The sequence below is a fragment of the Streptomyces filamentosus genome (assembly GCF_014654895.1).
Lineage (GTDB): Bacteria > Actinomycetota > Actinomycetes > Streptomycetales > Streptomycetaceae > Streptomyces > Streptomyces filamentosus.
Window position 1 is genome coordinate 2,568,694 of sequence record NZ_BNBE01000001.1, and the last position, 228,388, is coordinate 2,797,081.

Annotated in this window: 208 protein-coding genes, 6 tRNA genes and 1 pseudogene (2 of these 215 running past the window's edge); 120 read left to right on the forward strand and 95 right to left on the reverse strand. The window is 72.3% G+C overall.

All coding sequences use genetic code 11. The features are described from left to right. The 4 genes from IE326_RS11590 to IE326_RS11605 all read right to left on the reverse strand — a co-directional run. Nucleotides 1–799, reverse strand: the 5' portion of a protein-coding gene (locus IE326_RS11590; protein WP_150232902.1) for a BRO family protein. 23 nt of this gene lie to the left of the window's left edge; 799 of the gene's 822 nt are visible here — the first part of the coding sequence; the start codon lies at nt 797–799; its stop codon lies beyond the left edge, outside the window. Nucleotides 800–925: 126 nt separating this feature from the next. Beyond that, the gene (locus IE326_RS11595) at nt 926–1,291 is read right to left on the reverse strand and encodes a PH domain-containing protein (RefSeq protein ID WP_030752358.1); all 366 of its coding nucleotides are present in this window, start codon (nt 1,289–1,291) and stop codon (nt 926–928) included. Between the two features lie 471 nt (nt 1,292–1,762). Then, nucleotides 1,763–2,116 (reverse strand): hypothetical protein, encoded by a 354-nt coding sequence (locus IE326_RS11600; protein ID WP_190041456.1) that lies wholly within the window; start codon nt 2,114–2,116, stop codon nt 1,763–1,765. A 43-nt stretch (nt 2,117–2,159) separates the two neighbouring features. Beyond that, complete coding sequence (locus IE326_RS11605) at nt 2,160–2,915, reverse strand: GntR family transcriptional regulator (RefSeq protein WP_190041457.1); 756 nt, start codon at nt 2,913–2,915, stop codon at nt 2,160–2,162. A 127-nt stretch (nt 2,916–3,042) separates the two neighbouring features. On the opposite strand from IE326_RS11605, the gene IE326_RS11610 reads away from it, so the two are divergent. From IE326_RS11610 to IE326_RS11630, 5 genes are all read left to right on the forward strand, one after another. Continuing rightward, complete coding sequence (locus IE326_RS11610; protein WP_189835522.1) at nt 3,043–3,294, forward strand: hypothetical protein; 252 nt, start codon at nt 3,043–3,045, stop codon at nt 3,292–3,294. Between the two features lie 13 nt (nt 3,295–3,307). Further along, nucleotides 3,308–3,595 (forward strand): hypothetical protein, encoded by a 288-nt coding sequence (locus IE326_RS11615; RefSeq protein ID WP_190041458.1) that lies wholly within the window; start codon nt 3,308–3,310, stop codon nt 3,593–3,595. A 220-nt stretch (nt 3,596–3,815) separates the two neighbouring features. Then, nucleotides 3,816–4,052 carry a hypothetical protein gene (locus IE326_RS11620; protein WP_308440308.1) on the forward strand — a complete coding sequence of 79 codons (237 nt, stop codon included), beginning with the start codon at nt 3,816–3,818 and terminating at the stop codon, nt 4,050–4,052. After that, on the forward strand, nt 4,009–4,731 hold the full coding sequence (locus tag IE326_RS11625) for a GntR family transcriptional regulator (RefSeq protein WP_229915298.1): 723 nt from the start codon (nt 4,009–4,011) through the stop codon (nt 4,729–4,731). The genes IE326_RS11620 and IE326_RS11625 overlap by 44 nt, the downstream gene beginning before the upstream one ends. A gap of 2 nt (nt 4,732–4,733) precedes the next feature. Then, nucleotides 4,734–5,081, forward strand: coding sequence for a hypothetical protein (locus IE326_RS11630; RefSeq protein ID WP_190041460.1), 348 nt, complete (start codon nt 4,734–4,736; stop codon nt 5,079–5,081). 73 nt (nt 5,082–5,154) lie between these two features. Here IE326_RS11630 and IE326_RS11635 read toward each other — a convergent pair whose 3' ends face one another. The 3 genes from IE326_RS11635 to IE326_RS11645 all read right to left on the reverse strand — a co-directional run bounded on the left by IE326_RS11635 (nt 5,155) and on the right by IE326_RS11645 (nt 7,661). Beyond that, on the reverse strand, nt 5,155–6,438 hold the full coding sequence (locus tag IE326_RS11635) for an Ea47 family protein (protein ID WP_190041461.1): 1,284 nt from the start codon (nt 6,436–6,438) through the stop codon (nt 5,155–5,157). Between the two features lie 528 nt (nt 6,439–6,966). Further along, nucleotides 6,967–7,173 (reverse strand): bacteriocin immunity protein, encoded by a 207-nt coding sequence (locus tag IE326_RS11640; RefSeq protein WP_190041462.1) that lies wholly within the window; start codon nt 7,171–7,173, stop codon nt 6,967–6,969. A gap of 20 nt (nt 7,174–7,193) precedes the next feature. Further along, entirely contained in the window at nt 7,194–7,661 is a 468-nt protein-coding gene (locus IE326_RS11645; RefSeq protein WP_190041463.1) for an NUDIX hydrolase, read from the reverse strand. Between IE326_RS11645 and IE326_RS11650 the strand changes: the two genes are divergently transcribed. The 10 genes from IE326_RS11650 (at nt 7,662) to IE326_RS11695 (ending at nt 14,714) form a co-directional block, all read left to right on the forward strand. Beyond that, the gene (locus IE326_RS11650) at nt 7,662–8,459 is read left to right on the forward strand and encodes a GntR family transcriptional regulator (protein WP_190041464.1); all 798 of its coding nucleotides are present in this window, start codon (nt 7,662–7,664) and stop codon (nt 8,457–8,459) included. A gap of 138 nt (nt 8,460–8,597) precedes the next feature. Further along, nucleotides 8,598–8,942 (forward strand): SCO3933 family regulatory protein, encoded by a 345-nt coding sequence (locus IE326_RS11655; protein WP_030688073.1) that lies wholly within the window; start codon nt 8,598–8,600, stop codon nt 8,940–8,942. Nucleotides 8,943–8,945: 3 nt separating this feature from the next. After that, on the forward strand, nt 8,946–10,301 hold the full coding sequence (locus tag IE326_RS11660) for an FtsK/SpoIIIE domain-containing protein (RefSeq protein ID WP_190041465.1): 1,356 nt from the start codon (nt 8,946–8,948) through the stop codon (nt 10,299–10,301). 80 nt (nt 10,302–10,381) lie between these two features. Next, complete coding sequence (locus IE326_RS11665) at nt 10,382–11,071, forward strand: DUF2637 domain-containing protein (protein WP_190041466.1); 690 nt, start codon at nt 10,382–10,384, stop codon at nt 11,069–11,071. 12 nt (nt 11,072–11,083) lie between these two features. Then, nucleotides 11,084–11,275: a mobile element transfer protein gene (locus IE326_RS11670; protein ID WP_190041467.1), complete on the forward strand. Its 192-nt coding sequence runs from the start codon at nt 11,084–11,086 to the stop codon at nt 11,273–11,275. A gap of 18 nt (nt 11,276–11,293) precedes the next feature. After that, nucleotides 11,294–11,452: a hypothetical protein gene (locus IE326_RS11675; protein ID WP_190041468.1), complete on the forward strand. Its 159-nt coding sequence runs from the start codon at nt 11,294–11,296 to the stop codon at nt 11,450–11,452. A gap of 11 nt (nt 11,453–11,463) precedes the next feature. Continuing rightward, nucleotides 11,464–11,796, forward strand: a complete 333-nt coding sequence (locus IE326_RS11680) for a SpdD-like protein (protein WP_190041469.1) — start codon at nt 11,464–11,466, stop codon at nt 11,794–11,796. 88 nt (nt 11,797–11,884) lie between these two features. Further along, complete coding sequence (gene repSA / locus IE326_RS11685) at nt 11,885–13,282, forward strand: replication initiator protein RepSA (RefSeq protein WP_190041470.1); 1,398 nt, start codon at nt 11,885–11,887, stop codon at nt 13,280–13,282. Then, nucleotides 13,279–13,485: an excisionase family DNA-binding protein gene (locus IE326_RS11690; protein ID WP_190041471.1), complete on the forward strand. Its 207-nt coding sequence runs from the start codon at nt 13,279–13,281 to the stop codon at nt 13,483–13,485. Before repSA ends, IE326_RS11690 begins: the two co-directional genes overlap by 4 nt. Continuing rightward, nucleotides 13,482–14,714, forward strand: a complete 1,233-nt coding sequence (locus tag IE326_RS11695; RefSeq protein WP_506417383.1) for a site-specific integrase — start codon at nt 13,482–13,484, stop codon at nt 14,712–14,714. Before IE326_RS11690 ends, IE326_RS11695 begins: the two co-directional genes overlap by 4 nt. 98 nt (nt 14,715–14,812) lie before the next feature. Here the strand turns inward: IE326_RS11695 and IE326_RS11700 are convergent. Next, nucleotides 14,813–14,885: transfer RNA gene (locus IE326_RS11700), tRNA-Arg, on the reverse strand. 363 nt (nt 14,886–15,248) lie between these two features. Next, nucleotides 15,249–15,339: transfer RNA gene (locus IE326_RS11705), tRNA-Ser, on the reverse strand. 378 nt (nt 15,340–15,717) lie between these two features. Here IE326_RS11705 and IE326_RS11710 point away from each other — a divergent pair. Both IE326_RS11710 and IE326_RS11715 read left to right on the forward strand, forming a co-directional pair. Further along, a complete protein-coding gene (locus tag IE326_RS11710; RefSeq protein WP_373310227.1) occupies nt 15,718–16,146 on the forward strand; it encodes an SSI family serine proteinase inhibitor in 429 nt (142 codons plus the stop codon). A 150-nt stretch (nt 16,147–16,296) separates the two neighbouring features. After that, nucleotides 16,297–20,208, forward strand: coding sequence for a PAS domain-containing protein (locus IE326_RS11715; RefSeq protein ID WP_190041473.1), 3,912 nt, complete (start codon nt 16,297–16,299; stop codon nt 20,206–20,208). Nucleotides 20,209–20,385: 177 nt separating this feature from the next. Here the strand turns inward: IE326_RS11715 and IE326_RS11720 are convergent, their stop codons facing one another. The 8 genes from IE326_RS11720 to IE326_RS11755 form a co-directional block, all read right to left on the reverse strand. Next, a complete protein-coding gene (locus tag IE326_RS11720) occupies nt 20,386–22,038 on the reverse strand; it encodes a long-chain fatty acid--CoA ligase (protein WP_150229724.1) in 1,653 nt (550 codons plus the stop codon). A gap of 150 nt (nt 22,039–22,188) precedes the next feature. After that, complete coding sequence (locus IE326_RS11725; protein WP_150229721.1) at nt 22,189–22,800, reverse strand: SigE family RNA polymerase sigma factor; 612 nt, start codon at nt 22,798–22,800, stop codon at nt 22,189–22,191. A gap of 220 nt (nt 22,801–23,020) precedes the next feature. After that, entirely contained in the window at nt 23,021–24,187 is a 1,167-nt protein-coding gene (locus IE326_RS11730) for a lipid-transfer protein (RefSeq protein ID WP_150229719.1), read from the reverse strand. Continuing rightward, a complete protein-coding gene (locus tag IE326_RS11735; RefSeq protein WP_190041474.1) occupies nt 24,184–24,582 on the reverse strand; it encodes a MaoC/PaaZ C-terminal domain-containing protein in 399 nt (132 codons plus the stop codon). The genes IE326_RS11730 and IE326_RS11735 overlap by 4 nt, the downstream gene beginning before the upstream one ends. Continuing rightward, nucleotides 24,579–25,613 carry an acyl-CoA dehydrogenase family protein gene (locus IE326_RS11740; RefSeq protein WP_150229715.1) on the reverse strand — a complete coding sequence of 345 codons (1,035 nt, stop codon included), beginning with the start codon at nt 25,611–25,613 and terminating at the stop codon, nt 24,579–24,581. Before IE326_RS11740 ends, IE326_RS11735 begins: the two co-directional genes overlap by 4 nt. Nucleotide 25,614: 1 nt before the next feature. Then, nucleotides 25,615–26,619, reverse strand: a complete 1,005-nt coding sequence (locus IE326_RS11745; protein WP_190041475.1) for a bifunctional MaoC family dehydratase N-terminal/OB-fold nucleic acid binding domain-containing protein — start codon at nt 26,617–26,619, stop codon at nt 25,615–25,617. Beyond that, entirely contained in the window at nt 26,616–27,782 is a 1,167-nt protein-coding gene (locus IE326_RS11750; protein ID WP_190041476.1) for an acyl-CoA dehydrogenase family protein, read from the reverse strand. Before IE326_RS11750 ends, IE326_RS11745 begins: the two co-directional genes overlap by 4 nt. Before the next feature lie 301 nt (nt 27,783–28,083). Next, complete coding sequence (locus IE326_RS11755) at nt 28,084–28,389, reverse strand: hypothetical protein (RefSeq protein ID WP_190041477.1); 306 nt, start codon at nt 28,387–28,389, stop codon at nt 28,084–28,086. An 819-nt stretch (nt 28,390–29,208) separates the two neighbouring features. On the opposite strand from IE326_RS11755, the gene IE326_RS11760 reads away from it, so the two are divergent. Further along, nucleotides 29,209–30,696: a hypothetical protein gene (locus tag IE326_RS11760; RefSeq protein ID WP_190041478.1), complete on the forward strand. Its 1,488-nt coding sequence runs from the start codon at nt 29,209–29,211 to the stop codon at nt 30,694–30,696. A gap of 84 nt (nt 30,697–30,780) precedes the next feature. Beyond that, nucleotides 30,781–30,951 (forward strand): hypothetical protein, encoded by a 171-nt coding sequence (locus IE326_RS11765; protein WP_190041479.1) that lies wholly within the window; start codon nt 30,781–30,783, stop codon nt 30,949–30,951. Nucleotides 30,952–31,015: 64 nt separating this feature from the next. Here the strand turns inward: IE326_RS11765 and IE326_RS11770 are convergent. Further along, nucleotides 31,016–31,102, reverse strand: a tRNA-Ser gene (locus IE326_RS11770). 156 nt (nt 31,103–31,258) lie between these two features. On the opposite strand from IE326_RS11770, the gene IE326_RS11775 reads away from it, so the two are divergent. Continuing rightward, nucleotides 31,259–32,107, forward strand: coding sequence for an MHYT domain-containing protein (locus IE326_RS11775; protein ID WP_150229707.1), 849 nt, complete (start codon nt 31,259–31,261; stop codon nt 32,105–32,107). Nucleotides 32,108–32,229: 122 nt separating this feature from the next. On the opposite strand, the gene IE326_RS11780 is transcribed toward IE326_RS11775, so the two are convergent. Further along, nucleotides 32,230–33,720, reverse strand: a complete 1,491-nt coding sequence (locus tag IE326_RS11780; RefSeq protein WP_150229705.1) for a S1C family serine protease — start codon at nt 33,718–33,720, stop codon at nt 32,230–32,232. Nucleotides 33,721–33,907: 187 nt separating this feature from the next. Between IE326_RS11780 and IE326_RS11785 the strand changes: the two genes are divergently transcribed. The 3 genes from IE326_RS11785 to IE326_RS11795 all read left to right on the forward strand — a co-directional run bounded on the left by IE326_RS11785 (nt 33,908) and on the right by IE326_RS11795 (nt 36,719). Further along, a complete protein-coding gene (locus tag IE326_RS11785; protein WP_190041480.1) occupies nt 33,908–34,747 on the forward strand; it encodes a glycerophosphodiester phosphodiesterase in 840 nt (279 codons plus the stop codon). A 66-nt stretch (nt 34,748–34,813) separates the two neighbouring features. Continuing rightward, a complete protein-coding gene (locus IE326_RS11790) occupies nt 34,814–35,419 on the forward strand; it encodes an ATP-binding protein (protein ID WP_190041481.1) in 606 nt (201 codons plus the stop codon). A gap of 322 nt (nt 35,420–35,741) precedes the next feature. Further along, a complete protein-coding gene (locus tag IE326_RS11795) occupies nt 35,742–36,719 on the forward strand; it encodes a DUF5926 family protein (RefSeq protein WP_150229699.1) in 978 nt (325 codons plus the stop codon). A gap of 217 nt (nt 36,720–36,936) precedes the next feature. Here the strand turns inward: IE326_RS11795 and IE326_RS11800 are convergent, their stop codons facing one another. Beyond that, nucleotides 36,937–37,617, reverse strand: coding sequence for a hypothetical protein (locus IE326_RS11800; protein ID WP_150229697.1), 681 nt, complete (start codon nt 37,615–37,617; stop codon nt 36,937–36,939). A gap of 259 nt (nt 37,618–37,876) precedes the next feature. Beyond that, a complete protein-coding gene (locus IE326_RS40615; protein WP_229915299.1) occupies nt 37,877–38,740 on the reverse strand; it encodes a bifunctional DNA primase/polymerase in 864 nt (287 codons plus the stop codon). A 515-nt stretch (nt 38,741–39,255) separates the two neighbouring features. Between IE326_RS40615 and IE326_RS11815 the strand changes: the two genes are divergently transcribed. After that, nucleotides 39,256–40,737: a PP2C family protein-serine/threonine phosphatase gene (locus IE326_RS11815; protein WP_150229695.1), complete on the forward strand. Its 1,482-nt coding sequence runs from the start codon at nt 39,256–39,258 to the stop codon at nt 40,735–40,737. Between the two features lie 105 nt (nt 40,738–40,842). Beyond that, complete coding sequence (locus tag IE326_RS11820; RefSeq protein WP_150229693.1) at nt 40,843–42,309, forward strand: aminopeptidase P family protein; 1,467 nt, start codon at nt 40,843–40,845, stop codon at nt 42,307–42,309. Nucleotides 42,310–42,507: 198 nt separating this feature from the next. On the opposite strand, the gene IE326_RS11825 is transcribed toward IE326_RS11820, so the two are convergent. Continuing rightward, nucleotides 42,508–42,948 (reverse strand): ATP-binding protein, encoded by a 441-nt coding sequence (locus IE326_RS11825; protein WP_150229691.1) that lies wholly within the window; start codon nt 42,946–42,948, stop codon nt 42,508–42,510. Nucleotides 42,949–43,152: 204 nt separating this feature from the next. On the opposite strand from IE326_RS11825, the gene IE326_RS11830 reads away from it, so the two are divergent. From IE326_RS11830 to IE326_RS11870, 9 genes are all read left to right on the forward strand, one after another. Next, nucleotides 43,153–43,932, forward strand: a complete 780-nt coding sequence (locus tag IE326_RS11830) for a hypothetical protein (RefSeq protein ID WP_190041482.1) — start codon at nt 43,153–43,155, stop codon at nt 43,930–43,932. Between the two features lie 147 nt (nt 43,933–44,079). Continuing rightward, a complete protein-coding gene (locus IE326_RS11835) occupies nt 44,080–44,847 on the forward strand; it encodes a YcnI family copper-binding membrane protein (protein WP_190041483.1) in 768 nt (255 codons plus the stop codon). Between the two features lie 92 nt (nt 44,848–44,939). Further along, on the forward strand, nt 44,940–45,671 hold the full coding sequence (locus IE326_RS11840; RefSeq protein WP_229915300.1) for an SCO family protein: 732 nt from the start codon (nt 44,940–44,942) through the stop codon (nt 45,669–45,671). Next, nucleotides 45,668–46,120, forward strand: a complete 453-nt coding sequence (locus IE326_RS11845; RefSeq protein ID WP_150229686.1) for a copper chaperone PCu(A)C — start codon at nt 45,668–45,670, stop codon at nt 46,118–46,120. Before IE326_RS11840 ends, IE326_RS11845 begins: the two co-directional genes overlap by 4 nt. Before the next feature lie 23 nt (nt 46,121–46,143). After that, on the forward strand, nt 46,144–48,129 hold the full coding sequence (locus IE326_RS11850) for a copper resistance CopC/CopD family protein (protein ID WP_190041484.1): 1,986 nt from the start codon (nt 46,144–46,146) through the stop codon (nt 48,127–48,129). 180 nt (nt 48,130–48,309) lie between these two features. Next, nucleotides 48,310–49,551, forward strand: a complete 1,242-nt coding sequence (gene efeB / locus IE326_RS11855) for an iron uptake transporter deferrochelatase/peroxidase subunit (protein WP_229915448.1) — start codon at nt 48,310–48,312, stop codon at nt 49,549–49,551. Between the two features lie 168 nt (nt 49,552–49,719). Continuing rightward, entirely contained in the window at nt 49,720–50,655 is a 936-nt protein-coding gene (gene pheA / locus IE326_RS11860; RefSeq protein ID WP_030752278.1) for a prephenate dehydratase, read from the forward strand. Between the two features lie 454 nt (nt 50,656–51,109). Then, nucleotides 51,110–52,399: a serine--tRNA ligase gene (serS, locus tag IE326_RS11865; protein ID WP_150229682.1), complete on the forward strand. Its 1,290-nt coding sequence runs from the start codon at nt 51,110–51,112 to the stop codon at nt 52,397–52,399. Next, entirely contained in the window at nt 52,396–53,202 is an 807-nt protein-coding gene (locus IE326_RS11870) for an HAD family hydrolase (RefSeq protein WP_190041486.1), read from the forward strand. Before serS ends, IE326_RS11870 begins: the two co-directional genes overlap by 4 nt. A gap of 145 nt (nt 53,203–53,347) precedes the next feature. Here the strand turns inward: IE326_RS11870 and IE326_RS11875 are convergent, their stop codons facing one another. Further along, nucleotides 53,348–53,977 (reverse strand): rhomboid-like protein, encoded by a 630-nt coding sequence (locus tag IE326_RS11875; protein WP_308440309.1) that lies wholly within the window; start codon nt 53,975–53,977, stop codon nt 53,348–53,350. Nucleotides 53,978–54,085: 108 nt separating this feature from the next. Further along, entirely contained in the window at nt 54,086–55,489 is a 1,404-nt protein-coding gene (gene lpdA, locus IE326_RS11880) for a dihydrolipoyl dehydrogenase (RefSeq protein ID WP_030752266.1), read from the reverse strand. A gap of 155 nt (nt 55,490–55,644) precedes the next feature. Here lpdA and IE326_RS11885 point away from each other — a divergent pair, with 155 nt between their 5' ends. Continuing rightward, nucleotides 55,645–56,355, forward strand: coding sequence for a FadR/GntR family transcriptional regulator (locus IE326_RS11885; RefSeq protein ID WP_150229676.1), 711 nt, complete (start codon nt 55,645–55,647; stop codon nt 56,353–56,355). Next, nucleotides 56,352–57,623: a CynX/NimT family MFS transporter gene (locus IE326_RS11890; protein ID WP_229915301.1), complete on the forward strand. Its 1,272-nt coding sequence runs from the start codon at nt 56,352–56,354 to the stop codon at nt 57,621–57,623. The genes IE326_RS11885 and IE326_RS11890 overlap by 4 nt, the downstream gene beginning before the upstream one ends. A gap of 16 nt (nt 57,624–57,639) precedes the next feature. On the opposite strand, the gene IE326_RS11895 is transcribed toward IE326_RS11890, so the two are convergent. The 4 genes from IE326_RS11895 to IE326_RS11910 are packed head-to-tail and all read right to left on the reverse strand — an operon-like array spanning nt 57,640 to nt 61,203. Continuing rightward, a complete protein-coding gene (locus IE326_RS11895; protein ID WP_150229674.1) occupies nt 57,640–58,359 on the reverse strand; it encodes an ABC transporter permease in 720 nt (239 codons plus the stop codon). Between the two features lie 18 nt (nt 58,360–58,377). Next, nucleotides 58,378–59,289: an ABC transporter ATP-binding protein gene (locus tag IE326_RS11900; RefSeq protein WP_030752246.1), complete on the reverse strand. Its 912-nt coding sequence runs from the start codon at nt 59,287–59,289 to the stop codon at nt 58,378–58,380. A 49-nt stretch (nt 59,290–59,338) separates the two neighbouring features. Then, nucleotides 59,339–60,241: an ABC transporter permease gene (locus tag IE326_RS11905; RefSeq protein ID WP_030752243.1), complete on the reverse strand. Its 903-nt coding sequence runs from the start codon at nt 60,239–60,241 to the stop codon at nt 59,339–59,341. After that, on the reverse strand, nt 60,238–61,203 hold the full coding sequence (locus tag IE326_RS11910) for an ABC transporter ATP-binding protein (RefSeq protein WP_150232887.1): 966 nt from the start codon (nt 61,201–61,203) through the stop codon (nt 60,238–60,240). Before IE326_RS11910 ends, IE326_RS11905 begins: the two co-directional genes overlap by 4 nt. Nucleotides 61,204–61,441: 238 nt before the next feature. Here IE326_RS11910 and IE326_RS11915 point away from each other — a divergent pair, with 238 nt between their 5' ends. The 5 genes from IE326_RS11915 (at nt 61,442) to IE326_RS11935 (ending at nt 66,507) form a co-directional block, all read left to right on the forward strand. Further along, nucleotides 61,442–62,287 (forward strand): M24 family metallopeptidase, encoded by an 846-nt coding sequence (locus tag IE326_RS11915; protein ID WP_030752237.1) that lies wholly within the window; start codon nt 61,442–61,444, stop codon nt 62,285–62,287. Continuing rightward, complete coding sequence (locus IE326_RS11920) at nt 62,287–64,086, forward strand: SDR family oxidoreductase (RefSeq protein ID WP_190041488.1); 1,800 nt, start codon at nt 62,287–62,289, stop codon at nt 64,084–64,086. The genes IE326_RS11915 and IE326_RS11920 overlap by 1 nt, the downstream gene beginning before the upstream one ends. Nucleotides 64,087–64,336: 250 nt before the next feature. Beyond that, the gene (locus tag IE326_RS11925; RefSeq protein ID WP_190041489.1) at nt 64,337–65,287 is read left to right on the forward strand and encodes a MerR family transcriptional regulator; all 951 of its coding nucleotides are present in this window, start codon (nt 64,337–64,339) and stop codon (nt 65,285–65,287) included. Nucleotides 65,288–65,392: 105 nt separating this feature from the next. Further along, nucleotides 65,393–65,935 (forward strand): RNA 2'-phosphotransferase, encoded by a 543-nt coding sequence (locus tag IE326_RS11930; RefSeq protein WP_190042223.1) that lies wholly within the window; start codon nt 65,393–65,395, stop codon nt 65,933–65,935. 119 nt (nt 65,936–66,054) lie between these two features. Then, the gene (locus IE326_RS11935; RefSeq protein ID WP_150229666.1) at nt 66,055–66,507 is read left to right on the forward strand and encodes a hypothetical protein; all 453 of its coding nucleotides are present in this window, start codon (nt 66,055–66,057) and stop codon (nt 66,505–66,507) included. On the opposite strand, the gene IE326_RS11940 is transcribed toward IE326_RS11935, so the two are convergent. The 3 genes from IE326_RS11940 to IE326_RS41435 form a co-directional block, all read right to left on the reverse strand. Next, nucleotides 66,476–67,861, reverse strand: a complete 1,386-nt coding sequence (locus tag IE326_RS11940) for a hypothetical protein (protein WP_190041490.1) — start codon at nt 67,859–67,861, stop codon at nt 66,476–66,478. The two genes, IE326_RS11935 and IE326_RS11940, sit on opposite strands and share 32 nt — an antisense overlap. Nucleotides 67,862–68,091: 230 nt before the next feature. Then, nucleotides 68,092–68,994, reverse strand: coding sequence for an LLM class flavin-dependent oxidoreductase (locus tag IE326_RS11945; protein ID WP_030752221.1), 903 nt, complete (start codon nt 68,992–68,994; stop codon nt 68,092–68,094). 46 nt (nt 68,995–69,040) lie between these two features. Beyond that, complete coding sequence (locus IE326_RS41435) at nt 69,041–69,835, reverse strand: MarR family winged helix-turn-helix transcriptional regulator (protein WP_268982959.1); 795 nt, start codon at nt 69,833–69,835, stop codon at nt 69,041–69,043. A 68-nt stretch (nt 69,836–69,903) separates the two neighbouring features. On the opposite strand from IE326_RS41435, the gene IE326_RS11955 reads away from it, so the two are divergent. Together IE326_RS11955 and IE326_RS11960 are read left to right on the forward strand one after the other, a co-directional pair. Further along, a complete protein-coding gene (locus IE326_RS11955) occupies nt 69,904–70,653 on the forward strand; it encodes a hypothetical protein (protein ID WP_190041491.1) in 750 nt (249 codons plus the stop codon). Between the two features lie 376 nt (nt 70,654–71,029). Beyond that, nucleotides 71,030–71,989, forward strand: coding sequence for a Cof-type HAD-IIB family hydrolase (locus IE326_RS11960; RefSeq protein WP_229915302.1), 960 nt, complete (start codon nt 71,030–71,032; stop codon nt 71,987–71,989). Here IE326_RS11960 and IE326_RS11965 read toward each other — a convergent pair. The 4 genes from IE326_RS11965 to IE326_RS11980 all read right to left on the reverse strand — a co-directional run bounded on the left by IE326_RS11965 (nt 71,986) and on the right by IE326_RS11980 (nt 80,013). Further along, nucleotides 71,986–73,698 (reverse strand): sensor histidine kinase, encoded by a 1,713-nt coding sequence (locus IE326_RS11965; RefSeq protein ID WP_150229660.1) that lies wholly within the window; start codon nt 73,696–73,698, stop codon nt 71,986–71,988. The two genes, IE326_RS11960 and IE326_RS11965, sit on opposite strands and share 4 nt — an antisense overlap. Nucleotides 73,699–73,718: 20 nt before the next feature. Beyond that, entirely contained in the window at nt 73,719–77,345 is a 3,627-nt protein-coding gene (gene cydD / locus IE326_RS11970) for a thiol reductant ABC exporter subunit CydD (protein WP_190041492.1), read from the reverse strand. Between the two features lie 130 nt (nt 77,346–77,475). Continuing rightward, a complete protein-coding gene (gene cydB / locus IE326_RS11975; RefSeq protein WP_190041493.1) occupies nt 77,476–78,477 on the reverse strand; it encodes a cytochrome d ubiquinol oxidase subunit II in 1,002 nt (333 codons plus the stop codon). Between the two features lie 18 nt (nt 78,478–78,495). Next, nucleotides 78,496–80,013 (reverse strand): cytochrome ubiquinol oxidase subunit I, encoded by a 1,518-nt coding sequence (locus IE326_RS11980; protein WP_150229653.1) that lies wholly within the window; start codon nt 80,011–80,013, stop codon nt 78,496–78,498. 202 nt (nt 80,014–80,215) lie between these two features. Here IE326_RS11980 and IE326_RS11985 point away from each other — a divergent pair, with 202 nt between their 5' ends. Beyond that, a complete protein-coding gene (locus IE326_RS11985; RefSeq protein ID WP_150229650.1) occupies nt 80,216–80,590 on the forward strand; it encodes a cyclophilin-like fold protein in 375 nt (124 codons plus the stop codon). Nucleotides 80,591–80,695: 105 nt separating this feature from the next. On the opposite strand, the gene hisC is transcribed toward IE326_RS11985, so the two are convergent. Then, on the reverse strand, nt 80,696–81,793 hold the full coding sequence (gene hisC / locus IE326_RS11990) for a histidinol-phosphate transaminase (protein WP_190041494.1): 1,098 nt from the start codon (nt 81,791–81,793) through the stop codon (nt 80,696–80,698). Between the two features lie 580 nt (nt 81,794–82,373). Here hisC and IE326_RS11995 point away from each other — a divergent pair. The 3 genes from IE326_RS11995 (at nt 82,374) to IE326_RS12005 (ending at nt 85,960) form a co-directional block, all read left to right on the forward strand. Continuing rightward, the gene (locus IE326_RS11995) at nt 82,374–83,480 is read left to right on the forward strand and encodes a LacI family DNA-binding transcriptional regulator (RefSeq protein ID WP_190041495.1); all 1,107 of its coding nucleotides are present in this window, start codon (nt 82,374–82,376) and stop codon (nt 83,478–83,480) included. A 381-nt stretch (nt 83,481–83,861) separates the two neighbouring features. Continuing rightward, nucleotides 83,862–85,172, forward strand: coding sequence for a metallophosphoesterase (locus IE326_RS12000; RefSeq protein ID WP_373310228.1), 1,311 nt, complete (start codon nt 83,862–83,864; stop codon nt 85,170–85,172). A 161-nt stretch (nt 85,173–85,333) separates the two neighbouring features. Further along, entirely contained in the window at nt 85,334–85,960 is a 627-nt protein-coding gene (locus IE326_RS12005) for a hypothetical protein (RefSeq protein ID WP_190041497.1), read from the forward strand. 72 nt (nt 85,961–86,032) lie between these two features. Here IE326_RS12005 and thiC read toward each other — a convergent pair whose 3' ends face one another. Next, nucleotides 86,033–87,829, reverse strand: a complete 1,797-nt coding sequence (gene thiC, locus IE326_RS12010) for a phosphomethylpyrimidine synthase ThiC (RefSeq protein ID WP_150229642.1) — start codon at nt 87,827–87,829, stop codon at nt 86,033–86,035. Between the two features lie 216 nt (nt 87,830–88,045). On the opposite strand from thiC, the gene IE326_RS12015 reads away from it, so the two are divergent. Further along, nucleotides 88,046–89,482 carry a YibE/F family protein gene (locus IE326_RS12015; RefSeq protein ID WP_190041498.1) on the forward strand — a complete coding sequence of 479 codons (1,437 nt, stop codon included), beginning with the start codon at nt 88,046–88,048 and terminating at the stop codon, nt 89,480–89,482. A 142-nt stretch (nt 89,483–89,624) separates the two neighbouring features. Here the strand turns inward: IE326_RS12015 and IE326_RS12020 are convergent, their stop codons facing one another. From IE326_RS12020 to IE326_RS12035, 4 genes are all read right to left on the reverse strand, one after another. Further along, entirely contained in the window at nt 89,625–90,065 is a 441-nt protein-coding gene (locus IE326_RS12020; RefSeq protein ID WP_030753939.1) for an SsgA family sporulation/cell division regulator, read from the reverse strand. 138 nt (nt 90,066–90,203) lie between these two features. Beyond that, the gene (locus IE326_RS12025) at nt 90,204–90,974 is read right to left on the reverse strand and encodes an IclR family transcriptional regulator (RefSeq protein WP_190041499.1); all 771 of its coding nucleotides are present in this window, start codon (nt 90,972–90,974) and stop codon (nt 90,204–90,206) included. 280 nt (nt 90,975–91,254) lie between these two features. After that, nucleotides 91,255–91,473, reverse strand: coding sequence for a DUF5326 family protein (locus IE326_RS12030; protein WP_150229638.1), 219 nt, complete (start codon nt 91,471–91,473; stop codon nt 91,255–91,257). 224 nt (nt 91,474–91,697) lie between these two features. Further along, nucleotides 91,698–92,015, reverse strand: a complete 318-nt coding sequence (locus tag IE326_RS12035) for a cupin domain-containing protein (protein WP_150229636.1) — start codon at nt 92,013–92,015, stop codon at nt 91,698–91,700. Between the two features lie 50 nt (nt 92,016–92,065). Between IE326_RS12035 and IE326_RS12040 the strand changes: the two genes are divergently transcribed. The 5 genes from IE326_RS12040 (at nt 92,066) to IE326_RS12060 (ending at nt 95,847) form a co-directional block, all read left to right on the forward strand. Further along, nucleotides 92,066–92,449, forward strand: a complete 384-nt coding sequence (locus tag IE326_RS12040) for a phage holin family protein (RefSeq protein WP_150229634.1) — start codon at nt 92,066–92,068, stop codon at nt 92,447–92,449. Between the two features lie 10 nt (nt 92,450–92,459). Beyond that, complete coding sequence (locus tag IE326_RS12045) at nt 92,460–92,966, forward strand: low molecular weight protein-tyrosine-phosphatase (RefSeq protein ID WP_150229632.1); 507 nt, start codon at nt 92,460–92,462, stop codon at nt 92,964–92,966. Nucleotides 92,967–92,969: 3 nt separating this feature from the next. Continuing rightward, nucleotides 92,970–94,193 carry a cystathionine gamma-lyase gene (locus IE326_RS12050; protein WP_190041500.1) on the forward strand — a complete coding sequence of 408 codons (1,224 nt, stop codon included), beginning with the start codon at nt 92,970–92,972 and terminating at the stop codon, nt 94,191–94,193. A gap of 242 nt (nt 94,194–94,435) precedes the next feature. Then, a complete protein-coding gene (locus IE326_RS12055) occupies nt 94,436–95,332 on the forward strand; it encodes a LysR family transcriptional regulator (RefSeq protein ID WP_190041501.1) in 897 nt (298 codons plus the stop codon). Nucleotides 95,333–95,367: 35 nt separating this feature from the next. Next, on the forward strand, nt 95,368–95,847 hold the full coding sequence (locus IE326_RS12060; protein ID WP_190041502.1) for an NUDIX domain-containing protein: 480 nt from the start codon (nt 95,368–95,370) through the stop codon (nt 95,845–95,847). Here the strand turns inward: IE326_RS12060 and IE326_RS12065 are convergent. Then, nucleotides 95,779–97,188 (reverse strand): globin domain-containing protein, encoded by a 1,410-nt coding sequence (locus IE326_RS12065; protein WP_444545373.1) that lies wholly within the window; start codon nt 97,186–97,188, stop codon nt 95,779–95,781. The two genes, IE326_RS12060 and IE326_RS12065, sit on opposite strands and share 69 nt — an antisense overlap. A gap of 48 nt (nt 97,189–97,236) precedes the next feature. Between IE326_RS12065 and IE326_RS12070 the strand changes: the two genes are divergently transcribed. The 3 genes from IE326_RS12070 (at nt 97,237) to IE326_RS12080 (ending at nt 99,165) form a co-directional block, all read left to right on the forward strand. Further along, a complete protein-coding gene (locus IE326_RS12070) occupies nt 97,237–98,115 on the forward strand; it encodes a GNAT family N-acetyltransferase (RefSeq protein ID WP_190041504.1) in 879 nt (292 codons plus the stop codon). Nucleotides 98,116–98,227: 112 nt separating this feature from the next. Next, entirely contained in the window at nt 98,228–98,686 is a 459-nt protein-coding gene (locus IE326_RS12075; protein WP_150229620.1) for a MarR family winged helix-turn-helix transcriptional regulator, read from the forward strand. A gap of 26 nt (nt 98,687–98,712) precedes the next feature. After that, on the forward strand, nt 98,713–99,165 hold the full coding sequence (locus IE326_RS12080; RefSeq protein ID WP_150229618.1) for a GNAT family N-acetyltransferase: 453 nt from the start codon (nt 98,713–98,715) through the stop codon (nt 99,163–99,165). Between the two features lie 73 nt (nt 99,166–99,238). Here the strand turns inward: IE326_RS12080 and IE326_RS12085 are convergent, their stop codons facing one another. Both IE326_RS12085 and dnaB read right to left on the reverse strand, forming a co-directional pair. Next, entirely contained in the window at nt 99,239–100,621 is a 1,383-nt protein-coding gene (locus IE326_RS12085) for a serine hydrolase domain-containing protein (protein WP_190041505.1), read from the reverse strand. Nucleotides 100,622–100,658: 37 nt separating this feature from the next. Further along, nucleotides 100,659–102,146, reverse strand: coding sequence for a replicative DNA helicase (gene dnaB / locus IE326_RS12090; RefSeq protein WP_150232879.1), 1,488 nt, complete (start codon nt 102,144–102,146; stop codon nt 100,659–100,661). A 441-nt stretch (nt 102,147–102,587) separates the two neighbouring features. Between dnaB and IE326_RS12095 the strand changes: the two genes are divergently transcribed. Further along, nucleotides 102,588–103,925 carry an MATE family efflux transporter gene (locus tag IE326_RS12095; RefSeq protein ID WP_190041506.1) on the forward strand — a complete coding sequence of 446 codons (1,338 nt, stop codon included), beginning with the start codon at nt 102,588–102,590 and terminating at the stop codon, nt 103,923–103,925. A gap of 171 nt (nt 103,926–104,096) precedes the next feature. Here IE326_RS12095 and rplI read toward each other — a convergent pair whose 3' ends face one another. The 4 genes from rplI to rpsF all read right to left on the reverse strand — a co-directional run bounded on the left by rplI (nt 104,097) and on the right by rpsF (nt 105,831). Next, nucleotides 104,097–104,543, reverse strand: a complete 447-nt coding sequence (gene rplI / locus IE326_RS12100; RefSeq protein ID WP_030753898.1) for a 50S ribosomal protein L9 — start codon at nt 104,541–104,543, stop codon at nt 104,097–104,099. A gap of 18 nt (nt 104,544–104,561) precedes the next feature. After that, nucleotides 104,562–104,798 (reverse strand): 30S ribosomal protein S18, encoded by a 237-nt coding sequence (rpsR, locus tag IE326_RS12105; RefSeq protein ID WP_005315025.1) that lies wholly within the window; start codon nt 104,796–104,798, stop codon nt 104,562–104,564. 70 nt (nt 104,799–104,868) lie between these two features. Then, nucleotides 104,869–105,468, reverse strand: coding sequence for a single-stranded DNA-binding protein (locus IE326_RS12110; protein ID WP_150229612.1), 600 nt, complete (start codon nt 105,466–105,468; stop codon nt 104,869–104,871). Nucleotides 105,469–105,540: 72 nt separating this feature from the next. Continuing rightward, nucleotides 105,541–105,831 carry a 30S ribosomal protein S6 gene (gene rpsF, locus IE326_RS12115; RefSeq protein WP_005482942.1) on the reverse strand — a complete coding sequence of 97 codons (291 nt, stop codon included), beginning with the start codon at nt 105,829–105,831 and terminating at the stop codon, nt 105,541–105,543. Nucleotides 105,832–106,071: 240 nt separating this feature from the next. Here rpsF and IE326_RS12120 point away from each other — a divergent pair, with 240 nt between their 5' ends. The 3 genes from IE326_RS12120 (at nt 106,072) to IE326_RS12130 (ending at nt 108,809) form a co-directional block, all read left to right on the forward strand. Beyond that, nucleotides 106,072–106,386 (forward strand): hypothetical protein, encoded by a 315-nt coding sequence (locus tag IE326_RS12120; RefSeq protein ID WP_150229610.1) that lies wholly within the window; start codon nt 106,072–106,074, stop codon nt 106,384–106,386. Nucleotides 106,387–106,548: 162 nt separating this feature from the next. Continuing rightward, nucleotides 106,549–107,667, forward strand: a complete 1,119-nt coding sequence (locus tag IE326_RS12125) for a lipid II:glycine glycyltransferase FemX (protein ID WP_150229608.1) — start codon at nt 106,549–106,551, stop codon at nt 107,665–107,667. Between the two features lie 110 nt (nt 107,668–107,777). Continuing rightward, nucleotides 107,778–108,809, forward strand: a complete 1,032-nt coding sequence (locus IE326_RS12130; RefSeq protein WP_150229607.1) for an alanine racemase — start codon at nt 107,778–107,780, stop codon at nt 108,807–108,809. 24 nt (nt 108,810–108,833) lie between these two features. Here IE326_RS12130 and IE326_RS12135 read toward each other — a convergent pair whose 3' ends face one another. Next, nucleotides 108,834–110,387 (reverse strand): glycosyltransferase family 87 protein, encoded by a 1,554-nt coding sequence (locus IE326_RS12135; protein ID WP_229915304.1) that lies wholly within the window; start codon nt 110,385–110,387, stop codon nt 108,834–108,836. 183 nt (nt 110,388–110,570) lie between these two features. Continuing rightward, entirely contained in the window at nt 110,571–113,459 is a 2,889-nt protein-coding gene (locus IE326_RS12140) for a transglycosylase domain-containing protein (protein WP_190041508.1), read from the reverse strand. A gap of 396 nt (nt 113,460–113,855) precedes the next feature. Here IE326_RS12140 and IE326_RS12145 point away from each other — a divergent pair, with 396 nt between their 5' ends. From IE326_RS12145 to IE326_RS12155, 3 genes are all read left to right on the forward strand, one after another. Beyond that, nucleotides 113,856–114,530 (forward strand): PadR family transcriptional regulator, encoded by a 675-nt coding sequence (locus IE326_RS12145; protein WP_150229601.1) that lies wholly within the window; start codon nt 113,856–113,858, stop codon nt 114,528–114,530. A 47-nt stretch (nt 114,531–114,577) separates the two neighbouring features. Beyond that, complete coding sequence (locus tag IE326_RS12150) at nt 114,578–115,660, forward strand: inositol-3-phosphate synthase (RefSeq protein ID WP_150229599.1); 1,083 nt, start codon at nt 114,578–114,580, stop codon at nt 115,658–115,660. Nucleotides 115,661–115,741: 81 nt separating this feature from the next. Next, on the forward strand, nt 115,742–117,001 hold the full coding sequence (locus IE326_RS12155) for an MFS transporter (RefSeq protein WP_190041509.1): 1,260 nt from the start codon (nt 115,742–115,744) through the stop codon (nt 116,999–117,001). 53 nt (nt 117,002–117,054) lie between these two features. Here IE326_RS12155 and IE326_RS12160 read toward each other — a convergent pair whose 3' ends face one another. Continuing rightward, nucleotides 117,055–118,497 carry a CCA tRNA nucleotidyltransferase gene (locus IE326_RS12160; RefSeq protein WP_190041510.1) on the reverse strand — a complete coding sequence of 481 codons (1,443 nt, stop codon included), beginning with the start codon at nt 118,495–118,497 and terminating at the stop codon, nt 117,055–117,057. Nucleotides 118,498–118,732: 235 nt separating this feature from the next. Here IE326_RS12160 and IE326_RS12165 point away from each other — a divergent pair, with 235 nt between their 5' ends. The 7 genes from IE326_RS12165 to trxA all read left to right on the forward strand — a co-directional run bounded on the left by IE326_RS12165 (nt 118,733) and on the right by trxA (nt 128,767). Further along, nucleotides 118,733–121,228, forward strand: a complete 2,496-nt coding sequence (locus IE326_RS12165) for a DUF6049 family protein (RefSeq protein WP_373310182.1) — start codon at nt 118,733–118,735, stop codon at nt 121,226–121,228. A 45-nt stretch (nt 121,229–121,273) separates the two neighbouring features. After that, on the forward strand, nt 121,274–123,634 hold the full coding sequence (gene murJ / locus IE326_RS12170; protein ID WP_190041511.1) for a murein biosynthesis integral membrane protein MurJ: 2,361 nt from the start codon (nt 121,274–121,276) through the stop codon (nt 123,632–123,634). Between the two features lie 117 nt (nt 123,635–123,751). Further along, on the forward strand, nt 123,752–125,452 hold the full coding sequence (locus IE326_RS12175; protein WP_190041512.1) for a protein kinase family protein: 1,701 nt from the start codon (nt 123,752–123,754) through the stop codon (nt 125,450–125,452). A 41-nt stretch (nt 125,453–125,493) separates the two neighbouring features. Further along, a complete protein-coding gene (gene sigM, locus IE326_RS12180) occupies nt 125,494–126,183 on the forward strand; it encodes an RNA polymerase sigma factor SigM (protein WP_190041513.1) in 690 nt (229 codons plus the stop codon). Beyond that, entirely contained in the window at nt 126,180–127,247 is a 1,068-nt protein-coding gene (locus tag IE326_RS12185; RefSeq protein WP_190041514.1) for an RsmA family anti-sigma factor, read from the forward strand. Before sigM ends, IE326_RS12185 begins: the two co-directional genes overlap by 4 nt. Nucleotides 127,248–127,419: 172 nt before the next feature. Next, the gene (trxB, locus tag IE326_RS12190; protein ID WP_150229589.1) at nt 127,420–128,385 is read left to right on the forward strand and encodes a thioredoxin-disulfide reductase; all 966 of its coding nucleotides are present in this window, start codon (nt 127,420–127,422) and stop codon (nt 128,383–128,385) included. Nucleotides 128,386–128,431: 46 nt separating this feature from the next. Then, nucleotides 128,432–128,767, forward strand: coding sequence for a thioredoxin (trxA, locus tag IE326_RS12195; RefSeq protein ID WP_030753848.1), 336 nt, complete (start codon nt 128,432–128,434; stop codon nt 128,765–128,767). Nucleotides 128,768–128,851: 84 nt separating this feature from the next. Here the strand turns inward: trxA and IE326_RS12200 are convergent, their stop codons facing one another. The 9 genes from IE326_RS12200 to rpmH form a co-directional block, all read right to left on the reverse strand. Next, the gene (locus IE326_RS12200) at nt 128,852–129,469 is read right to left on the reverse strand and encodes a GNAT family N-acetyltransferase (RefSeq protein WP_150229587.1); all 618 of its coding nucleotides are present in this window, start codon (nt 129,467–129,469) and stop codon (nt 128,852–128,854) included. A 170-nt stretch (nt 129,470–129,639) separates the two neighbouring features. Next, nucleotides 129,640–130,692: a ParB/RepB/Spo0J family partition protein gene (locus tag IE326_RS12205; RefSeq protein ID WP_150229585.1), complete on the reverse strand. Its 1,053-nt coding sequence runs from the start codon at nt 130,690–130,692 to the stop codon at nt 129,640–129,642. Next, the gene (locus IE326_RS12210; RefSeq protein WP_078955119.1) at nt 130,689–131,768 is read right to left on the reverse strand and encodes a ParA family protein; all 1,080 of its coding nucleotides are present in this window, start codon (nt 131,766–131,768) and stop codon (nt 130,689–130,691) included. Before IE326_RS12210 ends, IE326_RS12205 begins: the two co-directional genes overlap by 4 nt. Before the next feature lie 238 nt (nt 131,769–132,006). Next, nucleotides 132,007–132,723 carry a 16S rRNA (guanine(527)-N(7))-methyltransferase RsmG gene (rsmG, locus tag IE326_RS12215; protein ID WP_030753836.1) on the reverse strand — a complete coding sequence of 239 codons (717 nt, stop codon included), beginning with the start codon at nt 132,721–132,723 and terminating at the stop codon, nt 132,007–132,009. A gap of 119 nt (nt 132,724–132,842) precedes the next feature. Continuing rightward, nucleotides 132,843–133,358, reverse strand: a complete 516-nt coding sequence (locus tag IE326_RS12220) for a Jag family protein (RefSeq protein ID WP_030753834.1) — start codon at nt 133,356–133,358, stop codon at nt 132,843–132,845. A 39-nt stretch (nt 133,359–133,397) separates the two neighbouring features. Next, a complete protein-coding gene (yidC, locus tag IE326_RS12225; protein WP_150229583.1) occupies nt 133,398–134,687 on the reverse strand; it encodes a membrane protein insertase YidC in 1,290 nt (429 codons plus the stop codon). A gap of 3 nt (nt 134,688–134,690) precedes the next feature. Continuing rightward, nucleotides 134,691–135,017, reverse strand: coding sequence for a membrane protein insertion efficiency factor YidD (gene yidD, locus IE326_RS12230; RefSeq protein ID WP_030493766.1), 327 nt, complete (start codon nt 135,015–135,017; stop codon nt 134,691–134,693). Next, nucleotides 135,014–135,385: a ribonuclease P protein component gene (rnpA, locus tag IE326_RS12235; RefSeq protein WP_030753828.1), complete on the reverse strand. Its 372-nt coding sequence runs from the start codon at nt 135,383–135,385 to the stop codon at nt 135,014–135,016. Before rnpA ends, yidD begins: the two co-directional genes overlap by 4 nt. 21 nt (nt 135,386–135,406) lie before the next feature. Then, nucleotides 135,407–135,544, reverse strand: coding sequence for a 50S ribosomal protein L34 (gene rpmH, locus IE326_RS12240; RefSeq protein WP_015659252.1), 138 nt, complete (start codon nt 135,542–135,544; stop codon nt 135,407–135,409). Nucleotides 135,545–135,776: 232 nt separating this feature from the next. On the opposite strand from rpmH, the pseudogene IE326_RS42075 reads away from it, so the two are divergent. From IE326_RS42075 to IE326_RS12295, 12 genes and pseudogenes are all read left to right on the forward strand, one after another. Beyond that, a pseudogene (locus IE326_RS42075) lies at nt 135,777–135,962 on the forward strand (hypothetical protein); the annotation flags it as partial. After that, nucleotides 135,902–137,686: a chromosomal replication initiator protein DnaA gene (gene dnaA, locus IE326_RS12245; protein ID WP_150229582.1), complete on the forward strand. Its 1,785-nt coding sequence runs from the start codon at nt 135,902–135,904 to the stop codon at nt 137,684–137,686. The pseudogene IE326_RS42075 and the gene dnaA, both read left to right, overlap by 61 nt. Before the next feature lie 1,110 nt (nt 137,687–138,796). After that, on the forward strand, nt 138,797–139,927 hold the full coding sequence (gene dnaN, locus IE326_RS12250; RefSeq protein ID WP_150229580.1) for a DNA polymerase III subunit beta: 1,131 nt from the start codon (nt 138,797–138,799) through the stop codon (nt 139,925–139,927). A gap of 136 nt (nt 139,928–140,063) precedes the next feature. Further along, complete coding sequence (gene gnd / locus IE326_RS12255) at nt 140,064–140,939, forward strand: phosphogluconate dehydrogenase (NAD(+)-dependent, decarboxylating) (protein WP_150229578.1); 876 nt, start codon at nt 140,064–140,066, stop codon at nt 140,937–140,939. 59 nt (nt 140,940–140,998) lie between these two features. Further along, nucleotides 140,999–142,120 (forward strand): DNA replication/repair protein RecF, encoded by a 1,122-nt coding sequence (gene recF, locus IE326_RS12260; protein ID WP_150229576.1) that lies wholly within the window; start codon nt 140,999–141,001, stop codon nt 142,118–142,120. Then, nucleotides 142,117–142,677, forward strand: coding sequence for a DciA family protein (locus tag IE326_RS12265; protein WP_030753805.1), 561 nt, complete (start codon nt 142,117–142,119; stop codon nt 142,675–142,677). Before recF ends, IE326_RS12265 begins: the two co-directional genes overlap by 4 nt. Nucleotides 142,678–142,971: 294 nt before the next feature. Then, nucleotides 142,972–145,002, forward strand: coding sequence for a DNA topoisomerase (ATP-hydrolyzing) subunit B (gene gyrB / locus IE326_RS12270; protein WP_150229574.1), 2,031 nt, complete (start codon nt 142,972–142,974; stop codon nt 145,000–145,002). Between the two features lie 41 nt (nt 145,003–145,043). Further along, nucleotides 145,044–147,647, forward strand: coding sequence for a DNA gyrase subunit A (gene gyrA / locus IE326_RS12275; protein ID WP_150229572.1), 2,604 nt, complete (start codon nt 145,044–145,046; stop codon nt 147,645–147,647). A gap of 105 nt (nt 147,648–147,752) precedes the next feature. After that, entirely contained in the window at nt 147,753–148,325 is a 573-nt protein-coding gene (locus tag IE326_RS12280) for a DUF3566 domain-containing protein (protein WP_150229570.1), read from the forward strand. Between the two features lie 101 nt (nt 148,326–148,426). Next, nucleotides 148,427–148,500: transfer RNA gene (locus IE326_RS12285), tRNA-Ile, on the forward strand. A 147-nt stretch (nt 148,501–148,647) separates the two neighbouring features. Further along, the gene (locus tag IE326_RS12290; protein WP_208809277.1) at nt 148,648–148,782 is read left to right on the forward strand and encodes a DLW-39 family protein; all 135 of its coding nucleotides are present in this window, start codon (nt 148,648–148,650) and stop codon (nt 148,780–148,782) included. A gap of 267 nt (nt 148,783–149,049) precedes the next feature. Next, nucleotides 149,050–150,387 (forward strand): hypothetical protein, encoded by a 1,338-nt coding sequence (locus IE326_RS12295; protein WP_190041515.1) that lies wholly within the window; start codon nt 149,050–149,052, stop codon nt 150,385–150,387. A 45-nt stretch (nt 150,388–150,432) separates the two neighbouring features. On the opposite strand, the gene IE326_RS12300 is transcribed toward IE326_RS12295, so the two are convergent. Both IE326_RS12300 and IE326_RS12305 read right to left on the reverse strand, forming a co-directional pair. Beyond that, a complete protein-coding gene (locus tag IE326_RS12300) occupies nt 150,433–151,839 on the reverse strand; it encodes a serine/threonine-protein kinase (protein ID WP_190041516.1) in 1,407 nt (468 codons plus the stop codon). A 61-nt stretch (nt 151,840–151,900) separates the two neighbouring features. Then, the gene (locus tag IE326_RS12305) at nt 151,901–152,452 is read right to left on the reverse strand and encodes a helix-turn-helix domain-containing protein (protein ID WP_030761314.1); all 552 of its coding nucleotides are present in this window, start codon (nt 152,450–152,452) and stop codon (nt 151,901–151,903) included. A gap of 128 nt (nt 152,453–152,580) precedes the next feature. On the opposite strand from IE326_RS12305, the gene IE326_RS12310 reads away from it, so the two are divergent. Beyond that, nucleotides 152,581–152,653: transfer RNA gene (locus tag IE326_RS12310), tRNA-Ala, on the forward strand. A 90-nt stretch (nt 152,654–152,743) separates the two neighbouring features. On the opposite strand, the gene IE326_RS12315 is transcribed toward IE326_RS12310, so the two are convergent. From IE326_RS12315 to IE326_RS12325, 3 genes are all read right to left on the reverse strand, one after another. Next, a complete protein-coding gene (locus IE326_RS12315) occupies nt 152,744–153,148 on the reverse strand; it encodes a hypothetical protein (protein WP_150229563.1) in 405 nt (134 codons plus the stop codon). Between the two features lie 68 nt (nt 153,149–153,216). After that, a complete protein-coding gene (locus tag IE326_RS12320) occupies nt 153,217–154,122 on the reverse strand; it encodes an RNA polymerase sigma-70 factor (RefSeq protein WP_150229561.1) in 906 nt (301 codons plus the stop codon). Between the two features lie 33 nt (nt 154,123–154,155). Further along, the gene (locus IE326_RS12325; protein WP_190041517.1) at nt 154,156–155,358 is read right to left on the reverse strand and encodes an NAD(P)/FAD-dependent oxidoreductase; all 1,203 of its coding nucleotides are present in this window, start codon (nt 155,356–155,358) and stop codon (nt 154,156–154,158) included. 332 nt (nt 155,359–155,690) lie between these two features. On the opposite strand from IE326_RS12325, the gene IE326_RS12330 reads away from it, so the two are divergent. Next, complete coding sequence (locus IE326_RS12330) at nt 155,691–156,062, forward strand: DUF6344 domain-containing protein (RefSeq protein ID WP_190041518.1); 372 nt, start codon at nt 155,691–155,693, stop codon at nt 156,060–156,062. Between the two features lie 58 nt (nt 156,063–156,120). On the opposite strand, the gene IE326_RS12335 is transcribed toward IE326_RS12330, so the two are convergent. After that, a complete protein-coding gene (locus tag IE326_RS12335; RefSeq protein ID WP_170313840.1) occupies nt 156,121–156,873 on the reverse strand; it encodes a DUF5324 family protein in 753 nt (250 codons plus the stop codon). Nucleotides 156,874–157,149: 276 nt separating this feature from the next. On the opposite strand from IE326_RS12335, the gene IE326_RS12340 reads away from it, so the two are divergent. Further along, the gene (locus IE326_RS12340; protein ID WP_150232870.1) at nt 157,150–157,668 is read left to right on the forward strand and encodes a peptidylprolyl isomerase; all 519 of its coding nucleotides are present in this window, start codon (nt 157,150–157,152) and stop codon (nt 157,666–157,668) included. A gap of 23 nt (nt 157,669–157,691) precedes the next feature. Beyond that, nucleotides 157,692–158,558 carry a rhomboid family intramembrane serine protease gene (locus IE326_RS12345; protein WP_150229555.1) on the forward strand — a complete coding sequence of 289 codons (867 nt, stop codon included), beginning with the start codon at nt 157,692–157,694 and terminating at the stop codon, nt 158,556–158,558. Nucleotides 158,559–158,861: 303 nt separating this feature from the next. On the opposite strand, the gene crgA is transcribed toward IE326_RS12345, so the two are convergent. Next, nucleotides 158,862–159,116 carry a cell division protein CrgA gene (gene crgA / locus IE326_RS12350; RefSeq protein ID WP_150229554.1) on the reverse strand — a complete coding sequence of 85 codons (255 nt, stop codon included), beginning with the start codon at nt 159,114–159,116 and terminating at the stop codon, nt 158,862–158,864. A gap of 140 nt (nt 159,117–159,256) precedes the next feature. Between crgA and IE326_RS12355 the strand changes: the two genes are divergently transcribed. The 6 genes from IE326_RS12355 to IE326_RS12380 all read left to right on the forward strand — a co-directional run bounded on the left by IE326_RS12355 (nt 159,257) and on the right by IE326_RS12380 (nt 165,024). Next, nucleotides 159,257–160,036, forward strand: coding sequence for a DUF881 domain-containing protein (locus tag IE326_RS12355; RefSeq protein WP_190041519.1), 780 nt, complete (start codon nt 159,257–159,259; stop codon nt 160,034–160,036). A 71-nt stretch (nt 160,037–160,107) separates the two neighbouring features. Then, nucleotides 160,108–160,302: a hypothetical protein gene (locus tag IE326_RS12360; protein WP_150229550.1), complete on the forward strand. Its 195-nt coding sequence runs from the start codon at nt 160,108–160,110 to the stop codon at nt 160,300–160,302. Next, the gene (locus tag IE326_RS12365; protein WP_150229548.1) at nt 160,299–160,937 is read left to right on the forward strand and encodes an aminodeoxychorismate/anthranilate synthase component II; all 639 of its coding nucleotides are present in this window, start codon (nt 160,299–160,301) and stop codon (nt 160,935–160,937) included. Before IE326_RS12360 ends, IE326_RS12365 begins: the two co-directional genes overlap by 4 nt. Continuing rightward, nucleotides 160,934–162,208 (forward strand): class E sortase, encoded by a 1,275-nt coding sequence (locus tag IE326_RS12370; RefSeq protein ID WP_190041520.1) that lies wholly within the window; start codon nt 160,934–160,936, stop codon nt 162,206–162,208. The genes IE326_RS12365 and IE326_RS12370 overlap by 4 nt, the downstream gene beginning before the upstream one ends. A 205-nt stretch (nt 162,209–162,413) precedes the next feature. Then, nucleotides 162,414–164,297: a zinc ribbon domain-containing protein gene (locus IE326_RS12375; protein ID WP_229915305.1), complete on the forward strand. Its 1,884-nt coding sequence runs from the start codon at nt 162,414–162,416 to the stop codon at nt 164,295–164,297. A 49-nt stretch (nt 164,298–164,346) separates the two neighbouring features. Beyond that, complete coding sequence (locus tag IE326_RS12380) at nt 164,347–165,024, forward strand: class E sortase (protein WP_190041522.1); 678 nt, start codon at nt 164,347–164,349, stop codon at nt 165,022–165,024. Between the two features lie 779 nt (nt 165,025–165,803). On the opposite strand, the gene pknB is transcribed toward IE326_RS12380, so the two are convergent. The 6 genes from pknB to IE326_RS12410 form a co-directional block, all read right to left on the reverse strand. Continuing rightward, a complete protein-coding gene (pknB, locus tag IE326_RS12385) occupies nt 165,804–167,870 on the reverse strand; it encodes a Stk1 family PASTA domain-containing Ser/Thr kinase (RefSeq protein ID WP_190041523.1) in 2,067 nt (688 codons plus the stop codon). Nucleotides 167,871–168,028: 158 nt separating this feature from the next. Further along, a complete protein-coding gene (locus IE326_RS12390; protein WP_150229540.1) occupies nt 168,029–169,489 on the reverse strand; it encodes a peptidoglycan D,D-transpeptidase FtsI family protein in 1,461 nt (486 codons plus the stop codon). Continuing rightward, the gene (locus tag IE326_RS12395) at nt 169,486–170,907 is read right to left on the reverse strand and encodes an FtsW/RodA/SpoVE family cell cycle protein (protein WP_150229538.1); all 1,422 of its coding nucleotides are present in this window, start codon (nt 170,905–170,907) and stop codon (nt 169,486–169,488) included. The genes IE326_RS12390 and IE326_RS12395 overlap by 4 nt, the downstream gene beginning before the upstream one ends. A gap of 26 nt (nt 170,908–170,933) precedes the next feature. Beyond that, nucleotides 170,934–172,424 (reverse strand): Stp1/IreP family PP2C-type Ser/Thr phosphatase, encoded by a 1,491-nt coding sequence (locus IE326_RS12400; RefSeq protein WP_150229536.1) that lies wholly within the window; start codon nt 172,422–172,424, stop codon nt 170,934–170,936. A gap of 96 nt (nt 172,425–172,520) precedes the next feature. Beyond that, nucleotides 172,521–173,051, reverse strand: coding sequence for an FHA domain-containing protein FhaB/FipA (locus IE326_RS12405; protein ID WP_150229534.1), 531 nt, complete (start codon nt 173,049–173,051; stop codon nt 172,521–172,523). Between the two features lie 10 nt (nt 173,052–173,061). Beyond that, nucleotides 173,062–173,913, reverse strand: coding sequence for an FHA domain-containing protein (locus IE326_RS12410; RefSeq protein ID WP_030761248.1), 852 nt, complete (start codon nt 173,911–173,913; stop codon nt 173,062–173,064). A gap of 710 nt (nt 173,914–174,623) precedes the next feature. On the opposite strand from IE326_RS12410, the gene IE326_RS12415 reads away from it, so the two are divergent. From IE326_RS12415 to IE326_RS12425, 3 genes are all read left to right on the forward strand, one after another. Further along, a tRNA-Leu gene (locus IE326_RS12415) sits at nt 174,624–174,710 on the forward strand. Between the two features lie 397 nt (nt 174,711–175,107). Beyond that, on the forward strand, nt 175,108–176,817 hold the full coding sequence (locus tag IE326_RS12420; RefSeq protein ID WP_229915306.1) for a sensor histidine kinase: 1,710 nt from the start codon (nt 175,108–175,110) through the stop codon (nt 176,815–176,817). Between the two features lie 106 nt (nt 176,818–176,923). Continuing rightward, on the forward strand, nt 176,924–177,559 hold the full coding sequence (locus tag IE326_RS12425) for a response regulator (protein ID WP_150232865.1): 636 nt from the start codon (nt 176,924–176,926) through the stop codon (nt 177,557–177,559). Nucleotides 177,560–177,584: 25 nt separating this feature from the next. On the opposite strand, the gene IE326_RS12430 is transcribed toward IE326_RS12425, so the two are convergent. Then, nucleotides 177,585–178,049 (reverse strand): MarR family winged helix-turn-helix transcriptional regulator, encoded by a 465-nt coding sequence (locus IE326_RS12430; protein ID WP_150229532.1) that lies wholly within the window; start codon nt 178,047–178,049, stop codon nt 177,585–177,587. A 79-nt stretch (nt 178,050–178,128) separates the two neighbouring features. Between IE326_RS12430 and IE326_RS12435 the strand changes: the two genes are divergently transcribed. From IE326_RS12435 to IE326_RS12450, 4 genes are all read left to right on the forward strand, one after another. After that, nucleotides 178,129–179,295, forward strand: a complete 1,167-nt coding sequence (locus tag IE326_RS12435) for an ABC-2 transporter permease (RefSeq protein ID WP_190041524.1) — start codon at nt 178,129–178,131, stop codon at nt 179,293–179,295. A 141-nt stretch (nt 179,296–179,436) separates the two neighbouring features. Beyond that, complete coding sequence (locus IE326_RS12440; RefSeq protein ID WP_190041525.1) at nt 179,437–180,882, forward strand: DUF2252 domain-containing protein; 1,446 nt, start codon at nt 179,437–179,439, stop codon at nt 180,880–180,882. A 169-nt stretch (nt 180,883–181,051) separates the two neighbouring features. Then, entirely contained in the window at nt 181,052–182,011 is a 960-nt protein-coding gene (locus tag IE326_RS12445; protein ID WP_373310183.1) for a hypothetical protein, read from the forward strand. A 136-nt stretch (nt 182,012–182,147) separates the two neighbouring features. After that, nucleotides 182,148–182,489 (forward strand): rhodanese-like domain-containing protein, encoded by a 342-nt coding sequence (locus IE326_RS12450; protein WP_150229523.1) that lies wholly within the window; start codon nt 182,148–182,150, stop codon nt 182,487–182,489. Between the two features lie 22 nt (nt 182,490–182,511). Here IE326_RS12450 and IE326_RS12455 read toward each other — a convergent pair whose 3' ends face one another. The 6 genes from IE326_RS12455 to paaA all read right to left on the reverse strand — a co-directional run bounded on the left by IE326_RS12455 (nt 182,512) and on the right by paaA (nt 187,392). Beyond that, nucleotides 182,512–183,645: an acyl-CoA dehydrogenase family protein gene (locus tag IE326_RS12455; protein WP_150229521.1), complete on the reverse strand. Its 1,134-nt coding sequence runs from the start codon at nt 183,643–183,645 to the stop codon at nt 182,512–182,514. A 105-nt stretch (nt 183,646–183,750) separates the two neighbouring features. Further along, the gene (locus IE326_RS12460; protein WP_190041526.1) at nt 183,751–184,812 is read right to left on the reverse strand and encodes a 2Fe-2S iron-sulfur cluster-binding protein; all 1,062 of its coding nucleotides are present in this window, start codon (nt 184,810–184,812) and stop codon (nt 183,751–183,753) included. After that, complete coding sequence (gene paaD, locus IE326_RS12465) at nt 184,813–185,316, reverse strand: 1,2-phenylacetyl-CoA epoxidase subunit PaaD (protein ID WP_190041527.1); 504 nt, start codon at nt 185,314–185,316, stop codon at nt 184,813–184,815. Next, nucleotides 185,310–186,098: a 1,2-phenylacetyl-CoA epoxidase subunit PaaC gene (gene paaC, locus IE326_RS12470; protein WP_190041528.1), complete on the reverse strand. Its 789-nt coding sequence runs from the start codon at nt 186,096–186,098 to the stop codon at nt 185,310–185,312. The genes paaD and paaC overlap by 7 nt, the downstream gene beginning before the upstream one ends. Further along, complete coding sequence (paaB, locus tag IE326_RS12475; protein WP_190041529.1) at nt 186,095–186,382, reverse strand: 1,2-phenylacetyl-CoA epoxidase subunit PaaB; 288 nt, start codon at nt 186,380–186,382, stop codon at nt 186,095–186,097. The genes paaC and paaB overlap by 4 nt, the downstream gene beginning before the upstream one ends. Beyond that, nucleotides 186,379–187,392, reverse strand: a complete 1,014-nt coding sequence (gene paaA / locus IE326_RS12480; RefSeq protein ID WP_150229512.1) for a 1,2-phenylacetyl-CoA epoxidase subunit PaaA — start codon at nt 187,390–187,392, stop codon at nt 186,379–186,381. Before paaA ends, paaB begins: the two co-directional genes overlap by 4 nt. Nucleotides 187,393–187,555: 163 nt before the next feature. Here paaA and IE326_RS12485 point away from each other — a divergent pair, with 163 nt between their 5' ends. The 3 genes from IE326_RS12485 to IE326_RS12495 are packed head-to-tail and all read left to right on the forward strand — an operon-like array spanning nt 187,556 to nt 190,232. Next, nucleotides 187,556–188,251, forward strand: coding sequence for a DUF5819 family protein (locus tag IE326_RS12485; RefSeq protein ID WP_190041530.1), 696 nt, complete (start codon nt 187,556–187,558; stop codon nt 188,249–188,251). Further along, nucleotides 188,248–189,555: an HTTM domain-containing protein gene (locus tag IE326_RS12490; protein WP_229915307.1), complete on the forward strand. Its 1,308-nt coding sequence runs from the start codon at nt 188,248–188,250 to the stop codon at nt 189,553–189,555. The genes IE326_RS12485 and IE326_RS12490 overlap by 4 nt, the downstream gene beginning before the upstream one ends. Beyond that, entirely contained in the window at nt 189,552–190,232 is a 681-nt protein-coding gene (locus IE326_RS12495) for a TrmH family RNA methyltransferase (RefSeq protein ID WP_190041531.1), read from the forward strand. Before IE326_RS12490 ends, IE326_RS12495 begins: the two co-directional genes overlap by 4 nt. Nucleotides 190,233–190,260: 28 nt before the next feature. Here the strand turns inward: IE326_RS12495 and paaN are convergent, their stop codons facing one another. After that, the gene (gene paaN / locus IE326_RS12500; RefSeq protein ID WP_190041532.1) at nt 190,261–191,958 is read right to left on the reverse strand and encodes a phenylacetic acid degradation protein PaaN; all 1,698 of its coding nucleotides are present in this window, start codon (nt 191,956–191,958) and stop codon (nt 190,261–190,263) included. Nucleotides 191,959–192,211: 253 nt separating this feature from the next. On the opposite strand from paaN, the gene IE326_RS12505 reads away from it, so the two are divergent. Further along, nucleotides 192,212–193,720 carry a 3-hydroxyacyl-CoA dehydrogenase gene (locus tag IE326_RS12505; RefSeq protein ID WP_190042228.1) on the forward strand — a complete coding sequence of 503 codons (1,509 nt, stop codon included), beginning with the start codon at nt 192,212–192,214 and terminating at the stop codon, nt 193,718–193,720. A gap of 1 nt (nt 193,721) precedes the next feature. Continuing rightward, complete coding sequence (locus IE326_RS12510; RefSeq protein WP_190041533.1) at nt 193,722–194,312, forward strand: TetR/AcrR family transcriptional regulator; 591 nt, start codon at nt 193,722–193,724, stop codon at nt 194,310–194,312. A gap of 243 nt (nt 194,313–194,555) precedes the next feature. On the opposite strand, the gene IE326_RS12515 is transcribed toward IE326_RS12510, so the two are convergent. Continuing rightward, the gene (locus IE326_RS12515; protein ID WP_150232861.1) at nt 194,556–195,062 is read right to left on the reverse strand and encodes an Lrp/AsnC family transcriptional regulator; all 507 of its coding nucleotides are present in this window, start codon (nt 195,060–195,062) and stop codon (nt 194,556–194,558) included. 246 nt (nt 195,063–195,308) lie between these two features. Between IE326_RS12515 and pdhA (IE326_RS12520) the strand changes: the two genes are divergently transcribed. From pdhA (IE326_RS12520) to IE326_RS12550, 7 genes are all read left to right on the forward strand, one after another. Next, complete coding sequence (gene pdhA / locus IE326_RS12520) at nt 195,309–196,460, forward strand: pyruvate dehydrogenase (acetyl-transferring) E1 component subunit alpha (protein ID WP_373310184.1); 1,152 nt, start codon at nt 195,309–195,311, stop codon at nt 196,458–196,460. Next, nucleotides 196,457–197,491, forward strand: coding sequence for an alpha-ketoacid dehydrogenase subunit beta (locus IE326_RS12525; RefSeq protein ID WP_150229502.1), 1,035 nt, complete (start codon nt 196,457–196,459; stop codon nt 197,489–197,491). The genes pdhA (IE326_RS12520) and IE326_RS12525 overlap by 4 nt, the downstream gene beginning before the upstream one ends. Continuing rightward, complete coding sequence (locus tag IE326_RS12530; RefSeq protein ID WP_229915308.1) at nt 197,491–198,960, forward strand: dihydrolipoamide acetyltransferase family protein; 1,470 nt, start codon at nt 197,491–197,493, stop codon at nt 198,958–198,960. The genes IE326_RS12525 and IE326_RS12530 overlap by 1 nt, the downstream gene beginning before the upstream one ends. Nucleotides 198,961–199,111: 151 nt before the next feature. Continuing rightward, nucleotides 199,112–200,029: a DUF6457 domain-containing protein gene (locus tag IE326_RS12535; RefSeq protein ID WP_190041537.1), complete on the forward strand. Its 918-nt coding sequence runs from the start codon at nt 199,112–199,114 to the stop codon at nt 200,027–200,029. Further along, nucleotides 200,026–201,456 carry a molybdopterin molybdotransferase MoeA gene (locus tag IE326_RS12540; protein ID WP_190041538.1) on the forward strand — a complete coding sequence of 477 codons (1,431 nt, stop codon included), beginning with the start codon at nt 200,026–200,028 and terminating at the stop codon, nt 201,454–201,456. Before IE326_RS12535 ends, IE326_RS12540 begins: the two co-directional genes overlap by 4 nt. Then, complete coding sequence (locus IE326_RS12545) at nt 201,444–202,535, forward strand: potassium channel family protein (RefSeq protein ID WP_190041539.1); 1,092 nt, start codon at nt 201,444–201,446, stop codon at nt 202,533–202,535. Before IE326_RS12540 ends, IE326_RS12545 begins: the two co-directional genes overlap by 13 nt. 37 nt (nt 202,536–202,572) lie before the next feature. After that, nucleotides 202,573–203,553 carry an NAD(P)H-quinone oxidoreductase gene (locus IE326_RS12550; protein ID WP_150229492.1) on the forward strand — a complete coding sequence of 327 codons (981 nt, stop codon included), beginning with the start codon at nt 202,573–202,575 and terminating at the stop codon, nt 203,551–203,553. A gap of 89 nt (nt 203,554–203,642) precedes the next feature. Here IE326_RS12550 and IE326_RS12555 read toward each other — a convergent pair whose 3' ends face one another. From IE326_RS12555 to IE326_RS12580, 6 genes are all read right to left on the reverse strand, one after another. Further along, on the reverse strand, nt 203,643–204,194 hold the full coding sequence (locus IE326_RS12555; RefSeq protein ID WP_030752594.1) for a bacterial proteasome activator family protein: 552 nt from the start codon (nt 204,192–204,194) through the stop codon (nt 203,643–203,645). Between the two features lie 212 nt (nt 204,195–204,406). Further along, a complete protein-coding gene (locus IE326_RS12560) occupies nt 204,407–207,256 on the reverse strand; it encodes an ABC transporter permease (protein WP_190041540.1) in 2,850 nt (949 codons plus the stop codon). Further along, a complete protein-coding gene (locus tag IE326_RS12565; protein WP_150229487.1) occupies nt 207,253–207,996 on the reverse strand; it encodes an ABC transporter ATP-binding protein in 744 nt (247 codons plus the stop codon). Before IE326_RS12565 ends, IE326_RS12560 begins: the two co-directional genes overlap by 4 nt. 109 nt (nt 207,997–208,105) lie before the next feature. Beyond that, a complete protein-coding gene (locus IE326_RS12570; RefSeq protein WP_190041541.1) occupies nt 208,106–208,819 on the reverse strand; it encodes a PadR family transcriptional regulator in 714 nt (237 codons plus the stop codon). Between the two features lie 99 nt (nt 208,820–208,918). Next, nucleotides 208,919–209,860 (reverse strand): hypothetical protein, encoded by a 942-nt coding sequence (locus IE326_RS12575; RefSeq protein ID WP_190041542.1) that lies wholly within the window; start codon nt 209,858–209,860, stop codon nt 208,919–208,921. Between the two features lie 265 nt (nt 209,861–210,125). Next, entirely contained in the window at nt 210,126–211,766 is a 1,641-nt protein-coding gene (locus IE326_RS12580) for a protein kinase domain-containing protein (protein WP_190041543.1), read from the reverse strand. A 289-nt stretch (nt 211,767–212,055) separates the two neighbouring features. Between IE326_RS12580 and IE326_RS12585 the strand changes: the two genes are divergently transcribed. After that, the gene (locus tag IE326_RS12585) at nt 212,056–213,756 is read left to right on the forward strand and encodes a protein kinase domain-containing protein (RefSeq protein WP_190041544.1); all 1,701 of its coding nucleotides are present in this window, start codon (nt 212,056–212,058) and stop codon (nt 213,754–213,756) included. 7 nt (nt 213,757–213,763) lie between these two features. Here the strand turns inward: IE326_RS12585 and IE326_RS12590 are convergent, their stop codons facing one another. From IE326_RS12590 to IE326_RS12600, 3 genes are all read right to left on the reverse strand, one after another. After that, the gene (locus IE326_RS12590; protein ID WP_190041545.1) at nt 213,764–214,807 is read right to left on the reverse strand and encodes a phosphotransferase; all 1,044 of its coding nucleotides are present in this window, start codon (nt 214,805–214,807) and stop codon (nt 213,764–213,766) included. Nucleotides 214,808–214,822: 15 nt separating this feature from the next. Continuing rightward, nucleotides 214,823–215,254, reverse strand: a complete 432-nt coding sequence (locus tag IE326_RS12595; RefSeq protein ID WP_150229475.1) for a pyridoxamine 5'-phosphate oxidase family protein — start codon at nt 215,252–215,254, stop codon at nt 214,823–214,825. Nucleotides 215,255–215,490: 236 nt separating this feature from the next. Next, nucleotides 215,491–216,153, reverse strand: coding sequence for a response regulator (locus IE326_RS12600; RefSeq protein ID WP_150229473.1), 663 nt, complete (start codon nt 216,151–216,153; stop codon nt 215,491–215,493). 342 nt (nt 216,154–216,495) lie between these two features. On the opposite strand from IE326_RS12600, the gene pdhA (IE326_RS12605) reads away from it, so the two are divergent. The 5 genes from pdhA (IE326_RS12605) (at nt 216,496) to IE326_RS12625 (ending at nt 222,221) form a co-directional block, all read left to right on the forward strand. Next, nucleotides 216,496–217,677 carry a pyruvate dehydrogenase (acetyl-transferring) E1 component subunit alpha gene (pdhA, locus tag IE326_RS12605; RefSeq protein WP_150229471.1) on the forward strand — a complete coding sequence of 394 codons (1,182 nt, stop codon included), beginning with the start codon at nt 216,496–216,498 and terminating at the stop codon, nt 217,675–217,677. A gap of 2 nt (nt 217,678–217,679) precedes the next feature. Next, entirely contained in the window at nt 217,680–218,660 is a 981-nt protein-coding gene (locus tag IE326_RS12610) for an alpha-ketoacid dehydrogenase subunit beta (protein WP_190041546.1), read from the forward strand. A gap of 10 nt (nt 218,661–218,670) precedes the next feature. Continuing rightward, nucleotides 218,671–220,056, forward strand: a complete 1,386-nt coding sequence (locus IE326_RS12615; RefSeq protein WP_190041547.1) for a dihydrolipoamide acetyltransferase family protein — start codon at nt 218,671–218,673, stop codon at nt 220,054–220,056. Nucleotides 220,057–220,239: 183 nt separating this feature from the next. Further along, nucleotides 220,240–220,914, forward strand: coding sequence for a GntR family transcriptional regulator (locus tag IE326_RS12620; RefSeq protein WP_150229465.1), 675 nt, complete (start codon nt 220,240–220,242; stop codon nt 220,912–220,914). Then, entirely contained in the window at nt 220,911–222,221 is a 1,311-nt protein-coding gene (locus IE326_RS12625) for an MFS transporter (RefSeq protein WP_150229463.1), read from the forward strand. The genes IE326_RS12620 and IE326_RS12625 overlap by 4 nt, the downstream gene beginning before the upstream one ends. Nucleotides 222,222–222,228: 7 nt before the next feature. Here the strand turns inward: IE326_RS12625 and IE326_RS12630 are convergent, their stop codons facing one another. Then, the gene (locus IE326_RS12630) at nt 222,229–223,056 is read right to left on the reverse strand and encodes a maleylpyruvate isomerase family mycothiol-dependent enzyme (RefSeq protein ID WP_150229461.1); all 828 of its coding nucleotides are present in this window, start codon (nt 223,054–223,056) and stop codon (nt 222,229–222,231) included. 163 nt (nt 223,057–223,219) lie between these two features. On the opposite strand from IE326_RS12630, the gene IE326_RS12635 reads away from it, so the two are divergent. Then, on the forward strand, nt 223,220–224,023 hold the full coding sequence (locus IE326_RS12635; protein ID WP_190041548.1) for a carbon-nitrogen family hydrolase: 804 nt from the start codon (nt 223,220–223,222) through the stop codon (nt 224,021–224,023). Beyond that, nucleotides 224,016–225,182: an SMI1/KNR4 family protein gene (locus tag IE326_RS12640; protein WP_150229457.1), complete on the forward strand. Its 1,167-nt coding sequence runs from the start codon at nt 224,016–224,018 to the stop codon at nt 225,180–225,182. The genes IE326_RS12635 and IE326_RS12640 overlap by 8 nt, the downstream gene beginning before the upstream one ends. 39 nt (nt 225,183–225,221) lie before the next feature. Here the strand turns inward: IE326_RS12640 and IE326_RS12645 are convergent, their stop codons facing one another. Next, on the reverse strand, nt 225,222–225,830 hold the full coding sequence (locus IE326_RS12645; protein ID WP_190041549.1) for a hypothetical protein: 609 nt from the start codon (nt 225,828–225,830) through the stop codon (nt 225,222–225,224). A 144-nt stretch (nt 225,831–225,974) separates the two neighbouring features. Between IE326_RS12645 and IE326_RS12650 the strand changes: the two genes are divergently transcribed. Then, nucleotides 225,975–227,192, forward strand: a complete 1,218-nt coding sequence (locus IE326_RS12650) for a trans-sulfuration enzyme family protein (RefSeq protein ID WP_190041550.1) — start codon at nt 225,975–225,977, stop codon at nt 227,190–227,192. Nucleotides 227,193–227,216: 24 nt separating this feature from the next. On the opposite strand, the gene IE326_RS12655 is transcribed toward IE326_RS12650, so the two are convergent. Beyond that, nucleotides 227,217–227,702 (reverse strand): LURP-one-related/scramblase family protein, encoded by a 486-nt coding sequence (locus IE326_RS12655; RefSeq protein WP_190041551.1) that lies wholly within the window; start codon nt 227,700–227,702, stop codon nt 227,217–227,219. 58 nt (nt 227,703–227,760) lie between these two features. Further along, a protein-coding gene (locus tag IE326_RS12660) for a bestrophin-like domain (RefSeq protein WP_150229449.1) crosses the window boundary here: on the reverse strand, nt 227,761–228,388 show its 3' portion. The gene runs 122 nt beyond the window's last position; only the last 628 of its 750 coding nucleotides appear in the window; the start codon falls outside the window, past its right edge — the gene reads right to left on this strand; its stop codon occupies nt 227,761–227,763.

The following is a 228,388-nucleotide window of genomic DNA, read 5'->3' on the forward strand; positions in this document are numbered from 1 at the left end:
TGCCGTCCGGGCGGGGGTGGCCGACCTCGCGCATGCAGCCGCGCTCGATGAGCAGCCGGACGCAGTCGCGGACCCGGTCGCCGGAGAGGCCGGTGCGCCGGGTGACGTCCTGGGGGCGGCAGCGGACGCCGCCGCGGATCAGGGCGGGGGCGAGGAAGCTGGCGACGGCCCGCATGTCGCCGCTGATCTCCCAGGACTCGACGAGTTCCTGCGCGCTGAGCGTCGGGGCCCCTCCGGCGCCGCGCTGGCGGGGCACGGCGAACGAGCGCTCAAGGGAGTCGGCGACCCTTGAGAGGCTCCGCCGCGTCTCCCGCAGCAGTTCCGCGTACTCGGCGAGGTCGGCCTCCTCCTCGTCGAACCGGCCCTCCAGCCGGACGAGGACGTCGACGAGCTCGGGCGGCAGCACGAACCCGCCGTGCGCGGGCGCCGGTTCGAGTCCGTAGCCGCCGTGCCGCTGCACCTCGGCCACCAGCTCGCCCACCCAGGCCCGGAACGGCCCGGCCTCGGGGGAGCGGCAGGCGGTGACGAGCTGCACGAGCCCGGCGAGGCTCACCATGCGGGCGGTGCCGCGGATGCCGCTGCGCGCGAGTATCTCCGCGTCGGGGGCCAGTTCGCGGGCCGGTGCCAGGCACCAGACCGGCAGCGTCACGGTCCTCAGCGCCTCGCGCGGCCCCGCGTACCCGAGCCGCCGGGCCACGTCCACGAGGGGGAACCAGTGCGCCCCGTCGACGGCGGTCAGTCGCCTCAACGCGCCCCCGGCGGCGGCCCGTACGAAGTCATCGATGTCGATCGCGTCCACGATCATCACCTCCACCGCGCACGTTAGGCCGAAGGCATATTCAAATGACATGCACATCGGACGGGTTCACCCAAAAGGGGAAGGCCCCGGGCAAACCCAGGGCCTTCGTACGGGGTTCCGCGGTCGTCAGCGGGCGACGAACTGCGTGAGGATCGCCTGCACCTCGTAGATGTCCACGCCCTTGGTGAAGGTCTTGGTGACGGGCAGCGGCTGGCCCGAGATCCAGATCTTCAGCTCGGCGTCGAGGTCGAAGGTGCCGGCCGTCTCGACGGCGAAGTGCGTGATGCTGCGGTACGGGATCGAGTGGTACTCGACCTTCTTGCCGGTGATGCCCTGCTTGTCGACGAGCACGAGCCGCCGGTCCGTGAAGAAGATGGTGTCGCGGATCAGCAGGTACGCGGCGTGCACCTGCTCCCCCTGGCCGAGCAGCCGCGCGTAGTCCTGCTGCGCCTGCGCCGGGTCGATCGCGTGTGCGTTGCCGAAGAGCGCCATGCCCTTACCCCCCACTTTTCAGTCAAAAAGACGATCACCAGAACCTAACCCCACACCTCGCCCCCCTGGCAACGCCTCCGCGCCGCGGAACACAACGCGAGAGGCCCCGGACCGATGTCCGGGGCCTCTCGACTCTGTGCACTCGGCAGGATTCGAACCTGCAACCTTCTGATCCGTAGCTCTAGCCGGATCGGTCAGCGGGGGTCATACGGGCCGCTCTGAGGCCCTGAAGGGGCACTGCCGGACGGGGGCGGTTGTTGGGGTTGCGGTACCGCGCTGCTGTACGCCCTCGTCCTGCTCGGCACGCTCCAAAGCCGCGATGGCCTTGCGCCGCCATCTCACGACAGCACCCGCGACACACACCCCCATCAACAGCGTTGCCACAGGTACGCCCCACATGAGGGCACCGATCAGATAGCCGACCGATTCCATACGACCCCCTGCCTCCTCCGGAAACGTCCCGAAGACTTCCTACAGTTCCGTCCAGACGTGTGGCTCCAAGTACGCATGCCAGCCTCGAAAGAACCAGTCCGCCAAGTCCGTCAACCGCTCGATGCAGGACGCGTAGTAGTCCTCAGGCTCTGGCCTCGGGAAGTTGGGGTGGGCTGTCCACGAGGGAACCTCGGTCGCTACCTGGTAGTACCCCTCTGCCAGCCACCGCGGAAGGTGCTCAGCACCCTTCAGGTGTTCGCACACTGCACGCATGGCCTTCTCCAGCCTGGAGAAGGCATCCCGATCCCAGACGAGATCGCATCGCAGCCCCAGTAGGAAACTCCCGGGTTCGGAATGGAACTCATGCTCCAGGGTCTTCAAGGCCGCTTCCATGCTCGGCATCCTGCCAGCTCTCTCGGCGGTGGCACTGGCCCTGCTAGAGATTGATGGGGACCTCGTAGACGATCTCGCACAGCGCTGCCGGCACGACGATGTCCGCCGTCTCGACGGGCTGCCCCTGATCGCTGTAGTAGGTCCGCCGGATGTGCGTGACGAGAGCGCCCTTCTGGATACCCAGGAGCGACGCCTCCTCGGCAGACGCCTGCCGCGGCTCCGGCTGCTCCACCGCGCGGCTGACCGTGATTCCGATCTCCGCCATGCGGCGCACGACGCCCATCCCCGCGTACGGCCCGCCCTCGGGCAGAACCGCAAGCGTGCCGGACGTGATGCTGTACGGCTCCCAACTCGTCGACACAAGCACGGGCTTGCCGTCGGCCAAGTACTCGTACGACGTGCGCACGCAGTAGTCCGCCTCAGGAATGTTCAGACGCGCGGCGATGTCTACCGGGGCCGGCACCATCGCTTCGCTGCGGCTCTCCCAAGTCCCCTTCTTGCCGAGCGCAGCCATCTCCGCGCGGAACAGCGAGCCATCGGTGTGCTCCTGCTGCCGCGAGCGAACCATGCGCAGCCGCTCCCGCGGCTCCGCGACGTAGGTTCCGAAGCCCGCCCGCCCTTCCAGAACACCCTGCGCGATGAGCGTCTCTTGGGCCCGACGGATGACGGCCTCACCCACTCCACACTCCTGCGCCAGCTGCGCACGGGACGGCAGCCGGTCTCCCGGCGTCCATTCCTGGTCGGTGATGCGCTGTCGTAGCACGTCAGCGATGTGGAGGTACGGCGGCTGCTCACGCATATGGAAAACCTAGACCACTACCTCTAATCTAGATAACTAGCTTGCTCTTAGCTATCTAGCTTGCGGAGGGGGTCAGGTGCAGCAGAGGGAAGGCCTCGCGTTATCCCCCGAGAGTCGCGTCGACCGCATGACCACCCGACTCGCCGCCCTGGGCGTCACTTCCGCCGTGACGCGCACCAAGGGCTGGATCCACGTGGAGGGGCACGTCCCACACCTCCTCGCTCCCGAGCAATGGCAAGAGCTCCTCGCAACGCTGGCGGTGGCCGACTCATTCGGACTCGTCGACAGCAGCGCGGACGGCCGCAGCGTCTGGGCCGGAGTCAACGACAAAGCCCCCGCGACGGTGGACGCCGTCCGGGGGCACGGCCATCAGCCCTGAGGAGCTGATCAGCATGTTCAACCGTATCCGCGGCGCTCTCAGCCGCACCAGAGCACAGCACCGGAGAACGAAGAGCCGGCGCCGCGCGCACCCCGCAATTCCAGCCCGCCCGAAGGTGATTCACCTCGGCCAAGCGTCACAACGGCTCGACGCACGCAACTGGGACGTCCTGGCCGGGGAGGAGACGGCACTCGTCCGCCCATACGTGACGGCGGCCGAAAAACGGGCGAGGCGCACGATGGCGGACACGGCCATGCTTGCGGGCATCGGCTGCTGGGCGCCGGTGGAGGTCACGGCATGACGCCCCGGGTCCACCGCACGCAAGTGCCGAGCGACCGGACCTCCGCCCCGTACCGCTCCAACACGTGCCGCATCGGCTCCCACCACGAGTGCGAGCACGCGAGCCCTGCCGTGGCGCCCGTGGACATCCCGGTGGTCTTCGAGACCTGCACCTGCTCATGCCACCGCACGACTTCACCGACGGGCGGTGGCCAATGAGCACTTGGGTACCCAGCAGTGCCATGGCCATCTCGATCGAAGTCACGGCCGCTACCGTCCGGCTCGGCGACGTCATCCAGATAGGCGGCCAGCCGTGCCGCGTCGCCGACCTCCTCCACCTGCCCGGCGGGGCCAAGCGACTCCGCTTCGAGTCGGGCGAACTTCTGACCCTGCACGCCCGAAGCCGACTCATCGCCCTCCGGATGCAGAGGGTGGGTGATCAGCGCCGTGGCTTCTCGCCGTCACGTCATCGCCGATGACCTCAGGACCCAGATCGCGACGGGTCAGATCAAAGCCGGCGAACGCCTCCCCTCGGAGGCCCAGCTCGCCGCCCGCTACACGGTAAGCACACCGACTCTGCGAAACGCGCTCGCGCTGCTCCAAGCCGAAGGTCTCGTGGAAAAGGTCCACGGCAAGGGGAACTTCGTGCGCTACCCCCTCCGCAGGATCACGTACCTCGGCGGCGGCCGCACACCAGCGAACGCGACTCTGCACGTCAGCATCCGCACCACCAAGCTGAGGGCACGAGGACACCTGGCCGCCTTGCTGCGGGTTCCGGTAGGCAGTCCCCTGACCGAGTTCCGCTGTCTGAGTCACGACGGGACGTCGCCACACAGCCTGGCCTGCGTCTACATCCCCCGCGACCTGGCGCCGGCCGACGTACCTGGCGAGTCGTCTACGCCCGAGGAGCTGGTAACGCTGCTGGCCAAGCCCCGCCCACTACTGGCCGAAGTCCAGGAGAAAGTCTGCGCTCGCCTCCCGACACCGGTGGAAGCGACGACGCTCCGGATCAGCTCGACCCTTGCCGTCCTGGAAGTCACCCGCGTGGCTACCGACACCACCGGCCGCATCGTCGAGGCGGCACGGCTAGTCCTCCCCGGCGACCGAGCGGAAGCGGTCTTCACCACTCACCCCACAACCGAAGAGAGGACGGCGTAAGGATGACGCCCCACAACGAGCTCCGACTCCTCCCGTGGTCGGGCCCAGACGGCAAGACCTGCTTCCTCAGCACCGACGACACCGGCGGTCTGCTGTCCCGTCTGGCCGACCAGGCCGAAGGAGCCCAACTCAACGTCGGCGCCGAACTCCTTGAGCACACCCGGGAGGTACTCACTGACGAGAAGTCGGACCCGGAAGAGCTGCGCCTCCTGGTGCGGGACCTCGCCGATGCCCTACGGGACGCGCTCCGCGTGGCAGTAAGCCGCGGCCACCGCCTCCCGACGCCGGATCCCGCCTTGCGTGGAGTGGAAGACGGGGTCCCCCGGCTGCAGGCGGCGGCCTTCGGCTAGCACCGACGCACAAGGATAGTGAAGCCCCGGGCCCGAATCCGGGGCTTCACTGCGCACGAGGGAAGAAGGACTTCTACTCTGTCGCGGTCGACTCGGAACTTTCATTTTCCATTTCACGCCATCGTTCAATGATCGGAGTGAGGATCCCAAGGGACGAGTACTCTACGTCACCCTCCGCGAACGTGTCCTCCAGTTGAATCCCCCCGAGAAGCTTTCGCGAGAAAGGTGCGATCAATGAGGCCACTCGACCATCGCGTGTCGCAGAAAGGACATGCAAGGCTTCCCGACGATCCTTACCGCGGTCCCTGGCGGGGATCACTTTCCCCTGGTCGTCATACTTGTAATCGTTGACGTACCACATTTCAGCGATGAGCAAGATTCCGTCTGCTCTATGGGTCTCAACCCTGTCGGCAATCCTGTGAAAGGCCAAATATTTTGCGTTCTGGTCAGCATAGTTTGGCGACATGAATTCAACTACTTCGTCACCTCGGAATAGCCACACCACATTCATATGGCTCTTATCTCGCGCCAACACACTCCGGGCGTGGTCCATCATCTGGGGGGCGATCTCAATGGGATTCCCCCGAGTGAAGTCGTTCACCCCATAGCGCTTCCGCGCTTTGGCCGCCTTTCCTTCGTCATACGAGATCGGCGTAAGAACTTCATCGATTCCCCGCATGGCGCTAAGATCCAAGTGCTCCTGAAGCTGGCCCGGGTTGATGTCCATGCAATTCAGCGGATCTCGCACAAGCACGTCACTAACGCATTCCGGATCGCGTTCCCCCAGCCCGCAAGAGCCGGCCCCGAAGGCCTCGTGCGCGTCAGCGAGGAGGCTACTCAGAGTGATAAACGCCTCTCTGGTGGCGCTCATCAGTTCACGGTCCGGAAGACCGCTATCCACCCATCTGCGCGATACCGTGACTACTCCAACACGCCTATTGCCCGGAGTCGCCAAAAGCGACCCGAGGATCGCCTCTGAAGGCATTCGTGGCGGGAATGTGAACTTTCGCTCCTTCTTGTTTGCCCAGTCCGCCACCCATCGCACCTTCACCTCACTAAGGAGTTCCAGGTCGGACTCCTTAACCACTCTGTTTCGAGATTTCACCACCCACCGCATGATCGGATCAGCCTTTGCCTCTTCCTGAAATCTCGTATACCAAGTTTCAAAGTTTGGGAGTTCACTCTTCTGCTTTTGAAGCAGGAATGTAACGTTGCGCAGCCCTTGGATCAAAGAATTTAGATGCATCCGAAAGGTATCGGGTTGCATGTACGAGTCCGCCATTGCGTGCCACATCGCATGGCAGTCCATCAAGCGCTTATGCGAGGAAATCACTGGGCACTTTTCGTAATTATTCATGTGCACAGCGTAGAGCTATGAGGTGCTTGGGCGGATAGATTTACGGAGATCCACAAGCGAGTGAAGCCGCCCGGCGTCCGCCCACCACCTACCCCGACTCCCATCCCGTCTGCCGTCGACCCACACACCGTGGAGCAGGCGCGGCACCGGGCGTCCAGGTGGAGCGCCCAACTGGACGAACGACCTGGACGCCCGGTGCCGTGTCTGCTCGGCTCTGCCTGGGTCGACGGCAGGCGGGATGGGAGTCCCACCGCCACACCCCACGGCCGGCACCCGCGAACGGAACCCCCGCCATCCCGGAGCCTGAGCGCCCCCGCCGGAGGCATCGTCTGGAGCCGCACTCGCGTACCGCCTCCGCCACATCGTCGTGGGTTCGTCACCCATCAACCCGAGCTGTCAGGCGTGCGGTCGGCGGCCGGGCTGGAGCGGGGCGGAGACAGGAGCGCAGGCCCGGGCGACGGGCCGCGCGCGCCGCGCCGTGCGCGGCGGGTGCCTTGATGAAGTAGAGAAAGTCTTACCGCGCTGCCCTCAGAGGGCGAACGGCTTGTAGGCCATGGCCCTGTTGATGACCTTCTCAGGCGTCAGCTCGGGGTCCGGGTCCCAGAAGATGTAGTCGCTGATGTGCGGGCAGGAGAGGCCCTGTTCAAGGGTGGCCAGGATCTGGGAGGACTCTTCCTCGGACGTCTCTGGGGCCATGAGGCGCTCGACGAGGGGGATCGCTTCCTCGCGGGTCATCCGCCCTGACCACTGCCTGCTCACTGGTGCGTGATCAGGTGGCGGCCGTCGTGGCTGCGGACGTGGGGGCCGTTTTCGTCCAGGGCGTCCAGGAGGCGGATCGCGTAGACCTCGGCCATGCGCTCCTCGACCTCGGCCGGCGTCAGCCAGTCGACCGCGGTGGACTCGTCCGAGGTTCGTTCGGTTCCGCCGGAGGGCTTGCAGCGGAAGACCAGGGCGACGATGCCGCGGGTGGTGTTCTTGTAGACGCCCGTCAGCTCGTCTACCTCGACGTGGATGCCCGTCTCCTCCAGGACCTCGCGGGCTACGCCCGCTTCCGGTGCCTCGGTGAGTTCGAGGACTCCGCCCGGGAGTTCCCACGTGCCGTTGTCCGCTCGGCGGATGGCCAGGAGGCGGCCGTCTTCGCGCACTACCGCTCCGGCCACGGACACCGAGTGGAGTGGTGTTGACTTTGTTCCCGCGCTCCCACTACTCATGTACAGGAGCATATGAGAGTGGGTAGGACTGTGGGAACTCCAGCAGGAGCTGGCAGGGCCGTACCTCGGTACGTGCAGATCGCGGACGAGATCGTCCAGCAGATCCGGTCCGGCGTCCTCAAGGCCGGCGACATGGTTCCGAGTGAGTCCGAGCTCGTCGAGCGGTACGGGGTCGCCGGCGGGACCATCCGTAAGGCCATGGTCGAGGTGCGGGCCAGCGGGCTCGTCGAGACCCGGCATGGCAAGGGCTCGATCGTGAAGGACCGGCCTCCCGTACGCCTTCGGTCTTCGGATCGGTTCCGCGCTTCTCACCGGCGGGGCGGCAAGGCTGCCTACCTCGCCGAGTCCGAGCAGTCCGGCGCCACGGCCAAGGTGAGCGTCCTCTACATCGGGCCCATGGAAGCACCCGCGGACATCGCCGAACGGCTCGGTGTCGACGTGGGGACGCAGGTGCTCGCGCGGCGCCGGCTGTACTTCCGGAACGGGACGCCCGTCGAGACCGCCTCGTCGTACCTGCCGTGGGACGTGGTGAAGGACATCCCCGAGCTGTTCTCCGAGAATCCGGGCCCAGGCGGCATCTACGCCCGGCTCGAAGACCACGGCCACACCTTCGCCGAGTTCGTGGAGACCCTTCAGGCTCGGCCGGCCGCGAAGGCGGAGGCGTCCGAGTTGGCGCTGAGTCCTGGCGCCCCCGTGATTCAGCTGGTGCGGGATGCGGTGACCACGAAGGATCGCGTCGTGGAGGTCTGCGACACGCTCATGGCCGCTGACCAGTTCGTCTTCCAGTACCGGATCCCCGCGTCTGACTGACGCTCGCTCAACTCCCCTCAGCCCGCTGCGGTTTCTTTCCGCGGCGGGTTGACTCATGTACAGGAGTGGTGCACTCTTCTTCATGTCACTCCTATACAGGAGTGAAGGAGCCCAACCTCTATAGAGGAGTGATCCACTGTGCGTCAGATCCCCGTCGACACCTCCGCCGCGATGGTGATGGTTGCCCAGCCCCCGGCCCCGAAGATCGCGAACCGCCAGACCGGTGAGATCGCCACCGACCGGGACACCGGTGCCCCGCTCATGACGGTCGACGTCATGTTCGTCATGGACGGCAACGCCGAGATCCTCAACCTGACCGTGCCCAAGACCGGCATCTCCGAGGAGCTGTCCATGGGCACCCCGGTCGCCCTGACCGGCGTCGTCGCCCGGCCGTGGGAGAACGAGTTCAACGGCCAGAAGCGCCACGGCATCAGCTTCCGCGCCGTCGCCGTCACCTCGCTCGCCGCCGCGAAGGTCGGCTGACCCATGACCGCCTTAACGGTCACCCTCGCCCTGGTCGCCACGGTCGCGCTGCTGCTGCGGTGGCAGCGTCCGGCCTGGTACTGGATGAGCTTCGGCGTCATCTTCGCCGTGGTGCGGATCCTCACCCGGTACGCGTCGGTCATGGACGCGTGCGGGCTGACCGTCCCGCCCTCGCGCTGGCGCCTGGCGTTGGCCCGAATGACCGGCCGGCCCATCCCGGACTCGCGGGCACCCCGAATTCTGCGGCTGCGGCCGACACGTACCGGGCTCGTACTGCGGGTGAAGCTGCGTCCCGGTCAGGACGCGTTCGACTTCTCCGCCGCCTCGGACCGGCTCCGGCACTCGTTCGTCATGCAGAACGTCACCGCCCGGGAGATCCGTTCGGGTGTCGTCGAGCTGCGAATGACCGGGTACGACGTCCTCAAGCGGGTGCAGATGCCCGCGACGGCCCGTGCTGGGGTGATGCGCGTTCCGGTCGCCATGCGGGAGGACGGGGAGGTCTACTACCGCGACTACCGTCAGACCCCGCACGCACTGAACGTCGGTGCCACACAGTCCGGAAAGTCCGTCTATCAGCGCAATCTTGTTGCCGCGCTCGCTCCGCTGGACGTCGCCTTGGTCGGGATCGACTGCAAGCAGGGCGTTGAACTTGCTCCGCTTGCACGGCGGTTCACTGCCCTGGGCGATAACCCTGACGCCGCTGCCGACCTCCTCGACGCCTTGGTCGAGCACATGGAGGACGTCTACCAGCTGATTCGTCGCGAGCAGAGGTTGAGTGCAGATCTGCCGGATGCGGAGATCACCGCTGACATCTGGGACCTGCCCGATCACCTGCGTCCTACCCCGATCGTGCTCCTGGTCGATGAGGTCGCTGAACTCGCCCTCTTCGCCACGAAGGAGGAAGAGAAGCGGCGCGATCGGATCATCACCTCCCTCGTCCGGCTCTCCCAGCTCGGCCGCGCCGCCGGCATCTACCTGGAGATCTGCGGACAGCGCTTCGGCTCCGAACTCGGCAAGGGCATCACCATGCTCCGTGCCCAGCTCACCGGCCGCACCGCCCACCGCGTCAACGACGAGACCTCCGCCAACATGGCCTTCGGCGACATCGCCCCGGACGCCGTCCTCGCCACGGTCCAGATCCGTACCGACCGGCCCGGTACCGCTGTCGCCGGTGACTCCTCCGGCGGGTGGGTCCGTATCCGTACTCCCCACCTCACGCTCCGGCGGGCCGTGAACATCGCGAACTCCCACGCCCACCGCACACCCGAGATCCCCGCGCTGGACGCCTTCCGGCCCGTCCTGCCACCCCTGGGCAAAGCCGCGGCGCCCTCGACCGTCACGGCTCCCGCGATCGCCTGAATCCCCTCGCTCCACGGCGGCGTGACCGCTTCACGCCGGTCCCTACCCCGCCATGCCCGAAACCGGAAGGAGGACCCCCGATGCGTCCCATCCGCCGACCGGACGCCGTCCTCGTACAAGCCGTGATCGCCGGCGCCCTGTCCTTCGCTCACCTCCACGACCTGGCTGCGGCTGCCGGACAGTCCGGTTGGAAGGCTTGGGCCTACCCGGTCTCCGTGGATCTCTTGCTCGTCGCCGCCTGGCATCGGCTGCGAACCTCGCGGGCCGCCGGTGAGCCTGCCCGCTCGGCCTGGACGTGGTTCATGGTCGCCCTGGCCGCGTCCCTCGGTGCGAACGTCGCCACCGCCGGTCTCCTCGACCTCGACCACGTTCCCGCCTGGCTGCGCATCCTCGTCGCGGGCTGGCCTGCCCTCGCGTTCCTCGGCGGGACCCTTCTTGTCCACTCACCTGGGCACCCGGTGGCACCGGTCGAACTCGACACGGCCACCGAGGAGCCCTCGGCCGTGGAAGCGGTCATCGAGCGGGATGACGTAGCCGAGCCGGAGATCGCCGCCGTACCGGCCCTCCCCTCCCCGGAGCCGGTCCCGGAACCCGCACCGGAGCCCGAACCCGCCCCCGTCTCCGTACCGCCGGCGCTCGTCGCTCACGCCCGCAAGGTCGCCGACGACTACCGCGCCCGAACCGGCTACCCCATCGACGCCGAGACCCTGCGCGCTCGCCTCGGCGTCCCGCCCCTGATGGCCGCTGCCATCGCCGCCCAGCTCGCCTGAAGGGAGACCCTCATGGCCCCTCGCGATCACTTCCACTCCGTGATGCGGATCGGCCCGGTACAGATCGGCACCCACCGGGACCGCCACGGCCGCACCAAGTACGCCGCCGTGTGCACGTCCGACGGCTGCGGCTGGTCCACCGAGTACTCCAGCTCCTCGGCCGCCCAGCTCGCCGCCCGCACCCACCGCTGCCCGCCCCGCTGACCCGAAGGAGCCCGTCTCGTGGACGTCCCGCTCTGGCTCGCCCTGATCGTCATCGGCGGTCTCGGTATCAAGCTCATCCGCCCGCCCTGGTGGCTCGTCGCCGTGATCCTCCTCGGTGGCTTCCTCCTCGCCGACAGCGTCCTCGCCCCGCTCATCGACAGCACAATCAACAGGTAGGGAGAACCGTCATGTTCCAGCCGCGCATCCCGGTCAACCCGCTCCCGACCGGCATCGTCACCCCGCTCGTCCAGCCGACCGACACCGCCGACATCGCGCCCCACCAGACGGCCGCCCCGGTGGTCTGCAACCACCACCACGCCCCGGCCCCTACGCCGTCCTCCGCCGTCCGCCTCACCCCGGCCAGCCTGGCCGTGGTCGTCGCCGGCGGCGCCGGAGCCGTCCTGGTCGTCGGCACGGTCCTGGTCTCCATGCTCCTCGCCGTCGCCATCAGCGCCGCCTCGGTCGCCGTGTGCGCCGTCGTCCTGCGCTCACTCCTCAACGGCCAGCACAGGCACCGCTAGTCGGGCCTCCGGGCGGCTCAACCGCCAAGTCTCCGCCGCCCGGAAGCCCCGCCCCTACCCAGCTCGCAGAACCAGAAGGAAGCTCTCCATGATGACCGTCCCAGCCGCCTCGTCGGCGGGGTTCGACACCGCCACCCTGGGCGACATGCTCCGGGTGGCCGGGTCCCCCGGCTTCGACCGCTGGAAGGAACAGATCCACCGCACCGGCGGCTGCTCCCACCCCATCCACCTCCAGGGCTGGACCCTCACCCGGGACAAGACCACCGGCGAGACCCTGCACCGGTACTCCACCGACACCGAACCGGGCGCCCGGCTCCGGATCGCCTGCGGCAACCGCCGGGCCTCCCGCTGCCCCGCCTGCGCCTGGACCTACGCGGGCGACACGTACCACCTCATCCGCGCCGGCCTCGCCGGAGACGACCGCCGGGACATCCCCGCCACCGTCCGCGATCACCCCCGCGTCTTCCTCACCCTCACCGCCCCGTCCTTCGGGCCGGTCCACAACCGTCCCGGCACCCGGCCCTGTCGCTGCGGCCTCCACCACACCGAGGACGACGCCGCGCTCGGCTCGCCGCTCGACCCCGAGTCGTACGACTACGCCGCCGCCGTCCTCTTCAACAACCACGCCGGGCAGCTCTGGCAGAGGTTCACGACTCGACTCCGTCGGGAGATCGCCGCCACGGCCGGCCTCTCGCAGAGGGAGCTGAAGGAGGTCGCCCGGATCTCGTACGGGAAGGTCGCCGAGTTCCAGAAGCGGGGCGCTGTCCACTTCCACGCCGTCATCCGCATCGACGGGCCGGACGGTCCCGACTCGCCCCCGCCGTCGTGGGCGACCACCGAACGCCTCACCGACGCGATCCGGGCCGCCGCCACCCACGCGTACACAACCGTCACCGTCCCCGCCGCCGGCGACCAGCCGTTACGCCGCCTCCGCTGGGGCACCCAGCTCGACATCCGGCCCGTCAAAGCCTTCGGAGACGGCTCCGACATCACCGAACAGGCCGTCGCCTCCTACATCGCCAAGTACGCCACCAAAGCCGCCGAGACCACCGGCAGTCTCGACCGCCGCGTCGGCAACCGCGAGGCCCTGGCCCTCCTCGGCATCCCCGACCACACCCGCCACCTCGTCGAAGCCTGCTTCGACCTCGACCCGCTGTACCCCGACCGTCGGCTCCTCGCCTGGGCCCACATGCTCGGCTTCCGGGGCCACTTCTCCACCAAGTCCCGGCAGTACTCCACCACCCTGGGCGAACTCCGCCAGACCCGCGCCGACTACCGCGCCGCCCAGGAACGCGCCGCCCGCGGCCTCGACGACATCGAGCCGGACACCGTCCTCGTCCTCACCTCCTGGTCCTACGCCGGCCAGGGCCACTCCCCCGGCGAGGCCGCCCTCGCCGCCTCCATCGCCCGGGACATCGCGCTCAACCGCGAGACCGCCCGCGAGGCACTGCGCGACCACCTCACCCTGGAAGGAACGGAAGCATGACCACGACCGTCATTCAGCCCAAGTGGCATACGACCGCCGAGGTCGCCGCCCTGCTCGGCTTCGGGCTGTCCAAGACCAAGATGCTCGTGCTCACCGGAGAGATCCGCTCGGTGAAGGTCGGCCGCAACCGCCGCATCCTTCCCGCCTGGGTCGACGAGTACGTCGAGCGCGTCGTCGCCGGCTCCGAGGAGTGGGCCGCATGAGCGGGAAGCGTGGCAACGGCGAAGGGTCCATCTACCCGTACAAGAACGGCTATGCGGCCTACGTCTGGGTCACCAAGCCGGACGGCAAGCGGGCCCGGAAGTACGCCTACGGAAAGACTCGGGAGGAGGTGCACGAGAAGTGGCTCGCGCTCCACGCCGAGGCGAAGAAGGGGCCCGTCGCCACCCGGCACCGCACCCTCTCCGCGTTCCTCTCCTACTGGCTCGACTCGATCGTGAAGCCCAACCTCGCCCCGCTCTCCTACGTCTCGTACGAGGGGTACGTACGGCTCTACATCGCCCCGCACCTCGGCACGAAGCGGCTCGACAAGCTGACCGTGCGGGACGTCCGAGAGTGGCTGACCAAGCTCGCGACCATCTGCCAGTGCTGCGCGCAGGGGAAGGACGCCAAGCGGGAGCCGGGCCGTCGGAAATGCTGCGCCGCCGGGGAGTGCTGCGAGGCGTTCCCGTCCCGTCGGGTCGTCCAGGGCGCCCGTGACGCCCTCCGGGCCGCTCTCACGCACGCCGTGACCGAGGAGGAGATCGGCAAGAACGTCGCCTCCCTCGTAAAGGTCCCCAAGCCGCGCCGTCGCCGGATCAAGCCGTGGTCCGTCGCTGAAGCGGGTCAGTTCCTCGCGGACGCGGCCGACCGGGACGATCACCTCTTCGCGGCCTGGATGCTCGTGCTGTGCCTCGGTCTCCGACGAGGTGAGGTCCTGGGCCTGACGTGGGAGTCGATCGACTTCGAGACCGGCGAGCTCTACGTGGACCACCAGATCCAGCGCGCCGGCCGCCAGCTCCTCCACCGCGAGACCAAGACCGAGGAGTCTGACGACTTCCTTCCCCTCCCCGCCGTCTGCCTCAAGGCGCTCCGGATGCGGCGTGGTCAGCAGACCGGGGATCGGAAGGCTGCCGGCGAGCTGTGGCAGGACAGCCGCGGGCTCGTCTTCACCACGAAGTACGGCACGCCCATCGAGCCGGGGAATCTGACCCGGATGTTCGCCCTGCGGGCCCGTCGCGCCGGCGTGCGCGTCATCCCGCTCCGGAACACCCGGCACACGTGCAGCTCGCTTCTGGTCGCCCTCAAGGTCCACCCGAAGGTGGCGCAGCGGATCCTGCGACACTCGCAGATCGCCATGACGATGGAGGTCTACGCCGAGGCGAGCGAAGAGGAAGTGCGGACCGCGATCGGCAAGCTGTCCGATGCCATGGGCGGGACCGCCACCGGCTGAGCCTCACCCACCAGCAGTCGCAGCGGTTGCTGTACTTCGCTGCTGTACGCCCATGCAACGCAAGAGGCCCCGGATCTCTCCGGGGCCTCTCACCTGTGTGCACTCGGCAGGATTCGAACCTGCAACCTTCTGATCCGTAGTCAGATGCTCTATCCGTTAAGCTACGAGTGCTTGTTCTTTTGTTCTCGTCTCCGTTTCCCGGCCCTTTCGGCCCGCTGTCCCGGCGACAGGAAGAACATTACATGAGTCCCGCCGTCATGTGAAATCCGATTAGCCCACCCCATCTGACCTGCGAAAACGTCACCCGGGGAGGGAGCGGCGGACAGGGCGGACCGGGCGCTTCCGAGGGCGGAAACGTGTCGGAGGGCCCGGAAAGAGACCGGGGTCACACGCGGGGCGGGGGAGCGCGGGGGAAGTGCGCGGGCGGGGTCAAGAGGGCGGGACCGGGAAGGCGGGGCGAGGGGTCCGGAGCGGCCGGCCGGGGTGACGGAAACGGCGGAAGCCCCGGCCGTGGGGCCGGGGCTTCCTTGAGGGCGGAGGCGGAGGGATTTGAACCCTCGATGGGCGATAAAGCCCAAACCGCATTAGCAGTGCGGCGCCATAGACCGGACTAGGCGACGCCTCCTCGCACCCCGCGCATGCGCGGAAGGTGCGTGCAGATGATGACACAGGCGAGCCTGGTGCCACCAATCGCTTTCACCGTACTAGGCGGGCGGGGCCCAGGGCAAAGGCCCGGCGCGTCCTCCGGCCCTCTCCCGCGCCCCTCCCGCGCCCCCCTTCGCGTGCCCCCTCCCGCACCCCTCTCCATGTGCCCCTTCGCGCGCCCCTCTCCGCGTGCCCCTCCCGTGCTCCCTCCTGTCTCCCCCTCCCGCTGCTCCGCCCGGCGCACCCCGGTTGCGCAACGCCCGCGCGTCCTCAGCGTTAGAAGCGTCAGAGGGGACGGGGGCGGTGTGCCCGCCGTGCCCGCGCCCCGATCCGCACCCACACCCGGAGTCGCCCCATGCTGCTGCGCAGCCTCGTCCTCGCCGCCGCCCTCGCCGGCACCGCCGTCGGGTCCGCCGCGGCCGTGCCGCTCCCGCCGCTGCCGCTGCTCTCGCCGCCCGACTCCCTGACGGTGACCGTCGCCGGCAGCGGGAACCCGGCCACCGACGGCAGCTGGGACCTGACCTGCGACGCCCGGGCGGGGGGCGACCACCCGGCGGCCGAGGACGCCTGCGAGCGCCTGGAGGGCTTCGCCCGCGCCGGGGAGGACCCCTTCGCGCCGGTGCCCGCGGACGGGATCTGCGCGCAGGTGTACGGCGGGCCGGCGACCGCCCGCGTGACGGGCACCTGGCAGGGGCGGCGGATCGACGCCCGCTTCTCCCGGACGGACGGCTGCGAGACCGCCCGCTGGGAGAACGCGGAGCCGCTCCTTCCGAGCGTCCGGGGCTGACGCCCGGGGGCGCCGTTAGACTCCCTCAGTGACAGGGCCGCCGCCCGAGGGGCAAGATGGGGCCGGCCGCCGTCCGGGCACATGCCGGACGGCTCACGCAGCGGGCACACCGCGCGGGCAATTGCAGGGCGTCAGGGAGGAAACGTCGTCGTGAGCAGCAGGCCATCCCGAGGCGCTGCTCGCCTCGCAGCCATACTCGACGCCCTGCCGGACGGCCTCGTGCTCGTCAACTGCAACGGCACGGTCGTCAACGCCAACACCATCGCCCTGGGCATGTTCGAGACCCCCGGCACCGCGCTCGTCGGGCGCGGTCTGCTGGACCTGCTGCCCACCTTCGACTCGCGCCTGATCCCCGGCTCGATGCGCCGGCCCGACCCGGCCGACGAGCGGGGCCGGACCAAGCCGATGCGGATGGTCGCCCGGCGCACCGACGGCGGCGAGTTCCCCGTCGAGGTGACCAGCGCCAGCCTGGAGGACGGGCGCGAGGCGTACGACTCGTACAGCGGCTACACCGGCGACGAGCTGCTGATGCTCGTCGTCCGCGACCTCACCGGCACCCTCGACACCGAGGCGGAACTGGCCCGCTCGCAGCGGCAGACCGAGATGATCCTGCGGGCCGCGTCCGAGGGCGTCGTCGGCACGGACACCGACGGCCGGGTCGTCCTCGTGAACCCCGCCTTCGCGCAGATCCTCGGCTACCGGGCCGGCGAGCTCGGCGGCGCCGAGCTGCACCCCCTGATCCTCGCCAGGCGCGCCGACGGCACCCCCTTCCCGTACGAGGAGTCCCCGCTCGCGGACACCCTCAAGTCCGGGCGCAAGCACCGCGTGCGCGGCCAGGTGCTGTGGTCGAAGGGCGGCGAGCGGGTGCCCGTCGACCTGACGACCGCCCCGGTGCGGGACGGCGACCAGCTCGTCGGCGCCGTGATGACCTTCACCGACCGCAGGCCGTACGAGGAGCTGGTCGAGAAGCACGCCGCGGAGCTGGCCGACCGGGCCGAGCGGCACGCGGCCGAGCGCGAGGAGCAGGCCGAGCGGTACGCGGCCCTCGCCTCGCGGCACGCCCAGCTGACCGCCGTCCTGGCCGAGTCGCTGCGCGGGCCCCTGGAGGAGCTGCGCGGCGAGCTGGGCACGCTCGCCGCCGACGACGGCGTGCAGTTGTGGCCCGAGGCCAACCAGGTGCTGCACCACCTGGTCGCCGGGTACGCCCGGATGACCTCCCTCGTCGACAACGTCCTCGGCTACCAGCGCCTGGACGCGGGCGAGGAGGAGCTCGACAGGAAGGTCGTGCTCCTCGACGGGATCGTGACCGGCGGCATCGACGCGGCCGTGGAGCTGATCGGGCCGGGCCGCGCGCAGTTCGCCGTGCACGCGCCGCCGATCGAGGCCGAGGTCGACGCCGGCCGGCTGACGACCGCGCTCGCCCACCTCGTCGCGGACGTGGCCGGGGTCGACGCCACCGGCAAGACCCGCGCCCCGGCGCAGGGCGCGGCGGCCCCCGCCGACTCGACGATCGTGGTCGCGGCGGCCCAGCGCGGCGAGGTCGTCCGCATCGAGGTCCGCGGCCCGTACGCGGGCGGCGACCCGGTCCACGGGCCCATCGTGCGCGGCATCGTGAAGGCGCACGGCGGCGTCGTGCAGACCCACGAGGTGCCGGGGACGAGCGGCGGCGCGTACGTCCTCGAAGTGCCGATAGGAGCCGGCCGGGGGACCGTCCCCGCGCCCGCGCCCAAGCCCGGCCTCGCGCTGGAGGCCGCGCCCGGGGGCGGCGGGAAGGACGCGGACGCCGGAGAGCCCTCGGGCGTCCTCGCGCTGCCCGCGCAGGCTTCCGGGGCCGCCGACGCCACCGGTTCCGCCGATGCCGCCGGTCCTGCCGGTACCCCTGCCCCTGCCGTCCCTGCCGGTGCCCCCGGTCCTGCCGTCCCCGTCGGTCCTTCCGGCGCCGAGGCCCCCGGCGGGGCGGTCCCCGACGGCGGGACCTCCGGCGGTTCGGGGCGGCGGCGGGCCCGGCGCGGGTCCACGGACGCCTTCCTGGAGAGCCCGGTCGCCCCCGAGGGCGGCGCCGCCGCGGTCGGTGGCGGACGCCGCCGGGGCCGTACGGAGGAGACCGCCGGTCCCGCCGAACTGATCCCCGCCCAGCAGTCCGCGGGCGCCGGGCCGACCGGCCGCCGCCGGGGCCGTCCGGCCGAGGGCGCCGTGGTGACCGCCGCCGAGGGCGCCCAGGAGCGGGCCGCGCTCGGTGCGGCCGTGCCGCCGCAGGGCGTCCCCGCCGATCCGGCCGGCGCGCCCGCCCTGACCCCGGCCCTGCCCACGGCGCCGCAGGGCGCGCTCGCCGTGACCGCCGTGCCCGCCATCGAGGCGCCGGGGGCGACCAGTGCCTCCGGTGCTTCCGGGGAGGGCGCCGGGCGGCCGACCGGGCGCCGGCGGCGGGCGCTCGCCGCCGCACAGGAGCGGGCCGCCGCCGCCGAGGCGGGACCGCGGACGCCGTTCGCGCTGCCGCCCGCCGGGACCGACCACGAGGACGCGGAGCCCGAGACGGACGCCGCACCGGACCTCGCTCCCGGCGTCGCTCCCGAAGCCGCACCGGGGCTCCCGGCCGCGCCGATCGCGCCGCCCGCCCCGGTGTCTCCCACCGTTCCACCCGCTCCGGCCGCTCCGGTCGCTCCGGTCGCGATGCCCGCGCCGATGCCCGGTCCCGTACCGCAGCCCGGTCCCGTACCGCCGCCCGTGCCCGGTCCGATGCCGGTTCCGTCCGGTGGGGACGCGGTCGGTGCCCTTCCCGGCGTACGGGACGGGGCGGGGCACGAGGCCGTAGGGGACGTGCCCGCCGGGCACACTCCCCCGCAGCCGCACCCCCTTCCGGCGCCGGCCCCCTCGGGCACGGGCGCGAGCGGCACCGGGTCCGTACCGCTGCCGCCCGAGCTCCCGATGCCCAGCCCGGCTCCGGCCCCGGCCGCCCCCGCTCCGGCTGCGGCTCCGCTGCCGAAGGACTCCACGCAGGGGCGGGCGTTCAGCGTGCGCACGCTCGGGCAGGGCGTGCCCTTCGCGCCGCCCGCGCAGGCCGGGACGCCCGTCGCCGCCTCCCCGAACGGTTCCGGGCGGCGGCGCAAGCTCGCGACGCCGCCGGAGACCGACCCGCCGGCACCGGCCGCGGGACCGGCGCCGCTCCCCGCCGCCGCACCGGCCCCCCTGCCGGACCCGCCGTCCGAGGGGCGGGGGCGCGCCTACGCCATAGGGGCGCCCGCCGAGGGCTCCGCGGAGGGGCCCGAGCCGCTCGACGGTCCCGGCGGCGCGGTCGAGGTCGTCAACCGGCCCGCGCCGCTGCCCCTCGACGACGAACTGCCCCCGGAGCCGCTCGACAACCCGCGCCGGCTGCTCGTCTGGCCCGCGCCGGACGTCTCCACCCAGCAGGCGCTGAGCGACCGCGGCTACCGGCCGGTGATCGTGCACTCCCGCGAGGAGGTCGACGCGCAGATCGCCGCCTTCCCGGCCGCGCTCTTCGTCGACCCGCTGACCGGGCCCATCACCCGGACCGCGCTCCAGTCGCTGCGCCAGGCGGCCGTCGCCGCCGAGGTGCCGGTGCTGCTCGCGGCCGGACTCGGGCAGGCGGGCCGGGAGGAGGCGTACGGCGCCGATCCCGCCGTCCTGCTCAAGGCGCTCGCGCCGCGCGACAGCGAGCAGCACCCCTCGCGGGTCCTCATCATCGAGGAGAACGAGCACATCGCGGAGGCGCTCTCGGCCACCCTGGAGCGGCGCGGGATGCAGGTGGTGCGCGCGGCCACGGACAGCGAGGCGGTGGCGACGGCCGGCGAGGTCCGGCCGAACCTGGTGGTCATGGACCTCATGCAGGTGCGCCGCCGGCGGGCCGGGATCATCGACTGGCTGCGGGCGAACGGGCAGCTCAACCGCACCCCGCTGGTCGTCTACACCTCGGCGGGTCTCGACGCCGAGCGGCTGCCCGAGCTGTCCTCGGGCGAGACGGTCCTCTTCCTGGCCGAGCGCTCCAACAGCGCCGAGGTCCAGGCCCGGATCGTCGACCTGCTGGCGAAGATCGGCACCAACTGAGGGAGGGGGAGGGCCCCTTCAGCGGCCCTCCCCCTCGTCCTCGTCCTCGTCCCGGCCGCAGAGCCTCGTCCCGGCCGCAGAGCCTCGTCCCGGCCGCGGAGCCGCGTCCCGGCCTCACGGCGCGTCACGGCCCTGCGGCCTCGTCACGGCCCTGTGGTGCGGCCGTGTCACGCGGCCCTACAGCCGGGTGACGTCCAGCTCGCCCTCCGCGTACTGCCTGCGGATCACCTTCTTGTCGAACTTGCCGACGCTGGTCTTCGGGACCGCCGGCACGATCGCCCAGCGCTCCGGCAGCTGCCACTTGGCGATGCCGCCCTCGGTGGCGAGGAAGTCCCGCAGGGTCGCGTAGTCGGCGGTCTCGCCCTCCTTGAGGACGACGGTCGCGAGCGGGCGCTCGCCCCACTTCTCGTCCGGGACGGCCACGACGGCGGCCTCGGCGACGGCCGGGTGGGCCATGATCGCGTTCTCCAGTTCGACGCTGGAGATCCACTCGCCGCCGGACTTGATGACGTCCTTGGCGCGGTCGGTGAGGGTGAGGAAGCCGTCGGGGCTGATCACGCCGACGTCGCCGGTCTTCAGCCAGCCGTCCTCGCTGAACTTGTCCTCGGGGCGGATCGGGTCGCTGCCGATGCCGCCGAAGTAGGCGCCCGCGATCCAGGTGCCGCGCACCTCCAGCTCGCCGGCGGACTCGCCGTCCCAGGGCAGGTGCTCGCCGGAGGGGCCGACGAGCCGGCCCTCGACACCGGCGGGGAAACGTCCCTGCGTGACGCGGTACGGCCACTCCTCCTCCGGGGTCAGCCCGGCCGGCGGGTGCGCCATCGTGCCGAGCGGGGAGGTCTCCGTCATGCCCCAGGCGTGGCAGAGGCGGACGCCGAGCCGGTCGTACGCCTCCATCAGGGAGGGCGGACACGCGGCGCCGCCGATGGTGACCTGCTTCATGGAGGAGAGGTCGCGCGGGTTCGCGGTGACCTCGGCGAGCAGGCCCTGCCAGATGGTGGGGACGGCGGCCGCGTGGGACGGCTTCTCGCGCTCGATCATCTCGGCGAGCGGAGCGGGCTGGAGGAAACGGTCCGGCATCAGCATGTTGATGCCGGTCATGAAGGTGGCGTGCGGCAGGCCCCAGGCGTTGACGTGGAACTGCGGGACGACGACCAGGGTCGTGTCCCGGTCCGTCAGGCCCATCGACTCGGTCATGTTCACCTGCATGGAGTGCAGGTAGATCGAGCGGTGGGAGTAGACGACGCCCTTCGGGTCGCCGGTGGTGCCGGAGGTGTAGCACATGGCGGCGGCGCTGCGCTCGTCCAGCTCGGGCCAGGCGTAGGCGGTCGGGCGGCCGGCGATCAGCTCCTCGTACTCGTGGACGCGCGGGGCGGCGCCCTCCAGGAGCGAGCGGTCGCCCGGGCCCGCGACGACGACGTGCTCGACCGTCGGCAGGTGCGGCAGGAGCGGGGCGAGGAGGGGGAGCAGGGAGCCGTTGACGAGGACGACCCGGTCGGCGGCGTGGCCGACGATGAAGACCAGCTGCTCCGGGGGGAGCCGCAGGTTGAGGGTGTGCAGGACGGCGCCCATGGAGGGCAGGGCGAAGTACGCCTCGACGTGCTCCGCGTTGTTCCACATCAGGGTCGCGACGGGTTCGCCCTGCCGGACCCCCAGCTCGTCGCGGAGTGCGCCGGCGAGCTGGGCGGCCCGGTCGCCGATCTCGGCGAAGGTGCGGCGCTGCGGCTCCGGCTCACCCGTCCAGGTCGTGACGGTCGACCCGCCGTGGACCCGCCGACCGTGTTCGAGGATGCGGCTGAGGGTGAGCTGTACGTCCTGCATGGTGCTGTACACGGGGCGTCCTCCCGGTGGGCGCTACGTGGCCTACGTGGCAGTAAGGATGTGCAGATTCTGCGCACGTACCAAGCGGTATGTCACTACCCGGGAGTACCGAAATTGCCAGTGATCACTGGCGGATGTCAATGATCCGCTCGGCGCCGGGCCTCAGGCTCCGACGCCCGCCGTGAGTTCCGGGTCCTCGCGCAGCCGGCCCAGGGCGCGGGAGACCGCGCTCTTCACCGTGCCGACGGAGACCCCGAGCACCTCGGCCGTCTGGGCCTCGCTGAGGTCCTCGTAGTACCGCAGCACGACCATCTGCCGCTGCCGCTCCGGGAGCTTCATCACGGCGCGCCACATGGCGTCGTGCAGCACCTGGCGCTCGGCCGGGTCGGGCTCGGGCAGCCCGGACGGCTCCGGCAGCTCCTCGCAGACGAACTCCTCGACCTTGCGCTTGCGCCACTGCGAGGTGCGCGTGTTCACCAGCGCGCGGCGCACGTAGCCGTCGAGGGCCCGGTGGTCCTCGATCCGCTCCCAGGCCACGAAGGTCTTGGTGAGCGCGGTCTGGAGCAGGTCCTCGGCATCGCTCGGGTTCGCGGTCAGCGAGCGGGCGGTGCGCAGCAGCAGCGGCCCCCGCGCCCTCACGAACGAGGAGAACGAGGGGTACGCGAACGGGTGCGGGCCCTGGCGCGGGGAGGTGCGCGGGGCCGGGCGCCGTGCGGCCCGGGTGACGGCCGTCGAGGCGCCGGCGCAGACGGGGCCGGTGGGTGGCGGGGTCATGACTCCACGCTAGGAGCGGCGGGCGCGCGGCGGATCGGCCCCAGGTCCCGAACCGTGCTCCCCCTCAAGTCGGACACTTCGGGGTGGCCCCACCTCCTGTGGGTGGAGCCGCCGTGGGACCAGGGTCAGGGTCCCCTGACGGAACCCCGCCTTCCGTCACCACCGCCGCCGCCCCGCGGGGATCACCGGCACCGGCACCGGCGCCCGGCGAGGGCGGCCCTCAGTCGTCCGTGCCCAGGACCAGGCCCGAGGTCGGCACGCCCGTGCCGGCCGTGACCAGGACGCGGGCCGCGCCGGGCACCTGGTTCACCGAGGTGCCCCGCAGCTGCCGCACCGCCTCCGCGATGCCGTTCATGCCGTGCAGGTACGCCTCGCCGAGCTGCCCCCCGTGGGTGTTGACCGGCAGCGCGTCCGCCGCGACGAAGTCCCCGCCCTCCCCGGGCCCGCAGAAGCCGAACTCCTCCAGCTGCATGAGCACGAACGGGGTGAAGTGGTCGTAGAGGATGCCCACGTCGATGTCGGCGGGACGCAGGCCCGAGGTCCGCCACAGCTGCCGCGCCACCACCCCCATCTCGGGCAGCCCGGTCAGGCCGTCCCGGTAGAAGCTGGTCATGGCCTCCTGCTTCCTGCCCGCGCCCTGGGCCGCCGCGAGGACGACGGCGGGCGGGTGCCGCAGGTCCCGGGCGCGTTCGGGGGTGGTGACGACGACCGCCTGGCCGCCGTCGGTCTCCTGGCAGCAGTCGAGGAGCCGCAGCGGCTCCGCGATCCAGCGGGAGGCCGCGTGGTCGGCGAGGGTGATCGGCTTGCCGTGGAACCAGGCCGCCGGGTTGGTCGCCGCGTACCGGCGGTCGGTGACGGCGACGTGCCCGAAGACCTCCGGGGTGAGGCCGTACTCGTACAGGTACCGCTGGGCGGCCATGGCGACCCAGGAGGCCGGGGTGAGCAGCCCGAAGGGCAGCTGCCAGCCGAGCGCGGCGCCCTCGGCCGAGGGCTCGCGCCGCTGCACGCCGGAGCCGAAGCGGCGGCCCGAGCGCTCGTTGAAGGCCCGGTAGCAGACGACGACCTCGGCGACCCCGGCGGCGACGGCGAGCGCGGCCTGCTGGACGGTGGCGCAGGCCGCGCCGCCGCCGTAGTGGACGCGGGAGAAGAAGGACAGCTCGCCGATGCCGGCCGCCTGGGCGACGGTGATCTCGGGGTTGGTGTCCATGGTGAAGGTGACGAGCCCGTCCACGTCCCCCGGGGCGAGGCCGGCGTCGTCGAGGGCGGCGCGCACCGCCTCGACGGCGAGGGACAGCTCGCTGCGGCCGGAGTCCTTGGAGAACTCGGTCGCGCCGATGCCGGCGACGGCCGCCCGGCCGCCGAGCCCGTCGGGGCGGCGCAGGCTCATCGGGGCACCTCCACGGCGACCGTGCCGGTGACGTGGTGGCCGAGGCCGTTGGCCCCGGTGATCCGGACGAGGAAGGTGCGGGTGCCGTCCGGGCCCTCGGTCACCCCGGTGACCGTGCCCGTCAGCGTCATGGTGTCTCCGGGGTGGTTGGGGGCGCCGAGCCGGATGGCGACCTTGCGGAGCACCGAGCGCGGGCCGAAGTGGCCGGTGACGTAGCGGCCGACGAGGCCGTTGGTGGTCAGGATGTTCATGAAGATGTCGGGGGAGCCCTTCGCGCGGGCGGCCTCGGCGTCGTGGTGCACGTCCTGGTAGTCGCGGGAGGCGACGGCCCCGGCCACGATCAGGGTCCGGGTCACCGGGATCTCCAGCGGCGGCAGCGCGTCACCGGTCCTCACGCCGTTCCCTCCTTCGCGAGCAGGTCGCCGAGTTCGGCGAGGAGTTCGGTGCCGTGGCCCAGGTAGGCGTCGAGCTGACGGCCCCACAGGAAGTGCCGGTGGACCGGGTGGTCGAGGTCGGCGCCCGTGCCGCCGTGCAGGTGCTGGCCGCTGTGCACGACCCGCTTGCCCGCCTCGGAAGCCCACCAGGCGGCGGTCAGCGCGGCCCCCGCCGCGTCGAGTCCGGCGTCGGACCGCCAGGCCGCCTCGTAGGCGGTGACCCGGATGGACTCGGTGTCCATGTGGGCGTCGGCGGCCCGCAGCTGGACCGCCTGCCGGGTCGCCAGCGGGCGCCCGAACTGCTCCCGTACGGAGGTGTGCGCCACGGCGCGGGCCAGCGATCCGGCGCAGACGCCCGCCTGGAGTCCGGCGAAGGCGGTCCGGGCGGTGGCCAGCACGTCCTCGTACGCCTCCGGTCCCGTCCCGTCCCCCAGCCGCTCGGCGGGCGCCCCGTCGAGCACCAGCCGGCCCGCCGCCCAGGGCGCGGTCAGCTCGACGTCCTCGACCTCCGCGTCCCCGGTCCGCACCAGCCACAGGACCCGGTCCCGGTCCGGCACCAGCACGTGGCCGGCGTCCCGCAGCCACGGCACCCAGCCGACGGTGCCGGTGAGCCGCCCGCCCCGCGCGGTGACGGCGCCGGTCGCCGGGAAGGCCCCGGTCGCGACGGCCGTGCCCTCGCGCAGTCCCGGCAGGAGGCGGGCGCGCTGCTCCCCGGTGCCGTGCCGGGCGACGGCGAGGATCCCGTACACCCCGGTCGCGGCGAGCGGGACCTGGGCCGTCACCCGTCCCTGCTCCTCCAGGAGGAGGACGAGGCCGAGCAGGCCGATCTCCTCGACGGCGCCGGGCAGTCCGGCCGCGCACAGCGCCTTCCACAGCTCGGCGTCGGTGCCGGTGCCGGCGGCGGCCAGCCGCTCGTGCGTGGCGAGGTCGCCGAGGATCCGGGCGGCCAGCTCCCGCGCGGCCTCCTGCTCCTCGGTGGGCGTGAAGTCCATGTCAGCGCTCCCCTTCCGCGACGGCGCCCGGGCCGTCCCCCGCGCGGAAGACGGGCAGCACCAGCTCCTCGTCGACCCGCAGGAACTCCAGCCGGACCGGCATCCCGATCCGGACCTCGTCGTACGGCACCCCCACCACGTTCGAGATCATCCGGACGCCCTCGGCCAGCTCGATCAGGCCGACCGCGTAGGGCGGGTCGAAGGCGGGGAAGGGCGGGTGGTGCATGACCACGTACGAGTGGACGGTCCCCTCGCCGCCCGCCTCGACGGTGTCCCACCGCGCCGCCCCGCAGTCGTTGCACCCCGGCAGCCAGGGGAGGCGGAGGGTCCCGCAGGCCGTGCACCGCTGGATCAGCAGCCGGTGCGCGGCGACGCCCTCCCAGAACCCGGCGTTGTCCCGGTTGACCACGGGACGGGGCCGCCGGGGGCGCTCCGGCCGCTCCTGTCGGTCCTGTCGGTCCTGTCGGTCCTGTCGGTGGTGTCGGTCCTGTCGGTCCGGCCGCTCCGGTGGCTCCGGCGGGCGGGCGGCGGGGGCGTACTTGAGGATCCGGAAGCGGTGGGTGCCGGCGAGCTCGCCGCCGGCCCGGACGTCCATCCGGGTGGTCACGAAGTGCCCGGTGCCGAGCCGGGTGGTCTTGCGCGGCGAGACGGACTCCACGACGGCGTCGAAGGTGATCTCGTCGCCGGGCCTGAGCGGCCGCAGGTACTCCTGCTCGCAGTCGGTGGCGACCACCGAGGTGTACCCGGCGCCGTCGAGGAGGCCGAGCAGCTCCCCGTACGCCTCCGAGCGGTCCTCGTGTCCGGAGAGGCCGCCCATCGTCCACGCCTGGAGCATGGTCGGCGGGGCCACCGCGTCCGGCCCCGCGTACGCCGGGTGCGCGTCCCCCATGGCCTCGCACCAGTGCCGGATCATCGGCAGGTTCACCGGGTCCTTGCCCCGCCCGGCGACGGCCGCCGGCCTCCCCTCGTACGCCTTCAGCCGCTCGTACAGCGCGTCCCCGCTCATCGCCGTCCCCTCCCCCGCATGCCGAGCCGGGCCCGCGCGACGATCTCCCGCTGCACCTCGCTCACCCCTCCCCCGAAGGTGTTGATCTGGGCGGCGCGGTTCATGCGCTCCAGCTCGCCGCCGCCCTGCGCCCCCGGTGACCCGGCCCGCACCGTCCCCGCGTCACCCGCGATCTCCTGGCAGATCCGGTACACCTCCACCGCCGACTCGGTCCCCGCGAACTTCACGCCGCTGGCGTCCCCGGGGGCCAGCCGGCCGGCCCCCACCTCCCCCACCAGACGCCAGTTGAGCAGGCGCGTCGCCGCCAGCCGGGCATGCGCCTCGGCCGCCCGGATCCGCACCCACGGTTCGTCGGTCCGGCGCCGCCCCGTCACCGGATCGGGAGTGCGGGCGCGGTCGAGCACGGCGGCGAAGAAGTCCTCCGCCTGCATGCCGATCGCGGCCAGTGCGACCCGCTCGTGGTTCAGCTGGTCGGTGATGAGCCCCCAGCCGCCGTTCTCCTCGCCGACGAGGTTCCCGGCCGGGACCCTGATCCCGTCGTAGTAGGTCGCGGTCGTGGTGAGCCCGCCGACCGTCTCGATCGGCGTCCAGGAGAAGCCCGGGGCCCCGGTGGGGACGAGCAGCAGGGAGATGCCCCGGTGCGGGGACGCCTCGGGGTCGGTGCGGCAGGCGAGCCAGATCCAGTCGGCGTTCTGCGCGTTGGAGGTGAAGACCTTCTGCCCGTCGATCACCCAGGAGTCGCCGTCGCGCACCGCGCGGGTCCGCAGCGAGGCCAGGTCCGTGCCGGCCTCGGGCTCGCTGTAGCCGATCGCGAAGACGCACTCCCCGCTCAGGATCCGGGGCAGGAAGGCGGCCTTCTGCTCCTCGGTGCCGTGCCGCATGAGGGTGGGGCCCACGGTGTTGAGGGTGACCATCGAGACGGGCGCGCCCGCCCGGTACGCCTCGTCGAAGAAGACGAACTGCTCGTCGGGGCCGCGCCCCTGCCCCCCGTACTCCTCGGGCCAGCCCAGGCCCAGGAGTCCGTCGGCGCCGATCCGCCGCAGCAGCGCGCGCTGGGCGGCCCCGTCGGTCGCCGGCGGCGGCCCTTCGGGCATCGTCTCGCGGAAGTACGCACGGAGTTCGGCGCGCAGCCGGAGCTGCCGCTCGGTCGGGGCGAGGTGCACGGGACGGCCTCCCGGAGGGTACGACGAAGGTTTCTGACTGTCCGTCAGATACGTTCGCCGTGTCAAGGTCGCCGGAGGCGGTCCCCGTCATCGATTGAAGGTCGCCGGAGGCGGTGCTCGCCATCGGTTCAAGGTCACCGGAGGCGGCCCTCGCCATCGGTTCAAGGTCACCGGAGGCGGTGCTCGCCGCCCGTCGGGCCCGGGAACGGCGAAGCGGCCCGCGCGCCGATGCCGAAGCACCCTCGCGCGGGCCGCCCTTCACACCACGGTCACGCCCCCTCGGGCCGGCCCCGTGGGACCGTCACCACCACGGGGTGAAGTTGACGACGTTGTTCGTCTGGGCGATGTGGGTGAAGGCGGAGCCGTTCACGCTCGCCGTGTTGTTCTGGTTGGAGGCACCGGAGCCGGTCGCCACCTGCTGCGTGGTGGTCGCGTTGCCGTTGTTGTCGCCACCCACGCCGCTGCCGATGATGCTGGCGACGCTCGTGTTCGATCCGTCGTCCGCGAAGCCGCCGTTGTCGGCCTGCGCCACACCGCCGAAGAGGGCCGCGGCGAGCGGGAGGGCGGCAACGGCGGCGGCGATGCGGGCGGTACGGATGCTTGCCATGTCTGTTCCTCCGGGAACTGAAGCCAGTCTGCTGTGCACGGAATTGCTGATCTCTGAAGGAAGGGCCGTGAACTCCGGCCCTGACCAAGGTGGTTGGCCCACCGCCCCGGTCGTTCTGTGCTCGACGTCGCGAACCCAGAATTGCCCACCGAATCCCCGGCGAACCACCCTGGACGACCGCATTCCCCCGCAAGCGTGAGGACAAGCCGATAAACCCTTCGCAGCCGAGAAAACCCCAGCTCACACGGTGAAGTGGAAGCATCGGATCCCCGCATCCGTTGCGCCGCAAGAGAGGAAGCGTTCCTCCAGAACCCCCGGCAAACCGGACAGGAAGGGTCCACGGCCCCGAGTGCGCCTCCACCCCGCCCCGAACGCATCTCGCACACGGGGAAAGGAATTTCGCCCCGGAGCGAACGTGAACGCCCCCCGCCCGCCGGGGCATCCCGCCGCCGCGCCACCACTCCGGCGGGAGGGCCGCTTTTACCCCACCCCGTGGCCTCCGAGGCCCCCGTACGGCGCCCGGAACGGCCGGCGCGCGGCGCAATGCATACCTACGGGCTGACACGAGAGAAGCGGTGTCACACGTACGGGTGGGGGTTCCGGCCCTCGCCGGACGCTCGCCGGAATCACCGCCTCCGCCCGCTGCTTCCACGGGCCCTCCCGGGCGGGACGGACGAAATGGCCGGTCCGACGGGTGGTTTCACCCTGAAGCGGAAGGAGAAATCCGCGTGTCTAACCCCGCTCTCGCGCCTAAATTATCCAGAATTTCACCTACTGCCCCAGTTGAAACCAAGACGTCTCGTCGCCTAGGAGCGTGTCATGCAGATTCGCAGGTGGCTCCCCGACCAGCCCACCCTCATCGGCCGCCACGACTGGCCGGAAGAGGGCGGCGAGGGAACCCATCTGCGGCTGCGGGCGGGCGCCATCGTCGTCCTCGACCGGCGCGCGTGGCGGGTCCTGGAGATCACCGGCTACCCCGGCGACCACTGGCCGGAGGCGTACGAGAAGGCATGGCGCGACCACATGGAGCTGTGGTGGCACGCCAACGAGCTGCGCCGGGTCCACAACCAGGCGGTCAAACCGGCCTCCGACCGAGGCGACTTCTACAAGCGCCCGGTGGTCCTGGTGCTCCGCGACGAGAACCTGCCCCGCTCCGCGCCGAAGCACTGGTGCGCCCCCGCCAGCCAGGACTGGCAGGTCCTCCCCGAGCACTACGCGATCTGCCGGGCGTGCGGCGAACTCCCGCCCTGCCACCACGGGGAGTACAGCCCCGAGGGCGGCCCCCGGCTCCCCGAGCAGAGCGGCGGCATCCCGCTCCTCGTCCCCGAGGGCTGCTGCATGGGGTGCGCCGAGGAGATCAAGCCCCGCATGCGGACCGTGCGCTTCCCCGGCCCCAACCTCTGGTACCCCGACCTGGGCGAGGACACCGCCGTCTTCCACTCCCGCGCGGCCTGCGAGGACCAGGTGGCGCTCTACCGCTCCCAGTGGCAGGCCGCGTACCCCCAGCCCGCCGTCCACCCGCCCACCCCGGTCTTCCCCGGCTTCGACCACTTCTTCCTGCCCCGGGCCCGCCACGACCAGGACGTCCCCTCCGCCGCCCCGACCCACACCCAGGGCGTCATGGCGCCGCAGGGGCAGGGTCCCCTGGCGCCGCACGCCCAGGGCCTCGCGCTGCCGCACGGGCAGAGCGCCCCCGGGGGGCACGGGCAGAACTCCCCCACCGGGCACGGACAGAGCACTCCCGCGGGACACGGACGGAACTCCCCCACCGGGCACGGGCAGAACACTCCCGCGGGACACGGGCAGGTCCCGGCGGCGCCGCACCCCCAGGAGGAGCCGCACACCTCCCTGGTCACCGGTTCCGGTTCCTTCTCGCCCGCCTTCGACGACTACCGCCCGGAGCCCGACCCGTACGGCTCCCCCTCGGCCCCGCAGCCGTCCCCCCAGACCTCCCTCACGCTCCAGACCGCCCCCGCCGCCCAGGCCGCCGCGCCCGCGCACGCGGGCGTGCCCGCGCCGTCCCCCGCCCCTCTGACGGCCCAGCCGCAGGGCCAGGGCCAGACGTCGGGGCCGACGCCGGCCCCCTCACCCGTCCCGGCCTCCGTCCCGGCCCTCGCCCCGGTGGCCGCCGACGTCGCCGCGCCCGCCGTCCGGGCGGCGGAGGAGCTGAGCCGCTCCCTCACCTCCCCGCCGGTCTTCCACAACGCCGAACAGGCGGCCCGGGTGATCGAGGAGCTCACCGCCGCGGTCCGCAACATCGCCCTCTGCCTGAACAGTCCCCAGGCCCGCAGCCACCCCCACCCCTGACCTCGTCCCGCCCCTGCCCTGGTTCCGCCCCTGACCTGGTTCCGCGCGGAGACCGCCTTGTACGGTGCCCCCGAGGGGGTCTCCATGGGGGAGCAGGACTGGGACGACGACACCGACTACAGATCGGCCGTCCGGCGCACGCGGATCATGACGGCGATCGCCCTGGCCACGGGCCTGGCGGTGATCGCGCTCGGCGCGCTCGGCGTCCTCGGCCTCTGGTTGTTCACGACCGCCGTCGACGTCCTCGCCGGCTGACCGCCCCCGCCCACACGAACGGCCCCCGACCGGACTGACCGGTCGGGGGCCGTTTCGCCCGCTGCGGTGGGTGTGGGATTTGAACCCACGGAGACATCGCTGCCTCGACGGTTTTCAAGACCGTTCCCTTAGGCCGCTCGGGCAACCCACCCTCGCTCCGGACCGCTTGGGGCGGAGCGGCTACAGCGTACCGGGTGGGAGGAGGGGGAAGCGGCGGGCGCTTCAAGATCGCTCACGGCGCCGGGCTAGAGTCCCTTCACAACATCCACGACATCTCCACATTTTTCGAGAAGAACAGAGGCACGCGGTGCAGGGCACGATCGACGGGTTCAGCTACGGCATGGTCACGCCCCTGGTGGGCTATGTGATGGCCTGCCTGGGCAGCGCGCTGGGACTGCGCTGCACCGTGCGGTCGCTCGCGACCGGGCGGACCCGGAAGCCGGGGTGGCTGGCGCTCGGCGCCGCGTCCATCGGGTGCGGGATCTGGACCATGCACTTCATCGCGATGCTCGGTTTCCAGGTGGGCGAGACGGCGATCTCGTACGACGTCACGCTGACCTTCCTCAGCCTGCTCGTCGCGGTGCTCGTGGTCGGCGCCGGCGTCTTCACCGTGGGCTACCGCGGTGCCCGCCCGGCGCCCCTCCTCGCCGCGGGCCTCTTCACCGGTCTCGGCGTCGCCGGAATGCACTACCTGGGCATGGCCGCGATGCGGATGAACGGCTCCCTGACGTACTCCTCCGGGGTCGTCGCCCTCTCGGTCCTCATCGCCGTCGTCGCCGCGACCGCCGCCCTCTGGGCCGCCGTCTCCGTCCGCGGCTTCCTCGCCAGCCTCGGGGCGAGCGTCATCATGGGCATCGCCGTGACCGGCATGCACTACACGGGCATGGCCGCCGTCGGCGTCCGGGTCGCCCACGACGCGCACGTCGCCTCGGGCGACGGCTCCTCCGCCCTCGACGTCCTGCCGCTGCTCGTCGGGCCGCTCATCTTCCTGGTCGTGGCCGCGGCCGTCGTGATGCTCGACCCGATGCTCATCATGGGCGACGAGGAGGAGCACGCCGCCCGGCCCGTCCAGCGCATCGACATCGGCGACATCCAGGCCGGCCTGAACGCCGACAACAACTGGGGCGTCGCCAGCGGCTCCCCCGAGCGGCGATAACCGGCGGACGCGGGAGCGGAACGGCGGTGGCGGTGCCGGGGGAGGTCCCCCGGCACCGCCACCGCCGTTCCCGTCCCACTCACGCGCTCCCGCACGCACGCACGCGCGCGTGACGGTGCGGATCAGCTGTCGCCGGCGCGCTTGCCGAGGACGACCGTCGTCGAGGCGCTCTTGCCGTCCCGCTCGTAGGTGACCTTGACCTCGTCGCCCGGCTTGTGGGTCCAGATCTCGCTGATCAGCGTCGGCCCGCTGTCGATCGCGTGGCCCCCGAAGGACGTGATCACGTCGCCGGGCCGCAGGCCCGCCTCGGCCGCGGGACCGCCGGGCGTCACCGACTCCGTGCCGCCCGCGCCCTGCTCTGCGATCCTCGCGCCCTCGCCCTTCTCGTTCATGTTCACGGTCGCGCCGATCACCGGGTAGACCGGCTTGCCGGTCTTGATCAGCTGCTCCGCCACCGCCTTCGCCTGGTTGACCGGGATCGCGAAGCCGAGGCCGATCGAGCCCGCCTGCGACTGGCCGTAGCCGCCGCCGGTGGACTGGATCGCCGAGTTGATGCCGATCACCGCGCCCGCCGCGTCCAGCAGCGGTCCGCCCGAGTTGCCCGGGTTGATCGACGCGTCGGTCTGGAGGGCGCTCATGTACGAGTTGCTGCCGCCGCCGTCGCCCGAGGCGACCGGGCGGTTCTTGGCGCTGATGATGCCGGTGGTCACCGTGTTGGAGAGGCCGAAGGGCGCGCCGATCGCGATCGTCGCGTCGCCGACCGCCACCCGGTCCGAGTCGCCCAGCGGCAGCGGCTTCAGCCCCTTGGGGGGCTGCTTCAGCTTGATGACCGCCACGTCGTAGCCCTCGGCCCGGCCGACGACCTCCGCGTCGTACGTCCTGCCGTCCGAGAAGGTCGCGGAGAGGGTGCCGCCCTCCGCCGCCGACGCCACCACGTGGTTGTTGGTGACGATGTGGCCCTCCTGGTCGTAGACGAACCCGGTGCCGGTGCCGCCCTCGCCCTGCACGTCGCCCGACTTCGCCTGGATGGTGACCACGCTCGGCAGGGCCTTCGCGGCGACCGCCGCGACCGTGCCCGCCTCCCGCTTGAAGGAGGCCGGGGCCTCGCCCGAGGAGACCGTGGTCGACTCCGGACCCCGGTCCTCGCGCTGGGCCGCCCAGTAGCCGATGCCGCCGCCGATGCCGCCGGCGACGAGCGCCGCCACCAGGACCGCCGCGACGAGCCCGCCGCCGCGCCTGCGCGGGGCCCCGGGGGCCCCGGACGGCGCCGGGACCGGCTCGCCCCAGGCCGGCACGGCCGGAGGCGCGGGCGGCCAGCCACCGGCCCCCGCGGGGGCGCCGGCCGTCACCGGCTCGGCCGCCGGGAACGGGGCGGCGGCCGGAGCCGGGGCCTGGGCCGGGGGCGCGGGCGGCACCGGGGGCTGGACCTGCGTGGGCGCCTCCTGCGCCGACGGCACGGGGGCGGCGGGCTCCACGGGCGCCTGCGGGGGCCGCGGGGCCCGCTCGGCGGCGGTCGGCACGGCGGGCGGGGTCGCGGGGACGGGAGGCGTGGCGGGGACGGACGGGGCAGTCGGGTCCGCCGGAACCTCGGTGCCCTCGTTCTCGGTGCTCACAGCTCGCTCTCCTCGTTCACAGCGCGGGGACGGTGACAGTCGCTCCAGGGTGCTGCGCACAGCTTTTCCCACACGGCGTCAGACCGCGGTAAGACGGAGCTGTGCGTCTGCGCCCCATTCTTTATAACTGGGCAGAACGGACAGGTTTCGGGTGCCCGGGCCGCCCCGCCAATGGCACCATGACGCGGTGACCCACGCACGGCAGCAAACGAACCGCGGCCCCGTCCAGGTCGTCGCCCACCGGGGTGCCTCCGAGGACGCGCCGGAACACACCCTGGCCGCCTATGTGAAGGCCATCGAGGACGGCGCCGACGCCCTGGAATGCGATGTACGGCTCACGGCCGACGGACACCTGGTCTGTGTCCACGACCGCCGTGTCGACCGTACATCGAACGGCCGAGGCGCCGTCTCCACCCTCGAACTCGCCGACCTGGCGGCCCTGGACTTCGGCGCCTGGAAGGCGTTCAAGGAGCGCGAGGACTCCGGCGAGGCGGGCGAGCTCCCCGACTGGGGCGACCCCGGGTACACCTCGGTCCTCACCCTGGAACGGCTCCTGGAGCTGGTCTCCGACGCCGGAAGGCGGGTCGAGCTGGCCATCGAGACCAAGCACCCGACCCGCTGGGCCGGCCAGGTCGAGGAGCGCCTCCTCGCGCTCCTGAAGCGTTTCGGCCTGCACGCGCCCGTGGCGCCCGAGGAGTCCCCGGTACGGATCATGAGCTTCTCGGCCCGCTCCCTCCAGCGGATCTCCGCCGCCGAGCCGACGCTCCCGACCGTCTCCCTCGCGCAGTTCGTCACCCCCCGGCTGCGCGACGGGCGCCTGCCCGCGGGCGCGCGCGTGGCGGGGCCGTCCATCCGGATCGTCCGGCACCACCCGGCCGTCATCCTGCGCCTCCAGAAGGCGGGCCACCAGGTCCACGTGTGGACGGTGGACGAGCCGGAGGACGTCGAGCTCTGCCTGCGCCTCGGCGTCGACGCGATCATCACCAACCGCCCCAAGCAGGTCCTCGCCCACCTCGGGCGCGGCTGATCCCCGGCCCCGGAGGGCCCGCCGGGGTGCGCACCGGCGCGTACGGCGCGTACGCGATCGTCACTTGTGCTCCACCCCACCCCGAACAGGCGGTTTCCGGCGGGGGTCGCCGGGGCATCCAACCCGTGGCGTGGGGCGAAGGAGGTCTCGGGGGTGGCGTTGGTGATGGCACACAAGGTGCCCGCGTCGTCGTGCATGGCCGTACCCCATGGCCCTGCGGGCGTGGGGGAAGCACGACACCGGATGCGGGACGAGCTGTACCGCAGCGGGGTGTCGGAATCGGTCGTGGACGACGCGGTCCTGATCCTGTCCGAACTGCTCAGCAACGCCTACCGGCACGGCAGGCCGCTGGGGCAGGCCGATCCGGGAGAGGGCGACGTGCTGGCGGCCTGGCGGCTGGACCCGTCGGGCGGGCTGACGGTCGAGGTGACGGACGGGGGCGGTCCCACCAGACCCGTCCCGTCGACGCCCTCGGTCACGGCGCGCGGAGGCCGCGGGCTGACCATCATCGGCGCTCTCGCCCAGGACTGGGGCGTGCGCGACAGCGCCACGGGCGAGGTCACGGTCTGGGTGAACGTCACGGAGGGGCACCGCCGCGAGGACTTCGCGGCCCGCGTCGGCACCGGCGGCTCGGGCTTCGACCTGCTCGACGCGTACGACGACCTGGACTGAACGAGGACGGGCGCCCCGTCGCACACGCGTACGCACGTCTCCGCACACGCGCGTGCGTACGTCGTCCCCGTCGCGTACGCACGACCCGGGCCGGACTCCGACCGCGCCCCGTCACGTACCGCGTCCCGGGCCGAACGTCGGCCGGCGCCCCGTCGCGTACGTACGTCCCCGCACGCGCGCGTACGTCGTCCCGGCCGCTCCGCGCGGCCGGCGCGGGGGCGGGGCGGGTGCCGGGCGGTCCGGGCACGGCTGAGCGCCCGGGGGCGTCCGGACGGCTAGGCTCGCGCCCGACACAGCACCGCGATCGGGAGAAAGCCACACCATGGCCAAGAAGCGCCCCCAGACGAAGGCCGGCAAGAGCGGCCAGGCACAGGTCACGAACGGGGAGATCCCGGTCGTCGGCGCGCGCGAGCCGTGCCCGTGCGGTTCGGGCCGCCGCTACAAGGCGTGCCACGGCCGGACCGCCGCGCACGCCGCGACCGAGCACGTCCAGCGCCCCTTCGAGGGCCTGCCCGGCGAGTGCGACCTGGTCGCGCTGCGCGAGCTGGTGCCCGCCGCCACCGTGCCGCTCACCCTGAAGGGCGGCCTGCCCGAGGGCGTGCCGTCGGTGACGCTCGCGACGGTCCTGCCGATGGCCTGGCCGGCGCTCCGCCGCGACGACGGCTCCGTCCTGCTCGCCCTCCAGAACGACGGCACCTCCGGCGACCTGTCCCGCGACCTCGCCGACACCCTCCAGCGCGCGCTGGAGACCGAGCCCGGCAACCCGGTGCCGCCGCGCCGCGTCGACCCGGAGGGCCCGCGCCTCCAGGAGCTGCTCGACACGGCCGCCCCGTTCGTGCCCGAGGTCCACACCGGCTTCGAGTTCTGGATCCCGCAGTCGGCGGACGGCGCCGACCCCGAGGTCGCCGCCTCCCTGGAGCGGGCCAACGCGGCCGCGATCCCCACGGTCAAGCTGGACTCGGTCGACGCCGCCTACTGGTGCGAGACCCCGGAGAAGAACCACCTGCGCTGGGTCATGCCGCACGCGGAGGAGGAGCTCCTCGACGCGCTCGCCCGCCTCCACGTCGCCGGCACCACTTCGATCGGCCCGGACACCCGGCTCGTCGGCTCCTTCCGCGCCCACGGCCTGATGGTGCCGGTGTGGGACCTGCCCTCGGCGATGACCGCCGAGGAGTGCGAGAAGCCGGCCGCCGAGTTCGCCGAGCGGCTGGCCGAGGCCCTCGCCGTCGACGCCCCGCTGACCGCCGAGGAGCGCCGTGCGCGCGGCGGCCTCACGAACCGTCAGGTCACTCTCAGCTGATACCCCAGGTGGTATCCGTCACTGACAGACCGACCAGTCGGTGACTTCCGCCACAGCGGAACCTACGGAGCGGTAAATCCCTGTCCGAATAACCGAGATCGAATTTGCGAACAGCAGATCTCTTGTTACCGTTCTGGGAGCCCGGTCGCTGGTGCATCCCCCGTCGCCAGCGATCGGGCGTTTCCATGCCCGCCCCGCCGTAGCGCCGGGGCCCTCCTCAACTCGCTTCGCCGCCGGCCGTGTTGCTGCCCGAGCGGAGCAGCAGCGGCGCGTCGCCGCCCTCCTCCCCCGCCGCGAACTCCGCCACCGCCGTGTGCGCGCGGGCCGCTCCCGTCCCCGGCTCCCTGGGGGTCTCGCAGGTGCCGGGCTCGTCCCGCGCGGGGACCGCGCAACGCACCTGGACCGTCCGCCCGCCGGGCGCCATGAGGGTCAGGATCGCGTCGATTCCACGCCGGGTGGCGTTGCGGTAGTACGTCCGCGCCCAAACGTCCGGTCCCTCGGACAGCACGCAGGTCTGCGCCTCGACGCCCTCGGGCGAGGCGAGTTCGGGACCGCAGCGGCTGACCCGCTCGGGCGCCCCGGCACCCGCCCCCGCCGGGCCGCCGGTCGGGGCCGGGGGCCGTACCGGAGGACGTACCGGACCGGGAGCGGGAGCGTCCGGGTCCGCCCCCGCGCCGGACGCCGGGCGCGGGTCCTCCCGGCGGCCGAGTCCGAGGCCGTCGAGCAGCCCCCCGTCCCCGCCCGGCTTCGCGTCGCCCGGAAGCGGGGCCGGGGCCCCGGCCCGGGGCGGGGCGTCGGCGGACGGGCCGGCCTTCGCGGCGAAGGGCACCAGCACGGCGATCGCGACGGCGGTGCCGAGACCGGCCACGCGGAGTTTCGCCGGGCTCAGCCGACTCATGCGACCCACCTGCTCAGTTCGGAAGGCGATCTCCGGAAGACGGTCTCCGGAAGGCGATCTCCGGGAGAAGACCACGGACGGTGGGGCGAACCTACCGGGGCCGGACGCGCGCCCGGCGGGCCATGCGCCCGATTCCCGTACGCGTCGGCCCCGGACACACCCGTTCGGGTGAACGCCGCCCAGCCGCCCCGCGCCCCGACCTCCTGGTGCCCGGCGCCGGCCCACCCGTCCCCCGCCCCCACGGAGCGGGGCACCCGCGTCAGTACGCGAGTCGGCTCCCGCCGCCCGGAGCGGTCCTGCTCGCCTCGACCAGGGCGTCCACCACGGCCTCCACGTCCGGCAGCCAGGGCCGCGCGGAGCCGGCCAGCGGGGCCCGCGCCCAGCCGACCTGTCCGGTGCCCGTCGTGGACGGCGGCAGCAGCAGATAGCCGCCCTCGCCGTGGAAGCGCAGCGAACTGGGCACGCCGTCCGTCGCGTACAGCAGCTCCCCGAGCCGTTCGAGGTCGTACGGGGCGACCAGGATCGCCCAGCGGGTCGGGGTCGCCACCACCGGTCCGAGGCGCACGCCCATCGCGTCGAGGGCCCGCAGGGCGCGCGCGCCGGGGACCGCGGGGAGGCTCACCGCGCACGGGGCCCGGCCGCCGGTGGCGAGCACGATCGGGGCGTCCGGGCGCCGGGTCCACCACCAGCGGACCATCCGCTCGTCGGTGGTGGCGGCCAGGAGGCCGGGATCGAAGGGGTGGGCGCCGGGGACCACGCAGCCGGGGTCGGGGCAGGCGCACACCTGCCCCTCGCCGGTCCGGGTCGCGCCCCCGGACCGGTCGCCGCCGAACCACTCGGCCCCGAACCGCCCGCCACGATCGCCGCGTACGGGCCGATCGTCCCCCGCCGACCGTCCGGCCCCGCCCCCGAACCACCGGGCCGCGCCGCCGGAACCGGTCCTCTCCGTCCTCCCCGCGCCCTGTCTCATCCGCGATCCCGCGCGGGCGGGCTCTTCGAGGCCCACGCCCGGCAGGACCGGCCAGTCCCACTCGACCGCGAAGGTGACCGCCGCGTCCTGCCGTGCGGTCCTCGCCTTGCGCCGGAACCGGAGCCTGCGTCGCCTTCCGAGGATCTCGCGCATGAGCGCTCGTTCCTTTCCGTTGAACGCCGAATCCACATCACACCATGTGCAGATCTCTTCACCGTGCGTATCAGCGCGTACAGCGTCGGCGGTGCGTCGCCCCGCTCGGGGGCGGGGCCGGCCGGAACGGGGCCGGGTCACAGTCAGGTCGAAACCGGTTCAGAACACGATCCCCGCCACGCGGGGAGGGGCCACGGCCTGCGGCACGTACGACGCCGGGGTTCCGCTTCTCGATCCCGGGGCTTCGTCAACTGCCCCTGCCTGTCATCGATTACGTACCCCACACGCTCAGAATGACGCGCTTTCAAACGACGCCAGTCGACCGCAAATGGTGCACAGCGGGGGTAATTTTCAGCCAACTTCCAGCTCGCTTCAACCCCTGTGCACGATCTTCCGGAGCACTCTCCGAACCTCTCCGGAACACCTCCCGGACACCACAATTCCCCAGGGGACGATGCTGGACATCGCTCCTCGGGTGCGTGTACATGTGGAGACATCGAGCGGCGCAATATGACATGGGGGTTTGCGATGCCTTGGCGTCAAACGCACCGGTCGGAAAGCCGACTGAGATGAGTTCCCCACACCTGCCGAAGCACCTTCCGAAAGTGGCCGGAATCGATTCCACGGTTCCCGCTCCACCGCACACTAAGGCGCCCCTCGCGGGTGTCCCCGCCGCCGCGGCACCGGCCGACGCGGCCCCCGCGCCCGGCGCCCTGATCACGGACCGCCTCGCCGGCTGGGTCTCCGACCTCACCACCCTCCACGAACTCACCGAGCGGCTCATCAGGACCTCCGGCCTCGACGAGGCCCTCCACGAGATCCTCGGCGCCGGAGCCGCCCTCGTGGGCGCCCGCCGCGGCCTGGCCGTCCTCGAACCCGCCGACGGCCTCGGCCCCGCCTCCACCGTCGGCCTCGGCCTCGCCCACGCCGACCTCGGCACCATCGAGACCGTCCCCCGCGGCTCCGGCAGCTACGGCCGCCTCCTCGACGGGCTCCCCGACCCGGCCGACCCCACCCGCGTCCCCGAGCCCATCGCCATCCGCGACGTCCGCACCGAGGAGGGCCTCGACCCCCGCCACCGCGAGGTCGCCGCACGCCTCGGCTACGCCGCCAGCTACGCCCTCCCCCTCGCCACCGAGGAGGCGGGCCGGCTCGGTGCCGGCGTCTGGCTCTACGACGAGCCCGCCGCGCCCACCGACCGCCAGCGCCACCTCGTCGGCCTCTACGGGCGCTTCGCCACCGAGCACCTCGCCCGCCTCCTCCAGGTCGAGCGCTCCCGCACCCAGGTCTCCACCGTCGCCGAGGAGCTGCTCCCGAGCCGGCTCCCCCGCGTCCCCGGCGTCCGCCTCGCCGCCCGCCACCACACCGGCCCCCGGGGCGGCGGCGACTGGTACGACGCGCTGCCGCTGCCCGAAGGGGCCCTCGGACTCTCCGTCGGCTCCGTCTCCGGCACCGGCCCGAGCGCGCTGGCCGCCATGGGCCGGCTGCGCGCCTCCCTGCGCGCGTACGCGGTGATGGAGGGCGAGGACCCCGTCGCCGTCCTCTCCGACCTGGAGCTGCTGCTCCGGCTCACTGAACCGGCCCGCTCCGCCACCGCCCTCTTCGCCTACGCCGAGCCCGCCGTCCGCCGGCTCGTCCTCGCCGGCGCGGGCCACACCCCGCCGCTGCTCGTCGGCGAACGCCGCACCGAGTACGTGGAGACCTCGCTCTCCGCCCCGCTCGGCATGCTCTCCTGCTGGGAGGCGCCCAGCGTGGAGCTGTCGCCCGAGCCCGGAGAAACGGTGCTGCTCTACACGGACGGACTGCTGCGGCGCACCGGCGACCCCATCGACCGGGCCTTCGCCCGGCTCCACGCGGCCGCCGCGAGCGTGCCCCGGACGGACCGGGACGATCCCGGCGCCGTCGCCGACCACGTCCTGCGGACCCTGCTGCCCGAGGGCCTCGACGCCTCCCTGGAGGGCGAGGACGTGGTGATCCTCGCCGCCCGCTTCGACTGAGCCGGGCCCCCGCCGCACCCCGCACGGGTCTTCCGGCCCTGGGCCCCCTTCCGTACGACCGTACGATGGAGGGGGTTCAGTGTCGTACCAAGAGGAGGCAGACCCGTGGCCGAGGAGCTCACCCCGGAGACCCCGGAAGAGACCGAGACCGAAGAGCAGGCGATCAAGCAGCGGAAGAACGGCCTCTACCCGGGCGTGTCCGACGAGCTCGCCGAGAGCATGAAGTCCGGCTGGGCCGACACCGAGCTGACCGGCCTCGCGCCCATCGCGCAGGCCGACCGGACCGCCGCCCGCCGTGCCGCGCTCTCCGCCCGCTTCCCGGGCGAGCGCCTGGTGATCCCGGCCGGCAACCTGAAGACCCGGTCGAACGACACCGAGTACAGCTTCCGCGCCTCCACCGAGTACGCGTACCTCACCGGCGACCAGACCCACGACGGCGTCCTCGTCCTGGAGCCCACCGGGACGGGCCACGAGGCCACGATCTACCTGCTGCCCCGCTCGAACCGCGAGAACGGCGAGTTCTGGCTCGACGGCATGGGCGAGCTGTGGGTCGGCCGCCGCCACTCCCTCACCGAGGCGGAGCAGCTGCTCGGCCTGCCCGCGAAGGACGTGCGCGAGCTCGCCGCCGCGCTCAAGGAGGCCACCGGCCCGGTCCGCGCCGTGCGCGGCCACGACGCCGGCATCGAGGCCGCCCTCACCGACAAGGTGACCGCCGAGCGCGACGAGGAGCTGCGGGTCTTCCTCTCCGAGGCCCGCCTCGTGAAGGACGACTTCGAGATCGCCGAGCTGGAGAAGGCCTGCGCCTCCACCGCCCGCGGCTTCGAGGACGTCGTGAAGGTCCTCGACAAGGCCGAGGCCACCAGCGAGCGCTACATCGAGGGCACCTTCTTCCTCCGCGCCCGCGTCGAGGGCAACGACGTCGGCTACGGCTCCATCTGCGCCGCCGGCCCGCACGCCTGCACCCTCCACTGGGTCCGCAACGACGGCGCCGTCCGCTCCGGCGACCTGCTCCTCCTCGACGCCGGCGTCGAGACCACCGAGCTGTACACCGCCGACGTCACCCGCACCCTGCCGATCAACGGCCGGTACACGGAGATCCAGCGCAAGATCTACGACGCCGTGTACGAGGCGCAGGAGGCCGGCATCGCCGCGGTGAAGCCCGGCGCCGCCTACCGCGACTTCCACGACGCCGCCCAGCGCGTGCTCGCCGAGAAGCTCGTCGAGTGGGGCCTCGTCGAGGGCCCGGCCGAGCGCGTCCTGGAGCTGGGCCTCCAGCGCCGCTGGACCCTGCACGGCACCGGCCACATGCTCGGCATGGACGTCCACGACTGCGCGGCCGCGCGCACCGAGGCGTACGTCGACACCACGCTGGAGCCGGGCATGTGCCTGACCGTCGAGCCGGGTCTCTACTTCCAGGCCGACGACCTGACCGTGCCGGAGGAGTACCGCGGCATCGGCGTCCGGATCGAGGACGACATCCTCGTCACGGAGGACGGCAACCGGAACCTGTCGGACCAGCTGCCCCGCCGCTCCGACGAGGTCGAGGCGTGGATGGCGGCCCTGAAGGGCTGACCCCGCGCACGTGACCGACGGAGGGCCCCGCTTCCCGGCGGGGCCCTCCGCGCGTCCCGGACCCGCGGCCGCGTACGTCCCGGGCCGGTGCTCTCCGCGCGCTCCGGGCCGGCGGTCCGTGTACGTCCCGGACCCGCGGCCGCGTATGTCCCGGGCGGGCTCTCCGCGCGCTCCGGGCCGGCGGGCCCTCCGCCCGTCTCAGGCCAGCAGGAGGGACCGGGTGTCCTTCCACTTGAGGATCCGGCCGAAGCTGACCACCGCCCCGCCCCGGCCCGACCGGCCGAAGTGGACGTGGTCGGAGAGCTCCTCGATCAGCCGGAGCCCCCGGCCGTGCTCGGCGTCCGGGCGGGCGGCCGGCGCCTGCGCCCCGGGGAAGCCCGGCCCGGCGTCGGCGACCTCGATGCGACAGGTCTCCCCGTCCAGGAAGGCCGTCACCCGGTACGCCTCCGAGCCCAGGCCCCCGACGGCGCCGCCCCCGTGCTCGACGGCGTTGGCACACGCCTCGGTCAGCGCGACCGACAGCTCGTAGGAGACGTCGGGATCGACGCCCGCCGTCTCCATGGTGCCGAGGAACAGGCGCCGGGCGAGCGGCACGCTCGCGGCCTCGCGCCGCAGATGGAGTGACCACCAGATGCTCATGCTCCAGCCTCCCGGCAGCGGCTCGACATACCCCTAGCTATTGCCGGTGTCAGCGCTCCGTAAGCACGGGAAAGCGTCAAGAGCGCCCGTTCGGCGGATGCACCGGGCCACCGACCCGGTGTATGTCCCCCCGAACTCTCCCAAGAAGGACCTTGCGGACCTGCCGCATGGTGGCGGGGGGCCTGGTGCGATGATGGGGCCGCCATGTCTGCCCCCGCGCTCGCTCCACGGCTGCTGAGGGCCGCGGTGTTCACCGCGGTCTGCGTCGTGCTGTCCGCGCTGGGACACGCCCTCGCCGCCTGTGCGGGCATCGCCCTGTGGACCCTCCTCGCCGGATTCCTCGGCGTCTTCGGGGTCACGGTCCTGCTCACCGGGCGCGAGCGCTCCCTCGGCTTCGTCGTCACCGCCCTCACCGGCGGACAGCTCGCGCTCCACCTGCTCTTCGGCCTCGGCCAGCAGCAGCTCGCGCTGAGCCCCCGGGCCGACGACGCCCTCGTCCGCATGGCGGCCAAGCTCGTCTGCGGGGCGGGCGCCGCCTCCCTCACCCCCGGCGACGCCGCCGGGATCCTCAGCCGCGCCGGCATCGACCCCGCCTCCGCCCAGGCCCACGCGGGACTGCACGCGGCCGGCGCGGCCCCCGCCGACGCGCTGCTGCCGAGCCTGCCGATGCTCCTCGGGCACCTGCTCGCCGCCCTGGTGGCCGGCTGGCTGCTGCGCCGGGGCGACCTCGCCCTGGTCCGGCTCGTCGACCTCTCCGAGCGGCGGGCGGCCGAGCTGGCCGAGAACGCCCCGGCCCGCTCCCTGCGCGCCGCGCTCCGGCTCGTACGGGCCCTGCTCGCCGGCCTGTCGGCGCTGGCCCCGGCCGGTCCGCGCGGCCGGCTCCGCGGCGCCTTCGACACCTCGCCGCCGCCGGTGGCCGAGGCACTCCAGCACACGGTGATCCGCCGCGGCCCGCCGGCCGCCGCCTGCGTCCTCGCAGCCTGACGCGGTCCGCTCCACGAGGGAGCGGGGCCGCGCCCGACCGCGCCCCTCCACCCGGGAACCCCCCGCGGCCCGGGGGCCGGACCGGACCGCCTTCCTCCTCCGGGGCTCCCTCCGCGGACCCCCTTCACCGAGCCGGAGTGTCTCCTCATGAACCCGTCCCGTTTCGTCCTCGCCGCCGGTACCGCCGCCGCCTCCGTCCTGCTGCTCTCGGGTCCGGCCTTCGCCCACGTCGGCGTGCAGCCCGTCGGCCAGGCCGCCCAGGGCGGCTACGCGACCGTGAACGTGAAGGTCCCCAACGAGCGCGACAACGCCTCCACCGTGAAGGTCGAGGTCAACTTCCCGCTGGACCACCCGCTCGCCTCCGTCATGCCGCAGCCCGTCCCCGGCTGGAAGGTCGAGGTCACCAAGTCCGACCTGGACAAGCCGCTGACCCTGCACGGCAAGCAGATCTCCCAGGCCGTCTCCAAGGTCACCTGGACCGCCGACGGCTCGAAGATCGGCCCCGGCCAGTTCCAGCAGTTCCCGCTCTCCCTCGGCCAGCTGCCCGAGGACACCGACCAGCTCGTCCTCAAGGCGATCCAGACCTACGACAACAAGGAGGTCGTGCGCTGGATCGAGGAGCAGAAGGGCACCGAGGAGCCGCAGAACCCGGCCCCCGTCCTGAAGCTCTCGCCCGCCGGCGAGGACCACCACGGCGCCGCCGCCACCTCCGCCGCACCCAGCGCCTCCGCCTCCGTCTCCGCCTCCGCGGACGCGAAGGGGGCTGAGGGCGCGTCCGGCGACCACGCCGGGACCGAGACCGCCGCGGCCTCCTCCACCGACACCACCGCCCGCGTCCTCGGCGGCGCCGGCATCGTCGTCGGCATCGCCGGCGTCGCCTTCGGCATCCTCGCCGGACGCCGCCGCTCGGCCTGACGGCACCCGGCCGGGTGTGCCGGGCGCCCCTGACGGCGCCCGGCACACCCGGCACACCCCGCACGTCCCGCACTCCGAAAGACAGTCACCGCATGTCCACAGAGAAGACGTCCCCGTCTCAGCACGACGGGGACGGCACCACCGGCCGTCCCGGGCGGCGCACCCCGCTGATCATCGCCGCCGTGGCGATCGTCTCCGCCCTCGCGATCGTCTCCGCGGTCGTCCTCGGCGGCGACGACAAGGACCCCGCCGCCTCCGGCGTCGTCCAGATCGAGGGCACCGTCGAGAAGGCCCGGGCCGCCACCGTCCTCGACCGGCCCTTCACCAAGCCCGACCTCGTCCTCACCGACACCGAGGGCGAGACGTACGACCTGCGCGAGCGCACCAAGGGCAAGCCGACCCTCATCTACTTCGGCTACACCCACTGCCCCGACGTGTGCCCGCTGACGATGAGCAACATCGCCATCGCCAAGAAGCAGCTCCCCAAGGCCGACCAGGACAAGCTCCAGGTCGTCTTCGTCACCACCGACCCCGAGCGGGACACGGCCGCCTCCCTGGCCAAGTGGCTGCCCGCGGCCGGCGACCCCTCCTTCACCGGGCTCACCGGCGACTTCTCGAAGATCCAGGCGGGCGCCCGCTCGATCGGCATCGGCATCGACCCGCCGAAGAAGGAGAAGGACGGCACCGTCGTCTCCATGCACGGCGCCCAGGTCGTCGCCTTCTCCCCCACCACCGACCAGGGCTACGTCCTGTACGGGGAGGACACCTCCGTCGAGGACTACGCCAAGGACCTGCCGAAGATCATCAAGGGGGAGAACCCGTGACCCGCCGCACCACCGCCCTGTCCGCCGCCGTGGCCCTCGCCGCCGCCCTCGCGCTCACCGGGTGCTCCTCCGACGGCGGGAAGCCCGAACTGAAGGTCAGCGGCGCCTACATGCCCCAGCCCGTGATGGACATGGCGGGCGGCTTCCTCACCATCGAGAACACCGGGGACACCGCGGACAGGCTGACCTCGGTCACCAGCCCGCTCTCCGACGACGTCACCATGCACGAGACGAAGAACCAGAAGATGCAGCAGGTGAAGGCCTTCGACATCCCCGCCAACGGTGAGCTGAAGCTCGCCCGCGGCGGCAACCACCTCATGTTCATGGAACTGAAGGAGAAGCCGAAGCAGGGCGGGAAGGTCAGCGTCCAGCTGCACTTCGAGAAGGCCGACCCGATCACGGTCGAGCTGCCCGTCGAGGCCCCCAACCACAACCCTCAGCAGCACTGAGCTCTCGTCGACGGAGTGACACAGTGACGACAACCACCGCCCCGCGCCTCGGCACCGCCCTGGCCCGGCTGCTCGTTCTCGCGGCCGCGCTGCTGGGCACGCTCCTCGCCGGCGCCGCCCCCGCCTCCGCGCACGCGGCGCTGACCGGGAGCGACCCGAAGGACGGGGCGGTGGTCGCCGCCGCCCCCGAGGAGGTCGGCCTCACCTTCTCGGAACAGGTCGCGATGAGCCCCGACTCGATCCGGGTCCTCGACCCCTCGGGCCGGCGCGCCGACACCGGCGAGATCATCAACATGTGCAGCGGCGCCCTCGTCAAGTACGGCGTCGCCCTGCGGGCCGGACTGCCGGACGGCACCTACACCGTCGCCTGGCAGACGGTGTCCGCCGACAGCCACCCCATCGCCGGGGCCTTCACCTTCTCCATCGGCGCCCCCTCCGCCACCTCGGTCTCCCTGCCCGACCAGGCGCCCGGCGGCGGGATCGTCGGTGCCCTCTACGGCATCGCGCGCTACCTGTCGTACGCGGGCTTCGCCGTCCTGGTCGGCGGCGGCGCCTTCGTGCTGCTGTGCTGGCCGCGCGGCGCGGGCGTCCGGCCCGTGCAGCAGACGGTCGTCCGGGGCTGGCTGACCCTCACCGGCGCCACCCTGGTCATGCTGCTGCTGCGCGGCCCGTACACCGGGTCCGGCAAGCTCGCCGACGTCTTCGACCTGGGCGTCCTCCAGACCGTGCTCCAGACCAAGACCGGCGCCGCGCTCACCTCCCGGCTGCTGCTGCTCGGGGCGGCCGCGCTCTTCGTCGCCGTCCTCTTCGGCGCGTACGCCCGGCGCACCGACCCGAAGGAGCGCAAGGACCTCGCCTTCGGCCTGGGCCTCGGCGGCACCGTGGTCGCCGCGGGCATCGCCGGCACCTGGGCGCTGGCCGAGCACGCCTCCACCGGCATCCAGCCCGGCATCGCCATGCCCGTCGACATCCTGCACCTCCTCGCGGTCGCCGCCTGGCTCGGCGGCCTCACCACCCTGCTGGTCGCGCTCTACCGGACGCCCTCCGTGGAGCGCGCCGCCGTCGAGCGCTTCTCCCGCGTCGCCTTCGCCTCGGTCACCGTCCTGGTGGCCACCGGCCTCTACCAGTCCTGGCGCCAGGTCGGCTCCTGGTCCGCGCTCACCGACACCCGGTACGGGCAGCTGCTCCTGGTCAAGATCGGCCTGATGGCCGTGCTCGTCGGCATCGCCTGGACCTCCCGCCGCTGGACCCTCTACCTCACCGAACGGACGCCCCGGGCGGCCTCGGGGACGGCCCCGGAGACGGATGCCGAGAAGGGCGTGGAGAAGGGTGCGCAGGCGGATCCGGAGGCGGAGGCCGCCGAGGAGGAGCTGGAGGAGCAGGCGCTTCAGGAGACCCTCGAAGAGGTCATCGCGGAGGAGACGGACCCGGAGCGGGCCGCCCAGCTCGCCCGGCAGCGCACGGTGATGGCCGCCGCCCGGCGGAAGAAGGACCGCGACGCGGACCCCGAGCGGACCGGGCTTCGCCGCTCGGTGCTGACCGAGGCCGCCGTGGCCGTCGTCCTGCTCGCCGTGACCACCGTCCTCACCTCCACCGAGCCCGGCCGCACCGAGGAGGAGGCCGCCCGGACCGGCACGACGACGGCCGGGCCCGCCGCGGTGCCCGACCGCCCGGTGGACATCCGGCTGCCCTTCGACACCGGGGGCGTGGACGGCAAGGGCGTCGTCCAGCTCACCCTCGACCCGGGCCGCACCGGCGCCAACGCGCTGCACCTCTACGTCGAGCGCCCCAACGGCAAGCCGCTGGACGTCCCCGAGCTCAAGGTGAACCTCACCCTGGAGGAGAAGGGCGTCGGGCCGCTGCCCGTCGCCCCGGACCGGATCCAGACCGGACACTGGAGCGCGAGCGGCGTACAGCTCCCGCTGCCCGGCGAGTGGCGGATCCAGATCACGGTCCGCACCTCCGAGATCGACCAGACCACCGTCGAGAAGAACGTCAGGATCGGCTGAACCCCCGTGAGCAACCCCCTCACCGACCCCACCTCCGACCCCACGTCCGGCTCCGGCTCCGGCTCCGGCTCCGGCTCCGGCAAATCGTCCGGCGTCCGGGCCGGCTCCGCGTCCGGCTCCCCGGCCGGTTCCCCGAGGACCTCCCCTGGCGTCTCCCCGGGCGGTGGCGATCACCTCGACATCTCCCGGCGCCGGCTGCTCGGCACCGTCGGCGCGGCGGGCGCGGCCGGGCTCGTGATCGGCGCGGCCGGTGGCGCGGGGATCGCGGCGGCCGTCTCGGAGGACGGCTCCGCGGCCGGTGCCGCCGGGCCCGGGGCGCTCACCTCGGTGGGCGCCACCCAGGTGGCGTTCCACGGGAGGCACCAGCCCGGCATCACCACCCCGCTCCAGTCCCGGGGCCACCTGGTCGCCTTCGACCTCGCGCCGGGCGCCGGGCGCAAGGAGGCCGCCGCGCTGCTGCGCCGCTGGTCGGCGACGGCCCGGACGCTGATGGCCGGGAAGGCCCCGGCCGGGGACACCGGGATCGCGCTGGACGCGGGCCCGTCCTCCCTCACGGTCACCTTCGGCTTCGGCCGCACCTTCTTCGACCGGACGGGGCTGGCCTCCCGGCGCCCCTCGCAGCTCGACCCGCTGCCCGCCTTCTCCTCCGACGCGGTCGACCCGAAGCGCTCGGAGGGCGACCTGTGGGTGCAGATCGGGGCGGACGACGCCCTGGTCGCCTTCCACGCGCTGCGCGCGCTCCAGAAGGACGCCGGGGACGCGGCCCGGGTGCGCTGGCAGATGAACGGCTTCAACCGCTCCGCGGGGGCGACCGCCCGCCCGACGACGGCCCGGAACCTGATGGGCCAGGTCGACGGCACCAACAACCCCAAGCCCACCGACCCCGACTTCGACCGGCGGATCTTCGTCCCCGCCGGGGCGGCCGGCGCCCAGGAGTGGATGGCGGGCGGGTCGTACGCGGTCGTGCGGCGGATCCGGATGCTCCTGGACGACTGGGACCAGCTGTCCCAGGAGGGCCAGGAGCGGGTCATCGGGCGCCGCAAGGCGGACGGGGCGCCGCTCTCGGGCGGCTCCGAGACCACTCCGCTGGACCTGAACAAGACGGGCCCGGACGGGAAGCTCCTCGTCCCCGACAACGCCCACGCCCGGATCTCCGCCCCCGAACAGAACGGCGGTGCGGCGATGCTGCGCCGGCCCTTCTCCTTCCACGACGGGATCGGCGCGGACGGCACCCCGGACGCGGGACTCCTCTTCGTCTGCTGGCAGGCCGATCCGCTGCGCGGCTTCGTGCCGGTGCAGCGCAAGCTCGACCGGGGCGACGCGCTGTCCAAGTTCGTCCGGCACGAGTCGAGCGGCCTCTTCGCCGTGCCGGGCGGGGCCCCCGAGGGCGAGTACGTGGGCCAGCGTCTGCTGGAGGCCTGACCTCCGCGCGGGGCCGGGGCCGGGGACCGTATCCGGGTCCCGGCCCCGCGACGTACCCGGGGACGGCCCCCGCGACGTACCCGGGGGCGCACCGGGGGACGGGTCCCGTCCCGGGCCGAGGGCTGAGACGGGGCGGGCGCGGGGGCCGGGGCGCATTAGGGTGACGGTATGTCCGCCACCCGGTACACCTACCTCGGCCCCGAAGGAACGTTCACGGAGGCCGCGCTGCGGAGCCTGCCCGAGGCGGCGACGCGGGAGCTCGTTCCCATGGTCTCGGTCCCGGCCGCGCTCGACGCCGTGCGGAACGGGGAGGCGGCCGCCGCGCTCGTCCCGATCGAGAACTCGGTCGAGGGCGGGGTGACGGCGACCCTCGACGAGCTGGCCTCCGGCGAACCGCTGATGATCTACCGCGAGGTGCTGCTGCCGATCGCCTTCGCGCTGCTGGTGCGCCCCGGGACCGCGCTGTCGGACATCAAGACGGTGACGGGCCATCCGGTGGCCCAGCCGCAGGTGCGCAACTGGCTGCGCAAGCACCTCCCGGAGGCGGTGTGGGAGTCGGCCGCGTCGAACGCGGACGGGGCCCGGCTGGTGCAGGAGGGGCGGTTCGACGCCGCCTTCGCGGGCGAGTTCGCGGCGGCGACGTACGGCCTGGAGGCACTGGTCAAGGAGATCCACGACGCGGAGAACGCGGAGACGCGGTTCGTGCTCGTGGGCCGGCCGGCCCGGCCGGCGGCGCCGACCGGCGCGGACAAGACCTCGGTGGTGCTGTGGCTGGGTGAAGATCATCCGGGTGCCCTTCTGGAACTCCTCCAGGAGTTCGCGGTGCGCGGGGTGAACCTGATGCTGATCCAGTCCCGGCCCACGGGGGCGGGGATCGGGAACTACTGCTTCGCCGTGGACGCCGAGGGCCACGTCTCGGACCGACGGGTCGGCGAGGCGCTGATGGGTCTGAAGCGGATCTGCCCGCAGGTGCGCTTCCTCGGTTCGTATCCGAGGGCGGGCGCGTCCCGTGCGGACGTCCGGCCGCTGCGGCGGGGGACCTCGGACGAGGAATTCACGGCTGCCTCCGACTGGCTGGCGAGGGCCCAGGACGGTCGGGCCTGACCCGATACTGACCGAGCGCCGCAATCCGTGCGTCCGGTCATCCACAGGCAGGCATCATTAGTCCTACCTGCATACTTTTCGGTTGCCCACACTGGTTATCCACAGGCGTCGGGGTTCACCTGGGGACAAGTCGACACCCGGGCTCGACAAGGTCGACAAATCGGCCTCATCACCCCTCGTGCACACGCGCTCCGTCCACAGACCTTGCGGCCGTTCGCGTCAGGATGATCCACAGTGACTCACTCTCCGGAGCGATGGATTCCCCTCGAAATGGGTGAGTGAATCGTGTTTGACCATGCAATTCGGAGGCCATGGAGGGGAAATCCACAGAGCTTCCGCACACCCTGTGGATAACTCGACCACAGGGAATTCCGAAAACTCCCAATTCGGACATAACAACACGCGCCCCCTTATCCGGTGGGGTCGCACGAGCGCGCACCGGTAGCCTGGTGGGGTGATTGACCTTCGCCTGCTCCGTGAGGACCCCGACCGTGTTCGCGCCTCCCAGCGCGCCCGTGGAGAGGACGTCGGCCTCGTCGACGCCCTGCTCTCCGCCGATGAGCGGCGCAGGTCGTCCGGCGTCCGCTTCGACGAGCTCCGTTCCGAGCAGAAGGCGCTCGGCAAGCTGATCCCCAAGGCCACCCCGGAGGAGCGCGCCTCGCTCCTCCAGAAGGCCGAGCAGCTCAAGACCGACGTCAAGGCCGCCGAGGCCGAGCAGAACGAGGCCGACGAGACGGCCAAGAACCTGCTCCTCCAGCTCGGCAACATCGTCCACGAGGACGTGCCGGTCGGCGGCGAGGAGGACTTCGTCGTCCTGGAGACGCACGGCACGATCCGTGACTTCGCCGCCGAGGGCTTCGAGCCCAAGGACCACCTGGAGCTGGGCGAGGCGCTCGGTGCCATCGACGTCGAGCGGGGCGCCAAGGTCTCCGGCTCGCGCTTCTACTACCTGACCGGCGTCGGCGCCCTCCTGGAGCTCGCGCTGGTCAACGCGGCCATCGCCCAGGCCACCGAGGCCGGCTTCGTCCCGATGCTCACCCCCGCGCTGGTCCGGCCGCGCGCCATGGAGGGCACCGGCTTCCTCGGCCAGGCCGCGGAGAACGTGTACCACCTGGAGAAGGACGACTACTACCTGGTCGGCACCTCCGAGGTCCCGCTCGCCGCGTACCACATGGACGAGATCATCGACGCCGACAAGCTGCCCCTGCGGTACGCGGGCTTCTCGCCCTGCTTCCGCCGCGAGGCCGGCACGTACGGCAAGGACACCCGCGGCATCTTCCGCGTCCACCAGTTCGACAAGGTCGAGATGTTCTCGTACGTCGCGCCCGAGGACGCGGAGAACGAGCACAAGCGGCTCCTGGACTGGGAGAAGCAGTGGCTCACCTCCCTGGAGCTGCCCTTCCAGGTCATCGACGTCGCCACCGGCGACCTCGGCGCCTCCGCCTCCCGCAAGTTCGACTGCGAGGCGTGGATCCCGACCCAGGGCAAGTACCGCGAGCTGACCTCGGCGTCCAACTGCGACGGCTTCCAGGCCCGCCGCCTCTCCGTCCGCATGCGCGAGGAGCAGGGCGGCAAGAAGACCGTCCAGCCGCTCGCCACGCTGAACGGCACGCTGTGCGCCGTCCCGCGCACCATCGTCGCCATCCTGGAGAACCACCAGCTCGCCGACGGTTCGGTGCGCGTCCCGGAGGTCCTCCGGCCGTACCTGGGCGGGCGCGAGGTCCTGGAGCCGATCGCCAAGTGAGCGCCTTCCCCTACCGCCTGGTCGCGACGGACCTCGACGGCACGCTGCTGCGGGCCGACGAGTCCGTCTCGGAGCGCACCCGGGAGGCGCTCGCCTCGGTGACGGCGGCGGGCGCCGCGCACATCGTCGTCACCGGCCGGGCGGTGCCCTGGACCCGGCACATCCTCGACGACCTCGGCTACGAGGGGATCGCGGTGTGCGGCCAGGGCGCGCAGGTCTACCACGCCGGCGAGCGCCGGCTGCTGACCTCCCTCACCCTGGACCGGCAGCTCGCCGGGCTCGCCCTGTCCAAGATCGAGGCGGAGGCCGGTCCGCTGGCGATCGCCGCGAGCCGGGACGGCCTGGAGGGCGAGGTCCTGATCGGCCCCGGCTACCGGTCGCAGGAGGGCCCGCTGCCGTACGTGCCCTACGAGGACCCGGCGGAGGTGTGGGCGGCGCCGCTCACCAAGCTCTACATCCAGCACCCGGTGATGTCCGACGACGAGCTGACCGCGGTCGCGCGCGCCACCGTCGGCGGTCTGGTCGACGTGGTCATGGCGGGCCCGGGGATCGTGGAGATCCTGCCGCTGGGCCTGAGCAAGGCCACCGGCCTCTCGCTGGCGGCCCGCAGGCTGGGCGTGAAGGCGGCGGACACGATCGCCTTCGGCGACATGCCGAACGACATCCCGATGTTCGGCTGGGCCGCGCGCGGGGTCGCGATGGGCAACGCGCACGAGGAGCTGCGGGCGGTCGCCGACGAGGTGACCGCCTCCAACGAGGAGGACGGCATCGCGGTCGTCCTGGAGCGCCTGCTGGCCGCCTGAGCCGCGGACGTGCGCCGGAAGGGCCCGCTTCCCCCCTGGGGAGGCGGGCCCTTCCGGCGTACGGAGAAGGGGCGGCCCGCGCGGACCGTGGTCCGCGCGCTCGAAGCGGCCGCCCCTCGGGAGATCCCCCGTGTCCCCCGCACAACTAGTGTGCTCCGGGCCGCCGTTCGGGGGCGAACGGTTTTCCGGGCGGCGGTCCGCCGTCCGGGTGGCGGGTGAGCGGGTAGCAGGCGAGACCGATGGCGAGCGAGAGCGCGTGCCCGAGGTCGGTGTACGTGCGGTCGGCGAGCAGCGGGGCGAGGAAGAAGGCCACGGCGCCCGCGAGGTAGAGCAGGCGCCAGGGGAGGCGCAGCCGGTAGGTGAGGACGCCCGCGGAGGCGGCGAGCCCGTAGCTCACTCCGATGTCGACAACGTGCGCCATGCTGCGCGGCACATCGTGGTGGGTGATCGCGAAGAGGACCACCTGCTGGCTGACGAGGGTGGCCACGATGTGCGCGGTGCCGACGGTGAAGAGCCACTTCGGCGTGCCGAGCCAGCGCTCCACGGGCGCGTGGAAGAGCTCGAAGAGGACCGCGTAGAAGAGCAGGGCGGCGGGGTCCTGGATCCAGAACGCGCTGCCGAGGAGGGCGCGGACCGGGTGGTGGGCCAGCTGGTGGAGGTTGCTGCTGTTGCGGTGCAGCAGATAGGTGTCGAAGCCGTCGGGCGAGAGCGCGAGGACGAGGCTGGTGGCCGCGATGACCGCGAGCCAGAGATGCGTACCGGGTGACGAACGCACCCACGACCTGATCGGTCGGGACGGTTCGCCACCCGGGGAGGTTTCGCTCGGCACCTCTCAGTGCCTATCACCCGGGGCTGTGCTCCGCCGCCGGGGCGGGGCGGCGCCTCAGAAGTTGATCATGTGTCCGGCGATGCCGTGGACCGCTTCCTTGACGGCCTCGCCGAGGGTCGGGTGGGCGTGCACGTTCCGCGCGACCTCGTGGACGGTGAGGTCCCACTGCTGGGCCAGGGTCAGCTCGGGCAGCAGCTCCGTGACGTCGGGGCCGATCAGGTGGGCGCCGATGATCTCGCCGTACTTGGCGTCGGCGACGATCTTGACGAAGCCGGTGGCGTCGCCGAGGCCGTGCGCCTTGCCGTTCGCCATGAAGGGGAACTTCGCGACCTTGACGTCGTAGCCCTTCTCGCGGGCCTGCGCCTCGGTGTAGCCGAAGCTGGCGATCTGCGGCTGGCAGTAGGTGGCGCGCGGGATCATGGCGTAGTCGAGCTCCATGGTCTCGGCGTCCGCGATGGTCTCGGCGGCGATGACGCCCATGGCCTCGGCGGTGTGCGCGAGCATCAGCTTGGCGGTGACGTCGCCGATGGCGTAGATGTTCGGCACGGAGGTGCGGCAGCGGCCGTCGACGTCGATCGCGCCGCGCTCGGTGAGGGCGACGCCGGTGTTCTCCAGGCCGTAGCCGGAGACGTTCGGGGCGAAGCCGATGGCCTGGAGGACCTTGTCGGCCTCCAGGACCTTGCTCGCGCCGTCCTTGCCGGTGACGGTGACGCGGACCTGCGGGCCGGACTCGTCGATGCTCTCGACGCGGGTCGAGGTGAGGACGTCGATGCCGAGCTTGCGGTACTGCTTCGCGAGCTCCTTCGAGACCTCCTCGTCCTCCAGCGGGGCCATCCGGTCGAGGAACTCGACGATGGTGACCTTGGTGCCGTAGTTGTTCAGCACGTACGCGAACTCGATGCCGATGGCGCCGGCGCCGGCGATGACGATCGACTTCGGGGCGTCCTCGGCGAGGATCTGCTGCTCGTACGAGACGACGCGGTCGCTGAGGGCCGTGCCGGGCAGCAGGCGCGGGGAGGCGCCGGTGGCGATGATGCAGTTGTCGAAGGTGATCGTCTGCGTGGTGCCGTCGGCCTTCGCCACCTGGAGGGTGTTCGCGTCGAGGAAGGTGCCCCGGCCGTCGAACTCCGTGATGCCGTTCTTCTTCATCAGGAAGTGGACGCCCTTGACGCGGCCGTCCGCGACCGTGCGGCTGCGGCTGAAGGCGTCGCCGTAGTCGAAGGTCACCGTGCCGTCGACCTTGATGCCGAAGGTCTTGGCCTCGTGGTTGAAGATGTGCGCCAGTTCGGCGTTGCGGAGCAGCGCCTTGGTGGGGATGCAGCCGACGTTCAGGCAGACACCGCCCCAGTACTTCTCCTCGACGACCGCGACCCGCTTGCCCAGCTGGGCGGCGCGGATGGCGGCGACGTAGCCGCCGGGGCCAGCTCCGAGTACGACGACGTCGAAGCGGTCTGACATGACTGACTCCCGAGGGTGATGAGGGTGTTCGGTCCGCGTACGTGCCCACAGTAGTCCGGTCTCCGGACGCCGCCCCGGCGGAACCGTCCCACCTGTGGGTAAGTTGTAGGATGACCGGGCGACCGGGTGAATCGAAGCGTGGAGGTACGGGACGGATGGCGGCACTGAGAGCGGCGGGGCGCACCTCGCTGGTGGACTCCGCGGTCGAGCAGCTGCGGGCCCAGCTCGCCGAGGGCGAGTGGGCCGTCGGCGACCGCATCCCCACCGAGCACGACCTCGCGCAGCAGCTCGGCGTCGGCCGCAACACGGTCCGCGAGGCCGTCCGGGTCCTCGTCCACGCCGGGCTCCTGGAGTCCCGGCAGGGCAACGGCACCTTCGTCCGCTCCACCGCCGACCCGGCGGCCGTCCTGCACGGCGTCCGGCACGCGGGCGCCCGCGACGTCCTGGAGCTGCGGACCGCGCTGGAGGCCGAGGCGGCCCGGCTCGCGGCCGAGCGCCGGGACACCCACGACCTGCTGCGGCTGCGGGCCGCCCTCACCACGCTCCGCGAGGAGGGCGACCGGGACGCCGACGCGGACCTCGCCTTCCACCTCGCCGTGGTCGGCGCCACCCACAACACGGCCTTCATCGAGGTCTACCGCTTCTTCTCCACCCAGGTCCACGAGGTCCTGGTCGAGGCGCTCGGCGACCGGGCGATGCCGCCGGTCGACATCGACGCCCACGAGGCCCTGGTCGCCGCCGTCGAGGCGGGCGACGCGGACGCCGCCGAACGCCAGGCCCGCGAGCTGCTGCGGATACCGGCGGAGACGGTGGCGGCGCTCGCCGAGGAGACGGCCGCCGCCCCGGAGAAGGGGGCACGCGCGTGAGGGGGACGGAAACGGGACCCGCGCGCGTGCTGGTCGACGCCGAGGCCGACGTACGGCCCTCGGCCGCCGGGGCGGCGGCGCGGCGGGCGCTGCTCGCCCATCCGGTGCTGCTGCTCGTCGGCATCGTGCTGGCCTCGCTCAACATGCGGGTCGCGCTCGCGAGCGTGGCCCCGCTGGTCGGGGAGATCGCCACGAGCTTCGGGCTCTCCTCGACCGCCGGCTCGCTCATCACCTCGATCCCGGTGCTCTTCCTGGGCCTCGGCGCGCTGGTCGCCCCCTGGCTGGGCCGCCGCTTCGGCGCCGAGCGGACGGTCCTCGCCGCGCTCCTGCTGCTCGCCGGCGGCATCCTGCTGCGGCTGCTGCCGTCGGTGGCGGCCGTGTACGGCGGCGGGGTCCTCGTCGGCACCGCCATCGCCCTGCTCAACGTGCTGATGCCGGGGCTGATCAAGCGGGACTTCCCGGACCGGGCCGCCGCGATGACCTCCGTCTACACGGGGGCCATGGTCGCGGGCGCGACGGTCGCCGCGGCGGCGGCCGTGCCCCTGGAGGACGCCCTCGGCGGGGGCTGGCAGGGCTCGCTCGGCTTCTGGTCGCTGCTCGCCGTCGTGGCGGCGGTGGCCTGGCTGCCGCAGGTGCTGATCGCCCGGGGCGGCACCGGCCACGAGGTGCGGGCCGTCCCGGCACCGGGCGCCGCGCCCACGCGCGTGTGGCGCTCGGCGCTCGCCTGGCAGGTGACCCTCTTCATGGGCCTCCAGTCGCTCTGGTCGTACGTGCTGATCGCCTGGATGCCGACGATCTTCACCGACCACGGGATGAGCCGCTCCGAGGCCGGCATGGTCTTCGCCTTCAACAACCTGATCCAGATCGCCGGGGCCTTCGCGGTGCCGCTGCTCGCGGGCCGGATGCGGAGCCAGCGTCCCCTGGTGGTGCTGGTGACGTCGCTCGTCGCGGCCGGTTACGCGGGGCTGCTCGTCGCCCCGGCCGAGGGCGCCTGGCTCTGGTCGGCGGTCCTCGGCGTGGGCCAGGGCGGGGCCCTGGGGCTCGCCCTGACCCTGATCGTGCTGCGGACCCGGGACGCCCCGACGGCCGCCCGGCTCTCCGGGATGTCCCAGACGGTCGGCTATCTGATGGCCGCCTCCGGTCCGCTCGCGGCCGGCGCCCTGCACCAGGCGACCGGCTCCTGGACGCTGCCGATCTCGCTGGTGCTCGCCGTCTGCGCGGCGGCCGCGGGCGTCGGCCTGCTCGCCGCCCGCGACCGTACGGTCTGACGCCCGCCCGGGGCTCCTACTCCTCGCCGGCGAGCGTCAGCGTGCGCAGCTTGTGGCCGGCGAACCAGGTCGCGCCCAGGGTGACGACGACGAGGAGCACGGTCGCCGTCGGCAGGGCCACGTCCGAGGTGATCAGGCCCTCGCCGGTGACCTTCTCGGCGAGCGCGAGCGCCCACTGCTGGACGCTGAGGGTGCGGGCTCCCGCGACCAGGGAGCCGAAGAGCGCCTCCCAGACCAGGGCGTAGACCAGGCCGATCACCACGGCGTGCCGGCTGATCGTGCCGAGCAGCAGGAAGAGCGCGCTGTAGGCGATGGAGGCGACCAGCGCCGCGATCATGTAGGCCACGGCGACCTGCTGCCCGTTGCCGTTCAGGATGAAGCCGGCGATCAGCGTCGGCACCGCCGAGAAGGCCATGGTGACGGCGATGGCCACGATCAGCTTGGTGGTGATGATCGTCGACCGCTTCACCGGCTTGGAGAGCAGGTAGACGATCGAGCCGTCGTCGATCTCGGGGCCGATCGCGCCCGTGCCGGCGATGACGCCGATCAGCGGGACCATCGTGGCGAGCGCGAAGCCGCCGAGGAGGTCGGCCGCGGTCTGGTCGTCCGCGCCGTTGAGCAGGCGGACGGCGGCGGCGATGACCAGGAGCAGCCCGGGCAGGAGGAAGAGGATCGCCGCCCGGCGGCGGCCGAGGAGGGCCCGGTAGGTGAGCCGGGCGACGGTGGGGTCGTACATCGGGATATCGTGCTCCTTTCAGGCCGCGACGAGATACGAGAAGACGGATTCGAGGGACTCGTCCGAGGGCGAGACCGTGAGGAGCCGGATGCCCCGCTCGCGCGCGACCTTCGGCAGCAGCTCGGTGAACCGGCCGAAGTCGACGGCCTGGATCCGCAGTCCGCCCTCCGTCGCGTCGACCTCGATGCCGGCCGTGGACGGGTCGGCGATCAGGGCGGCGGCGAGCGCCCGGTCGTCGCTGGAACGGATCAGGTAGCGGTGCGGCCGGTCGGTCATCAGGCGGCGGATCCGGCGGAAGTCGCCGGAGGCGGCGTGCCGGCCGGCGACGATCACCTCGATGTGGGAGGCGAGCTGCTCGACCTCCTCCAGGATGTGCGAGGAGAACAGGACCGTGCGGCCCTCGGCACCCATCCGCCGCAGCAGCTCCATGAGCTGCATCCGCTGGCGCGGGTCCATGCCGTTGAACGGCTCGTCGAGCAGCAGCACGGACGGCTCGTGGACGAGGGCCGAGGCCATCTTCACGCGCTGCCGCATGCCCTTGCTGTACGTGGCGATCTTCCGGTCCTGCGCGTACTCCATCTCGACGGTCGCGAGGGCCTTCTGGGCCTCCGCCGCGCCGAGTCCCTGGAGCTCCGCGTTGGCCACCACGAACTCGCGGCCGGTGAGGAAGTCGTACATCGCCTCCCGCTCGGGGACGACGCCGACGGAGCGGTAGACCGACTCGTTGCGCCAGACCGGCTCGCCGTCCAGGGTCACGCTGCCCGTGGAGGGGTCGAGGAAGCCGCCCATCATGTTGATGAGGGTGGACTTCCCGGCGCCGTTGGGGCCGAGGAGGCCGGTCACACCGGGGCCGATCGACATCGTGACGTCGTTGACCGCCACGACGTTGCCGAACCAGCGGGAGACGTGGTCGATGGTGAGGGTGCTCATGGGCGCGGCCCATTCCTTAGAGGGGTGGTGGCGGACGTCGGGAGGGCGCTCACAGTCCGACCTTCCGGTAGCGGCGCATCAGGACGCCGTAGCAGGCGGCGATGAGGCCGAGGACCACCACGAGGTAGACCACGCCGGCGCCCGCCCCGACCGGCACCTCGCCGGGGAAGGAGGCGGGAGCGCCGAGGAAGGCGTTCTGGAGGCCGATGACGAGGGTGAGGGGCGAGAAGAGGCCGAGCCAGGCGATGGCGTCGGTGTTCTCGGTGGCGTAGGAGATGCCCTGGAGGGTGGAGACCGCGCCGTAGGAGATGGTGAGGACGGCGATCACGGCGGCGACGCCGAAGCCGCGGCGCGGCGTCAGCGCGGCCATGACCAGGCCGATGCCGCCGAAGAGCACCGAGAGGACCGCGACCGAGACGAGGCCCTGGCCGAACATCTTGGCCTGCTCGGCGAAGTCCATCTCGGCCAGCATCGAGCCGATCCACAGGATCAGCAGCGGGGTGGCCGTGAGGATGAAGAGCGCCGAGGCCATCGCCCCGTACTTGGCGAGCACGTAGTCGATCCGCTCGATGGGCCGGGAGAAGTACAGCGGGACCGTCCGGAAGCGCAGGTCGCGGGAGACCGACTGGGGGGCCTGGGAGGCCAGGTAGACGGCGATGACGAGCTGGAGCAGGACCGCGTACTGGGTGTACTCGACGAAGAGCTTGTCGGCCTTGGTGTACACCGAGATGGCGACGATGATCAGCGCCGGCACGCACATGACGCCGAACAGGAGCATCGGCAGCACCTTCGACTTGGCGCTGCGGCCCAGGCCGTACGCCCCCCGCAGGGACTGCGAGAAGAGCGAGCGGCGGGCGTAGGAGCGGCCGAGCCTCGGGCCGTCGTAGGACCGGTATCCGATGTTGTGGATCCGGGTGGTGTCGGGGGCGGCCCCGGGGGCGGGGGTGCTCATCGGGCCTTGACCTCCTCGTGCTGTGCGGCTGCCTCGGGGCGGAAGACCTCGGCGATGTGGTGGCGGCGCTGTTCCATGCGGACCAGGCCGAGGCCGAGGCCGGCGACGGTGTCGCGCACCAGGTCGTACGTCTCCTCGCCGGGGGCCTCCAGGAGCAGGATGTGGCCGGCGCCGGGCAGGCCCTCCTCGACGCCCTCGTGGAGGTGGACTCCGGCGGCGGTGAGGGCCGCGCGGAGCGCGCCGGTGCCGTCGGGGTGTGCGTCGGAGTCGGTGACCTCGACCGCCAGGGTCGTGGTGGTGCGGGTGAAGTCGCTGGTGGAGCTGGACCGCAGCAGCTTGCCGCCGTCGATGACGACGACGTGGTCGCAGGTCCGCTCCAGCTCGCCGAGGAGGTGGGAGGTGACGAGGACGGAGATGCCGAAGTCGGTCCAGACGCGGCGGATGAGGCCGAGCATCTCGTCCCGGCCGACCGGGTCGAGGCCGTTGGTCGGCTCGTCGAGGAGGACCAGCTTCGGGTCGTGGACCAGGGCCTGGGCCAGCTTCACCCGCTGCTTCATGCCGGTCGAGTAGCCGCCGATGGGGCGGTAGCGCTCCTCGTACAGGCCGACGTGGCGCAGGGTGTCGGCGGTCCGCTCGCGGGCGGCGGCCGGCGGCAGGCCGGACATCCGCGCCATGTGGACGACGAACTCGGTGGCCGAGACGTCGGGCGGGAGGCAGTCGTGCTCGGGCATGTACCCGACGCGCTCGCGGATCTCCGAGCCGTGCGTCGAGACGTCGAGGCCCAGGACCTCGACGCGGCCCTCCGTGGCGGGGGAGAGCCCGAGCAGGATCTTGATCATCGTGGACTTGCCGGCTCCGTTGGCACCCACCAGTCCGGTCACACCGGGCCCGATGTCCAGGGAGAGCCGGTCGAGAGCGGTCACCCGGGGGAACCGCTTGCTGAGGCTTTCGGTGGCGATCACAGTCACGGTTCGAAGGTAGTGGCGGATGCCACAACGGTCGTCAGCCCTACGGATCGAACCCTCTCCGACTTCCGGCGTACAGACCCCGGGGGGTCCCGGAGACGAAAGTCGTCCGGCGAGTTTTCCACAGGCGGTCGTGCACACCCCTTGACGTAGCCGCCGGGCATTGTCACATTCATCGGTGTCAAGTTACGAACGCGTAGGGCGACCGGACGCTCACACGGGACGGGCGGGTGGCATGACCTCAGCAGTGGCAAGCGAACTGACCGCGGAACTGCGGGGGTTCAGGGAAGTACAGCAGCTCTCCTACGCCTGTGCGGAGGCGGTCGCGGCCCAGCTCAAGCCGGGCGTGACCGAGCGCCAGGCGGCACGGATGCAGCGCGAGTGGCTGTACGAGCGGGGGGTGAAGGACTGGTTCCACCGGCCGTTCGCCTGGTTCGGCGACCGCACCGCCTTCGTCGACTTCAAGATCCCCCTCCAGTTCTTCCCCACCGACCGGCGGCTGGAGGCGGGGATGCCCTTCATCCTCGACATGGCGCCCGTCCACAAGGGGTACACGGCCGACATCGGCTACAGCGGCTGCCTCGGGCTCAACCCGCTCCACGACAAGCTCCTCGCGGACCTGCGCGACCACCGCGAGCTGATCCTGCGCGAGGTCCGCGAGCGGCGCACCCTGCGCGAGATATACGAGGACGTGGACCGGCTCATGGTCCGCCAGGGGTACGCGAACCGGCACCGGGCCTATCCGTTCGGCGTCATCGCCCACAAGATCGACCGGGTGCGGGAGCGACGGTTCGCGCCGACCCTGTTCGGCTTCGGCACCCAGTCCCTCAAGGGCCTCGCGAGCGACGCCCTGCGCGGGCACCGGGACGGCTGGTCGCCGCTGTGGTCCCCGTACAAGTTCTCCGACCACCCGCCCACGCCGGGCCTCTGGGCGGTCGAGCCGCACCTCGGATTCCGGGGGACGGGCGCGAAGTTCGAGGAGATCCTGGTCGTCACCGACTCCCGGGACCCCGAGCAGAGCGCGTTCTGGCTGGACGACGACCTGCCGCACGTGCGGCGGTGGAACGAAGGAGCGGTGTGATGGCGGGCGCGGGACTGGAGGGGGCGCGGGAGCGCCGGGTCCGGACGGGCGGGATCGAGCTGTGCGTCGCCGAACTGGGCGACGCCGACCGGCCGACGGTGCTGCTCGTGCACGGCTACCCGGACTCGAAGGAGGTCTGGTCCGAGGTCGCGGTGCGGCTCGCCGAGGAGTTCCACGTCGTGCTGTACGACGTGCGGGGCCACGGCCGTTCGACGGCGCCGGCGCCGCTGCGCGGCGGCTTCACCCTGGAGAAGCTGACCGACGACTTCCTGGCCGTCGCCGACGCGGTCAGCCCGGACCGGCCGGTCCACCTGGTGGGGCACGACTGGGGCTCGGTGCAGTCGTGGGAGTTCGTGACCGTGCGGCGGACCGAGGGCCGGATCGCGTCCTTCACCTCCGTGTCGGGGCCGTCGCTCGACCACTTCGGGCACTGGATCAAGAGCCGGATGACCCGCCCCACCCCCCGCAGGGTCGGCCAGCTCCTCGGCCAGGGCGCCAAGTCCTGGTACGTGTACATGCTGCACACCCCGGCCCTGCCGGAGCTGGCCTGGCGCGGACCGCTCGGCAGGCGCTGGCCGAAGCTCCTGGAGCGGGTGGAGCGGATCCCGGCCGGCGACTACCCGACGGCCTCGCTGCCCGACGACGCGGCCACCGGCGCCTGGCTCTACCGGGACAACGTCCGGGCGCGCATGCTCCGGCCGCGCCCCGACGCCTTCGCGCACGCGCCCGTGCAGCTGATCACCCCCACCGGGGACGCCTTCCTCTCCGAGCGGCTCTACGACGACCTGGGCACCTGGGTGCCGGAGCTGACCCGGCGGAGCCTGCCGGCCAAGCACTGGGTGCCGCGCACCCGGCCGGACCAGCTGGCCGCGTGGATCACGGACTTCGTCCGCACCCACGAGGAGCCGGCGGCGCGGGCGCCCCGGCCCGTGGCGGAGACGGCGGCGCGGAGCGGGGTGCGTCCGGAGTACGCGGAGCGGTTCGGCGGCCAGTTGGTGCTGGTCACCGGCGCCGCCGGCGGCATCGGACGGGCCACCGCCTTCGCCTTCGCGGAGGCCGGGGCCCGGGTCGTTGCGGTGGACCGGGACGCCGAGGGCGCGGCCCGGACGGCGGAGATGGCGCGGCTGATCGGCGCGCCGGACGCCTGGGGCGAGGCGGTGGACGTCTCCGACGAGCAGGCGATGGAGAAGCTGGCCGCCAAGGTGGCCGCCGAGTACGGGATCGTCGACGTCCTCGTCAACAACGCGGGGATCGGCCTCACGGGCTCCTTCTTCGAGACCTCCAGCGAGGAGTGGAAGCGGGTCCTGGACGTCAACCTGTGGGGCGTGATCCACGGGTGCCGGGTGTTCGGGGCGCAGATGGCGGAGCGCGGCCAAGGCGGCCACATCGTCAACACCGCCTCGGCGGCGGCCTTCCAGCCCTCCAGAGCACTGTCGGCGTACAGCACCTCGAAGGCGGCGGTGCTGATGCTGAGCGAGTGCCTGCGGGCCGAGCTGGCGGGCCGGGACATCGGGGTGAGCGCGATCTGCCCGGGGATCGTCAACACCGGCATCACGGCGACCACCCGGTTCGCCGGGGTCACGGATCCGGCGGAGGAGAAGCGGCGGCAGCGGAAGGCGTCACGGCTGTACGGCCTGCGGAACTACCCGCCGGAGAAGGTCGCGGACGCGATCCTGGGGGCGGTGCTGCACGACCGGGCGGTCGTGCCGGTCACCCCCGAGGCCCACGGCGTCCACGCCCTCTCCCGGCTGGCCCCGGGCGTGCTCCGCACCCTGGCCCGCTGGCAGCCGCCGGCGTGACACCCGGCCGTCCGCCCGGAGCCGGGGGCGGGCGGACGGCCGGGGTCGGGGGCGGAATGCCGGGGGTCCGGGAACGGACGGCGCGGGGTCCGGAGGCGGACGGCTCGGTCGGGAGGTGAGCGGTCCGCACCTCAGGCGGGCAGGCGGCCGGGAGCGGGGGAGCGCGCCGGGGCCGAGCGGGGGACGGCCGTACGATCCCTCGCAGAAGGGGCCCCGTGCGGGGTGGAGCGATCGGCCGGTGGGAGCGGGTTTGTCCGAGCAGTCAGCAGTGCGGCCGGAGTACCGGATCGAGGATCTCGCCCACCACAGCGGGGCCACGGTGCGGACGATCCGCGCCTACCAGGACCGGGGCCTGCTGCCCCGCCCCGAGCGGCGGGGCAGGTCGAACGTGTACGGGGACAGCCACCTGGCCCGGCTGCACCAGATCGCCGACCTCCTCGACCGGGGCTACACCCTGGCCTCGATCAAGGAGCTGCTCGACGCGTGGGACACCGGCCGGGGGCTCGGCGGGGTGCTCGGCCTCGTCGCGGAGGTCCAGGGACCGTGGACCGACGAGGAGGCGGCCCGGATCACCCGCGCGGAGCTCGACGCCCGCTTCGGCGGCGCGCCCGACGAGGAGGCCGTACGGGAGGCGGTCGAGCTCGGAGTACTGGAGCGGCTGCCGGACCGGGAGACCGAGGAGTACCTGGTCCCGAGCCCCCAGGAGCTGGCGGTGGCCGTGGAGTTGTACGCGGCGGGGGTACCCCTGCCCGCGATCACCGGACACCTGAGGGAACTTCGCGAGCAGGTCGAGCACATAGCGGTCCGTTTCCTGGAGTTCACCACCGAGCACGTCTTCGCCCGCTATCTGGAGCACCGGCCGCCGACGGACTCCGACGCGGCCGAGGCGGCGACGATGGTGCGGCGGCTGCGGCCGCTCGCCCAGCAGACCGTGGACGCCGAACTGGCACGCGCCATGCGGATTCTGGCGACCCGTCATCTCCAGTTGCACCTGTCGTCCGACGCCCCGCCCGCGAAGGACGACGAGCCCCGTCCCGTACCGCTGCCGGCCGACACGATCAGGGCCGTACAGGCGCTCGTCGGGGCGGAGGGGGTCGCGGCCTTCGTGACGGCCGCCACCGAACGCGAGGTCAACAAAAGAACATTGGACGCATTGACGGCAAATGCCCTCAATTCTCGCGGGGTCCGCAAAACCACTTGATCCTGCCGGGAAGTTGTCCACAGAATCGCGAACTAACCTGTGGATAACTCCACTTGACTGTGGAACAAACCTGGACGGGGAGAAAAGATGGATGAACCTCGCGCGATGGACGAGCGTCGCACGGTGAAGGTGTCGAAGTACCTGTCGAAGCACCTGCGGCACCAGCCCGAACGGATCGGCCTCACGCTCGACGCGCACGGCTGGACCGAGATCGACGCCCTGCTCGCCGCCGCGGCGGCCCACGGCTTCCCGATCAGCCGGGCGGAGCTCGACCGGGTGGTCACCACCAACGACAAGAAGCGCTTCGCGGTCGAGGGGACCCGGATCCGGGCCAGCCAGGGCCACACGATCGACGTCGACCTGGACCTGCCGCCCGCCGAACCGCCCGCGTACCTCTACCACGGCACGATCGCCGCCCGGCTGCCCGCGATCCGGGCGGAGGGGCTGCGGCCCATGGCCCGCCACGACGTGCACCTCTCCCCCGACCGCGAGACGGCCACCCGGGTCGGCGCGCGGCGGGGCCGGCCGGTGGTGCTGAGCGTCGACGCGGGCGCGATGCACCGCGCGGGCCACGAGTTCCGCGTCAGTGCCAACGGAGTCTGGCTGACCGGGGCCGTACCTCCCGGGTTCATCGGCTTTCCCGCGTGAGGGACGGCCCCCGGGGCGAGGGCTCCCCAGGATCGGACTCCCTCAGGGCCGGCGCTCCCTCAGGGCCGGACGTCGTCCTCACGCGGGTCGAGGCGTGATCGCTGAGGCATGATCGAGGCATGGTCCATCCTCATCTGCCCAGCACCCAGGCCGCCGTCGTCGCCGTCCGCGCGCTCGCCGAGGAGTTCCGCCTGGAGATGACGGTCTCCGACGACATCGGCGCGGACCAGACCTCCCGCCGCACCTCCGCCGGCGTCTTCCGGGTGCTCGACGAGGACGGCTCGCTGCCGCACGAGGCGTTCATCGAACTCGGCGGCTCCCCCTACGTGTCCGTGTTGCTCCACCCCGAGGGCGACGCCCTGATCGTCGTGGACGGCGTCGAGTTCGCCGATGTGCCGAGGGACGCCGTCCCCGGTTTCGTACGGGCGCTCCACACCGGCCTCGCGTACGTGAAGGGGCGTTTCTTCCCGCCCGGCCAGTGGCTGATCGTCCCCGTCCCCGGCGGCGAGACCTACAAGGAGCTGGTCCCGACGATGACGCTCACCCCGTGGCTGAACAGTCGCTTCCGCTGACGCGCGACCCGCTCCAGAGGGGCTGGACGACGGCAGGGCCGACGACCGTGCCGGGCGCCCGGTCCGGGACGGGCACGACGAAGACCACCGGCGCGCCCTCGTAGGGGACGCCGAACATGACGGTCTCGCGGAGGCTGACGAGGGTGAACTCGTCCTCACCCGCATCCCCTTCGTCCTCTTCACCTTCTTCATCGGCTCCTTCGGCTCCGTCGGCTCCGCCTTTCCCCGGGACTTCCTCCTGGTCCTCTCCGTAGGGGAAGAACGAGTCCCAGTTGCAGACGGACAGGGGCGTGCGCAGCGCGGTGTCGTCGGTGGCGTGGAGCGTGGCCGTGCCCTCGCCGTCCACGGCCTGGAGCACGCGCAGGGCCGGCGGGTCGCCCCGGCGGAGGGCGAGGGACCGGCGGAGGGTCCGGAGGCCCGTGCCCGTCAGGGAGATGCCGGGCAGCCCGGTGACCAGGGCGAGGAGCTGCCAGCCGACGGCGTCGTACGGCTCGGCGGCCAGGCGCCGCCACCTGCCGTCCTCCAGGACGGTGACGGTGGTGCCGAGGCGCTGGTCCTCGGGGTAGACCGCGTCGACGACGATCCGGCGGCCGTCCTCGGTGCGGAGGGTCAGTGACATGTCGCTGCGGTGCGTGACCTCGGCCTCGGTACGGGTCGCCCGGGCGGCCCGGTCCTCGTCCGCGTGCACCCCGCGCAGGCCCAGGAGGGTCGCGGCGACGGCCACGGCGCACAGCAGCAGCCCGGCGGCGAGCCGGTAGGCGCCCCGCTTCGGAAGGGCGGCGGTGACGGGGGCAGCGGCGAGGGCGGACGGGAGCGCGGTCGCGCCGGAGGTCCGTACGAAGAGCAGGCGCTGGCGGCGGCGGGCGGTCAGCCGCGCGAGGGCGGCGGCCCAGCCGAGGACGAGGGCGGCGACGACCGCCGCGTTCGCCGCCACGGACACCACGGACACCTCGCCGAGCGCACCCCCGGACGCGGCTCCGGCCTCGGTGAAGTACCCGGCCACCACCAGGACGGCGACCGTCGGCGCGGCGACGAGGGTGAGCTCGGGGAGCCGGGCGTTCCAGTGCAACAGGCCGATGGCCAGGGCCGTCTGGACCAGGCCGTACCAGTCGGGACCACAGGGGGTCGCGTCGCCGCACACGGGCACGGGCTCCACGACGATCGCCACGACCACCGTCACCAGCAGCGCGAGGACGGACCACAGGGGCCGCGCCCACCGGCCCGGCCCGGCGGCCGCCCAGGCCGCCGCGTCGGCGCTCCGCCAGCCGGGCACCCCGTCCGTGAGTGGCCCGGCGGGCAGGCGCACCGGTGCGGGCACGGAGGGGGGCGACGTCGGCAGAGGTGTCGGGGACATGCCCGGAGTATCCGGGAAGTCCCGTCCCCGCCGCCAATGCGTATCGCCGACGGAGGGACCAGGACCACCACCAGCGCGGACCGCCCCGCCGGCCGGGCGATGGACCTCGGCGGCTCGACCCGACCGACTCGGCTCAGCCCAACCGGCTCAGTCCAACCAGCTCAACCGACCCAGACCAGCCGACCCGACCGGCTCAGCCCAGCCGACCCAACCGGCTCAACCCAGCCGACTCAGCCCAGCCGACTCAGCGCCTCCGTGGCGATGGACTCGAAGACGGCCTGGTCGGCGGCGAAGACCGAGTCCTGGATCGGCCAGTGGATGACGATCTCGGTGAAGCCGAGGTCGCGGTGGGTCCCGGCGAAGTCCACGAAGCCCTCCAGGGAGGAGAGCACCGCGTTCTTCTCGGGGGTGAAGCTGGTGAGCAGGACCTTGTCGAGCTCGGCCACGTCCCGCCCGGTCTCGGCGCACGCCTTGCCGAGCCGCTCGATCTGGCCGCGCAGGGCCTCGACGGACTGCGCGGCGGTGCCCGTCTCGTACAGCTTCGGGTCGCCGGTCGTCACCCACGCCTGCCCGTGGCGGGCGGCGAGCCGCATGCCGCGCGGGCCGGTCGCGGCGACCGCGAAGGGCAGCCGGGGGCGCTGGACGCAGCCGGGGATGTTGCGGACCTCGTCGGCCGAGTAGAACGTGCCGCGCTCCGTCACCACGTCCTCGGTGAGCAGCCGGTCGAGGAGCGGGACGAACTCGCCGAAGCGGTCGGCCCGCTCCTTCGGCGTCCACGGCTCCTGGCCGAGCGCGGTGGCGTCGAAGCCGTTGCCGCCGGCTCCGATGCCGAGGGTGATCCGGCCGCCGGAGACGTCGTCGAGGGTGATCAGCTCCTTAGCCAGCGTCACGGGGTGCCGGAAGTTGGGCGAGGTGACGAGGGTGCCCAGGCGCAGGCGTTCCGTGGCGGTCGCGGCGGCAGTGAGGGTGGGCAGGGCGCCGAACCAGGGGCCGTCCCGGAAGGTGCGCCAGGACAGGTGGTCGTAGGTGTACGCGGTGTGGAAGCCGAGTTCCTCGGCTCGCCGCCACGTCTCGCGACCTCCCTCGTGCCAGCGGTCGACAGGCAGGATCACGGTGCTCAGGCGCAGGGTCATGCCCCGAGCGTACGACGGACCCGGCCACCGGAACCGCGCCGACGGGTCACCCCTCCGACCCCGACGCCGACCCCACAGCCCCGTCCGGCCCCACAGCCCCGTCCGGCCCCGCAGCCCCGTCCGGCCCTGAAGTCCCCTCCGGCCCTCCGGCCCCGTCCGCATCCCCACTCGTGCCCACGCCCGCAGCACCACCCGCACCCGCAGCCCCGCCCGTACGTCTCCCGCTCCCCGCCCGCTTCGGGAGGGTGCGGTAGCCGGGGTGGACTCCCGGGGTGAGGCCCTGCTGGGCGGCGACCCGGCCGAGGAGCTCCGCGAGCAGGCCGCGCTCGGCGCCGTCCAGCGCGGCCAGGAGGTCGTCCTCGTGCGCGGCGGCCACCTCGCGGACCCCGGCGAGGGCGCGGCGTCCGCCCTCGGAGACGTACAACTCGTAGTTGCGCCGGTCCTCGGTGCTGCGCCGGCGCTCGACCAGGCCCTTGCGCTCCAGGTTGTCGATGAGGGCGACGACCCGGCTCGGCACGACGCCGAGGTCGGCGGCGAGGGAACGCTGGCTGCGGCCGGGTTCGGTCGCGATCATCCGCAGCAGGCCGACGTCCGGCGGGGCGAGTCCCAGACCGCCGACGCGCTCGCCGAACCGCCCGGCCGCGTGCGCCCCGAGCTGGGCCAGCAGGAACGCGGCACCGCGCGGCACCGGAGCCCGCTCGCCCGGTCCCACGGTCCGCTCGCCCGGCTCTGCGGTCCCCTCGCCCGGTCCTGCGGCCGGCTCGCTCGGTCCCGTGGCCCGCTCGCGCCGCCCCTCGGCGGGTCCGCGCTCTTCCTCTGGTCGTTGCCCCTGGCTGCTCACGGAGTTATCGTACGTGAAAAGAATGATTCTCCAGGGTGAATCATTCTCCTCTTGGAACGGAAAAGACCATGGCCGTCCAGCACCAGAGCGCCCGGCGCCACGAGGCCCAGGGCGGGCCCCCTCTCGGACCGCTCGCCCTCGTCTTCACCTCCCTCTTCGTCGCCGGGCTCGTCGCGAGCACCCTCCTCGCGGGCGGCTACACCTTCCCCTCGCCGTTCGGCGGCGCCGACGCGACCGACGACATCGCGGCGTACTTCCGCCAGCACACCGACGCCGTCCGGATCGGCGCGGCGCTCCAGTTCGGCGCCTCCGTCCCGCTCGCGATCTACGCCGCCACCGCTTCGGCCCGCCTCCACCGGCTCGGCGTCCGCGCCCCCGGCGCCACCATCGCCCTCGCCGGCGGCCTCCTCGCCTCGGCCTTCCTCGGCCTGTCCGCGCTGCTGAGCTGGACCCTCTCCCAGCCCGAGGTGCTCGGCCGGACCGACGTGATCCGCGCTCTCCAGTCGCTGGCCTTCGCGACCGGCGGCCCCGGGCACGTGGTGGCGCTCGGCCTGCTCGTCGCCGGGGTCGCCGTCCCCGGACTGCTCGCCGGCCTGCTGCCCCGGGGCCTCGCCCTCGGCGGCCTCGTCCTCGCGGGCCTCGCCGAACTGTCCACGCTCGTCCTGCTGGCCGACGGCGCCGCCGTGCTGCTCCCGATCGCCCGCTTCGGCGGTCTGCTGTGGCTGATCGCGGCCGGGTTCCTGCTGCCGCGCCACCGCTCCGACCCGCGCGTCCGGGTACGCAGCGGCGCCGGCCGTCCCGAGGGGACCTCCGCGTGAACCGCACCCCGCACGGCCCCGCCCCCACCGGGAAACCGGTCCGCTTCCAGCGGGCCGGCGCCGGCCGGCTCCGCGAGGACGTCGACGCCGTCGCCGACCTCGCCCTCGCCCTCGCCTCGCCCCCCCCGGGAACGGCCGTCGACGCCCGGGAGGCCACCCGCCCCGCCGCGTCCGGCCCCGACCCGCACACGGACGACGGCGCGCACCCGTCCCCGGCGGGCCGGCGGGCTGTCTCCGGCGGGCCGGCGGGCCGTCTCCGAAGCGGTGGTCCGCGCCCTCGCGGCGTGACCCGCCCGCCGTCACCGCCTCACCACGGGGGCCACTCAAATGTGCGGGTACCCGCACGGCCGTGCGCCCGGTGCGGCACCATGGGGAGGTGACCTCTCCCCGGCCCTCCGCCCGCCCCGCCGTCCGGCTCATCGCCACGGATCTCGACGGCACGCTCCTGCGCGACGACAAGTCCGTCTCCGAGCGCACGGTCGCCGCTCTCGCCGCGGCCGAACGGGCGGGGATCGAGGTCTTCTTCGTCACCGGCCGCCCGGCCCGCTGGATGGACGTCGTCAGCGCCCACGTCCACGGCCACGGCCTCGCCATCTGCGCCAACGGCGCCGCCGTCGTGGACCTGCACGCGGGCGGCACCTTCCTGGAGGTCCGCCCGCTGCCCCGGCCCGCCGCCCTCGACGTCGTCCGGGCGCTGCGGGCCGCCGCCCCCGGCACCAGCTTCGCCGTCGAGCTGACCACCGGCATCCACTACGAGCCGCTGTACCCGCCCTTCTTCCTCGACCCCGGCGCCACCGTCGCCACCGCCGAGAAGCTGCTGTACGAGGAGACGCCGGGCGCCGCGGCGCCGGTGCTCAAGCTGCTCGCCCAGCACCCCGAGCTCGACCCCGACGCCTTCCTCGCCACGGCCCGTCAGGCCGCCGGTGACCTGGCGTCCTTCACCCGCTCCAGCCCCACCGCCCTCATCGAGATCAGCGCGCTCGGCGTCTCCAAGGCGTCGACCCTCGCGCTGTGCTGCGCCGAGCGCGGCATCACGGCCGACCAGGTCGCGGCCTTCGGCGACATGCCCAACGACATCGAGATGCTCACCTGGGCCGGCCGCTCGTACGCCATGGGCAACGCGCACCCCGAGGTGATCGCCGCCGCCTCGGGCCGCACCGCCGGCAACAACGAGGACGGAGTCGCCGTGATCATCGAACGCCTCGTCGCCGAAGCGCTCGCGCAGCAGCCCTCCGACGGATCCGCCCCCGAACCGAATGCCCTCGAACCGACCGCCCCCGAACCGATTGCTCCCGGACCGGCCGCCTCCCAGCCCGCCTCCGGCAACCCGCTCTAGAGCGGCGCCTCCCACACCACCGACGTACCGCCGCCGTCCTCGCCCAGGCCCGGCCCGCACCAGCTGGCGCCGCCGAGGGACTCGGCGCGGCGGGCGAGGTTGCGCAGGCCGCTGCGCCGGCCGCCCTCCGGCATGCCCACGCCGTCGTCCGCGACCGTGAGCCGCACCCCGGGCGAACCGTCCGGCAGCGTCACCGTCGCGTCGACGACGACCTCGATCCGGGCCGCCTCCGCGTGCCGGAAGGCGTTGGACAGCGCCTCGCGCAGCGCGGCGATCAGGTTCTTGCCGGTCAGCTCGCCGACGGTCGCGTCGACCGCGCCGAGGAAGCGGTGGGCGGGCTTGAAGCCCAGCGGCACCGCCGCCATGTTGATCTCCCGCAGGACCCGCGTGCGCAGCCCCGACGGGGCCTCCGCCGGGCCCTGCTGGAGCGCGAAGATCGCCGTGCGGATCTCCTGGATGGTGACGTCCAGCTCGTCCACCGCCTTGCCGACGCCCTCCTGGACGGCCGGCACGACCGCCTTCCGCTGGGCGCTCTCCAGCATCATCCCGGTGGCGAAGAGCCGCTGGATGACGAGGTCGTGCAGGTCCCGGGCGATCCGGTCGCGGTCCTCGAAGACCGCGAGCCGCTCCCGGTCGCGCTGGGCCTCGGCCATCATCAGCGCGAGCGCGGCCTGCGAGGCGAACTGCGTGGCCAGGGTCCGCTCGGCCTCCGTGAAGGGCTTGCCGCCCCGCCGCCGGGGCGTCGCGAGCGCCCCCAGCACCCGGCCGCCGCTCTGGAGCGGCAGCACCATGCTGGGCCCGTACGCGCTGCTCATCCCGGTGGTCATGCGCGAGTCCGTCGAGGAGTCCTGCACGAAGACGGCCTCGCCCTCCAGGAGCTCCTCCACGATCGCGCTCTCGGGCGGGACCACCATGCCGAGGAGCTTCGTCGGCCGCTCCGAGGAGACGGCGACGATCTCCAGACCGCCCTCCTCGGCGGGCAGCAGCACGATCCCGGCGTCCGCGTCGGCGAGCCGCCGGGCCTGCTCGGCGACGACGGAGAGCGCGTCGTCGGCGTCGCCGCCGGAGAGCAGGGCCGTGGTGACGGCGACCGAGCCGTCGATCCACCGCTCGCGCTGGCGCGCGGCCTCGTAGAGGCGGGCGTTGCCGATGGCGATGCCCGCCTCGGTGGCGAGCACCCGGACCATGTGCTCGTCGTAGTCGTTGAACTCCTCGCCGCTCCGCTTCTCCGAGAGGTAGAGGTTGCCGAAGATCTCGCCCTGGACGCGGATGGGGACGCCGAGGAAGGACCGCATGACCGGGTGGCCGGGCGGGAAGCCGGCCGAGCGCGGGTCGGTGGAGAGGTCGGCGAGCCGGATCGTCCGCGGCTCCCGGATGAGCGCGCCCAGCAGTCCGGCGTGGCCGTCGGGAAGGCGCCCGATGCGCCGGGCCACGTCCTCGCCGACGCCGTGGGTGACGAAGTCGGAGAGGCCCTTGCCCTTCTCGTCGACGACCCCGATGGCCGCGTAGCGGGCGTCCGCCAGCTCCGCGGCGGTCTCGCAGATCCGGTCGAGGGTGGTGTGGAGTTCGAGGCCCGTGCCCACCGACCTCATGGCTTCGAGCAGCTGCGGCACGCGGGCCGTCAGCTCCGTGGACAGCCCCTGGAGGCTCCTGGTCGCCTCGGTGGCGGCGACCAGGGGGTCCGGGGATTCGGGCGTGGCGGCGGTCATGCCCCTGAGCCTAGTTAGTCCTATTTGGCGAGAAAAGTCGGACGGCCTGCCGGTGCCTCTCCGGAACCGGCCCGGCCGAGGAGCAGATCGGTCTCCCGCTCCTGCTCCAGCATCCGGCGCAGTGGCCCGTCCGCGGCGGCGAGCTCGGCGTACGGGCCGCGCTGCACCGTCCGCCCGCCGTCGAGGACCACCACCTCGTCGACCGCGTCGAGTCCGCGCAGCCGGTGGGTGATGAGCACGGTGGTGCGGCCCTCGGTGGCGCGCATCAGGTCCTCGGTGAGGGCGTCGGCGGTGGCCAGGTCCAGGTGCTCGGCCGGCTCGTCGAGGACGAGGACCGGGAAGTCCGCGAGGAGCGCGCGGGCCAGCGCGAGCCGCTGCCGCTGGCCGCCGGAGAGCTTCGAACCGTGCTCGCCCACCAGGGTGTCGAGCCCCTCGGGCAGGCCGTCCACCCAGTCGAGGAGCCGCGCCCGGCGCAGCGCCTCCCGCAGCGCCCCGTCGTCCGCGTCCGGACGGGCGAGCCGCAGGTTCTCCCGTACGGAACTGTCGAAGAGGTGCGCGTCCTGCGCGCACAGTCCGACGAGGCGGCGCACGTCGTCGCCGTCGAGCTCCCAGGCGGGCACCCCGCCGAGCCGGTACGTGCCGCCCTCCATGTCAAGGAAGCGCAGCAGCACCTGGGCGAGGGTGGTCTTGCCGGAGCCGGAGGCGCCGACGACGGCGACCCGCCGCCCGGCCTCCAGGGTGAGCGCGAAACCGTCGAGCGCGGGCCGCTCCTGCCCGGCGTGACGGGCCGAGATTCCCGCCAGTTCCAGTGGGAACGGCCCGGCCGGGGGAGCGGCGGGCACCGCCGGCTCGTGTACGGGGACGGGCGCGTCCAGCACCTCGAAGACCCGCTCGGCGCTGTGCCGGACCCGCTGCCGGTACTGGACGGCCAGGGGGAGGCCGGTGACGGCCTCGAAGGCGGCGAGCGGGGTGAGCACGACGACCGCGAGGGCGACCCCGTCGAGCCGTCCGTCCCGGACGGCCTGCACGCCGACGAGGGCCGCGGCCACCACCGTCAGCCCGCAGACCACGGCCGAGAGCCCGGCGCCCAGCGCGGCGGCGGCGGACTGCCGGGACGCGATGGCGGTGAGGGTACGGTCGGCGGCCCGGGCCCGGCCGAGCCGGTCCGGGAGCGCCCCGGCCACGGTCAGCTCGGCGCAGCCGCGCAGCGGGTCGGCCACGGCGGTGGCGAGCACGCCGCGCGCCGGGGCGAGCCGCCGTTCGGCCCGGCGGGCCAGGGCGGCGCCCAGCGGCGGCACGGCCACGCCGGCGACGAGGAGTCCCACCGCGAGGACGGCGCCCGCCTCGGGCAGCATCCAGGCGGTGAAGCCGACCGAGCCGAGGCCCACGAGGAGGGCGGCCCCGGCCGGGAGCAGCCAGCGGAGCCAGTAGTCCTGGAGGGCGTCGACGTCGTGGACGAGGCGGGCGAGCAGGTCGCCGCGGCGGGTGGTCCGCAGCCCGGCAGGGGCGATCCGCTCCAGTCGCTCGTAGACGGAGACGCGGAGTCCGGCGAGCATCCGCAGCACGGCGTCGTGCGAGACGAGCCGCTCGGCGTACCGGAAGACGGCCCGCCCGATGCCGAAGGCCCGGGTGGCGGTGACGGCGACCATCAGGTGCAGCACGGGGGGCTGCTCCGAGGCGCGCGAGATGAGCCAGCCGGAGACCGCCATGAGCCCCACGGCCGACCCGAGCGCCAGGCTCCCGAGCAGCAGCGCGAGCCCCATCCGGCCCCGCAGCTCCCCGGCCATCTCCCGCACCCTGGCGAGCACACCGCGGCCGGACGCGGGCACGGCCACGGGCCCGGACGCGGGCATGAGCGCGGGCCCGGACGCAGACATGAGCGCGGGCCCGGGCACAGGCACAGGCACAGGCATGGGCGCAGAAGCGGCCGTGGTCACAGAAGCGGCCGTGGTCGCGGCGACGGCGGCGTCCGCCGGACCGCCGGAGCCCTCCGGCACGTCCGCCGCCGGGTCCGCTGCCCCGATCGTCACCACCCGGTCGGCCACGGCGAGCAGCGCCGGCCGGTGCACGACCAGCAGCACGGTCCGCCCCTCGGCGAGCCGCCGCACCGCGTCGACGATGCCCGCCTCCGTCTCGCCGTCCAGCGCCGCCGTCGGCTCGTCGAGCAGCAGCAGCGGCCGGTCGGCGAGGAAGGCGCGGGCGAGTGCGAGCCGCTGCCGCTGCCCGGCCGAGAGCCCGGCCCCGTCCTCGCCGAGCACGGTCCCGGCCCCGTCGGGCAGCCCGTCCACGAAGGAGTCGGCCCCCGCGTCCCGCAGCGCCGCCCGCACCTCAGCGTCGCTCGCCTCCGGCCGCGCGAGCCGCACGTTCTCGGCGATGCTCCCGGCGAAGAGGTACGGCCGCTGCGGCACCCACGCGATCCGCGCCCGCCACGCCTCCGGGTCCAGCTCCGCCAGGTCCACGCCCCCGACCCGTACGGCTCCGCCCGCCTCCGGCTCCGTGAAGCCGAGGACGACGTCGAGCAGGGTCGACTTCCCGGCGCCGCTCGGCCCGACGAGGGCCACCGTCTCCCCCGGTTCGACGGTGAGGCTCGCGGAGGAGAGCGAGGGCTCGGCGCGTCCCGGGTGGCGGACCGTCACCCGGTCCAGCTCCAGCCGCGCGTCGGCCGGCACCGGCCGGGTGCCGCCGCCGCGCACCGGGGTCTCCAGCACCTCGAAGATCTCCTCGGCCGCCGCCAGCCCCTCCGCCGCCGCGTGGAACTGCGCGCCGACCTGCCGCAGCGGCAGGTACGCCTCGGGGGCGAGGACGAGGATGACGAGCCCGGTGTAGAGGTCGAGGGTGCCGTGGACGAGCCGCATGCCGATGGTGACGGCGACCAGCGCCACCGACAGCGTGGAGAGCAGTTCCAGCGCGAAGGACGAGAGGAAGGCGATCCGCAGGGTGCGCATGGTCGCCCGCCGGTAGTCCCCGGTGATGGCGCGGATCGAGGCGGCCTGGGCCTTGGCACGGCCGAAGACCTTGAGGGTGGGCAGTCCGGCGACGACGTCGAGGAAGTGGCCGGAGAGCCGGGAGAGCAGCTTCCACTGCCGGTCCATCCGGGCCTGGGTGTACCAGCCGATCAGGATCATGAAGACCGGGATCAGCGGCAGGGTGACGACGATGATCGCGGCCGAGACCCAGTCCTCGGTGACGATCCGCGCGAGGACCGCGAGCGGGACGACGACGGCCAGGCCGAGCTGGGGCAGGTAGCGGGCGAAGTAGTCGTCGAGCGCGTCGACGCCCCGGGTGGCGAGCGCGACGAGCGAACCGGTGCGCTGTCCGCCGAGCCAGCCGGGTCCGAGCGCGGTGGCCCGTTCCAGGAGCCGGCCCCGCAGTTCGGACTTGACCGAGGCGCTCGCCCGGTGGGCGGCCAGTTCCGTCAGCCAGGAGACGAGGCCCCGGCCCGCCGCGACCCCGGCGAGCAGCAGCAGGGGAGTGGTGAGGGCGGAGACCGACAGGCCCTGCTGGAAGGCCCCCACCACGATCTCGGCGATGAGCATCGCCTGGGCGATGACCAGCGCCGCCCCGGCCAGGCCGAGCACGACGGCCGCGACGAGGAAGAAGCGGGTCGCCCTTGCGTACCGGAGCAGACGCGGGTCGATCGGTTTCACGTGAAACATGCCCCTCTGGGAGAAAGCGCCCGGGGCATCGGTTTCACGTGAAACATGCCCCCTGGAGGAATGCCGTCCGGACCCTCGCGGGCCCGGACGACGACGGCCCTGGCAGGTGCCGGCACCCGCCCTAGTGGGCGTCGGCGATGTGCTGGGTGCCGATCCGCTTGCGGAAGACCCAGTAGGTCCACCCCTGGTAGAGCAGGACCAGCGGCGTGGCGATGGCCGCGCACCAGGTCATGATCTTGAGCGTGTACGGGCTCGACGAGGCGTTCGTCACCGTCAGGCTCCACGCGGGGTCGAGCGAGGACGGCATGACGTTCGGGAAGAGCGCCAGGAACAGCATCGCGACCGCGGCGGCGATCGTCACTCCCGAGAGCGCGAAGGACCAGCCCTCGCGCCCCGCCTTGATGGCGCCGATCGCGGCGACCAGCGACACAGCGGCGATCAGCATCGCCGCGAGGCTCCAGCCGTCGCCCGTGTCGATCTGGGTCCAGATCAGGAAAGCGAGCGCGAGCACCGCCGTGACCAGGCCCAGCTTCATCGCGAGCGCCCGGGCGCGGGCCCGGATGTCGCCGACCGTCTTGAGCGCCGCGAAGACGGTGCCGTGGAAGGTGAAGAGGGTGAGCGTGACCAGTCCGCCGAGGAGCGCGTACGGGTTGAGCAGGTCCCAGAAGTTGCCGACGTACTCCATGTCCCGGTCGATCTTCACGCCCCGGACGATGTTGCCGAAGGCGACGCCCCACAGGAACGCGGGGATCAGCGAGGTCCAGAAGATCGCCTCCTCCCAGTTGCGCTGCCAGTTCTCCTCGGGCCGCTTGGCCCGGTACTCGAAGGCGACGCCGCGGACGATGAGGCAGACCAGGATGATCAGCAGGGGCAGGTAGAAGCCGGAGAAGAGGGTCGCGTACCACTCGGGGAAGGCGGCGAAGGTCGCGCCGCCCGCGGTCAGCAGCCACACCTCGTTGCCGTCCCAGACGGGTCCGATGGTGTTGATGAGGACCCGCTTCTCGGGACGGTCCCGGGCGAGCAGTTTGGTGAGGACGCCGACCCCGAAGTCGAAGCCCTCCAGGAAGAAGTAGCCGGTCCAGAGGACGGCGATGAGTACGAACCAGACGTCGTGGAGTTCCATGCCTCGATCTCCTGAGCCTCAGTACGAGAAGGCCATGGGCCGGTCGGGGTCACGGGTGTCCCCGCCGATCTTGGTGGGCGGGTTGAGGTCGTCCTCGGTGAGCTCGGGCGGGCCGGCCTTCACGTACTTCACGAGGAGCTTGACCTCGATGACGGCGAGGATCGCGTAGAGGGTGGTGAAGACGATCATCGAGGTGAGCACCTCGCCCTGCGAGACGCCGGGGGAGACGGCCGCGCTGGTGCGCATCACGCCGTAGACGACCCAGGGCTGACGGCCCATCTCGGTGAAGATCCAGCCCCACGAGTTGGCGATCAGCGGGAAGAGCATGGTCCAGAGGGCCACGATCCAGTACCACTTGCCGAGCTTCGGGCTGAGGGCCTTGTTCTTGAAGAGGACGAGGTTCGGCACTTCGTCCTCACCGGTCCTCAGTCCGGGGGCGATCAGGAACTTCTTGCGCGTCAGCCAGAGCCCGAGGACGCCGATCGCGAGCGAGGCCATGCCGAAGCCGATCATCCAGCGGAAGCCCCAGTAGGCGACCGGGATGTTGGGCCGGTAGTCGCCGGGGCCGTACTTCTCCTGCTCGGCCTTGTTGACGTCGTTGATGCCGGGGACGTACGAGTGGAAGTCGCCGTTGGCGAGGTAGGACAGTATCCCGGGGATCTCGATGGCGACCTCGTTGTGGCCCTTGTCCACGTCGCCGATGGCGAAGATCGAGAAGGGCGCGGGCGCCTCGCCGTCCCACAGCGCCTCGGCGGCGGCCATCTTCATCGGCTGCTGCTTGAACATGACCTTGCCGAGCATGTCGCCGCTGATGGCCGTGCCGAGGCCCGCGATGATCAGCGTGATCAGGCCGAGCCGCAGCGAGGTCCGCATCACCGCGACGTGCCGCTTGCGCATCAGGTGGAAGGCGGAGATGCCGACCATGAAGGCGCCGCCGACGAGGAAGGCCGCCGTCATGGTGTGGAAGAACTGGGTGAGCGCGGTGTTCTGGGTGAGCACCGCCCAGAAGTCGGTGAGCTCGGCGCGGGCGCCCTGGCCCCGGTCCTCGTTGATGCGGTAGCCGACCGGGTGCTGCATCCAGGAGTTGGCGGCCAGGATGAAGTACGCGGAGAGGATGGTGCCGATCGAGACCATCCAGATGCAGGCGAGGTGGATCTTCTTCGGCAGCTTGTCCCAGCCGAAGATCCACAGGCCGATGAAGGTGGACTCGAAGAAGAAGGCGATGAGCGCCTCGAAGGCGAGCGGGGCGCCGAAGATGTCGCCGACGAAGCGGGAGTAGTCCGACCAGTTCATGCCGAACTGGAACTCCTGCACGATGCCGGTGACGACACCCATGGCGATGTTGATGAGGAAGAGCTTCCCCCAGAACTTCGTCGCCCTGAGGTACTTCTCCTTCCCGCTACGGACCCAGGCGGTCTGAAGCCCTGCGGTGAGGGCGGCGAGGGAGATCGTCAGCGGGACGAAGAGGAAGTGGTAGACGGTGGTGATGCCGAACTGCCAGCGCGCCAGTGTCTCCGGCGCCAAAGCGAGGTCCACGTCGTTTTCTCCTTACATCGCCGTGGTCACATCGGCAGTCTGCCCCTTTAATCCCCCCTGTTAAGGGACAAACGGGACACGCTTGTGAACGCGTTCACATTCACAAGCATTATGACTCATACGAAATCCGTACTGCAGAGGGGGGGCCTGTCGGGGAGGTCACACCTTCCCGAGGACTTCAACATATTGTTGAATTCGGCCCATGAGCCTTCGGATACGCCTCACCTGGCCGGCCGGACACACCACGGCCACCCTCGACGAGACCCCCACGAGCACCGCGCTCCTGGGGGCCCTGCCGATCGTCTCCACCGCCCGCACCTGGGGCGAGGAGGTCTACTTCGACACCCCGGTCTCCGTCCCCCGCGAGGACGGGGCGCGCCAGGTCGTCGCGCCCGGCACCGTCGCCTTCTGGACCGACGGCGACGCCCTCGCCCTCCCCTACGGACCGACCCCGGTCTCCCGGGGCGAGGAGTGCCGGCTGGCGAGCCCGTGCAACCTGCTGGGCGCGCTCGACGGCGACCCGAGGATCCTGGCCACCGTCCGCGACGGCGACCCGATCCGCGTGGAACTCGCCTGAGGGACGCGCCCCCGACCAGGGAGGCACGCCCCGAAGCAGATACGGGTGCGTCCCCGAGGCCGGTGGGGGTGCGCCCCCGAAACCGCCGGGTACGCCCCCGAGCCGTCAGGCGCCCTGGCGGAAGCCCTCCGCCACCTTCAGGAACAGGTCGTTCGCCTCGGTCTCGCCGATCGTGACGCGCACGCCCTCCCCCGCGAACGGCCGCACCACCACGCCGTGCCGCTCGCACTCCGCCGCGAACTCCACGGTCCGCTCGCCGAGCCGCAGCCAGACGAAGTTCGCCTGGGCGTCCGGGACGGTCCACCCCTGGGCCACGAGCCCCGCGTGGACCCGCTCCCGCTCCCCCACCAGCGAGCCGACGCGCCCGAGCAGCTCGTCCTCGGCGCGCAGCGAGGCCACCGCAGCGTCCTGCGCCACCTGGCTCACGCCGAACGGCACCGCCGTCTTGCGCAGCGCCGCCGCCACCGGCTCGTGGGCGATCGCGAAGCCGACCCGCAGCCCCGCCAGGCCGTACGCCTTGGAGAAGGTGCGGAGCACCGCCACGTTCGGCCGGTCGCGGTAGAGCTCGACGCCGTCCGGGATGTCGGTGTCGCGGACGAACTCCTTGTACGCCTCGTCGATCACGACCAGGACGTCGGAGGGCACCCGGTCCAGGAAGCGCTCCAGCTCGGCCCTGCGCACCGCGGTGCCCGTGGGGTTATTGGGGTTGCAGACGAAGATCAGCCGGGTCCGGTCGGTGATCGCCTCCGCCATCGCGTCGAGGTCGTGGACCTCGTCCTCGGTCAGCGGCACCTGCACCGAGGTGGCCCCGCTGATCTGGGTGATGATCGGGTACGCCTCGAAGGAGCGCCAGGCGTAGATCACCTCGTCGCCGGGGCCCGAGGTCGCCTGGAGCAGTGACTGGGCGACGCCGACCGAGCCGGTGCCGGTGGCGATGTGGGAGACCGGGACGCCGAAGCGGTCGGCCAGCTCCTGCGACAGCTCCGTGCAGGCCATGTCGGGGTAGCGGTTGAAGTTCGCGGCGGCGGCCAGCGCGCGCTCCATCACGCCCGGGAGCGGCGGGTAGGGGTTCTCGTTCGAGGACAGCTTGAAGGCGACGGGGCCGCCCGCGGCCGCCGGCTTGCCCGGCTTGTAGGTGGGGACGCCGTCCAGCTCGGCGCGCAGCTTCGGGGTGGACTCGCTCGTCCCGCTGGTCTCGCTCACAGGGTGGCCTCCTCGACCGTCCGTACCGCCAATGCTCCTCACTTTAAGAGGATTCCCGGCCGCTGCGAACGGGCTGTGGACAACAGCCCTGCAACGCTGTGGAAAGCCACCTTCCGCACCCCTTCCCGGACCGCCTCCCCGGCCTCCTCCCGACGCCGTCAGGGACCCCTCCCGGCGCCACCCCGGCTTCCCCTCCCGGATCCTCCCCGCCGTCTCCCTCCAGACCTCGCCCCGGCCCCTCTCGAGCCCCTCTCTCAAGCCCCTCTCGGACCCTTCCCAGCCCCTTCCCAGCCCCTTCCCGTCTCCCTCCCGCAGGACGAGGGGGCGCGCGCCTGGGTGGCGCGCGCCGGTGGCGAGCGCCGTGGCGCGCATCCCCCGTAGTGGTGAGTTGAGACCTCTTCGAGACCTCGTCCCCACGCCAGGCCCATCCCGCCCCGGAACCACAAGTCACATGCGAAAGCCCACAACTACCTTGGATTTCACCACTCTTGAGGCTTCTCGATCATGCAGAAACGTGCCTGTCAATGCCCGCATATGCGGCCGTCTCACCCACCCCCCGTCGCCCTACTATCGGCACGCCATGACAGCAGCAGGGAAGCACCAGGTGAGCCGGGCACAGACCCGGGGAAGCCGGCAGGGCCGGGCGGGCATCCGGGACGTGGCCGCCGCCGCCGGGGTCTCCATCACGACTGTCTCCGACGCGCTCAACGGCAAGGGACGACTCCCGGACGCCACCCGCCGACACGTTCGCGAGGTCGCCGACCGGCTGGGCTACCGGCCCTCCGCGGCCGCGCGCACGCTCCGCACCGGCAAGTCGGGACTCATCGGCCTGACCGTGACCACGTACGGGGATGAACCTTTCACCTTCACGGAGTTCGCCTACTTCGCGGAGATGGCCAGGGCCGCAACCTCGGCCGCGCTCGCCCGCGGCTACGCCCTCGTCATCCTTCCCGCGACCTCACGCCATGACGTCTGGTCGAACGTCGCCCTCGACGGCACCGTCGTCATCGACCCCTCCGACCACGACCCCGTCGTCACCGAGCTCGTCCGCCAGGGCCTCCCCGTCGTCTCGGACGGCCGCCCGGCGGGGACGCTCCCGGTGACCGCCTGGGTCGACAACGACCACGAGGCGGCCGTACTCGACCTCCTCGACCACCTCGCCGACGCCGGCGCACGCCGCATCGGCCTGCTCACCGGCACCACCACCGACACCTACACCCGCCTGTCCACCACCGCGTACCTCAACTGGTGCGAGCGGGTCGGGCAGGACCCCGTCTACGAGGCCTATCCGGCGCACGACCCGTGCGCGGGCGCCGTCGCGGCCGACCGGCTGCTCGCCCGCCCCGACCGTCCCGACGCCGTCTACGGCCTCTTCGATCCCAACGGCACCGATCTCCTGGCCGCCGCCCGCCGTTACGGCCTGCGCGTACCGGACGACCTGCTGATCGTGTGCTGCAGCGAGTCCACCGTCTACGCCGCGACCGAACCGCCCATCACCACGCTCTCGCTCAAACCGCGCCGCATCGGCACCGCCGTCGTCCAGCTGCTCATCGACGCCATCGAGGGAGTCGAAGGCGACGGTCCCGTCGAGCAGGTGATACCGACCGAACTCATCGTCCGCACCTCCTCGCAGCGCCGCTCGCCGCGGACGACCGTCAGCCCGCCGCGCTCGCCCGCGAAGGACTGAGCGCACCCCGACCACGACCGAGGACCACCGGAACACCCCCGGAGACCGCCGGGAGCCACCGGCGTCCACCGCCGTCCACCGACCGACGACCGACGACCGACGACCGACCGACGAACGACGAACGACCCACCGAACGGCCGGAAGAACGAACGCCGTCCCCGCCCCTGCCCGTGGGCGGGAACGGCGAAACCGGCCGTCCCACCGGGCTCCACCCTGGACTGGACCTTCTCAATTCGGGCGAAACAACCGGTGAACCCGGAGCGAACCCGGATTCACCACCCCTGGTGCGTCACACAGGCGGACCCTCATTCCTATGATGGGCGCACGACACCGCGGACCACCCCGACCAGGCCGGTCCGCGATGTGAAGGGCATCGCGACGGTGGTGGAGGGGTCGATGACTCAGGGGGCCGGTCAGGATCCCGTGGAGCGCACGGCGACATTGCGTGACTTCCGCGTACCGCCGTACGCCCGCGTGCCCGTGCAGGGCCACGCGGCCGAGGCGCCCGCCGCGCCCCCCGCACCCTCCGATCCCACCCTCCACCTGGGCACCCGCCCGGCCGCGTTCCCGGAGCCCTCGCCCCGCCCCGCGCCCGCCGCGCCGCCCGCCGCCGTGCCTCCGGCCCCCGCCGCGGCCCCGCTCGCCCCCGCGCAGCCCCCCGCCGCCCCGCTCGCTTCGGCCCCCCAGGCCGGCGACGGCCATCCCGGGAACGCCCATCCCGGCGACGGGCATCCGGGGAACGGCCACCCCGCCGACTTCCCCGAGGGCTACACCCCGACCGAGCGCGACCTCCCGGTCATCCAGCGCGGCGACACCCTCCAGGTCCCCGTCGCCCCGGCCGCCGCACCGGCGCCCGTGCCCGCCGGCGACGGCCCGGGCCCGCTGTACGTCGTCGGCGACGTCCACGGCTACCTCGACGAACTCGTCGCCGCCCTGCGCGCCCAGGGCCTCGTCGACGAGAACGGCGGCTGGGCCGCGGGCAACGCCCGGCTGTGGTTCCTCGGCGACTTCACCGACCGGGGCCCCGACGGCATCGGCGTCATCGACCTCGTCATGCGCCTCTCCGCCGAGGCCGCCGCCGCGGGCGGCTACTGCAAGGCCCTTATGGGCAACCACGAGCTGCTCCTCATCGGCGCCAAACGCTTCGGTGACACCCCGGTCAACTCCGGTGCCGGCACCGCCACCTTCCAGGCCGCCTGGCTGCTCAACGGGGGCCAGAAGCACGACATGGACCGCCTCCAGGACGTCCACCTCCAGTGGATGTCCCGGCTCGACGCCGTCGTCCACGAGGACGGCCACCTGCTGCTGCACTCCGACACCACCGCGTACCTGGAGTACGGCGAGACCATCGAGGACGTCAACGACACGGTCCACGAGATCCTCACGCGCAACGACGCCGACGAGGTCTGGGACCTCTTCCGGAAGTTCACCAAGCGCTTCGCCTTCCGCGACGAGGGCGGCCCGCAGGCCGTCCAGGAGCTGCTCGGCACCTACGGCGGTTCGCGGATCGTGCACGGCCACAGCCCGATCCCGTACCTCCTCGGCCAGGTCGGCACGGAGGACGGCGAGGAGGACCCCCGCCCGGTCGTCGACGGCCCGCACGTCTACGCCGACGGGCTCGCCATCGCCATGGACGGCGGCGTCACCATGGCCGGAAAGCTCCTGGTGGTCCGGCTCCCCCTGGAGGGCTGAGCCTCACCCTGCGCATCCGGGACGGGCGATTTCAGGAAACCCTCTGTCACGGTGCCCGGTCACGGCCCTACCATCGGTGCTCCATCCTTAGCAGGCTCTCCTCCGCTTCCGCCCGGACCGCCGTTCTCCACGGCAGGCCCGGGCCCACCGAGCATCGGGGGATGCACATGAACGTGGCTCCGCACCTGCTGACCGAGGACCGCTCCGAGTACGAGCGCATCCTCGACGAGGCACTGCGCACCGCACAGGAACGGCCGGAACTCGACGGAGCCGGTACGCGGCTGACGCCCGCCCAGCTCCGCGCGATGGCGCTGAACGCGACCACGCTGATCACCACGGCCGCGGCGGGCGAGTACGAGCACTTCGTCAAGGTCCGCGAGGCGCACCGCGCCGCCTCCAACCGTCCCAGGACCCAGGCCCCCGACGAGTCCCCCGGCGCCGCCGCGGTCCTCACCACCCTCGTCCCGGTCCTCGCCGGCACGGCCGCCGTGATCTTCCTGCTGGTCGGCGCGGTGATCCGGCTGGTCGCGCCGGGCGCCGCCCTCGGCACCGCCATGCTCACCGCCGGACTGGTCTTCGGCGCCCTCGCCGCCGCCGGTCTGCTCTGCGCCGGCGCCGGCCTGCTCCTCACGGCCCTCCGCAACAGCCCCGCCGAGACCGGCGCCCCCGACGACGAACTCGTCCGGGCCCGCGCCGCCTGGGGCCACGCCCTCCTGGAGCGCGGCCTCATCCCCTTCCTCCACGCCGCCCTCGCCGCCACCACCGACCCGCCGCCCCGGGAGCGCTGACGCCCCCGGGCGCGCCCCGGCCCGCGATCCCCCCGTGGACCGCGGGCCGGGGCGCGTCGCGTGCGGTCGGTCCTACTCGGCCAGCGGCAGGTAGACCCGGTTGCCGGAGGCGGCGAACTCCGCCGACTTCTCGGCCATGCCGGCCTCGATCTCCTCCTTCTTCAGGTCACCGCCGTGCTCGCGGCGGATGTCCTGGGAGATCTTCATCGAGCAGAACTTCGGGCCGCACATCGAGCAGAAGTGGGCGGTCTTCGCGGGCTCGGCGGGCAGCGTCTCGTCGTGGAACTCCCGGGCGGTGTCCGGGTCGAGGGCCAGGTTGAACTGGTCCTCCCAGCGGAACTCGAAGCGCGCGTCGGAGAGCGCGTCGTCCCACTCCTGCGCGCCCGGATGCCCCTTGGCGAGGTCCGCCGCGTGTGCCGCGATCTTGTACGTGATGACGCCGGTCTTCACGTCGTCGCGGTTCGGCAGGCCCAGGTGCTCCTTGGGCGTGACGTAGCAGAGCATCGCGGTGCCCCACCAGGCGATCATCGCCGCGCCGATGCCGGAGGTGATGTGGTCGTACGCGGGCGCGACGTCCGTGGTCAGCGGGCCGAGCGTGTAGAACGGCGCCTCCTCGCAGATCTCCTGCTGGAGGTCGATGTTCTCCTTGATCTTGTGCATCGGGACGTGCCCCGGGCCCTCGATCATGGTCTGCACGTGGTGCCGCTTGGCGATCGTGTTGAGCTCGCCGAGGGTACGCAGCTCCGCGAACTGGGCGTCGTCGTTGGCGTCCGCGATCGAGCCGGGCCGCAGACCGTCGCCGAGCGAGTAGGTGACGTCGTACGCCGCGAGGATCTCGCAGAGCTCCTCGAAGTTCGTGTAGAGGAAGTTCTCCTTGTGGTGCGCGAGGCACCAGGCCGCCATGATCGAGCCGCCGCGCGAGACGATGCCGGTCTTGCGGCGCGCGGTGAGCGGCACGTACGGCAGGAGCACGCCGGCGTGCACGGTCATGTAGTCCACGCCCTGCTCGGCCTGCTCGATGACCGTGTCCTTGTAGATCTCCCAGGTCAGGTCCTCGGCCCGGCCGTCGACCTTCTCCAGGGCCTGGTAGAGCGGCACGGTGCCGATGGGCACGGGGGAGTTGCGCAGCACCCACTCGCGGGTGGTGTGGATGTTGCGGCCGGTGGACAGGTCCATGACCGTGTCGGCGCCCCAGCGGGTCGCCCACGTCATCTTCTCCACCTCCTCCTCGATGGAGGAGGTGACGGCGGAGTTGCCGATGTTGGCGTTGACCTTCACCAGGAACCGCTTGCCGATGATCATCGGCTCGATCTCCGGGTGGTTGACGTTGGCCGGCAGCACCGCGCGGCCCGCCGCGATCTCCTCGCGGACGACCTCGGGGGAGACGTTCTCCCGGATCGCCACGTACTCCATCTCCGGGGTGACCTCGCCCCGGCGGGCGTACGCGAGCTGGGTCACGGCCTGCCCGGGGCGGCCCCGGCGGGGCAGTCGCGGCCGGCCGGGGAAGACCGCGTCGAGGTTCTTGAGCCCGCCGCCGCGCGGCGAGGTGTGCTTGATGCCGTCGTCCTCGGGGCGGACCGGGCGGCCCGCGTACTCCTCGGTGTCGCCGCGCGCGATGATCCAGTTCTCGCGGAGCGGGGCCAGGCCCCGGCGCACGTCGGTGTCGACGGAGGGGTCGGTGTACGGGCCGGACGTGTCGTACAGCGTCACGTCCTTGCCGTTGGTGAGGTGTACCTGACGGACCGGCACCCGGAGGTCGGGGCGGGAGCCCTCGACGTACCCCTTGTGCCAGCCCGGCGTGCGCGCGCCGTTCGAGTCGTTCTGGTCGTTCTGGTCGGAGGCAGGCGTGCGTGCGTCCTGAATGGTCATGAGACCGAATCTCCCTACGCCGGCATTACCCGGTAACAGGTTCGGCGGTCGGCGCAGCCTCCCCTCGTACGTACGTCAGTCAGTACGCGCGTACGGTGATCAGCGCCCTCTCAGCCCGGTGCTCCGAGCTCCCGCGTGTGCAAAGGTGCCACCACGCTAGCGCCCTCCCGGCCGTGCTGAACAGTGGGCCCCCGCCGTTCTTGCGATGATCGGGCGGTGACTTCCTCGCAGCAGACCCCCGATCCGCACGGCCACTCCCACGGCCACGGCACCGGCGACGGCGCTGGTCACGGCCACGACCACGGCCCGAGCCAGGGCTCCGGAAACGGGTCCGGGCACGGGCCGGGACACGACTCCGGACACGGGTCCGGACACGGGCACAGCCACGGCCACGGGCCCGCCGCGCCCGTCTCCCGGCACCTGCGCAGGGTCATCGCCGCGATCCTCATCCCCTTCGCCACCGCCGTGGTGGTCGGTCTCGTGGTGCTCTGGCCCGGCGGCAGCCCGCCGCACGAACGGACCGGCGTCGGCTTCGACCGGCAGACCCAGCAGGGCCGGGTGGTGGCGGTCGAGCAGGTGGACTGCCGGGACGTGAACGCGGCGCAGGTGCCGCCCACCGGGGACACCTCCACCCCGCAGGGCCGCGAGGCGGTCGCCGGGCAGCAGGGGCAGTGCGAGAAGGCGACCATCGAGGTCACGAGCGGTCCGGACAAGGGCCGTACGTTCACCGAGATCGTGCAGCCGGACGCCCCGCGCCAACTGGAGGAGGGCACGCGGGTGGTGGTGGCCTACGCCCCCGACGCCCCGCACGACCTCCAGTACTCGGTGACCGACGTGAACCGCAAGGTGCCGATGGCGGTCCTCGCCGGCATCTTCGCGCTCGCGGTCGTCCTCGTCGGACGGCTGCGCGGCCTGATGGCGCTGGTCGCGCTGGCGGTGAGCTTCCTGGTGCTGACGCTCTTCATCCTGCCCGCGATCCTGGAGGGTTCGAACCCGCTGGTCGTGGCCGTGGTCGGATCGAGCGCCATCATGCTGCTCGCGCTCTACCTGTGCCACGGACTGTCGGCGCGCACCTCGGTCGCCGTGCTCGGCACGCTGATCTCGCTGCTGCTGATCGGCCTGCTCGGGTCGTTCTTCATCGGCTGGGCCTCGCTCAGCGGCAACACCGACGACTACACCGGGCTCATCCACGGTCTCTACCCGGAGATCGACATGTCCGGCCTGCTGCTCGCGGGTGTGATCATCGGTTCGCTCGGCGTCCTGGACGACGTGACCGTCACCCAGACCTCGGCGGTCTGGGAACTGCACCAGGCCGACCCGCGCATGGGTCCGCGCGCGCTCTACCGGGCCGGCATCCGGATCGGCCGCGACCACATCGCCTCGGTGGTCAACACCCTGGTCCTGGCCTACGCCGGTGCCGCGCTGCCGCTGCTGCTCCTCTTCACCATCGCGCAGAGCAGCATGGGGACGGTGGCCAACAGCGAGCTGGTGGCGGAGGAGATCGTCCGGACCCTGGTCGGTTCGATCGGCCTGGTCGCCTCGGTGCCGGTCACGACGGCGCTCGCGGCGCTGGTCGTGTCGGCGGACCGCCCGGCGAAGGAGGCCGGAGTCCGGACCCCGGGCCGTGGCGGACGGCGTCGCCGCGCGAAGTGACGCCGGGGGCGCTGGGCCGCAGGGGTGCGACCGGCGGGACGGAGTCGCAGGGGCGCGACCTGAGGGGTGGGGCCGGCGCGGGACGGACGCCGGTGAGGGACAGGTACGGGTGGGAGGCCGTACGTACGGAGCGGGACACCGGTCAGGCCGGGCCGGCGCTCTCCTCTGCGAGGATCCGGCCGAGCGCGGCCTCCAGGCTGTCCTCGAAGTCGCCCAGCGCCTGTTCCTGACCGAGCGGCACGAGCTTGTCCGTGCGGTCGAGGAAGGCGACGAGCGGCGGGGCGCTGGCGCGGAACAGCGCGCGGTCGCCGCCCACCTGGAGCCGGATGGAGACGTCCGACAGGCCCTCGGGGTCGGTCGGGGCGATGTGCACGTCCCCGTCGCCGCTCGGCCGGTTGATCCCGTCGAGCAGCAGCTCCCTGCCGAACGCCCAGGTCACCGGCGCGTCCCCGGGGAGGTGGAAGGTCATCCGCACCGCGTAGGGATCCCGGGTCTCGTATCGCAGTTCGACCGGGATCTTGAAGGAGAGCTCCTCCGAGACGAGGAAGCTCATCAGGACCTCGGCCTGAACCGACTCTCGCATCATGTACCCCGCAGTAGATGGAGCAGTTGTGTAAACACAGCTGCTGAAAGCTGTGACCGAAACGGCCAGGAATGATCCCCCGTGGCCCTCTTGACGCAATCGTGCTGTACGCGCTAGCGGATCACAAGGAGTGATTTTTCAGATACTGATAGAGAAGGAGAGCGAGCCGAAGAGCTTTCCGATCTCTGTACGTAGCCGCTCGACTGCTGGGAGCAACCGTTCTTCCTGGTGGAGAGGGAGGGAAATTGCCAGTGTGGCGGCTACGGGGCCCACCGTGAGGGGGATGGCGGCGCAGACCGTGCCGAGCGCATATTCCTGACGTTCCACCAGGGGCTCCATTCGCTCCAAACCGCCCAAACGCTCCAAAAGCATCCGCCGGTTACGCACCGTGTACGGAGTGATGGCTTCCACCGGGTGGCGGGAGAGGTGGTCTTGACGGGAGCTCAGATCCAGTTGGCCGAGCAGACATTGGCCGATCGCGTGGGCGTGGCCCGTCTCGCGGAAATCGGCCCATTCCTCCACCGCCGGGGAGCTGGAGGTGTCCGCGACGGAGAGGAGTTCGATCTCGCCCTCGCGGTAGATCGCGAAGTAGACCGGCACACCGACCTCGTCCCGCCAGTGGGCGAGGGAGTCCTCGATCTTGGTGCGACGATTCTGCACAGCCCCGCCACCGGCGAGCCGGGCGACCGCCTCGCCCAGATAGAACGCACCCTTGTCGCGGAGCAGATAGCCCTCGTGCGTCAGGGTGCGGAGAAGGTGGTACGTCGTGGGCAGCGGAAGGCCCGTCTCCCGGGCGAGCTGCTTGGCGGGGGCACCGTCCGCGTGGGAGGCCACGGCCTCCAGAAGTCTCAGCGCCCGCTGCACCGAGCCGATCAGGGTCGGCGCAGCTGTCTGCGGAACCGTGGCCAAAGGTCACCCCCAGGCGTGACGACGGACGCACTGCATCCGTTCGCGGGGGCCGCCCCCGCGTACCCGCCGGGCCTGGAACACCGATGGGGTCCGATGGACGGACCCCTCAGGGACGAGCGGGAAACCGCTGGTCTGCCGGAGATCTACGCCCGTAGTCCCCGACTCGGCGGAGATCTGCCACTCTAGTGGCTCGTCCTCGCCCCCCACCCTGTTTCGACCAGCGCGTTCCCCCTGCCGGGCTAACGCCCGGCCGCGGCTTCGTACCGCTGAGTAGACGGCGCTACCAGTCGCGCCCCGACTTCGCCGAGGAACCGAACTTCCGCACGACGTAGATGAGTCCGGCGACGAGCGCCACGAACAGCAGGATCTTGAACAGCAGTCCGACCACGAAGGTGAGGACGCTGGTGATGGCCCCGCCGAAGACGAGCAGCACCAGTGCGGGTATCGCGACCCACTTCACCCACCACGGCAGTCCCGCGAGAATCTCCTGTACGGCCATGGTTCTCTCCCTCGCCTCGGCGCCCCGTCCGGAACCCTTCGTCCCGGACACCTCCAGGCTAGGCGCGGGACCCGCGTCACCGGGGCCTCCGGGGCCCCGGCTCTCCCCTGATCCGCCCCCTAGGGGAACCGGGGATCCCGGACCGCGAGGACTCGGGGTCCGGGGGCCGGTACCGGTACCGGTACCGGGCCTGCGCGATCACGCACCGGGCTCACGGCTCGGGTTCACGCCTCCGGCGGCGAGAAGACCACCAGGACCCGCAGGTCCTCGCTGATGTGGTGGAAGCGGTGCGGCTCCCCGGCCGGCACGTAGACCACGCTGCCGCGCGCGACCTGCGTGGTCTCGTCCCCGACGGTGATCGCGGCCCGGCCCGACACCACGAAGTACACCTCGTCCTGCCCGTGCGGCGACTGCGGGTCCAGTGCGCCCGCGTCGAGCGCGTACAAGCCCACCGACATGTTCCGTTCGCGCAGGAACTGGAGGTACGCCCCCTGGTTGGCGAGGCGCTCGGCCTCGAGTTCGTCCAGCCGGAATGCCTTCACTGCCGTTCGCCCCTGCCCTTTGCCCGATCGTCTCTGCCACGATCAGACACATGAAGAATTTCGTAGTCAAGACGCTCGTCAACGCGGGCGCCCTGGGAGCCGCCATCTGGTGGTTCCCAGGCATCACGCTGACCGGTGACGACGTGAGCACGGGCAAGGCGATCGGCACCCTGCTGCTCGTCGCCCTCGTCTTCGGCCTCGTCAACTTCCTGGTCAAGCCGATCGTGAAGCTGCTGACGCTGCCCCTCTTCATCCTGACCCTCGGCCTGATCACCCTGGTGGTCAACGCCCTGATGCTGCTGCTCACCTCGTGGCTGGCCGGCCAGTTCGACCTCAGCTTCCACGTGGACGGCTTCTGGACGGCCGTGGGCGGCGGCCTGGTCATCTCCGTCGTCTCCTGGGCGCTCAACGTGCTCCTCCCGGACGGCGACTGACCCGATCGCCATGACCTACCGCGTCTGCTTCGTCTGCACCGGCAACATCTGCCGCTCCCCGATGGCCGAGCACGTCTTCCGCGCGCGCGTGGAGGAGGCAGGCCTCGGCGGAGCGGTCGAGGTGGACAGCGCGGGCACGGGCGGGTGGCACGAGGGCGACGGTGCCGATCCGCGCACCGTCGCCGTCCTGGAGGAGCACGGCTACTCCTCCGGTCACACCGCCCGGCAGTTCCGCGCCTCCTGGTTCCCCGCCCTCGACCTGGTGGTCGCGCTCGACGAGGGCCACCTCCACGACCTCCGCCGCCTCGCCCGCACTCCCGACGAGGCGGCGAAGGTCCGGCTGCTCCGCTCGTACGACCCCGCCGCCGGGGACGCGCTCGACGTCCCCGACCCGTATTACGGCGGGTCCGCGGGCTTCGAGGAGTGCCTGGAGATGGTCGAGGCCGCGAGCGGGGGACTCCTCGACGCGATCCGGACCGCACTTCGGGGGAACGAACCGATGGAAAGGACCCCGTAACCCGTGAGCCCTCAGGAACAGCGCCACCCCGGCGACGACCCCGGCACCGTCTCCGGCAGCACCCCCGGCACCGCTCCCGGTGCCGCCTCCGACGGTCCCGGTCCCGGTGACGGGACGCTCGCCGTCCGGGCCGGGCTGCCCGACCCCGTGAAGCACGAACCGACCCTCCCGGGGCCCGTGTTCGCCGCCCACTTCCACCTGCCCGGCGACCCCACGGGCCCGTACACCTACGGCCGCGACGAGAACCCGACCTGGACCCACCTGGAACGGGCCCTCGGCACCCTGGAGGCGCCCGGGGAGCCCGGCGTCGAGACAGTCGTCTTCGCCTCAGGCATGGCCGCCGTCTCCGCCGTCCTCCTCTCCCAGCTGTCCGCCGGCGACGCCGTCGTCCTGCCGACCGACGGCTACCAGGCCCTGCCGCTGCTCCACGAGCAGCTGCGCGCGTACGGCATCGAGGTGCGCACCGCTCCGACCGGCGGCGACGCCCAGCTCGCCGTGCTCGAAGGCGCCAGGCTGCTGTGGATCGAGACCCCGTCCAACCCCGGGCTCGACGTCTGCGACATCCGCCGGATGGTCGCCGAGGCGCACGCCGCCGGGGTGCTCGTCGCCGTCGACAACACCCTCGCCACCCCGCTCGGCCAGCGCCCGCTGGAACTGGGTGCGGACTTCTCGGTCGCCAGCGACACCAAAGGCATGACCGGCCACGGCGACGTGCTGCTCGGCCACGTCGCCTGCCGCGACCCGCAGCGGGCCGCGGAGGTACGGCGCTGGCGCAAGATCGTCGGTGCGATCCCCGGCCCCATGGAGGCGTGGCTCGCCCACCGCTCGCTGGCCACCCTCCAGCTGCGGATCGACCGCCAGTGCGCCACCGCCCTGGAGCTGGCCCGGGTCCTCGCCGGCCACCCCGACGTCACCGGGCTGCGCCATCCCGGCCTCCCGGACGACCCCTCCCACGCGGTCGCCGCCCGGCAGATGCGCCGCTTCGGTTCGGTGGTCTCCTTCGAACTCGCCGACCGCGCGCGGGCCGAGCGTTTCCTGGAGGAACTGCGCCTGGTCGACGACGCCACCAGCTTCGGCGGGGTCCGCTCCTCGGCGGAGCGGCGCGGGCGCTGGGGCGGGGATGCCGTCGCGGAGGGCTTCATCCGCTTCTCGGTGGGTGCCGAGGACCCCGCGGACCTGATCGCCGACGTCCTGCGGGCCCTGGACGCGGCCCGGAAGGCCGGCTGACAAAGGCCGGCCCTGCGGGACGAACGGCCTGGCCGGGGGCTCGGACCGGGGCGCTCCGAGCCTCCCCCCTCGTGGCTCGGAACGCCCCCGCCCTCACGCGGAATCCGCCCGGACAAGGCTAGTTGACCGTGCGTCAGTGTCCAATCACGGGAGCGACAGCGGCCTATCGGCATATTTATAGTGGGTCGATTCCGCGATGGCGCGGTGCCGCGACGCCGGACGGCCGGCCGGGAGGGGCACACATGGACCTGGCGCTGCTCCGCACGTTCGTCACGGTGCACCGGGCCGGTTCCTTCACCCGCGCGGCGGCGCTCCTCGGTCTCTCCCAGCCCGCCGTCACCGGCCAGATCCGCACCCTGGAACGGCAGCTCGGCCGCCCGCTCTTCCTCCGGCAGGCCCGCGGCGTCACCCCGACCAGCATCGGCGACGAGCTGGCCCACCGGGCCGCCCCGCACCTGGACGCCCTGGTCGAGATCGCGGAGACCGGTCTCGACGCCGAGCGCGGGGCCCGCACCCTCCACGTGGCCGGTCCGCCGGAGTTCACCTCCCTGCGCGCCCTGCCCGCGCTCGCCCCGCTCGCCTCCCAGGGCCTCGCCCTGCGCGCCTCCTTCAGCGGCGACACGGAGGAGCTGCTCGACGGGCTCGCCGCCGGCCACCACGACCTGGTGTTCTCCACCGCCCGGCCGCGCGGCGGACTGCTCGCCGCCACCCCGCTCTGCGACGAGGAACTCGTCCTGGTCGCCTCCCCGCGCTGGGCCGCCCGGCTCTCCCCCGAGGTGCTGCTCTCCGCCGGCGCGGTGGTCCTGGAACAGCTCCCGGTGGTCGAGGTCCACGAGTCGATGCCCTTCGTCACCCGCTACTGGGCGGCCGTCTTCGAGTCCGGTCCGGCCGCGGCGGCCACCGTCATCGCCCCCGACCTGCGGGCCGTCCGGGAGACCGCGGCGGCCGGGGCGGGGCTGGCCGTCCTGCCCCGCCACCTCTGCGCGGAGGCGCTGGCGCGGGGACGGCTCGTGGCCCTGCTCGATCCGCCGGTCCCACCGCTGCGGACCTACTTCCTGGTGGTGCGCACGGGCACCCTCGCCCTGACCCACATCGCGCGGGCCCACGAGGAGCTGGTGCGGGCCGCGGGGGAGTGGTGAGTTTCAGCCCGGTGTGAACGGGCCATTTTCTTCCCATGACCGAACGGCCCGTGGTCAAGCGCACCGCACGCGCCATCCTGCTCGACGGAGACGACCTCATCCTCATCAAGCGCACCAAACCGGGGATGGATCCGTACTGGCTGACGCCTGGCGGCGGCGTCGAGCCCTCCGACCCCACCGTCGTCGACGCCCTGCACCGCGAGGTGCACGAGGAGCTCGGCGCCAAGATCGCCGACGTGGTCCCCTGTTTCGTCGACACCGTCGAGCACATCGTCGACGGCGGGGTCTCCGGCGTGAAGGTCCAGCACTTCTTCGTCTGCCGGCTGAAGTCGATGGACCTCCGGCAGCGGCACGGCCCCGAGATCGACGAACCCGTCGGCGAGTACGAGATCGTCCGGGTGCCCTTCAGCCGCGTCGGGATCGCCGCCGTCCACCTGGTGCCGCTCTCACTGCGCCACTACCTCGACGGCAACATCGAGGGCGTCCGCGCCATGCACGCTCCTGACCTCGGCTGACCCGGCCCCCACCACGGCGAGCTCGGCCGGGAAGTCGTGGCGGATCCGCTCCGTGGGGACGCCCGCGCCGCGGAGCACGTCGACGCCCTGCCGGACCATGCCCAGCGGGCCCGAGAGGTAGGCGTCCCGCCCGGTCCACGGCCCGGCCTCCCGGACCGCCTCGGGCAGCGGCCCCCTCGTCCCGGTGACGGGGTGGACCGCGAGCCACGGGAAGGTCTTCTGGAGCCTCAGCAGGGTGTCCATGTCGTAGAGGTCGTGGCCGCTGCGGGCGCCGTAGAACACGTCGACCTGCCGGCGGTCGCCGTGCTCGGCGACGTCCTCCACCAGCGCCCTGATCGGCGCGATGCCGGTCCCGCCGCCCAGGCAGAGCAGCCCGGTGTCGGTGGCGTGGTCGACCGTCATGGAACCGGCGGGCGGCCCGAGCCGGAGCACGTCCCCCGGCCGGGCCCGGTGCACCAGCGCCCGGGACACCCAGCCGGCCGGGACCGCCTTGACGTGGAGGGTGAGCAGGCCGTCCGGACGGGGCGCCGAGGCGAAGGAGTAGTGCCGCCACACGCGCGGCCACCACGGGGTCTCCAGCGTCGTGTACTGCCCGGCGAGGAAGGGATAGGGCGCGTCGGGCCGCAGGGTGAGCACCGCGACGTCGGAGGTCCGCAGGTCGTGCGAGACCACCTCGGCCTGCCACCAGGCCGGGGCCTTCGCCTCGTCCTCGCAGGCCGCGTCGATCATGATCTGCGAGATCGCCGTGTACGCCCGGACCCAGGCCGCCTCGCTCTCCGCGTCCCAGCTCCGCTCCGCGTACCGCGCGAGCGCGCCGATCAGGGCCTCGCCGACGGCCGGGTAGTGGGCGGCCTCCACGCCGTACTTCCGGTGCCCCCGGCCGAGGTGGCCCAGGTACGTGCCGAGGAACGCCCCGTCGTCCATCCGCTCGGCGACCGTGAGCAGCGCCTTGAGCAGGCGGTCCCGCTGGGTGTCCATCGCGGCCGGGAACAGCTCGCGCAGGGCCGGGTCCCGCACGAAGAGCAGGGCGTAGAAGTACGAGGTCACCTTGTCGGCGACCGGGGCGATCTCCTCAAGGGTGCGGCGGACGAGCACCGCATCGGGGGAGGGCTCCGTTATTCGGGCTCCCGTCCCGTCCGTCGTGCTGGTCGGACCATCCATCATGTGCCTCGCCTCAAGCAGCCGGCTTCCGTGCTCGCAGCATGGCGCCGCCCGCGGGGCTCCGGACGGAAAGCGGCGTTCTCGGGCCAAAGGGCCGGAGAGCGGACTAGGCTCCCCCCTTTCGGCCCCTCGGTCCGCCCGGAGGTCGTGTTTCACGTGAAACACGACCTCGAAGATCACGGGAAAACCCCTGGACGGACGCTCGCCCGGTCCGAAAGCCTGGTCCCCATGCCGATCTCCCCCTCCGCTCTCGCTCAGCTCCCCGTCCGACGCCTCACCGTCGCCGACCTCCTGGCCTGCGCCGACCTCTCCGAGAACCGCGGCTGGCTCCGCGAGGAGCACAAGTGGGGACTGCTCCTCAGCGCGGGCACCGGGTACGGCATCGACGACCCGGACGGCGACGGGCTGCTCGCCTGCTGCGTCGTCACCTCGTACGGCTCCGGCCCCGAGGGTCCCGAGCTCGCGGCCGTCGGCATGGTGCTCGTCGCCCAGCGGTACGCCCGCCGGGGTGTGGGACGGCGGCTGATGCGGCACGTCCTGGACGAGGCCGGGGAGACCCCGCTCACCCTCCACGCCACCGCGAACGGCCGGCCTCTCTACGAGGAGCTCGGCTTCGCCGAGATCGGCCGGGCCGAGATGGTGAAGGGCCGCTTCACCGGCGCCGTGCCCGCCCCGGACGTCGCGGTCCGCCCCGTCACGGCGGAGGACCTCCAGGAGGTGCTGCGACTCGACCGCGAGGTCTTCGGCCTCGACCGCACCCCGCTCATCACCCGCCTCCCGGCCTTCGCCGACCACCTGAGGGTCGCCGTCGAGGACGGCGCGATCATCGGCTTCGCCGCCGCCTGGCCCAACATGGACACCCACGTCGTCGGCCCGCTGATCGCCCGTGACACGGCCACCGCCCAGGCCCTCGTCGCCTCGCTGGGAGCCGCCACGAACCGTCCGCTCCGCACGGACGTCGACCTCCGCCACACCGAGCTGCTGGGCTGGCTCAAGGAGAACGGCCTGGACCCGGTCATCACCAACGCGGTGATGGTCCGCTCCCTCCCGGACCTCCCCGGCGACCTCGACCGGCGCTTCGCCCCGCTGACCGTCGCGGCGGGCTGACGTCCCGGGAAGTCCCTGGGCCGCGATAATTGCACACGCGCACTATTGCGGCCCATCGACTACCCTGGATCGCGACCAGCCCCCACGGCGTGGAGAGGGACGAGGAGAGACCATGACCGCGACGGACCCCGCCCTGACCGCGCTCGCCCAGCGCTGGTGCGCCCTCTCCCTGCTGCACGGCCGGATCGAGTCGCACATCGAGCGCGCGCTGGAGTCCGGCCACGGTCTGAGCGCCCGCGAGTACTCGCTCCTCGACGTCCTCAGCCGCCAGCACGACGGCCCCGGCGGACACCTCCAGATGAAGCAGGTGGCCGACGCCGTCGTCCTCAGCCAGAGTGCCACCACCCGCCTGGTCACGCGCCTGGAGGACCGGGGCCTGCTCACCCGCTACCTCTGTGCCACCGACCGGCGCGGCATCTACACCGACGTCACCGCGGCCGGCCAGGAACTCCTGGAGGAGGCCCGCCCCACCAACGACCGGGCCCTGCGCGAGGCCCTGGAAGAGGCCCGGAAGAACCCGGACCTGGCCCCGCTGGTCCAGGTCCTCGAAGGCGAGACCGCCTCCGTCTGACGGCCGTGCCGCCGTACGCTGCGGGCATGAGCGATCTTGAGATCCGCCCCGCCACCGCGGAGGACGTGCCCGCGATCGTCGCGATGCTCGCCGACGACCCCCTCGGTGCCCTGCGCGAGTCCCCGGACGACCCGGCACCGTACCTCTCCGCCTTCGCCCGGCTCGCGGAGGACCCGAACCAGCACCTCGTCGTGGCCACGCGCGGCGGGAAGGTCGTCGGCACGCTCCAGCTGACGATCGTCCCCGGCCTCTCCCGGCGCGGCGCCACCCGCTCGATCATCGAGGGGGTGCGCATCCACTCCGACGAGCGCGGCAGCGGTCTGGGCACCCGGCTCATCGAGTGGGCCGTCGAGGAGTCCCGCCGCCTGGAGTGCGTGCTGGTCCAGCTGACCTCCGACGTCACCCGCACCGACGCCCACCGCTTCTACGAGCGGCTCGGCTTCGAGGCGAGCCACGTGGGCTTCAAGCTGCCCCTCTGAGAGCCCGGCGGCCGGTTGCTCCGGCGGTGGCCCGTGTTTCACGTGAAACACGGGCCACCGAGCTCAGGCCGGGTCAGAGCCCGCGCCAGCCCCCCGCGTCCGTGCCGCCCGGAACCGCGTCCCCGGGCTCGTACGGCTCCCGCGTGAAGACGAAGGAGCCGAGGTCGAGGTGGCTGACGCCGCCGTCCGGACGCCGCACCACCCGGAGCGTCTCCCCCGCGTAGTAACCGTCCAGCCCGACCCAGCCCCCGCCGGGCAGCGCCCGGAAGCGAGCCCTGCGGCCGGCGCCCTTCAGCGGCTCCAGGACCACCCCGCGCTCCGCGCCGATCCGCAGGCCGTAGGAGTACGTCCCCCAGTACCAGGGACCGGTCAGCTCCAGGAGCTCCTGGTCGACCTCCGCCGCGGGCAGCGGCCGCCACGGCTCGGGGAGGCGCGGCTCGGCCTCCGCCACGATCCGTACGAGATCGGCGGCGACCACCCCGGTCGCCGGACCGCTCGTCGCGTTGGCCAGCGCGACGCCGACCAGGCCCTCCTCGACGTCGACCCAGATCCCGGCGACGAAGCCCGGCAGCGAACCCCCGTGCCCGATGAGCGTGCCGCCCTCCTTGTGGGCCACCTGGAGACCGAGGCCGTACCCCATCTGCGGGTCCCCCACGGCCGGTGGCCCCACGGGGACCCGCATCTCGGCGACGGTCGCGGCGCTCAGCACCCGGTCGTCGCCCTCCGCGAGGAAGAGGCCGAACCGGCAGAGGTCGGCGGCCGTCGACCACAGCTGCCCGGCCGGGGCCATCACCCCCAGGTCCTCGGAGGGCTCCGGCAGCATCACGTCCGCCCAGGGGTGCACGGCCCAGCCCGAGGCGTGCGGGGCCACCGGGCCCACCGTCGTCCGGTCCAGGCCCAGCGGTTCCAGGACCTCGGTGCGCAGCGCCTCCTCCCAGGACATCCCGCGCACCGCCTCGACCAGCGAGCCGAGCAGGGTGTAGCCGGGGTTGGAGTAGTGGAAGCTCCGGCCCGCCGGGTGCAGCACGGGCGCGTCCCCCAGGACGTCGGGGATCGCGGGCCGCGTGCTCCCCGGGGTCCGCTCCCACCAGGGCGACGGGGTCTCCGCCGCGAGCCCCGCCGTGTGGCCGAGCAGCTGGGCGACGGTCGCCTCGCCGACCCCCGTGCCCGGCAGGTGCTTCTCCAGCGGGTCGTCCAGGCCGAGCAGGCCCTCGTCCCGCAGCCGCAGGACGAGGACGGCGGTGAACACCTTGGTGATCGAACCGATCCGGTACTGCGTGTCGGCGTCCGGGGCGTGCCCGTCGACGCAACTGCGGGAACCGCTCCAGACCATCCCTCCCCCGCGCGCGACGGCGCCGACGAACGAGGGCGCGCGGCCCTCGCTCTGCGCGCGGGCCACGCGGTGCAGCAGGGAACGCTCGGTGGTGGACAGCAGGGCTTCGGAGGCTGAGGTCATGGACCTGATCATGCCCCGCCGCCCCGCCCGGGCACGATCAGGTCTGTGCCATGTCCACGAAGCGCGAGTAGTGGCCCTGGAAGGCGACGGTGATGGTGGCCGTGGGGCCGTTTCGGTGCTTGCCGACGATGATGTCGGCCTCGCCGGCGCGCGGGGACTCCTTCTCGTAGGCGTCCTCGCGGTGGAGCAGGATGACCATGTCGGCGTCCTGCTCGATCGAGCCGGACTCTCGCAGGTCGGAGACCATGGGCTTCTTGTCGGTTCGCTGCTCGGGACCACGGTTCAGCTGGGAGAGCGCGATCACCGGGAGCTCCAGCTCCTTGGCGAGGAGCTTGAGGTTTCGCGACATGTCGGAGACCTCCTGCTGACGGCTCTCCTGCCGCTTGGAGCCGCCGGACTGCATCAGCTGGAGGTAGTCGATGATCACGAGCTTGAGGCCGTTGCGCTGCTTGAGGCGGCGGCACTTGGCGCGGATCTCCATCATCGACAGGTTAGGGGAGTCGTCGATGTAGAGCGGGGCCTGGGAGACGTCGGGCATGCGGCGGGCGAGCCGGGTCCAGTCCTCGTCGGTCATCGTGCCGGAGCGCATGTGGTGCAGGGCGACGCGGGCCTCGGCCGAGAGCAGGCGCATCGCGATCTCGTTGCGGCCCATTTCGAGGGAGAAGATGACGCTGGGCAGGTTGTGCTTGATCGACGCGGCCCGGGCGAAGTCCAGGGCGAGGGTTGACTTACCCATGGCGGGACGGGCCGCGATGATGATCATCTGACCGGGGTGGAGTCCGTTGGTGAGCGAGTCGAGGTCGCTGAAGCCGGTGGGCACGCCGGTCATCTCGCCGCTGCGGGAGCCGATCGCCTCGATCTCGTCGAGCGCGCCCTCCATGATGTCGCCGAGCGGCAGGTAGTCCTCGGTGGTCCGCTGCTCGGTGACCTTGTAGATCTCCGCCTGGGCCGAGTTCACGATCTCGTCGACGTCGCCGTCGGCCGCGTATCCCATCTGCGTGATCTTGGTGCCGGCCTCGACGAGGCGGCGCAGCACGGCCCGCTCATGGACGATCTCCGCGTAGTACGAGGCGTTCGCCGCGGTCGGCACCGACTGGACGAGGGTGTGCAGGTAGGAGGCGCCGCCGACGCGGTTGATCTCGCCGCGCTTGGTGAGCTCGGCGCCGACCGTGATGGGGTCGGCGGGCTCGCCCTTGGCGTAGAGGTCGAGGATCGCGCCGAAGACGGTCTCGTGCGCGGGCTTGTAGAAGTCGTGGCCCTTGATGATCTCCACGACGTCGGCGATGGCGTCCTTGGAGAGCAGCATGCCGCCGAGGACGGACTGCTCGGCGTCGAGGTCCTGCGGGGGGACCCGCTCGAAGCCGGAGAGTCCGCCGTCCCAGGGGCCGTCGCTGCCGCGCTCGTGCTGTTCCTCGCGGCCCCGGCCGCGCCCGCGGCCCTCACCGCGCCCCTCACCGCGGCCCTCGCCCCGGGTGCGGACGGGCAGTCGGTCACTCGGCCCGCCGTCGGCCCAGGGGTCGTCCATGGGCTCGGGAACGCTCACCAGGCCACCTCTTCCCGTCCGCTCCGCGGACCTTGCCGCGCCACTCCTTCTTACGCCACGGCCTCGTTCAAAGAGTGGCTTTGCGTCCGCTTCTGGCGCGTCGGGCGCCGGTCCACGGTAGGGCCGCGAGAGGCATCCGCCAATCTGGTTATCCACAGGCCCTGTGGGTGAAGCCCCCAATGCTGTGGATAAGACGCCGGATCCTGTGCACGGACCGGGGGACAGGCATGTGGACAAACTCATAGCCCTCTCCCACCTACCGCCCTGACCTGCGGTTTTTCCATCCACGGGCTGTGGGGGAGAAAAACTTTCACAGCTGAGTCCCGATCAGAACAAACAGCCCACACCCGAAGCCCCGATCCCTTCAAAAGTAAGGATCACAGACGCATTGCATGTCTTACCTGTGGACATTAGATTGGCCACATGACCCAGGCCCCCACGACCGCCAAGGCGGCACTGCGCCGGCACGACCGCGAGATCCTCTCCCTCGCCCTGCCGGCCTTCGGCGCCCTCGTCGCCGAACCGCTCTTCCTCATGGTGGACAGCGCCATCGTGGGACACCTCGGCACCCCCCAGCTCGCGGGCCTCGCCATCGCGGGGACCCTGCTCTCCACCGCCGTCAGCGTCTTCGTCTTCCTCGCCTACGCCACCACGGCCGCCGTCGCCCGGCGGGTCGGCGCGGGCGACCTGCCCGCCGCCCTCCGCCAGGGCATCGACGGCATCTGGCTGGCCCTGCTCCTCGGCATCGCCGTCGCCGCGGTCACCCTGCCCGCCGCCCCCTGGCTGGTCGAGGCCCTCGGCGCCTCCGACACCGCGGCCCCCCACGCCACCACGTACCTGCGGATCTCCCTGCTGGGCATCCCCGCGATGCTGATCGTGCTGGCCGCCACCGGAGTGCTGCGCGGCCTCCAGGACACCCGCACCCCGCTCTACGTCGCCATCGGCGGCTTCGCGGCCAACGGCGCCCTCAACCTCGGCCTGGTCTACGGGGCCGGGCTCGGCGTCGCGGGCTCCGCCTGGGGAACCGTCATCGCCCAGTGCGGCATGGCCGCCGCGTACCTCGTCGTGGTCGTCCGGGGCTCCCGGCGGCACGGGGTCCCGCTCCGGCCCGACGCGTCCGGCATCCGGGCCTCCGCCCAGGCCGGCGCCCCGCTGCTGGTCCGCACGCTCTCGCTGCGCGCCGTCCTGCTGCTCGCCACCGCCGTCGCCGCACGCCTGGGCGACACCGAGGTCGCGGCCCACCAGATCGTCATCTCCCTGTGGAACCTGATGGCCTTCGCCCTGGACGCCATCGCCATCGCGGGCCAGGCCATCATCGGCCGCTACCTGGGCGCCGACGACGCCGAGGGGGCCCGCCGGGTCTGCCGCCGGATGATCCAGTGGGGCGTGGTCTCCGGCGTGGTCCTCGGGCTCCTGCTCGTCCTGACCAGCCCGCTCTTCGTCCCGCTCTTCACCGGCGACCCCGCCGTCCGCTCCACCCTGTTGCCGGCCCTGCTCATCGTGGCGCTCTCCCAGCCGATCTCCGGAGTCGTCTTCATCCTCGACGGCGTCCTCATGGGCGCGGGCGACGGCCCCTACCTCGCCCGGGCGATGCTGATCACACTGGCGGTCTTCGCGCCCGTCGCCCTGCTCGTGCCGGTCCTCGGCGGCGGTCTGGCCGCGCTCTGGTGGGCGATGACGCTGATGATGACGGTCCGGATGGCCACGCTCTGGTTCCGGATGCGCTCCGGCCGCTGGATCGTCACCGGCGCCACCCGCTGACCGGCCCGGGGCCCGAGCTCGCGCCCGTACCCCCGCCTCCGCTCCGCCCCCACCCGCGCTCGGGCCCGGCCCGGACGCCCGCGCCCCTGTTTCACGTGAAACAGCGGAAGGGCCGCCCCCTGACGGGAACGACCCTTCCTTCTGCGAAACGCAGAACTGCTGAGAGCAGCGTTACGCGGCGACGACCTCGACGCCGAGCTTCGCGGCGACCTCGGGGTGCAGACGCACGAGCACCTGGTGCGAGCCCAGGGTCTTGATCGGCGAACCGAGCTCGACGCGACGCTTGTCGACCTCGGGGCCACCGGCGGACTTGATCGCCGTGGCGACGTCGGCCGGGGTCACGGAGCCGAAGAGACGGCCGGCGTCGCCGGAGCGAACGGCCAGACGGACCTTCGTGCCCTCGAGCTTGGCCTTGATCTCGTTGGCCTGCTCGATGGTCGCGATCTCGTGGATCTTGCGGGCGCGGCGGATCTGCGCCACGTCCTTCTCGCCGCCCTTGGTCCAGCGGATCGCGAAACCGCGCGGGACCAGGTAGTTGCGAGCGTAGCCGTCCTTGACCTCGACGACGTCGCCGGCCGCACCGAGGCCGGAGACTTCCTGGGTGAGGATGATCTTCATTTTTCGGTCACCCTTCCCTTATCGCGCGGTGGACGTGTAGGGCAGCAGCGCCATCTCACGGCTGTTCTTGACGGCCGTGGCGACGTCACGCTGGTGCTGCGTGCAGTTGCCGGTCACGCGGCGGGCACGGATCTTGCCGCGGTCGGAAATGAACTTCCGCAGCATGTTCGTGTCCTTGTAGTCCACGTAAGCGGTCTTGTCCTTGCAGAAAGCGCAGACCTTCTTCTTAGGCTTGCGCACAGGCGGCTTCGCCATGGTGTTTCTCCTGTGTGATCAAGAAGTGGGGATACGAGCTGCTTCCGGGTCCTGCCTGGGAGGGCAGTGCCTAGAAGGGGGGCTCGTCCGAGTAGCCGCCGCCACCGCCGCCGGAGTTTCCACCCCAGCCGCCGCCCCCGCCGGCCTGCTGGCCGCCGGAGGAGGGACCGCCGGTGGCCCAGGGGTCGTCGGAGGAGGCTCCGCCGCCCTGCTGGCCGCCGCCGCCGGAGTTTCCACCCCAGCCGCCGCCGCCCTGCTGGCCACCGCCGCCGCCGAAGCCGCCGCCGCCACCCTGACCGCCGCGGCCGGTGGTCTTGGTGACCTTGGCCGTGGCGTTGCGCAGGCTGGGACCGACCTCTTCGACGTCGAGCTCGAAGACCGTGCGCTTGACGCCCTGGTTGTCCTCGTAGGACCGCTGCTTCAGACGGCCCTGCACGACGACGCGCATGCCGCGCTGGAGGGACTCGGCGACGTTCTCCGCCGCCTGACGCCAGACCGAGCAGGTCAGGAAGAGGCTCTCGCCGTCCTTCCACTCGTTGGTCTGGCGGTCGAAGGTGCGGGGAGTGGACGCGACGCGGAACTTCGCGACCGCCGCACCGGACGGGGTGAAGCGCAGCTCGGGGTCGTCGACGAGATTGCCGACGACCGTGATGACGGTCTCGCCTGCCATGGGTGAACCTCTCGGCGGGATTGCTTCTGGCTGCTAGCTGCTACTCGGACCCGATTGCCTCTGAGCGGAAGCTCAGTGGGTCTCGGGACGGAGGACCTTGGTCCGGAGGACCGACTCGTTCAGGTTCATCTGGCGGTCGAGCTCCTTGACGACCGCAGGCTCGGCCTGCAGGTCGATGACCGAGTAGATGCCCTCGGGCTTCTTCTTGATCTCGTACGAGAGACGACGACGGCCCCAGGTGTCGACCTTCTCGACCTTTCCGTTGCCCTCACGGACGACGGAGAGGAAGTTCTCGATCAGGGGGGCGACAGCGCGCTCCTCCAGATCGGGGTCGAGGATGACCATCACCTCGTAGTGACGCATGTGGAACCCACCTCCTTTGGACTCAGCGGCCACGGTCGTTCCGTGGCAGGAGGGTCGTGATGCGTGAGCGACGGCTTGCCAGCTGGCAGGACCAGGGCAGACACCGGCGCAGACCGTACAGAGTACCTGCACATCGCCTTCCGGTTGAAATCCGGTGGGGAGGGGACGCAATCTGTACACATCGGACGTCGGCGGCGCTAGGATGCGCCGCCCTCCGCACGGCACGCCAGGAGGTGCCCCATGGCACAGGCAATGCGACCCGACCCCGGCCACTCCCTCTTCGCCACCGACGGCAAGCCGCACCCGCTCCAGGACACCCTGCTCGCGGTGACCCTGGCGCTGGGCGTCCTGTCCTTCGTCACGGCGCAGTTCCACAACCTGCACCTGCTCAGTTCGTGGTCGGGCCTGATCGGCATCCTGACCGGGGCCTACGGACAGTTCATCTCCGTCACCACCCGGGAACGCTTCTTCCTGATCATCGGCCTCGGCGCCTCGGCGGTGGGCTTCTTCCTCGGGATGGCCCACGGCGGGCTCTTCGGGGGCGTGATCAGCTGACGCCGGCCCGGCGGACGGCCGGCGCCGAGGACGGCCTCCGGCCGCCGCCGGGCACGTCAGGGCCACCGCGGCCCTCCGGGGCGCTCCCCGGTCGCAGTAGGCTTCGGCGCGAGAGCCGGAGCCCCTGACCGATGGGGACACACCTGCCGAGGAGCGCCCCGCATGAGCCTGACCCTGAGGACCATCAGCCGAGAGCAGCATCTGGCGTACATCCAGACCCTGCCCGGCGCGAGCCACTGCCAGGTCCCGGCGTGGGCTGACGTGAAGACCGAATGGCGCTCGGAGAACCTCGGCTGGTTCGACAAGAGCGGCGAGCTCGTCGGCGTCGGTCTGGTGCTCTACCGCCAGCTCCCCAAGCTCAAGCGCTACCTGGCCTACCTCCCCGAGGGCCCGGTCATCAACTGGCACGCCCCCAACCTCGACGAGTGGCTCCAGCCGATGCTGGCCCACCTCAAGCAGCAGGGCGCCTTCTCCGTGAAGATGGGCCCCCCGGTCGTCATCCGCCGCTGGGACGCGGCCGCGATCAAGTCCGGCATCCAGGACCCGGACGTCAAGCGCCTCAAGGACGTGCAGGCCACCGAGGTCGTGCCGCAGGCCTTCGAGGTCGCCGACCGGCTGCGGAAGATGGGCTGGCAGCAGGCCGAGGACGGCGGCGCCGGCTTCGGCGACGTGCAGCCCCGCTACGTCTTCCAGGTCCCGCTGGCGAACCGCTCGCTCGACGACGTCCTCAAGGGCTTCAACCAGCTGTGGCGCCGCAACATCAAGAAGGCCGAGAAGGCCGGCGTCGAGGTCGTCCAGGGCGGTTACGAGGACCTCGCCGAGTGGCAGCGCCTGTACGAGATCACCGCGGTCCGCGACAAGTTCCGGCCGCGCCCGCTCTCGTACTTCCAGCGCATGTGGACCGTCCTCAACAACGAGGACCCCAATCGGATGCGCCTCTACTTCGCCCGCCACAACGGCGTGAACCTGTCCGCGGCGACCATGCTCGTCGTCGGCGGCCACGTCTGGTACTCGTACGGCGCCTCCGACAACATCGGCCGCGAGGTGCGCCCCTCCAACGCCATGCAGTGGCGGATGCTCCGCGACGCGTACGCGATGGGCGCCACCGTCTACGACCTGCGCGGCATCTCCGACTCGCTCGACGAGACCGACCACCTCTTCGGCCTGATCCAGTTCAAGGTCGGCACCGGCGGCGAGGCCGTGGAGTACGTCGGCGAGTGGGACTTCCCGCTGAACAAGCTGCTCCACAAGGCGCTGGACATCTACATGTCGCGCCGCTGACGCTCCGCGCGGGGCTTGCGTAACCTCGTAGTCCCACGCATAGCTCCGCGAGTCTCGTACACACCTGCGAAACCCCCCACCGCAGCCATCAGAAAGGTTCCGGGCCGGCCATGGCGCTCTCCCTCTACGTCGACACCGCTCGCTGGCGGGCGCACCAGAAGACCGTGATCGACCAGTTCCCCGGTCTGATCCCGGTCTGCAAGGGCAACGGCTACGGCTTCGGCCACGAGCGGCTCGCCGAGGAGGCGGCCCGGATCGGCGCCGACATGCTCGCGGTGGGGACCACGTACGAAGCCGCCCGGATCAAGGACTGGTTCGGCGGCGACCTGCTGGTCCTCACGCCGTTCCGGCGCGGCGAGGAGCCGGTGCCGCTGCCCGACCGGGTCGTCCGCTCCGTGTCCTCCGTGGACGGCGTGCACGCCCTGGTGGGCGCCCGCGTCGTCATCGAGGTCATGAGCTCGATGAAGCGGCACGGCGTCCGCGAGGAGGAGCTGGGGCTGCTCGCCTCCGCCATCGAGGACGTGCGCCTGGAGGGCTTCGCCCTGCACCTGCCGCTCGACCGCCCGGACGGCACGGACGCCGTCGAGGAGGTCATCGCCTGGATGGACCGGCTGCGCGCCGCCCGGCTGCCGCTGCACACCATGTTCGTGAGCCACCTGCGGGCCGAGGAGCAGGCCCGGCTCCAGCAGCAGTTCCCGCAGACCCGCTTCCGCGCCCGGATCGGCACCCGGCTCTGGCTGGGCGACCACGAGGCCACGGAGTACCGCGGCTCGGTCCTGGACGTCACCCGGGTCGCCAAGGGCGACCGCTTCGGCTACCGCCAGCAGAAGGCCGCCTCGGACGGCTGGCTGGTCGTGGTCGCCGGCGGCACCTCGCACGGCGTGGGCCTGGAGGCCCCGAAGGCGATGCACGGCGTGATGCCGCGCGCCAAGGGCGTGGCCCGGGCCGGTCTGGCCACGGTCAACCGGAACCTGTCGCCGTTCGTCTGGGCGGGCAAGCAGCGCTGGTTCGCCGAGCCGCCGCACATGCAGGTGTCGATCCTCTTCGTGCCGGCCGACGCGCAGGAGCCGCGGGTCGGCGACGAGCTGGTGGCGCACCTGCGGCACACCACGACGCAGTTCGACCGGCTCGTGGAGCGCTGAGCCGGCCGCACCGCCGTCGGGACGTCACCCCCGGGAGCCCTCGGCCCCGGGGGTTCCCCATGTCACCAGGAGCTCCTGCCCGCCGTCCTCGGCCGCCGGCGCCGCGTGCCGGGCCGGGTGGGCGGCCCCGCCCACCACGAAGACGTCCGGGGCGCCGTCCAGGACCCCTCCGGAGGGGTCGTCGGACCCGTCGCGCCGCACCGGGTCCTTCTCGGGCGCCAGGACGTCCCGTACGACCACGGCGCACAGGTACAGCGTGCCCAGCAGGTGCAGCACGATCGCGAAGTGGTAGCCGTCCAGCGGCAGGCCCTGCTTGCTGCCGCTGCCGGTGTAGGCGAGGTACATCCAGATGCCGAGGTAGTACAGGACCTCGCAGGACTGCCAGATCAGGAAGTCGCGCCAGCGCGGCCGGGCGAGCGCGGCGAGCGGCACCAGCCACAGCACGTACTGCGGCGAGTAGACCTTGTTGGTCAGGACGAACGCGGCGACCATCAGGAACGCCAGCTGCGCCAGGCGGGGCCTGCGGGGGGCGGCGAGGGCCAGCCAGCCGAGGCCGCCGGCGGCCAGGGCCAGGAGCAGCAGCGCGTACAGGTTGGCCCGCTCGGGCGGGATGGTCTGTCCGGCGCGCTGGCTGACGAGCAGCCAGACCGAGCCGAAGTCCACGTTCCGGTCGCGGCTGAACAGGTAGAACTGCTTCCAGCCCGAGGGGGCGAGGAGCATCACCGGCAGGTTCACCACCAGCCAGGAGCCCACCGCGCCGAGCAGCGCCGTGACGAACTCCCGACGCTTCCCGGCCCGCTGGCACAGCAGCAGCAGCGGCCAGAGCAGCAGCACCGGGTAGAACTTGGCGGCGACGGCGAGACCGAGCAGGACACCGGTGGCGAGCGGCCGGGAGCGGGCCCACATCAGGAGCGCGGCCGAGGTGAGGGCGACGGCCAGCAGGTCCCAGTTGATCGTGGCGGTCAGGGCCACGGCGGGCGCCAGGGCGACCAGCAGGCCGTCCCAGGGACGGTTGCGGTGCGTCCGGGCCACGCAGACGGCGAGGACGGCCGCGCAGATCATCAGCAGACCGGCGTTGACCAGCCAGTACGCCTGCTCCTGCTCCTCGAGTCGGCCGCCGGGCGTCAGCCAGGCCGCCACCTCCATGAAGAGCCCCGTCAGGACGGGGTACTCCAGGAACGGTATGTCGCCGGAGATCCGGTCGAAGTAGGGCACCAGGCCGTCGGCGAAGCCGCGCCCGGCGAAGAGGTGCGGGATGTCCGAGTAACAGGCGTGCGTGTACTGGGAGGTGGTGCCGCGGAACCAGGCCCAGTTGTAACAGGGCAGCTTCTGCACCATGCCGAGGGCAAACATGCCGATGGCCACGAGCGCGATCACCCGGACCGGGGTGAACTGCCCGCTCGCGGGCCCGGTGCCGGGCAGCGCGCGGCGCCCGTAGCGGCCGCCGAGGAACTCACTGCCCGCGGCGGCCACCTCGTCGCGCCGGGTGGGGGCGACGGTGGGCGGCTCGCCCCCGCGCGGTCCGTCCGGCGCCGCGGGCCCGTCCAGGGGGCCGCTCGTCTTCTTCAGGCTCGGCATGGGGGACATCCTGCCGTACGGCCCTGGGAATCCGGCCCGACCCGGTCGGGAAAGACGGGCCGCTGCGATCGGGAAGGGCGACCCGCTCCGGTCGGAAAAGGCGGAGGGCCGCCGCGTACGTCACGTACGCGGCGGCCCTCCGCCTCGCCGGGGTCCCGTCCCTCGGGCCGGGCCCCGGCCGCCTCAGTCGAAGAGGCTCCCGCTTCCGGTGGATCCGTCGGTCGGCGTGCTGCCGCCGCTGCCGCCGGAACCGTTGCCGTTGCCGTTGCCGCCAGTGCCGGATCCGCCCGGTTCCGTCGTCGGATCGGTCGGTTGCGTCGGCAGGCCGGTGTCCGTCGGTGTCGGATCGGTCGGCTGTCCGGTGTTGCCGCCGTCGTTTCCGCCGCCGCCCGTGTTGTCGCACCACCAGATGCTGCACGTGCTCTTGTCGGGCTTCGGGTCCTTGGTCGGCGTCGGCCGGCCCGTGTCGGTCGGCGTCGGCGGGGGCGTCGTCGTCGGCGCCGTGGTGGCCGTCTCGGTCGGGGTCGCCGTCTCGGTCGGGGTCGCGGTGGCCGTCGGGGTCGGCGTGGCGCCGCCGCCGTAGACCGCGCGGGCGTCCGGCAGCTTCTCCGGCTCCGGGAACTCCTCGACCGGCATGCCCTCGACGGCGTCCGTCATGTAGTCGTTCCAGATCTGGGACGGGAAGGACGAACCGTGGATCGTCCGCTGACCGCCCGTGCCGTACATCGACTCGAACTCGCGGCCTTCCTTGGTCTCGTCGTCGTCGAAGCGGTACATGTCGATCGCGGTCGCCAGCTGCGGGGTGTAGCCCACGAACCAGGCGGACATGTTGTCGTCGGTGGTACCGGTCTTGCCGGCCACCTGACGGCCCGGGATGGCGGCGTTCTTGCCGGTGCCGCCCTTGTCCTCGACGACGCTGCGCAGCACGTCGGTGACGTTGGACGAGATCGCGGAGGAGAACGCCTGCTGGGCGGCCGCCTTGTGCTCGTAGATGACCTGGCCGTTCTTGACGACCTTGGTCACCGAGTACGGCTCGTTGCGCGCGCCCTCGTTGGCGAAGGTGGCGTAGGCGCCGGCCATGCGGATGGCGCTCGGGCTGGAGATGCCGAGGGAGAACGAGGGGACCTCGCCCTTCACCAGGGAGCTGGGGAGCAGGCCGGCGTCGACGGCCGCCTCACGCACCTTGTCGATGCCGACGTCCATGCCCAGCTGCACGAAGGGGGAGTTGGCGGAGACGACCATGGCCTTGCGGAGGCTGATCTGGCCGTAGCTGGTGTCGCCCTCGTTGTTCTGCAGCCACTCCTCGCCCTTCTCGTTGTGCCAGATCTCCCCGTTGTACTTGCGGACCTTGTAGTCGTCCTTGCCGTTGTAGCGGCTCTTGTCGGGGTCGACGAGGGTGCGCATGGAGGCGTCCTGCGTGGCGGGGCCCTTCGGGTCGCGCACGCCGTCCTTCATCGCGGCGGCGAGCACGAAGGGCTTGAAGGTCGAGCCCACCTGGGCGCCGGTGGTGTCGGCGTTGTTGGTGTAGTGCTTGGTGGCGTCCTGGCCGCCGTAGAGCGCGACGACTGCACCGGTCTTGACGTCGATGGAAGCGCCGCCGAACTCGACGTTGGTGTCCTCCTTGGGACGCTTCTTCTCGTCGATGTACTCGTCGTAGACCTTCTTGACCGACTTCTCCATGTCGGCCACCTTCTTCTTGTCGAAGGTGGTGTGGATCTCGTAGCCGCCCAGCTCCAGCGCTTCCTTGCTGATGTCGTACTTGCTGGCGAAGTTGTTCTTGGCGGTGGCGACGAGGTAGCCGATCTGGCCGGTCAGCTGGGCGTCGGCCTTGCGGGCCTTGATCTTGGGGAGCTGGGTGTACTTCGCCCGTTCGGCGGCCGGGATCTTGCCGTCCTTGACCATCTCGTCGAGGATCCAGCCCCAGCGCTTGGTGAGGCGGGCCAGGTTGTTCTGGGCCGTGGCCTCGGGGTCGACGTCCGGGTAGCCGGCCGGGTCGAAGTAGGTGGCGCCCTTGAGCACGGAGGCGAGCACCGCCGACTCGGAGGCGTTGAGGTGCTTGGCGTCCTTGTCGAAGTACGCGCGGGACGCGGCCTGGATGCCGTACGCGCCGCGGCCGTAGTACGAGGTGTTGAGGTACCCGGCCAGGATGTCGTTCTTCTCGACCTCGTTGCCGACCTTGATGGAGATGAAGAGTTCCTTCACCTTCCGGGACAGCGTCTGCGACTGGTCGTCGAGGAGGCCGTTCTTCACGTACTGCTGGGTGATGGTCGAGCCGCCCTGGGTCTGACCGCCCTTGGCCATGTTCCACACGGCGCGGCCGATGCCCATGGGGTCGACGCCCCAGTCGTCGCGGAAGGTCTTGTTCTCGGCCGAGATCACGGCCTCCTGCATGACCTGCGGGATCTGGTCGATGCCGATGATCTGGCGGTTCTGTCCGGCGCCGGTGGCGACCATCCGGGAGCCGTCGGCCCAGTAGTAGATGTTGTTCTGGGAGGTCGCCGTGTCGGCCACCTTGGGGATGCCCACCTTCGAGTACGCGAAGACCGCGCCGCCCATGAGGAGCGCGAAGAAGACCAGGAAGGTGCCCGTGACGAGCTTCCAGGACGGCATCCAGCGACGCCAGCCGTCCTTGTCGTGGCGCGGGTAGTCGATCATCCGCTTCTTGCCGGGCGGACGGCCGCCGGGGCCGCCGCCGCGTCCACCGCCGCCACCGCCCCCTCCACGACGGCCACCGCCGCCGGGACCGCTCGGTCCGCCGGGGCCGGCCGCGGGCGCGCGGCGGCGACCGCTCCGCTGGGCGGCGCGCCGGGCCTCCGCGCGTCCGCCGTACGGACGTGCCTCCTCCCCGTGGGACGCCTCGGATCCGTACGAACCGGACGACCCGTACGAGTCCGGGGACCCGTACGAGCCGGACGACCCGTAGGGTGCCGGCGATCCGTACGGGGGAGTCCCCGTACCGGTGTCATGGGCCTGGGCCGGCCTGCGGCCCGGCTGCTGGGCGGCGCGTCGTGCCGCCGCGCGGCCGCCCGACGGCGGCTCCTGCGACGGCATCCTGCGACGGTGCTCGCTCATCGAACGACTACTCCTCGGGCAGGCGCGTACGCCTGGAAGCGGCAGTTGAGTTCCGGTCCCCCCGAAATGCGCACGACCGGAGCCCATCGGAGGCCCCTTTCGTATCGCAGCCGGTCACCCGCTGCACTGACGCCCCAGCGCGGCTCCTGGTTCCCGGTGGTGTGCATGCCGCACAGACTACGCACGGCCAAAACCCCTCTTGCGCCGGAGTTCACCCCAAATCAGGCAAGTCGCACGCTGTGAATTGACGATGTGACGCCGGTCACGGCACCCCCACTTGTCCGACCTCTCGGGCCGTTCTATCGTGCAGATGTATCGAGTCGATACATCAGGACGGCATAAGGGTTTCCGGACACGGGTTTCCGGACGCAGGCCCCGCGACGAAGGAGGCGACACGTGAGCAGGCGCTCCGGCATCCTCGAATTCGCCGTGCTCGGCCTGCTGCGCGAAGCCCCCATGCACGGCTACGAGCTGCGCAAGCGCCTCAACACCTCGCTCGGCATCTTCCGGGCGTTCAGCTACGGCACGCTCTACCCCTGCCTCAAGACGCTCGTCGCCAGCGGCTGGTTGATCGAGGAGCCCGGCAGCGCCCCCGAGGAGGCACTCGCCTCGTCACTCGCAGGACGCCGGGCCAAGATCGTCTACCGGTTGACGCCGGAGGGTAAGGAGCACTTCGAAGAGCTCCTCTCCCACACCGGCCCCGACGCCTGGGAGGACGAGCACTTCGCCGCCCGCTTCGCGTTCTTCGGCCAGACCGAGCGCGAGGTGCGGATGCGGGTCCTGGAGGGCCGCCGCAGCCGGCTGGAGGAGCGCCTGGAGAAGATGCGCGCCTCGCTGGCCCGGACCCGCGAACGACTCGACGACTACACGCTTGAGCTCCAGCGCCACGGAATGGAGTCCGTGGAGCGCGAAGTGCGCTGGCTGAACGAGCTCATCGAGAGCGAGCGGGCGGGCCGCGACCAGCGGCCCGACACCGGCGCTCCGCACGACAACGATTCTGGAGAGACGGGCGGCCTGCCCCGGCACGGGGGCAGTACCCGGCCGGATCCGTCCGACGACACCACCAAGTGAAACCCTGCGCCAGCAGGGCTTCCACGATCACACAGGGAGCAACCGGAATGGGTTCGGTTCGCGTAGCCATCGTCGGCGTGGGCAACTGCGCCGCCTCGCTGGTGCAGGGCGTCGAGTACTACAAGGACGCCGACCCGGCGACCAAGGTGCCCGGCCTGATGCACGTCCAGTTCGGCGAGTACCACGTCGGTGACGTCGACTTCGTCGCCGCCTTCGACGTCGACGCGAAGAAGGTCGGCCTCGACCTCTCCGACGCCATCGGCGCCAGCGAGAACAACACCATCAAGATCTGCGACGTCCCGAACAAGGGCGTCACGGTCCAGCGCGGCCACACCCTCGACGGTCTCGGCAAGTACTACCGCCAGACCATCGAGGAGTCCGCCGAGGAGCCGGTCGACGTCGTCCAGATCCTCAAGGACCGTCAGGTCGACGTCCTCGTCTGCTACCTGCCCGTCGGTTCCGAGGACGCGGCGAAGTTCTACGCCCAGTGCGCCATCGACGCCAAGGTCGCCTTCGTCAACGCCCTCCCGGTCTTCATCGCCGGCACCAAGGAGTGGGCCGACAAGTTCACCGAGGCCGGTGTCCCGATCGTCGGCGACGACATCAAGTCGCAGGTCGGCGCCACCATCACGCACCGCGTGATGGCGAAGCTCTTCGAAGACCGCGGTGTCCGCCTCGAGCGCACGATGCAGCTCAACGTCGGCGGCAACATGGACTTCAAGAACATGCTGGAGCGCGAGCGCCTCGAGTCCAAGAAGATCTCGAAGACGCAGGCCGTCACCTCGCAGATCCCGGACCGCGAGCTGGGCGAGAAGAACGTCCACATCGGCCCGTCCGACTACGTCGCGTGGCTCGACGACCGCAAGTGGGCGTACGTCCGCCTCGAGGGCCGCGCCTTCGGCGACGTCCCGCTGAACCTGGAGTACAAGCTCGAGGTCTGGGACTCCCCGAACTCGGCCGGCGTCATCATCGACGCCCTGCGCGCCGCGAAGATCGCCAAGGACCGCGGCATCGGCGGCCCGATCCTCTCCGCGTCGAGCTACTTCATGAAGTCCCCGCCGGTGCAGTACTTCGACGACGAGGCCCTGGCCAACGTCGAGAAGTTCATCAAGGGCGAGGTCGAGCGCTGACCCGCGAGGTCCTGCGCCTCACCTGACGAGGGTCCCCGCGGCACTGCCCGGGGACCCTCGCCGTATGTGAGTCTTGCTGCCATGTCCGTCGCACGTGATCTGCGCGTCCTGCTGCGCCTGCGCGACTTCCGGCACCTGCTCGCCGTCCGGCTGCTCTCCCAGTGCGCCGACGGTGTCTACCAGGTCGCCCTGGCCACGTACGTCGTCTTCTCCCCCGAGAAGCAGACCTCCCCCGCGGCCATCGCCTCCGCCATGGCGGTGCTCCTCCTGCCGTACTCCCTCGTCGGCCCCTTCGCCGGAGTCCTCCTCGACCGCTGGCAGCGCCGCCAGGTCTTCCTCCACGGGAACCTGCTCCGCGCCCTGCTCGCCGCCGGGACCGCCGTGCTGATGCTCGCCTCCGTGCCGGACTGGCTCTTCTACGCCTCCGCCCTCTCCGTCACGGCCGTCAACCGCTTCGTCCTCGCGGGGCTCTCCGCCGCCCTGCCCCGGGTCGTCGACGAGGAACGGCTCGTCGTCGCCAACTCGCTCTCACCCACCGCCGGCACCCTCGCCGCCACCCTCGGCGGCGGACTCGCCTTCGGCATCCGGCTGACCGCCGACGGCTCCGACGCCGCCGTGGTCGTCTCCGGCGCCGCCCTCTACCTCTGCGCCGCCCTCGCCTCGCTGCGGATCCCCCGTGCGCTGCTCGGCCCCGACCCCGGCCCGGTGCCGCCCCGGTTCTCCGCGGCGCTCGCCTCCACCGCCCGGGGGCTCGCCGCCGGACTCCGCCACCTCGCCGCGCACCGGCCCGCCGCCCGCGCGCTCACCGCGGTCGGACTGATGCGCTTCTGCTACGGCGCCCTGCTCGTCACCGTGCTCATGCTCTGCCGGTACGCCTGGAGCTCCACCGAGTCCGAGGGGCTGGGACTGCTGGGGATCGCCGTCGCCGCCTCGGGCGCCGGGTTCTTCGCGGCCGCCGTCCTCTCGCCCTGGGCAGTGGGACGGTTCGGCCCCTTCGGCTGGATGGTCCGGTGCTCGGCCGCGGCGGCCGTCCTCGTCCCGGCGCTCGCCCTGCCCTTCGCGCCCGCGCCCTTCCTCGTCGCCGCCTTCGTCCTCGGCCTGATCACCCAGGGCGCGAAGATCGCGACCGACACCGTGGTGCAGACGAACGTGGACGACGCCTACCGCGGCCGGGTCTTCTCCCTCTACGACGTGCTGTTCAACGTCGCCTTCGTGGCGGCCGCCGGGATCGCCGCCCTGATGCTGCCGCCCGACGGTCGCTCCCAGCTGCTGATCGTGCTGGTGGCCGCCGGGTACGCGGCCATCGCCCTGCTGCTGCGCGGCGGGCGGGACTCCCGGTGATGTTTCACGTGAAACACCGGCCGGGGTGTTTCACGTGAAACATGGGCGCGGACTCAGTCGCGCGCGGCCCACCACTCCCGGAGCGCGGCCACGGCCTGGTCGTGCTCCATCGGGCCGTGCTCCAGGCGCAGCTCCAGCAGGAACTTGTACGCCTGGCCGACGGCGGGACCCGGCTTGATCCCCAGGATCTGCTGGATCTCGTTGCCGTCGAGGTCGGGGCGGATCGAGTCCAGCTCCTCCTGCTCCTGGAGCTGGGTGATGCGCTCCTCCAGGCCGTCGTAGGTGCGGGAGAGCGTCGCCGCCTTGCGCTTGTTGCGCGTGGTGCAGTCCGAGCGGGTCAGCTTGTGGAGGCGGGAGAGCAGCGGGCCGGCGTCCCGGACGTAGCGGCGCACGGCGGAGTCGGTCCAGCCGCCCGCCCCGTACCCGTGGAAGCGCAGGTGCAGCTCCACGAGACGCGAGACGTCCTTGATCATCTCGTTGGAGTACTTCAGCGCGGTCATGCGCTTCTTGGTCATCTTGGCGCCCACCACCTCGTGGTGGTGGAAGGAGACCCGGCCGTCCTTCTCGAAGCGGCGGGTCCGCGGCTTGCCGATGTCGTGGAGCAGCGCGGCGAGCCGCAGCACCAGGTCCGGGCCGTCCTCCTCCAGGTCGATCGCCTGGTCGAGGACGGTCAGGGAGTGCTCGTACACGTCCTTGTGCCGGTGGTGCTCGTCGCTCTCCAGGCGGAGGGCGGGCAGCTCGGGCAGGACGTGGGCGGCGAGGCCGGTGTCCACGAGCAGGCCGAGGCCCTTCCGCGGGTGGTCGGAGAGCAGCAGCTTGTTCAGCTCGTCCCGGACGCGCTCGGCGGAGACGATCTCGATCCGGTCCGCCATCTCCGTCATCGCCGTCACGACCTCGGGAGCCACCTCGAAGTCGAGCTGGGCCGCGAAGCGGGCCGCCCGCATCATCCGCAGCGGGTCGTCGGAGAAGGACTCCTCGGGCGTGCCCGGGGTGCGCAGCACCCGGGCGGCGAGGTCCTCCAGACCGCCGTACGGGTCGACGAACTCCTTCTCGGGGAGGGCCACGGCCATCGCGTTGACGGTGAAGTCGCGCCGGACGAGGTCCTGCTCGATGGAGTCGCCGTAGGAGACCTCCGGCTTGCGGGAGGTGCGGTCGTACGCCTCGGAGCGGTACGTCGTCACCTCGATCTGGTAGCCGTCCTTCTGCGAGCCGACCGTCCCGAAGGCGATCCCGACCTCCCAGACCGCGTCGGCCCAGGGGCGGACGATCTTCAGGACGTCCTCGGGGCGGGCGTCCGTGGTGAAGTCCAGGTCGTTGCCGAGCCGGCCGAGGAGGGCGTCCCGTACCGAGCCGCCGACCAGGGCGAGGCGGAAGCCGGCCTCCTGGAAACGGCGGGCGAGGTCGTCGGCGACAGGGGACACGCGCAGCAGTTCGCTGACGGCGCGGCGCTGCACCTGGCTCAGTTCGGTCGAGGTGTCTTCGTTGGCGTTCGGCACAACAGAAAAGGGTACGTGCCCCGCTCCGCCCCGACGCCCCCGTTTTCCCGGCGCCCCTCCGCCCCCGTCGCGAGGCGTCTGTGGGGTTCCTGTGAAAACGGCCTCCTCCCGCGTCACCAGCTGGAGGAGTCCCCGGCACTCGGCCACGTCGTGCCTCGTTACCATGCCTGGACACAGCAACCGGGAACCACTGGCATCACGGGCACCACCGACTACGACGAGGACGGGCGAACGCGTGGCTGAGGCGGCAGCTTTCCAGGGAACCGGCCCCTCATCCGCACCGGGAACCGGCCCCTCGCCCGCCCAGGGCCCCGGCCCCTCGCCCGCCCGCCGATGGCTGCGGCGCACCCTCACGATCGCCGTCGGGGCACCGCTCCTGGCCGGCCTGCTCCAGAACCCCTCACCGGCCTCGGCCCGGGCCCCCGAAGAGGGCCAGGTCTCCCGGACGGTCGATGTGTCGATCGACACGCTCACCCCGAGCGCCCCGGTCGAGGGGGACACCGTCACCGTGACGGGGACGCTGACCAACCGCGGCAAGCGGGTCATCACCGACGCCACCGTGAACCTGCGGGTCGGCCCCCGGATGGAGAGCCGCAGCGAGATCGACCAGGTCGCCCGGCGGAAGGGCTTCCGCTCCGACAGCGACCCGCAGCCGCCGCAGGACGCCCCCGAGATCGACATCCCGCGACTGGAGGCCGGCGTCAGCCGCGACTTCCGGTTCTCCGTGCCCGTCTCCAAGCTGGACCTCGACGAGGAGGGCGGCGTCTACCAGCTGGGCGTCTCGCTCACCGGGCAGACCTCGGACGCGCAGTACGACCGCGTCCTCGGCATCGAGCGGACCTTCCTGCCGTACCAGCCCGAGCCCACCGACAAGCGGACCCAGCTCACCTACCTCTGGCCGCTGATCTCCGCCTCCCACATCTCCGCCGACACCGCCTCGGACGACCAGCAGACCCCGGTCTTCCAGGACGACGAGCTGGCCGAGGAGATCCGGCCCGGCGGCCGGCTGGACGAGATGGTGACCCTGGGCGCGGACCTCCCGGTCACCTGGGTGATCGACCCGGACCTGCTGGCCTCCGTCGACGCCATGGCCAACGGCTACCGCGTCAAGGACGGCACCGGGCACACCGCCGGCACGGACGCGAACCGGAAGCTGGCCGAGCGCTGGCTCGGCATGCTGGAGAAGGCCGTCCAGGGCCGCAAGGTGGTCGCGCTGCCCTTCGCCGACCCCGACCTCGCCTCCCTCGCCCACCGGGGCAAGGCCGTCCCCGGCTCGCTCAAGCACCTCCAGTCGGCGACCCAGCTGGCCCGCTCGACCGTGGAGACGGTCCTCCACGTCCAGCCCGCCACGGACTTCGCCTGGCCCGTCGAGGGCGCCGTCGACCCCTCGATCATGGCGGTCGCGACCTCGGCCGGCGCCCGCAAGGTGATCGCCCGCAGCGACAGCATCCAGGACGACGACCTCTCCTACACCCCCACCGCGGCCCGCCCCCTCGGCGGCGGCACCACGGCGGTGGTCAGCGACGCGGAACTGTCGACCGCATTCCAGGGCGACATGGTCCGGGCCGAGAAGTCCACGCTCGCCGTCCAGGAGTTCCTGGCGCAGACCCTCGCGATCACCCTGGAGCAGCCGCAGGACCAGCGCAGCGTCGTGGTCGCCCCGCAGCGGACGCCCACCACCTCCCAGGCCCAGGCGATGGCGGCGGCCGTCCGCGGGCTCGGCGCCCGCCGCTGGACCCAGCCGGCCGACCTGGTCGCCGCGGCGGCGGCCAAGCCCGACCCGGACGCCTCCACCTCGGTGCCGCGCACCTCGCGGTACCCGAAGAAGCTCCGCGACAGCGAACTCCCGGTGGACGCCTTCCGGGACATGAAGACCACCCGCGACGAACTGGACGACTTCAAGGTCATCCTCACCGACGCGACCCGCGTGGTGCCCCCGGTCGGCAACGCCATCAACCGCGAGATGTCCACCTCCTGGCGCGGCCGGGCCCGCGAGGCGGCGATCTACCGCGTGGACGTCCAGGACGTCCTCCAGGGGCTCACCAAGAGCGTCCTGCTCGTCGACAAGTCCGACCTGACCCTCTCGGGACGCAGCGCCACCATCCCCGTCACGGTGCAGAACAAGCTGCTCCAGGACGTGGACGGCCTCCTCCTCCAGCTCTCCTCCAGCAACGGGACCCGGCTGAAGGTCGACGGCCAGACCTCGGCGCGGCTGCCCGTGAAGATCCGCGCCGGGCACAGCCAGTCGGTGAAGTTCCCCGCCTCGGCCAACGCCAACGGCCAGATCACCATGACGGCCCAGCTCTACACCGCGGACGGGACGCCCTACGGCGCCCCGATGGACTTCACCGTGAAGGTCTCCGAGATGACCCCGACGGTGATGCTCGTCATCGCCGGCGGCGTGCTGCTCCTCGTCCTCGCGGGCGTCCGCATGTACACCCAGCGCAAGCGCCTGGCCGCCCGCGCCGCGGAGGCGGAGGCGGATGCCGAGGTGGGCGCCGCGATGGAGGCGGAGGCCGGGAGCGGCGCGGCGACCGGGGAGACGCCCTCCGGGGACGCGCCCGGGACCGGGGCCGGTCCCGGCGACGAGACCGCCGCCGGGACCGGGGACACGGCCGGGACCACGCCCGCCGGCACGGCCGCCGGAGCCGGGCAGCCGAGTGACCCGGACGCGGACACCGGCGCCGAAAGCGGCGACCCGTCGGGCCCGGGTGAGAAAGTGGACCGTTGAGCGATGTCGTGGCCGGTCGGCCGGGGACGATGAGGTGGGGTAAGCATGAACGCGCCGTACGACGCTGACCGCGGCCAGGGCGCGGGCGGCACCGCACCGTCCGGCGGTACGCCCGCGGCTCCCGCCGGTCCCGGCGGGCAGCCGATCCCGCCGCCCCCGCCACAGGGCCAGCACGGACCGCAGGACCAGCACGGACCGCAGGGCCCGCAGGGACACCCCCCGCAGGCCCCGTACGTCCACGACCCGGCCCGGCCCGCGTACGACCGCGCGCCCTACGCCCAGGACCCGTACGGCGCGCAGCCGCAGGCCCCCGCCGCGTACCCCCAGAACCCGCAGCCCGAGAATCCCTACGGCCAGGACCCCTACGTCCAGGACGCCTACGCCCACGACCCCTACCGGGCGCGGGACCTGTCCGCGCAGGACCCGGTGGGCGAGGCGCTCTACGACCGCGCCGCGCACCCGCCGCCCCCGCCGGGCACCTACCAGGACCCGCAGGCGCTCTACCAGCAACCTGCCGCGCCCCAGCACGCGCCGGACCCGCGGGTCTGGGCCCAGACCCCGGCGCCCGAGCCCGACGGCCCCTCCCGCCACCTCCCGTACGGCGACGACGCCCGCACGGTCCAGTTCACCGGCGTCGACGACCTGGTGACCCGGGCGAGCGCGGAGGAGCAGCCCGAGCCGGACGCCTTCGCCCACCTCTACCGCGACCAGCAGGGCCAGGTGCCCGCCCCGGCCGCGGAACCCGACCCGCTGCCGGCCCCCGCGCCGAAGAAGGGCGGCCGCGCCTCCGGGCTGCTGAAGTCGAGCGCCGTGATGGCCGCCGGCACCCTGGTCTCCCGGCTCACCGGCTTCGTCCGCTCGCTGGTCATCACCGGCGCCCTCGGCGCCGCGCTGCTCGGCGACACCTTCACCATCGCGTACACCCTGCCGACGATGATCTACATCCTCACCGTCGGCGGCGGCCTCAACTCGGTCTTCGTGCCGCAGCTGGTCCGCTCGATGAAGAACGACGAGGACGGCGGCGAGGCGTACGCCAACCGCCTGCTCACCCTCGTCATGGTGGCGCTCGGCCTGATCGTGGTCGCGGCCGTCTTCGCCGCGCCCGTCCTGATCCGGCTGATGTCGAACACCATCGCCGACGACGCCGCCGCCAACAGCGTCGCGGTGACCTTCGCCCGCTACTGCCTGCCCACGATCTTCTTCATGGGCGTGCACGTGGTGATGGGCCAGATCCTCAACGCCCGCGGCAAGTTCGGCGCGATGATGTGGACCCCGGTCCTCAACAACATCGTCATGATCGTCACCTTCGGCCTGTTCATCTGGGTGTACGGCACCTCCGCCGAGTCCCACATGGGCGTGCGGACCATCCCCGACGAGGGCATCCGCCTCCTCGGCATCGGCACCCTGCTCGGCCTCGTCGTCCAGGCGCTCGCGATGATCCCGTACCTGCGCGAGACGGGCTTCCGCTTCCGGCCCCGCTTCGACTGGAAGGGCCACGGCCTCGGCAAGACGGTGAAGCTCGCCAAGTGGACCGTCCTCTTCGTCCTCGCCAACCAGGCGGGCGTCCTGGTCGTCACCCAGCTCGCCACCGCCGCCGGCGAGGAGTCCGGCAAGAACGGCGCCGGCTTCCTCGCGTACTCCAACGCGCAGCTGATCTGGGGCATGCCGCAGGCCATCATCACGGTCTCCGTCATGGCCGCCCTGCTGCCCCGGATCTCCCGCGCCGCCAGCGACGACGACCCCGGCGCCGTCCGCGACGACATCTCGCAGGGCCTCAGGAACTCCGCCGTCGCCATCGTCCCGGTCGCCTTCGCCTTCCTGGCCCTCGGCGTCCCCATGTGCACCCTGCTGTACGCCTCCAGCGGCGTCGAGGCCGCCCAGGGCATGGGCTTCATCCTGATGGCCTTCGGCCTCGGCCTGATCCCCTACTCCGTGCAGTACGTCGTCCTCCGCGGCTTCTACGCCTACGAGGACACCCGCACGCCCTTCTACAACACGGTCATCGTCGCCGCCGTCAACGCGGCCGCCTCCGCCCTCTGCTACGTCCTGCTGCCCGCCCAGTGGGCCGTGGTCGGCATGGCCGCCTCCTACGGCCTCGCCTACGCCGTCGGCGTCGGCATCGCCTGGCGCCGGCTGCGCAACCGCCTCGGCGGCGACCTGGACGGCGCCCACGTCCTGCGCACCTACGCCCGCCTCTGCATGGCCTCCCTGCCCGCGGCGGTCGTCGCCGGCGCGGTCGGCTTCGGCCTGCTGAAGCTGCTCGGCGAGGGCGCCCTCGGCTCTCTGGTCGCGCTCCTCGTCGGCGGCGCGGTGCTCCTCGGCGTCTTCTTCGTCGCCGCCCGCCGCATGCGGATCACCGAGCTGAACACCCTCGTCGGCATGGTGCGGGGCCGTCTGGGACGCTGATTCCGCGTCCGGGGACAACCATCGGGGGACACCGTGTGTCGTGCATAGCGTCCGACTGTGGGCACAATTGGCTTGGCTGTTGGATGTGGCGCAACGGATGGGGAGGCAGGAACGACGGTGGCGGAACGTAGCACGGCTGCCGTCGACGTGGCCGACAACAGCGGTGACGACCCGCTGACCGCGCAGGCGGACACGGCCGCGACCGACGGGGTGGCGGAAGAACGGAAGACGGCGGAGGAGCCCGCCGGGACCCTCGAACAGAAGGCGGTCGAGCGGAAGAACGGCGAACAGCCCTCCATCACGGCACCCGAACTGCACAGCGGCCACAAGCTGGCACGGCGCTACCGGCTGGAGGAGTGCGTCACCCGTCTGGACGGCTTCAGCAGCTGGCGGGCCGTCGACGAGAAGCTGCGGCGGGCGGTCGGCGTCCACCTGCTGCCGGCCGACCATCCGCGCGCCCGCTCGGTCCTGGCCGCCGCCCGGTCGGCGGCCCTCCTCGGCGACCCCCGGTTCGTCCAGGTCCTCGACGCCGTCGAGGAGAACGACCTCGTCTACGTCGTCCACGAGTGGCTGCCCGACGCGACCGAGCTGACCGCGCTCCTCGCCGACGGCCAGCTGGAGGCCCACGACGCCTACCAGCTCGTCGCCCAGGTCTCCCAGGCGATGGCCGCCGCGCACCGCGAGGGCCTGGCCCACCTGCGGCTCACCCCGAGCGCCGTGCTGCGCAGCTCCACCGGCCAGTACCGCATCCGCGGCCTCGCCGTGAACGCCGCCCTGCGCGGCATCACCGCCGACCGGCCGCAGCGCACCGACACCGAGGCCATCGGCGCCCTCCTCTACGCAGCCCTCACCCAGCGCTGGCCGTACGAGAGCGACGCCTACGGCCTCTCCGGCCTGCCCAAGGGCGTCGGACTCCTCCCGCCGGACCAGGTCCGCGCGGGCGTCCACCGGGGCCTCTCCGAGATCGCCATGCGCGCCCTCGCCAACGACGGGGCCACCGCCTCGCGGCAGGAACCGCCCTGCACGACCCCGGACGAGCTCGCCAAGGCCGTCGCGGCGATGCCCCGCGTCAAGCCGCCGGAGCCCGTCTTCCCCACCCCCGCCGAGTACCAGCGCACCACGTACCAGCAGGGCACGTACGGGCACGGGCGCCCGCAGCCGCGCCCCATGGCCACCCAGCCGATCCCGCAGCCCCCGGCCCCGCTGGAGAGCCGTGCGGGCAAGGCGCTGAAGTGGGCCGTCGGCGCCCTGCTCATCGCCGCCCTCGGCCTCGGCAGCTGGCAGATCGCCGACCAGCTCCTCGCCCCCAAGCCGAAGGACGAGACGCCGGTCGTCCAGCAGACGGCCGACGAGAAGCCCGAACCGCCGAAGCCGATCGCCATCGCCTCGGCCCAGGACTTCGACCCCTTCAGCGACGACGGCAGGGAAAACCCCGCCGACGTGCCGAAGGCCTACGACGGCGACCCCGCCACGTACTGGCAGACCATGGAGTACCGGGGCTTCTCGAAGTTCGGCAACCTCAAGGAAGGCGTCGGCCTCGTCCTCGACCTGGGCAAGGAGCAGGAGGTCGCCTCGGTCGACGTCTCCTTCCTCGGCCGGACCTCGGTGGAACTGCGCACCGCAGCCTCGGGCGCCTCCTCGGCTCCCACCTCGCTCGACGGCTTCACCACCCAGGCGAAGGACACCGGGTCCCAGGTCGCGCTGAAGCCCACCAAGCCGGTGACGACCCGCTACGTGCTGGTCTGGCTGACGGACCTGCCCACCACCGAGACCGGGCACTACCGGGGGAAGGTCGCCGAGATCAAGGTCATGGGCTGACGACAGGGCAGTGGAGGGGGCTGACACCATTGGACCGTCCGATGGACGCCACAGACGACCGGGAACTCCTGGCCCGGCACGTCGCCGGGGATCCGGACGCCTTCGGTGAGCTCGTACGGCGCCACCGCGACCGCCTGTGGGCGGTGGCGCTCCGCACCCTGGGAGACCGAGAGGAGGCCGCGGACGCCGTCCAGGACGCCCTCCTCTCGGCCTTCCGGGCCGCCCACACCTTCCGGGGCCAGTCGGCGGTCACGACCTGGCTGCACCGCATCACGGTGAACGCCTGCCTGGACCGGATCCGGAAGACCGCCACCCGGCGGACCTCCCCCGTCGACGACACCGCCCGCTTCGAGCAGCTCCTCGAACCGCACGAGTCCGCCGAGGCGCCCGCCGAGCGCGAGGACCTCCACCGGCAGCTGCTCGCCGCGCTCGCCACCCTCGCCCCCGACCAGCGCGCCGCCCTCGTCCTCGTCGACATGCAGGGATACCCGGTCGCGGAGGTGGCCCGTATCCTCGGCGTTCCCACCGGCACCGTGAAGAGCCGCTGTGCGCGCGGCCGGGCCCGGCTGCTTCCGCTGCTCACTCATCTGCGCGCCGACACCGTGGGTAACGAGCCCTCCGAGGGGGGAAGGAACCGGACGCCGGGGACATCCGTCCCACCGGCATCGGGGCCGCCGGAAACCGGACCGATCGATCCAGCTGCTGTGAAGGGCGGAGGTGGGCGCGCGTGACCACGACCGACAGGGCCGACACAGCTCAGCACCCGGACGTCTCGGAGATCTCCGACCTGACCGAGGGCCTGCTCTCCCCCGGCCGGTCCGCCGCGGTCCGCCGCCACCTCGACGGCTGCGCCCTCTGTGCCGACGTGCGGAGCTCCCTGGAGGAGATCCGCGGCCTCCTGGGCACCCTGCCCGGCCCCCCGCGCATGCCCGCCGAGATCGCGGGCCGGATCGACGCGGCCCTCGCCGCCGAGGCGCTCCTGGACGCCACCGTCCCCGAGCCGTCCCGGACCGTTTCACGTGAAACCCCGGACACCCCGCCCGCCCAGAACGCCTTGTCCGGCCCGGGCCGCCCGTCCGCCCACGGCACCTCGTCCGCCGAGGTCACCCCGTCCGCAGGGGGCGGCGTGACCGCCGAGGACAGCGTGACCGTTCCTCCGGTCGAGGCCGCGGACGTGGTTTCACGTGAAACAGCGCGCTCGGCGTCCCCGGTCCGTCCCGCCGACGGCCGCCCCCCGACGGTACGGCCGGCCTCCCGGCCCGCGTCCGGGCCCGGACGGGGTCGCACCCGCCGCCGGGGCCGGATCGCCCTCCTCACGAGCCTCGCCGGGACGCTCGTCGCCGGAGTCTGCGCGTACAGCCTCTACGCGCTCACGCAGAACGGCGCCTCGAACGCCGACGCGACCAAGGCCGACACCGTCGCGAGCGCTCCCCTGAGCACCTTCTCCGGGGAGCCCGTGGAGGACCGGGTCCGGAGCCTGCTCGGGGCCGCCCCCGACCTGCGGGCCCCGAAGGGGGTCCAGCCCGAATCGCTGACGGCCGAGGCGCCGGAGCAGAGCGGCACCGCCCAGCGCAGCGGCGACCCCGCCCTCCCCGGCTGCGTCCTCGCCGGCACCGGCCGCCAGGACCCCGTACTCGCCTCGGAGCGCGGCGAGTACGAGGGCGCCTCCGCCTATCTCCTCGTCCTCGCCGACCCGGCGGACGGCGACCGCGTCCGGGCCTACCTCGTCGACGCCTCCTGCACCGGGGACACCCCGGGAGAACTGCTCCGGACCGCCTCCTACCCGAAGCCCTGAGGACACCGGCCCCGCTCGTCGACACGCCTCCCGTCTCACCGTCCGTCTCACGGACGCGCTGCGCGGCGTCTTCGGGAATGCACGCCCCGTAGGATCCGTTGGGTGGGGTGAGAGTGACCGAGACACCGCCCCCGTAGGCAGTAGGCAGTCTGCAGAGACGAGGAAGAAACCCGTGAGCGACGTCCGTAACGTGATCATCATCGGCTCCGGGCCCGCGGGTTACACCGCTGCGCTCTACACGGCCCGAGCGTCGCTGAACCCGCTGGTCTTCGAAGGTGCCGTCACCGCCGGTGGCGCCCTGATGAACACCACCGAGGTCGAGAACTTCCCCGGCTTCCGCGACGGCATCATGGGCCCGGACCTCATGGACAACATGCGGGCGCAGGCCGAGCGCTTCGGCGCCGAGCTCGTCCCGGACGACGTCGTCGCCGTGGACCTGACGGGTGAGATCAAGACCGTCACGGACACCGCCGGTGTCGTGCACCGCGCCAAGGCCGTGATCGTGACCACCGGTTCGCAGCACCGCAAGCTCGGCCTGCCGAACGAGGACACTCTCTCCGGCCGCGGTGTCTCCTGGTGCGCCACCTGCGACGGCTTCTTCTTCAAGGACCAGGACATCGCCGTCGTCGGCGGCGGCGACACCGCGATCGAGGAGGCGACCTTCCTCTCGCGCTTCGCCAAGTCGGTGACCATCGTCCACCGCCGCGACACGCTGCGCGCCTCCAAGGCGATGCAGGAGCGCGCCTTCGCCGACCCGAAGATCAAGTTCGCCTGGGACAACGAGGTGGCCGAGATCCACGGCGACCAGAAGCTGACCGGTCTGACCCTGCGCAACACCAAGACCGGCGAGACCAGCGAGCTGCCCGTGACCGGCCTCTTCATCGCCGTGGGCCACGACCCGCGCACCGAGCTGTTCAAGGGCCAGCTGGACCTCGACGAGGAGGGCTACCTCAAGGTCGCCGCCCCGTCGACCCGAACCAACCTGACGGGTGTCTTCGGCGCCGGCGACGTCGTCGACCACACCTACCGCCAGGCCATCACGGCCGCCGGCACCGGATGCTCCGCCGCGCTCGACGCCGAGCGCTTCCTGGCCGCCCTCGCCGACAGCGAGAAGCTGGCCGAGACCCCCGCGGTCTGACCCGAGCCCCTCTCACCCCACACCCCGCGAAGTTAAGGAGGCCGCCGTGGCCGGCGCCCTGAAGAACGTGACCGACGCTTCCTTCGAAGAGGACGTCCTCAAGAGCGACAAGCCCGTCCTGGTGGACTTCTGGGCCGCTTGGTGCGGTCCGTGCCGTCAGATCGCCCCGTCGCTGGAGGCCATCGCCGCCGAGCACGGCGAGATCGAGATCGTGAAGCTCAACATCGACGAGAACCCGGGCACGGCCGCCAAGTACGGCGTCATGTCCATCCCGACCCTGAACGTCTACCAGGGCGGCGAGGTCGTGAAAACCATCGTCGGTGCCAAGCCGAAGGCCGCGATCCTGCGCGACCTGGAGCCCTTCATCGCCGACGCGAAGTGACCTCTCGCTGTTTCACGTGAAACGGCCCGCCTCCTGTGAAGGAGGCGGGCCGTTTCGCTTCCCTGCGGCGACCGGCCCCCGGCCTCACAGGGGCCGGAGCGCCGGCTCCTTCTGCACCACGCCGAGCAGCCGGTCCAGCGCCATCTCGACGTCCTCCTTCCAGGAGAGCGTCGTCCTCAGCTCCAGGCGGAGCCGGGGGAAGGCGGGGTGCGGCCGGACGGTCTTGAAGCCGACGGCCAGCAGGTGATCGGCGGGGAGCACACAGGCGGGCTCCTTCCACCGGGCGTCGCCGAAGGCCTCGATCGCCTTGAAGCCCCGGCGCAGCACGTCCTTGGCGACCGTCTGCACCATCACCCGGCCCAGCCCCTGCCCCTGGTACTCCGGCATGATCCAGGCCGTCATCAGCTGGACGGCGTCGGCCGCCACGGGGCTCGTGGGGAAGGCCGTCGAGCGGGGGACGTAGGCCGGGGGAGCGTAGAGGACGTAACCGACCGGCACCTCGTCCACGTAGGCGACCCGGCCGCAGGAACCCCACTCCAGCAGGACGGCGGAGAGCCACGCCTCCTTCTCCGCGTCCGGGCGGCCCGCCTTCACGGCGGCCTCCCCGCTCACCGGATCGAGCTCCCAGAAGACACAGGAACGGCAGCGCTTCGGGAGGTGCGGAAGATTGTCCAGCGTGAGCGGTACGAGCCGACGCCCCACGGCTGTCCCTCGCTTCCCTGGCCGTCGGACGGCCACCGAGCACGGATACGGCTCTCGGAATCGTATCCACCGGGCTGTCGGGGCGACACCGCGCACAGGAAAAGGGCGGGGTGTGTTCCGGTCACGTCCGGAACACACCCCGCCCTCGGTGTCCTGCGGGAGGCGGGGGATTACTCCTCGCCTTCCTCCTCCTCGGCCCTCAGCATCTGCTGGAGGACCTTGTCCTCGCCGGGAGCCATCGCCGTGAGGATCCGGTCGAGGTCCTCCACCGAGGCGAACTCGACGACGATCTTGCCCTTCTGCTTCCCCAGGTCGACCTTCACCCGCGTCTCGAAACGGTCCGAGAGGCGGGTGGCCAGGTCGGAGAAGACCGGGGAGACCCGGCCACCGGCCCGGGGCTGCTTCGCCTTGGTGACGGCGGGCTCCTCGAAGCCCATGAGCCGCACGATCTCCTCGACCGAACGGACCGAGAGCCCCTCGGAGACGATCCGCTGGGCCAGCTGCTCCTGGGCCTCCGGCTCCTCCACGCCGAGCAGGGCACGGGCATGGCCGGCCGACAGCACTCCGGCGGCGACCCGGCGCTGCACCGCCGGGGAGAGCCGCAGCAGCCGCAGGGTGTTGGAGACCTGGGAGCGCGAGCGGCCGATCCGGTCGGCGAGCTGGTCGTGGGTGCAGCTGAAGTCGGTGAGGAGCTGCTCGTAGGCGGCGGCCTCCTCCAGCGGGTTCAGCTGGGCCCGGTGGAGGTTCTCCAGGAGCGCGTCCAGGAGCATCTTCTCGTCGTCGGTGGCCCGGACGATCGCGGGGATGGTCTGGAGACCAGCCTCGTCGGAGGCCCGCCAGCGCCGCTCGCCCATGATCAGCTCGTAGCGTCCGCCCTCGCTCTTGCGGACGACGACCGGCTGGAGGAGGCCGACCTCCTTGATGGAGGTGACCAGCTCGGCGAGGGCGTCCTCGTCGAAGACCTTGCGCGGCTGCTGCTGGTTGGGAGTGATGTCACCGATCGGGATCTCGGTGAAGTAGGCCCCCGCGACCAGCTTCGGCTCGGGGTCCGAGAGCGCAACCGCCGTCTCGTGCTGCGGGGCGCTCTGGGGGAAGAGGCGTGCGGCGCCGCTCCCGGGGAGCGTGGAGACGGCGCCGTCCTCCGGCGCCTGCGGGTCCTGGGGGGCACCGGCGAACAGCGCGCCGAGCCCCCGCGGCCCCAGTCCCCTACGTCGGTCGCTCACTTCAGTTCCTCCGCCATGCTGCGCTGGTTGTTCTGGTACCCCACGCGGCCGTGCTGCTGGGGTTCGTAGTGGACGGAGGCGCCCCGGAAGGCGATCTCGCGCGCCGCTTCGATGTACGACAGGGCTCCGCTGGAACCGGGGTCGTAGGTGATCACGGTCTGGCCGTAGCTGGGGGCCTCGGAGATGCGGACGGAACGCGGGATGCTGGTCCGGAGCACCTCCTGGCCGAAGTGGGTGCGGACCTCTTCGGCGACCTGCGAGGCGAGCCTCGTCCGGCCGTCGTACATGGTCAGCAGGATCGTCGAGACGTGGAGCGTCTGGTTGAGGTGGCCCCGGACCAGGTCGACGTTCTTCAGGAGCTGGCCCAGGCCCTCCAGCGCGTAGTACTCACACTGGATCGGGATGAGCACCTCGGCACCGGCCACCAGGGCGTTCACCGAGAGCAGCCCGAGGGAGGGCGGGCAGTCGATCAGGACGTAGTCCAGCGGCTGCTCGTACGCCTGGATCGCCCGCTGGAGGCGGCTCTCGCGCGCCACCATCGACACCAGCTCGATCTCCGCACCGGCGAGATCGATCGTGGCCGGGGCACAGAAGAGCCCCTCGACGTCCAGGACCGGCTGGACCACCTCGGAGAGCGGCCGGCTGTCGACGAGGACGTCGTAGATCGAGGGGACGTCGGCGTGGTGGTCGATGCCCAGCGCGGTGGAGGCGTTGCCCTGCGGATCCAGGTCGATGACCAGGACCCGGGCGCCGTGCAGGGCCAGCGAGGCGGCCAGGTTGACCGTCGTGGTCGTCTTGCCCACGCCGCCCTTCTGGTTGGCCACCACCATGATGCGGGTCTGCTCGGGACGGGGCAGCCCCTCCCCGGCACGGCCCAGCGCTTCTACGGCCAGCTGGGCAGCACGGCCAATGGGGGTGTCGTCCATCGGGGGCAGTGTTTCACGTGAAACATCTTCCCCGGCCGATTCGGTTCGGGGACCGGGGACCGGATCGGTCATCGGTCCCGCGATGTTGGCGTCGGACCGCAAGGATTCACTCTCCTCGGCATCAAGCTCGCGATGGGAAGAGCCTGCCATGCCCGTGGGGTCCTGAACCAGCGAGGTCGGTGGATCTGTGGGTGAATCCACCTCTGGGGAAAACTCCGTAACCCTCGCGGGTGGCTTCACACGGGGTCGGCGGTCCCGGGGGGTGGCAGCCGCGCGCCCGCGGCTGATGATCCCCTGGAGCAGTGAGCGATGTTTCACGTGAAACACGATGCCCCTGCGGTCCTCCGGGGACCGCTCGACACTCCGTGAAAGCGGACGAATGCGACGCTCAGCGGCGCCGACGGGTCTTGCTGGTCCGCGCGGCCTTGGCCCGCTTGGCCGCGAAGCGCACCCCGCCGGGGCTCTCGCCGACCTCGACCCGGACCACCGTGGACATCGGGTCGACGATGCCCTCGCCGACGTGGTGCACCGAGGTCTCCACCACGCCGAGCTTGGAGAGCGCGGCACGCGCCCCGTCCAGCTCCTCCTCCGCGGTGTCGCCCTTCAGCAGCAGCATCTCGCCGTAGGGGCGGAGCAGCGGCACGCCCCAGCCGGCCAGCCGGTCCAGGGGCGCCACGGCGCGGGCGGTCACGACGTGGACCGGCGGGAGCTTGCCCAGCATCTCCTCGGCCCGGCCCCGCACCACGGTCACGTGGTCGAGACCGAGCAGCTCCACGACCTCCTGGAGGAAGTTGATCCGCCGCAGCAGCGGCTCCAGGAGGGTGATCTTCAGATCCGGGCGCACCAGCGCCAGCGGGATGCCGGGCAGACCCGCGCCGGAGCCGACGTCGCAGACCGTCACGCCCTCGGGGACGACCTCGGAGAGGACGGCGCAGTTCAGCAGGTGGCGTTCCCACAGGCGCGGGACCTCGCGGGGACCGATGAGTCCGCGCTTCACACCGGCGTCCGCGAGCAGCTCCGCGTACCGCACGGCTTCGGGGAAGTACTCGCCGAAGACCTTCCGTGCCTGCTCCGGCGCTTCGGGGAGCTCCGCTGCCTCCGTCACGGGGACCGTCCTTCCGTACCGCACGCATACCGTGCGAGCGCACTGTGGTGGCTGAACTATCAGGCTGACAAAGATCGGCCCCGTCTGCGAACAGACGGGGCCGACGCGTGGAGAGGGGTTCAGGCAGGGAGGACGACGACGAAGCGCTGCGGCTCCTCGCCCTCGGACTCGCTGCGCAGACCGGCGGCGGCGACCGCGTCGTGCACGACCTTGCGCTCGAACGGGGTCATCGGGTCCAGCTTGACCGGCTGGCCCGTGGACTTGACCTCGTCCGCGGCCTTGGCGCCGAGCTGGGCGAGCTCGGTGCGCTTCTGGGCACGGAACCCGGCGATGTCGAGCATCAGCCGGCTGCGGTCACCGGTCTCCCGGTGCACGGCCAGGCGGGTCAGCTCCTGGAGCGCCTCCAGCACCTCGCCGTCGCGGCCCACGAGCTTCTGGAGGTCGCGGCTGCTGGAGTCGCTGATGATCGAGACCGCGGCCCGGTCCGCCTCGACGTCCATGTCGATGTCGCCGTCGAGGTCGGCGATGTCGAGCAGGCCCTCGAGGTAGTCGGCCGCGATCTCACCCTCCTGCTCCAGGCGGGTCAGGGTGTCGCCACCCTCGGCAGCGGCGGCGGAGGTGGTGCCTTCCGTCACGGATGGACTCCTTCTGGCTACGAAGCTACGGGGACGCTTCTACTTCTTGGAGGACGGGTGCTTGGGCCGCTGCTGGCCCTTGCGCGGACGGGAACCGCCGGAGTTGGCGCGGCTGCGGCCGCCCTGCGCACCGCCCTTGGCGGGCGTCTCGGGCTTCTTCTCCAGGGAGGGCTTCGCCGGGGCGTCCTGGGCGGCCTCGCCCGCGGACTCCTCGGGGGTCTCCTCCACGGCCTCCTCGCCCTTGCCCTGCTGCCCGCCGGACTGGCGCTGGGCCTTGGTCTGGCGCTTGGGCTGCTGGCGCTTGGGGGCGGCGATGCCTTCGGCCTCGGCGACGGCGGCGTCGCTCTTCACGACGGTGCCGTCGGCCTGGGCGGCGAAGCCGGCCTTGGAGAGGGCGCCGATGAAGCGGCGCTCGTTCTCGTTGCGGTCGGAGCCCTTGGCGACGATGGCCTTGACGACGGCCTTGTGGCGCCGGCTGCGGATCTCACCGTGCTGCGTGACGCTCTTCAGGAGGCGCTGGAGGTAGGAGTCCTGCGCCTTGCTGCCCGGGGTCGGGTTCTGGTTGATCACGTACATCTGCTGGCCCATGGTCCACACGTTGGTGGTCAGCCAGTAGACGAGGACGCCGACGGGGAAGTTGATGCCCATGACGGCGAAGATCACCGGGAAGATGTACATGAGCATCTTCTGCTGCTGCATGTACGGGGTCTTCACCGAGAGGTCGACGTTCTTCATCATCAGCTGGCGCTGGGTGAAGAACTGCGAGGCCGACATCAGGATGATCATGATCGCGGTGACGATCCGGACCGAGGTCAGCGAGGCGTCGAGGGCGGCCACCTCGGCGGCGCTGTCGGTGAACTTCGAGGCGAGCGGGGCGCCGAAGATGTGCGCCTTGCGGGCGCTCTCCAGCAGCGGCTGGTCGATGACGCCGATGACCTTGCCCGACGCGATGTTCGACAGCACGTGGTAGAGGGCGAAGAAGAACGGCGACTGGGCGAGGATGGGAAGGCACGAGGAGAGCGGGTTGGTGCCCGTCTCCTTGTACAGCTTCATCATCTCTTCGGACTGACGCTGCTTGTCGCTCTTGTAGCGCTCCTGGATCGCCTTCATCTTCGGCTGGAGCGCCTGCATGTTCCGCGTCGACTTGATCTGCTTCACGAAGAGCGGGATCAGGCAGATGCGGATCAGCACCACGAGGGACACGATCGACAGGCCCCAGGCCCAGCCCGTGTCGGGGCCGAAGATGGCCCCGTACAGCTTGTGGAACTGGACGATGACCCAGGAAACGGGCCAGGTGATGAAGCTGAACAGACTGGCAATCGTGTCCACTAATCAGGCTCCTTGAGCATTGGGCGAGGTCTCTGCGGCCGGGCTCGTCTCGGCGGAGATCCCGCCCTTGTCGCCGCGCAGCGCGTTCCTGAGCATCTCGTGCCAGCGCGGACGCTTCCGCGGGGGGACATGGTCCACTCCGCCGGGCGACCACGGATTGCACCGCAGGATGCGCCAGGCGGTCAGGGCGATGCCCTTGATCGCGCCATGCCGGTCTATGGCCGTGAATCCGTAGTGGGAACACGACGGGTAGTACCGGCAGACGTCGCCCAGAAGAGGGCTGATCGTCCACTGGTACAGCTTGATGAGGGCGAGGAACGGGTACTTCATCGCGTACCCCCTCCCAGCAGCCGCTGGAGGGCGGCGTCCAGGTCGCGGGCCAGGTGGGCGTGGTCGGCGTCACCGGCTCCGGGCAACGCCCGTACGACCACCAGGCTACCGGGGGGCAGCGTGGACAGCCGGTCGCGGACGAGGTGGCGCAGACGACGCTTCACCTGGTTGCGGACGACCGCACCGCCCACGGCCTTGCTCACGACGAAACCCGCACGCGTCGGGGGAGCGCTCTCCCCAGGCGCGTGCGGGTCCGTTGCACCGCTTCGTAGGTGGACGACGAGGAGCGGGCGACCGGCCCGGCGTCCTCGACGTACCGCGGTTGCGAAGTCCTCGCGCCGCCTCAGCCGATTCTCGGTAGGCAGCACGTCATGACCTGTTTAAGTGGATCAGGCGGACAGGCTCGCGCGACCCTTGGCACGGCGGTTCGCCAGGATGGCGCGGCCGGCACGGGTACGCATGCGCAGGCGGAAGCCGTGGGTCTTCGCGCGACGACGGTTGTTCGGCTGGAAGGTGCGCTTGCTCACTCGGGGGCTCCAGAAATGATTCGGGTGGTGGCGGGACATCGCCTGGCTGTCACCGTGCGCCCACGAGTAGCTCGCAATACGCCCGAGTGCACCGCTTCGTGATCACATAGAGTGACCTTTGCCCATCGGAGGCAGGCGGCAGCAGCCATCGACAACTCGACCTGGTTACGGTACGCGCGGCTACGCCATCCGGTCAAACCGACCCGTTGACGGGGCCGCTTGTACACAGGCTGTGGACAACAACTTGAACGACGTCAGCCGCCCCGACTACCGTGGCCGGACTCGACTATCTCTTCCGTTCTGTTCTTATCGTCCCGAGAACCACACATTCGTGGGACCTGCGAGAAAGCGTGCCCCGTGGCTGACGTACCTGCCGATCTTGCCGCAGTGTGGCCACGCGTGCTCGACCAGCTGCTCGGAGAAGGACAGCAGGGCATCGAGCCCAAGGACAAACAGTGGATCGAGCGCTGCCAGCCGCTCGCCCTGGTCGCGGACACGGCGCTGCTCGCCGTCCCCAACGAATGGGGCAAGCGCGTCCTGGAGGGCCGGCTGGCCCCGCTGATCAGCGAGACCCTCAGCCGCGAGTGCGGCCGGCCGATCCGGATCGCGATCACCGTCGACGACTCCGTCGGCGAGCCGGCCCCCGCGCCCTCACCCGGACGGCCGCCGCAGCAGCCCCGTTACGACGAGCGCCCGCCGGCCGAGCCGTACGAGGGCTACGGCCACCGCGCGCTCCCCGACGACGGGCTGCCCACCGCCCGCCCGGCCTATCCGGACTACCAGCAGCCGCCGCGCCCCGAGCCGGGCGCCTGGCCGCGGTCCCAGGAGGACCTCTCCTGGCAGCAGCCGCGCCTCGGCGGCTTCCCCGAGCGCGCCCCGTACACCGGCCCGGCCGCCCCGGAGCCCACCGGCCGCCCGCGGTACGACGAGCCCGCCCGCGGCTACGAGCAGCCGCAGCGGTCCGAGCGCGCCGAGCTTCCGGCGCCGGGTCCCGGCCCGGTGCCGCGGCCCGGTCCGGGGCCTGGCGGCCAGGGTGCGGGGTCCGGCGTCGGCCAGGGCTCCCTCGGCGGTTCCGGTACGGGCTCCGGCTCCGGCGGGCCCGGCGAGCCGCACGCGCGCCTGAACCCCAAGTACCTCTTCGACACCTTCGTCATCGGTTCCTCGAACCGCTTCGCCCACGCGGCCGCGGTCGCGGTGGCCGAGGCGCCGGCGAAGGCGTACAACCCGCTCTTCATCTACGGCGAGTCGGGGCTCGGCAAGACGCACCTGCTGCACGCGATCGGGCACTACGCGCGGAGCCTCTACCCGGGCACGCGCGTGCGGTACGTGAGCTCGGAGGAGTTCACCAACGAGTTCATCAACTCGATCCGCGACGGCAAGGGCGACGCCTTCCGCAAGCGCTACCGGGACGTGGACATCCTGCTGGTCGACGACATCCAGTTCCTCGCGAGCAAGGAGTCGACGCAGGAGGAGTTCTTCCACACCTTCAACACCCTGCACAACGCGAACAAGCAGATCGTGCTCTCCTCGGACCGGCCGCCCAAGCAGCTGGTCACCCTGGAGGACCGGCTGCGGAACCGCTTCGAGTGGGGACTCACCACCGACGTGCAGCCGCCGGAGCTGGAGACGCGCATCGCGATCCTCCGCAAGAAGGCGGTGCAGGAGCAGCTGAACGCCCCGCCGGAGGTGCTGGAGTTCATCGCCTCCCGGATCTCGCGGAACATCCGCGAGCTGGAGGGCGCGCTGATCCGGGTGACGGCCTTCGCGAGCCTCAACCGGCAGCCGGTGGACCTGGGGCTGACCGAGATCGTCCTCAAGGACCTGATCCCGGGCGGCGAGGACTCGTCCCCGGAGATCACCGCGCCGGCCATCATGGCGGCGACCGCCGACTACTTCGGGCTGACGGTGGAGGACCTCTGCGGCTCCTCCCGCAGCCGCGTCCTGGTGACGGCCCGCCAGATCGCCATGTACCTGTGCCGCGAGCTCACCGACCTGTCGCTGCCGAAGATCGGCGCGCAGTTCGGCGGCCGGGACCACACGACCGTCATGCACGCGGACCGGAAGATCCGCGCCCTGATGGCGGAGCGGCGCTCCATCTACAACCAGGTGACCGAGCTGACCAACCGCATCAAGAACGGCTGACGGCTCCTCAGCGCGGCCGGTGCCCCCGGTCCACAGCCCGTGCCCGCACTGCGCGGCACGGGCTTCGCGCATCCCCAACCTGTGTACGGCCGCCGGGCCGTGACGGCCCGCGCCGAGGGCCGTGCACCGCCTGTGCACAGTTGGCCGGGCGCGGCCCGCAGGGCCGCGCGGGCGCTCCCGAAGGGCGCCCCGGGACACCTCCCGGGGCGCCCTTCGGCGTCCCCGGAAGGCGTCGGCGGAAGGCTGTGGAAGCCGCTGGGGGGGCGTCCGTGAGAGCGCTGGAAGGCGTCCGAGAGAGCGGTGGAAGGCGTCGGCGGGGGTGGCGAAACGCGTCTGCGGGGGCGTCAGGAGGCTCTGGTGAGAGCGGAGAGCGGCTCGAGGCCGGAGGGCCGTGTTCGATTGCCGCGTCCTGGTGGCGAGTTCTCCACAGATTGCGGGATGATCTCCCGTCCACAGGGTGGGGACTGCGAAGTTATCCGGAACGTGTCCACAGGCGGAGCTGGGGAGAGTCCATCACTCCAGCTCAGAGGGGTGTGGATTTGTTGGAAACCTTCATCCACAGGCTGTGGATGAATCTTCCGTCCACAGGGGGCGGGATGAGTTGTCCACTGGCTACCCACAGGGAGAGGGCTGTTGCCCACAGCTTCTCCACACCGCTGTCCACTGTTCGGCAACAAAACACCCCCAGTCACCGGTGAGAGTGAAAGCCGTCACACCAAGGGAGACGTTTGGGCTGTGGGGAACCTGGGGAAAGCTGGGGACAGTGCTGGGGAGAACTACCCCTCGCCTGTGTATCGGGTGTGCAGAACTTTCGGATGTCCACAGAGAGCCGTGGTTTTCCACTGGTTCCACCCACAGGGGCAGTGGACAAAAAACCTGCCCTGACCTGCGTGGACGACGTTATCCACCGTTTCCACAGGCCCTACTACTACTCCCACTCATAGTTAGCTCGGGAATCGTTTTGAAGCGGGGCCTGTGCACAACTCGGCACCGGAGCCCCGACCTGCCCTCGTCGCGACTTGACCCCGAGCCGCGACGAGTGTCGGCGGCGTACGTCAGACTGGATCCCGCAGTCGACGAAGAGCCAGCAACAAGCAGGAGGCGGTTCCGGTGAAGATCCGGGTGGAGCGCGATGTACTCGCGGAGGCGGTGGCCTGGGTGGCCCGCAGCCTTCCGGCCCGTCCGCCGGCGCCCGTACTCGCGGGCCTTCTGCTGAAGGCCGAGGACGGCGCGCTGAGCTTCTCGAGCTTCGACTACGAGGTCTCCGCCCGCGTCTCCGTCGAGGCCGAGGTCGAGGAGGACGGCACCGTCCTCGTCTCCGGCCGCCTCCTCGCCGACATCTGCCGCGCCCTCCCCAACCGTCCGGTGGAGATCTCCACAGACGGTGTACGGGCGACCGTGGTCTGCGGCTCCTCCCGCTTCACCCTCCACACCCTCCCTGTGGAGGAGTACCCGGCGCTGCCGGAGATGCCCACCGCCACCGGCACCGTCCCCGGCGAGGTCTTCGCGGCCGCCGCCGCCCAGGTCGCCATCGCCGCCGGCCGCGACGACACGCTGCCCGTCCTCACCGGTGTGCGCATCGAGATCGAGGGCGACACCGTCACCCTGGCCTCCACCGACCGCTACCGCTTCGCGGTCCGCGAGTTCCTGTGGAAGCCGGAGTCCCCGGACGCCTCCGCCGTCGCGCTGGTGCCCGCCAAGACCCTCCTGGACACCGCCAAGGCCCTCACCAGCGGTGACACCGTCACCCTGGCGCTCTCCGGCTCCGGCCAGGGCGAGGGCCTCATCGGCTTCGAGGGCGCGGGCCGCCGCACCACCACCCGCCTGCTGGAGGGCGACCTCCCGAAGTACCGCACGCTCTTCCCCACCGAGTTCAACTCGGTCGCGGTGATCGAGACCGCCCCCTTCGTGGAGGCCGTCAAGCGCGTGGCCCTGGTCGCCGAGCGCAACACCCCGGTCCGCCTCAGCTTCGAGCAGGGCGTGCTCATCCTGGAGGCCGGTTCCAGCGACGACGCACAGGCTGTGGAAAGGGTCGACGCGCAGCTGGACGGCGACGACATCTCGATCGCCTTCAACCCGACCTTCCTCCTGGACGGCCTCAGCGCGATCGACTCCCCCGTCGCCCAGCTCTCCTTCACGACCTCGACCAAGCCGGCGCTGCTGAGCGGCCGCCCGGCCGTGGACGCGGAGGCGGACGAGGCCTACAAGTACCTGATCATGCCGGTGCGCCTGAGCGGCTGACGCCCCTCCCGGCCCCGCGGCCGGGCGGTGCGCGGGGCGCGTCGACTGAGCGGCCGACCCCACAGGTGTGCGGCCGGGTCCGGGCGTAGGCTCGGACCCGGGCAGCAACCGCACACGACGCTAAAGGAACACTCTGATGGAGCTCGGTCTCGTCGGTCTCGGCAAGATGGGCGGCAACATGCGCGAGCGCATCCGCCGCGCAGGCCACACCGTCATCGGATACGACCGCAACCCGGACCTCGCCGACGTCCACAGCCTGGAAGAGCTTGTGGGCAAGCTCAAGGGTCCGCGCGTCGTCTGGGTCATGGTCCCCGCCGGTGCGGCGACCCAGTCCACCGTCGACGAGCTGGCGGAGCTGCTCTCCCCCGGCGACATCGTCGTCGACGGCGGGAACTCCCGCTGGACCGACGACGAGAAGCACGCCGAGGAGCTGGCCGCCAAGGGCATCGGCTTCGTCGACTGCGGCGTCTCCGGCGGCGTCTGGGGCCTGGAGAACGGCTACGCGCTGATGTACGGCGGCTCCGACGAGCACGTCGCCCGCGTCCAGCCGATCTTCGACGCCCTCAAGCCGGCCGGCGAGTACGGCTCCGTGCACGCGGGCAAGGTCGGCGCCGGCCACTTCGCGAAGATGGTCCACAACGGCATCGAGTACGCGATGATGCAGGCCTACGCCGAGGGCTGGGAGCTCCTGGAGAAGGTCGACTCCGTGGAGAACGTCCGCGAGATCTTCCGCTCCTGGCAGGAGGGCACGGTCATCCGTTCCTGGCTGCTCGACCTCGCGGTCAACGCACTCGACGAGGACGAGCACCTGGACCAGCTGCGCGGCTACGCGTCGGACTCCGGCGAGGGCCGGTGGACCGTCGAGGCCGCCATCGACAACGCCGTCCCGCTCCCGGCGATCACCGCGTCGCTGTTCGCGCGGTTCGCCTCCCGGCAGGACGACTCGCCGCAGATGAAGATGATCGCCGCACTGCGCAACCAGTTCGGCGGCCACGCGGTCGAGAAGAAGTAGCAATCCACAGGCTGTGCACCACCCGGTGCACAGCGACCGGGGGAAGGCCGGCGCCCACCATGCACGTCACGCATCTCTCGCTGGCCGACTTCCGCTCGTACGCCCGGGCCGAGGTACCCCTCGACCCGGGCGTCACCGCTTTCGTGGGGGCGAACGGCCAGGGCAAGACCAACCTCGTCGAGGCCGTCGGCTACCTCGCGACCCTCGGCAGCCACCGCGTCGCCGCGGACGCCCCGCTGGTGCGGATGGGCGCCGAGCGGGCCTACATCCGGGCCGCCGTCACCCAGGGCGAGCGCTCTCAGCTGATCGAGCTCGAACTCAACCCGGGCCGCGCCAACCGCGCCCGCATCAACAGGTCCTCGCAGGTCAGGCCCCGTGACGTGCTCGGCATCCTGCGGACCGTGCTGTTCGCCCCCGAGGACCTGTCGCTGATCAAGGGCGACCCCGGCGAGCGCCGGCGCTTCCTCGACGACCTGCTCACCGCGCGCGTGCCGCGCATGGCGGGCGTGCGCTCCGACTACGAGCGCGTCCTCAAGCAGCGCAACACGCTCCTGAAGTCGGCGGCGATGGCCCGCCGCCACGGCGGCCGCGGCATGGACCTGTCCACCCTCGACGTCTGGGACCAGCAGCTGGCCCGGGCCGGAGCCGAGCTGCTCGCCCAGCGGCTCGACCTCGTCCACACCCTCCAGCCGCTCGCGGACAAGGCGTACGAACAGCTCGCCCCCGGCGGCGGCCCGGTCCTGCTGGAGTACAAGCCCTCCGCCCCCGGCCCCGGACACACCCGCGAGGAGCTGTACGAGCAGCTGCTCGCCGCCCTCGGCGAGGCCCGCAAGCAGGAGATCGAGCGCGGCGTCACCCTCGTCGGGCCGCACCGCGACGAGCTGCTGCTCCGCCTCGGCGACCTGCCGGCCAAGGGGTACGCGAGCCACGGCGAGTCCTGGTCGTACGCGCTGGCGCTCCGCCTGGCCTCGTACGACCTGCTGCGCGCCGAGGGCAACGAACCGGTGCTCGTCCTCGACGACGTCTTCGCCGAGCTGGACGCGCGGCGGCGCGAACGGCTCGCCGAGCTGGTCGCCCACGGCGAGCAGGTCCTGGTGACGGCCGCGGTCGACGACGACGTGCCCGGGGTGCTGACCGGCACCCGGTACGCGGTGGCCGGAGGGACGGTGGAACGCGTATGACCGGCGACGCGGAATCTTCTGCACAGCCTGTGGACAGGCCCGCGGCCCCCGAACCCTCCGGAGTCGACCTCGCCAGGGTCGCGCTGCGCGCCGCCAAGGAGCAGGCACGCGCGCGTGGGGCGGCCGCCCAGGAGAAGAAGCAGGCCCGCCGGGGCGGCGGCCTGCGCTCCGGGGCGCGCGCCGACGGACGCGACCCCATGGCGCTCGGCGCCGCCATCAACCGGCTGCTCGCCGAGCGCGGCTGGGAGACCCCGGCGGCCGTCGGCGGCGTCATGGGCCGCTGGCCGCAGATCGTCGGCGAGGACCTGGCCAAGCACTGCGTACCGGTGAAGTACGAGGAGGAGCCGGACGCGCGCGTGCTGACCGTCCAGTGCGACTCGACCGCCTGGGCCACGCAGCTGCGGCTGCTCGCGCCGACGCTGGTCGCACGGCTGAACGAGGACCTGGGGCACGGGACGGTGCGCCTGATCAAGGTGCTGGGGCCCGGTGCGGGTGCCCGCCGGTACGGCCCGTTGCGGGCGCCCGGGTCCGTCGGGCCCGGGGACACGTACGGCTGATCCGGCCCGCGGCCGGGCCCCCGGAGCACGGGTCCGGGCGGCGGGGCGCGCCCCCGCGGATCGGCCGCCCACAACGAGCTACGACCCGAAGCGCTAGGTGGCCGTCAGAGGCTCCTGGAGCCCCTGTCCGGATATGGGGAGTCGTCTCGGGGGCGCGGAGGGCGGCACATGCGCATTCAGGTACCCGCAAACCCCCATGACTGTCGGCGGTACCGGTAGACTGGAAGAGAATCCCGCCTCACTGCGGAACTGTCGAACGACGCAGCCGGCTCCTCTATGCCCGGAGCACGGCCTGTGCTGTGCCAGAAAGGGCGCTTCGTGGCCGATTCCGGCAACCCCAACGAGAACAACCAGTACACCGCCAGCAACATCCAGGTCCTGGAGGGCCTGGATGCGGTGCGCAAGCGCCCCGGTATGTACATCGGCTCGACCGGTGAGCGCGGCCTGCACCACATGGTGCAGGAGGTCGTCGACAACTCGGTCGACGAGGCCCTGGCCGGCCACGCGGACACCATCGACGTGACGATCCTGGCCGACGGCGGCGTGCGCGTCGTCGACAACGGCCGAGGCATCCCCGTCGGCATCGTCGAGTCCGAGGGCAAGCCGGCCGTGGAGGTCGTGCTGACGGTCCTCCACGCGGGCGGCAAGTTCGGCGGCGGCGGCTACGCGGTCTCCGGCGGTCTGCACGGCGTCGGCGTCTCCGTCGTCAACGCCCTCTCCACCAAGGTCTCGGTCGAGATCAAGACCGACGGCCACCGCTGGACGCAGGACTACAAGGCGGGCGCCCCCACCGCGCCCCTCGCGAAGCACGAGGAGACCTCCGAGACCGGCACCTCGGTCACGTTCTGGTCCGACCCGGAGATCTTCGAGACCACCGAGTACTCCTTCGAGACGCTCTCGCGCCGCTTCCAGGAGATGGCGTTCCTCAACAAGGGCCTGACGATCACGCTCACCGACGAGCGCGAGTCCGCCAAGGCCACGGTCGGCGCCGACGACCCGGACGCCGAGGCCGCCGCCGAGGCGAGCGCCCGCACGGTGACGTACCACTACGAGGGCGGCATCGTCGACTTCGTGAAGTACCTCAACTCGCGCAAGGGCGAGCTGGTCAACCCGACCGTCATCGACATCGAGGCCGAGGACAAGGAGCGCCTGCTCTCCGCCGAGATCGCGATGCAGTGGAACTCGTCGTACAGCGAGGGCGTGTACTCCTTCGCCAACACGATCCACACCCACGAGGGCGGCACCCACGAGGAGGGCTTCCGCGCCGCGCTGACGACGCTCGTCAACAAGTACGCGCGCGAGAAGAAGCTGCTCCGCGAGAAGGACGACAACCTCACCGGCGACGACATCCGCGAGGGTCTGACCGCGATCATCTCGGTCAAGATCGGCGAGCCGCAGTTCGAGGGCCAGACCAAGACCAAGCTCGGCAACACCGAGGCGAAGACCTTCGTCCAGAAGGTCGTCCACGAGCACCTGACGGACTGGTTCGACCGCAACCCCAACGAGGCCGCGGACATCATCCGCAAGGGCATCCAGGCCGCCACCGCGCGCGTGGCCGCGCGCAAGGCCCGCGACCTGACCCGCCGCAAGGGCCTCCTGGAGTCGGCCTCCCTCCCGGGCAAGCTCTCCGACTGCCAGTCGAACGACCCCACCAAGTGCGAGATCTTCATCGTCGAGGGCGACTCCGCCGGCGGCTCCGCCAAGTCCGGCCGGAACCCGATGTACCAGGCCATCCTGCCGATCCGCGGCAAGATCCTGAACGTCGAGAAGGCCCGGATCGACAAGATCCTCCAGAACACCGAGGTCCAGGCGCTGATCTCCGCCTTCGGCACCGGCGTCCACGAGGACTTCGACATCGAGAAGCTCCGCTATCACAAGATCATCCTGATGGCGGACGCCGACGTCGACGGTCAGCACATCAACACCCTGCTGCTCACCTTCCTCTTCCGCTTCATGCGACCGCTGATCGAGCACGGGCACGTGTACCTCTCCCGCCCGCCGCTCTACAAGATCAAGTGGGGCCGTGAGGACTTCGAGTACGCCTACTCGGACCGCGAGCGCGACGCCCTGGTCGAGCTGGGCAAGCAGAACGGCAAGCGGATCAGGGACGACTCGATCCAGCGCTTCAAGGGTCTCGGCGAGATGAACGCCGAAGAGCTGCGCGTCACCACCATGGACGTCGAGCACCGCGTCCTCGGCCAGGTCACCCTGGACGACGCCGCCCAGGCCGACGACCTGTTCTCGGTGCTGATGGGCGAGGACGTCGAGGCACGCCGCTCGTTCATCCAGCGCAACGCCAAGGACGTTCGCTTCCTCGACATCTGAGTCGGTCTCAGCTGACCGTACGAAAGGACTGACGACCAGCAATGGCCGACGAGAACACCCCCGTGACCACCGAAGAAGAAGAGCCGGTGCTGCGGATCGAGCCCGTCGGGCTCGAGACCGAGATGCAGCGCTCGTACCTCGACTACGCGATGTCCGTCATCGTGTCCCGCGCGCTGCCCGACGTCCGCGACGGCCTCAAGCCCGTCCACCGGCGCGTGCTGTACGCGATGTACGACGGCGGCTACCGGCCCGAGAAGGGCTTCTACAAGTGCGCCCGCGTCGTCGGCGACGTCATGGGCACGTACCACCCGCACGGCGACACCTCCATCTACGACGCGCTCGTCCGCCTTGCCCAGCCCTGGTCGATGCGGATGCCGCTCGTCGACTCCAACGGCAACTTCGGCTCCCCGGGCAACGACCCGGCCGCCGCCATGCGCTACACCGAGTGCAAGATGGCGCCGCTGTCGATGGAGATGGTCCGGGACATCGACGAGGAGACCGTCGACTTCCAGGACAACTACGACGGCCGCAACCAGGAGCCGACGGTCCTCCCGGCGCGCTTCCCGAACCTGCTGGTCAACGGCTCCGCGGGCATCGCGGTCGGCATGGCGACCAACATCCCGCCGCACAACCTCCGCGAGGTCGCCGAGGGTGCCCTGTGGTACCTGTCCCACCCCGAGGCCGGCCACGAGGAGCTCCTCGACGCGCTCATCGAGCGGATCAAGGGACCGGACTTCCCCACCGGCGCGCTCGTCGTCGGCCGCAAGGGCATCGAGGAGGCGTACCGCACCGGCCGCGGCTCCATCACGATGCGCGCGGTCGTCGAGGTCGAGGAGATCCAGAACCGCCAGTGCCTGGTGGTCACCGAGCTGCCCTACCAGGTCAACCCGGACAACCTCGCGCAGAAGATCGCCGACCTGGTCAAGGACGGCAAGATCGGCGGCATCGCCGACGTCCGCGACGAGACCTCGTCCCGCACCGGCCAGCGCCTGGTCATCGTGCTCAAGCGCGACGCCGTCGCCAAGGTCGTCCTCAACAACCTGTACAAGCACACCGACCTCCAGACGAACTTCGGCGCCAACATGCTGGCGCTCGTCGACGGCGTGCCGCGCACCCTCTCCCTGGACGCGTTCATCCGCCACTGGGTGACGCACCAGATCGAGGTCATCGTCCGCCGGACGAAGTTCCGGCTGCGCAAGGCCGAGGAGCGCGCCCACATCCTGCGCGGCCTCCTCAAGGCGCTCGACGCGATCGACGAGGTCATCGCCCTCATCCGGCGCAGCGAGACCGTCGACGTCGCCCGCACGGGCCTCATGGACCTGCTGGCGATCGACGAGATCCAGGCCAACGCGATCCTGGAGATGCAGCTCCGCCGGCTCGCCGCCCTGGAGCGCCAGAAGATCATCGCCGAGCACGACGAGCTCCAGGCGAAGATCGACGAGTACAACGCGATCCTCGCCTCGCCCGAGAAGCAGCGGGCCATCGTCAGCGAAGAACTCACCGCGATCGTCGAGAAGTTCGGCGACGACCGCCGCTCCAAGCTGGTGCCCTTCGACGGCGACATGTCCATCGAGGACCTCATCGCCGAGGAGGACATCGTCGTCACGATCTCCCGCGGCGGCTATGTGAAGCGCACCAAGACCGAGGACTACCGGTCGCAGAAGCGCGGCGGCAAGGGCGTGCGCGGGACGAAGCTGAAGCAGGACGACATCGTCGACCACTTCTTCGTCTCCACCACCCACCACTGGCTGCTCTTCTTCACCAACAAGGGCCGGGTCTACCGGGCCAAGGCGTACGAGCTTCCGGACGCCGGCCGGGACGCGCGCGGCCAGCACGTGGCCAACCTGCTGGCCTTCCAGCCGGACGAGCAGATCGCCCAGATCCTCGCGATCCGCGACTACGAGGCCGCGCCGTACCTGGTCCTCGCCACCCGCTCCGGCCTGGTGAAGAAGACCGCGCTGAAGGACTACGACTCCCCGCGCTCGGGCGGCGTCATCGCCATCAACCTGCGCGAGCGGGAGGACGGCAGCGACGACGAGCTGATCGGCGCGGAGCTGGCCTCCGCCGAGGACGACCTGCTGCTCATCTCCAAGAAGGCGCAGTCGATCCGCTTCACCGCCACGGACGACGCGTTGCGCCCGATGGGCCGCGCCACTTCGGGTGTCAAGGGCATGAGTTTCCGCGAGGACGACGAACTGCTCTCGATGAATGTCGTCCGGCCCGGTACGTTCGTCTTCACCGCGACGGACGGCGGGTACGCGAAGCGCACCCCCGTCGACGAGTACCGCGTCCAGGGCCGCGGCGGCCTCGGCATCAAGGCCGCCAAGATCGTGGAGGACCGGGGCTCGCTCGTGGGCGCGCTGGTGGTGGAGGAGACCGACGAGATCCTCGCCATCACGCTGTCCGGCGGTGTGATTCGCACGCGAGTCAACGAAGTCAGGGAGACCGGCCGTGACACCATGGGCGTCCAGCTGATCAACCTGGGCAAGCGCGATGCCGTCGTCGGCATCGCACGGAACGCCGAGGCCGGCAGCGAGGACGAGGACGGCGACGATGTCGTCGACGCCGAAGACGCCTCCGTGGCGGCCCAGGCGACGGCAGCGGCCGAGGGCGTGGAGCCCGGGGCCGGGGAGCACGAGGAGTAGAGCGTGAGTGGAGCCACGGGCGCCGGATCGGCGGCCGCCGGAGCTTCTGCAGGTGCTGGAGCGTACGGCGCACGTGGCTCGGCCACGGACTCCCAGGGGGTTGCGGTGACGGACACTCGGGGGCAGCAGCCCCCCTATCAGGGCTACAACGGCGCTCTGCCGGGCGAGCGCCCCGCGGCGCAGCCGACGGGCGCCTACCACCCGCCGAGGGCCTACGAGGGCACTCAGGGCGGCGGGGGCACCCAGGGCGGCCAGCAGTCCGCCTCGGCGGTGCGCAGGCCCCGCACGGGCGCGCGGACGACCCCGCGCACCCGCAAGGCGCGGCTGCGGGTGGCGAAGGCCGACCCGTGGTCGGTCATGAAGGTGAGCTTCCTGCTCTCCATCGCGCTGGGCATCTGCACGGTCGTCGCGGCGGCCGTGCTGTGGATGGTCATGGACGCCATGGGCGTCTTCTCGACGGTCGGCGGGACGATCAGCGAGGCGACGGGCTCCAACGAGTCCAACGGCTTCGACCTGCAGTCCTTCCTGTCGCTGCCGAGGGTTCTGATGTTCACCTCGGTGATCGCCGTGATCGACGTGGTCCTGATGACCGCCCTGGCGACCCTGGGCGCGTTCATCTACAACCTGTCGGCCGGCTTCGTCGGCGGCGTCGAGCTGACGCTGGCCGAGGACGAGTAGTCCGCGGGCGGGGGGCCACCCGGAACCGATTTTGGGACTGGCCCCCACGTGCGCTAATGTTCAGGAGTCAGCGCGGCGGGAAACAAACCGCGAAGCGCGGCGGGGCTATAGCTCAGTTGGTTAGAGCGCATCCCTGATAAGGATGAGGCCACAGGTTCAAATCCTGTTAGCCCCACAGCAGTGATCGACCCGGACGGTTCCGCCGTCCGGGTCGATTTCTTTGTGTGAGGTTTGGCGCTCGTACAGGTCACCGATCGGTATCGGTCGATGTGTAGAGTGGGGATCAGAAGTCTCCTACGTCAACGAAAGACGAGGTCGCGCGGTGAAGAAGCTGCTCCTGGTCGCACTGGCCGCCATCGGCGGGCTCCTCGTGTACCGCCAGATCCAGGCGGATCGCGCCGAGCAGGACCTGTGGACGGAGGCGACCGACTCCGTGCCGTCCGGTTCCGGTGTCTGAGACCCACCCATCTGAAACCGTGATCCCGGCCGCGCACCGCGCGGCCGGGATCACGGCTTTTCCGGGCCCCTTTTCCCGGGGACCGGCCCTCGACGGCCCCGGGCACCCCCGGTTCGCGTGAGCGAACGAAGGGATTGCTCGGGCGAAGTCCTGGCCGCGTGAGCGCCCTCCGCCGGGCCCGGCGGGCGAATCCGTCCCCCGTGCGGACACCGGAGGCGCGCGCGGGGCAGGATGGTCCGGCACGACGGACACGACGAGGGGAAGCGCGTGAGCACGCAGGCGGGGGCCACGGCCGGAGAGCGGACCGGACGGCGGAGAAGGACCGCGGCCGGGCCGCGCAAGGCCGCGGCGCTCCTCACGGCCGCCGCGGCGGTCGGCACGCTCACCGCACTGCCCGCGCGCGCGGCCGAGGGCCCGGACCTCCCCCCGTACGCCTTCGACGCCTCGGCGCAGCGGATCGCGGGCGCCGCCTCCAGCGGCAACGCCGTCGAGCTGGAGCCCGGCAGGACCTACCGGGACACCCTCAAGAAGGACGGCAAGGTCTACTACCGGCTCAACCTGGGCACGGACCGGAACTCCTACGTCTCCGTCGTCGCCGTCCCGAAGCCGGGCGGGAAGGCCGCGTACGGCGACGGCTTCCAGGTGAGCATCCAGGACGGCAGCGGCACCGAATGCGGCTCCCAGGACGTCAACTTCGCCGTCGGCGACCACGTCCGGCCCCTGACCGCCTACGCGCGCCGGATCGTCGACCCGGACGAATCGAGCTGCCAGGAGGCCGGCCCGTACTACGTGCTCGTCGAGCGCGAGTCGGACGCCGAATCCGCCCAGGACGACTGGGAACTGGAGATCCAGCACCTCACCGAACCGCTGCTGACCGGGAAGGGCCCCGACAAGCTGCCCGAGGCCTGGCCCTCGAAGATGCCCGCGCTGCCCGTCGGCGACGCGAAGGACCGCCAGGGCGGGGACGGCTTCGCCCGCGCGGTCTCCGTGGAGAGGGGCGAGTGGCGGGCCCGGATCCGGCCCGGCCAGACGCTCTTCTGGCGGGTGCCGGTCGACTGGGGCCAGCAGGTCTTCGCCAGCGCCGAACTGGGCAGCAGCGCGGCCGGCGACGACAGCGTCAGCTACGCGCTCGCCCTCGGCATCGACAACCCGGCGCGCGGCTTCGTCGACCTCCGGACGGGCAGCTACAACGGCAAGCCCGCCACCGTCGCCCTCGCCCCGCTGCGGCCGGTCGCCCACGAGAACCGCAGCACGTACGAGACCGCCACCAACGGCATGCGGTTCGCCGGCTGGTACTACCTCACCGCCACCCTCAGCCCGGAGGTCGCCGAGGAGTACGGCGACGGGGCCCTCCCGCTGACCCTGCGCGTCGACGTCACCGGGACGAAGAAGTCCGCCCCCGGGTACGCGGGCGACGCCGGCGCCTTCCAGGTGACCGCCCAGGACGAGAAGGCCGCCGCGAACGGCTCCCCCGGCACCGAGGCGGACGGCGGCGGCACCGCGATGGTCGCCCTCGCCGCCGGCGGCCTCGGCCTGGGCACCGTCCTGCTCGTCGGCCTCGGCGCCTGGACCTTCCTGGCCCGCCGCCCCACCGGGGGACGCTAGGGGCCGGGGGCGCCTCGGATCCGGACCGGGCTCCCGGATCCGGGTTCAGATCTGGGTCAGCGCCCAGAAGCCGACCGCGAGCGACACCAGCGCGAGCAGCAGCACCGGGACCGCCACCTTCGGGGGCGGTCCCGGACGGCGTTCCGGAACCGGTTCCGGGGCGAAGGCCGACGCCAGGGGTGCGGTCAGGGGCGGTGCCAGGGGTGATGTCAGGGGCGATCCCAGGGGCGTCTCGGGGACGGTGCCGGGCACCCCGGCGGTCCGGGCGGGGTAGGGATGCGCAGGGGCGTGGGAGCCGTGGGGCGGGGCGGGGGCCCGCGGCACCGGGGAGCCGAAAGAGGGGGCGGGATGCGCGACCGGCGGGGGCAGGTGGAAGCTGCCCGTCTCGGAGGGCGAGGGCACCGGCGCGTCCTGCCGGTACGGGTTCCGGCCCTGCTCCTGGTACGCCTGGGGAGCCTGTGCGGGCGGTACGGCGGCGGGCGCCGCGACCGGGGCGGGCGGGGCCTGCGGGGCGTCCTGGACCGGGCGCGGGGCGTCCTGGACCGGGCGCGGGGCGTCCTGGGCCGGGCGGGCGACGGGGCCGTCGGGGCCGAAGCCCGCGGGCAGCGGGCCGAGCTGGTCGAAGATCTCGACCGGCTCCTCGCCGTCCTCCGTCTCGGGCAGCAGCTCCACGGCCGCGCTCAGCGCCTTCCGCACCCCCGTGGCCGTCCGGAAGCGGACCTGCGGATCGGGCTGGAGCAGCCCGGCGATGACCTGCCACAGCGGCTCCGGGACGCTCGCGGGGGCCGGCGGGGTGCCGTGGGCCAGGAAGTGCTCCACGAGCGCCTGGGAGTCCGGCCGGGTGCCGTGCAGCAGGTAGAGCGCGACGAGCCCGACCGCGTACAGGTCCGCCGTGAAGTCGGGCTCCGCCCCGAGGAGCTGCTCGGGGGCGAAGTAACCGGGCGTGCCCACCACGTAGTTGGTCTCGGTGAGCCGGGGTTCGCCCTTGCGCATCGAGATGCCGAAGTCCGACAGGCGCAGGTGCGGCCGGCCCGTCCCGGTGGCCTCCATCAGGATGTTGGCCGGCTTGATGTCGCGGTGGACCACGCCCTCCGCGTGCACCGTCGCCAGGCCCGAGAGGAGCTGGTCGAGCAGGGTGCAGACATAGCGGGGCGGCAGCGCCCCGTAGTCGCCGATGACGTGGGCGAGCGAGCCGCCCGCGACCAGGTCCATCGTGAAGAGGACCTGGTCGTCGTCGGCGGCCCAGCTGGCCGGGGCGAGGACGTGCGGGTGGTCGATCCGCAGCGCCTGCTCGCGGACGAAGCGGAGCAGCGTGTGCGCGTCGCTCTGCTGGAGCACCTTGGCCGCCACGTAGCGGCGCCGGCGGTGGTCCCAGGCGCGCCAGACCGCGCCGGCCCCGCCCCGCCCGATCGGATCGACCAGCTCGTACCTGCCGGCGAAGACCTCACCCATCGTGCTGCGCCCGCTCCCCGTCAGTCGGTCAGTCGGTCAGTCGTCAGTCGTGCGTGCCGTGTCAGTTCTGGTGCGACTCGTAGTGCGCGACCGCGTCGGCGGTGCGCCCGGCGCCGTACACCCGGAGGAACTCTGCCAGTTCGGGGTGGGCGGGGGCGAGGGAGTCGGCGGCGTCGATGATGTCCCCGGCGGCGGCCACGGAGCGCAACAGCGACTGGATCTCGCGGACCACGCGGCGCACGGTCGGGGCGCCGGAGCCGTTGGCGGTCTGGCCGCTGGTGCCGGTGAGGACGGAGCCGCCCTGGGACTTCTTGATCTCGTCCATCCGGTCGGTGGCCTCGGCGGCGCTGACGCTGCCGTCGGCGACCTGGACGGCGAGCTCCTGGAGGGCCTGGACGCGCTGGACCACGGCCGGGTTGCCGATCTTGGCGCGCTGGCCGCTCATGAGCTGGGAGAGCATGGGCGCGGAGAGCCCGAGCACGGCGGCCAGCCTGGCCTGATTGAGCCCGAGGTCGTCGATCAGCCGGCGGAAGAGCGCCCCCAGCGGCTCCCCGTACCAACTGCGCTGAAGCTCTCTGGCTCTTGCCGTGGCTTCCTGCTGCGCTGCGTCCATCACTTCTCCCCATCCCTGCGGTTCGCCACTGCGAACCTCGGTCAGCATCTTACGGAGAGTGGTCGTCCACCGGGAGTCCCCACCTTTTGCCCCGGACCGGGGGAGACCCGGTACGCTGTTCTCGTTCCGGGGCCTTAGCTCAGTTGGTAGAGCGCTGTCTTTGCATGGCAGATGTCAGGGGTTCGACTCCCCTAGGCTCCACACAGTCACACCCCCCTGACCTGGCGAGAAGCGGTCAGGGGGGTGTTCTCGTCGTCCCGCCGGGCCGGCGGGGACGGAGAGTGCCGCTGTCTACCGCGGCCCGGTGGGGCGGGTCAGGACGCGGGCCAGGTCCAGGACGCCGAGCGCGACCATCGCGACGCCCAAGGGGACGTGGAACGCGGGCAGATGGGCGACGCCCAGGACGACCTGCACGGAGGCGAGCACGAGGAACCCGGTGGCGTACAGGACGGGGCGGGGGCTGCCGCCGCCCGGGCGCCAGGCCACGATCGCGGCCAGCACGTAGAGCATCGTGGCGCCGTACATCACCCGGGAGCCGGCGTCGTGGAGCAGCGCGCCCCGCGACGAGGAGGCGATCAGGGCTCCGGCGGTGGCCGTCTGGAAGAACAGGGCCAGGGCCTGGAGGGCGACGGCGGCCCTGACGGCCTTGGGGAAGGCGGCGGCGCGCGGCGTCGCCGCCACGGTCTGTCCGGACATCCGGGGGTCCTTTCGAGGGCGAGAGGGCGGGGCGAGGGGCGGGGCGAGGAGGGCGTGGGGCGGGTCCCTCAGCGGAGGGTGAGGGGGGTCTCGGCGGCGACGCGGCCGAGCTTCTCGGGGTTGCGGACGTAGTAGAGGCCGCTGATCCGGCCGTCCTCGACGCGCATCGCCATGACGCCGTCCAGCTCGCCGTCGAGGAACACGGCGAGCGCCGGAGAGCCGTTGACGAAGGTGGGCTCGGTGGTCACCTCGGCCTCGGCCTTGAGGGAGCCGCCGAGGTAGAAGCGGGTCACCTTGTCGGCGCCGAGGACCGGGCGGACGGCGGCCCGCTTGATCCCGCCGCCGTCGCTGACGAGGACGACGTCGGGGGCGAGCAGGTCCAGGAAGTCCTGGGGGTCCCGGGTCTCCAGGGCCCGCCGGAAGGAGTCCGCGACCGCGCGGGCCTCCCGGGCGGAGACCGTGGTGCGGGGGCGGCGGGCGTCGACGTGCCGGCGGGCCCGGTGCGCGATCTGGCGGACGGCGGCCGGGGTCTTGTCGACGGCCGCCGCGATCTCGTCGTACCCCACCTCGAAGACCTCGCGGAGGACGAAGACGGCCCGCTCGGTGGGGGTGAGGGTCTCCAGGACCAGCATCATCGCCATGGAGACGCTCTCGGTGAGCTCGACGTCCTCGGCCACGTCCGGCGCGGTCAGCAGCGGTTCCGGCAGCCACTGGCCGACGTACGCCTCCCGGCGGCGCCGCACGGTGCGGAGCCGGTTGAGGGCCTGCCGGGTGGTGATCCGCACGAGGTACGCCCGCCGGTCGCGGACCTGCTCCAGGTCGACCCCGGTCCAGCGCAGCCAGGTCTCCTGGAGGACGTCCTCGGCGTCGGCGGCCGAGCCGAGCATCTCGTAGGCCACGGTGAAGAGCAGGTTGCGGTGGGCGACGAAGGTCTCGGTCGCCGGGTCGGTGCCGGTGGTGGGTTCGCTGGGCATCTCGCGGTCTCTCCCCGTTCCTCGTCCGTGCCGTCAGGCCGCGTGCTCGGGGGTGGCCGCCGGGACGCCGGCGCGCTCACGCAGCCGCCGGGCGCGGTGTCCGCCGTCCTTCTGCCAGGAGTGCGTGCCGGGCTTCCGGGCCTCCCCGGTCAGGTGCTTGACGCTGAGCGCGCAGGCGAGTTCCTTGAGCTTCGCCCCCGGCCGCCCGCCGACATAGATTCGCATCGGCCGGTCGTCCTTGTGTGCGATTTGGAAGATCGCGGTGTCGCGGCCGAGGCTCAGGCACATCGCGTTGAACGCCACGTCCACGGGGGCCGGCTCCCGGGCCGCGAGGCGGGCGAGGACGGTGTCGGCGGCGTGCGCGCCGAGGCAGCCGGCGACGTAGGCGCTCATCCGGAAGGGCAGGTCCGAGGGGGCCGCGCCGTCCCCGGCCGCGACGATCCGCCCGTCGTCGACGCTGGTGAGCGTCTCGTCGGTGAGCAGCCTTCCGGCCGCGTCGGTGCTCAGGCCGCTGCGCGCGGCCAGGTCGGGGACGCCGAACCCGGCGGTCCAGACGGTGAGCCGGCCGGTCACCGCGCGGCCGTCGGCGAGCCGGACGGAGTCCTCCGTCACCTCGGTGACCCGCGTGCCGGGGCCGTCGAGGACGGTGACCCCGAGGGCGGCGAACCGCCGGGCGGCCGAGCGGCGGGCCCGGGGGTGGAGGTAGGGGCCGAGGACGCCGCCGCAGACCAGGGACACCGGGCGGCGGCCTCCGTCGGCGAGTTCGGCTGCGGTCTCGATGCCGGTGGGGCCCGCGCCGACGACGGTGACCGGGGCTCCGGCGGGCAGGGCGGCGACGGCGGCCCGCAGCCGCTCGGCCGCCTCCAGTTCCGCGACCTGGTGGGCGTGGGCGAGGGCGCCGGGGACCTCGGGGCGGGCGGTGGTGCTGCCGACCGCGTAGACCAGGTAGTCGTACGGGAGGGTGGCGCCCGACTCCAGCGTCACCACGCGCGCGGGGGCGTCGATCCGGTCCACGGAGCCGACGGCGAGCCGTACGCGTTCCGCCAGCACCTCCTCGTACCGGACGGTCGCGGGGTGGCTGCCGCCGACCAGCTGGTGCAGCCGGAGGCGGGCGACGAACGACGGCCGGGGGTTGACCACGGTCACGGTGACGTCGTCGCGCAGGGTGAGGCGGTTGGCCGCCATGACGCCGGCGTACCCGCCGCCGATCACGACCACTCGGGTGTTCCCGCTCATGGTGTCTCTCCTCCGTCTTCAGGGGGTCGGCCTCAAGACACCGAGGGGCCTTCGCCTGTGACGCAGGTGTGACGGGGATCACTGAGCGGGGGGTGCGAGGGAGGTGTGAGGAGAGGGCGCGGCAGAAGGGCGGGGAAGCCGCGGACGGCGGGAGCGGGGCGGGGAAGCCGGGGGCGAGGGGGCCGAACGGGTGGTGTTCATCGGAAGAACTGCGCGGCCGCGGCGTCGCTGCGCCGGATCCGGCACCCCGTACAGATCATGAGAAAGGTATGTAAAGCGCGCAACCCGAAATGAACCATCCGAGAACGCCCCACCAGCGAAAGAGAGGGACCATGGCCACCGCCAAGGTCAAGCAGTTCTGGACCGCCTTCATCTCCGTCCTCTTCGCCCTGCTCGCCTCCGTCGGCCTGGCGACCCCCGCCGCCGCCCGCGGCCAGGCCCCGGTCACCCAGCCCGAGGAGCCGGCCGCCCCCGCCGCCGCCCCCGCCCCGGCCGTCGCCGAGCGTGCCGCAGGCGTCGTCACCCAGCGGCGGGCGGAGCCCTGGTACCCCGTCGCGCAGGGCTCGCTGCCGCCCACCATCAAGCAGCGCATCGGCGCCGAGGCGCACGGCTCCTCGCCCTCCGTCCGGCACTCCCGCGCCGCCGCTCCGCTCGCGAGCGACCCGGTGGCCCTCGCCGAACTCGCCCTCGCGACGGCGGCCTAGGGTGCGGGGAGAGCACACGGTCTCCCTCCCCGCACCCCGCCGCGTACGCGGTTCCGGCTCAGCGGCGCTCGTCGGGCTCCGTGGACTCGGTCTCCTTCTCCGTCTCGATCCCGGGCACGGCCTCGGTCTCGACCTCCACGTCGACCCCGGACTCCGCGGACACGACCGTCCCGGCCCCGCCCTCCGCGCTCGTGAGCACCTCCGAGGCGAACGGCGTGCCCGAGCTCTCGTCCCCGTCGGTGGGAGCGGGCGGCTCGACCAGCCAGTCGGGATTGGCCTGCCGGTCCCACCACTTCCAGGCGGCGAACGCGCCGCCGACCAGCACGCCCGTCAGGGCGAGCACCTTGACGAGACGCCCGGCCCTGGCCCGGCGCTCCTGCTTCCTCACGATCTTCCGGACGTCGTCCGGCGTCACCTGACCGCGTAGCGCGGCCCAGGCGGCAGTGGAACGCGACCCGGCCTCCCCGAGGACGGGACCGGTCGCGGCGACCGCGTGCTCGACGCGCGGCACGGTGTAGTCGGCCACCTGATGGGCGACCGAGCGGGTCCGGACCGCGGCGCGATGCGCGGCCTCGTCGACCCCCGGCGGCACATGCGGTGCCACGTACGCGGCGTACTGCGCGCGGGCCTGTGCGCGCGCCTGCCGAGCGGCGCCCGACACCTTGGGTGCGAGCCGCACCCGTGCCTCGTGGGCATAGTGCGCGGCCTGGTCCTTGGCCGTGCCGGCGTACGGCGCCACCACGTCCGCGGCGTGCAGGACGCTTTCCTTCGCCGAATCCGTCGCGGCGCGCACGCTGTCCATGCGACTCACGGGTTCCTCCTCCTCGGTGGCGAGCGGTGTCGGTTTTTCACCTTTCCATCCTTTTCGGCATCATGCCTGCCGGAACCGTTCCCGTCATGCGGGGCGGGCATCCGGGGCAGCCGGCCGGAGCGGACGGTACGGCCGCCCGGAGCGGGCGGGGGACGCGGACGGGCCGTTCGGGGCCGCTCCGGCATGCGAGGATCGGACTCGCCAGAGCCGCGGGCACGTGAGGCGATCCGTCCCCCGGCGTGACGCACGACCAGGGAGGGAAGGCGGACCGTGGCCATGCCGTACGCGATCCTCAAGACCAGCGCGGGCGACATCGAGGTGCGCCTGATGCCGTTCCACGCGCCGAAGACGGTGCGGAACTTCACCGAACTCGCCACCGGCGCGCGCGAGTGGACCCACCCGGGCACCGGGCAGGTCTCCTCGGAGCCCCTCTACGACGGCACGGTCTTCCACCGGGTCATCGGCGACTTCATGATCCAGGGCGGCGACCCGCTGGGCACCGGCACCGGCGGCCCGGGCTACGAGTTCCCGGACGAGTTCCACCCCGAGCTGTGGTTCGACCGGCCGTACCTGCTGGCGATGGCCAACGCGGGCCCGGGCACCAACGGCTCGCAGTTCTTCATCACGGTCGGCCCCGCGACCTGGCTGAACCGCAAGCACACCATCTTCGGCGAGGTGGTGGACCCCAAGAGCCGGGCCGTCGTGGACGCCATCGCGGCGGTCCCCACCGACGCCCAGACCCAGCGGCCGCTGACGGACGTCGTGGTCGAGTCCGTGGTGATCGAGCAGCGCTGACCGGGAAGGACGGGACCCCGCCCATGGACACGCAGTCCGGAACGCCTCACTGCTACCGCCACCCCGGCACCGAGACGGGCATCCGCTGCACCCGCTGCGAGAAGCCCATCTGCCCGGAGTGCATGATCTCCGCCTCCGTCGGCTTCCAGTGCCCCGACTGCGTCCGGACCGGCTCCGGCACCGGGCACGCGGCCGGCGCCAACCAGGCGAGGACGCTCGCGGGCGGCCGGGTCAGGAGCGACGACCGGCTGGTCACCAAGATCCTCATCGGGACCTGCGTGCTGGTCTACGGCCTGGTGCTGGTCCTCGGCGACCGCCTCGTCGACGAGCTGGTGCTGATCGGGTACGCGTACAACCCGCTGCTCGGCGAGGTCGTCGGGGTCGCGGACGGGGAGTGGTACCGGCTGCTCACCTCCACGGTCCTGCACCAGGAGCCGTGGCACATCCTCTTCAACCTGATCGGCCTGTGGGTGATCGGCGGCATCGTCGAGCCCGAGCTCGGCCGGTCCCGGTACGCGCTGCTGTGCCTGGTCTCCGGGTTGTCCGGCTCGGTCCTCGCCTATGTCGTCGCCGCCCCGAACCAGCCCTCGCTGGGCGCCTCGGGCATCGTCTACGGGCTGATCGGCGCCTGGGCGGTGCTGGCCCGGCGGCGGCGCCACGACATGCGTCCGGTGGCCCTCTTCGTGGCGCTGTCCCTGGTCATGACGTTCACCCGCCCGGGGATCTCGTGGGAGGCGCACGTCGGCGGTCTGGTGGCCGGCGCGCTCCTGACCTTCGCGCTGGTGCAGGCGCCCCGGGCCCGCCGGGAGCTGATCCAGTTCGGGGCCTGTGGACTGCTGCTGCTGATCGACGTGGGCGTCGTCCTGGCCCGGACGGCGGCGCTCACCTGAGTGCACAGGTCTGTGGATGAGCTGGGGAAGCGAGCTTTCCCCAGAGTTATCCACAGCGTGTGCCCGGTTCTCCCCACCGCCGTGAGAACGACCGAGCCCCCTGCCTCTGACCTGGGTTTTCTCCAGGGAGGCAGGGGGCTCAGGGCTGCTGTGGACAGTCGTTCGCGGTCGTACCGGCGTCAACCCGGTGTGAGTTATCCACAGATCTTCGTAAGTTATCCAGTGCTGTGCACAACGCTGTGGATAAACTCTGGGGTGAGCTTGACGACGGCCGCGCGGACCCGCTAAGCGCCCCTAAAGGGCTCACTTCCACTGCGTGGAGACACCGAACCCGGCCGCGATGAAGCCGAAGCCGACCACGATGTTCCAGTTCCTGATCGACTCGATCGGGAGCGAACCGTCGGTGACGTAGAAGACCACGATCCACACCAGACCGATGGTGAACAGGGCCAGCATCACCGGGGCGACCCAGCTGCGGTTCGTCAGCTTGATGGTGGCGGCCTGCTTCGCCGGCGGGGGCGTGTAGTCGGCCTTCTTGCGGATCCGTGACTTCGGCACGAGGGACTCTCCTGTCGATGCGCTGCGTGACCGCGCAGGGAACTGTGGCTGTCGCCGGGATGTGACGTAGCAGGTCGACTGCGCCCCCCGGGCGTCCGTTAGCGTAGTGGTTCCGCGGCACAGAAGGGGATCAGGGTACGTTGAGCAATTCCGCCGACACGCCGGGCGAACCCCCCGCCGGACCGGCCCGCGCCCCCCGCTGGCGTCCCGTCCGGCTGCTGACCCTCGCCGTCTTCGCCCTCGCCGGGCTGCTCTTCGTCACCAGTTTCAACACCGCCAAGGGCACCAACATCCGCACGGACGCCTCCCTCCTGAGGCTCTCCGACCTCATCGAGGAACGCAGCCACAAGAACGCCGGCCTCGACGAGACCGCCGCCGCCCTGCGCGGCGAGGTCGACTCCCTCGCCGCCCGCGACGACGGCTCGACCGCCGCCGAGGACCGGCGGCTGAAGGCACTGGAGACCGCCGCGGGCACCGCCGAGGTCTCCGGCCCCGGCCTCACCGTCACCCTGAACGACGCCCCGTCCGACGCCCAGGCCGCCCCCGGCTACCCCGAGCCGCAGGCCAACGACCTGGTCATCCACCAGCAGGACCTCCAGGCCGTCGTCAACGCCCTCTGGGAGGGCGGCGCCGAAGGCATCCGCGTCATGGACCAGCGGCTCATCTCCACCAGCGCGGTCCGCTGCGTCGGCAACACCCTCATCCTCCAGGGCCGCGTCTACTCGCCGCCCTACAGGATCACCGCCGTCGGTGACCGCGGACGCCTCGACAAGGCCCTCGCCGACTCCCCGGCGCTCCAGAACTACCAGCTGTACGTGAAGGCCTACGGGCTCGGCTGGAAGGTCGACGACCACAAGGACGTCACCCTCCCCGGCTACACCGGCGCGGTCGACCTCCACCACGCGAAGCCCGCCGCCTAGGACCGACCGGGACCGGTTGTCCACAGGCTTCGGACAGCTTCCCCCCGACGGGGTCCTCGCCCCGTACTCTGGTGCCCGTAACGAACGGAAGGGGCGGCGACGTCATGTACGGCTGGATCTGGCGGCATCTGCCGGGCAACGCGCTGGTACGGGCGCTGATCTCCGTCGCGCTGGTGCTCGGCATCGTCTACGTCCTCTTCCAGTACGTGTTCCCCTGGGCGGAGCCTCTGCTTCCGTTCAACGATGTGACGGTGGACGGCCAGTGAGCGCGCGAATTCTCGTCGTCGACAACTACGACAGCTTCGTCTTCAACCTCGTGCAGTACCTCTACCAGCTCGGCGCCGAGTGCGAGGTGCTCCGCAACGACGAGGTGGAGCTGAGCCACGCCCAGGACGGCTTCGACGGCGTCCTGCTGTCGCCGGGACCCGGCTCCCCCGAGCAGGCCGGCGTCTGCGTCGACATGGTGCGGCACTGCGCCGACACCGGGGTGCCCGTCTTCGGCGTCTGCCTCGGCATGCAGTCGATGGCGGTCGCCTACGGCGGCGTCGTCGACCGCGCCCCCGAGCTGCTGCACGGCAAGACCTCGCCCGTCGTCCACGAGGGCAAGGGCGTCTTCGCCGGCCTCCCCTCGCCGTTCACGGCCACCCGCTACCACTCGCTCGCCGCCGAGCCGGCCGCCCTGCCCGCCGAGCTCGAAGTCACCGCGCGGACCGAGGACGGCATCATCATGGGCCTCCGCCACCGCGAACTGCCCGTCGAAGGGGTCCAGTTCCACCCCGAGTCGGTGCTCACCGAGCACGGCCACCTGATGCTCGCCAACTGGCTGGTGCGGTGCGGGGACGAAGGAGCGGTCGGCCGGTCGGCGGGGCTCGCTCCGGTGGTGGGCAAGGCCGTCGCGTGACCACGGGCTCGCCGTGGTTCCGGGCCTCCGAACAGCCCGGGACCGAGCCGATACCCCAGGAGCACGGCCCCGGACCGTACGACCGGGCCCCTTACGAGCGGGCCTCCTACGAGCAGGGCCCGTACGAGCAGGGCCCGTACGACTACGGGCAGCAGCCCCCGCAGCCGTATCCGTACCCCTCCGAGCCCGGGTACGGGAACGGGCCGGCGTACGGCCAGGGGGCACCGCCCCCCGCCGCCCCGGCCCCGCAGGAGCCCGCGTACGGGTCCATACCCGAGCCGTACGAAGCCGCCCCCGAGCCGTACCGAGCCGCCCCCGAGCCGTACGAGCCCACGACCGAGGCGTACGAGGCCGTACGCGAGCCGTACGGGGCCACGGAGACGCGGGAGCTGCCGGAGGTCACCGAGGGTGCGCAGGAGCCCGTGGAGCCCCTTCCCGGGCCCGGACGGGCCGAGCGGCGCCGCGCCGCCCAGCAGGGCCGGGGCAAGGGCCGCAGGGGCGCCGCCCCGCAGCCCGGAGCCGGGCCCGGGCCGGCCGGGGACGCCGGCGGGCGGCCCCTGTCCCGGGTGGAGGCCCGCCGTGCCGCCCGGCGGGAGGCCAAGGCGGCCAAGGACACCATCGGCGTCGTCGTCGGCGAACTGTTCATCACCCTCGGCGTCGTCATGCTCCTCTTCGTCGCCTACCAGCTGTGGTGGACCAACGTCCTCGCCGGCCAGGAGACCGACCAGGCCAAGGCCAAGATCGAGGACACCTGGGCCAAGGGCGAGAGCAAGCCGGACGTCTTCGCCCCCGGCGAGGGCTTCGCCATCATGTACATCCCCAAGCTGGACGTCGTCGTCCCCGTCGCCGAGGGCATCAGCAAGCCCAAGGTCCTCGACAAGGGCATGGTCGGCCACTACGGCGAGGGCAAGCTCAAGACCGCCATGCCCTCCGACAAGCAGGGCAACTTCGCCGTCGCCGGCCACCGCAACACCCACGGCGAGCCGTTCCGCTACATCAACCGGCTCAAGCCCGGCGACCCCATCGTGGTCGAGACCCAGGACGCCTACTACACCTACGAGATGGCGAGCATCCTCCCCCAGACCGCACCCTCCAACATCTCCGTCATCGACCCCGTCCCCAAGGGATCCGGCTTCACCGGACCCGGCCGGTACATCACCCTGACCACCTGCACGCCCGAGTTCACCAGCACCTACCGCATGATCGTGTGGGGAAAGCTGGTCGAGGAACGGCCGCGCAGCAAGGGAAAGCCGACCGCGCTCGTAGGCTGACGCGCCTTTCTTCGGGGTCTCTGGCGAGCATGACCGATGTCGTTCGCAGGTTCATGGATCGAATGCGTGACCCTTCCGTGGTGGTGTCGTTGATCAGATGACAGCACCAGGGGTGAGGGGAGGGGTATCGGTGGGCCGGAGGCTGCCGTTGGGTGAGGGGGAGGCGGCTCGTACCGCCTGCGCGCCCGTCCTGCTCCGATCGGGTGTGGACGAGAAGACCGGCGAGGTCCTCACCACCGCCGCTCTCGCGGAGCGGGTGGGCTGGTGCGCCGGTCTCGTGGAGGGCATGGCGGGTCCGCTGCTGTCCGAACACTGGAACGCCGCCGACATCGATGCGCTGGCCTCCGGTGTGGACGCGGGTGGGACGAATCTGCCGTCGCAGGCGTGGATGGCGTTGCGTCGCCTGGGCTGGGGTGTCGCCCCGCCGGCCGGGGTGCGGGTGAACGACCGGATCGTGCGCATGGCTCAGGAGCAGGCCGGGCGGATGCTGCGGTCGGTGAAGTGGCGCGCCGACCTGGTGGCCGGGGTACTGGCCACGTGGCCTGCCGACCCGGACAGGCGCACGCCTGCCGAGTGGGACGCGGTGCGCGCCGCGATCCCCGGCGGGGAGCACCTGCCCTCTGGCGTGATCCGTTCCCGTACCCGCCAGATCACCGCGTACGCGCGCAGGCACGGGCGTCTCCCGGTGGATGTGTTCGAGCTGGAACCGTCGCCGGGTACGGCACGGATGCTGCTGCTCGCCGCGTGCGACGGCCAGCAGGCCACCCTTGAACGCGCCGATGACGGGCACCGGGCGCTGCTGCGGCTGCAACTCCCCACCCGGCCCGACCCAGCTTCGTACGCGGACTGGACCTGGGTGGCCTGCCCGATCACACTGCCGCCCACGGTCCCGGCGAACGCGGTGCTCCACCTGCCCACCCTGCGTCCCACGGGCGGAAGAGTCCGGGCCGACCTGGCCTTCACCCATGCCGTGCCCAGGCTCCGGCGCACCGGGCACACGGTCGCGCTCGGGGTGGACTGGGGTCTGAACACCCTCCTGTCCGCAGGCACGGTCCGGCTGCACGCCGACGGGCGGATCACCGCCCTCGGGACGGGCGCGCAGTTCCGGGCGGCCGGGGTCCTGGCCAAGCAGCACCGGCTGCGCCGCGTCAGCGAGCACCTGCACGCCAGGACCGACCACTACACCCGGCTCGCCGACCCCACCCTGGACGGCAAACACGCGGTGCTCACCGAGGAGATCCGGCGCGTCGCGGCACGCCGCTCGCACCTCAACGACGCCCTCGCCCGGGCAGCGGCCCGCTGGGCCGTGGACCAGGCCGTCGCGGCCGGGGCCACGGTCATCTACCTGGAAGACCTGCGCTCACTGGAAGCCAGGGGCATGGGCCGCACGACGAACACCCGCCTGGCCCAGACCGTGCGAGGCCAGATCGCCGAGTGGATGCGGCACCTCGCCGCCGAGACCGGCATCGCCGTCGTCACCGTTCCCGCCAGGAACACCTCCCGGCACTGCCCGCACTGCCTCACGCCCTTGCGGCATCGCAAGGCCCCCGACCGGCCCACCACGCGGGGCTGGAAATGGGCCCTCTGCCCCGGCTGCGGGTGGCAGGGCGACCGCGACCAGGGCGCCTGGCGCCGCATCGCCGCACGCGGCCTGGCCCACCAGACCAAGACCACCACCGACCGCACCAGCGGGCAGGTGGTCATCCGCACGGTGGTCGACCGGCTCGAAGCCACGGCCGTGATCACCGCCGCCCCGAAGACCAGCCGAGCGGACCGGTCCAAGACCGGCCCGACCCGGCCGCGCACCCACCGCCCCGCGCCCAGGCGACGCGGGGTTCCCTCCCCGGCACGACCCCCGGGCCGTGCCGGCAAGCGTCCGGAGGGACACGCACCAACGGACCGGCCCCGACTGCCCCGCGCAGCCCACCGGCACCAGAGCGTGACCACGATCAGCGCACCCACCAACCGCCGACATCGGCCGCGCGGAGCAGCGCTGGGCGCGGGATTCCACCTCCACGCCCACGCCTCCCCAGCCAGGTGGACAGTACCCATACCGGACCCTACGGTTCGGATGGGGTCGCTCGGCTGATCAGAGACGCTGAGACCCCACACCTCCAGAAGGGACGAGGGCCGACCCAGTGTCACGTGCGCGCAACCGGATCGCCGGGCTCATCAGCGTCTTCGGCGAACTCCTCATCACAGCCGGCCTCGTGCTCGGACTCTTCGTCGTCTACTCGCTGTGGTGGACGAACGTCCTCGCCGACCGCGCGGCCGACAAGGAGGGCGCCCAGGTCCGCGGCGAATGGGCCGACGAAGGCCCCGGCGCCCTCGACACCAAGGGCGGGCTCGGCTTCCTCCACGTTCCCGCCTTCGGCGGCGACGAGATCCTCGTGAAGCGGGGCACCGAGCCCTCGGTCCTCAACAACGGCGTCGCCGGCTACTACACCGAGCCGGTCAGGTCCGCCCTCCCGCAGGACGAGGAGGGCAACTTCACGCTCGCCGCCCACCGCGACGGCCACGGCGCCAAGTTCCACGACATCCACAAGTTGAAGAACGGCGATCCGATCGTCTTCGAGTCCAAGGACACCTGGTACGTCTACAAGGTCTACAAGACGCTCCCGGAGACCACGAAGTACAACGTGGACGTCCTCCAGCCGGTCCCCGGGGAGTCCGGCAAGGACAAGCCCGGCCGGTACATCACCCTGACCACCTGCACCCCGATGTACACCTCGGACTACCGCTACATCGTCTGGGGCGAGCTCGCCCGCACGGAGAAGGTCGACGCGGACCGCACCCCGCCGGTCGAACTCCGCTGACGGGTTCTAGATTCGACCTCATTATTTGATGCGCTTCTTCGGTGCCCGACGTGAAGCCGGGCACCGAAGAGCATGCGAGACTTGCTTTAGCCGCAGTGAACGCCGCCGCTTCCGCTCTGGCCAGTAGCTATAGGAGCAACGGAAGAAACTTGTCCGTAGAGGTGAATGCACCTTCCGGCCGCGTATACGCTAACCGGGCCAGCATAGTAGTTAAAGTGGTCCCCCTCGTATGCGGTCGGCTGCCCTGCACTGTCGCAGAAAGCTCCGGGCGTGCTCGTCTTGCATACGGCCAGTGTGACGCTGACGAAGCTGGAGGTGCCGTATCCACCTGCTGTCGTCTTCACGGTCACCGCGCAGTTTCGCCCCGTAGACGAATCGTAGTACACATGGATATTGCCAAATATGGTACCGCTGCTGGTCTTCACGGGATAGGTCGCGATGAGACCCCCGCTGCACCCGTATCCTCCCGCGCTTGCTGCGGGAGCCGATATGAGCGCAAAGCCCAAAATCGATGCCAGTGCTGCGATTGTTGCCATGATGCGGTTTTTGGTGGATGGCATGGTTCCCTCATTCGTAGGATGATGTCGAGCTTTTTGAGTGTATCCCTGCCGCCCTTATGGGGCTGATTGTTTGTCAAGTCTGCATGGTGGAGAGTCGCTATTTCGGATCAGCGAACCTTATGTTCAGTTTTGTCGCAAGTGGTATGAAGTTCGCGGAAACGATTGAGCCCTGGAATTCTTTCCAGGGCTCAATCCTCATATGTTTTAGTCAGAGAGGCATCAGTCGAACCAGCCGCCGAGACCGCCGTTGTCGCCGTTGGCGTCGTCGGTGGGCTGCTGGCCGCCACCGCCGTTGTTGTTGCCGCCCTGGTCACCGCCGCCGGCACCGCCGCCCGCGTCCACGGTGATCAGGGTGACCGTGTCGCCCTGCTTCACCTGCGAACCCGGCGCCGGGAGCGACTGGCGCACCTGGGCGTCGTCCTTGTCGACACCGGCCACGACGACCGTGATGCCCTGGCCCTGGAGATTGTCCCGGACCTCCTTGAGCGGCTTGCCGACGATGTCCGCGGGGATCGTGATCTGCGGGACCTGCGGGCCCTTGGAGACCTTCAGGGTGATCTCGACGCTCAGCGGCTGGTTGGTGTTGCCCGGCGGGTTCTGCTCGACGACCGTGCCCTTGGGCTGGTCGTTGTCGACCTCCTCCTGCTTCACGTTGGTGAACTGGAGGGCGCTCAGCTGCTGGAGGGACAGGTTGACGTCGCGGCCCGTCACCTGCGGCAGGAGCGTCAGCTTCTGCTTGGCGACCGTGAGCGTCACCTCGGAGTTCTTCTCGGCCTTGGTGCCGTTCTGCGGGTCCTGCCGCAGGACGGTGCCCGGGTCGTCCTCGGACTCCTCCTCCTCGACCTTGACCTTGAAGCCCTTGCCCTCCAGGGACTCCTTGGCCCGCTCCAGCGACTGCTCCTGGACGTCCGGGACCTCCACGAGCGGCGCGCCCTCGGAGACCCACACCTGGATCGTGGCGCCGATGTCCATCTTGAGGACGTTGTCGGCGACCGGCTGCTGGCGGCAGATCGCGCCCGTGGGCTGGTCGCAGCGCTCCTTGCCCGCCTCCTGGACCTTCACCTGCGCGTTGGACGCGGACCGCTCCGCCTCGGTCATCTTCTGGCCGACGAGCTGCGGCACCGTCGTCTGCTGCGGGGTGTCGTTGGTGTCCATGACGTAGCGGACGATGAAGATCGCACCGACGAGGACCAGGACGCCGCAGAGCGCCAGCAGGATCGTCGAGGCGTTCGACTTCTTCTGGCCGCCGCGGCGCCGGTCCGGACGGTCCTCGTAACCGTCGTACCCGCCGTAGCCCCCGCCGTCCGGCGGGACCGGCGGCATCATCGACGTCTGGCCCACCGGGTCGGCCTGCCGCAGCGCGGTGGTCGGCTGGTCCTCCGGCGGGTAGCCGTAGCCGTTGTACGCCGGGGCCGCCATGCCCATCGCGGCCGCGGCCGCCACCGGCTGCCCGTCGAGGCACGCCTCGATGTCCGCGCGCATCTCGTCGGCGGACTGGTAGCGGTAGTCGGGGTCCTTGACCAGCGCCTTGAGGACGATGGCGTCCATCTCGGGCGTGATCTCGGAGTCGAAGTTGCTCGGCGGCTGCGGCTCCTCGCGGACGTGCTGGTACGCGACGGCCACCGGCGAGTCGCCGATGAACGGCGGCCGGACGGTGAGGAGTTCGTACAGCAGGCAGCCGGTGGAGTACAGGTCGGAGCGCGCGTCGACCTGCTCGCCCTTGGCCTGCTCGGGGGAGAGGTACTGGGCGGTGCCGATCACCGCGGAGGTCTGCGTCATGGTCATGCCCGCGTCGCCCATGGCGCGCGCGATGCCGAAGTCCATGACCTTGACCTGGCCGGTGCGGGTCAGCATCACGTTCGCGGGCTTGATGTCGCGGTGCACGATGCCGGCGCGGTGCGAGTACTCCAGCGCCTGGAGGATGCCGACGGTCATCTCCAGGGTGCGCTCGGGCAGCAGCTTGCGGCCGGAGTGCAGCAGTTCGCGCAGCGTCGACCCGTCCACGTACTCCATGACGATGTACGGGATGGAGACGCCGTCGACGTAGTCCTCGCCGGTGTCGTAGACGGCGACGATCGCCGGGTGGTTCAGGGAGGCGGCGGACTGTGCCTCACGGCGGAACCGGGCCTGGAAGGACGGGTCACGGGCCAGGTCGGCCCGCAGCGTCTTCACGGCGACGGTGCGGCCGAGCCGGGTGTCCTGGGCGAGGTACACCTCGGCCATGCCACCGCGGCCGAGCACCGAGCCCAGCTCGTACCGGCCGCCGAGGCGACGCGGCTCTTCCATAGCTAATCCAGCCCTCTCCGTCTGTCCCGACCGCACCCATGGGTGGTCCGGCGGTGTGTGCTGTCCGCGCATACGCTACCGGCCCCGAAGAGCCGCACCGCCCGCGTGGGGCAGCTGATATCCGACCGGTACCTGGCGGGCACCGGCCCTTTGCAAGATCAGCCGCGGCTCTTCAGAACCGCCTTCATGACCGACTTCGCGATCGGGCCCGCCAGACCGCCACCGCTGATGTCCTCACGGCCGACGCCCTCCGCGTCCTCCACGATCACGGCGACGGCGACCGGGGAACCCTGGTCGGTCTTGGCGTACGAGATGAACCAGGCGTACGGGCGCTTGGCGTTCTTCTCGCCGTGCTGCGCGGTACCGGTCTTGCCGCCGACCTTCACGCCGTCCATGTTCACGTCGGCCTTGCCGCCGGTGCCGCGGGAGACGACGTTCTCCATCATGGCCTGGAGCTTCTGGGCGTTCTCCGGAGAGACCGGCTGGCTCATCTGCTCGGGCTCGTTCTGCTTGATCACGTCCAGGTTCGGCGCGCGCAGCTGGTCGATCATGTACGGCTTCATCAGCTTGCCGTCGTTCGCGATCGCGGCCGCCACCATCGCCATCTGGAGCGGGGTGGTCGCGGTGTTGAACTGGCCGATCGAGGAGAGCGCGTTGCCACCGCGGTCGGCCTTCTTGTCGTAGACCGACGCGGCGGAACGGACCGGCACGAACTGCTCGGCGTTGAAACCGAACTTCTCCGCCATCTCGTTCATCTTCTCGACGCCGACGTCGTCGCCGAGCTTCGCGAAGACCGAGTTGCAGGAGACCCGCAGCGCCTCGTTGATGCTGGCGTTGGCGCAGCCGCCGGCGTGGTTCACCATCGGGACGGTGGAGAGCGGGATCTTCCAGCCCTCGGGGGTGTCCGTCGGCGCGTCGATGTCCTTGACCTTGCCGGACTCCAGCGCGGCGGCGGCGGTCACGACCTTGAAGACGGAGCCGGGGGGGTAGATCTCGCGCAGGGCGCGGTTCAGCATCGGCTTTTCCTTGGACGTGTCCAGCGCCACCCACGCCTTCTCGTCATCGCTGCCGGCGATGGTCGAGGGGTCGTACGAAGGCGTGGACGCGAGCGCCAGGATCTTGCCGGTGGACGGCTCGATCGCCACGACGGCGCCGGTGTTCCCGCCCAGTCCCTCGAAGGCGGCCTTCTGCGCGGCGCCGTTGAGGGTGGTGACGACGTCGCCGCCCTTCTTCTTCTCGCCGGTGAACATGGCGAGGGTGCGGTCGAAGAAGAGCCGGTCGTCGTTGCCGGTGAGAATGCCGTCCTCGAGCTTCTCGATCTGGTTGGCGTCGTACACCTGCGAGGCGTACCCGGTGACGGGGGCCCACATGGGGCCGTTCACGTAGGTCCGCTTGTACTTGTAGTACGTGCCGCCCGAGTCCACGGAGCCGGTGATCGGCTTGCCGTCGACGATGATGTTGCCTCGCTCGGTGGCGTAACGCTCGATCTGGACCCGCTTGTTGTCCGCGTGCGAGTTCAGCTCGTCGGCGCGGACGAACTGGAGCCAGTTGTCGCGCAGGAGCAGGGCGAGGATGAGCAGGCCGCAGAAGATCGCGACCCGGCGCAGCGGCTTGTTCACGGACGGACCACCTGGGTCATCTCGGCGTCGGGATTCGGGGCGGGGGAGGGCGCCGGGCGGCGCGCGGTGTCGCTGATCCGGATCAGGATGCCGATCAGGGCCCAGTTGGCGATGACGGACGAACCGCCGTACGCGAGGAACGGCATCGTCATGCCGGTGAGCGGGATGAGGCCCATCACACCGCCGGCGACGACGAAGATCTGGAGCGCGAAGGCACCGGAGAGGCCCATCGCGAGCAGCTTGCCGAAGGGGTCGCGGGCGGCGAGGGAGGTCCGGATGCCGCGCTCGACGATCAGGCCGTACAGCAGCAGGAAGACCATGACGCCGGCCAGGCCGAGCTCCTCGCCGACGGTGGCGAAGATGAAGTCGGAGTTGGCGGCGAAGCCGATGAGGTCGGAGTTGCCCTGGCCGAGACCGGTGCCGAGGATGCCACCGGAGCCAAAGGACATCAGCACCTCGGTCATCTGGTCGCAGGCGGCGACGTCCTTGGCACAGGCGAAGGGATCGGCCCAGGCGTCGACACGGGCCTGGACGTGGCCCGCGAAGGAGGCCACGCCGACCGCGCCGGCGACGGACATCAGCAGACCCATGACGATCCAGCTGGTCCGCTCGGTCGCCACGTACAGCATGATCACGAACATGCCGAAGAACAGCAGCGAGGTGCCGAGGTCGTTCTCGAAGATCAGGATGAGGAGGCTGACCGCCCAGATCGTCAGGATCGGGCCGAGGTCGCGGCCTCGCGGCAGGTAGAGCCCCATGAAGCGGCGGCTGGCCAGGGCCAGCGCGTCCCGCTTCACCATCAGGTAACCGGAGAAGAACACCGCGAGCACGATCTTCGCGAACTCACCGGGCTGGATGGAGAACCCCGCGACGTTGATCCAGATCTTGGCGCCGTAGACGGCCGAACCGAGGCCGGGCACCAGCGGCAGCAGCAGCAGGACGAGTGCTGCCACCATCGAGATGTACGTGTAGCGCTGGAGGACCCGGTGGTCCTTCAGCAGCAACAGCACGGCCACCAGCATCGCAATGCCGATCGCCGAGTACATCATCTGACTGGGTGCGTCCGGGCTGAAGCTCTTGTACAGCCGCATCGACGTGGCGATCAGCCGCGGCGACTGGTCAAGGCGCCAGATCAGCACCAGGCCCATGCCGTTGAGCAGGGTCGCCAGTGGAAGCAGCAGCGGGTCCGCGTACGGGGCCCACTTGCGCACCACGAGGTGGGCGACGGTCGCGAGCAGGGCCAGGCCGAGCCCGTACCCGAGCATGCCCGACGGGACCTCGCCGTCGATGGCCAGGCCCACGTTGAGGTACGCGAACACCGGGATGGCGACGGCGAAGCCGAGCAGCGCCAGCTCGGTGTTGCGGCGGCTCGGCGCCTCGATCGCGCCGATGGTGGTCGTGTTGGTGACAACGCTCATGGTGGTGAAAGGCCCCCTACGGGTGCTTACTGCTTGCCGCAGTTCGAGGCCAGCTTCTGCTCCTCCGCGGTGAGGGTGGGACCCGGGGTCGGAGCGGCTGTGGTGGGCTTGGGGTCGGGCTCGGCGGTCGTGCCGTCGGTCGGCTTCGGCTTGGGCTTCGCCGCCTGTTCGGCGGCGGCCTTCTCCTGGGCCGTCCGGCGCTGCTCGGTCTTCTTGCAGGCCGAGGCCTGCACCGCCAGCTCGGAGATCTTCGTCCGGGCCTTGGCGAGGCTGCCGCCGGCGATCGTGTCCTCGACCTGCTTCCGCTGGTAGGCGGGGAGGTACTTGAGTTCGATCTCGGGGTGGTCCGTCTCGACCTCCGAGAGCTTCACCCAGGCGAGGTCCTGGCTGATGCCCTGGTACAGCGCGACGTGCTCGTCCTTGGAACCCACGTAGTACTGGGTCTGGGTCCAGCGCCAGCCGCCGTACGCGCCGCCGGCGAGGACGCCGAGCGCGAGGACGAGGATCAGGGTGCGCCCGATCCACCGCCGCTTGCGGCGCGGCTTGACGAAGTCGTCCTCGGCGTACGAGTCGAAGGCGCCGTGCGGCGGCCCGCCGTAACCGTGGTCCTCGCCGCTGCCGGGCGGGCCGAAGCCGCCCGCGGGCGGCTGGTGGTGCGCGGGACGGCCGAGTCCGGAGGCGCGGCCGGCCGGGGTCTGCATCGCCCCGCCGTCGTTCAGCTGGATCTGGTTCTCGGCGACCGCGCCGACGACGACCGGGGTGTCGCTGAGGTGGCCGGCGAGGGTGTCGCCGCCGTCGACGTCGAGGACGTCGGCGACGATCACCGTGATGTTGTCGGGGCCGCCGCCGCGCAGCGCGAGCTGGATCAGCTCCTGCACGGTCTCCTGCGGGCCCTGGTAGCTGGCGAGGGTGTCCTCCAGGGTCTGGTGCGACACCACCCCGGACAGGCCGTCGGAGCAGATCAGGTACCGGTCGCCGGCCCGGACCTCGCGGATGGAGAGGTCGGGCTCGACGTGGTCGCCGCTGCCCAGCGCGCGCATCAGCAGCGAACGCTGCGGGTGCGTGGTGGCCTCCTCCTCCGTGATCCGGCCCTCGTCGACGAGCCGCTGCACCCAGGTGTGGTCCTGGGTGATCTGGGTGAGGACGCCGTCGCGCAGCAGGTACGCGCGGGAGTCGCCGACGTGCACGAGGCCGAGCCGCTGCCCGGTCCACAGCAGGGCCGTGAGCGTGGTGCCCATGCCCTCCAGCTGCGGGTCCTCCTCGACCATCATCCGGAGCTGGTCGTTGGCGCGCTGCACCGCCGTGCCCAGCGACGTGAGGATGTCGGAGCCCGGGATGTCGTCGTCGAGGACGACGAGCGTCGAGATCACCTCGGAGGAGGCGACCTCGCCGGCGGCCTGGCCGCCCATGCCGTCGGCGATCGCGAGCAGCCGGGGACCGGCGTAGCCGGAGTCCTCGTTGCCCTCGCGGATCATGCCCTTGTGCGAGCCCGCGGCGAATCGCAGGGAGAGACTCATGCCCACCTGCCCTGTCGCCGCTGCATCGGGGTACAGCCGGTCTCGACCCACACTGCCCACCCTCCGGTCGCTCCGGTCAGCTCGCTCATAGTCGTACTACTTCCGCAACTCGATGACGGTCTTGCCGATGCGGATCGGCGCCCCCAGCGGAATCGGCGTTGCGGTGGTGAGACGGGTCCGGTCCAGGTAGGTGCCGTTCGTGGACCCGAGGTCCTCGACGATCCACTGGCCGTCCCGGTCCGGGTAGATCCGGGCGTGCCGGCTGGACGCGTAGTCGTCGTCCAGCACGATCGTCGAGTCGTGCGCCCGGCCGAGGGTGATCGTCTGGCCCTGGAGGGCCACGGTGGTACCGGTGAGGGTGCCCTCGGAGACGACCAGCTTCGTCGGGGCGCCGCGCCGCGACCGGCCGCCGCCGGTCGGCTGCGGCTGCTGCCCGCGCTGCTGCGGCGGAGCGGCCTGCTGGCGGCCGCCGCCCTGCTGGGGGCGCGCCTCCTGGCGGCGCGAACCGCGCTGGGTCACCCGCGTACCGAAGAGGTCGCTGCGGATGACCTGGACGGCCACGATGACGAACAGCCACAGAACGGCCAGGAAACCCAACCGCATGACCGTCAGGGTCAGCTCTGACATTGCCCCCGCTTCACCCTTCGGCTTGCCGGTAAACGATGGTGGTGCTGCCCACGACGATCCGCGAGCCGTCGCGGAGCGTAGCGCGGGTGGTGTGCTGCCCGTCCACCACGATGCCGTTGGTGGATCCGAGATCCTGGATCGTCGAGGGCGTTCCGGTCCGGATCTCGCAGTGCCGGCGGGAGACGCCGGGATCGTCGATCCTCACGTCCGCGTCGGTGCTGCGGCCGAGGACCAGGGTCGGGCGGGAGATCTGGTGGCGGGTGCCGTTGATCTCGATCCAGCGGCGCACCTGGGTACCGCCGGGCGCGGCGGGACGGCCGCCGGCAGGCCGGGGACCCCCGCCCCCGGGCGGCGGCGAGGACGGCATCGGAGGAGCCCCGGCCGGGGGCCCCTGCGGGTATCCGTAGCCGCCGCCCTGGCCCTGGGGCGCGTGCGGGGGCTGGTGCTGCGGGGAGTGCCCGCCGGGGTGCGGCTGCGGCTGGGACGTGCTCGACGCGAGCGTACGGCTGCGCACCCGGTACAGGCCGGTGTCGAGGTCCTCGGCCTTCTCCAGGTGGACCTTGATCGGCCCCATGAAGGTGTACCGCTGCTGCTTGGCGTAGTCCCGGACCAGGCCGGCGAGCTCGTCGCCCAACTGGCCCGAGTACGGGCTCAGACGCTCGTAGTCGGGCGTGCTGAGCTCCACGATGAAGTCGTTGGGGACGACGGTCCGCTCGCGGTTCCAGATCTGCGCGTTGTTGTCGCACTCGCGCTGGAGCGCGCCGGCGATCTCGACCGGCTGGACCTCGGACTTGAACACCTTGGCGAAGGTGCCGTTGACCAGACCTTCGAGACGCTGCTCGAAACGCTTCAGGACTCCCATGGGGCACCTCCTCCGTCGTTGCCGTCCTGGTACTGCTTACTGATCGTATCCACGCGTCGGGAAATCGGCTGGTTCCCCTTCTCTGCCCTGTGGACGAGTGTCACCTCTCACAGGCCCTCCCCCCAGGGATCGTAGAGGGGGCCTGTGGACAGTGTCCCGCACGCGGCTGTCGGACAGGAGGGCCGGAGTGGGGGAGCGGGGGCACGGGGCGGCACGGTCGGCGCCGCAACCTCCCGCTTCTCCCCCCGTCTCTCCGTTCCCTCCCCTCTTTCCCCTGTGTCCCTTCTCTCCATTCTTCTGCGCACTTCTCCCCCGGGGGTCCACCGTCCGTCTCTTGTCTTCGGCGGCGGAGCCTCTTCGGAGAGGGAGGGCGGGGGACGGGAGGAGCGGGGGCCGGACAAGCGGCAGAGGGGGAGGGCCCTGCCCTCACCCTCCCCTTCTCTGCCTCCCCTTGCTTCCGTCGTCCTCGACGTCTGCCCTTTCCGCCACCGTCGCGGCTGCGGATGCCGCTGTCGCCGCCCGCGTCGGCCGGTCCGCCGTCCGCTCCCCTCCCTCACGTTCCTGCCTTCACCCGCACTCCCTGCCCCTCCTCCTGTTCTGCCGGCGGAGGGCCGAAACAACGGATGTGAATCCACCGCCTGCGACGTGCTAATCTTCAGATGTCGCCAGGCGCTCCCACTGAAAAGTGAGAGACCGGGAGACCACCCAATGCGCGGGTGGCGGAATAGGCAGACGCGCTGGATTCAGGTTCCAGTGCCCGAAAGGGCGTGGGGGTTCAACTCCCCCCTCGCGCACCAGACGGAAGCCCCGTAGGTCTCAGACCTACGGGGCTTCCGCGTTGTTCGGAGGAGTGTGACGCTTGCCACTCCGCTCCACTCCGCTCCACTCCGCTCCTGGCTCCGTCCGGAACGGCGGACGGCGATCGCTGATCTCCGGCCACGGATGCCCGGTCGCTGATTGCCGGTCACCGGCCCCCGGGTGCCGCTCGTCGAGAACTGCTCGCCTTTCGTCGTTCCCGGTCGCGACGAAAGAGGGACGTCCGGCGGTCACGGCGCTGCCTAGGGTGCGAGGGTGGAAACGACCAGCCTGAACGCGACGGGGACGACGGCACCGAGGACCGTGGACGGGAACGGGGACGGGAACGGGACCGGCCGCAGGGCCGGGGCGCGGGCGGTCGCCGCGTGGAGATGGCTCGTGCCCGCAGGGGAATGGTCCCGGCGTCGGACGGTCGGAGAGACGGCCCTCGCCGCCGTGGTCGCCCTGCTCGCCGCCGGCACCGAGGAACTGCTCGGCGGAGAAGGCGGACAGCTCGTCCTGGTCGCCGCCGCGTCCGCCCTGCTGTCCCTGCTGCGCCGCCGGCTCCCCGCCACCGTACTCGTCCTCACCGCGGGACTCTCCCCCCTCGTCCCCGGCCTCGGCCCGCTCCTGCTCGTCCTCGGCTGGTCCGCGGGCGGTTACATCGTCGGCGTGGGGCGGGCCCTGTACGCCTTCGTCGCCGCCTACGTCCTCAACGTCGCCGCCACCCTGATCGCCACCTGGGACCAGCAGCGACTGCTCACCCTCGCCTTCATGGCGACCCTCTACTACCTGGGCACCACCCTCGCGCCCGGCATCGCCCACCGCTACTGGGCCCAGCGTCGCACCCTCCTCCACGCCCTCCAGGAGCGCAACGTCCGGCTGGTGCGCGAGCGGACCATGATCGGGCGGAACGCCCGGCTGAGGGAACGGCAGCGCATCGCCCAGGACATGCACGACAGCCTCGGCCACCAACTTGCCCTGATCGCCGTCCACACCGGCGCGCTGGAGGTCGACCGCGAACTGAACGAGCGGCAGCGGGAGATCGTCGGAGTGCTCCGGAACGCCTCCGTGACGGCCATGCACGAACTCCGGGAGGTCGTCGGCATACTCCGCGACGGCACCGAGGCCGTGGAAGCCGACACCGGCCCGGTCGGCGCCGGGGACGAGAGCGGGCGCGCCGCCCGCGGCATCGCCGGCATCGAGGGCCTCGTCGACGCCGCACGGGCCGCCGGCACCCGGGTCGAACTGCGGCGGGACGGCGACGAGCGGCCCCTGGAACCGGCCGCCGGGCACGCCGCGTACCGCATGGTCCAGGAAGCCCTCACCAACGCCTACAAGTACGCCCCCGGCGCCCCGATCGGCGTCGAACTGCGCTACGAACCCGACACGTTCGTCGTCGAGATCTTCAACGAGGAGCCGCCCGCGGGCCCTTCGAAGGGCGTCGTCAGCGGCGGGCAGGGCCTGGCCGGACTCGTCGAACGGGCCCGGCTCGTCGGCGGCATGTGCCACGCGGGCCCGGCCGACGGCGGAGGCTTCCGGGTCGCCGGGATGCTGCCGTACGGCTCCGCGCCGACCGGGGAGACGGCAACGCCTTTGGTCGACGCGGCCGACGACTTCCGGCAGCAGTCGACGAAGCACTTCGACGGAGAAGGTCGTTCCGTAGCGGTCGGAGATCCCGACTGGACCTTCACGGAACGGGAGTTGGCGATGGCACTGCGCGGGGGGAAGACCCGGAGCACCGGAGGATCGGTCGCGATCGGCTGCGGCATCGCGTTCGCGGCCCTCGTCGTCCTCCTCGTCGCGGCCGGCTTCGGCCTCTTCTACTTCTTCGGCTCCGTCATGGACGGCATGATCAGCCCCGAGAAATACGCCTCGGTCCAGGTCGGCGACCCCGAGGAAGAAGTCCGGGCCACGCTGCCCGAGGACGACTCCCTCGCCACCATGGGCATCACGGACAAGGGCGGCCCCGCCAGACCCGAAGGCGCCGACTGCCTCGTCCTGCCCTCCACGGAGATGGGCGACGACTTCGAGGCGAACCCCGTTTTCCGGTTCTGCTTCAAGGACGGCAAGCTGATCGAGAAGAAGTCGTACGTCGTGAGGCAGTAGCGTCTCGGCGACCCGCACCGAAGGCGTTGGGGGAGGGGCAGTGCTGCCAGAGCAGCTGTCAGGACGGGCCGGACGAGCAGGACGGCCGGGCCCGGCCGTCAAGGTCGTGGTCGCCGACGACGAGCCGCTGATCAGGGCGGGCATCCGGATGATCCTCAACTCGGACCCGGACATCCACGTCGTCGCCGAGGCCGCGAACGGCAGGGAGGCCGTCGAGGCCGCCCGCTCCCACGCCGCCGACGTCGTCCTGCTCGACATCCAGATGCCCGTCCTCGACGGGCTCTCCGCCCTCCCGGAACTGCGCCGCGCCGCCCCGGCGGCCCGGGTGATCGTCCTCACCACCTTCGGCGAGCGGGAGAACGTCCTGCGGGCGCTGGAACACGGCAGCGCGGGCTTCCTGCTGAAGGACACCGCGCCCGCCGAACTGATCGGCGCGGTCCGGGCCGCCGCCGCGGGCGACGCCTACCTCTCCCCGGCGGCGACCCGGCACGTCGTCGAACGGCTCGCCTCCAACCGGGAGAGTGCCCGCGCCGAAGAGGCCCGCGGCAGGATCGCGGGACTCAGCGAGAAGGAGCGCGCCGTCCTCGCCCTCCTCGGAGAAGGGCTCTCCAACGCCGACGCGGGCCGCCGGCTCCACATGAGCGAGGCCACCGTGAAGACCTACGTCAGCAGGATCCTCGCCAAACTGAACTGCGAGAACCGCGTCCAGGCCGCCCTGCTCGCCCGCGACGCGGGACTGTAGCCGGGGCCCTCCCGGGCCCCTCGGATCAGCGGGGGCCGGAGAGGTCGGCGGGGCCTGCGGCGTTGTAGCGCAGGAGGTAGCCGGCGAAGCGGTCCAGGTCCTCGCTCGACCAGTCCTTGAGGCGTTCCTGATAGGCGGCGAGACGGTTGGCCTGGGCGGTGGCGAGCACCCGGAGACCGGCCTCGGTCGGGTGCAGCACCTGGACCCGGTGGTCCTCCGGGGCGGGCCGGCGCTCGACCAGGCCCAGCTTCTCCAGGCCCGCCAGCTGGCGGCTGACCGTCGACTTGTCCAGCAGGTAGTGCGCCGCGAGGTCCGTGGCACGGCAGCCGCGCTGCTCCTCGATGTGGGCGAGGAGCGTGTACGAGACCAGCGGGATCTCGGGGTGGACCCGGGCCGCGGCGGCCCGGGCCCGGCGCGCGAAGGCCGTCAGCTCGCGCTGGATGACGTCCACGGACGCCTCGCGCGGCGCTCCGGTACCGGCGTCCGACATGTGGGCTCCCTTGCCGAGCTCGCCCCGTACGAGCTTTCAGTTGTATAGTACAACGGTTCTTTAGTTGTAAAAGCCAACCATGCCTTCGGAGGTCAGCGTGTCCACAGGACCGAACCCCACCGCCGGCGCCCTGCGGCACGTCCTCGGGCACCTCCTCACCCCCCTCCTCATGTGCATCGGCATGGGTCTCGCCTACCTCGGCGCCTTCCACGCCCCCCAGCCCCACGACCTCCGCGTCGACGTCGTCGGCTCCGGCCCCACCACCCAGGTCCTCGCCCAGACCCTCCAGGACAAGGCCGCGGGCGCCCTCGACGTCCGCACCGTCCCCGACCGCGCCACCGCCGCCACGGCCCTCGGCCGGCAGGAGAGCTACGGCGCCTACATCCCCGGCGAGCACCCCGAGCTCCTCGTCGCCTCCGCCTCCTCCGACACCAGTGCCATGGCCGTCGAGAAGGTCTTCACCAAGGTCGCCGCGGGCCAGGACGCCCCCCTCAAGGTCACCGACCTCGCCCCCACCGCCTCCGGCGACCCCACCGGCCAGGGCGTCTTCTTCCTCCTCGTCGCCGTCAGCATCGGCGCCTACGCCTCCGTCGCCGTCATCGGAGCCGCCGGAGCCGCCCTCCCCATGCGCCTCCGCGCCCTCCTCGCCGCCGGCACCCCGCTCGTCGTCAGCCTCATCGGCACCCTCTTCGCCGGACCCGTCTTCCACCTCGTCGACCACGGCCTCGCCGGCGTCTGGGCCCTGTCCTGGCTCTACGCCGCCGGCATCCTCCTCATCGGCGTCGGCCTGCACACCTACCTCCGCCGCTGGACCACGCTCGGCGTGATGGTCCTCTTCGTGATGCTCAACTTCACCAGCTCCGGCGGCATCTACCGGCCCGAACTCCAGCCCGGCTTCTTCGGCTCCCTCCACGCCTTCTGGAACGGCGCGGGCCTCGTCGAGGGCATCCGGAGCCACGTCTACTTCGACGGCCACGCCCTCGGCGGCAACGTCCTCGTCCTCGCCCTCTGGTTCCTCGCCGGAGTCGCCCTCGTCACCCTCGCCGGCCGCACCGAGGCCCGGCGGAACGCGGTCACCGCGAAGCCGGGCGACACCGGACGGGAAACGACGCGGTCGGAGAAGGACCCGAAGGAACTGAAGGACCCGAAGGGGACGCAGGGGACGCAGGGGACGCAGGGGACGCAGGAGGAGAGTGCGGAGCACGCGGAGATCGAGGAGGAGATGGAGGAGGCCGTGGCCGTCTGACCTGGGGCGGACGGTTGTCCACAGGCCGTTGTCCACAGGGGGAGACGGCTGATCCGCACCGGCTGTACCGTCAGCCCCGAAAGAAGTCGCCGCGGCCGACCGCCGCGGCGATTCGGAACAGTCATCGGGGGAGGTCGTCCCATGGACGAGATCCAGGCCGTCGTGCCGGGACAGCGCGGAGCGGCGGACGGGGAACGCGTCCCGTACGTGCCCGGATTCGCCCGGCGCGGCACCACGGGCCACTCTCCCAAGGACCACGGCAAGCACCTGCGGACCGTCGTCCCCCGCGCCTCCCACGCAGGCCTCGACCTCCCCGCGGGGCGACCCGACGCGGTCCGCGCCGTGGAGGAGTCCAGCCGCGGCCGCGTCCCCGAACTCGCCCCCATCCGCGTCGGCCGCATGGCCGCCAACCCCTTCGCCTTCCTGCGCGGATCCGCCGGCCTCATGGCCCACGACCTCGTCGGCACCCCCGTCACCGGCGTCGCCGCCCAACTGTGCGGCGACGCCCACGCCGCCAACTTCGGCCTCTACGGCGATGCCCGCGGCCGGCTCGTGATGGACCTCAACGACTTCGACGAGACCGCCGTCGGCCCCTGGGAATGGGACCTCAAGCGCCTCGCCACCTCCCTCGTCCTCGCCGGCCGCGTCGTCGGCGCCGACGAGGACACCTGCCGGGCCGCCGCCTTCGACACCGCCGGCGCCTACCGGCGCACCATGCGGCTCCTCGCCCGCCTGCCCGCCCTCGACGCCTGGAACGCGATACCCGACGAGGAACTCGTCTCCCACACCGACGCCCGCGACCTCCTCGGCACCCTCGAACGGGTCTCCGCCAAGGCCCGCAACAACACCAGCGCCCGGTTCGCCGCCCGCTCCACCGAGGCCGTCGCCGAGACCGAAGGCGGCGGACGCCGCTTCGTCGACGCTCCCCCGGTCCTGCGCCGGGTCCCCGACGCCGAAGCCGCCGCCGTCACCCACGCCCTCGGCGAGTACCTGGAGACCGTCTCCGAGGACCGCCTCCCGCTCCTCGCCCGCTACGCCGTCCACGACGTCGCCTTCCGGGTCGTCGGCACCGGAAGCGTCGGCACCCGCTCCTACGTCGTCCTGCTCCTCGACCACCGCGGCGAACCCCTCGTCCTCCAGGTGAAGGAGGCCCGCCCGTCCGTCCTCCTGCCCCACCTGCCCGCCGCCGGGTTCGCCGTCCCCGAACCCGGCCACGAAGGCCGCCGCGTCGTCCTCGGCCAGAAGCGCATGCAGGTCGTCAGCGACATCCTGCTCGGCTGGACCACCGTCGACGGGCGCCCCTTCCAGGTGCGCCAGTTCCGCAACCGCAAGGGCAGCGTCGACCCCGCCGCCCTCACCGCCGACCAGGTCGACGACTACGGCCGCATGACCGGAGCCCTCCTCGCCCGCGCCCACGCCCACAGCGCCGACCCGCGCCTGATAGCCGGCTACTGCGGCAAGAACGAAGAGCTCGACGAGGCCATCGCCGCCTTCGCGGTCACCTACGCCGACCGCACCACCGCGGACCACGCCGACCTGCTCGCGGCGATCCGCACCGGCCGCATGGCGGCAGAACTGGGCGTCTGACGCCCGGCTGCCCGCGACGCGACGCGACGCGACGCGACGCGATGCGATGCGACGCACCGAAGAACGAACGAGGGGGGGGAGGGGGAGGGGAGGGAGGGGGGGAGGGGCCCCCAGTAAGGACCTAGGCTTGAGAGGTCGGGCCGGAACGAAGACGTGGGCGGGCGGGAACGTGAGCGAGGACCAGAGCCGGGACCAGGGTCAGGGCCAGGACCAGAGCCAGGATCAGGACGGCCAGGACCAGGGTCTTTCCCAGGACCCGAACCTGGGACAGGACGCGGGCCAGGATCTGAACCCGGGACCGGATGCGGGCCAGGACCAGAACCAGGGCCAGGACCAGGGCCAGGAGGCCGGGCAGGAGCGGCCTGAGGCTCGGTTGGAGCGGGCTGTTCGGGTGGCCGAGCAGGCGTTGATCGAGTTCGAGATCGCCGTGGAGACCTTCCGGGTCGAGGTGGAGAACTTCTCGCGGCTGCACCACCAGAAGCTGGGTCCGATGTACGCGCGGCTCGACGAGCTGGACGCGTCGATCGCGGAGGCGCGGGCCGCGCGGAGCGGGGATCCCGAGGATCTGCGGCTGGCGCGGGAGGCGCGGGCCGCGGTGCTGCCGCTGCCGGGGGTCGAGGCGCTCTTCGACGACTGGATCGACTCCGACGGCCTCTCCCCCGAGGCGGCCGCGATGCTGACCGAGCGGCCGGTGCGGCCTCCGCAGCGGGTGCGGCCCAGCGAGGAGGTGCGCCGGCTCTACCGCGAGCTGGCCCGCAAGGCCCATCCCGATCTGGCGCGGGAGGAGGAAGAGCGGAAGCGGCGGGAGGAGTTCATCACCCGGGTGAACGCCGCCTACGCGCGGGGTGACGAGGGGCTGCTGCGGGAGCTCGCCGCCGAGTGGGAGGCGGGGCCGGTGCCCGCCGAGGAGCGGCTCAGCGAGAGCGAGGAGCTGTACGCGCGGCTGGAGTGGCTGGCGCAGCGCAAGGACATGCTGTCGGTGCTGGCACGGGAGCTGGAGGACAGCGCGATCGGTTCGATGCTGCGGCTGGCGCCGGAGGATCCTGACCGGCTGCTGGAGGAGATCGCCGAGCAGCTGCGCGGTCAGGTGACCGAGCGCGAGGCCGAGCTGGCCGAGCTGGTGCAGTAGGTTTTTTCGGGGCGAGGTGGTTCCGGCGTACCTCCGTCCTCCCCGGCGCCCCTGCTCCGGTGGCCGCCGGACGCGCAGTACACGCCGTACACGCGTTGCACGCCGTGCACGCCGTACACGAGAGAAGGTCAGTGTCATGAGTTTCGCCCCGCTTCCGTCGGTGCCCGCCGCGTCCGTGCCCGCCGATGCCCTGGTGCTGGACGTGCGGGAGGACGACGAGTGGGCGGCCGGTCGGGTCGAGGGCGCGCTGCACGTGCCGATGAGCGACTTCGTGGCGCGGTTCTCCGAGCTCGGTGAGGTGCTCGCCGAGCGGGGCCGCGCCTATGTGATGTGCCGGGTGGGCGGCCGGTCGGCGCAGGTCACGCAGTACCTGGTGCAGCAGGGCTACGACGCGGTGAACGTGGACGGCGGGATGGTGGCCTGGGAGGGCGCCGGTCGTCCGGTGGTGTCGGACGGCGGGCCCGGGTTCGTCGCCTGAGCCGTCGGCCCGTCCGTACGGGTCAGTCCAGGGGGTGGGCGGCGATGAGGTCGCCCAGGGCCTCCTCGTGGGCGGCGGCCGGGCCGAGGGAGAGTTCGAGGTACTTGGCCCAGGCGTGGTAGCGGTGCAGGGGGTAGTCGGTGTCCGCGCCGAAGCCGCCGTGCAGGTGCTGGGCGGTCTGGACGACGCGGCGCACCCCTTCCGAGGCCCAGATCTTGGCGACGGCGAGGTCCGCCTCCGCGGGCAGCGCGGTGTCGGCGGCGGTGGTGACGCGCCAGGCGGCCTGCCACAGGGTGGCCTCCATCGCGCGGAGGTCGATGTAGCGGTCGGCGGTCTGAACGGCGACGGCCTGGAAGGTGGCCACGGGGTGGCCGAACTGCTCGCGTTTCCCGGTGTACTGGCTGGTCATGGCGAGGACCTGTTCGCCGAGGCCGAGGGCGAGCGCGCACGTTCCGGTGGTGAGCAGCGCGCGGAGCGCCGGCCAGGCGTCGGCCGAGTCGAGGACGCGGTCGGCGGGGAGGCGGGCGCCGTCGAGGCGGAGCCGGGCCAGGCGCTCGCCGTGGGTGCCGTACTGGGCGTCGAGGGTGAGTCCGGCGTGGTCGCGGGGGAGCAGCGCGAGGACCGTGCGGCCGTCGGCGGTGTGGGCGGGGACGGCCGTGAGGTCGGCGTGGTGGGCCCACGGGACGTGGTCGGTGGTGCCGTCGAGGATCCAGTGGCCGTCGTCGGGGCGGGCGGTGACGGCCCGCTCGGCGGGTTCGTGGCCGGTGGTGCCGTGGGCGGCGGCGGTGAGCACCAGGCGGCCGGCGACGACCTCGGGCAGCAGTGCGGCGGCGGTGGCGGCCGGGGCGTGGTGCTGGAGGACGTGGGCGACGGCGGTGGTCTCCAGGAGGGGGACGCGGGCCAGCACGCGGGCGGACTCGCGCAGGACGAGGCAGAGCGCGATGGGGTCGAGGCCGGTGCCGCCGTGTTCCGGGGCTACGGGCAGCCCGAGGAGGTCGGTGGCGGCGAGGCGCTGCCACAGGGCGGTGTCGAGGTCGTCGGAGACGGCGGTCGGGGTGAGGGCGGGGCTGGGCACGGCGTCGGGGGCGACGTCGGCGAAGACGGTGCGGGCCGTCTCCGCGGCCGCCTGCTGCTCCTCGGTGAACGTGAAGTCCATGGCCCTGTCCTTCCGTTGCTGTCCGTTGCTCTTCCGGCGGCCCGTCAGGGGAGGTCTGCTGACGGGCCGTCAAGATAGAACAGGTTCTAGCGGAAGGGAATGGGCTCAGCGGTCGAAGTCCAGCTCCACGTCGGGGGTGGCCGGGTGGGACTGGCAGGCCAGGACGTAGCCGGCCTCGGTCTCCTCGGGTTCGAGGGCGAAGTTGCGGTCCATGCGGACCTCGCCGCCGACGAGGAAGGCGCGGCAGGTGCCGCAGACCCCGCCCTTGCAGGCGTACGGGGCGTCGGCGCGGGCGCGGAGGACGGTGTCGAGGAGGCTTTCGCCGCGCTCGACGGGCCAGGTGCCGGAGCGGCCGTGGAGGGTGGCCGTGAGGGTGGCGTGGGCGGGGGCGTCGGCGGTGGGCACGGGGGCGGGGCCCGAGCCGTCGTCGACGTGGAAGATCTCCTGGTGGACGCGGGCGCGGTCGACGCCGAGGCCGCGCAGGGCCCGCTCGGCGCCCTGGACGAGGCCGTAGGGGCCGCAGAGGAACCAGCCGTCGATGCTTCCGACCGGGAGGAGGGCGGGCAGGAGGCCGGCGAGCCGCTCCTGGTCGAGGCGGCCGGAGGGGAGTCCGGCCTGCTGCTCCTCGCGGGAGAGGACGGTGACGAGCTGGAAGCGCTCCGGGTGGCGGTCCTTCAGGTCGGCGACCTCGTCGAGGAACATCGTGGAGGCGGCGGTGCGGTCGCTGCGGATCAGGCAGAACCGGGCATCGGGTTCGCGGTCGAGGAGGGTGGCGGCCATGGAGAGGACCGGGGTGATGCCGCTGCCGCCGGCGATCGCGGCGAAGCGGCCGGGGCGCGGGTCGAGGACGAAGCGGCCGGTGGGGGCCATGACGTCGACGGTGTGGCCGGGGGCGAGTTCCTTGAGGGCCCAGGTGGAGAAGGCGCCGCCGTCGACGAGCCTGATGCCGACGCGGAGTTCGGGCTGCTCGCCCGCCGGGGCGGCGGGGGAGCAGATCGAGTAGGTGCGGCGGATCTCCTGGCCGGTCTCGTCGGTGCGGCGCAGGGCGAGGTGCTGGCCGGGGCGGTGGCGGAAGGTCTCGTGGAGCTCGGCGGGGACCGCGAAGGTGACGGCCACGGAGTCGTCGGTGAGGCGCTCGACCCTGCTCACCGGGAGCGGATGGAACATCTACAGCTCCTTGAAGTGGTCGAAGGGCTCGCGGCAGGCGGTGCAGCGGCGCAGCGCCTTGCAGGCGGTGGAGGAGAAGCGGCTGAGGAGCTCGGTCTCGGTGGAGCCGCAGTGGGGGCAGCGGATGGCCAGGGTGAGGGCGACGGGTCCGCCGACCGGGCCCTGGGGGCGGGGCGGGGCGATGCCGAACTCGGTGAGTTTGCGGCGGCCTTCCTCGCTGATGTCGTCGGTGGACCAGGCGGGGGCGAGGACGGTGACGACGGTGACCTCGGGGACGCCGTGCGCGTGGAGGGCGTGCTCGATGTCGGTGGACATCGTCTCGACGGCGGGGCAGCCGGTGTAGGTGGGGGTGAGGGCGACCTCGACGCGGCCGGGGGCGAGGACGTGGACGCCGCGCAGCACGCCGAGCTCGGCGAGGGTGAGGACGGGCAGCTCGGGGTCGGGGACGGCGCCGGCGATCCGGGCCAGCTCCTCCTCCAGGGGGGTGGGGGCGGTGGTCACCACGTCGCCCCCGGGTGGCTGCGGTGCAGGTGCTGCATCTCGGCGAGCATCCGGCCGAAGGACTCGGTGTGGAGTCCCTGGCGGCCGGCGCCAGCGCGCCAGGCGCCGGTGCGGGGGCCGGCGGGGACGGTGAGGCCGGCGCGGGTGAGGACCGCGGTGACGGAGTCCAGCCAGGCCGTTTCGAGGGTGGTGGGGTCCACGTCGAGGCCGCCGAGGGGCTGGAAGGGCTCGCCGGTGTACCGCCAGAGGGCGTCGCAGGCGGTCTGCATGCGCCGCCGGCTCTCCTCGGTGCCGTCGCCGAGGCGGAGCGTCCACTGCTCGGCGTGGTCCTGGTGGTAGGCCACTTCCTTGACGGCCTTGGCGGCGAGTCCGGCCAGGGGGCCGTCGCCGGCGGCCAGGGCGGCGTAGAGCAGCCGCTGGTAGGTGGAGAAGTACAGCTGGCGGGCGATGGTGTGGGCGAAGTCGCCGTTGGGCTGCTCGACCAGCTGGAGGTTGCGGAAGGCGCGCTCCTCGCGGAGGAAGGCGAGTTCGTCCTCGTCGCCGGCGAGGGAGAGGAGGATGCGGGCCTGGCCGAGGAGGTCGAGCGCGATGTTGGCGAGGGCGACCTCCTCCTCCAGGACGGGGGCGCTGCCGGCCCACTCCCCCAGGCGCTGGGCGAGGACGAGGGCGTCGTCGCCGAGGGCGAGGGCCGCGGCGGTGACGGCGGGGTCGGCGCCGGTGGGGGCCGGGGCGGTGACGGCGGCGCCGGCGGTGGCCGGGGCGGTGGTGGTGTCGGTGCCGGTCACAGGTGCTTCACCCCCTCCGGGATCTCGTAGAAGGTCGGGTGCCGGTAGGGCTTGTCGGCGGCGGACTCGAAGAAGGGGTCCTTCTCGTCCGGGGAGGAGGCGGTGATGGCGGCGGAGGGGACGACCCAGAGGGAGACGCCCTCCATGCGGCGGGTGTAGAGGTCCCGGGCGTTGCGCAGGGCCATCTCCGCGTCGGGGGCGTGGAGGCTGCCCGCGTGGGTGTGGGAGAGCCCCCGGCGGGAGCGCACGAACACCTCCCACAGGGGCCAAGTGTCGCTGCTCATGCCTGTGCCTCCCCGTGCTGTCCGGTGTGCTTGCGCGCGTAGGCCGCGGCGGCCTCTCTGACCCAGGCGCCGTCCTCGTGGGCCTGGCGGCGCTTGGTGATCCGCTGGTCGTTGCAGGGGCCGTTGCCCTTGAGGACGTCCCAGAACTCGGCCCAGTCGATGGGGCCGAAGTCGTAGTGCCCGCGCTCCTCGTTCCACTTCAGGTCGGGGTCGGGGAGGGTGAGGCCGAGGGCCTCCGCCTGCGGGGCGGCGATGTCGACGAAGCGCTGGCGCAGTTCGTCGTTGGAGTGGCGCTTGATCTTCCAGGCCATCGACTGGGCGGAGTGCGAGGACTCGTCGTCGGGCGGGCCGAACATCATGAGGGACGGCCACCACCAGCGGTCCACGGCGTCCTGGGCCATGGCGTGCTGGGCCTCGGTGCCGCGGGAGAGGGCGAGCAGCGCCTCGTACCCCTGGCGCTGGTGGAAGGACTCCTCCTTGCAGACGCGGACCATCGCCCGGGCGTACGGGCCGTAGGAGCAGCGGCAGAGGGGGACCTGGTTGGTGATGGCGGCGCCGTCCACGAGCCAGCCGATGGCGCCGACGTCGGCCCAGGTGAGCGTGGGGTAGTTGAAGATCGAGGAGTACTTCTGGCGGCCGGAGTGGAGCTTGTCGAGGAGCTCGTCGCGGCTGACGCCGAGGGTCTCGGCGGCGCTGTAGAGGTACAGGCCGTGGCCGGCCTCGTCCTGGACCTTGGCCATGAGGATCGCCTTGCGGCGCAGGGAGGGCGCGCGGGTGATCCAGTTGGCCTCGGGCTGCATGCCGATGATCTCGGAGTGGGCGTGCTGCGCGATCTGGCGGACGAGGGTGGCGCGGTACGCCTCCGGCATCCAGTCGCGCGGTTCGATGCGCTCGTCGGCGGCGACGGCGGCGTCGAACACCGCTTCCTGGGCGGCCCGCGTCACCTCCTCCGCGGCGTCCGTGCCGGGAGTCCCGGCGGTCACTGCCGTCCCAGCCGTCCCTGTCGTCATCGCACTCCCTACCGACCGATCGTTCGGTTGAATGACTTCAATGGTGGGTCGGCGGCCCGTATGGTGTCAACCCTGTGGATAACCGCCTGCCCCGTTCGGGGCGCACAGGAGCGGGTCACCGATGGGAACGGGAACGGGTCGGGAAGCCCGGGATCGGGGTGGGATGAGCGCGCACATCGACAGCGGCGGGGACCGGCGGCCGGCCGGGGGCATCCTGGCGCTGTCCCTGCCCTACCAGGTGGTGGCCGCGGTGGCGCTCGCCGGTCTGGGGGTCCTCGCCTGCCTGCACCTGGCCATGGTGTTCCTGCACGTGGCGCCGTCGAACACGCTCACCAAGCAGCACGGGCAGGCCGTCGACGACTGGATCTATCCCGAGTTCGAGCAGAACTGGAAGCTCTTCGCGCCCAATCCGCTCCAGCAGAACGTCGGGGTCCAGGTCCGCGCCGAGGTCGCCGACGCCGGGGGCGGCACCCGCACCACCGGCTGGATCGACCTGACGGCCCAGGACGCCGAGGACGTCCGGGGCAACGTCTTCCCCAGCCACACCCAGCAGAACCAGCTGCGCCGCGCGCTCGACTGGTACGGCAACGCCCACGACGACGAGGGCCGCCCCAAGGGGATGCGCGGCCGGCTGTCGGAGGAGTACATGCGCCGCATCGTGCTGCTCCGCATCGAGGGGCCCGGGGCGCGCGCGGACGTCGGCGGGGAGGTGCGGCGGATCCAGCTCCGCCGGGTCGCCCGCCCGGTGCCCGCCCCGCACTGGAGCACCGAGAAGCGCTCCACCGAGCCCTCCATCCGCCTCATGCCCTGGTGGGACGTCACCGACGCCGACCGCAGCCGTACGGAGACGAACCGATGAGCGCCCCCCTCCCCGCGGCGGCCGAGGCCCCCGCCCCGGCCCCCGCGCGCGTGCCCTTCGACCGCCGGCTGGCCCGGGCGGCGCAGACCGTCACCTCGCGCGCCCTGGGCCCGTACCAGACCGCGATCGTCCGCATCGGCTTCTCGCTGACCTGGCTGTTCTTCCTGGTGCGCGAGTACCCGCACCGCCACCAGATGTACGGCCCCGACGGCCCCTGGTCGTTCGACATGGCCCGCCGGCTGATCGCCGACAACCGGTCGTTCACGGTCCTGATGTGGTCCGACGGGCGGCTCTGGTTCGAGGTGGTCTACGCGCTCGCGGTGCTCTCCGCGGTGCTGCTGCTCCTCGGCTGGCACACCCGGGCCGTCTCGGTGGTCTTCATGGTCGGTGCGCTGTCGCTGCAGAACCGGTCCGTCTTCCTCGGCGACGGCGGCGACAACGTGGTGCACCTCGTCGCGCTCTACCTCACCCTGATCCGCTGCGGCCAGGTGTGGTCCCTGGACGCCCGCAGGGCCGCCCGGAAGGCGGCCCGGGGCGAGGGGACCGCCGCCCGGGTGGAGCTCGCGGGGCCGGTCCTGTGGGTGGTCCTCGGCGGTTTCCTGGTCGCCGCGACCTGGTTCAGCCCGGTCACCGGCGAGTGGTGGATCCACGTGCTGCTGTGGGTGCTGTGGCTCGGCCAGGGCCTGTGGTGGCTGGTGGAGCAGTACGCGCCCGGCGAGCCCCGCGTCCTCCTCGACGTGCTCGCGAACCTCGCCCACAACGCGACGCTCGTCGTCCTCATGGCCGAGGTCTGCCTGATCTACGCCACCGCCGGCTGGTACAAGATCCAGGGCTCGCGCTGGCAGGACGGCACCGCGCTCTTCTACCCGCTGCACCTGGACTACTTCACGCCCTGGCCCGCCCTCTCCGAGCTGCTCGCCTCCAGCGGGATCATGGTCATGCTGCTCAGCTACGGCACGGTGATCGTGCAGGTCGCCTTCCCGTTCACGCTCTTCAAGCGCAAGGTCAAGAACGTCCTGCTCGTCGCGATGATGCTGGAGCACGCCGGGATCGCGGTCCTGCTCGGCCTGCCGGCCTTCTCGCTCGCGATGATCGCCGCCGACTCCGTCTTCCTGCCCACGGTCTTCCTCGTGTGGCTCGGCGGGCGGGCGGCCCGCGGCCGGGACCGGCTGCTGCGGCGCGGACCGGCGGCGGAGCTGCCCCCGCAGCGGCCCGCGCGGGAGGAGGCCGAGGAGAAGGCCGACGGCGGCCTGGGCGGCGGGGAGACGGGCGGCGAGAGCGCTCCCCGTACCCTCGTCGGGTGAGCACCACCGAAGAACACCCCGCCCCGGCCGGGGCCGAGCCGCTCCAGTACGACGAGGGCTACGGCCCCGAGATCGGCGTCGGCCCGCACCCCGAGCCGTGGCCCGAGGACCCGCGCTACGACCGCGAACTGCTCGCCGGGGGCGACCGGCGCAACGTCGTCGACGCCTACCGGTACTGGACGCGGGAGGCGATCGTCGCCGACCTCGACACCCGTCGGCACGACTTCCACGTGGCCGTGGAGAACTGGGGCCACGACTTCAACATCGGATCGGTGGTGCGCACCGCCAACGCCTTCCTGGCCAAGGAGGTGCACATCGTGGGGCGCCGCCGCTGGAACCGTCGCGGCGCCATGGTCACCGACCGCTACCAGCACGTGCGGCACCACCCCGACACGGAGGCGCTCACCGCCTGGGCGGCGGCCGAGGACCTGCCGATCATCGGCATCGACAACCTGCCGGGCTCCGTGCCGCTGGAGCGGACCGTGCTGCCCCGCCGCTGCGTGCTGCTCTTCGGGCAGGAGGGGCCCGGACTGACCGAGGAGGCCCGCCGCCACGTGCGGACGGTCTGCTCCATCGCCCAGTTCGGCTCCACCCGGTCGATCAACGCCGGGGCGGCCGCCGCGATCGCCATGCACGCCTGGATCCAGCGCTACGCCGGCGTGCCGGCCCCCGAGTAGGGACCGGCACGCCGGGCGGGCCGCCGGGTCAGGCCTGGCGGCGCACCTCGACGACCCGGAAGCGGTTCGAGACGAAGGCGCCGTCGCACAGCGCCGCGTTCGCCGCCGGGTTGCCGCCCGAGCCGTGGAAGTCGGAGAACGCGGCCGTCTGGTTCACGTACACCCCGCCCGTCAGGTTGAGCGAGAGCTGCGCCGACTCCTCCAGGCAGACCTCCTCCACGGCCCGCTCGGTCTCGGCGGAGGTGGTGTACGCGCCGACCGTCATCGCGCCCTTGTCGCGGATCGTGCGCCGCAGCAGCTCCAGGCCGTCGGCGGTGGAGTCCACCGAGACGGCGAAGGAGACCGGGCCGAAGCACTCGGAGAGGTACGCCGCCTCCGCGTCCGGCTTGGAGCCGTCCAGCTTGACCATGACGGGGGTGCGGACGACCGCGTCGGGGAAGTCCGGGTTGGCGACCTCGCGGGAGGCGAGGGCGACCTCCCCGAGCCCGGCGGCCGCCTCCAGGCGGGCCTTCACGTCCGGATTGACCAGGGCGCCCAGCAGGGCGTTGGCCCGGGCGTCGTCGCCGAGGAGGCCGCCGACCGCGCCGGCCAGGTCGGCCACCACCTCGTCGTACGACTTGGGGCCCTGGTCGGTGGCGATGCCGTCGCGGGGGATCAGCAGGTTCTGCGGGGTGGTGCACATCTGGCCGCTGTACAGGGACAGCGAGAACGCCAGGTTGGACAGCATGCCCTTGTAGTCGTCGGTGGAGTCGATCAGCACCGTGTTGACGCCGGCCTTCTCCGTGTAGACCTGCGCCTGGCGGGCGTTGGCCTCCAGCCAGTCGCCGAACTCGGTGGAGCCGGTGTAGTCGATGATCCGGATCTCCGGGCGGAGCGCCAGGGTCTTGGCGATGCCCTCGCCGGGCCGCTCGGTGGCCAGCGCCACCAGGTTCGGGTCGAAGCCGGACTCGGCCAGGACCTCGCGGGCGACCTTCACCGTCAGCGCGAGGGGGAGGACCGCGCGGGGGTGGGGCTTCACCAGGACCGCGTTGCCCGTGGCGAGGGAGGCGAACAGGCCCGGGTAGCCGTTCCACGTGGGGAAGGTGTTGCAGCCGATGACCAGGGCGATGCCGCGGCCGACCGGGGTGAACTCCTTGCTCAGCTCCAGCGGGTCCCGCTTGCCCTGCGGCTTGGACCACGCGGCCCGGCCCGCGGGGGTGCGGGTCTGCTCCTCGTACGCGTACGCCACCGCCTCCAGGCCGCGGTCCTGCGCGTGCGGGCCGCCGGCCTGGAACGCCATCATGAACGCCTGGCCGCTGGTGTGCATGACCGCGTGGGCGAACTCGTGGGTCCGGGCCGAGATCCGGGCCAGGATCTCCAGGCAGACCAGGGCGCGCGTCTCGGGCCCGGCGTCGCGCCAGGCCGGCAGGCCGACGCGCATCGCGGGCAGCAGGACGTCGACGTCCGCGTGCGGGTATTCGACGCCCAGCTCGGGGCCGTACGGCGAGACCTCGCCGCCGGTCCAGCCGTCGGTGCCCGGCTGGTCCAGGTCGAAGCGGCCGTTCAGCACCGCCTGGTGGGCGGCGAGGCCCGCGGTGGCGTCCAGGGAGCCGTCCGCCCCGTATGCCTTCGGGTGCTCCGGGTACGGCGACCAGTAGGCGCGGCTGCGGAGGGTGGCGAGGGCCTGATCGAGTGTGGACCGGTGCTTCTCGGCCAGAACGTCGGTGGTCGGCTGGGCGGTGGCCATGGATGGACCAACTCCTCGTCGAGCTGGGCAGGGAGACGCGTACGGAGTTAGAGTAACCGAACGATCGGTCGGGACAAGGGGGTCCGCCGATCCTGTGGAAAACCCATCGGGGAGGATCACTCCTATGAGCGCCGAAACGAGCGCCGGAACGAGCGGCGACACGAGCGGCGGCACGGACGGAACGGATCCCGGGACACCCGGAGACCCGAGCGCCGCCGCGCACACCGAACGGACCGGCAGGGGGAGCGTCACCATGGAGAAGGCGATCGGACGGGACCGGACCGTGGCCGTCGTCGGCAGCGGCACCATGGGCCAGGGGATCGCGCAGGTCGCGCTGGTCGCCGGCCATCCGGTGCGCCTCTACGACAGCGCCCCGGGCCGGGCGGCCGAGGCCGTCGCCGCCATCGGGGCCCGCCTGGACCGCCTCGTCGAGAAGGGCCGGCTGGACGCCGCCGCCCGAGAGGACGCCGCCGGGCGGCTGCACGCCGCCGGGGAGCTCGCCGAGCTCGCCGACGCGGCCCTCGTCGTCGAGGCGATCGTCGAGGACCTCACGGTCAAGCGCGGACTCTTCGCCGCCCTGGAGGAGGTCGTCGCCGACGACGCCCTCCTCGCCACCAACACTTCCTCCCTCTCCGTCACCGCCATCGCCGGAGCACTGCGGCTGCCCGGCCGCTTCGTCGGCCTGCACTTCTTCAACCCGGCGCCGCTGCTCCCCCTCGTCGAGGTCGTCCGAGGCTTCGCGAGCGACGAGTCCGCCGCCACGCGCGCGTACGAGACGGTGAAGGCATGGGGCAAGACGCCGGTGCGCTGCGCCGACACCCCCGGCTTCATCGTCAACCGGATCGCCCGCCCCTTCTACGCGGAGGCGTTCCGCGTGTACGAGGAGGGCGCGGCCGACCCGGCCACGATCGACGCGGCGCTGAGCGAGTGCGGCGGCTTCCGGATGGGGCCCTTCGAACTGACCGACCTGATCGGCCAGGACGTCAACGAGGCCGTGACCCGCTCCGTGTGGGAGTCCTTCTTCCAGGACCCGAAGTTCACGCCCTCGCTGGCGCAGCGGCGGCTGGTGGAGTCGGGGCGGCTGGGCCGCAAGACCGGGCACGGCTGGTACCCGTACGGCGAGGGCGCGGAGCGGCCCCGGCCGCACACCGCGCCGCCCGCCGAGGCGCCCGCCGAGATCACCGTCGAGGGCGACCTCGGCCCGGCCCGCGCGCTGGTCGCCATGGCCCGCGAGGCCGGGATCACCGTGCACGAGACGGACGAGGACCGGGGCACCCGGATCCTGCTCCCGGGCGGGGGCCAGCTGGTGCTCGCCGACGGCCAGACCTCGGTCGAGTTCCGCGACGTCGTCTACTTCGACCTCTCCCTCGACTACCGGGAGGCGACCCGGATCGTGCTCTCCGCCTCCGAGGTCACGGCCTGGGAGACCCTGCGCGGGGCGATCGGCCTCTTCCAGGCGCTCGGCAAGAAGGTCAGCGTCATCGGGGACGTCCCCGGCATGATCGTCGCCCGCACGGTGGCGATGCTGATCGACCTCGCGGCCGACGCCGTCGCCAAGGGCGTGGCCACCGCCGAGGACATCGACACCGCGATGCGGCTGGGCGTCAACTACCCGGTCGGGCCGTTCGAGTGGCGCCGCAGGCTCGGCGCCGCGTGGGCGCACGAAGTCCTCGACGAGCTGCACGCGCGCGTGCCCACCGGGCGCTACGCGCCCTCCCTGGCGCTCTACCGCCGTACCTACGCCGAGATGGGTGGCGAGTGACATGACCACCGCGAGACGCGACACCTACACCCCCGAGACGCTGCTCTCGGTCGCGGTGCGGGTCTTCAACGAGCGCGGTTACGACGGCACCTCCATGGAGCACCTGTCCAAGGCGGCGGGGATCTCCAAGTCCTCGATCTACCACCACGTGACGGGCAAGGAGGAGCTGCTGCGGCGGGCCGTCAGCCGGGCGCTCGACGGGCTCTTCGCGATCCTCGACGAGCCGGGCGCGGTGCGCGGCCGGGCGGTGGAACGGGTCGAGTACGTGACCCGGCGGACCGTCGAGGTGCTGATGGCGGAGCTGCCGTACGTGACGCTGCTGCTGCGGGTGCGGGGCAACACCGCGACCGAGCGGTGGGCGATGGAGCGGCGGCGCGAGTTCGACCACCGGGTGGCCGACCTCCTGGGGGCGGCGGCGGCCGACGGGGACCTGCGGTCCGACGTGGACATCCGGCTCGCGACCCGGCTCCTCTTCGGCATGATCAACTCGCTGGTGGAGTGGTACCGGCCGCATCCGGACCAGACGGACCGCGACCAGCTCGCCGAGACCGTCGCCCGGCTGGCCTTCGACGGGCTCCGCAAGGCCGGCTGAGGGCCCGGCTGCACGGCGCGCGGGCCGTCGCGGCCCGCGGGGCCGGTGGTGGCGGCCGGGAAGGGCCACGAAGGGCCCGGCGCGGGCCTGGAAGGCGTGCAGGAGGGCCCCGGGGTGTTCCGGGGCCCTTTTCCCTCGTCGGTCCGGTTTCCTCGTCGGTCCGGTTTCCTCGTCCGTCCGGCTCGGGGAGGCGCCGGACGGCCTCAGGACCTCACGGATTCCCGACCTCACGGATTCCCGACCTCACGGCCTCGGGTCGCCGTTGAGGTCCATCTCGTCGAAGACCAGCAGGGTGCGGGTCGAGAGCACCTCCGGGATGGCCTGGAGGCGGGTGAGGACCAGTTCGCGCAGGGTCCGGTTGTCCGGGGTGTGGACCAGCAGCAGGACGTCGAAGTCGCCGCTGACCAGCGCGATGTGCGCGGCGCCGGGGAGCGCTTCGAGCTGCTCGCGGACCGTGCGCCAGGAGTTCTGGACGATCTTGAGCGTGATGTAGGCGGAGGCGCCGTGGCCCGCCCGCTCGTGGTTGATGCGGGCACTGAAGCCGCGGATCACGCCGTCGTCGATGAGCCGGTTGATCCGGGCGTAGGCGTTGGCCCGGGAGACGTGCACCCGCTCGGCTACGGAGCGCACCGAGGCCCGTCCGTCCGTTCGGAGCAACCGCAGGATGTCCCGGTCTATCGCGTCCAGCGGCCGGGCCGGGACGGCGTGCGCCGGAGCGTCCGGGGGCGCGCTCAGCACCTCCCCCGCCATGTCCCCCGCCGTCTCGTCCGGGGCGCCGCCCCGGGCGACGGCCATTTGTTCATCCGCCATGTCCCCCCGCCTCTCTCCCGTGGACGACCTGTCTCTATCCCAGGCTGTGGAGAACCGTTTGTCCACAGGCTGAAGGTGCCTGTAGCCAAAATGCCTCCACGACCGAACAATCGGTAGGTGAGGCGCGCCACACCCGCGCCACCCGCCTTCGGGTCTCATACCCGCTCCCACGAGGAGGTGGACTCGTTGCAACAGCGCAGTTCGACAGTCCAGGAGCCGCACGCCGAGACGGCCCACCGGCCCACCCCGCCGCCCGCCTGGCGGCCGCGGACCGACCCCGCCCCGCTGCTGCCCGACACCGAGCCGCTGCGCGTGCTCGGCACGGACGCCGTGGCCGACGCCGACCCCGCGCTGCTGCGCCGGCTGTACGCGGAGCTGGTCCGCGGCCGCCGGTACAACGCCCAGGCGACCGCCCTCACCAAGCAGGGCCGGCTCGCCGTCTACCCGTCCACCACCGGGCAGGAGGCGTGCGAGATCGCCGCCGCCCTCGCCCTGGAGGAGCGGGACTGGCTCTTCCCCTCGTACCGCGACACCCTGGCGGCCGTCGCCCGGGGCCTCGACCCCGTGCAGGCGCTCACCCTGCTGCGCGGCGACTGGCACACCGGCTACGACCCGCGCGAGCACCGCATCGCGCCGCTGTGCACCCCCCTCGCCACCCAGCTGCCGCACGCCGTGGGCCTCGCGCACGCGGCCCGGCTGAAGGGCGACGACGTGGTCGCGCTCGCCATGGTCGGCGACGGCGGCACCAGCGAGGGCGACTTCCACGAGGCCCTGAACTTCGCCGCCGTCTGGCAGGCGCCGGTGGTCTTCCTCGTGCAGAACAACGGCTTCGCGATCTCCGTGCCGCTCGCCAAGCAGACCGCCGCCCCCTCCCTCGCCCACAAGGCCGTCGGCTACGGCATGCCGGGCCGTCTGGTGGACGGCAACGACGCGGTCGCGGTGCACCAGGTCCTCACCGAGGCCGTGGCCCGCGCGCGGCGCGGCGGCGGCCCCACCCTGGTGGAGGCCATCACCTACCGGATCGACGCCCACACCAACGCCGACGACGCCACCCGCTACCGCGCGGACGGCGAGGTCGAGGCATGGCGGGCGCACGACCCGGTGCTCCTCCTGGAGCGCGAGCTGACCGCGCGGGGCCTGCTCGACGAGGACGGCCGCCGCGCGGCGGCCGAGGCCGCCGAGACGATGGCCGCCGAACTGCGCGAGCGGATGAACGCCGACCCGGTGCTCGACCCGATGGACCTCTTCACCCACGTCTACGCCGAGCAGACCGCGCAGCTGCGCGAGCAGGCGGCGCAGCTGCGGGCCGAACTCGAAGCGGAGGGCGAGAGCCGATGACGACGGCGACGACCGGCGCGGCCGCCAAGGCGGCGGGCCGGACCAAGCCGGCCACGATGGCGCAGGCGCTCCAGCGCGCCATGCGCGACGCGATGGCCGAGGACCCGACCGTCCACGTGATGGGCGAGGACGTCGGCACCCTCGGCGGGGTCTTCCGGGTCACCGACGGACTCGCCAAGGAGTTCGGCGAGGACCGCTGCACGGACACGCCGCTGGCCGAGGCGGGCATCCTCGGCGCGGCCGTCGGCATGGCCATGTACGGCCTGCGGCCGGTGGTCGAGATGCAGTTCGACGCCTTCGCCTACCCGGCGTTCGAACAGCTCGTCTCGCACGTGGCGAAGATGCGGAACCGGACGCGCGGCGCGATGCCGATGCCGATGGTCATCCGCGTGCCGTACGGCGGTGGCATCGGCGGCGTCGAGCACCACAGCGACTCCTCCGAGATCTACTACATGGCCACCCCGGGCCTGCACGTGGTCACCCCGGCCACCGTCGAGGACGCCTACGGGCTGCTGCGGGCGGCCATCGCCTCCGACGACCCGGTGGTCTTCCTGGAGCCCAAGCGGCTCTACTGGTCGAAGTCCGACTGGTCCCCCGAGGCCCCCGCGCGCGTGGAGCCCCTCGGCAGGGCCGTGGTCCGCAGGCCCGGCACCAGCGCCACCCTGATCACCTACGGCCCCTCGCTGCCGGTCTGCCTGGAGGCGGCCGAGGCGGCCACCGCCGAGGGCTGGGACCTGGAGGTCGTGGACCTCCGCTCGCTCGTGCCCTTCGACGACGAGACCGTCGCCGCGTCGGTGCGGCGCACCGGCCGCGCGGTCGTGGTCCATGAGTCGGGCGGCTTCGCCGGACCCGGCGCGGAGATCGCCGCCCGGGTCACCGAGCGCTGCTTCCACCACCTGGAGGCGCCGGTGCTGCGCGTCGCGGGCTTCGACGTCCCCTACCCGCCGCCGATGCTGGAGCGGCACCATCTGCCGGGCGTCGACCGGGTCCTGGACGCGGTCGCGCGCCTCCAGTGGGAGGCGGGCAACTGATGGCCCAGGTGCTCGAATTCAAGCTCCCCGACCTCGGTGAGGGACTCACCGAGGCCGAGATCGTCCGCTGGCTGGTGAACGTCGGCGACGTCGTCGCGATCGACCAGCCCGTCGTCGAGGTCGAGACCGCCAAGGCGATGGTCGAGGTGCCCTGCCCGTACGGCGGCGTGGTCACCGCCCGCTTCGGCGAGGAGGGCACCGAACTCCCCGTCGGCGCGCCGCTCCTGACGGTCGCCGTCGGCGCCGCCGGTACGGTGCCGGCCGGTGCGCCCGCCCCGTCCCCCGGGGCGGAGCAGGCCGCCGAGACCGCCGTCTCCTCCGAGTACTCCGGCAACGTCCTCGTCGGCTACGGCACGGCGGGCCCCGCGGCCCGGCGGCGCCGGATCCGCCCCCAGTCCCCGGCCGTCGCGCATCCCACGCCGACTGCGGCGGCCGGCCCCACCCCGACGGCCCGGACGGCGGCCCCCGCGGCCCCGGCGGCCCCCACCGCTCCGGCCGCGCCCGCCGCCGGGCCCGAGGGGCCGGTCCCGGTCATCTCCCCGCTGGTGCGGAAGCTGGCCCGCGACCGGGGACTCGATCTGCGCGAGGTGCGCGGCTCGGGCCCCGAGGGCCTGATCCTGCGGGCCGACGTCGACCGGGCCCTCGCCGCCCGCGAGACGCTCGTCGCGACTCCCGGCGCAGCACCCGGCGTGGCGCCCGGCGCGACAGCGGTCGTGGCGGCCGTCGAGCCGGTCCCGTCCGCCGTCCCCACCGCCGCGCGTGCCTCGGCCACCGCCCCGGCGGGGGAGCGGATCCCGCTGCGAGGGCTGCGCGGGGCCGTCGCCGACAAGCTCTCCCGCAGCCGTACGGAGATCCCCGACGCGACCTGCTGGGTGGACGCCGACGCGACCGAGCTCATGGCCGCGCGGGCCGCGATGAACGCGGCGGGCGGGCCGAAGATCTCGCTCCTCGCGCTCCTCGCCCGGATCTGCGCCCACGCCCTGGCCCGCTTCCCCGAGCTCAACTCCACCGTGGACACCGCCGCCCGCGAGATCGTCCGGCTGCCCGGGGTGCACCTCGGCTTCGCCGCGCAGACCCCGCGCGGGCTCGTCGTCCCCGTGGTCAGGGACGCCGGGACCCGGACCGCCGAGTCGCTGACCGAGGAGTTCGCCCGGCTCACCGAGTCGGCCCGGCAGGGCACCCTCACCCCGGCCGACCTCACCGGCGGCACCTTCACCCTCAACAACTACGGGGTGTTCGGGGTGGACGGCTCCACGCCGATCATCAACCACCCCGAGGCGGCGATGCTCGGCGTCGGCCGGATCATCCCCAAACCCTGGGTCCACCAGGGCGAACTGGCCGTCCGCCAGGTGGTGCAGCTCTCGCTCACCTTCGACCACCGGGTCTGCGACGGCGGCACCGCCGGCGGATTCCTGCGGTACGTGGCGGACTGCGTCGAACAGCCGGCGGTCCTGCTCCGCACGGTCTGACGGACCCGGCGCCCGCCCCGGAGCGCGCCCGCCCACCCGGCGCGCACCCGCCCAGGCACACGCCTGTGCTCAGGTACGCGCCCGTGCCCGGCCCGTCTCACCAGGGAGACCGGCCGGGCACCGGCGGGCGACGGCGGACCATACTGCTGGGGTGACCACCGCACATGACGCCGTCGTGCTCGCCGGAGGCGCCGCGCGGCGCCTCGGCGGCGTGGACAAGCCCGGGGTACGGGTCGGCGGCCGGCCCCTGCTCGACCGGGTGCTCGCGGCCTGCGCCGGGGCCCGCCGGACCGTGGTCGTCGGCGACCCCCGCCCGACCGTCCGGCCCGTCCGCTGGACCCGCGAGGAGCGGGCCCGTTCCGGCCCCCTCGCCGCCCTGGACGCGGGTGTCACCGCCCTCCTGCCCTCCACCGACGCCGGCACGGCGACCGGCGGGGCGACCGCCGGGGCTCCCGAGGTGCTGCTCGCCCTCTCCGCCGATCTGCCGTTCCTCGGCGACGCGACCGTCCGGCGGCTCCTCGCCGCGCTCGACGCCGCGCCGGACGCGGAAGCGGCCCTGTTCACCGATCCCGAGGGACGCGACCAGCCGCTCGTCGCCGCCTACCGGACCGCTCCCCTGCGCCGCGCGCTCGACGGCATCCGGCGGGCCCACCAGGGACTCGACGACCTCCCCCTGCGCCTCCTCGGCGAGCGGCTCCGGCCCGTCCGGGTCCCGTCCGACCCGGAGGAGCCCCTGGCCTCCTTCGACTGCGACACCTGGGAGGACATCGCCACGGCCCGGGCCCGCATCAGGGACCATGGAGCCGTGCTGGACGAATGGATCACCGCAGTCAAGACCGAACTGGGCATCGACCTGGACGTCGACACCGGCGTCCTGCTCGACCTGGCCCGGGACGCCGCCCACGGCGTCGCCCGCCCCGCCGCGCCCCTGACGACCTTCCTCGTCGGCTACGCGGCGGCCAAGGCCGCCGGGGACGGCACGGCCCCGGCGGAAGCGGTCGCCGAGGCATCCCGCAAGGCCGCCGCCCTCGCCCAGCGATGGGCGGCCGAACAGGACGAGGCCGGATGAGCCCCGGACAACCCGCTTCCCCCTCCACCCCCACCCCCGCCCCCGCGCAGGAACAGCCGCAGCCGGACGGCCACGGCCATGAGCACGACCACGAGGGGCAAAACCACGAGGGACACGACCACGAGGGGCACGGGCCCAAGGGCCACGGGCACGGCCACCACCGGGCCACCCCCTGGCCCGAGGCCCGCGCCCTCGCCGCCCGCGCGGGAGCCGGGGCCCGGGCGGCCGCGGACCGCCCGCCCGTCCGCGTACCGCTCGGGCGGGCGCTCGGCCGCACCCTCGCCGAACCCCTGCGGGCCCTGACCGACCTGCCCTCCTTCGACAGCTCCGCCATGGACGGCTGGGCGCTCGCGGGGCCGGGTCCCTGGACGGTGCGCGAGGAGTCCGTCCTCGCCGGTCACGCCGGAGCCGCCGTCCTCGCCCCCGGAGAGGCGGTACGCATCGCCACCGGCGCCCGCGTCCCCACCGGCGCCACCGCGGTCCTCCGCACCGAACACTCCCGCACCGAGCACCTTCGGGACGAGGGCCCCGCCCCCTCGGCCGGAACGGTTCTGCTCCACCCGCTCCGCGAGGTCGTGCCCGGCCAGGACATCCGTCCCCGGGGCCAGGAGTGCCGCGCCGGGGACGAGCTGCTGCCCGCCGGGTCCGTCGTCACCCCGGCCGTCCTCGGGCTCGCCGCAGCCGCCGGCTACGACGAGCCCGCCGTGCTGCCCCGGCCCCGGGTGGAGGTCCTCGTCCTCGGCGACGAGCTGCTGTCCTCCGGGCTCCCCCACGACGGCCTGATCCGGGACGCGCTCGGCCCGATGCTCGGGCCCTGGCTGACGGCGCTCGGCGCCGAGGTCCTGGCCGTCCGCCGGATCGGTGACGACGCCGGGGCCCTGTACGAGGCTGTCACCGGCTCCGCCGCCGAGCTCGTCCTCACCACCGGGGGCACCGCCGCCGGGCCCGTGGACCACGTCCACCGGGTCCTCGACGAGGCGGGCGCCACCCTCCTGGTCGACGGCGTGAAGGTCCGCCCCGGCCACCCCATGCTGCTCGCCCGCCTGGACGCCGGACGCCACCTCGTCGGCCTCCCGGGCAATCCGCTGGCCGCCGTCTCCGGCCTCCTCACCCTCGCCGCGCCCCTGCTCGCCGCGGGCGCCGCGGGTGCCGCCGACATCGCCGGCATCGCCGAACCGGAGACCGTCCCCCTCCGCGAGGCCGTCCAGGGCCACCCGTACGACACCCGGCTCGTCCCGGTCGTGTGCCGGGACGGGTCCGCCGTGCCCCTGCACTACAACGGGCCCGCCATGCTGCGGGGCATCGCCGCCGCCGACGGCATGGCCGTCGTCCCGCCCGGGGGCGCGGAACCCGGCCACCGGCTGGAGGTCCTCGCCCTCCCCTGGCCGACCGCGACGCCGCCCGCCCAAGGAGCATGTTTCACGTGAAACTTCCCAGCCGTGACGTCATGGCCCGCCATGCCGACGAGAAGATCGCCGGTTCGAGGATCCGGCTGCCCCGCCGGTCCGTGGACCCGCTCCGCCAGGTCGGCCGGCGTCTCCTCATGGCCCTCGGGGTGCTGATCCTGACGGTGCTGATCGTCTACGCCGACCGCGACGGCTACCACGACAACGCGAACGGGACCGTCGACTTCCTCGACTGCGCCTACTACGCGACCGTCACCCTCTCCACCACCGGATACGGCGACATCGTCCCGTACAGCGACTCCGCGCGGCTCGTCAACATCCTGGTGATCACGCCCCTGCGCGTGCTGTTCCTCATCATCCTCGTCGGAACCACCCTGGAGGTCCTCACGGAGCGGACCCGGGAGGAGTTCCGCCTCAAGAAGTGGAGGTCCAACTTGCGCGACCACACCGTGATCGTCGGCTTCGGCACCAAGGGGCGGTCGGCGATCCAGACCCTCTGCGCCACCGGCCTCCGCAAGGACCAGATCGTCATCGTCGATCCCTCGGGGAAGGTCATCGAGGCGGCCAACCTCGACGGCTTCGTCGGCGTCGTCGGCGACGGCACCCGCAGCGACGTGCTGCTCCGGGCCGAGGTGCAGAAGGCCCGCCAGGTCGTCGTCGCCACCCAGCGCGACGACACCGCCGTCCTGGTCACCCTGACGGCCCGCCAGCTCAACCGGGGCGCGAAGATCGTCGCCGCCGTCCGCGAGGAGGAGAACGCGCCGCTGCTCCGCCAGTCCGGCGCCGACGCGGTCATCACCAGCGCCTCCGCCGCCGGCCGCCTCCTCGGCCTCTCCGTGCTCAGCCCCAGCGCGGGCACGGTCATGGAGGACCTGATCCAGCAGGGCTCCGGCCTCGACCTCGTCGAGCGCCCGGTGACCAAGGCCGAAGCCGGCCGGAGCGTCCGGGAGACCGACGACCTCGTGGTGAGCGTGCTGCGCGGCCACCGGCTGCTCGGCTACGACGACCCGGCGGCCAGCCCCCTCCAGCTCACGGACCGCGTCATCACCATCGTCCGGGCCGCCCCCGTCACCCCGCTCACCACGCCGCCGGAGGACTGAGCGGCCGCGGGACGGGACCGGGAGTAGCCTCGCCGCCATGCATGCGATCACGATTACGGAACCCGGCGGCCCCGAGGCCCTCGTCTGGGCCGAGGCGCCCGATCCCGTGCCCGGCGAGGGCGAGGTCCTCGTCGAGGTGGTGGCGAGCGCCGTCAACCGCGCCGACGTCCTCCAGCGGCAGGGCTTCTACAACCCGCCGCCCGGCAGCTCGCCCCACCCCGGCCTGGAGTGCTCCGGCCGGATCACGGCCCTCGGCCCCGGCGTCTCCGGCTGGTCCGTCGGCGACGAGGTCTGCGCGCTGCTCGTCGGCGGCGGCTACGCACAGCGGGTCGTCGTCCCCGCCGGCCAGCTGCTGCCGGTCCCGAAGGGCGTCGACCCGGTCACGGCCGCCGCGCTCCCCGAGGTGGTCTGCACCGTCTGGTCCAACATCTTCATGATCGCCCATCTGCGCCCGGGCGAGACGCTGCTCGTGCACGGCGGGGCCAGCGGCATCGGCACGATGGCGATCCAGCTCGCCAAGGCGGTCGGCGCGAAGGTCGCGGTCACCGCGGGCGGCCCCGAGAAGCTGGCCCGCTGCGCGGAGCTCGGCGCGGACGTCCTGATCGACTACCGCACCCAGGACTTCGTCGAGGAGCTCCACAGGGCCACGGACGGCGCGGGCGCGGACGTCATCCTCGACATCATGGGCGCCAAGTACCTGGAGCGGAACATCCAGGCGCTGGCCGTCAGCGGCCGCCTGGTCGTCATCGGCCTCCAGGGCGGCGTCAAGGGAGAGCTGAACCTCGGGGCGCTGCTCGCCAAGCGGGCCGCCGTGATGGCGACGACGCTGCGCGCCCGCCCGCTGGAGGAGAAGGCGGCGATCGTCGCGGCCGTCCGCGAGCACGTCTGGCCGCTGGTCGAGGCCGGCACGGTCCGCCCCGTCGTGGACCGCACGCTGCCGATGCCGGAGGCCGCCGAGGCCCACCGCGTCCTGGAGTCCGGCGGGCACGTCGGCAAGATCCTCCTGCTGGCCCCCTGAACCGGCCCCCACGACGCTCCCCGGAGCGGGACGGGGAAGGGCCCGGCGCGTACGAGACGCGCCGGGCCCTTCCCCGTACGGCAGCTCCCTTACAGGTACGGACCCGAGCCGACCGCGCGGCCGTGGCCCCGGCCGCCCTCGTCGTCCTCGTCGTGCGAGGCGCCGGGCGGCAAGGCCCGCCGCATCTGCTCCAGTTGGGCGCGGGCCGCCATCTGCTGGGCGAACAGCGCCGTCTGGATGCCGTGGAAGAGACCTTCCAGCCAGCCCACCAACTGGGCCTGCGCGATGCGCAGTTCCGAGTCGGAGGGGATGGCCTCGTCGGTGAACGGGAGCGAGAGCCGCTCCAGCTCCTCGACGAGTTCCGGCGCGAGGCCGTCCTCCAGCTCCTTCACGGAGCTCGCGTGGATCTCCTTCAGCCGGACCCGGCTGGCCTCGTCGAGAGGGGCCGCCCGAACTTCTTCCAGAAGCTGCTTGATCATGCTGCCGATCCGCATGACCTTCGCAGGCTGCTCCACCATTTCCGTCACCGGGACCTCACGGGATTCGTCGTCGCCCTGGGCGCCGCCGAGTGCCATCCCGTCCTGTCCCACGATGAGGACCTGGGGGCTCTCCGGCGACCTGTCATTCCTCGGCATCTCCATGCCGCCATTCTCTCGCACGCGTGCTTCACCACCAGGTGTGCCCGGGGCGAAGGATGATCCACCCTCCTCCCCGGGCACAGACACGGGCACGCACCCGGACACGTGCCCGGGCCCGCACCCGGGCGCGAGCCCGGCTGCGGACCCGGCCACGGCCACCGCCGCGGCCACGGATCCGCGCGCGGTCACGGCACGGAGACCCCTGCCCGAAGGCGTCAGGTCGCCGCGCGGCGGGCCATCGCCCCCTTCGAGCGGGTCACCAGGGCGGCGAGCAGGGCCGCGCCGAGCGGGACGGCGACCAGGAGGGCGGCGAGGGTCTCCCAGGGGATCACGATCAGCACGTACGGCGGGGTGAGGTCGCCGCCCCAGCCCTCCGCGAGGTTCTGCTCGTGGAAGCGGAGCTGCTGACGCTCCTCGGTGAGCCGCAGGCCCAGCGCGGGGAGCAGTCCGGAGACCGAGCCGAGGACGACGCCCATGGCGGCGACGACGCCGCACTGGAAGCCGCTGAGGGTGCGGCGGACGCGCGGCGGGGCGCCGACGGCGGCCAGCGTCTTCAGGTCGGCCTCCGCGTCGGCCTGGGCGAGGCCGGTGGCGATGCCGGCGGCGCCGACGGTGACGAGACCGGCGAAGATCGTCAGCGCGAGCATGAAGAGGCTGTCGTCGGAGACGTACCCCTCCTCGACGGTGAGGTCGACCCCGGCGCCGATCTTGGCCAGTTCGGCGTCGAGCTTCTGGCGCTGCTCGCCGGAGGGAAGCCGGTCGGTGCTGAAGTAGGCGCCGACGGGGGCGGTGGCGAGCCCGGCGGCCTTGGCGGTCGCGGGGGTCATCAGGACCTGGAGGCCGTAGGTGGCCGGGTCGCCGGTCACCAGGTGGGCGGGAACGGAACTGACCTTGCCGGGGACCGGCTTGCGGTTCGTGGCGGCCTCGTCGGCGGCCTTCAGGTCGGTGATCTGCTTGACGCCGATCGTGCCGTCCTTCGCGACCAGCGGCTTGTGGAAGGTGACGGCCTTGCCCTCCGCGAGGGCCCGGGCGGCGCCGGGATCGGTGATGCCGAGGACCTTCAGGAGCCGGGCGTCGCCGACGAGCAGGCCGCCGTCGACATAGATGCCGCCGCCCCGGCTCTCCTTGCAGCGCCAGTCCTCGCGGATCATCTTCCGCCGCTGTGCGGCGGTGAACTTCTCGGACGCGTCGTCGACGGTCCACATCGGGCACTCGTTGCCGGCCGGGACCACGACCTCGTACCGGCCGCAGCCGTCGCCGCCGCCCCAGGGCGGGCAGCCGGGCTTGCCGACGGCGACGCGGGAGACGTCGGCGCGGGTCTCGACGGACAGGTAGCGCTGGACGGCGTCGGTGACGGCGGGGACGTCCCGGCCGCCCTCCTCCATCTGGAAGAAGGAGACGGCGCCGTGCGGCAGGCTGGGCGTGTACTCGGCGCGGTACTGCGCGTCGCTGCTCGCCGTGTACGTGGCGACGGCGACGGTGCCGGCGACGGCGGCGAGGACGGCGGCGACCGCCGGGGCCGTGCGCCCGCGGTTGCGGACGGCGTCGCGGAGCGCGAGCCGCGGCGAGAGCGGCAGCCAGCGGCCGGTCCGCCCGAAGAGGCCGACGATCGCGGGCGTCATGGCGACGACGCCCAGCTCGGCGATGGCCGAGCCGCCGGCCACGACGATGAACTGGTCGGTGACGAGCGAGCCGTAGAGGGCGAGCGCGCCGCCGAGGAGGAGCGCGACCAGGCCGAGGACGGGCAGCACCTTGCTGGTGGAGCGGACGCCGCGGCGGCCGGTGAGCGAGGCGAGCACGGTCTGCCGGGAGGCGGTGACGGCCGGGACGATCGCGGCGAGCAGACCGGTGAGGACGGCGAGCAGCGCGATGCCGAGGAGTTCGAGCGGCCGGACGTCGAAGGCGCCGAACCGCTGCCCCATGTACTCCTCCAGGAAGGGCTGGAGGGCCAGGGTGAGGACCACGGCGAGGACCGTGCCGACCACGGCGGCGGCGATGCCGATGACGAGTCCGCCGCTCAGCACGATGGCGCGGATGTGACTGCGGGAGCCGCCGTTGGCTCCGACGAGGCCGAGCTGGCGGCGGGAGCGGCGGGCGCCGACCGCGAAGGCGGGGCCGGCGAGCAGGCAGATCTCCAGCATCGCCAGGCCGACCACGGTGCCGAGGGAGACGAGGAGCATGGCGTCGGCGGCCGGGCTGGAGTTGAAGTCGCCCCAGCCGGAACGCTGGTAGAGCGGGACCTCGGAGTCGGCGGGCGGGTCGAGGACGACGGCCCGGGAGACGACGGCGATGCCCTTGGTGTTGATCTCCTGGACCATGTTCCACGTGAAACCACCGGCGTGCTGCACCAGGTACGTGGTCGAGGAGCCGGGCGCGAGCGCGCCGGCCTTCTCCGCGGCCTTCGTGTAGGGGGCGAGGAACGCCCCCGGCAGCGCGGTGATCTGGGCGGTGTCCAGGGAGTCGGGGAGTTCGTAACTGCCCACGACGCGGTAGGGCCGGTCGAAATTGCGAGCGGAAACGGTCGAGCCGATCGAGAGGCCGCTCTGCTCCAGGAAGGCGGAGGTGGCGATGACCTCGTCGGCCTTCTGCGGGTGCCGGCCGTCGAGGAGGGTGACGATGCCCCGGGCGATCGGGTCGTCGGACTTCAGCTCCCGGACGTCGGTCTGGAGCAGGCCGTGCCGGGTGGTCAGCTTGGCGGCGCCCTGGGTGTCGGTGATCCAGCGGGCGCCGGCCGGGAGGGCCTTGCGGAGGTCCGCGGAGCCGGAGGGCCAGCCGCCGCTGTCGTCCTCCTTCGCCGGGCTGTAGTTGTCGCCCTGGGGGGTCTGGAGGATCGGCTGCCCGCCGAATCCGCCGTCGCGGAAGGAGGCGTCGGCGGCGCCGATGGTGCGCTCCAGCCGTTCGCCGGGGGAGAGTTCGGAGCTGCGGTAGGTGAGGTCGAGGGCGCAGACCCCGAGGATGGGGAGGGCGATCATCGCGAGGACGAGCGAGCTGCGGCCCTTGGCGCGCCAGGCGTCGCGGCGGGCGATGCGGACGGCCGCCCGCCAGGAGTGGAACCAGTTCTTCACGCCTCGGCCACCCGGCCCGTGAGGAGGGAGTCGGCCTCGCTGCGCACGGTCTGGTCGACGATCGCGCCGTCGCGCAGGAAGACGACCCGGTCGGCCCAGGCGGCGAAGCGCGGCTCGTGGGTGACGAGGACGCCCGCGGCGCCCGCGTCGCAGCGGGTGCGGAGCAGGGCGAGGACGGACTCGCCGGTCTCGGAGTCGAGGGCGCCGGTGGGCTCGTCGGCGAGGACGAGGCGGCGGTCGCCGACCAGGGCGCGGGCGATGGCCACGCGCTGCTGCTGGCCGCCGGACATCTCGTCGGGGAAGCGGTCGGCGAGGTGCCCGAGACCCATCTCCTCCAGGGCGGCGAGGGCTTCGCCGCGGGCCTTGCGGGCGGAGGTGCCGTCGAGCTCGCGGGGCAGGGCGACGTTCTCGGCGGCGGTCAGTGCCGGTATGAGGTTGTAGTCCTGGAAGACGTAGCCGATGCTGCGGCGGCGCAGGGCGGCGAGCTCCTTGGCGCCGGCGGTGGTGATGTCGGTGCCCTCGACGACCACCTGGCCGGAGGTGGGGCTGTCGAGCCCGCCGGCGATGGTGAGCAGCGTGGACTTGCCGGAACCCGACGGGCCCATGACGGCGACGAGTTCGCCGGGGTGCACGTCGAGGTCGATGCCGCGCAGGGCGTGCACCTCGGTGGCGCCGGACCCGTGGACCCGGGTCAGCTTCTGGAGGCGCAGCACGGGCTGCGCGGCGAGCGGTGTGGACATCGAAGGGTCCCCCCTTGGGCGCGCGAGGGCGCGCGATGAGCGGTGAGAGAGAGCGGTCGTACGGAAACGGAAGCCGGCGAAGGCGGTGTACGGGGGAGAAGGCGCGGGATCAGCGGCCCCGGCCCTCGGCCCCGCCCCCCGCCGCACCCCCCGACCCACCCCCGCCGTCCCCCGCGCCCACCCCCGCCCCGGGCCCGCGCCGGACCCCCGCCCCGGCCCCCGGCTCCGAGGCGGTGGCGGGTGCGGCGGGGTGCGCGGTGGCGGGTGCGGCGGGCGCGGTGGCGGAGAGGCGGATCAGCCGGGACTCGCAGTGGTCGAGCCAGCGGGCCTCGGCCTCGGTCTGGAAGATCAGCTGTTCCAGGACGAGGAGCCAGGCGACGTCGTCGCGCTCGCGCGGCCCGCCGTCCTCCAGGGCGGTGAGGGCCTGGGCCTTGAGCCGGGTGTAGTCCTGCATCGCCTTCACGGTGTGGCGGCGCTGGGCCTGGATGACCTCGCGGATGTCGACGCCGGGGGCTCCGACGGCCATGGCGAGCTTGATGGCGAGCTCGTCGCGGGCGGGGCTGCTGCGGTCCACGGGCCGCTCGAACCAGGTGCGCAGTTCGGCGCGGCCGGCGTCGGTGATCGCGTAGAGCGGGTGTCCCGCGCCGTCCGCGCCGCCCTGGGAGACCAGGCCGTCCCGTTCGAGCCGGCCCAGGGTCGTGTAGACCTGGCCGACGTTCAGGGGCCAGGTGGAGCCGGTGCGGGACTCGAACTCGGTCCGCAGCTGAGAGCCGTAGCGGGGGCCGTGTTCGAGGAGGGCGAGGAGCCCGTGGCGGATCGACATACCGAGTATGTATACCGGGTATGCAGGGGACGGCCAACCGTCGTGAGGGGGATCCGGAAGGTCCCCCTCAGGGGGGACGGGAAGGCTCCCGGGGAGGGTTCAGCGGCGGCGCAGCCGCAGTCCGAGGAAGCCGAGCCCGAGGCCCATGAGGGTGAGTCCCACACCCAGGGTGAGCAGGGGAACGGGCTGCTCGGAGGGGGTGGCGGTGGTCCGCACGGCGAGCTGCGGGACGGCCGCGGGGCGGGTGGCGCGGGCCGCCTCCGGACGGACCCCGGCCTCCTCCTCGGGTGCCTCGGCCGTCTCCTCGGGGAGGCGGTCCCCGGCGGCGGATTCTGTAGCGGTTCTGTCACGTGCGGGGGTGGCGGAGGCGGTGGTCTCCGTGGCGGTGGGGGTGGCCGTGTCGGGGCGGCCGGGCCGGGCCAGGCCCTCGCCCGCGGGGCGCCCGGCGAGCGAGGGGGAGCCGCTGGGCTCGGGGGCTTCGTCGGGCGTCGCGGCGGGCTTCCCGGGGTGGGGGCCGGTCCCGGCGGGGGCGGGGGCGGTGGTGCCGACGGGCGGTGGCGGCGTGGAGGACGAGGGGACGGCGGGTGCGGTGGTGCCGGCGGTCCCGGTGCCGGTGGGGGTGACCGGGCGGCGGGTCCCGGAGGGGGCGCCGGGCGCCGGGGGCGTGGCCGGCGCGGTGGTGGCGCCCGGCGTTCCGGGCGTGGCCGCGGGGGTGGTCCGCGGCGGTGCGGTGGTGGTCCGCGGCGACGCGGTGGCGGTGGGCGCGGTGGCCCCTGCGGTCGGTCCCGCCACGCGCGCGCGTGGCACCGCCGTCCCGGCGGGAGTGCCGTCGGTCCGTGCGAGGGCCGCCCCGGAGAGCCCGGACAGGACGAAGACACCGGCCAGGGCGGGCACGAGCACGAGCCTCACGGGGGCGCGCACGGCCCCGCGGAGGCCGACGCGGAGCCCTCGGGGCCGTACCCGCGCCCGTACGCCCGCGCGGAACATCCGGGGCCGTACGCCGTCGTCGTGCCCACCCGCCTCACCACGTGTGGGAGCCACCGGAGAACCCTCCCCTGCCGTGCCGTCGAGGTGTCGGACTCAGCGTGGCACGGTGGGACGAATCCGGCATTCCGGAAGGCGCGGCCCAGGAGTGCGGGGTGTGCGCGAACCGGGCGAAGCACGAGTGCGGGGAGGCGTCACCGTCCTCGGCCACGACGCCGATCGACGCGCCGAGGACGCCCCGGGTGTCGGTGAAGTGCGCGGGCCACGTCTCCGCGGTGCCCCGGCCGCCGTACGCGCGGTGCCAGGGCGGGGGGCGTCCGGGTCAGCGGGGCGGGTTGCCGGTGGAGATGTTCAGGGTGAACTCGGTGTCCTTCGGGTAGATCTCCGTGCCGGGCTTCGGGTACTGCTCCAGGACGGTGTCCTCGCCGTAGGTGTTCTCGTCCATCGGGATCTGCTTGATGATCTTCCAGCCGGCGGCCCGGGCGCAGTCCTTCACCGAGGTGAGGTTCTTGTAGGTGAAGTCGGGCACCTCGAACTTCTCGGGGTCGTCGCTGGACTCCTTCGGCTCGGTGCATTCCTTCGTGTCGATGGTCTTCGACAGGTCGGGGCCCTTGTGGCCGGGGCCGGCGGTCTGCTCCTGCTGGGTCTGCCCGGTGCCGGTGCCACCGGCGGTGCCGCCGGTGCCGCCCGCGGTGGGGTCCTGGTCCTTCTCCCAGGGGGCGACGGCGATGAGCACGCCGCCGATGGCGACCAGCGCGACGAGGACCGCGCCGACGAGCACCGGCATGTTCCGGCGCGGGGCGGCGGCCGGCACGGGCGCGTAGGAGACCGGCGGCGGGGTCTGGTAGGCCGGGGCCTGCTGCGGGTAGCCGTACGAGGGCGCGGGCGTGGGGACCGGCGCCGGGGTCGGCGGGCCGTACGGGCCGGGCTGCGGGGCCGGCGGCTGGTAGGGCTGCTGCACCTGGTGCTGCGGGGCGGAGTGCGGCGGCGGGGTCTGGCCGACGGGCGGGAAGACGGCCGAGCCGACGCCCGAACCGCTGTTGACCGGGCCGCCGGCGACGATCACCGGGGCGGCGGACTGGCCGGCGGCGAGCACCCGCAGGCACTCGTCGCGCATGGCCGCGGCGCTCGGGAACCGCTCGTTCGGGTTCTTCCGCAGCGCGCGGGCCACCAGCGCGTCCATCGCGGGCGTCACCGACCGGTTCACCGAGGACGGCGCGACCGGCTCCTCCTGCACGTGCGCGTAGGCGATGGCCAGCGGCGAGTCCGCGTCGAAGGGGAGACGGCCCGTCAGCAGCTGGAAGAGCATGATGCCGACCGAATAAAGGTCGGAGCGGGCGTCCACCGGCCGGCCGAGGGCCTGCTCGGGGGAGAGGTACTGCGGGGTGCCGACGACCATGCCGGTCTGGGTCATGGAGGTGACCCCGGACTGCATGGCGCGGGCGATGCCGAAGTCCATGACCTTCACGACGCCGCGCTTGGTCATCATCACGTTGCCGGGCTTGATGTCGCGGTGGACCAGGCCCATCTCGTGGCTGACCTCGAGGGCGGCGAGCACGTCCGCCGTCACCTTCAGGGCCTTGTCGGCGGGCATCGCCCCGTACTGGCGGACGTCGGAGGCGAGCGCCGAGCCGAGCGGCTGCCCCTCCACGTACTCCATGACGATGTACGGCATGAGGCCGCCGTCGAGGGTGTCCTCGCCGGTGTCGAAGACGGAGACGATGTTGGTGTGCGAGAGCTTCGCCACGGCCTGCGCCTCGCGGCGGAAGCGCTCGCGGAAGGACGCCTCGCGGCCCAGCTCCGTGTGGAGGGTCTTGATGGCGACCTGGCGGTCCAGCGCACTGTCGTACGCGAGGTAGACCGAGGCCATGCCACCCTCGCCGAGGAGGTCGCGCAGCTGGTAGCGGCCGTTCGCGACCGAACCGCCCGCGTAGCGGCCGCCCTGAGCGCCGTCGTGGCTCATGTGTGCTGTCCCCCTGCGCCCCGCGGCGTCGCTCTGTCGTCTCCGGCCGGACCTTGGTATCCGGCCGATTCTGCGCCAAGTCTGCCCCAGGCCCCTGACACGTCAAGCCGCGTGCCCGTTCCGTGACCCTCCGTGCGGACCGCGTCGCGGGCGGGCCGGACCAAACCCGCGGAATTTGCACAGGCGTACACGAGAAGGGTTGGATGGCCGGTCATCGCGGACCGTGATGTCGCACGGAGCCTGTAGCGTGACGACTGGACACGGCACGGACAGACGACGGCGAGGACTCATGGAACCCGGATCCGAGGCAGGTGGCGGTGTGCCGGGCGCTGCCGGGGAATCGTGGGGAGTCGGCCGCGTCGTCGGCGACGGCCGCTACCGCCTGACGCACCGTCTGGGGCGCGGCGGCATGGCCGAGGTCTTCGCCGCCGAGGACGTGCGGCTCGGCCGCACGGTCGCGGTGAAGCTCCTCCGCTCCGACCTCGCCGAGGACCCGGTCTCCAAGGCCCGGTTCACGCGCGAGGCGCAGTCGGTCGCAGGGCTCAACCACCACGCGATCGTCGCGGTGTACGACTCCGGCGAGGACGTCGTGGACGGCCGCCCGGTGCCGTACATCGTGATGGAGATCGTCGAGGGCCGCACCATCCGCGACCTGCTGCTCAGCGCCGAGGCGCCCGGGCCCGAGCAGGCGCTCGTGATCGTCTCCGGCGTCCTGGAGGCGCTGGCGTATTCGCACCAGCACGGCATCGTCCACCGCGACATCAAGCCGGCCAACGTGATCATCACGCACGCCGGCGCGGTGAAGGTCATGGACTTCGGCATCGCCCGCGCGCTGCACGGCGCGCAGGCCACGATGACGCAGACCGGCATGGTCATGGGCACGCCGCAGTACCTCTCCCCGGAGCAGGCGCTGGGCAAGGCCGTCGACCACCGCTCCGACCTGTACGCCACGGGCTGCCTGCTCTACGAGCTGCTGGCGCTGCGCCCTCCCTTCACCGGCGAGACGCCGCTGTCGGTGGTCTACCAGCACGTGCAGGACACCCCGGTGCCGCCGTCCGAGGTCCGCGGCTCGACGCCGCCGGAGCTGGACGGCCTGGTGATGCGTTCGCTCGCGAAGGAGCCGGACGACCGGTTCCAGAGCGCCGAGGAGATGCGCGGGCTGATCCAGTACAGCCTGGAGATGCTCCAGCAGCAGGGCGGCCACACCGGCACCTGGAGCACCGGCCCGGTGACCGCGCACGAGGGCGGGCACACCCCCGGCCTCGGCATGACCGCGACGACGGCCATGGGCCACCCGCCGCACGGCGACACCGCCCAGCAGGGCCAGATACTGCCGTCGCCCAACCCGGAGGACGGTGCCTACGCGCCGTACGGGGGCGGCTACGGCGGCTACGACGACGGCACCGGCGGCACCGGCGGCTACGGTCAGGGCGGCGGCCGGGACGACAGGGGCAAGCGCGCCAAGATGGTGCTGTTCGCCGCGCTCGCGCTGGTCGCGATCGTCGCCGGCATCGTCTACGCGGTGCAGATGGCCGGCAAGGACAACGAGAAGAAGACCCCGACCACGACGCCGACCACGACGTCGAGCTCGCCGGCCACCGCCTCGGAGAAGCCCACCCCGTCCGAGGAGCCGTCGGAGGAGCAGCGCACCGAGCAGCCGAGCGACACCACCGGTGGTGGCGGCGGCGACGGCGGCGGCTGGGGCAACACGCAGCAGCCGTGGAACCCGGACCCGACGACCGCCCCGACGACGACTCCGCCCACCCAGGAGCCGACCACGGACCCGACGGCCACCGAGGAGCCGACCACGGATCCCACGGCCACCGAGGAGCCGACCACGGGCCCGACGGCCACCGAGGAGCCGACGGACCAGCCGACCGACGGCAGCGGCGGCGGCGACGGCGGCCAGACCGACCCCACCGGGGGCGGCAACGGCGACCCGAACACGCCGCCGACCGGCGACACCGGGGCCACCGGCACCACCCCCTAGGACCCCCTCAGGCGGAGAAGGCGTCGCGGACGGCGTCGTACTCCCGGGTCCACCACACGGCCAGGGCCGACACCGCGGGGAACTGCGGGTCGGCCCTGCGGTCGTTCAGCTGGTAGCGCCAGCGCAGCGTCCAGAAGTCGTTCAGCCGCTCCCACCACACCCGGTGCACCGCCGTGGCCAGCTCGGCGCCGTCCGCCCCGGTGGCCCGCCGGTACGCGCGCGCGTAGGCCCGCACCTTCTCCAGGGCCAGCTCGCCGCCCGGCCGTACGAAGAAGATCGCGGCGGCCCGGACGGCCTCCTCGGCCCGGGGGCGGACGTCCAGCCGGTCCCAGTCGACGATCGCGGCCGGTTCGGCGCCCCGGTAGAGCAGGTTCAGCGGGTGGAAGTCGCCGTGGACCCAGCCGGGCGCGGCGGGCGCGGGCGGGCGGCGGTGGGCGTGCTGGGCGATCAGCCGGCGGCGCTCCCGCAGCCGGTGCTCGGCGAGCGCGTCGAAGCTGCCGTGCGGGCGGTGGGCGCGGGCGAGGCGGATCAGCTCGGCGATGGACGCGAAGGTGTCCTCGGGGCGGGCGCTGGCGTGCCGGTCGGCGGGCTCCCCGCCGTCGTCCCGGCCGCCGGGCCGCGGGGACTCCATGACCCGGTCCAGGCCGTTGTGGACGCGGCCGAGGAGGGAGCCGAGCCGGCGGGAGCCGTGGGTGGTGAGCTGGGCGCCGTCGCGGTGCCGGCCCTCGACCCAGGGGTGCAGGGCGTAGCAGCGGCCGCCGATGACGGCGACCGTGCGGCCGCGGCTGTCGGGCAGCGGCGGGGCCACCGGCAGGCCGAGCGCGTGCAGCCGCTGGGTGGCGCGGTGCTGGCGGGCGATGGTGGCGCGGTCGGCGGTGGGGGCGTCGAGGTGCTGCTTGAGGAAGTAGTGGCCGCGGGTGGTGGCGAGGCGGTACCCGCGGTTGAGTAATCCCTCGGTGACGGGGACGCAGGACAGGGGCTCCCCGGCGTGCGGGTGGCGGCGCAGCAGGGCGCCGATTGGGGGAGCGGGGTGTTCAGATGAGCGCGGCACTCCGCAGATGTTAGATCACGCTACGTGGCGGAGGTGTCGCGCGGCGGCGGCGGCCGAGGGGCCGTACTCCATGCTGTGCACGGTGGCGAACTGCGGTTCGATCCGCATGTAGACGGGCACGAAGGGCTCGCCGTCCACGCTCAGCGGTTCCGGGCCGAAGGCGGCCGCCTCCGACGCGGTCGGCTCGACGATCTCCGCGGTGCCGGTGAACTGCACCGACCACAGGACGCCGGACGCCGGATCGAGGTCGTCCGCGCCGTAGGCGACGACGCTGCCGTTGCACGCCTGGTGGTAGCCGAGACCCTCGTGCATGCGGATCAGCACGCTGCCGCCGGAGACGATGTGCCGGGCGGGCGCGACGAACGGCATCGCCCGCATGCTCGTGGCGACCCGGCCGTACGACGCACGGCCGAGCAGTTCGATGGCACGGATCTCCTCGGTGGACATGTCTCCACTCTCCGCCACCGGCACCCCGTCGGGAAAGGGGCGCCCGCCCCGCTTCGGCGGGGACGTAGGTCCCGGGAAGGGCCGCCCGGCCCGGACTGCTCCGGACGGGTGAGCGGGCGGCCGCCGGGGCCGTTCTGCGGGCCTCAAGGGCCCCGCAGGCCCCCGCGGGACCTCGGGGGCGGGGCCGGGGCGGTCGCGGCCCCGGGAGGCCCGCCCCGGGGCCGTACCGGCCCCGCTCAGTGCTGGCGCTCGGCCTGCAGCCGCGCCACGTACGCGGCGGCCTGCGAGCGGCGCTCCATGCCCAGCTTCGACAGCAGGCTGGAGACGTAGTTCTTGATGGTCTTCTCCGCGAGGTGGAGGCGCTCGCCGATGGCCCGGTTGGTCATCCCCTCGCCGATCAGGTCGAGGATCTTGCGCTCCTGCTCGGTGAGGTTGGCGAGCCGGTCGTCGCCCTTCGGGCTGTTGCCGTCGCGCAGCCGCTCCAGGACCCGCGCCGTCGCCACCGGGTCGAGCAGCGACTTGCCGGCCGCCACGTCCCGGACCGCGTTCAGCAGCTCGTTGCCCCGGATGGCCTTCAGGACGTATCCCGAGGCCCCGGCCATGATCGCGTCGAAAAGCGCCTCGTCGTCCGCGTACGAGGTCAGCATCAGACACTTGATCGACTCGTCCTGGGAGCGGACCTCGCGGCAGACCTCGACGCCGCTGCCGTCGGGCAGCCGGACGTCGAGCACCGCCACGTCGGGGCGGGTCGCGGGGATCCTGACCAGGGCGTCGGCCGCGGTTCCGGCCTCGCCGACCACCTCGATGTCGTCCTCCACGGAAAGCAACTCGTGGACGCCGCGCCGGACGACTTCATGGTCGTCCAGCAGAAATACCCGGATTTTTCCTTCTTCGCGCACGCAGCCAGTCTCACATATTGGCTCTTCCGGTGCCCGGGGTGCGCAGGTTACGGTGCCGGATGTTCCGACGAGGGCGTCGGGCCGCTGCCCGGCGCGCTGACCAGGGCGAGCTTCCGCTTTTCTCGATTTACTTGGAAATCCAAGCAAAATCGCAGGTCAAGTGGTGTTTCGCAGGAATGCCGCGCAATGGGTAACGTGCCTGTGACGGCGTTCGCCGGGACACCTGTCACGCCCGACCCCGGCCGCGTCGCACCCACCCCGTGCGCAGGGTACGGATAAGGCGGAGAGCCGCACTGGCCTTGCCGGCGAACCCGGGGGCCGGACCGACGGAGGAGCACGCACGTGACCGTGGAGAGCACTGCCGCGCGCAAGACGACGCGACGCAGCAGCGGCGCCAAGCGCACCACCGGCGCCAGCGCCGGCGTCAAGAAGACCGCAGAGGCGGGGCCCGGGGAGCCGGAGCTCATTCAGCTGCTGACGCCCGAGGGCGAGCGCGTCCAGCACCCCGAGTACGACATCGACCTGAGTGCCGAGGAACTGCGCGGCCTCTACCGCGACATGGTCCTCACCCGCCGCTTCGACGCCGAGGCCACCGCCCTCCAGCGCCAGGGCGAACTGGGCCTGTGGGCCTCGCTGCTCGGCCAGGAGGCCGCGCAGATCGGTTCCGGGCGGGCCCTGCGGGACGACGACTACGTCTTCCCGACCTACCGCGAGCACGGCGTGGCCTGGTGCCGCGGCGTCGACCCCACCAACCTGCTCGGCATGTTCCGCGGCGTCAACAACGGCGGCTGGGACCCCAACAGCAACAACTTCCACCTGTACACGATCGTCCTCGGCGCCCAGACCCTGCACGCCACCGGCTACGCCATGGGCATCGCCAAGGACGGCGCGGACTCCGCCGTGATCGCCTACTTCGGCGACGGCGCCTCCAGCCAGGGCGACGTCAACGAGTCGTTCGTCTTCTCCGCGGTCTACAACGCCCCGGTCGTCTTCTTCTGCCAGAACAACCAGTGGGCGATCTCCGAGCCCATCGAGAAGCAGACCCGCGTCCCGCTCTACCAGCGCGCCCGCGGCTTCGGCTTCCCCGGCGTCCGCGTCGACGGCAACGACGTCCTCGCCTGCCTGGCCGTCACCCGCACGGCGCTGGAGCGCGCCCGCCGCGGCGAGGGCCCGACGCTGATCGAGGCGTACACCTACCGGATGGCCGCCCACACGACCTCCGACGACCCCACCCGCTACCGCCGGGACGCCGAGCGCGAGGCGTGGGAGGCCAAGGACCCGATCCTGCGGCTCAAGGCGTACCTGGAGAGCGAGGGCCACGCCGACGCGGCCTTCTTCGAAGAGCTGGAGGCCGAGAGCGAGACGCTCGGCAAGCACGTCCGCGAGGTCGTCCGCGCCATGCCCGTCCCGGAGCACACGGCGATGTTCGACAACGTGTACGCGGACGGGCACGCGCTCGTCGACGAGGAGCGCGCGCAGTTCCTCGCCTACCAGGCGTCCTTCGCGGACGGAGAGGCCGAGTAATCATGGCTGTTCAGAAGCTTCCCCTCGCGAAGGCGCTCAACGAGTCGCTGCGCAAGGCCCTGGAGACCGACCCCAAGGTCCTCGTCATGGGCCTGGACGTCGGCAAGCTCGGCGGCGTCTTCCGCATCACCGACGGCCTCCAGAAGGACTTCGGCGAGGACCGGGTCATCGACACCCCGCTCGCCGAGTCCGGCATCGTCGGCACCGCGATCGGCCTCGCGCTGCGCGGCTACCGCCCGGTCGTGGAGATCCAGTTCGACGGCTTCGTCTTCCCGGCGTACGACCAGATCGTGTCCCAGCTGGCGAAGATGCGGGCCCGGTCGCTCGGCACCGTGAAGATGCCGATCGTCATCCGCATCCCGTACGGCGGCGGCATCGGCGCCGTCGAGCACCACTCCGAGTCCCCCGAGACGCTCTTCGCGCACGTCGCGGGCCTCAAGGTGGTCACCCCGGCGAACTCCTCCGACGCCTACTGGATGCTCCAGCAGGCGATCCAGAGCGACGACCCGGTCGTCTTCTTCGAGCCCAAGCGCCGCTACTGGGACAAGGGCGAGCTCGACACCGAGGCCCTCCCCGGCGAGCTCCACAAGGCCCGGGTCGCCCGCGAGGGCACCGACCTCACCCTCCTGGCCTACGGCCCGATGGTGAAGACCTGCCTGGAGGCGGCCGCGGCCGCCTCCGAGGAGGGCAAGTCGGTCGAGGTCGTGGACCTGCGCTCGATCTCCCCGCTCGACTTCGACACCGTCCAGACCTCGGTCGAGAAGACCGGCCGGCTGGTCGTCGTCCACGAGGCCCCGGTGTTCTTCGGCTCCGGCGCGGAGATCGCCGCCCGGATCACCGAGCGCTGCTTCTACCACCTGGAGGCCCCCGTCCTGCGGGTCGGCGGCTACCACGCGCCGTACCCGCCGGCGCGCCTGGAGGAGGAGTACCTGCCGGGCCTGGACCGCGTGCTCGACGCCGTCGACCGCTCGCTGGCGTACTGAGGAGAGCACGATGACGATCCGCGAATTCAAGATGCCCGACGTGGGCGAGGGCCTGACCGAGGCCGAGATCCTCAAGTGGTACGTCCAGCCCGGTGACACCGTCACCGACGGGCAGGTCGTCTGCGAGGTGGAGACGGCCAAGGCCGCCGTGGAACTGCCGATCCCCTTCGACGGGACCGTCCACGAGCTGGTCTTCCCCGAAGGCACCACGGTCGACGTCGGCCAGGTCATCATCTCGGTGAACGTGGGCGGCGACGCCCCCGCCCCCGCCGCGGCCCCGGCCGCCCCGGTCCCCGTCCAGGAGCCGGTCGCCGAGGCCGAGGAGGAGCCCGCCGGCCGCCAGCCGGTCCTCGTCGGCTACGGCGTGGCCGCCTCCTCCACCAAGCGCCGGGCCCGCAGGACCGCGGGAGCCGCGCCCGCCGTGGTCGTCCCCGAGCAGCTGAACGGGCACGGCACCGTGACCGGCGCGCCCAGGCCGCTGGCCAAGCCGCCGGTGCGCAAGCTCGCCAAGGACCTCGGCGTGGACCTGGCGGCGGTCGTCCCGACCGGCCCGGACGGGACCGTCACCCGCGAGGACGTGCACCGCGCCGCGGCACCGGCCGCGCCCGTGGCTCCGGCGGCCCCCGCACCGGCCGTCGCGGCCCCGGCCCCGGCGCCCGCCCCCGCGGCCGCCGTCGCCGTCGCGCAGGGCGACGCGCGGGAGACCCGCCTCCCGATCAAGGGCGTCCGCAAGGCCACGGCGGCGGCGATGGTCGGCTCGGCCTTCACCGCCCCGCACGTCACCGAGTTCGTGACCTTCGACATCACGCGCACGATGAAGCTGGTCGAGGAGCTCAAGTCCGACAAGGACATGGCGGGCCTGCGGGTCAACCCGCTCCTCCTCATCGCCAAGGCCGTCCTGGTCGCGGTCCGCCGCAACCCGGAGATCAACGCGGCCTGGGACGAGGCGGCGCAGGAGATCGTCCTCAAGCACTACGTGAACCTGGGCATCGCCGCGGCCACCCCGCGCGGCCTGATCGTCCCGAACATCAAGGACGCGCACGCCCAGACCCTGCCGGAGCTGTCGAAGTCCCTGAGCGAGCTCGTCGCCACCGCCCGCGAGGGCAGGACCACCCCGGCGGCGATGCAGGGCGGCACCTTCACCATCACCAACGTCGGCGTCTTCGGCGTCGACACCGGCACGCCCATCCTCAACCCGGGCGAGTCCGCGATCCTCGCGGTCGGCGCGATCAAGCTCCAGCCCTGGGTCCACAAGGGCAAGGTGAAGCCGCGTCAGGTCACCACGCTGGCCCTCTCCTTCGACCACCGCCTGGTCGACGGCGAGCTCGGCTCCAAGTTCCTCGCCGACGTGGCGGCGGTCCTGGAGCACCCGAAGCGGCTCATCACCTGGTCGTAGTGACCCGCTTCGCACGTTTCACGTGAAACATCCGGTGGTGGCACCCGTCCACCACCGGATGTCCGCGTTTCCGGGTGGGAAGGCCCGGGGGCGGGGAGAACCGGGGCGGGGAGACCCCCGGTAAGGAGTCCAGGATGCGGACGCGACTGTCTGACGCATCCCTGTTGTATCTATGCTGTGCGCATGCCATCAGCAGCGCCCCCCTCCGCCGAACCGCACGTCAAGCAGCCGCCCGCCGCCGAGCGCGTCTACAGCCACGTCAAACAGGCCGTCCTCGACCGGCGTTACGAGGGCGGGACGCTGCTCACCGAAGGAGAGCTGGCACAGGCCGTGGGGGTGTCCCGGACGCCCGTCCGCGAGGCGCTGCTCAAGCTGGAGATGGAAGGGCTGCTGAAGCTCTACCCGAAGAAGGGCGCGCTCGTCCTCGCCGTCTCCGCGCAGGAGATCGCCGACGTCGTCGAGACCCGGCTGCTCGTCGAGGAGTTCGCCGTCCGCCGGGCCGTGCCCGCGCCGCCCGCGCTCCTCACCCGCCTCGAAGAGCTCCTCGCGGAGCAGCAGCGCCGCGCCGGCGCCGGGGACCTCGCGGAGGTCGCCGTCACCGACCGCTGCTTCCACGCCGAGATCGTCCGGCACGCCGGCAACCAGATCCTCTCCCGGCTCTACGACCAGCTCCGCGACCGGCAGCTCCGCATGGGCGTCGCCGTGATGCAGGCCCACCCCGACCGGGTCGCCCAGAACATCACCGAGCACGCCGAGATCCTCGACCGCCTCAGGGCGGGGGACGCGGACGGCGCCGCCGCCGCCGTCCGCGGCCACCTCGGCCGCGTCGACGCGCTGGTGCGGGGGGCGGGCCGGTGAGCCGCTCCTACGGCTCCGCCGTCACCCTCCCCGGCGACCCGCCCGGCGGCCGCCGCGCCGCCCTCGTCTGGGGCGTCGGCGTCTCCGTCTACTTCGTCGCCGTCATCTTCCGCACGTCCCTCGGCGTCGCCGGGCTCGACGCCGCCGACCGCTTCCACGTGGGCGCCTCCGCGCTCTCCACCTTCTCCATACTCCAGCTGCTGGTCTACGCGGGCATGCAGATACCCGTCGGCCTCATGGTCGACCGGCTCGGCACGAAGAAGGTCCTCGCCCTCGGCGTCGTCCTCTTCACCCTCGGCCAGCTGGGCTTCGCGCTCTCCCCCTCGTACTCCATGGCCCTCGTCTCCCGCGCCCTCCTCGGCTGCGGCGACGCCATGACCTTCATCAGCGTCCTGCGGCTCGGCGGACGCTGGTTCCCGGCCCGCCGAGGGCCGCTGATCGCCCAGCTCGCCGGACTCATCGGCATGGCGGGCAACCTCGTCTCGACGGTCGTCCTCGCCCGCGCCCTGCACGGCCTCGGCTGGACCGCCACCTTCGTCGGCAGCTCCCTCGCCGGCGTCCTCGTCCTGGTCCTGATGCTGGTCTTCCTCAAGGACCACCCCGAGGGACACGAGCCCGCCCCCGTCCGGCACGCGGGCGCCGCCTACGTCCGCCGGCAGATCGCCGCGTCCTGGCGCGAGCCCGGCACCCGGCTCGGCCTGTGGGTGCACTTCACCACGCAGTTCCCCGCGATGGTGTTCCTGCTGCTGTGGGGACTGCCGTTCCTCGTCGAGGCACAGGGCCTGTCCCGGGGGACCGCGGGCGAGCTGCTGACGCTCGTCGTGCTCTCCAACATGGCCGTCGGCCTGGCGTACGGGCAGATCATCGCCCGCCACGGCGAGGCCCGCGCCCCGCTCGCCCTCGGCACGGTCGCCGCCACCGCCCTGCTGTGGGCCGCCACGATCGCCTACCCAGGCGACCACGCCCCGATGTGGCTGCTCGTCACCCTCTGCCTGGTCCTCGGGGCCTGCGGACCCGCGTCGATGATCGGCTTCGACTTCGCCCGGCCGGCCAATCCGCCGGAGCGCCAGGGCACCGCGTCGGGCATCGTCAACATGGGCGGTTTCGTCGCCTCCATGACGACGCTGCTCGCCGTCGGAGTCCTGCTCGACGCGACGGGTGACGACTACCGGATCGCCTTCTCCTCGGTCTTCGTCCTCGAAGCCCTCGGCGTGGTCCAGATCCTCCGCCTGAAGTCCCGCACCCACCGGCGCGAGCGCGAGCGGCTCGTCGCCAGCCGCGTGGAGGCCGTGCACGTGCCCGTGTGAGGGGCGCTCAGTTCGGCGTCACCGCGAAGTGGGCGAGGATCGCGGCGGCCAGTTCCGGGTCGCCCTCGGTCTTGATCCGGTCGGCCGCGTCGGCCGGCCGGATCCGGCCGCAGGCCAGCCGCACGTACGTCTCCCAGTCCGTCGCCAGCGTCACCGCGGGGCCCAGCGAGGGGGCCCCGTCGACGGTGCCCCGGCCGTCCGCGTCCACCCGCACGGTCCGCAGGAACTCCACCGGTCCCGTCACGTCCACCACGACCGCCGAGTTCGCCGGGGCGCCCGCGTCCTTCGCGACGACCTTCGGCAGCGCCTCCAGGAGCAGGTCCCGCACCACGAACGCGCCCGGCGAGGCCAGGTTCCCCGGCACGCCGAGCGCCGCCCGCAGGTCCTGCTCGTGCACCCAGGTGTCGAAGGCCCGCAGCCGGTAGCCCTGTTCCAGGGTCTGCTCCGCGCCGAGGGGGGCCCGGATGACGTGGTCGGGGGAGCGGTTCTCGTTGCGGAGCTGCCGGGCCCGGCGGATCAGGACGTACTCCAGCTCGGACGTCATCTCCGGAGCCGTGTGGTGCCGCCGGACGTCGACCTGCACCTCCATGTAGCGGGCGAAGTCGCTGCGCACGTGGTACAGGTCGCGGGGCAGCGAGTGGATCGGCCGCGGGTCGCCGAGCATCTCCGTCTCCATGCCGATGACATGGGACACGATGTCGCGCACCGACCAGCCAGGGCACGGGGTCGCCCGGTTCCACTCGCCCTCCACGAGCGGCTGCACCAGCTCGGCTATCGCTTCGATGGAGTGGGTCCAGGCGTCGGCGTAGTTCTGGAGGCTGGGATGGACGGTCACGGGACCCCTCGACGTTCTTCGGTGCGGGCTGAAAACACGACTGGGTGACAGCGGAATGGGAGGCTCGGACGCTAAGTTACGCTCCCCGGGAGCACCCCGGCAGTGCTTTCGTGTGACGATCGTAGGCCGGTGTTGACGGCTTCAACGCCAGGACGGTGGTAGTGTGCGCGCCTCGCTGATCCAGATCGCGGTAGACCCGGACGAACCGGTCGCCGCCCGACGGGCCCGCGCGGCCCGCCTCGTACGGGAGGAGCGCGGCTCCGCCGACCTCGTCGTCCTCCCCGAACTGTGGACCGTGGGCGCCTTCGCCGCCGACCTCTTCGCCGCCGAGTCCGAGCCGCTGCACGGCCCCACGTACGAGGCGATGGCGGCGGCCGCCCGGGACGCGGAGGTCTGGCTGCACGCCGGTTCCTTCGTGGAGGCCGTGGGCGACGCCCTCTACAACACCTCGCCGGTCTTCTCCCCCGACGGCGAACTCGTCGCCTCCTACCGCAAGATCCACCGCTTCGGCTTCGACCGGGGCGAGGCCGCGCTGATGGCCGCGGGCGAGGACCTGGTCACCTTCGACCTGCCGCACCTCACGGTCGGCGTCGGCACCTGCTACGACCTCCGCTTCCCCGAGCTCTTCCGGGGCCTCGTCGACGCCGGGGCGGAGGCCTTCGTCGTCCCCGCCGGCTGGCCCGCCCGCCGGCGCGGCCACTGGACGCTCCTCGCGCGGGCCCGCGCCGTCGAGAACCAGGCGTACGTGCTGGCCTGCGGCACGGCGGGCACCCACGCGGACGTCGAGCAGGCCGGCCACTCGCTGATCGTCGACCCGTGGGGCGAGGTCCTGGCCGAGGCGGGTCCCGGCGAGGAGGTCCTGCGGGCCGTCCTGGACCCGGCGAAGCCCGCCGCGATCCGCGCGGACTTCCCGGCCCTCAAGGACCGCGTCCTCGGCGTCGAGGCCCCCGCGAAGCCGCGTGTCTGACGCGCCGCGCGGGAGCGCGCACGAGGAGGCGGCGGCCGGGCGGGCCGCCGCCGGTTACGTCGCCGCCTTCGCCGGGCTCTTCGGGCCGCCGCCCGAGGAGCCCGCGATACCCGTCGACTGGGACGCGGTCGAGGCGTGGCTGGGCCGCCGGCTGCCCGCCGACTACAAGGCGGTCGCCACCGTCTACGGCCCCCTGGACCTCGGGGAACGGCTCTGGCTCCAGACGCCGTACGCCCGGGACCGGGCCGGCTTCGACTACGGCCATTTCGTCGAGGAGTCCCGCCGGATGGCGCCCGGCGTCCTCCCCTTCGCCGAGACGCGCGCCTCCGACGTCCTCTTCTGGGACACCACCGCCTCCGACGACCCCGACGCGTGGCCGGTGGTCGTCCACAGCGCGGAACGGGAGCGGAAGGGCGACGACCCCTGGATCCGTCTCGGCGTCCCCCTGCTGCCCGCCCTCGCCCTCCTCGTCGACGAGGGCCTGCGCACGACCCTCGCCCGCAGCGGCCTCGCCGGGGAATCGGCGGGGCCCTGGACCCCGCCGCCGCGCCGCCCCGAGCCGACCCCCGCCCAGCGGGCCGCCCTCACCGGCGGCGGCACCGGCCTCGACACCCTCACCGTCCTCGTGCCGCCGCCGGCGGAGCCGTACCTCGGGGAGCGGGACTGGGACTGGGTCCACGAGCGGCTCGGCACCCGGCTGCCCACCGCCTACCGGCGCTTCGCGGAGGCGTACGGGGGCGGGCTCTGGCGCGACTGGCTGCGGGTCTCCCTGCCGCTGGGCGCCGGGGAGTACGACCTCGTGCCCTGGGGCCACTGGTACGGGGACAACTACCGCAACCTGCGCGCGAGCCACCCCGACCGGCACCCGCTGGCCGCCTGGCCCGAGCCCGGCGGCTTCCTGCCCTTCGCCTCCTCCCTCGACGGCGACCAGCTGGGCTGGCTCACCGAGGGCGACGACCCCGACGCCTGGCCGCTGATCGTCGACCCCCGCCACGCGCGCGTGGGCCCGCCGCTCACCGGCACCCTCACCGGGGTCCTCCTCTCCTGGCTGCGCGGCGAACTCGACGTGGAGGGGCTGCCCCGGCTGCTGTACCCGCACGAGGACCCGATGGACCTGGTCGCGCACGAGCCCCGGAAGGCGCCCGGGGCGCGCTCCTAGGCCGTGCCTTCCGGACCGGTCCGGTCTGGAAGGCGGTGCCTAGTACTGGCTCTCCGCCCAGAAGCCGGTGGCCCGGGACAGGGCCGCGCGGACCGCGCCGCCCCGGGTGAGGGCGGCGCGGTCCACGCCCGCGAAGACCAGGGCCAGCGCGAGGTCCGCCGGGAGGGCCCGGCCCGTCACCGTGATCTCCAGCCGCCGTCCGCCGAGGCGGCCCGTGCCGCGCACCGCCACCCGCACGCCCGGGTCCTCGGCGTCGGCCTCCCGGACGAGCGTCCAGGAGCGCCGGTTCCCGGCCCACAGGCGGTAGGCGTCGCCGCCGTGCCGCAGCCGGAGACCGCGCTGCCGGGCGGTGAGGCCGAGGCGGTTGCGCTCCACGGCCACGAGGGCGTCGCCGAGGCGGAGCGTCGCCCGGTTCAGCGTCGGCAGCCGGACCACGTCCGTGTGGACGCCCCGGGTCTCGTACGAGGTCTCCGGCAGCAGTCCGCCCCGCAGCTCGGAGACGAGCGTCTCCGGAACGGCCTGCCGCAGCGGCGCCTCCACCGTGACCTCGCCGAACTCCGCCGACGTGCCCCGCCAGCCGGTGCGGCGCCCGTACCCCTTCCCCTCCCGCCACGGGCGCAGGGTGAAGGGCGTGACGGTGGTGTGCATGGCGCTCCCCTCGCGAACGGTGCGGACCCTCCTCCCCCGACCCTCGCACGGGCGGCGGCGGGCTCCCCGGCCGGGTCCCGAACCAATCCACTGCCCCGCGATTGGCCCTGGGAGGAGGGGGAACACCCTCCCGACACTGGGCCCATGAGCAGCGACCGCGATCACTCCGCCACCCCCGACGCCCTCCGTCCCGAGACGCTCGCCGTCCACCCGCCCCGCGTCGAGGTCACCGGCAGCGTGCCGCTCGGCGTCCCGCTCCACCAGGGCCACGTCTTCGCCTTCGAGTCCGCCGACGCCCTCGCCGAGTCCATGCACTCCGGCGACTCCTTCCTCTACAGCCGCATGGGCAACCCCACCGTCCGCACCCTGGAGGACGCCGTCGCCCGCCTGGAGGGGGCCGCCGGCGCGATCTCCTCCGCCTCCGGGATGGGCGCCATCAACACGGTCCTGCTCGGGCTGCTCTCCGGCGGCGGCCACGTCATCGCCCAGCGCTGCCTGTACGGCGGCACGTACGCGATGCTCACCGACCTCGCGGACCGCTGGGGCGTCGAGGTCACCCACGTCTCCGGCACGGACCCGGAGGAGGTCGCCGCCGCCCTGCGGCCCACCACCCGGCTCCTCTACCTGGAGACCATCGCCAACCCCACCACCCGCGTCTCCGACATCCCGGCCCTCGCCGCCGTCGCCCGCGCGGCCGGCGTCCCCGTCGCCGTCGACAACACCTTCGCCTCCCCGCTGCTCTGCCGCCCGCTCTCTCTCGGCGCCGACCTCTCCCTCCACTCGGCCACCAAGTACCTCGGCGGCCACGCGGACGTGCTCGGCGGCGTCGTCGCCGTCCGCGACCCGGAACTCCTCGCCCGACTGCGCCACTTCTCCGTCGAGATGGGCGCCTCCACCGACCCGTTCGCCGCCTGGCTCACCCTGCGCGGCATGCAGACCCTGTCGCTGCGGATGGAGCGCCACTGCGCCTCCGCGGCCGTGCTCGCGGCCCGCCTCGAAGAGCACCCGGCGGTCGCCGCCGTCCGCTACCCCGGCCTGGCGGGCCACCCGGACCGGGAGATCGCCGAGCGGCTGCTGCCGGACGGCGCGGGCGGGGTGGTCTCGCTCGACCTCGCGGGCGGCCGGGACGCCGGCCGGGCCTTCGTCGAAGCGGTCCGGCTGGCCTCCCTCTCGGTCTCCCTCGGCGACGTGAAGACCCTGGTCATGCACCCGGCGTCCACCTCGCACCGGCAGCTCGACGCCACCGCCCTGGACGCGGCCGGCATCGGCCCCGGCACGGTCCGCCTCTCGGTCGGCATCGAGCACGTCGAGGACCTGTGGGCGGACCTGGACCAGGCCCTGGGCAAGGCGGCGGCGCTCTAGCCCCCGTCCCGCAGCCCGGCCCCGCTAGTCCTCCCGCTCGGCCATCCGGATCACGCACACGGCCACCGCGATGAGCAGGGCCGCGTCGGCGTCCTCGCGGACCACGTCCACGGCGTACGTGTCCCGGACGCGCAGCCACCGACGGGAGATGTGGGCGAGGAGTTCGCCGTCGTACTCGACGGCGAACTCCCGGTCCAGCATCCGGCCGCTGACGTCCAGTTCGGTGCCGTCGACCAGCGTGACCCGGTAGTGGTTGCGCAGCAGCGAGAGCCGCTTGCGGCGCACGGTCGCGAGCGGGCGGTCGTCCCGCTCGATCGTCATCGCGTCCCGCAGGCTGAAGAACTTCTCCCGCAGGGTGACGAGCACCCGCCCGTCGGGCGCCTTCAACTCCAGGGTGTCGCGCAGTCGCAGGGCCTTGCCGTCGACGAGGAAGGCGTGCCGGCCGGCCTCGTCCTCGATCCAGTAGTCGTCGCCGATCGCGAAGATCTTGTCCCGTACGAGATATTTCATACCGAATGTCTCCCTCTCGCTGTTTCACGTGAAACAACGGCTCGTGCGGGGCGGCGGCTCACGCGAAGTAGCGGGTGAAGGCCTCCGGGCTCGTGCCCAGCACCGCCCCGAAGGGCGCGTCGAGTTGATGGATCAGCAGCACCGTGAAGGCGATGAACCCGGCGAGGCCCATCACCATCACCACGTGGGTGGTGCTGCGGCTGATCCCGAAGAGGAACATGAAGGCGAGCGTCAGGAAGCCGCCGATGATCAGGCCCGTCCACAGCACCGGCGACAGCTTCTCCTGCGCCGCAGCCTCCCTGCTGCGCCGGGCGTCGTCCACGTACCCGAGCTGGGCCAGCACCTCCTGCGCGGCGATCTGCTGCGAGACGGTGGCGGTGTCGCCGACCTCGCCGGCCTGCCGGAGCTGTTCGAGCAGCTTCCACCCGGAGGGGTCGAGCGGCTGCCGGGCGGCCATCATCGGCCACTCGACATCCACGACGTGGCCGGCGTACGTCCGGGCGGCGAGCCGCAGCGGCTCGCGCCGTTCCTCGGGGAGGGCGTCGGCGAGCAGGTACGTCTGGTGCAGGGCGCTCGCCTCGGCCTGGACGTGGTCGGAGGCGGACGTCCGGGTGTCCCAGACGGAGACCAGGCAGAGGCCGAGGACGATGGCGTAGAGGACCGAGACCATCATGGCGATGTACTCG

Excerpts from the sequence above, each read along its gene's own strand:
- IE326_RS11900 (WP_030752246.1), bottom strand. The coding sequence starts at position 59,289 with ATGAGCACCCTCACCATCGACCACGTCTCCCGCTGGTTCGGCAACGTC.
- IE326_RS11765 (WP_190041479.1), top strand. The coding sequence starts at position 30,781 with ATGGGGGAGCAGGACTGGGACGACGACACCGACTACAGATCGGCCGTC.
- IE326_RS12005 (WP_190041497.1), top strand. The coding sequence starts at position 85,334 with ATGCACATGAACGTGGCTCCGCACCTGCTGACCGAGGACCGCTCCGAG.
- IE326_RS12045 (WP_150229632.1), top strand. The coding sequence starts at position 92,460 with ATGACCTACCGCGTCTGCTTCGTCTGCACCGGCAACATCTGCCGCTCC.
- paaA (WP_150229512.1), bottom strand. The coding sequence starts at position 187,392 with ATGACGACAGGGACGGCTGGGACGGCAGTGACCGCCGGGACTCCCGGC.
- IE326_RS11905 (WP_030752243.1), bottom strand. The coding sequence starts at position 60,241 with ATGAGCACCCCCGCCCCCGGGGCCGCCCCCGACACCACCCGGATCCAC.
- IE326_RS12400 (WP_150229536.1), bottom strand. The coding sequence starts at position 172,424 with ATGAGTCTCTCCCTGCGATTCGCCGCGGGCTCGCACAAGGGCATGATC.
- IE326_RS12515 (WP_150232861.1), bottom strand. The coding sequence starts at position 195,062 with ATGGCGGGGGAGGTGCTGAGCGCGCCCCCGGACGCTCCGGCGCACGCC.
- IE326_RS11630 (WP_190041460.1), top strand. The coding sequence starts at position 4,734 with ATGACGCCCCACAACGAGCTCCGACTCCTCCCGTGGTCGGGCCCAGAC.
- IE326_RS12410 (WP_030761248.1), bottom strand. The coding sequence starts at position 173,913 with ATGGGAGTCCTGAAGCGTTTCGAGCAGCGTCTCGAAGGTCTGGTCAAC.
- IE326_RS11840 (WP_229915300.1), top strand. The coding sequence starts at position 44,940 with ATGTCCACAGAGAAGACGTCCCCGTCTCAGCACGACGGGGACGGCACC.
- IE326_RS12305 (WP_030761314.1), bottom strand. The coding sequence starts at position 152,452 with ATGGACGCAGCGCAGCAGGAAGCCACGGCAAGAGCCAGAGAGCTTCAG.
- IE326_RS11940 (WP_190041490.1), bottom strand. The coding sequence starts at position 67,861 with ATGTCCCCGACACCTCTGCCGACGTCGCCCCCCTCCGTGCCCGCACCG.
- IE326_RS12540 (WP_190041538.1), top strand. The coding sequence starts at position 200,026 with ATGAGCCCCGGACAACCCGCTTCCCCCTCCACCCCCACCCCCGCCCCC.
- gyrA (WP_150229572.1), top strand. The coding sequence starts at position 145,044 with ATGGCCGACGAGAACACCCCCGTGACCACCGAAGAAGAAGAGCCGGTG.
- IE326_RS11660 (WP_190041465.1), top strand. The coding sequence starts at position 8,946 with ATGACCGCCTTAACGGTCACCCTCGCCCTGGTCGCCACGGTCGCGCTG.
- IE326_RS12320 (WP_150229561.1), bottom strand. The coding sequence starts at position 154,122 with ATGCCCAGCGAACCCACCACCGGCACCGACCCGGCGACCGAGACCTTC.
- IE326_RS11760 (WP_190041478.1), top strand. The coding sequence starts at position 29,209 with ATGCAGATTCGCAGGTGGCTCCCCGACCAGCCCACCCTCATCGGCCGC.
- IE326_RS11665 (WP_190041466.1), top strand. The coding sequence starts at position 10,382 with ATGCGTCCCATCCGCCGACCGGACGCCGTCCTCGTACAAGCCGTGATC.
- IE326_RS12085 (WP_190041505.1), bottom strand. The coding sequence starts at position 100,621 with ATGACCTCAGCCTCCGAAGCCCTGCTGTCCACCACCGAGCGTTCCCTG.
- IE326_RS12155 (WP_190041509.1), top strand. The coding sequence starts at position 115,742 with ATGTCCGTCGCACGTGATCTGCGCGTCCTGCTGCGCCTGCGCGACTTC.
- IE326_RS11725 (WP_150229721.1), bottom strand. The coding sequence starts at position 22,800 with ATGACCCCGCCACCCACCGGCCCCGTCTGCGCCGGCGCCTCGACGGCC.
- IE326_RS12505 (WP_190042228.1), top strand. The coding sequence starts at position 192,212 with ATGGAGAAGGCGATCGGACGGGACCGGACCGTGGCCGTCGTCGGCAGC.
- IE326_RS12545 (WP_190041539.1), top strand. The coding sequence starts at position 201,444 with ATGTTTCACGTGAAACTTCCCAGCCGTGACGTCATGGCCCGCCATGCC.
- IE326_RS12150 (WP_150229599.1), top strand. The coding sequence starts at position 114,578 with ATGGGTTCGGTTCGCGTAGCCATCGTCGGCGTGGGCAACTGCGCCGCC.
- IE326_RS11635 (WP_190041461.1), bottom strand. The coding sequence starts at position 6,438 with ATGAATAATTACGAAAAGTGCCCAGTGATTTCCTCGCATAAGCGCTTG.
- IE326_RS12325 (WP_190041517.1), bottom strand. The coding sequence starts at position 155,358 with ATGAGCGGGAACACCCGAGTGGTCGTGATCGGCGGCGGGTACGCCGGC.
- IE326_RS12040 (WP_150229634.1), top strand. The coding sequence starts at position 92,066 with ATGAAGAATTTCGTAGTCAAGACGCTCGTCAACGCGGGCGCCCTGGGA.
- IE326_RS11680 (WP_190041469.1), top strand. The coding sequence starts at position 11,464 with ATGTTCCAGCCGCGCATCCCGGTCAACCCGCTCCCGACCGGCATCGTC.
- IE326_RS12110 (WP_150229612.1), bottom strand. The coding sequence starts at position 105,468 with ATGGCAGGCGAGACCGTCATCACGGTCGTCGGCAATCTCGTCGACGAC.
- IE326_RS11595 (WP_030752358.1), bottom strand. The coding sequence starts at position 1,291 with ATGGCGCTCTTCGGCAACGCACACGCGATCGACCCGGCGCAGGCGCAG.
- IE326_RS11965 (WP_150229660.1), bottom strand. The coding sequence starts at position 73,698 with ATGACCGCCGCCACGCCCGAATCCCCGGACCCCCTGGTCGCCGCCACC.
- IE326_RS11640 (WP_190041462.1), bottom strand. The coding sequence starts at position 7,173 with ATGACCCGCGAGGAAGCGATCCCCCTCGTCGAGCGCCTCATGGCCCCA.
- recF (WP_150229576.1), top strand. The coding sequence starts at position 140,999 with ATGCACGTCACGCATCTCTCGCTGGCCGACTTCCGCTCGTACGCCCGG.
- IE326_RS11755 (WP_190041477.1), bottom strand. The coding sequence starts at position 28,389 with ATGGCAAGCATCCGTACCGCCCGCATCGCCGCCGCCGTTGCCGCCCTC.
- IE326_RS12440 (WP_190041525.1), top strand. The coding sequence starts at position 179,437 with ATGGACGAGATCCAGGCCGTCGTGCCGGGACAGCGCGGAGCGGCGGAC.
- IE326_RS11885 (WP_150229676.1), top strand. The coding sequence starts at position 55,645 with ATGGCGGCACTGAGAGCGGCGGGGCGCACCTCGCTGGTGGACTCCGCG.
- IE326_RS11670 (WP_190041467.1), top strand. The coding sequence starts at position 11,084 with ATGGCCCCTCGCGATCACTTCCACTCCGTGATGCGGATCGGCCCGGTA.
- IE326_RS12020 (WP_030753939.1), bottom strand. The coding sequence starts at position 90,065 with ATGCGAGAGTCGGTTCAGGCCGAGGTCCTGATGAGCTTCCTCGTCTCG.
- IE326_RS12330 (WP_190041518.1), top strand. The coding sequence starts at position 155,691 with ATGGCCACCGCCAAGGTCAAGCAGTTCTGGACCGCCTTCATCTCCGTC.
- IE326_RS12340 (WP_150232870.1), top strand. The coding sequence starts at position 157,150 with ATGCCGTACGCGATCCTCAAGACCAGCGCGGGCGACATCGAGGTGCGC.
- IE326_RS11935 (WP_150229666.1), top strand. The coding sequence starts at position 66,055 with ATGGTCCATCCTCATCTGCCCAGCACCCAGGCCGCCGTCGTCGCCGTC.
- IE326_RS12405 (WP_150229534.1), bottom strand. The coding sequence starts at position 173,051 with ATGTCAGAGCTGACCCTGACGGTCATGCGGTTGGGTTTCCTGGCCGTT.
- IE326_RS12555 (WP_030752594.1), bottom strand. The coding sequence starts at position 204,194 with ATGGAGATGCCGAGGAATGACAGGTCGCCGGAGAGCCCCCAGGTCCTC.
- IE326_RS12485 (WP_190041530.1), top strand. The coding sequence starts at position 187,556 with ATGAGCGCGCACATCGACAGCGGCGGGGACCGGCGGCCGGCCGGGGGC.
- IE326_RS12140 (WP_190041508.1), bottom strand. The coding sequence starts at position 113,459 with ATGAGCGAGCACCGTCGCAGGATGCCGTCGCAGGAGCCGCCGTCGGGC.
- IE326_RS11690 (WP_190041471.1), top strand. The coding sequence starts at position 13,279 with ATGACCACGACCGTCATTCAGCCCAAGTGGCATACGACCGCCGAGGTC.
- rplI (WP_030753898.1), bottom strand. The coding sequence starts at position 104,543 with ATGAAGATCATCCTCACCCAGGAAGTCTCCGGCCTCGGTGCGGCCGGC.
- IE326_RS12120 (WP_150229610.1), top strand. The coding sequence starts at position 106,072 with ATGGCACAGGCAATGCGACCCGACCCCGGCCACTCCCTCTTCGCCACC.
- IE326_RS11955 (WP_190041491.1), top strand. The coding sequence starts at position 69,904 with ATGGCCGTCCAGCACCAGAGCGCCCGGCGCCACGAGGCCCAGGGCGGG.
- IE326_RS11920 (WP_190041488.1), top strand. The coding sequence starts at position 62,287 with ATGGCGGGCGCGGGACTGGAGGGGGCGCGGGAGCGCCGGGTCCGGACG.
- IE326_RS12455 (WP_150229521.1), bottom strand. The coding sequence starts at position 183,645 with ATGGACTTCACGTTCACCGAGGAGCAGCAGGCGGCCGCGGAGACGGCC.
- IE326_RS12525 (WP_150229502.1), top strand. The coding sequence starts at position 196,457 with ATGACGACGGCGACGACCGGCGCGGCCGCCAAGGCGGCGGGCCGGACC.
- rpsF (WP_005482942.1), bottom strand. The coding sequence starts at position 105,831 with ATGCGTCACTACGAGGTGATGGTCATCCTCGACCCCGATCTGGAGGAG.
- IE326_RS12210 (WP_078955119.1), bottom strand. The coding sequence starts at position 131,768 with ATGGCAGGCTCTTCCCATCGCGAGCTTGATGCCGAGGAGAGTGAATCC.
- IE326_RS11895 (WP_150229674.1), bottom strand. The coding sequence starts at position 58,359 with ATGTACGACCCCACCGTCGCCCGGCTCACCTACCGGGCCCTCCTCGGC.
- IE326_RS12060 (WP_190041502.1), top strand. The coding sequence starts at position 95,368 with ATGACCGAACGGCCCGTGGTCAAGCGCACCGCACGCGCCATCCTGCTC.
- IE326_RS12570 (WP_190041541.1), bottom strand. The coding sequence starts at position 208,819 with ATGTCGATCCGCCACGGGCTCCTCGCCCTCCTCGAACACGGCCCCCGC.
- cydB (WP_190041493.1), bottom strand. The coding sequence starts at position 78,477 with ATGGAACTCCACGACGTCTGGTTCGTACTCATCGCCGTCCTCTGGACC.
- IE326_RS11730 (WP_150229719.1), bottom strand. The coding sequence starts at position 24,187 with ATGAGCCTGCGCCGCCCCGACGGGCTCGGCGGCCGGGCGGCCGTCGCC.
- IE326_RS11945 (WP_030752221.1), bottom strand. The coding sequence starts at position 68,994 with ATGACCCTGCGCCTGAGCACCGTGATCCTGCCTGTCGACCGCTGGCAC.
- paaB (WP_190041529.1), bottom strand. The coding sequence starts at position 186,382 with ATGAGCAGCGACACTTGGCCCCTGTGGGAGGTGTTCGTGCGCTCCCGC.
- IE326_RS12395 (WP_150229538.1), bottom strand. The coding sequence starts at position 170,907 with ATGAGCGTTGTCACCAACACGACCACCATCGGCGCGATCGAGGCGCCG.
- dnaB (WP_150232879.1), bottom strand. The coding sequence starts at position 102,146 with ATGGACGACCCCTGGGCCGACGGCGGGCCGAGTGACCGACTGCCCGTC.
- IE326_RS12135 (WP_229915304.1), bottom strand. The coding sequence starts at position 110,387 with ATGCCGAGCCTGAAGAAGACGAGCGGCCCCCTGGACGGGCCCGCGGCG.
- rpsR (WP_005315025.1), bottom strand. The coding sequence starts at position 104,798 with ATGGCGAAGCCGCCTGTGCGCAAGCCTAAGAAGAAGGTCTGCGCTTTC.
- IE326_RS11740 (WP_150229715.1), bottom strand. The coding sequence starts at position 25,613 with ATGGACTTCACGCCCACCGAGGAGCAGGAGGCCGCGCGGGAGCTGGCC.
- IE326_RS11795 (WP_150229699.1), top strand. The coding sequence starts at position 35,742 with ATGGCCAAGAAGCGCCCCCAGACGAAGGCCGGCAAGAGCGGCCAGGCA.
- IE326_RS11800 (WP_150229697.1), bottom strand. The coding sequence starts at position 37,617 with ATGAGTCGGCTGAGCCCGGCGAAACTCCGCGTGGCCGGTCTCGGCACC.
- IE326_RS12655 (WP_190041551.1), bottom strand. The coding sequence starts at position 227,702 with ATGAAATATCTCGTACGGGACAAGATCTTCGCGATCGGCGACGACTAC.
- IE326_RS12030 (WP_150229638.1), bottom strand. The coding sequence starts at position 91,473 with ATGGCCGTACAGGAGATTCTCGCGGGACTGCCGTGGTGGGTGAAGTGG.
- IE326_RS11695 (WP_506417383.1), top strand. The coding sequence starts at position 13,482 with ATGAGCGGGAAGCGTGGCAACGGCGAAGGGTCCATCTACCCGTACAAG.
- IE326_RS12585 (WP_190041544.1), top strand. The coding sequence starts at position 212,056 with ATGGAACCCGGATCCGAGGCAGGTGGCGGTGTGCCGGGCGCTGCCGGG.
- IE326_RS12435 (WP_190041524.1), top strand. The coding sequence starts at position 178,129 with ATGCCTTCGGAGGTCAGCGTGTCCACAGGACCGAACCCCACCGCCGGC.
- IE326_RS12130 (WP_150229607.1), top strand. The coding sequence starts at position 107,778 with ATGGCGCTCTCCCTCTACGTCGACACCGCTCGCTGGCGGGCGCACCAG.
- murJ (WP_190041511.1), top strand. The coding sequence starts at position 121,274 with ATGAACGCGCCGTACGACGCTGACCGCGGCCAGGGCGCGGGCGGCACC.
- IE326_RS12080 (WP_150229618.1), top strand. The coding sequence starts at position 98,713 with ATGAGCGATCTTGAGATCCGCCCCGCCACCGCGGAGGACGTGCCCGCG.
- IE326_RS11610 (WP_189835522.1), top strand. The coding sequence starts at position 3,043 with ATGACCACCCGACTCGCCGCCCTGGGCGTCACTTCCGCCGTGACGCGC.
- IE326_RS12595 (WP_150229475.1), bottom strand. The coding sequence starts at position 215,254 with ATGTCCACCGAGGAGATCCGTGCCATCGAACTGCTCGGCCGTGCGTCG.
- IE326_RS11650 (WP_190041464.1), top strand. The coding sequence starts at position 7,662 with ATGAGAGTGGGTAGGACTGTGGGAACTCCAGCAGGAGCTGGCAGGGCC.
- IE326_RS12265 (WP_030753805.1), top strand. The coding sequence starts at position 142,117 with ATGACCGGCGACGCGGAATCTTCTGCACAGCCTGTGGACAGGCCCGCG.
- IE326_RS12075 (WP_150229620.1), top strand. The coding sequence starts at position 98,228 with ATGACCGCGACGGACCCCGCCCTGACCGCGCTCGCCCAGCGCTGGTGC.
- IE326_RS11600 (WP_190041456.1), bottom strand. The coding sequence starts at position 2,116 with ATGGAAGCGGCCTTGAAGACCCTGGAGCATGAGTTCCATTCCGAACCC.
- sigM (WP_190041513.1), top strand. The coding sequence starts at position 125,494 with ATGGACGCCACAGACGACCGGGAACTCCTGGCCCGGCACGTCGCCGGG.
- IE326_RS11915 (WP_030752237.1), top strand. The coding sequence starts at position 61,442 with ATGACCTCAGCAGTGGCAAGCGAACTGACCGCGGAACTGCGGGGGTTC.
- IE326_RS12345 (WP_150229555.1), top strand. The coding sequence starts at position 157,692 with ATGGACACGCAGTCCGGAACGCCTCACTGCTACCGCCACCCCGGCACC.
- IE326_RS11815 (WP_150229695.1), top strand. The coding sequence starts at position 39,256 with ATGGGGGTTTGCGATGCCTTGGCGTCAAACGCACCGGTCGGAAAGCCG.
- yidD (WP_030493766.1), bottom strand. The coding sequence starts at position 135,017 with ATGAAGTACCCGTTCCTCGCCCTCATCAAGCTGTACCAGTGGACGATC.
- thiC (WP_150229642.1), bottom strand. The coding sequence starts at position 87,829 with ATGACCATTCAGGACGCACGCACGCCTGCCTCCGACCAGAACGACCAG.
- IE326_RS12055 (WP_190041501.1), top strand. The coding sequence starts at position 94,436 with ATGGACCTGGCGCTGCTCCGCACGTTCGTCACGGTGCACCGGGCCGGT.
- IE326_RS11825 (WP_150229691.1), bottom strand. The coding sequence starts at position 42,948 with ATGAGCATCTGGTGGTCACTCCATCTGCGGCGCGAGGCCGCGAGCGTG.
- IE326_RS12450 (WP_150229523.1), top strand. The coding sequence starts at position 182,148 with ATGAGTTTCGCCCCGCTTCCGTCGGTGCCCGCCGCGTCCGTGCCCGCC.
- lpdA (WP_030752266.1), bottom strand. The coding sequence starts at position 55,489 with ATGTCAGACCGCTTCGACGTCGTCGTACTCGGAGCTGGCCCCGGCGGC.
- IE326_RS11985 (WP_150229650.1), top strand. The coding sequence starts at position 80,216 with ATGAGCCTTCGGATACGCCTCACCTGGCCGGCCGGACACACCACGGCC.
- IE326_RS11615 (WP_190041458.1), top strand. The coding sequence starts at position 3,308 with ATGTTCAACCGTATCCGCGGCGCTCTCAGCCGCACCAGAGCACAGCAC.
- IE326_RS11830 (WP_190041482.1), top strand. The coding sequence starts at position 43,153 with ATGTCTGCCCCCGCGCTCGCTCCACGGCTGCTGAGGGCCGCGGTGTTC.
- IE326_RS11995 (WP_190041495.1), top strand. The coding sequence starts at position 82,374 with ATGACAGCAGCAGGGAAGCACCAGGTGAGCCGGGCACAGACCCGGGGA.
- IE326_RS11645 (WP_190041463.1), bottom strand. The coding sequence starts at position 7,661 with ATGCTCCTGTACATGAGTAGTGGGAGCGCGGGAACAAAGTCAACACCA.
- IE326_RS12530 (WP_229915308.1), top strand. The coding sequence starts at position 197,491 with ATGGCCCAGGTGCTCGAATTCAAGCTCCCCGACCTCGGTGAGGGACTC.
- gnd (WP_150229578.1), top strand. The coding sequence starts at position 140,064 with ATGGAGCTCGGTCTCGTCGGTCTCGGCAAGATGGGCGGCAACATGCGC.
- IE326_RS12460 (WP_190041526.1), bottom strand. The coding sequence starts at position 184,812 with ATGTTCCATCCGCTCCCGGTGAGCAGGGTCGAGCGCCTCACCGACGAC.
- pheA (WP_030752278.1), top strand. The coding sequence starts at position 49,720 with ATGTCCGCCACCCGGTACACCTACCTCGGCCCCGAAGGAACGTTCACG.
- IE326_RS12580 (WP_190041543.1), bottom strand. The coding sequence starts at position 211,766 with ATGAGCCACGACGGCGCTCAGGGCGGCCGCTACGCGGGCGGTTCGGTC.
- IE326_RS12650 (WP_190041550.1), top strand. The coding sequence starts at position 225,975 with ATGAGCAGCGACCGCGATCACTCCGCCACCCCCGACGCCCTCCGTCCC.
- IE326_RS11605 (WP_190041457.1), bottom strand. The coding sequence starts at position 2,915 with ATGCGTGAGCAGCCGCCGTACCTCCACATCGCTGACGTGCTACGACAG.
- IE326_RS12615 (WP_190041547.1), top strand. The coding sequence starts at position 218,671 with ATGACGATCCGCGAATTCAAGATGCCCGACGTGGGCGAGGGCCTGACC.
- IE326_RS12490 (WP_229915307.1), top strand. The coding sequence starts at position 188,248 with ATGAGCGCCCCCCTCCCCGCGGCGGCCGAGGCCCCCGCCCCGGCCCCC.
- IE326_RS12095 (WP_190041506.1), top strand. The coding sequence starts at position 102,588 with ATGACCCAGGCCCCCACGACCGCCAAGGCGGCACTGCGCCGGCACGAC.
- IE326_RS12070 (WP_190041504.1), top strand. The coding sequence starts at position 97,237 with ATGCCGATCTCCCCCTCCGCTCTCGCTCAGCTCCCCGTCCGACGCCTC.
- IE326_RS12610 (WP_190041546.1), top strand. The coding sequence starts at position 217,680 with ATGGCTGTTCAGAAGCTTCCCCTCGCGAAGGCGCTCAACGAGTCGCTG.
- paaN (WP_190041532.1), bottom strand. The coding sequence starts at position 191,958 with ATGGCCACCGCCCAGCCGACCACCGACGTTCTGGCCGAGAAGCACCGG.
- IE326_RS12510 (WP_190041533.1), top strand. The coding sequence starts at position 193,722 with ATGACCACCGCGAGACGCGACACCTACACCCCCGAGACGCTGCTCTCG.
- IE326_RS12620 (WP_150229465.1), top strand. The coding sequence starts at position 220,240 with ATGCCATCAGCAGCGCCCCCCTCCGCCGAACCGCACGTCAAGCAGCCG.
- IE326_RS40615 (WP_229915299.1), bottom strand. The coding sequence starts at position 38,740 with ATGCGCGAGATCCTCGGAAGGCGACGCAGGCTCCGGTTCCGGCGCAAG.
- IE326_RS11620 (WP_308440308.1), top strand. The coding sequence starts at position 3,816 with ATGGCCATCTCGATCGAAGTCACGGCCGCTACCGTCCGGCTCGGCGAC.
- repSA (WP_190041470.1), top strand. The coding sequence starts at position 11,885 with ATGATGACCGTCCCAGCCGCCTCGTCGGCGGGGTTCGACACCGCCACC.
- IE326_RS11930 (WP_190042223.1), top strand. The coding sequence starts at position 65,393 with ATGGACGAGCGTCGCACGGTGAAGGTGTCGAAGTACCTGTCGAAGCAC.
- pknB (WP_190041523.1), bottom strand. The coding sequence starts at position 167,870 with ATGGAAGAGCCGCGTCGCCTCGGCGGCCGGTACGAGCTGGGCTCGGTG.
- IE326_RS12565 (WP_150229487.1), bottom strand. The coding sequence starts at position 207,996 with ATGTCCACACCGCTCGCCGCGCAGCCCGTGCTGCGCCTCCAGAAGCTG.
- IE326_RS12430 (WP_150229532.1), bottom strand. The coding sequence starts at position 178,049 with ATGTCGGACGCCGGTACCGGAGCGCCGCGCGAGGCGTCCGTGGACGTC.
- IE326_RS12550 (WP_150229492.1), top strand. The coding sequence starts at position 202,573 with ATGCATGCGATCACGATTACGGAACCCGGCGGCCCCGAGGCCCTCGTC.
- IE326_RS12300 (WP_190041516.1), bottom strand. The coding sequence starts at position 151,839 with ATGGGTGAGGTCTTCGCCGGCAGGTACGAGCTGGTCGATCCGATCGGG.
- IE326_RS11835 (WP_190041483.1), top strand. The coding sequence starts at position 44,080 with ATGAACCCGTCCCGTTTCGTCCTCGCCGCCGGTACCGCCGCCGCCTCC.
- IE326_RS12125 (WP_150229608.1), top strand. The coding sequence starts at position 106,549 with ATGAGCCTGACCCTGAGGACCATCAGCCGAGAGCAGCATCTGGCGTAC.
- IE326_RS12645 (WP_190041549.1), bottom strand. The coding sequence starts at position 225,830 with ATGCACACCACCGTCACGCCCTTCACCCTGCGCCCGTGGCGGGAGGGG.
- IE326_RS11745 (WP_190041475.1), bottom strand. The coding sequence starts at position 26,619 with ATGAGCGGGGACGCGCTGTACGAGCGGCTGAAGGCGTACGAGGGGAGG.
- IE326_RS12315 (WP_150229563.1), bottom strand. The coding sequence starts at position 153,148 with ATGTCCGGACAGACCGTGGCGGCGACGCCGCGCGCCGCCGCCTTCCCC.